We start from the raw sequence: 230,686 nt of genomic DNA on the forward strand, positions 1-230,686 counted from the left end.
GCCTATGTCATCGGCCTGACCCTGATCTCGCAGGCCGTGGCTCTGGCCTTGATGAGCTGGATCCTGGCCCGGCCGCAGCGCTCGGACGTGCGCCGGATCATCGGCATGGTCGCCGACTACGGACTCATGTCAATGGCGATGAGTGCGATCGGCGAACCGATGGCCTGCATCTACGTGGTCATCATGTGGGTCACCATCGGCAACGGCCTGCGCTACGGGAACCGTTATCTGTACCTGGCCGTGGCCATGGCGGTGGCCAGTTTCAGCATCACGCTGATGACCAGCGACTACTGGATCGCCAATCGCGGCCTGGGCATCGGCTTGCTGGTCGGTCTCGCCGCCATTCCGCTATACCTGTCCGGGCTGTTGCGACAATTGACCAGTACCACCGCCGAGGCGCGCCGCGCCAGCGAGGCCAAGAGTCGCTTCCTGGCCAACATGAGCCATGAGTTCCGCACTCCGTTGAATGGGCTGTCGGGGATGACCGAGGTGCTGGCGACCACGCGGCTGGACGCCGAGCAGCGCGAGTGCGTCAATACCATCCAGGCTTCCGCGCGCAGCCTGCTGTCGCTGGTCGAGGAAGTGCTGGATATCTCCGCGATCGAGGCCGGCAAGCTCCGGCTCGACAAGCGCGATTTCTCGCTGCGCGAAACCCTGGAGGGGATCAGCCTGATCCTGCAGCCGCAGGCACGGGCCAAGCGCCTGGCCTACCAGGTGGATGTCGCGCCGGACGTGCCGGACTATCTTTCCGGCGATCCGGGTCATCTGCGCCAGGTGCTGCTGAACCTGGCCGGCAACGCGATCAAGTTCACCGAGACCGGCCGGGTCGATATCCGGGTTCGCCTGCACAAGAACGAGCAGGGACAGCCGAAACGCCTGAGTTTCGACATCGTCGATACCGGGATCGGGGTGACGCCGGAGATGCGGCCGCGCCTGTTCGAGGCGTTCGAACAGGCCGACGTCGGCCTCGCGCGCCGCTACGAAGGCAGTGGCCTGGGCACCACGATCGCCAAGGGCCTGGTCGAAGCGATGGGGGGCAGTATCGGCTATCAGGAGAACGCACCGCGCGGCAGCCATTTTTGGTTCGAACTGCCGTTCGTGGCCGCGGCGGTACCGGCGTCGACGGACCTCGGGGCGCCGGCGGCCAGCGTGCCGGCGGTCGCCGAGGAGATCGATACCAGCGGCAACGTCATCGCGTTCTCCGATCCGTTCCTGCGCCACCGCGCGCGGGTGCGCGGCATGCGTATCCTGGTCGCCGACGACCACGCCGCCAATCGCATGGTGCTGCAGCGCATGCTGCAGAAGGCCGGCCATCGCGCCATTTGCGTGGACGGCGCCGAGGCGGTGCTGGATGCATTGGCCGAAAGCGAATTCGATGCGGTGATCGTCGACCTGCACATGCCCGGCATGAGCGGGCTGGACATGTTGCGGCAATTGCGGGTGATGCAGGCCGGCGGGCCGCGCACCCCCGTCGTGGTGCTCAGCGCCGACGTCACTCCCGAGTCGATCCAGCGCTGCGAGCAAGCCGGTGCCCGGACGTTTCTGGCCAAGCCGGTGGTGGCCAATCGCCTGCTGGACACGCTCTCCGACATCGCGATGGAGGGGCGCTTGCGCGTCGGCAGCGAGACGAGCACCGTGCGGCAGAGCGCGGTGTCGAGCGAGGGCGTGCTGGATTCGTCGGTCCTGGACGAACTCGCCGGGCTTGGCATGGGCGACGGCTTCGAGCGCGAATTCATCTCGCAATGCCTCAACGATGCCGAGGGCTGCCTTGGCGGCATGCAGATCGCCGGTGAGGCCGAGCATTGGGAACGCCTGCGCGAACACGCGCATGCGATCAAGGGTGTTGCCAGCAATCTCGGGCTGATCCGGCTCGCCAGTCTCGGTGGGGAACTGATGCAGATGCCGGAATGGCAGGTGCGCAGCGAGTGGCGTCCGCGCTTGATGGCGCTCAACGCCAGCCTGACCGAAGGCCGCGAAGCCCTGGAACTGCGCGCCCGGCAGAGCGCCGTACAGGACGGCGAACTGCGCTGAGGAAAGCCCGGCGCTGGGCCGGGTCATCCCTCATTGCCGGCAGCATGCCGCGCTCAGGCGGCGACCACGCCGGCTTGGGCGCGCCGGACCTGGGCGCGTACCAGCCGATCCATGATCCGCAGCGACTTTTCGCCAAGGGCCAGCGCCGCATCTACCCAGATCTCCGTCACCGCCAGCAGCTCTTCGCGGCGCACCGGCTGCACCACGTTGCGCATCGCGTTCATCGCCAGATGCGCCAGGGGCGCGCGCCGCTGTTGCTGGATCAGATCGTGCACCGCGTCCTTGCCCTGGCCCTTGGGGACCAGCACGTCGACGATGCCCATGGCATGCATCTCCTGGCTGCTGAAGACATGGCCTCCCAGGATGAGCTTCTCCGCGGCATGCGGCGCGATGCGACGGCTGAGGAACGAATACGCGCCCATGCCGGGAAACAGGCCGAACATGATTTCCGGCAGGCCCATGCCGACATCCTCTTCGGCCACGATCACATGGCACGACAACGCCATTTCCAGTCCACCGCCGAGCGCATCACCCTGCAACAGGGCGATGGTGCGGAAATTGCCGCCGAGCCCTTCGTGAAAACGGTGTACGCCATCGATGCAGCTTGTCGCGTAGGCCATCAGGCCGGCGCGATCGCGGCGGCGGATGTAATGGCCGAACAGTTCCAGATCCCCGCCAAGGTTGAACGCGCTGCCATCGGACGCCAGCACCAAACTGCCCAATCTCGCCGACGCCAGGCTGCCAGGCTGGCTGATCGAGGCGAGGTAGCTGTGCATCTCGCGCATCAAGGTGGGATGGAAGCAGGGCCGCTGCTTCGCGGCGCTGCCTGCATGCATGTACAGCCAATGGCTATCGTCGTCGCCGTCCGCATCGATGCGGATGCTGGAGTAGGCGCGGGTACGGGGCAGCGTGTCGATCGTGCTCATGGCGGGCTCTCGGAAAGACGCCCGCGGAGATGGCGTGGCGCAGCGGGCGAGTGCGTTTCCACCCGGCGGATGCTACACCCGGGTGCCGCGGCCGGAACTCGCCCCGCCAGCGCCTGCATGGGCGCCGCGTGGGCGCCCGTCGGACCTGCTTATTGCGGCGGCGGCGCGTCGCGCAGTTCGCGCCGCAGGATCTTGCCGACGTTGGTCTTGGGCAGCTCCTTGCGGAACTCGACGATGCGCGGGTGCTTGTAGCCGGTGAGGTTGGCGCGGGCGTGCGCCTTCACCTCGTCGGCGGTCAGGTTGGGGTCCTTCTTCACGATAACCACCTTGACCGCCTCGCCGGATTTTTCGTCCGGCACGCCGACCGCGGCCACTTCCAGCACGCCGGGCATCATCGCGATGACGTCCTCGACCTCGTTCGGATACACGTTGAAGCCGGACACCAGGATCATGTCCTTCTTGCGGTCCACGATGTAGAAGAAGCCCTGCGGATCCATCCGCGCCATGTCGCCGGTGTGCAGCCAGCCGTCGGCATCGATGGCGCTGGCGGTTTCCTCCGGACGGCGCCAGTAGCCCTTCATCACCTGCGGCCCGCGGATGCACAGCTCGCCGACCTCGCCATGGGCGAGGATCTGGCCCTGGTCGTCCTTGACGCAGGCGTCGGTGGAGGGGATCGGCAGGCCGATCGCGCCGTTGTATTCGGTCAGGGTCAGCGGGTTGATGCAGGCCGCAGGCGAGGTCTCGGTGAGGCCGTAGGCTTCGACCAGGGTGACCCCGGTGACCTGCTTCCAGCGCTCGGCCACCGCGCGTTGCACCGCCATGCCGCCGCCGAGGGTGAACTTCAGCGAGGAGAAATCCACCTTGTCGAAGCCGGGGGTGTTGAGCAGGCCGTTGAACAGGGTGTTGACGCCGGTGAAGGCGGTGAAGCGGGTCTTCTGCAGCTCCTTGACGAAGCCCGGCATGTCGCGCGGATTGCTGATCAGGTGGTTGAGCCCGCCGAGCTTCATGAAGACCAGCCCGTTCGCGGTCAGCGCGAAGATGTGGTACAGCGGCAGCGCGGTGATGATGACTTCCTTGCCTTCCTCCAGCTTGCCGGTCGCCGAGATCCAGGCGCCGGCCTGCAGCATGTTGGCGACCAAGTTGCGGTGGGTCAGCATGGCGCCCTTGGCCACGCCGGTGGTGCCGCCGGTGTACTGCAGGAAGGCGATGTCGTCCGGTTCGATGTCGATCTGAGGCAGCGTGTGCAGGCGGCCCAGGGTCAGCGCGTCGCGGAAGCGGATTGCGTTGGGGATGTCGTAGTCCGGCACCAGCTTCTTGACGTACTTCAGCACGAAGTTGACCAGCGGGCCCTTGGGGAAGCCCAGCATGTCGCCCAGGCCGGTGGTGATGACCTGCTTGACGGGGGTATCGGCGAGCACGTCCTGCACGGTGGTGCCGAAGTTGTCGATCACCACCAGGGCGCTGGCGCCGGAGTCGATCAGCTGGTGGCGCAGTTCGCGCGGGGTGTACAGCGGATTGACGTTGACCACGGTCATGCCGGCCAGCAGCACGCCGAAGGTGGCGATGGGGTACTGCAGGCAGTTGGGCATCATCAGGGCGACGCGGTCGCCTTTCTTGAGCTGCAGTTCGCCCAGCAGGTAGCCGGCGAATTGCCGGGCCAGTTCGCCCGCCTCGCGGTAGGTCAGGGTCTTGCCGAAGTTGCAGTAGGCGGGGCGGTCTCCGAACTTGGCCACGGAGCTTTCGAACACCGAGGCGACGGAGCGGTACTCGTCGACATTGATGTCGGCGCCAACGCCGGCCGGATAACTCTGCAACCACGGACGATCCAGACTCATATTCCCCCTCCAGGAAACGTATTGTTGGGCTCTGTACGGACAGTATCCGCTAGAACCGGCAACGGCAGCATACCGTTCCGTAGGGAAAAGGCGAACAGGGGTGGGGTGGTGGTGGCTGCGGACCGTTGATTTTCCTGGCGTGGCGCGCTGCAGGCTGAGCGTTTGGAACGCTCCGATAAGTGCTGGCACCGTGGAATTGCAACGCAAAGCTTTCGCCTGGCGGCGAGTCACTTTTCTTTGCTTGTGCAAAGAAAAGTAACCAAAAGAAAGCACACCCTGCCTACGCGCCCTCCGCGCTGCGCGCTCCGGGTCCGCGTCCATCCCGGGGATCCGCGGAAGGGGCATCCTGCCCCTGCCGCGGACGGCGCACGTCCATGTGCGCCGCCCCTTCGGGGTTTTTCCCCGGGCTGGCCGCCGCTTCGGAAGGGAACCCGGAAGAGCAGGAGCAAACCCAACAGCAAGAGCAAATGCAGAGCAACGGCAACAGCAACAGCGGCTGTTAGGTCGCTGATCATCATTGGAACATGGTCACTTCGCCGTCGGCGTTGCTAGATGCAAGGTGTCCGCGCTTGGACCGTTTCTTCGTCGTTGGAAGCCGAAGGTGGATTGGTGTGCGGCCAACGGATGCGGTGCGTACTGCCGCAGGCCACCGTGCCCGCAGAGCGGCGCGCTTACGAATCAGTGGTTCGCGCGTTTGCGAAGCGCCCCCGCGCGCTAGGCGCTGGGGGCGGGGACTGGCGCCGGAAACCCGTGCAGGTATCAGCGCGCAGCCAATTGCCGCAGCACGTACTGCAGCAGGCCGCCGTGGTGGGCGAGCCGGCACGCTTGCGAACCATTGGTTCGCGTGCGGGCGCAGCGCCCCCGCGCTGGCGCGGGGGCCGGGCTTCCGCTGTTGGAAACCGCCGGGTCGATCAGCGCGCGGCCAACTGCCGCAGCACGTACTGCAGCAGGCCGCCGTGGCGGAAGTACTCCACTTCCTTCGGGGTCAGCAGCATCACTGCCACCTCGAAGGACTGCGCACTGCCGTCGGCCTTGGTGGCGACGACCTTGGCGCGCTTGCTGGCGCCGTCCTGCAGGCCGGTGATCTCGAACACTTCCGAGCCGTCCAGGCCCAGGCTGTGCGCGTTCTGGCCATCGAGGAACTGCAGCGGCAGCACGCCCATGCCGACCAGGTTGGAGCGGTGGATGCGTTCGAAGCTTTCGGCGATCACCGCCTTGACCCCGAGCAGGTTGGTGCCCTTGGCCGCCCAGTCGCGCGAGGAGCCGGTGCCGTATTCCTTGCCGCCGATCACCACCAGCGGCACGCCGTCGGCCTTGTACTTCATCGCCGCGTCGTAGATCGCCAGCTTTTCCGGCTGGCCGCCACCGGGCGGGTGGTACAGGGTGTTGCCGCCTTCCTCGCCGCCGAACATCAGGTTCTTGATGCGGATGTTGGCGAAGGTGCCGCGGACCATGACGTCGTCGTTGCCGCGGCGGCTGCCGTAGCTGTTGAAGTCGGCCGGTTGCACGCCGCGTTCCTGCAGGAAGCGGCCCGCCGGCGAGTCCTTCTTGATGTTGCCGGCCGGGGAGATGTGGTCGGTGGTGATCGAATCGCCGAACAGGCCCAGCACGCGCGCGCCATGCACGTCCTCGATGCGGCCGACCTGCATGGTCATGCCGTCGAAGTAGGGCGGGTTCTTGATGTAGGTGGAGGCGCCGTCCCAGGCGTACAGCTCGCCGTCGGGCGAGGCGATGGTGTTCCAACGGCTGTCGCCCTTGAACACGTCGGCGTAGTTCTGCTTGAACATTTCCGGGCCGACCGTGGCGGCGATGGTGTCGCCGATCTCCTTGTTGCTCGGCCAGATGTCGCGCAGGTACACCGGCTGGCCGTCGCTGCCGGTGCCCAGCGGCTCGCGGGTCAGGTCGATGTCGGTGGTGCCGGCGATGGCGTAGGCGACCACCAGCGGCGGCGACGCCAGGTAGTTCATCTTCACTTCCGGATGCACGCGGCCTTCGAAGTTGCGGTTGCCCGACAGCACCGAGGCCACCACCAGGTCGTCCTGCGCGATCGCCGCGGACACGTCCTCCGGCAGCGGGCCGGAGTTGCCGATGCAGGTGGTGCAGCCGTAGCCGACCACGTAGAAACCGAGTTGTTCCAGGTCGCCCATCACCCCGGCCTTCTTCAGGTAGTCGGTGACCACCAGCGAGCCCGGCCCGAGCGAGGTCTTGACCCAGGGCTGCGCCTTCAGGCCCTTGGCCACGGCGTTGCGCGCGAGCAGGCCGGCGCCGAGCATGACCGCCGGGTTGGAGGTGTTGGTGCAGGAGGTGATCGCCGCGATCACCACCGCGCCGTCGCGCAGGCGCCAGCCGGCGCCGCTGGCCTCGGCGTCCTGCGCGTGCGCCGCCTGGGCGCCGACCGCGGTGCCGCCGCCGCCTTCGTTCTTGAGCCGGTCTTCCTGCGTGGCGTCGCTGCGGCGCTTGGCGCGCGCGTCGGCGAACGGCACCAGGCTGTCGCGGAAGTTGCGCTGCATGTCTTCCAGCAGCACCCGGTCCTGCGGGCGCTTGGGGCCTGCCAGCGACGGCTTGACGTCGCCCATGTCCAGTTCCAGCGTCGCGCTGTAGCTGGCATGCGCGCTGTCGGCGTCGTGCCACAGGCCCTGCGCCTTGGCGTAGGCCTCGACTAGCGCGATCTGCTCTTCGCTGCGGCCGGACAGGCGCAGGTAGGTCAGCGATTCGGCGTCGATCGGGAAGATGCCGCAGGTGGCGCCGTACTCCGGCGCCATGTTGCCGATGGTGGCGCGGTCGGCCAGCGGCAGGTGCTGCAGGCCGTCGCCGAAGAACTCGACGAACTTGCCGACCACGCCGTGCTTGCGCAGCATCTGCGTCACCGTCAGCACCAGGTCGGTGGCGGTGGCCCCTTCGGGCAGCTTGCCGGTGAGCTTGAAGCCCACCACCTGCGGGATCAGCATCGACGAAGGCTGGCCGAGCATCGCCGCTTCCGCCTCGATGCCGCCCACGCCCCAGCCGAGCACGCCGATGCCGTTGATCATGGTGGTGTGGCTGTCGGTGCCGAACACAGTATCCGGATAGGCCAGCGCCTCGCCGTCGCGCTCGCCAGTCATCACCACCCGCGCCAGGTGCTCGAGGTTGACCTGGTGCACGATGCCGGTGTTCGGCGGCACCACCTTGAAGTTGTCGAAGGCCTTCTGGCCCCAGCGCAGGAAGCCGTAGCGCTCCTTGTTGCGCTGGAATTCGATCTTGCCGTTGAGGTCCAGCGCGTCGGGTTTGCCGAACACGTCCACCTGCACCGAATGGTCGATCACCAGTTCCGAGGGGATCAGCGGGTTGATCTGTTCCGGGCGCCCGCCGAGCTTGACCACCGCATCGCGCATCGCCGCCAGGTCGACCACGCAGGGCACGCCGGTGAAGTCCTGCAGCACCACGCGCGCCGGCATGAACGCGATCTCGGTGTCCGGTTCGGCGGTCGGCTGCCATTGCGCCACCGCTTCGATGTGCTCCTTGCCGACGGTCGCGCCGCCATCTTCGTGGCGCAGCAGATTCTCCAGCAGGATCTTCAGCGAGTAGGGCAGGCGCGAGATGTCGAAGCGCTGGCCGAGCTTGGGCAGGCTGAAATAACCGTAGGTCTTGCCGCCGACGTGCAGCTGGCTGCGGGTGGAGAACGAGTCGTTCATGCGGGGGAACTCCTGATTGCGGGTGGCTTGCACTGGCCCGCGTCGCGAGCCTGCTTGCGTGTGCCGGACCGTTGCGTCGCCGGCGCTGCGTCGCGTGGCGGCGCGGCCGGAAGGCGCGGCGGCCCAAGGCGTCGGGCGGAAGCTTACACGTTCAGATGTAGCGCCCGTGTCACGGTTTGCCGCGCCATTGGCTCATCAGCATCTGCAGGAAACGTTCGGCGCTGGGCGAGAGCAGCGCGCTGCGCCGGCGCACGATGCCGATGGTGCGCGAGACCACCGGATTGCCGATCGGCCGGGTCACCAGGATCGGGTGCTCGCCGTCGGGCGTGGCCATTTTCGGCAACACCGACACGCCGATGCCGGCCTCGACCATGCCCAGCGAGGTAGACAGGTGGGTCACTTCGTAGTGCCAGCTCAGCTTCAGGTTTTCGCGGGCCAGCGCGCCGTCGAGCAGGGTGCGATTGCCGCTGGTGCGGTGCACGGTGATCAACTGGTGCTGGGCGAGATCGGCCCATTCGATCCGGCGTTTCTTGGCCAACGGATGGTCGCGGCGGCAGGCCAGCACGAAGGGATCTTCGGCAAGCACGTCGAAATCCAGGTTGGGATCGTTGGCGCCCATGAAGTTGATGCCGAACTCGACCTCGCCGCGTTCCACCGCCTGCAGGCCCTCGGTGGCGGGAATGTCGAGGATGCGGAAGCGCACGTGTGGATGCGCCTCGCGGAAGCGCGCCATCACGCTGGGCAGGAAGTAAAACGCGGCGGTCGGCAGGCAGGCGATGGTGACGGTGGCGCCGCGCGCATCGTCATGGCCGCGCACCGAGAACAGCGAGCCGTCGAACTCCTCGATCATGCGCCGCACCAGCGGCAGCAGGTTCTCGCCGATCGCGGTGGTGGCGACGCTGCGGGTGGTCCGCTCCAGCAGCGGCGATCCCACGGCCTGCTCGAGTTTCTGGATGCGCCGGCTCAATGCCGGTTGCGACATGTGCAGCGCCTCGGCCGCGCGATGGAAGCTGCGCGTCTCGGCCACCAGCAGGAAGGCCCGCAGGTCGAGGATTTCGCAATTGATGCTCATGGGTAATCAATCATCGAAAAATTAGCAATTCACAGATCAATGGGGTCATGCCAGTATCGAATCAGACGAAGATATTCATCTTCATGGCGCATCAATCTACACCATGTCCAACGATCTGCTCGGCATTCCCTGCGTGCTCATGCGCGGCGGCACCTCCAAGGGGCCGTTCTTCTTCGCGCCGGACCTGCCGGCCGATCCGGCCCGGCGCGACCGCCTGCTGCTGGAGGTGATGGGCGCCGGTCATCCGCTGCAGATCGACGGCATCGGCGGCGGCAACGCGCTGACCAGCAAGGTCGCCATCGTCGACCGCTCCAGCCGCGCCGACGCCGACGTGGACTATCTGTTCGCGCAGGTGCGGGTCGAGCAGCAGGTGGTGGACACCTCGCCCAACTGCGGCAACATGCTGGCGGCGGTGGCGCCGTACGCGATCGAGCGCGGCCTGGTGCAGGCGCAGCATCCGCGCACCCAGGTGCGCATCCACAACGTCAACACCGGCAAGCTGATCGTGGCCACGGTGGAAACCCCGCATGGCCGGGTGGTGTACCGTGGCGACACGCGCATCGCCGGGGCGCCCGGCGCGGCGGCGCCGATCTGGCTCTCGTTCCTGGACGCGGCCGGCGCGCGCACCGGCAAGCTGTTGCCGAGCGGGCAGGCGCAGGACACCATCGACGGCGTCGCGACGAGTCTGGTGGATTGCGCCATGCCGATGATGTTGCTGCGCGCCGCCGATCTCGGCGTGCGCGGCGATGCCTCGCCTGCCGAGTTGAACGCCGATGCCGCGCTGCTGGCGCGGCTGGAGGCGCTGCGGATCGAGGCCGGCGCGCGCATGGGCATCGCCGATGCCGGCAGCAAGGTGATTCCCAAGCCGGTGTTGCTGTCGGCCCCGCAGCACGGTGGCGACCTGCAGGTGCGCTATTTCATGCCGCAGCAGTGCCACACCGCGTTGGCCATCACCGGCGCGGTCGGCATCGCTACCGCGGCGGCTACGCCGGGCACCCTGGCCAACGCCTTCGTCGGCGATGCGGCGCTGCCGCGCCACATCGTCCTGGAACATCCGAGCGGCGCCCTGGAGGTGGGATTGAGCCGCACCGCGGCCGATGCGCCGATCGTCGCCAGCGTGGTGCGCACCGCCCGCCGGCTGTTCGAGGGGCGGGTCTTCGCGACGTCGCCCCTGTCCACCGAGGCCCGCCAATGGATCTCCGCGGCATGACATGACCTGAACCGGCCGGGCGCCTGCATGCACGCAGGCCTCCGCGACCGCCAACGCACACGCTTCAATCCTGGGAGGGATCGATGTTGTCCAGAACGTTCTTCACCGCGGCGCTCGCCGCGGCCGGCCTGCTGCTCCTCACCGCCTGCGGCAAGGGCGGTGGCGATGCGGCGACCGCCGACGCCACGCCCGTGCGCATCAGCGTCGGGTCCTACAATCTCAACAACCTGCCGTTCTTCATCGCCGACGCCAACGGCTACTTCGACCAGGTCGGGGTCAAGGTCAAGACCGAGAACTTCGCCCAGGGCGGCTCCAAGGTGCTGCAGGCGCTGGTGGCCAATTCCACCGACGTGGCGGTGGGCTTCTACGATCACACCATCCAGATGCAGTCCAAGCGCAAGGACGTGGTCGCCTTCGTGCTGCTCTCGCGCAATTCCGGGCTGGTGCTGGCCGGGCGCAACGACACCGCCTTCGATCCGGCCAAGCCGCAGACCATCAAGGGCCTGAAGGTCGGCATCACCGCGCCGGGCTCCTCGTCCGACTTCTTCGTGCGCCATTACCTCTCGCGCAACGGCATCGCCGAGAGCGCCGTGTCGCTGATCGGCGTCGGCTCCGGTGCGGCCGCAGTGGCGGCGCTGGAGCAGGGCAAGATCGACCTGCTGGTCAACTACGACCCGGCGGCGACCCTGATCAGCGAGCGCAAGATCGGCAGGATCCTGATCGACGCGCGCAGCGATGCCGGCGCGCGCCAGGTCTACGGCGGGCTGTACCCGACCTCGGTGATGTACGCCAACCGCAGCTTCCTGGAGCAGCGGCCGCAGGATGCGGAGAAGATCGTGCGCGCCGAGCAGATGGCGCTGCGCTTCATCGCCGACCACTCCGCCGAGGAGATCGTCGCGGCCTTGCCGGACGCCTACGTCTCCGGCGACCGCGCCACCTATGCGCGGGCGGTGGAGAACGCGCGTGCCATCTTCACCCGCGACGGGCGCTTCGTCGCCGCCGACCTGGAAACGCCGTTGACCGTGCTGCGCGAGTTCAACCAGGACGTGGCGCGCGCGGACATCGATCTGTCCAAGACCTACACCAACGCCTTCGTCGACCGCGCCAGCGGTGCGGGGAAGGCGGCCCAACCGTGAGCGGAGGAACCATGGCACGCAACGCTACCGTGCAGCGCCTCAACGGCGCGCCGCACCTCGATCCGGCGCAGACGATGGTCGCGATCAACAACGTCACCATGTCCTTCGGCGATTTCACCGCCGTGCGCGACGTGGACATCCAGGTCGCCGATGGCGAGTTCCTCGCCATCGTCGGCCCCACCGGCTGCGGCAAGAGCACCATCCTCAACTCGGTGGCCGGCCTGCTGTCGCCGTCCGCCGGCCAGGTGGTCATCGACGGGCGCCCGGTCGCCGGCGTGCAGGAAGCGGTCGGCTACCTGTTCCAGCAGGATGCGTTGCTGCCGTGGAAGACCGCCTTCCAGAACGTGGAACTGGGCCTGCGCTTCCGCGGCGTGGCCGAGGCCGAGCGCAAGCAGCGCGCCAACGCCTGGCTGGCCAAGGTCGGCCTGGCCGGGTTCGAGCATCGCTATCCGCACCAGCTCTCCGGCGGCCAGCGCAAGCGCGTGCAGATGGCGCAGGCGCTGATCGTGGAGCCGAAGGTCATCCTGATGGACGAGCCGTTCTCGGCGCTGGACATCCATACCCGCCACCTGATGCAGAACGAACTGCTGCGACTGTGGCAGGAGCAGCGCCGCTCGGTGATCCTGATCACCCACGACCTGGAAGAGGCGATCGCGCTGGGCGATCGCGTGGTGGTGCTGTCGTCCGGCCCCGCCAGCCGCGTGGTGCGCAGTTTCGACGTGGACCTGCCGCGTCCGCGCAACGTCGCCGAGATCAAGCTCGACACGCATTTTACCGACCTGTACCGCGACATCTGGGCCTGCCTGCGCGGCGAAGTGGAGAAGAGCTATGCACGCCAAGACTGACAAACTCATCCAGCTCGCGTTGGTCGTGGCCGTGTTCGGCGGCTGGGAGGGCGGCATCGCCCTGGGCCTGATCGACCCCTTCTTCTTCCCGGCGCCGACCGCGATCGTGCAGCAGGCCTGGGCCTGGTTGTCCGATACGGGTTTCTACCAGCACGTCTACATCACCCTGACCGAGACCGCGCTCGGCTACGTCATCGGCACCGCCCTGGGCGTGGCCGGCGGTGTGTGGCTGGGCCTGAGCCGGCGCTCGGCGCGGATCCTGGATCCCTTCATCAAGGGCTTCAATGCGATCCCGCGCGTGGTGCTGGCGCCGATCTTCGTGCTGTGGCTGGGCCTGGGCCTGTGGTCGAAGGTGGCGCTGGCGGTGACCCTGGTGTTCTTCACCACGTTCTTCAACGCCATGCAGGGCGTGCGCGAGGTCAATCCGGTGGTGCTGGCGAATGCACGCATCCTCGGCGCCAACCGTCGCGACCTGCTGCGCCATGTGTACTTCCCGGCCGCGGCAAGCTGGATCCTGTCGTCGTTGCGGACCTCGGTGGGCTTTGCCGTGGTCGGCGCGATCATCGGCGAATATCTGGGCGCCTCCGCCGGCCTGGGCTACCTGATCGCGCAGGCCGAGGGCAACTTCAATGCGGTGGGCGTGTTCGCCGGCATCATCATCCTGGCCGCCTTCGTGCTGCTCATCGATGCACTGCTGGACGTGATCGAGAACCGCCTGATCACCTGGCGCCCGAACGCGCAGAACCAGGCGGCCAGCTGACCGGCGCAGGCACGCCGCCGGTCCGGCCGGCGGCGCGCTGAGGACCGCTTCCTTCTTCGCACCATCGCAACGGGCCAGCGCTGGGCCAGGCGCCCGGCTGGCCGGAGAGACCCCGCATGCATCCACATCCCGTGCTGCCCCGCGCAGCGCTGACGCTCGCGCTCGGCCTGCTGCTGGGCGACGTCGCCGCGCAGACCGTTTCCACCGCACCCACAACACTGAGCCAGGCCGAACTGACCGCACTGGTGCGGCAACAGGCGCAGCAGATCCAGCAATTGCAGGCGCGGCTCGACGCGCTGCAGGCCCCGGCCGCGCCGGCGGCGTCGACTCCGGCTCCCTCTGCGCCGGCACTGGAAGGGCGCGTCGCCGCGCTCGAATCGGCGCAGTCCAAGGCGCCGAAGGTGTCGTGGTCGAAGGGCGCGCCGGAGTTCGCCAGCGCCGATGGCAATATCGTGTTCCGTCCGCGCGGCCGCCTGTTCGTCGATGCGTCCAGCACCGAGGGTTCCGCCGCCAGCCAGCGCAACCTGTCCGGCACCGAGATCCGCTCGGTGCGACTGGGCGCCGAAGGCCGCTACGGCGCGCTCGGCTGGGTGGTGGAGGGCGACTTTGCCGACAACGCCGTCGCCTGGAAATCGGTGTACGCCAGCGTCGACCATCGCCTGTTCGGCCTGCCGGCCGAGCTGAGCGTGGGCAATCGCCTGAACGATCGCGGCATCGACGGCGCCAGCAGCACCTCCAACACCCCGTTCCAGGACCGCAACGTGGTCGGCACGCTGATCCTGCCGCAGCGCGGCCTGTTCGGCGTTGGCCTGACCGAGCGCGTCTACGGACGCGACTGGCACGCCAGCCTGTCGGTGGCGGGCAACGACCTCAACAACGCCGGCGACGACAACGATAGCCTGACCTGGGCGGCGCGCGCGCACTGGAATCCGCTGGCCGGCAAGGCCGCGACCGTGCACCTGGGCGCCTGGGCCTTTCACGAGGAGATCGCCGCGGGCGCCAGCGGCGTGCTGCGCAGCTCGGCGATCGCCGGGCACTTCAACGATCAGGTCCGGATCGCCCCGGGCACGCTGCTGGGCGCGCAGCGCAGCGATGCCTACGGTGCGGAGCTGGCCGGGGTCTTCGGTCCGGCCTGGGCCAGCGGCGAATGGGGGACGCGCAACCTGCGCGGGCGCGACGCGGCCGGCGGCTACGATCTCGATCACCAGGCCTGGGCCGTGTCGGCCGGCTGGTTCCTGGCCGGCGCGCGGCCGGCGTACGCCAGCAAGACCGGAACCTGGGGCCGGGTCAAGGTCGCCGATCCGGTCACCGCCGGTGGCGCGGGCGCCTGGGAGCTGAAGCTGCGCTACGAAGACGTGGACTACGCCGAGTTGCCGAGCGGCGGCCGTGGCCAGGCCTGGACGCTCGGAACCAATTGGTACCTCAACGACGTCAGCCGGCTGATGCTCGACGTGATCCGCTGGCAGACCGACAACCGCAGCGGCGCGGTGCAGGGCAGGGACCAGGGCACCACCTTCAATACCCGCCTGCAGGTGGCGTTCTGAGCGGCTGAGCGGGGAGCGGGCGACCCACGCGTGCGCACGGTCCCTCGTGCGTCCACAAGCTGCGTGCGGTCCAAGCCGTTTGGTGGCGTCAGTTCTTGCCTGAGCGAATGGCGCCCCCCTGACTGCGCGCTGTGCGGCGTGCGCGGCCAGGCGTCCGCCGCTGGCGGTATGACGGTCGAAGTATGTATAATCCGTGCATACCGAACGGGCATACGCCGATGGAAGCCACTGTCGCCGAACGCGGTCAGATCACCCTGCCGAAGGCAGTGCGCGATGCGCTGGGCCTGAGCAAGGGCACCATCCTGAAGGTGGAACTGGACGGCGGCCGGATCATCCTGCGCAAGAGCGTGGACGATGCCATCTCGCGTGCCCGCGGCCGCTTCAAGCTCGACGGCTTCGCCAGCACCGACGAGGCGATGCGCGCCATCCGCGGCCGCGCCCCGGGCGATCCGTTCGAACCCGAGCCCGACGCCGGCGCATGATCGCCATCGACTCGTCCGTGCTGGTGGACCTGCTGGCCGACGGCCCACAGGCCGATGCCACCGAAGCCTGCCTGCGCCAGTGCCTGAGCACCGGCCCGGTGGTGGTCTGCGACATCGTCCTGGCCGAAGTCTGCAGCGCGCTGCGCGACGGCGCCGAGGCCTTGTCGGTGCTGGAGGACATGAGCATCCGCTTCAGCGCGCTGGAGGCCAAGTCGGCCTTGCGCGCCGGCGAGATGCAGCGCCGCTTCCGCGCCCGTGGCGGAAGGCGCGAGCGGGTGGTGGCCGATTTCCTGATCGGTGCGCATGCGCTGCTGCAATGCGATGGCCTGATCACCCACGACGACCGTTTTTTCCGCGATTACTTCAAAGGCCTGAAGATCATCGTCCCCAAGCCTGCCGGCTGACGCCGCGCTGCCGCTACCGCACATCCCCACCGTATTTTTCCGGAGAACCCGCATGTTGGAAGCCTATCGCCACCACGTTGCAGAGCGCGCCGCGCTCGGAATCCCGCCGCTGCCGCTGAGCGCGCAGCAGACCGCGCAGGTCATCGAACTGCTGAAGAACCCGCCGGCCGGCGAGGAGCAGTTCCTGGTCGAACTGCTGAGCCACCGCGTGCCGGCCGGCGTCGACGACGCTGCCAAGGTCAAGGCCTCGTACCTGGCCGCGGTCGCCTTCGGCAGCGAGAAGACCCCGCTGATCTCGCCCACCCGTGCCACCGAGCTGCTGGGCACCATGCTCGGCGGCTACAACATCCATCCGCTGATCGAGCTGCTGGACAACGCCGAGCTGGGTGCGGTCGCCGCCGAGGGCCTCAAGCACACCCTGCTGATCTTCGACGCCTTCCACGATGTGCAGGAAAAGGCCGAGGCCGGCAATGCGCACGCCAAGGCGGTGCTGCAGAGCTGGGCCGAGGCCGAGTGGTTCACCAGCAAGCCGGAAGTGCCGCAGAGTCTGACCATCACCGTGTTCAAGGTGCCGGGCGAGACCAACACCGACGACCTGTCGCCGGCGCCGGACGCCACCACCCGCCCGGACATCCCGCTGCACGCGCTGGCGATGCTGAAGAACAAGCGCGACGGCGCGCCGTTCGAGCCGGAAGAAGACGGCAAGCGCGGTCCGATCCAGGCCATCGCCGACCTCAAGGCCAAGGGCCACCTGGTCGCCTACGTCGGCGACGTGGTCGGTACCGGTTCCTCGCGCAAGTCGGCGACCAACTCGGTGCTGTGGTGGACCGGCGAGGACATCCCGTACATCCCCAACAAGCGCTTCGGCGGCGTGTGCCTGGGCTCGAAGATCGCGCCGATCTTCTACAACACCATGGAAGACGCCGGCGCGCTGCCGATCGAGCTGGACGTGTCGCAGATGGAGCACGGCGACGTGGTCGAACTGCGTCCGTACGAGGGCAAGGCGCTGAAGAACGGGCAGGTGATCGCCGAGTTCGCGATGAAGTCGGACGTGCTGTTCGACGAAGTGCGTGCCGGCGGCCGCATCCCGCTGATCGTCGGTCGTGGCCTCACCGCCAAGGCGCGCGAGTTCCTGGGCCTGCCGGCCTCCAACCTGTTCCGCCTGCCGATGGACCCGCCGGACACCGGCAAGGGCTTCTCGCTGGCGCAGAAGATGGTCGGCCGCGCCTGCGGCCTGCCGGAAGGCCAGGGCATGCGCCCGGGCACCTACTGCGAACCGAAGATGACCTCGGTGGGCTCGCAGGACACCACCGGCCCGATGACCCGCGACGAGCTGAAGGACCTGGCCTGCCTGGGCTTCTCCGCCGACCTGGTGATGCAGTCGTTCTGCCACACCGCGGCGTACCCGAAGCCGGTGGACGTCAAGACCCACCACACCCTGCCGGAGTTCATCTCCACCCGCGGCGGCGTGTCGCTGCGTCCGGGCGACGGCGTGATCCACAGCTGGCTCAACCGCATGCTGCTGCCCGACACCGTCGGCACCGGCGGCGACTCGCACACCCGCTTCCCGATCGGCATCTCGTTCCCGGCCGGTTCCGGCCTGGTCGCCTTCGCCGCCGCCACCGGCGTCATGCCACTGGACATGCCCGAGAGCGTGCTGGTGCGCTTCAAGGGGCAGATGCAGCCGGGCGTGACCCTGCGCGATCTGGTCAACGCGATCCCGCTGTACGCGATCAAGCAGGGCCTGCTGACCGTGGCCAAGCAGGGCAAGAAGAACATCTTCTCCGGCCGCATCCTGGAGATCGAAGGCCTGCCGGAGCTGAAGGTGGAGCAGGCGTTCGAACTGTCCGACGCCTCCGCCGAGCGGTCGGCCGCCGGCTGCACGGTGCGCCTGAACAAGGAACCGATCGTCGAGTACCTGACCAGCAACATCACCCTGCTGAAGTGGATGATCGCCGAAGGCTATGCCGACGCGCGTTCGCTGGCGCGGCGGATCAAGAAGATGGAGGAGTGGCTGGCCGACCCGCAGCTGCTCGAGCCCGATGCCGACGCCGAGTACGCGGCGGTGATCGAGATCGACCTGGCCGACATCCACGAGCCGATCGTGGCCTGCCCGAACGACCCGGACGACGTGAAGACCCTGTCCGACGTCGCCGGTGCGGCGATCGACGAAGTGTTCATCGGCTCGTGCATGACCAACATCGGCCACTTCCGTGCCGCGGCCAAGCTGCTGGAAGGCAAGCGCGACATCCCGACTCGCCTGTGGGTCGCGCCGCCGACCAAGATGGACGCCTCGGAGCTGACCAAGGAAGGCCACTACGGCACCTTCGGCGCCGCCGGCGCGCGCATGGAAATGCCGGGCTGCTCGCTGTGCATGGGCAACCAGGCGCAGGCGCGCGAGGGCGCCACGGTGTTCTCGACCTCCACCCGCAACTTCCCCAACCGCCTGGGCCGCAACACCAACGTGTACCTGGGCTCGGCGGAGCTGGCGGCGATCTGCTCGCGCCTGGGCCGGATCCCGACCAAGGACGAGTACATGGCCGACGTGGGCGTGATCAAGACCAGTGGCGAGCAGATCTATCGCTACATGAACTTCGATCAGATCCAGGACTACCAGGACGTGGCCGCCACGGTCGCCGCCTGATCGCCCCGGCGATGCGCTGACGCGACGTGCCGCCGATGCGGCACGGTCGCAACGAAGAAGCCCGGCACTGCCGGGCTTTTTCGTTGGTGGTGCCTGCGCTGCGTACGACGCTGGGTTCGCCGCCTGCCTACGCTAGGCCGGCGGCGCGGGCGCTCGCCCTTGCAGCCAGTGTTCCAGCGCCGCCGCCGGCAGCGCCGGCGCGAACAGGAAGCCCTGCAGCACGCGGCAGCCCAGCCGCGCCAGGAACGCGCGTTGCGCTTCGGTTTCCACGCCCTCGGCGACCGTGTGCATGCCCAGGGTCTCGCCGATCCGCAGCACCGAGGTGGTCAGCGCCCGCGAGGTCTGGCAGTGCTCCAGGTCGCTGACGAAGCTCATGTCCAGCTTGAGCTCGTTGACCGGCAACTGGTGCAGATGGCTGAGGCTGGAATAGCCGGTGCCGAAGTCGTCCAGCGACAGCAGCACGCCGCTGGCCTGCAACTGGCGCAGGTTGGCCAGCACTGCGCTGGTGTTGGAGAGCATGACGCTTTCGGTCATTTCCAGTGCCAGGTCGGCCGGTTGCAGGCCGGACGCGGCGAGCAGGCCTTCCACCCGCGTGGGCAACTCGGGGTCGGCGAAGTTGTTCGCCGACAGGTTCACCGCCACGCGCGGCACCGCGATGCCGCGCAGACGCCAGTCGGCCATCTGCCGGCAGGCTTCGCGCAAGACCCACTGCCCGAGTTCGTCGATCAGCCCGCATTCTTCGGCCATCGGCACGAACCGCGCCGGCGAGATCGCGCCGAGATTGGGATGTTCCCAGCGCAGCAGCGCCTCCACGCCGTACAGCGCGTGCGGCGCCTGGCTGTCCAGTTGCGGCTGATAGTGCAGTTGCAGTTTGTCGCGATGCAGGGCGTCGCGCAGCGCGGTCTCCATCGCCACGCGTTCCTGCGCCATGCGGTTCATGTCGGAACTGAAGTAGCACACGCTGTCGCCGCCCTCGCGCTTGGCCCGGAACATGGCCAGGTCGGCATGGCGCAGCAAGGTCTCGATGTCGCGGCCGTCGTCGGGGAACATGGCCACGCCGATGCTGGCGCTGGGGTGCAGGGTCACCTGGCCGACCACCAGCGGTTCGGCCAGCGCCAGCAGCAGGCGTTCGGCGACGCCGGCGGCCTGCTCGACGCTGCAGTTCGGCAGCATCAGCACGAACTCGTCGCCGGCCTGGCGACCGACCAGATCGGTCAGGCCCAGGGTGTCGCCGATGCGCCGGGCGATGTCGCGCAACAGGCCGTCGCCGGAGGCGTGGCCCTGGGTCTCGTTGACGCGCTTGAAGCGGTCGAGGTCCACGAACAGGATCGCCACCGGTGCGCCCTGATGCTCGGCGGCGGCCAGCGCCTGCTCGGCGCGGGCGCTGAACATCACCCGGTTGGGCAGGCCGGTGAGCGAGTCGTAGAAGGCGAGCTGGTGCACGCGTGCCCTGGTCTGCTCGCGTTCCAGCGCCAAGGCGCACAGATGCACGCAGAGCTCGATCAGGCGCAGGTGCCAGGCCAGCGGCTCGCGCACCTGCCGGTAGCACAGCGCGAAGCTGCCGAGGACACGACCGCTGCTGGACTTGATCGGGGTGGCCACGCAGGTGCCCAACTCCACATGCTGCACCAGCCCCATGTAGTCGGCGAACAGCGGGTCGGTGCGCGGGTCGAGCACGAGCACCTGCTTGCCGCGCCAGATCGAGGTGGCGAGGGCGCCGGCACGCGGTCCGGCGCGCATGTTGCTCATGGTCTCGCCGAACCGCGCCGGCATGCTCGGCGCCGCCAGCGGCTGCAGGCAGCCGTTGCCGTCGACACTCACGATGGCGGCCATCAGTTCCGGCGCGATGCGCTCGACCTCCTTGCAGATCAGCGTGGCGACCTCGACCAGCGGCTGTTCGCGGACCAGCGCATCCAGCACGTTCTTGTGCAGCACCTCGTGCATCTTGCTCTGGGTGATGTCGGTGAACGAGAGGATGTAGTGCTGTTGGCTGCCGTCCTCGCTGGCGATGGGGGTGGCCACCAGGGTGGCCCACAGCGGCGTGCCATCCTTGCGATAGGCCAGGATGTCGACCTGGTGGCCGAAACCGGCGCGCACGCGCTCGCGGGTCTGCTGCACGGTCTGCAGGTCGGTGCCGGGGCCGCTCAATACGCTGCTGGGCAGGTGTCCCAGCACTTCGTTTTCGGTGTAGCCGAACACCTGGCTGAAGCCGGCGTTGACATAGAGGGTGTTCAATTCCGGATCGCAGACGACGATGGCGTTGTCGCTGGAGTCCAACGCCAGCGACAGCAGCCGCATCCTGGCGTCGCGGGCGCGCTCTGCGCTGATGTCGCGCACGAACAGCACCTGCAATTGGCTGTAGTGCTGCGGTGCCCGCGCCGCGCTCACCGCCAGCCAGCGTGCTGCGCCATCGTAGTCGTGCAACAGCAGCTCGTAGTTGCCGCTGCCGCCGTCGCGCAGACACTGCGCGAGGAAGTCTTCGCGCACGTCGGCATCGGCCAACTCGCCGAGCGGACGCCCCAGCACCTGCGCGCGGGGACGGTTCCACAGCGCCTCGGCGGTGTGGTTGAAGGCAACCACACGCGCCTGCGGATCGACGATCAGCACGCCTTCCGGTGCGTATTGCAGGCAGAGCAGCAGGTCCAGTTCGGAACGCGCCGATGCCACCCGCGCCGCCTCCACGCTGACGTCGCTGGGCACGCTCGACGTTGTGACGCGGCGGCCCGGCATGGTGTCAGCGCGCCTGCACGGACAAGGCGATCAGTCGCTCGGCGATCTTGTCCAGCGGCAAGACCTCCTGTGCCGCGCCCAGGCGGAAGGCGGTGCCGGGCATGCCCCAGACCACGCTGGTGGCCTCGTCCTGGACCAGGGTGCTGGCCCCGGCCTGCAGCATTTCCAGCAGGCCGCGCGCGCCGTCGTCGCCCATGCCGGTGAGGATCGCGCCGATGGCGTTGGCGCCGGCATTGCGTGCCACCGACTGGAACAGCACGTCCACCGCCGGCTTGTGCCGGTTGACCGGCGGGCCGTCGTCGATCTTGCAGCGCCAGCGCGCACCGTCGCGGATCACCTGCAGGTGTTTGCCGCCGGGCGGCAGGTAGGCATGGCCGGGCAGGATCGCTTCGCCTTCGGTCGCTTCGCGCACGGCCATCGCCGAGTGCCGGTTGAGGCGGTCGGCGAAGGCGGTGCTGAAGCCGGCCGGCAGGTGCTGGGTCATGACCACCGCAGGCGCGTCGGCCGGCATGCCTTCCAGCACCACGCGCAGCGCTTCGGTGCCGCCGGCGGAGGCGCCGATGGCGATCAGCCGGTCGGTGGTGCGGAACTTCAGCGAGGACACTGCGGCGGGCGTGGCGGTGGCGCCGGCCGGTTTCGGCGCGGCCGGCCGGTCCAGGGCGCGGACCTTGGCCTTGGACGCATTCTTGACCTTGGCGATGATCTCTTCGGCGTACTCCTCCAGCCCGCGGGCCACGTCGAGCTTGGGCTTGGAGACGAAGTCGACCGCGCCCAGCGACAGCGCCTGCAGGGTGGTGTCGGCGCCGCGCTCGGTCAGCGAGGAGATCATCACCACCGGCGTGGGCCGCAGCCGCATCAGGTTTTCCAGGAACGCCAGCCCGTCCATGCGCGGCATTTCCACGTCCAGGGTGATCACGTCCGGATTCAGGCGCTTGATCTTCTCGCGCGCCAGCAGCGGGTCGGCGGCCGAGCCGACCACTTCCACGCCGGGCGCGCCCGACAGGATTTCGGTAAGGATCTGTCGCACGACCGCCGAGTCGTCGACGATCAGCACGCGGCAAGGGGCTTCCAGGCTCATTCGAACAACTCCACGGCACCGGTGACGGGGGCTTTGGCGAGACGGGCGCGCACCGCCGACTCGGCCGCGGCGATTTCGGCTTCCTCGTGCGCGTGCGGCAGGCGCTGCACGACCACGCGGCCGGTAGCGGGGAAGAACCAGATCTTGCGCGGATGGATGCCGCGCAGATCCTCGGCCACCACCGGGATATGTTCGGCCTTGAGGTAGTTCAGCACGAAGTCGGCGTTGCGCGTGCCGACCGGATTGTTGGTGAAGCCCTTGAGCACGTTGCCGCCGCCGAACACCTTGGCTTCCAGGCGGTTGCGGGCGGCGCCGCGCTTGAGCAGGTCGTTGATCAGCACTTCCATCGCATAGCTGCCGTAGCGGGCAGGCGCGCCGTCGCCGCTCTGGCCGTCGGGCAGCATGAAGTGGTTCATGCCGCCGATCTTCAGCAGCGGGTCGCGGATGCAGGCGGCCACGCACGAGCCCAGGATGGTGGTCAGCGCGGTGTCGTCGTCCACCACCAGGTACTGGGTCGGCAACAGCTTGGCCGCCATCGTCTGGAAGCGCGTGTCGTGATAGCGCATCACCTGGTCCAGGGCCATGGCCGCGGCGCTCATGCGCGATCCTTCTGCGCCCGGCGATACAGCGTACGGCCGCAGGGCTGGATCAGGTCGGCCGCATGCAGATAGTTTTCCGAATGGCCGGTGTAGAGCATGCCGTCGTCGTCCAGGTGCGGAATCAGCCGCGACAGGATGCCGCGCTGGGTGGGCTTGTCGAAATAGATCATCACGTTGCGGCAGAACAGCGCCAGGTACGGGCCGGCGACGTCGTAGCGCGGTTCCAGCAGGTTGAGCTGGCGGAATTCGAGCAGGTCGCGCAGCGCCGGCAGCACCCGGCACTGGCCTTCGTTGGCGCCGCTGCCGCGCTGGAAATACTTGCGCTTGAGGGCGGGATCGAGGCTGGCGACGCGTTCCAGCGCGTACACGCCGCGCGAGGCGGTGGCCAGCACCTGGGTGTCGACGTCGGTGGCCAGGATCCGCACCGGCGGGGTCAGCGTGCCGAACGCCTCGCAGGCGGTGATCGCCAGCGAGTAGGGCTCTTCGCCGGTGGACGAGGCGCAGGACCAGATCTTCAGCGGTGCCGCGCCGGAGTGCTTCTGCAACTCTTCGCGCAGCCGCTCGAAATGGTGCGGCTCGCGGAAGAACGAGGTCAGGTTGGTGGTCAGCGCATTGGTGAACGCCTCCCATTCGTCGCCGCCGTCGCGCTCCAGCCAGTCCAGGTAGTCGCGGAACGAGCGCAGGCCCAGCACGCGCAGCCGCCGCGACAGCCGGCCGTAGACCATGTCGCGCTTGGCCGGGGCCAGGGCGATGCCGGCCTTCTGGTAGATCAGGTCGCAGACCCGCTTGAAATCGCGGTCGCTGAAGTCGAAGTCGCGATTGTCGGAACCGGAGGAGGGCGAAGCGGGAGTCTGGATGGCCATGATGCGCAGCGATGGTCGGTCAATCGGGTTATCGGCCGGGAACGGACGAAATTGACAGCTGGCAGTCAGGAAAGACCGCCGGCGGTGGCGTGGGCGCTCAGAACTCCTGCCACTGGGCCTCGCTGGCGGCGGCGCTGGCGGGGCGCGGGCGCGCTGCCGCACGCGGCCTGGCGCGGGCCGGGGCCGGCACGGCTTGCGCCGTCGGCGCGTTGGCGGCCGCGCCGTGATAGGTGTCCAGCTTGAAGGCGGCGATGGCCGCGCCCAACTGGCCGGCCTGTTCCTCCATCGAGCGCGCCGCGGCGGTGGCTTCTTCCACCAGGGCGGCGTTTTGCTGGGTGCTCTCGTCCATCTGCACCACGGTCTGGTTGACCTGCTCGATGCCGGCGGACTGCTCCTGCGAGGCAGCGGCGATCTCGCCCATGATGTCGGTGACGCGGCGCACCGAGGTCACGATCTCGCTCATGGTGTGGCCGGCCTGGTCGACCAGGGCCGAGCCTTCGGCGACGCGGCCGACCGACTCGTCGATCAGCGTCTTGATCTCCTTGGCGGCGTTGGCCGAACGCTGGGCGAGGGTGCGCACCTCGGTGGCGACCACGGCGAAGCCACGGCCCTGATCGCCGGCGCGCGCGGCCTCGACGGCCGCGTTGAGCGCCAGGATGTTGGTCTGGAAGGCGATGCCGTCGATCACGCCGATGATGTCGGCGATCTTCTTCGACGAGGCCTCGATCCCGTTCATGGTGGTGACCACCTGGCCGACCACGTCGCCGCCCTGCGAGGCCACCGCGGCGGCGCCGGCCGCGAGCTGATTGGCCTGGCGTGCGTACTCGGCGTTCTGCTTGACGGTGGAGGTCAGCTCCTCCATCGAGGCGGCGGTGCGCTCCAGGCTGGCCGCCTGCTGCTCGGTGCGGCGCGACAGGTCGCCGTTGCCGCTGGCGATCTCGGTTGAGGCGACATTGATGTTGGCGGCGGCGGCATGGATGCGGCCGACGATCGCCGCCAGCTGTGCGGCGGTGGCGTTGGCGTCGTCGCGCATGCGACCGAACACGCCATGGAACTCGCCGTGCATGCGCGCGGTCAGGTCGCCGGCGGCGATGGCCCGCAGCAGCGTGGACAGCTCGCCCAGGTTGCGGTCGCTGACCTCCATCATCGCGTTGAGGTCCTGCACCATCAGCCGGAACCCGTACTGGAAACGTTCCGGGTCGCCGCGCGTGCCGAAGGCGCCGGCCGCGGCCGCCTCCGCCAGCTGCTTGATCTGCTCGCTCATCGCGGTCAGGTTCTGCTTGGCCATGTCCATGGTTTCGGTGAGCACGGCCTTCTCGCCGGGCAGGCGGTCCATGTCCTCGGACAGGTCGCCGATCGCATAGCGCTGGATGATCTGCAGCAGGCGCATCTTCACCGCGATGTGCGAGGCCACCAGCTCGTTGGTGCCCTTGACCATCTGCCCGTACTCGCCGGGGAAGGCGTTCTCGTCCATGCGGTAGCTGATGGTGCCGCACGCGTGCTGCCGTGCCATCTCGTCCTGCGCGCGGATCACGCTGTGGATGCGCGAGCGCATGATCAGCATGTCGTCCATCAGCTCGCCGATCTCGTCCTTGCCGTGCGGATAGGTGGCGCCCTCCAGTTCGCCGCGCGCCACCGCCTGCGACAGGCGCTTGGCCGCGTGCAGCTGGCGCGCCATCCCGCGCGCGATCAGCCAGGCGGTGACGCTGGCGAACAGCACGGCCAGCCCGAGCAGCGTCACGATCAGGGTCTTGGTGTTGGACAGCTGGCTGTCGGCGCGGTCCATCTCCCGGTTCAGTTCGGCGACGTTGTACTGGGTCAGCGCCACGATGCGCTCGAACAGGGTCCGGCGCAGCGTCCGCGACTGGGTGTCGGAGATCTTCTGTGCGCCCGCCACGTCGCCGGCGCGCAGCGCCGCACCCATCTCGGTGTTGGCCTGCAGGTAGGCCTTCAGCGTCTCCTGCACGCCGGCGTACATCTGCACCTGCTTCTGGTCGCGCATCATCGCGGCGATGACCTGCTGGTTCTTCGCCACCTCCGTGCGCACCTTCTGCATGCGCTTGAAGTAGTCGGCCTGGGCCTGGGAATCGCCGGCGCGCGACAGTTGCGCCAGTTCGTAGGTCCGGAATTCGCCCAGTTGCGCGCGCACCTCGGCCAGGGCCTGGGTCGCCGGCACCCAATCGTGCTGGATGTGCTTGAGCTCGGCGATGGACAGGTTGGTCCGGGAGTAGGTAAAGCCCCCCAGCACCACCGTCAGCAGCGTGGTCACGGCGAAGGCGAAGATCAGCTTGTCGCGGATTTTCAGGTGCGCAAGTACGTTCATGGGCATTCCATGTGCAGCAGCGGGTTGAAAAAGGCAGGGCGGCCGGCGGTCAGCCGGCGAAGACGAAGCGCGGCGAGGGCAGCGCCGCGCCAGTGGCGGCGCTCGCAGGCGGGCGGGAGCCCATGCCGAACAGGGGCGCGCGTGCGGCGCCGCGGCGCCGCGACGGGAGGTTGGACGATGGCGGATGTCGGCGGCTGGGCATCACGTGCTCCCTGAACGGTCGCGGTGGTGATCCGGCGGTGACATGCGCGGACCACGAAGCGTGATCCTGATATCGACTAGCGCGGCGATAGCTTGAACCGCGCCGTGGTGCGAATCGGCGTGTCGTGCGTGATTGTTTCTATCGCAACGGTATGGCCGCTCAATCGGCCTCGATGGTCGGGGCTGCCGTGCGCACCAGCCGCAGCGGCGCCTGCCGCGCCGCACCGCGTGCGGGGGCCGCGGGCGTGGGGCCTGCGCCGCCGTTCGCGCCGGCCTGCGCCGGGTCCAGCCGGAACACCGCCGCCGCCTCGCCGAGCCGGCGGCCCTGGTCTTCCAGCGCCCGCGCCGAGGCGCTGGCTTCCTCGACCACGGCGACGTTCTGCTGGATCGCCTGGTCCATCTGCGCCACGGTGCGGCTGACCTGCTCGATGCCCATCGACTGCTCCTGCGAGGCCGCGGCGATCTCGCCGATGATGTCGGTCACCCGCTGCACCGAGGCGACGATCTCCTGCATGGTGCGACCGGCCTGGTCGACCAGGGCAGAACCTTCGTTCACGCGGCCGACCGACTCGTCGATCAGCGTCTTGATCTCCTTGGCGGCGTTGGCCGAGCGCTGGGCGAGGGTGCGCACCTCGGTGGCGACCACGGCGAAGCCGCGGCCCTGTTCGCCGGCGCGGGCGGCTTCCACCGCGGCATTGAGTGCCAGGATGTTGGTCTGGAAGGCGATGCCGTCGATGACGCCGATGATGTCGGCGATCTTCTTCGACGAAGCCTCGATCCCGTTCATGGTGGTGACCACCTGGCCGACCACCTGGCCGCCCTGCGAGGCCACCGTGGCGGCGCCGGTGGCGAGCTGGTTGGCCTGGCGGGCGTGCTCGGCGTTCTGCTTGACGGTGGAGGTCAGCTCCTCCATCGAGGCCGCGGTCTCCTCCAGGTTGGCCGCCTGTTGTTCGGTGCGGCGCGACAGGTCGTCGTTGCCGGCGGCCAGTTCGGTGGTGGCGCCGTGGATGCTGCGCGCCGCGGTCTGGATGCGGCCGACGATGTCGGCGAGCTGGTCGGCGGTGGTATTGGCATCCTCGCGCATCCGCGCGAACACGCCGTGGAAGTCGCCGTGCATGCGCGCGCTCAGGTCGCCGGCGGCGATGGCCTGCAGCAGCGTCGACAGCTTGCCGAGGTTGCGGTCGCTGACCTCCATCATCGCGTTGAGGTCCTGCACCATCAGCCGGAAGTCGTGCTGGAACCGGCCGGCGTCGCCGCGCACGCTGAAGTCGCCGGCGGCGGCTGCAGCGGCCAGGCGCTTGATCTCGGTGTTGATCGCCAGCAGGCTGGCCTTGGCCGCGTCCATCGATTCGTGCAGCACGGCACGGCTGCCGGGCAGGCGGCGGGCGTCGCGGCGCAGGTCGCCGTTGGCGTATTCGTTGAGCACCGCGATGGCGTCGACGATCGCGTCCAGGTGCTCGAACATCATGCGGTTGATGCTGGCGGCCAGGTCGCCGTACACGCCGGGGAAATCCTCCGGCATGCGGTGGGACATGTCCTTGTCGGCATGCAGCACCGCCATCTGCGCGGTCTCGCTGGAGAAGCGCTCCAGCATCCGGATCATCTCGCCGGTGGCGCGCAGCATCTCGCCGGTCTCGTCGCGGCCGGGGTTGTCGATGCGCACGCTGAGGTCGCCGCGCGACACCGCGCGGATCGCCTCCAGGCTGCGCGATACCGGCCGCAGCACCGAACTGCCGATCAGCCAGTTGATGCCGAAGGTGAGCAGCACCAGCACGCCGCCGGCCAGGGTCATCACGCCCGTGAAGATCAGCGCCTGCGCCTGCACGTCGTCCATGTACACGCCGGTGCCGATCACCCAGTGCCAGGGCGCGAATGCGGCGTTGTAGGAGACCTTCTCCACCGGCGTGGCGTTGCCGGGCTTGGGCCACAGGTAGTCGACATAGCCGCCGCCGGCCTCGGCCACCTTCACGAACTCGCGGAAGATCGGCTTGCCGTCGGCGCTGAGCACCTGGCCGATGTCCTTGCCGACCAGGTCGTGGCGGGTGGGGTGCATCAGCATGGTCGGGTGCAGGTCGTGCACGTAGAAGTAGTCCACGCCGTCGCGGGCGCGCATCGATTCCAGGGTGCGCAGGGCGGTGCGCTGCGCCTCGGCCAGCGGCATGCTGCCCTTGTCCACCTCGGCCGCATAGGCGCGCACCACGCCCAGCGCCAGCTCGATCTGGCTCTTCAGTGCCTGCTCGCGCGTGTTGCGGATGTCCAGGTACTGCATGCGCGCGGCAATCACCGCCAGCAGGACGATGCCGGCACCCAGCAACAAGGTCTGCCAGAGGAACTTGCGGCGCAGCGGCAGATCCGAGAGGCGGGTGAGCAACGAGCGAGACGACATCGACCTGGTCCTTGGAAAGGTTCCCAAAGGTTTAACGGCTCCGGGAACGGGGAAATTGAGCGCGCGGCGCGACCGATTCGTAGACAATCCTCGCGCTGGCGCGGCGGTCAAAAAAATCCCCGGCGCGCGGGCCGGGGATGGGGTGATGCAACGACAGGCCGGGCCTGTCTCAGAACTCCTGCCAGTCCGAATCGGCCAGTGCCGGCTCGACCTTGCGGGCACGCACCGCCGCCGGCTTGGCGGAGGCGACGGCCGCAGGCTTCTTCGCCGGCGCTGCCGGCCGCGGCGCGGACACGGCCTGCGGCGCGTGGACCGCGCTGGCCTGCGCCGACTGCTCGACGCGGAAGATCGACACGGCCTCGATCAGCTGGCCGGCCTGTTCTTCCATCGAACGGGCGGCGGCGGTGGCTTCTTCGACCAGCGCGGCGTTCTGCTGGGTGGTCTCGTCCATCTGGGTGACGGTCTGGTTGACCTGCTCGATGCCGGCCGACTGCTCCTGCGAGGCGGCGGCGATCTCGCCCATGATGTCGGTGACGCGCTGCACCGAGGCGACGATTTCGGTCATGGTCTGGCCGGCCTGGCGCACCAGGGTCGAGCCGTTGGCCACCTGGCTCACCGAGGCGTCGATCAGGCCCTTGATCTCCTTGGCGGCGTTGGCCGAGCGCTGGGCGAGGGTACGCACTTCGCTGGCGACGACGGCGAAGCCACGGCCCTGCTCGCCGGCACGCGCCGCTTCCACTGCCGCATTCAAGGCCAGGATGTTGGTCTGGAAGGCGATGCCGTCGATGACGCTGATGATGTCGGCGATCTTCTTCGAGGACGCCTCGATCCCGCTCATGGTCTGCACCACCTGGCCGACCACACTGCCGCCCTGCGAGGCGACCGTGGCGGCGCCGCCGGCCAACTGATTGGCCTGGCGCGCGTGCTCGGCGTTCTGGCGCACGGTGGAGGTCAGTTCCTCCATCGAGGCGGCGGTCTCTTCCAGATTCGCCGCCTGCTGCTCGGTACGGCGCGACAGGTCGTCGTTGCCGGCAGCGATCTCGCCGGCGGCGGCATTGATCGCGTTGGCCGCCTGCTGGATGCGGCCGACGATGGCCGCCAGCTGCTCGGCGGTGGCGTTGGCGTCGTCGCGCATGGTCGCGAACACGCCCTGGAAATCGCCATGCATGCGCGCGGTGAGGTCGCCCTGCGACAGCGCGGTCAGCAGCCTGGACACTTGGCCGATGCTGTCGCCGTTGGCCTGCAGCAGGCCATTGAGCTGCTGCGCCAGCTGCAGGAAGAAGCCGTGCTTGCCTTCGATGCCGACGCGCCCGCTGAGGTCGCCCGCGGCGGCCTCGCGCACGATCTTGGCCACTTCCTGCTCGACCTGCGCTTCCAGGGTACGGTCGCGCGATTCGCAGACAAAGCCGATGTGCGTGCCGTGCTGGTCGCGGATGGCGGTGATGGTCTGGGCGACGCGCGCGTCGACGTAGGCCATCTCGCGTTCCATCACCCCCTTCTTTTCCAGCTCCGCCAGGGTCTTGGGATCGTGCTGGTTGCCGTACTCCAGCACCGTCACCGGCGAGCCGACCAGCGGCAGGCTCGAGTCGAAGGCCGGCGCCACCGAGTGGATCTGCTCGGCGTACTTGTCGGTGAGGCCCTGCATCGACGGGTTGGCGTAGACGATGTTGTAGTCCAGGTCGACGATGAACATGCCGGTCGAGGAGTTGTCCAGCGCGGTGCGGATGCGCAGGTTCTCGGCGGCGACCGCGGCGTCGCGCTCGATGCGCCCGCGCAGGTCCTGCTGCATGCGCTTGAGCGCCTGCATCAGCTCGCCGATCTCGTCCTTGCTGTTGGCGTCGATATGCCCGTCGAGCTTGCCGGCGGCGACGTCGCTGGCCACCTTGACCGCATCGCGCACGCTGTTGGCGAGCATCCGCCCGAACAGGAAGGCCAGGCTGACCGCTGCGCCGAGGCCGATCAGCAGGCAGATCAGCAGGGTCGCCGACGCTTTGCTGTAGGTACCGCTGGCGGCATCGGCCGCGGCCTTGGCCTGGCGGTCGTTCTCGGCGATCAGGGCGACGACGTCGTCCACCACCTTGTTGTGCAGGGTGCGGGTCTCGCCGGTGAAGGTGTCGATAGCGTCGTCGTGCAGGTCGAGCTGCAGCATCTCGTCGACGGACTGGTAGGAGGCGCTGGCCTTCTTCCAGTCGGCGACCAGACGTTCGTAGATGGTCTTTTCCTGCGGGCTGCCGATCTTGGGCGGGTACTGGGCCAGGATCTGGTCCATCTGCTTCTTCAGCGCAACCTTGCGTGCGGCCGATTCCTTCTTCAGCGCATCGCTGCTGCGGATCAGGCTCTGGTAGGCGGAATTGCGATATTCGCCGAGGATGCCGCGCATCTCGCCGCCGGTGCGCACGCTCGGCACCACTTGCGCCGACACATTGCTGGCCACGCCATTGAGCGAGTGCAGACCGCGATAGGCGGCAACGCCCTGGATCAGCATCAATGCCAGCACGACGCCGAACGCCAGCATCAGTTTGGGCATCACCTTGAGATCTTTAATCCACTGCATGAGCGCGTTTCCCGTAATTCGGAGGGGGCGACAAGGGGCAAAAAACGGCAAACGCCGCCGTGCCGGACCGTGTGCACGGGTCCAGCACGGCGGCGCAATGGCTTACTTGATGGTCGCCAGCTTCAGGCTGGACGGCGCGCTAACCTGGATTTCGGCGCGCGAGCTGTCCCGCTCGATCTTGCCGATCACGCACACGTCCTTGCCTTCCAGGGTTTCCGGGGCGAAGCCGAACTTGCTGCGGTCGGCGCCGGCGATGCGGGCGGAGAAGGTGTGGCGCGGGAACATGCCGCCCATGTACAGGAAGGTCGGCTCGCCTTCGGAATTCTGCGCGTACTTGGCTTTCTCGACCTTGCCGCAGACCATGCCGTCCTTGCCGACGAAACGGGTGGCCATCTCCGGCGGGATCATCTGCTGGGACTGGGCGAAGGTGCTGGGGCTGGCGGCGAGCAGCAGGACCAGCAGCATGGGAAAGCTCGGTTTCATGGAACGACTCCTTGGGGACGGGGGCTGAAGTGAGGGCCGTGTGATGCCGGCCACTCTTCAGCTATCGGCGTGAAACCGGTTAACTTGATTCGCACAAGTGATAAACAGTTCGCATTTCAAATAAAAACCCGCCTTGCGGCGGGTTTCGTCTACAGCCGGGCGGCCGCCGCAGCGGCCGGGGGTCAGGCGGCTTCGTCGACGTGGGCGTGCTGCTGGCCGAACTCGGCGCTGTCGAGCAGGGTCTCGATATCCAGCAGGATCAACATCTTGTCGTCCTGGGTGCCGATGCCCGAGATGAAGCGGGTGTCGACCGCGGCGCCGAACTCGGGGGTCGGGCGGATCTGCTCTTCGTTCAGCGGGATCACGTCGGAGACGCTGTCCACCACGATGCCGACCACGCGGTTCTCGACGTTGAGCACGATCATCACGGTGAAGGCGTCGTAGCGCGCTTCCTTCAGGCGCAGCTTCAGGCGCAGGTCGATCACCGGCACGATGGTGCCGCGCAGGTTGATCACGCCCTTGATGTACTCGGGGGCGTCCGGGACCCGGGTGACCGAGTCGTAGCCGCGGATTTCCTGCACCTTGAGGATATCCACGCCGTAGTGTTCTTCGCCGAGGGTGAAGCTGAGGAATTCGCCGCCGGTGGCGTCGGAGTTGGAGGTGGTCTTGTCGTTCATCGTGTGCTCCTGGTGCGCACGGGATTGCGGGTGGTGGCGTGGGTGGGAAAGCGCGACTCTGATGCTAGATCGGCGCGGCCACGGCGAACTTTAGACCTGGATCGGCCGACCGCTCGCGGCGTTCAGGAAAGCACGCCGCTCTTGCGGGCGCTGCGCTGGCGCTCGATGCGGAACACGTAGCGCTGGATCGCCGCGTCGGCACCGCGCGGCAGGTCGTGGAAGCGCATGCCCACGCGCAGGATGTCCTGGCCGTTGGCGAGCTTGGAGACATACATGTTGCAGACCTGCAGGGTCAGCCGGATGGCGTCGGCATCGGGCAGCTGCAGCACGCAGTTCGGATAGCTCTGCTGCAGCTGCGGCATCGGCTGGCCCTGTACCAGCGCCACCGCCAGGCCGCCGCCGCTGATGTCCACCACGCGCAGCTTCAGGTCGACCTGGCCGGCATCGTCGTCGATGCGCAGCACGCACGACGGCGAATCGGTGATCGGGGTTTCCAGCCGGAAATGCTCGCGCCGCTGCAGGTAGTACAGCGATTCCGGCAGGGCGGCGCGCAGGCCCGGCTGGCCGTTGTCGTCGGTTCGCTGCGGGCTTTCGATGCGGAAACGCACCCGCACCTTGTCCAGCTGGGCGAAGCACAGCAGGTACTCGGCCTGCTCGGCGGCGCGGTTGGAGGCCTCGTTGACGCTCAGGTCCAGCAGCACGCTGTCCTCGTCCAGCTCCAGCAACGCGGTCGAGAAGGCCTGGTCGCGACCGCCCACGTGCGCGCTGACCTGCGAACGCTGCTGGATCAGCGACTGCAGCAGCTGGCGGATCTGTCGCGGCTTGGTCAGCAGGAAACGGTCGTCCTCCACTTCTTCTTCCGACGAAGTCGGGACAGGGGAGTCGCTGGGAGTGCCTTCGGCCATGGTGGAGAGTGGGTACTGGAGGTGGGTGGGGCGGCACCGCGTCGGGCCGCCCCACGCATGCTATCGGCTGAGCTGGACTTTTTTGTAGACCGGCTGCACGTTGCCGCCAGTGGCGACCGCGCTCGACGGCGGGCGCTGCTCCAGGGTGAAGGATGCCACGGCCCGTGCCAGTTCGCCCGCCTCGTGTTCCATCGAGCGGGCGCTGGCGCTGGCTTCCTCGACCAGGGCGGCATTCTGCTGGGTCGCCTCGTCCATCTGCACGACGGTCTGGTTGACCTGCTCGATGCCGGCGGACTGTTCCTGCGAGGCCGAGGCGATGTCGCGCATGATGTCGGTGACGCGCTGGACCGAGGTCACGATGTCCTGCATGGTGCGGCCGGCCTGGTCGACCAGGGCCGAGCCTTCGGCCACACGGGTCACCGAATCGTCGATCAGGTCCTTGATCTCCTTGGCGGCGTTGGACGAACGCTGCGCCAGCACGCGCACCTCGCTGGCGACCACGGCGAAGCCACGGCCCTGCTCGCCGGCACGCGCGGCCTCGACCGCGGCGTTGAGCGCCAGGATGTTGGTCTGGAAGGCGATGCCGTCGATGACGCTGATGATGTCGGCGATCTTCTTCGACGAGGCTTCGATGCCGCTCATCGTGGTGACCACCTTGCCGACCACGCTGCCGCCTTGCGAGGCGACCGCCGCGGCGCCGACCGCCAACTGGTTGGCCTGGTGCGCATGCTCGGCGTTCTGCTTCACGGTGGAGGTCAGCTCCTCCATCGAGGCGGCGGTTTCCTCCAGGCTGGCGGCCTGCTGCTCGGTGCGGCGCGACAGGTCGTCGTTGCCGGCGGCGATCTCGCCGGCGGCGGTGTTGATCGCGTCCGAGGCGCCCTGGATCTGGCGCACGATCGCCGACAGCTGCTCGGCGGTGGCGTTGGCATCGTCCTTCATGTTCGCGTACACGCCCTGCAGGTCGGCGTCGATGCGCCGCGACAGGTCGCCCTCGGCCAGCGCGCGCAGCATCTGCTGGATGTGGCCCAGGCCGGAGGCGCCGGCGGCGAGCATGGCGTTGATCTGCTCGCCCAACTGCAGCAGGAAGCCGTGCTTGTCGTCCAGGCGGATGCGTCCGCCGAGGTCGCCGGCGACCGCGCCACGCACGATGTCGGCGATCTCCTCTTCCACAGCCACTTCGTCGGTGCGGTCGGCCCATTCCACCACGAAGCCCAGGCGGTTGCCGGCGGCGTCGGTGACCGGATTGACGATCAGGCGCATGGTGTGGCCGCCGACGCGGATCTGCGCGCGGTGCGTGCCCTTCAGCTCGGCGAGCATGCGCGCCTGGTGCTCGGGATGGCGGTGGAACACGTCGATGGTCTTGCCCAGCAATGCGCTGGCATCGAACTGCGGCAGGTCGCGGCGCAGGTCGTCCTGCACCTCGCTGAGCATCTGCAGCAGCGGGCGGTTGACGTAGACGATGCGGCGGTCGGCATCGGCGATCATCACGTTGGTGGTGACGTCGTCCAGTGCGCTGCGGATGCGCTGGGTCTCGCGCTGGGCCTCGCCGTCCTGCTCGCGGCTGCGCAGCAGCTGCGCGTTGGCCTCCACCAGGGTGTGGGCGATGGAGCCTTCCGGCAGGTCCAGCTCGCGGATCGCGGCCGACAGCGGCTGTTGCTGGGCGATGGCGCGCGCGGCCTGGGCCAGGGCGTGCGGGTCGTGGCCCACGTCCAGCAATTGCCGGCGCATCTGCACCGCCATCGGCACCAGGATCGCCGCCTCCACCGCCACGTACAGCGCATGGATCGCCAGGATGCCGATCCCGGCCTCGGCGGTGAACACCCGCACCGGCAGGCCGCGGTGCTGCAGCCAGAAGAACAGCACGTGATGCACGGCGATCGCGGCGGCCGCGACCATGATCGGCCGCCAGTCGCGGTAGTACAGCAGCAGCGCGATCAGCAGGATGACGCCGAAGTGCACTTCGATCATGCCGCCGGCCTGCTGGATCAGCGCCGCGGCCAGCACCATCAGGCCCAGGGCCACGGTGCAGCGGCTCAGCAGGCTGCCCGGATACAGCTTCACCTGCAGGGCAATGACGGCCAGGGTCGGCAGGCTGACCGCCAGCCACGGCGTCCACGCGCCCTGATGCCAGGCGGCGGCCAGGCTGGCGAGGGTGGCCAGGACCGCGACAACGACGAACAGCCGGTCGGCCTGCGCCGCCAGTTTCTGCAGGTAGACGTAGCGCTCGTTGCCGACGAGAAAGCTGCCTTGGGTAGGCGAGGCGCTCATGAGAGGGATTCCTTGGAGTCGGTGGGACATCCGCACTGGGCGGGAGAGATCAGCGGCGACGCGCCGCCGGTGGCGAGCAGCCGCGGCAGCAGCGACGCGGCGGCGATGGACGTGCCGCATCCGGCCAGCTGTGCCGGGCCGGCATAGATCAGGCGGGACTGCGCATCGAAGACGATCAGTGCATAGGGCAGGGACGGCGGCGCCAGCCGCTCGCGCAGGTCCACGCTGCGCATCCCTGGAAGTGCGGGCGCCGCAGGCGCGGCGCAGTCGCAGCCAGCCACGCGCAGGCGGAACGCCACGGGCTGCCCGTCGGCAGCGTCGATGGCGGGCGCAAAGGCCAGCAGGCGCGCGCGAATGGCCTCGGCGCTGTCGGCCGGCGGCGGGCTGGCGAGCGCCACCAGTTGGCTTGCCGCCCAGATGCTCCAGAGCGCCAGCAGCAACAGCCCCCATGGCAGGTGGGTGAAAGCTCCCCAACGGTGCGTCGTGGTGGATAGTGGCTGCATTGGAAACCGGCCAGCGCGACGCCGGCACTCACCGGCTGTTCACGTTATCGACAGCGCCTATCGATCCTTAAGGTGGTGTTCATCACATTTCACACAGTAGTAACGAAACTAGTGTGGGGTTTTCGAAAAAAAAGACTGTCTCGCCGGCCTGGAAACGCAATCGGCCGCGGAGGTGTTCCGCGGCCGATTGGCATATCGGGTTGTTGTTCCGGCGGCGCGGCGTGCGCCGGCCGGGGCGTGACTGGCCGAGCGCGGGTCGCGCGACCCGCGCTGGGTCGGGCGATCCGCGCGCCTGGACTCAGGCGGCCGCGTGTGCCGGCCTGCGCGCGGCCGGTACGGCTGGCGCACGCACAGAGGATGCCGCCTGCACCTTGAACACCGCCACGGCCTGGCGCAGGTGGCCGGCCTGCTCCTCCATCGAACGCGCCGCGGCCGTGGCTTCTTCCACCAGCGCGGCGTTCTGCTGGGTGCTCTCGTCCATCTGGGTGACGGTGCGGTTGACCTGCTCGATGCCGGACGACTGCTCCTGCGAGGCGACCGCGATCTCGCCCATGATGTCGGTGACGTGCTGCACCGAGGTCACGATCTCCTGCATGGTGGCGCCGGCACGCTCGACCAGGGCCGAGCCTTCGGCGACGCGGCCGACCGACTCGTCGATCAGCGTCTTGATCTCCTTGGCGGCGTTGGCCGAGCGCTGGGCGAGGGTGCGCACTTCGGTGGCCACAACGGCGAAACCGCGGCCCTGCTCGCCGGCACGCGCGGCTTCCACCGCGGCATTGAGCGCCAGGATGTTGGTCTGGAAGGCGATGCCGTCGATCACCGAAATGATGTCGCCGATCTTCTTCGAGGACGCTTCGATGCCGCTCATGGTCTGCACGACCTGGCCGACCACGTCGCCGCCCTGCGAGGCGACCGAGGCGGCGCCGGCGGCCAGCTGGTTGGCCTGGCGCGCACGTTCGGCGTTCTGCTTGACGGTGGAGGTCAACTCCTCCATCGAGGCCGCGGTTTCCTCCAGGCTGGCCGCCTGCTGCTCGGTGCGACGCGACAGATCGTCGTTGCCGGCGGCGATCTCGCTGGCGGCGCCGTTGATGCTGACCGCGGCAGTCTGGATGCGCGCGACGATGGCGGCCAACTGCTCGGTGGTGGCATTGGCGTCGTCGCGCATGGTCGCGAACACGCCCTGGAAGTCGCCGTGCATGCGGGCGGTCAGGTCGCCGGCAGCGATGGACTGCAGCAGCGCCGACAGCGCCTGCAGGTTGTCGTCGGCGGTGGCCATCAGCTGATTGAGGCTGTCGACCATCAGGCGGAAGTCGTACTGGAAGCGCGCGGTGTCGCCGCGCACGCTGAAGTCGCCTGCGGCCGCCGCACCGGCCAGGTGCTTGATCTCGGTGTTCATCGCGGTGAGGTTGTGCTTGACCGTGTCCATCGTCTCGGTGAGGCGGGCTTTCTCGCCGGGCAGGCGGTCCATGTCCTCGGACAGGTCGCCGATGGCGTAGCGGCCCATGATCTGCGCCAGGCGCTCGGTCACCGCGATATGCGCGGCGGCCAGCGCATTGCTGTCGCGGACCATGCGCCCGTAGTCGCCGGGGAAGCTGCTCTCGTCCATGCGATAGCTGGTCTGGCCCACGTCGTGGCGCCGCGCCATCTCGGTCTGGGCGGCCAGCACCTCGCGCAACTGTTGCTGCATGCGTTGCATGTCGGCCAGCAGCCGACCGCTTTCGTCGCGGCTGGGCACCACGATGCGGGCGTCGAGGTGGCCCTCGGCGATGTCGGCGGCAACGCCGGCGGCGCGACGCACGTTGCGGGTCAGGGTGATCAGGGTATGCGCGCAGATCGCCGCGATCAGCAGCGTCAACACGCTGAGCCCGGCCACTGCGGTCCACATCGCCTGCAGCGAGGCGTCCAGATGACGCTGCGACTGGCGCTGCAGCGCCTGCAACGCGGTGGCGCTCAGCCCGTGCAAGGCCTCGTCCCAGCCATGCAGGGCCGCGTTCCAGCGCTGATCGGCATCGGCGCTGCCGCCCTCCAGGGCCTGCGCCAGTTGCGGCAGGGCGCGATCGGCGACGGCGGCTTCGGCGGCGACCGACTGGGCCAGGGCCGGATCCGGCTGTTCGAGCAGGCCCAACGCCTTCTTCAGCTCATGCCGCAGGCGGCCCTGATCGCGGGCCAGTTCGCCGATCTGCGCGCGCAGGACCGGGGTGTCGGCGCCGGCCTGGGAGGGGTCGCGCATCGCGTCCAGCCGGGTCAGGGTCTGGCTGGTCACCGGGGCGTAGTTCAGGCTGCCGACCACCAGGTGGTAGCTTTCCACGTAGGGCGTATAGACCAGTTGGCTGTCGTCGCGCAGGGCGTCCAGCGCGTCGTCGGCCTGGTCTGCGACCATCGCGAAGTCGCTGCGCCTGGTCTGCAAGGTCTGCTGCAACTGCGCCAGCGCCGCCGTGCTGCGCTCGAAGCCGGGCAGCGCCGGCACGGTCCGCTGCAGTTCGCGCAGCGCCCGGTCCGCGGTGTCGCGCGCCTGCGCCGCGTCGGCGGCACCGCCGACCTGTTCTTCCTGCAGGGCCGCCAGCAGCCGCAACATCTCGCGCAATGGCGCGTAGCTGCGCAGCTCGGCGCGGCTGACCTCCACGCCGTCGCTGAGGGTACGGGTGTACAGCAGCAGGGGAATGGCCAGCCCGATCAAGGCCAGCACGCCGATCAGGCTGAGCTTGCGCGCAATGGGGAGGTCATGCCAGACCCGCAGACGGGAGCGGCGTTCGGAGGCGGGCGGAGCGGCGTGGTTCGCGGGATGCGACGTCATTGCGCGGGTCTCTGAGCAAGAGCGAAAGAAGGCAGGCGATCCAGAGGGATCCACGCCATGGGACTGCAGGTGCAAAACGGGTGGTCGTCGAGCTTCGCCTGTCCGGACGCGGTTAGCGATGGAATCGGCGGTGCTCGACCGGATCGGGCATATCTTTAGCGGCCGTCGTAGACAAAGGTTGAATCTGTAAGCATGACCACGTTAAGCCGCCGAAACGGTGTGCGGCCCGCGACAGCGGGACGCATATGGCGGGAGATACGACGGCAGGTGCGGCGCGGATGCAGCCTGCGTGAACTTTTTCGCGTGCCATGTCCTGCAGGCGTCATGTCCGCTGGGTGGAGTTGTCGGGCACATGGGTCTGCGGGCGAGCATCGGCTTGCAGCGTCCGCTGGCTGGGTGATCGGGCGCCTCTGGCGGGGCCTCGCGCTGCCGAGGACCACGGCGATGGGATCGTGGGTGCTGCACGCGTTCTAGCGTAGGTGGGTGGCTTGAGAACCAGGGTGGAATGAAGCGCTGGGCTCATGTCGCTGCAACGACACGCTGGGCAGACCCGGGACCGCTTGCACAGCCAGACCGCGCGAGGCGGCGGCCGATCGCCTCGTCGATCGGCTGCCTGTGCATTGTCGTGGCGGAGCTGACTAGGGCATGTCACTAATCCCCGAGCATGCCGCGCCGCGATTGCGCGTGCCTGTGGCAAGGAAGAGCGAGGAAATGGACGTCCGTCCACGCCCGAGCGATGACGCTGCTACGGGCACGCGCAACCGCGGCCCTTCGGGTTGGGCCTGGCAGGCGCGGCATACTCAGGGATTGGTGACACGCCCTAGGCGGCCGGCGACCGTCGCGTCAGAAATCCTGCCACGTGTCGACCTTGCTTGCCGCGGCCACGGTCGCACGACGTATGGTCGGCGCTTGCGGGCCGGTGCTGGCCTTCGCCGCGGTCTTGATTGTCGGTGTGGTCGTCCGCGCGGCGGTGGCCGTGCGGGCAGGCGCAGGAGGCGCGATGGCGGACAGCCGGTCGATCTTGAACAACGCGACCGCATCGCTCAGTTGCACCGCCTGTTCCTCCATCGAGCGTGCCGCCGCGGTGGCTTCTTCCACCAAGGCCGCGTTCTGCTGGGTAGTCTCGTCCATCTGGGTGACGGTCTGGTTGACCTGTTCGATGCCGGCCGATTGCTCCTGCGAGGCGGCCGAGATCTCCCCCATGATGTCGGTGACGCGCTGCACCGAGGCGACGATCTCGTGCATGGTCTTGCCGGCCTGGTCGACCAGCGCCGACCCGGTGGCGACACGGCCGACCGAGTCGTCGATCAAGGTCTTGATTTCCTTGGCGGCATTGGCCGAGCGCTGGGCGAGGGTGCGCACCTCGCTGGCGACCACGGCGAAGCCGCGGCCCTGGTCGCCGGCGCGCGCCGCTTCCACCGCGGCGTTCAAGGCCAGGATATTGGTCTGGAAGGCGATGCCGTCGATGACGCTGATGATGTCGGCGATCTTTTTCGACGAGGCCTCGATGCCGCTCATGGTCTCGACCACCTGGCCGACCACGCTGCCGCCCTGCGAGGCGACCGCCGCCGCACCCACCGCCAATTGGTTGGCCTGGCGCGCGTGCTCGGCATTCTGCTTGACGGTGGAGGTCAGCTCCTCCATCGACGCCGCGGTTTCCTCCAGGCTGGCGGCCTGTTGTTCGGTGCGGCGCGACAGGTCGTCGTTGCCGGCGGCGATCTCGGTGGCGGCGGCATTGATGCTGACCGCGGCGGTTTGGATGCGGCCGACGATGCCGGTCAACTGGTCTGCCGTGGCATTGGCATCGTCGCGCATGGTGGCGAACACGCCGTGGAACTCGCCCTCCATGCGCGCGGTGAGGTCGCCCGCGGCGATGGCCTGCAGCAACGCCGACAGCTTGCCGAGGTTGCGGTCGCTGACGTCCATCATTGCGTTGAGGTCCTGCACCATCAGCCGGAAATCGTGCTGAAAGTGCGCCGCATCGCCGCGGGCGCTGAAGTCGCCGGCGGCGGCGGCCGCGGCCAGACGCTTGATCTCGGTGTTGATCGCCAGCAGGCTGGCCTTGGCCGCGTCCATCGATTCGTGCAGCACCGCGCGGCTGCCGGGCAGGCGGCGGGCGTCGCGGCGCAGGTCGCCGTTGGCGTATTCGTTGAGCACGCCGATGGCGTCGACGATGGCGTCCAGGTGCTCGAACATCATGGCGTTGATGCCCTTGCTCAGTTCGCCGTAGACGCCCGGGAAGTCCTGCGGCATGCGGTGGGACACGTCCTTGTCGGCGTGCAGTTCGATCATCAACGCGGTTTCGCTGGAGAAGCGCTGCAATTGGGTCTGCATGCGGCCCATCGCGACCAGCAGGCGGCCGGGTTCGTCGCGCGCGTCGGTGCCCACGTCGTTGTCCAGACGGCCGTCCGCGATGGCTTCGGCGGCACGGGTGGCGCGGCCGAGCGGCCCGGTGAGGCTGCGGGTGATGGTCCAGCCCAGCAGGCCGCTGACCAGCAGGACCGCAAGGCCGCCGGAGATCAGCACGATGCGGCCGCGCGCCATCGCCGCCGAGGATGCCGCATAGGCTTCCTTGCTCAGGCGCCGTTGCAGCTCGGCATTGGCGCGGATCGCCGCCTGCTGCTGCTCCATCGCCACCGCCGCATCGCCGAGCAGCAGCGTCTGCGCCTGGGCGTTCTGGTCCTTTTCGCCCAGCGCCAGAATCTCATCGTTGAAATGGACCGACTGCGCCCGTAGCGTGTCGATCAATGCCATGGCATTGCGCTCGGCCGGGCTTGCCGGCATGGCCGACAAGGCGTCGTGCGCGGCCGTGAAGCGGGCCCGATTGCTGTGCACGATGTTCAGCATCTTCTGGTTGGCCGCATCGCCATCGACGATGCTGATGGAGAGCAGGCCGACTTGCACATTGGTGTTGGCGTCCAGCATCTCGTTGGAGAGCCGGACCTTTTCCATGTTGCCGTTGACGATGCTGTCCAGTTCGCGATGCGCCCTGGCCATGGTCAGCAGCCCCATGGCGACCAGCACGCCGGACAACAGGATGAGGATGCCGAACGCCATGCCGAGGCGCCGACCGACGTTGTAGCGTTGTAGAAGTGCGTTCATAGCCGACCTTTGGGGGTAGAAGGAGTCGGGTCGCACGCGCTGGCAGGCCAGCGTTGCGGCGCCTCGTGGCGATGCGCTGCCACCCCATGGATATCGACATGGCGGCCAGGAATTGAGCGGTGTGCGGATCCTCGTTGGCAGGCGGTTAGGAAGCTGTCTGCCTTCCGACGCGTGGTGGTCGGCGAAGGCGAAATCCGACGTGGTTCCGACATGCGCCGGCGTGTAATGCACCGAGCTATGGTTCGCGTATTGCAGAAATGCGCAGGTGCATACCGGCTGCGCTGCGAACGCCGAGCGTTACCGCCGGGACCGGTCGCCATGCCGGCGGCATGGCGACCGTACGACTCAGAACTCCTGCCAGTCGCCGCCGACCGCGACCGCGGTGCGCTTGGCGGGCTGCCGCTGCGGACGCGCCGCCGCCTTGGCCGCACGCGGCGCGTTGACCGTGGCAGGCGGCGCCGTCGCCGCACGCACGCCGACGTTGTCGATCTTGAACAACGCCACGGTGTCGCTGAGCTGGCCGGCTTGTTCCTCCATCGAGCGTGCGGCGGCGGTGGCTTCTTCCACCAATGCCGCGTTCTGCTGAGTGGCCTCGTCCATCTGGGTGACGGTCTGGTTGACCTGCTCGATCCCCGACGCCTGCTCCTGCGAGGCCGCCGAGATCTCGCCCATGATGTCGGTGACGCGTTGTACCGAGGCCACGATCTCGCTCATGGTGCGGCCGGCCTGATCGACCAGCGCCGAGCCCTCGGCCACGCGCGTGACCGAGTCGTCGATCAGCGACTTGATCTCCTTGGCGGCGCCGGCCGAGCGCTGTGCCAGGGTGCGCACTTCGCTGGCGACCACGGCGAAGCCACGGCCCTGTTCGCCGGCACGGGCGGCTTCCACCGCCGCATTGAGCGCCAGGATGTTGGTCTGGAAGGCGATGCCGTCGATCACGCCGATGATGTCGGCGATCTTCTTCGATGCCGCTTCGATGCCGCTCATGGTCTCGACCACCTGGCCGACCACGCTGCCACCCTGCGACGCCACCGAAGCAGCACCCACCGCCAACTGGTTGGCCTGGCGCGCATGCTCGGCGTTCTGCTTGACCGTGGAGGTCAGCTCTTCCATCGACGCGGCGGTTTCTTCCAGGCTGGCGGCCTGCTGTTCGGTGCGGCGCGACAGGTCGTCATTGCCCGCCGCGATCTCGGTCGCGGCGGCATTGATGCTGACCGCCGCGGTCTGGATGCGGCCGACGATGCCGGTCAACTGCTCGACGGTGGCGTTCGCATCGTCGCGCATGGTGGCGAACACGCCGTGGAAGTCGCCGTCCATGCGCGCGGTCAGGTCGCCGCCGGCGATGGACTGGAGTAGCGCGGACAACTTGCCCAGGTTGTGGTCGCTGACCTCCATCATCGCGTTGAGGTCCTGCACCATCCGCCGGAAGTCGTGCTGGAAGCGCTCGGCGTCGCCGCGGGCGCTGAAGTCGCCGGCCGCGGCCGCCGCCGCCAGGCGCTTGATCTCGGTATTGATCGCCAGCAGGCTGGCCTTGGCCGCGTCCATCGACTCGTGCAGCACCGCACGGCTGCCGGGCAGGCGGCGGGCGTCGCGGCGCAGGTCGCCGTTGGCGTATTCGTTGAGCACGCCGATGGCGTCGACGATGGCGTCCAGGTGCTCGAACATCATGGTGTTGATGCCCTTGCTCAGCTCGCCGTAGACGCCGGGGAAGTCCTGAGGCATGCGGTGGGACATGTCCTTGTCGGCATGCAGTTCGATCATCAACGCGGTTTCGCCGGAGAAGCGCTGCAACTGCCGTTGCATTGCGTCCATCGCCAGCAGCAGGCGACCGGGTTCGTCGTGCGCGTTGGTGGCGACGTCGTTGTCCAGTAGGCCGCTGGCGATCGCTTCGGCGGCGCGGGTGGCGCGGCTCAGCGGCACGGTGAGGCTGCGGGTGATCGTCCACGACAGCAGGGCGCTGAGCAGCAGGACCGCCACGCCGCCCGCGATCAGCAGGTTGCGGCCGGTGACCATCGCTTGCGTCGCCTTGGCATGGGCGACCTTCATCTGCGCTTCCTGCAGGGTGACGTTCTCGCGGATCTTGGCCTGCCAGGCCAGCGTGGCCGGGCGCGAGCGTTCGCTCAGCGTCGTCTGCGCCTCGGCGTTGCGGTGGGCGGTGGCCAGCGCGATCACTTCATCGTTCATGGCGCGCGCGGTGGTGCGTGCGGCGTCGATGTCGGCGCGCAGTTTCACCGCATCCGCGTTGGCGGGCGGGAACGCCTCCAGTTCGTTGCGCAGCTCGGTGTAGCGCTGGCGCTTGGCCTTGATTTCCGCCAGTGCCTGATCGTTGAGTTCCTCGCGCGTCTCCATCGCCAGCGTGCCGAGCGCGATCAGGATGCTGGAGTTGGCGTCGAGCATGCCGTTGCTGATCCGGCTCTTTTCGACATTCACCTTGACGATGCTGTCCAACTCGGTGCGCGTGCGTGCCATCGACAGCAAGCCGATGGCGACCAGGGCGCAGGACAGCAGGATCAGCAGGCCGAAGGCGCCGCCGAGCCGGCGGCCGACGTTGTAGCGTTGCAGGAAGGAGTTCATTGGTCGACCTCTTCGTTGACGATGTTCCTGGAGCATCCAGGGCCTACTGCGTCCAGACGGGCTCCAGCAGCGCGTGTGCGCGTGGAGCGGCGGGGCGTGGCGGTCAGAAAAGAAGCAAGAAAACCAAGTGCCTTTTTTGTTTGACTCTGCAACGCCGTCGCTCGAATGTGATATCGGCGTGACGGCGGATTCCTCGATGCGTCGTTGGTCGTAAGGCGATTCCCGACGCTGTCTAATTCATTTCCTTACGCAGTGAGTGGCTGCCACTGGCTGCCGATCGCGTCGGCGATGGCCTGGGCATTGGCCTGCGGCGCGTGCGCAGCGGCGGTCGTTGCGGTGGCATGGCTGGATGCGGTCGCGGCGACGGCGCCGGATGCAGGGGCGGCGCTGCGCGCGGCCTGCTGTTGTTCCACCCGGAACACCTCCACCGCATCGCTCAACTGCGCCGCTTGGTCCTCCATCGACCGCGCCGCGGCGGTGGCTTCCTCGACCAGCGCGGCGTTCTGCTGGGTGCTCTCGTCCATCTGGGTGACGGTGCGGTTGACCTGCTCGATGCCGGCGGACTGCTCCTGCGAGGCCGCGGAAATCTCGCCCATGATGTCGGTGACCCGACCCACCGAGGCGACGATCTCCTGCATGGTCTGGCCGGCGCGCTGCACCAGCTCCGCGCCTGTGGTGACCCGCTCGACCGAGTCGTCGATCAGGCCCTTGATCTCCTTGGCGGCGTTGGCCGAGCGTTGCGCCAGCACGCGCACCTCGCTGGCCACCACGGCGAAACCGCGGCCCTGTTCGCCGGCGCGCGCGGCTTCCACCGCCGCGTTCAAGGCCAGGATATTGGTCTGGAAGGCGATGCCGTCGATCACCGAGATGATGTCGGCGATCTTCTTCGATGCGGTTTCGATGCCGCTCATGGTGTCGACCACCTGGCCGACCACGGCGCCGCCCTGCGAGGCGACCGCGGCGGCGCCGGCGGCGAGCTGGTTGGCCTGGCGCGCATGCTCGGCGTTCTGCTTGACCGTGGCGGTGAGCTCCTCCATCGAGGCGGCGGTCTCTTCCAGGCTGGCGGCCTGTTGCTCGGTGCGCTGCGACAGGTCGCTGTTGCCCTGGGCGATCTCGGTGGCGGCGCTGTGGATGTCGCCGGCGGCGCGCTGGATGCGGCCGACGATGTCGGCCAGGCGCTCGGCGGTGCCGTTGGCGTCGTCGCGCATGGTGGCGAAGATGCCCTGGAAGTCGCCGTGCATGCGCGCGCCGAGGTCGCCGTCGGCCAGTGCGCTGAGCAGCCGCGAGACTTCGGCGATGCTGATCGCGTTGGCGTCGAGCAGGCCGTTGAGTTGCTGCGCCAGCATCAGGAAGAAGCCCTGCTTGCCGGTGCGGTCGATGCGCTGCGACAGGTCGCCGGCGGCGGCGCTGCGCACCACTGCGGCCACTTCCGCCTCCACCCGCGTCTCGGCGGTGCGGTCGCGCCATTCGCAGACGAAGCCCAGGTGCGCGCCCTCGGCGTTGCGGATGGCGGAAATCTCCTGGGCGATGCAGACCTCGCGATAGCGCACCTCGCGCTGCGCCGCGCCTTGCCGATCCAGCCGCTGGTAGATCTCCGCGTCCTGCGAATTGCCGACTTCCAGCAGCGCCACCGATTGGCCCAGCAGCGGGGCAGAGCGGTCGAATGCCGGCGCGCAGGCGCGGATGTCCTCGGCGTGGGTCTGCAGCAGGGTCTGCAGCGCGGTGTTGGCGTAGATGATGGTCAGGTCGGGATCGGCGATGTACATGCCGGTGGACGCGTTGTCCAGGGCGGTGCGGATCCGCAGGTTCTCGGCCGCCACGCTGCGCTCGCGTTCGATGCGCTCGCGCAACTCGCGCTGCATGCGCGCCAGCGCCGCCATCAGGCTGCGCCCGTGCCTGGCCGCGACCGGGATGGGCTGGTCCAGGCGGCCCTCGGCGATGTGCTGGGCCGCGTCCATCGCCACCCGCGGCTCGCCGCCGAGCAATTGCGCGACCGAGCGCAGGATCCAGGCCGCGGCCGCAGCCAGGCACAGCACGGCCACCAGCACCGCGCCGGCCTGCTGCCAGGTGGCGCGCTGGCTCTGCTGTTCGGCGGCCTTGCGGCTCTGCTCGTTCAGCGCCAGGATGCTGTCGCTGATCGTGTCCATCTCGGTTTCCAGCCGCGTGAACTGCGCGGTGAAGTCGGCATAGGCGGCACTGCTGTCGCCCTGCGACTCGGCCAGCGTCACCACCTTGTCGGCGGCGGCGATGTAGCGCTGCAACGCCGGTCCCGCCGCATCCAGTTGCGCGCGCAGGGTGCTGTCCAGCGGCAGCTTCTGGTTGTCGTCCAGCGCCTTGCGGAACTCGCCGGCATGTTCGCCCAGCGAGGCGCGCGCCGCCTTGACCCCGTCCGCATCCTGATGCGCGGCCGCCAGCAGCGCAGCGGTGACGTCGCCACGCAGCGCGTCATGCATCATGTCGGCCTGCATGTGGTTGCGCAGCGCGTCCGAGGACACGACCTGCGCCGCGACCGAGCGCAGCAGCCCCTGCTGCGCGCCGTAGCCGACCCCGCCCAGCGCGAGCAGGGCGAGCACCGCCACCAGCACCAGGATCCCGAGCATATGCATGATTTTCATCGGTGTGGCCCGATCAGAAACGGAAGGACAGGCCCGCGCCGAGCGCGTGGTCCGGCGAACGGTCGTTGAGGCCGCGGCTGTACACCACGTCCAGTTGCACGTCCTGGGTGAGCAGCCAGGCAGAGCCGACGTCGAGCAGGGCGACGGTGCCGCCGTCGTCGGCATGCGCGATCTGCGGCAGGGCCAGCTCCACGAACGAGCGGGTGCGGTCGTTCCAGGCCTTGCCCAGCACCACGCCGAAGATGCCGGCGGTGTAGCGATGTCCGCCGTCGCCTTCGTCGCGGATCACGCCCGGCATCATGCCCAGGGACACGCTGTCGCTGAGTTCCCATTCGGCCACCAGACGGAACGAGGGGCGTGCGCCGCTGCCGCGCACGTTGCGCGCGCCGCTGGGCAGGTCCACGTGCAGCAGCCAGGCCAGCGAGGCGCCGCCGATCTCGCTGGCCAGGTGGTGCTTGAGGCCCAGCGAGATGTCGGAGAAGCCGGAGACGTCGCCGCCGACGGGGACGTCGATGGTCTGCCAGCCGTCGGTCTCCAGGCGCAGCTCCCAGGTCGGGCCGATGCCGTAGCGGAACAGGGTGGGCGTGGCATAGCCGTCGACATCGCCGTCACGTTCCCAGGCCACGCTGGTTTCCACCTGCAGGCGCCGGTCGCCGACGGTGAGGCTGGATTCGACGAAGTCCGGGCGATCGGTGGCGATCGGCTCGGCCTCGGCATGGACATGGCCTGCGAGGCTGGCGAGGCCGCACAAGGTCAGATAGGTGGCGATAACGCGTCGCTTCATGGCGGCTCCCTTGGCGGTTCGATCGGAACCGTGGATCCGGGCGCAGTGCGCCCGGCGCCGGGGCGCGCATCGCGGTGCCCATGGCATGGCAGTTCCGCTTTCTATATCGACCCTGAATACACTTTCTTTACGAGCGTGACACGCTAAGCGCTCTGTGGCCTTGGCCACCTGCTGCCCGGCAGCCGCGCCGCGAGACGCACAGCGCGCCTCGCGGTGGCAGCAGGGCGCTGCAGCGGCTCAGAACTCCTGCCACTGCCCGTCGTCGCTCGACGCGGTCGCGCGCGGGACCGCCCGCAACGGCGCCGCTGCCGGTCGCCGCGGCGTTGCTGCCGGGGTGGCCGAAGCAGGCGGAGCAGGGCGGCGCACAGGCGCCGGCGCGGCGCTCGCCACCGCGGCGCTGGTGTCCAGCTTGAACAGGGCCACGGCCTGGTTGAGCTGGCCGGCCTGGTCTTCCATCGAGCGCGCCGCGGCCGTGGCTTCCTCGACCAGCGCGGCGTTCTGCTGGGTGGCCTCGTCCATCTGGGTGATGGTCTGGTTGACCTGCTCGATGCCGGCGGACTGCTCCTGCGAGGCGGCCGAGATCTCCCCCATGATGTCGGTGACGCGCTGCACCGAGGCGACGATCTCCTGCATGGTGGTGCCGGCCTGTTCGACCAGGGCGGAACCTTGCGCGACACGGCCGACCGAGTCGTCGATCAGGCCCTTGATCTCCTTGGCGGCATTGGCCGAGCGCTGGGCGAGGGTGCGCACTTCGGTGGCGACCACGGCGAAACCGCGGCCCTGTTCGCCGGCGCGCGCCGCTTCCACGGCCGCGTTCAAGGCGAGGATGTTGGTCTGGAAGGCGATGCCGTCGATGACGCTGATGATGTCGGCGATCTTCTTCGACGAGGCCTCGATGCCGCTCATGGTCTCGACCACCTGGCCGACCACCGCGCCGCCCTGCGAGGCGACCGAGGCGGCGCCGGTGGCGAGCTGGTTGGCCTGGCGGGCGTGCTCGGCGTTCTGCTTGACCGTGGAGGTCAGCTCTTCCATCGACGCAGCGGTCTCTTCCAGGCTGGCGGCCTGCTGCTCGGTGCGGCGCGACAGATCGTCGTTGCCGGCGGCGATCTCGGCCGCGGCGCCGTTGATGCTGACCGCGGCGGTCTGGATCCGCGAGACGATGGCGGCCAGCTGTTCGGTGGTGGCATTGGCGTCGTCGCGCATGGTCGCGAACACGCCCTGGAACTGGCCGTGCATGCGCGCGGTCAGGTCGCCGGCGGCAATCGCTTTCAACAGCGTGGACAGCGCCTGCAGGTTGCCATCGGCGGTGGCCATCAACTGGTTGAGGCTCTCGACCATCAGGCGGAAGTCGTACTGGAAGCGCTCGGCGTCGCCACGCACGCTGAAATCGCCGGCGGCGGCGGCGCCGGCCAGATGCTTGATCTCGGTGTTCATCGCGGTGAGGTTGCGTTTGACCGTGTCCATGGTTTCGGTCAGCACCGCCTTTTCGCCGGGCAGCCGATCCATGTCCTCGGACAGGTCGCCGATGGCGTAGCGGCCCATGATCTGCGCCAGGCGCATCTTGACCGCGATATGCGAGGCGGCCAGGGCGTTGCTGTCGTGGACCATGCGCCCGTAGTCGCCGGGGAAGGCCGCTTCGTCCATGCGGTAGCTGATCTCGCCGGCGTCGTGGCGCTGGGCCATCTCCTTCTGCGCGTCGAGCACGGCGCGCAGCTGCTGCTGCATGCGCTGCAGCGATCCCAGCAATTGCCCCAGTTCGTCGTTGCGCGGGTACTGGATGCGGCTGTCCAGGCGGCCGGCGGCGACCGCGCTGGAGACTTCCACCGCACTGGCCAGCGGCTTGACCACCAGCCGGCGCAGCAGCAGGTAGAGGCCGCCGCTGAGCAGCAGCGCGGCGCACAGGCCGACCGCGGCGATGGTCCACAGCAGGCTGCGCGCCTGCGCCATCAGCACCGCCTTGGGCACCGCCACGCCCAGCGCGAAGCGCTCCTGGGCCTGGCCGATCTGCAGTGGCACATACACTTCCACGTCGGTGGCGCCGGTCTGCGGATCGACGCTGTCGCGGCCGACGGTCTTGCCCTGGGCGATGTCGGCCAGCAAGGCGCGGGTGGCTGGATCCTGCAGCTTCTTGCCGACCAGGGCGGGATCGCGGTCGGCGACGATGGCGCCGCCGGGCGAGAGCAGGCGCACGCGGCCGGCACCGAGCGGACGCAGCTTGGCGACGCGCTGCTGCAGCGTGGCCAGGCCGAAATCGGTGGTGACCACACCCAGGAACTTGCCGTCTTCCAGGATCGGCGTGCTGACCGTGGTCATCAGCACCTTCTTGCCGGCGATCTCGTAATCGTAGGGTTCGGCGACGGTCGGCCGCAGCAGCTTGCGCGGATTCAGATACCAGTCGCCGGCGCCGGCCACGTCGTAGTCGCGCAGCGGATCGCGCACCAGTTTCCCGTTCTGCCAGGACCAGTACACCATGTAGCGACCGCTGGCGTCGTGGCCCGCGCTGTTGGCATAGTCCGCGTCCTTGCCGTCCAGCGCCTGCGGTTCCCACAGCGTGCCGATGCCGGTCCAGTCCGGGTGCTGCTGCAGTTCGCGGCGCAGGCTGTCGCTGAACAACTCGCGTGCCTTGTCCTGGCCGCGCTGGGCGAGCAGGGCATTGGCCAGCGCCTGGTTGGAGACCGCGGAGGCGCCGATGGTGTTGCCGATGCGCTCCGATTCCAGGCGTGCGGTGTCGGTCATGCCGACCTTGGCGGAGGCGAGCAGGGCGGAACTGCTGCGGGCGTAGATGATGGCGGCGGTAATGCCGAAGCACAGCAGGGCGATCGCGGCCACGCCGAGCATCAGGCGGGTGGCGACACTGCTCGGGCGTGTGGAGGACGTCGTGGGCATCGCGGTCGTCTCGATGGAGAGGAGGGAGAGATCGCGCTGTCGTGGATCGGAGCCTCCTGCCTGCGGGCGCAGCAGACCGGAGCGGAGACGTGCGCGACCTCACGGTTATCGGCACCGCGTCCCAGAAATGTAGGGGGCGTTTGTGATGCGACGTCACAGGCCGCTCCGGCACCGGCCATGCGGTCGGGTCCGGAGGTCCTGTCGGTCGCGGTGGACGGCACCGGACGCGGATCGGTCCCCGATCAAGGCATGTCGAACGTCGGGCGCGGCGCCGAGCCGCATGACCAAGGGGGCTCGGCGGCCGACAGGACGATGACAACGAAAAAGCCCCGGGAGCGATCGCTCCCGGGGCCGTCGACGCGAGACCGGCGGCGGTGGCGCGCGCTCAGAACTCCTGCCAGCTGTCGTCGCCGGCCGCAACCGCGACCGGCCGGGCCGATGGCCGGACCGGGCGGGCGGCAGGCTTGGCCGCCGGCTTGGCCGCCGACCGGGCGGCCGGGCGGCTCGGTGCGCTGGGGACGCTGGCGACAGCCACGTGGCTGAGCGGGGCGCTGCTCGCCTCGATCTTGAACACCGCCACGGCCTGGCTCAGCTGGCCGGCCTGTTCTTCCATCGAACGGGCGGCGGCGGTGGCTTCTTCGACCAGCGCGGCGTTCTGCTGGGTGGTTTCGTCCATCTGGGTGACGGTCTGGTTGACCTGCTCGATGCCGGCCGACTGTTCCTGCGAGGCGGCGGAGATCTCGCCCATGATGTCGGTGACGCGCTGCACCGAGGCCACGATCTCCTGCATGGTCTTGCCGGCCTGGTCGACCAGCGCCGAGCCCTGGGCGACACGGCCGACCGAGTCGTCGATCAGGCCCTTGATCTCCTTGGCGGCGTTGGCCGAGCGCTGGGCGAGGGTGCGCACCTCGCTGGCGACCACGGCGAAGCCGCGGCCCTGTTCGCCGGCACGCGCCGCTTCCACGGCCGCGTTGAGCGCCAGGATGTTGGTCTGGAAGGCGATGCCGTCGATGACGCTGATGATGTCGGCGATCTTCTTCGACGAGGCCTCGATCCCGCTCATGGTCTCCACGACCTGGCCGACCACCGCGCCGCCCTGCGAGGCGACCGAGGCGGCACCGGTGGCGAGTTGGTTGGCCTGGTGGGCATGTTCGGCGTTCTGCTTGACGGTGGAGGTCAGTTCCTCCATCGACGCGGCGGTTTCTTCCAGGCTGGCGGCCTGTTGTTCGGTCCGGCGCGACAGGTCGTCGTTGCCGGCGGCGATCTCGCTGGCGGCACCGTTGATGCTGACCGCCGCGGTCTGGATCCGCGCGACGATCGCCGCGAGCTGTTCGGCGGTGGCGTTGGCATCGTCGCGCATGGTGGCGAACACGCCCTGGAACTGGCCGTGCATGCGCGCGGTCAGGTCGCCGGCGGCGATGGACTGCAGCAGGGCGGACAGCGCCTGCAGGTTGCCGTCGGCGGTGGCCATCAACTGGTTGAGGCTGTCGACCATCAGGCGGAAGTCGTACTGGAAGCGCTCGGTATCGCCACGCACGCTGAAGTCACCGGCGGCAGCCGCGCCGGCCAGGTGCTTGATCTCGCTGTTCATCGCGGTCAGGTTGAGCTTGACCGTGTCCATGGTTTCGGTGAGCACGGCCTTTTCGCCGGGCAGGCGGTCCATGTCTTCGGACAGGTCGCCGATCGCGTAACGGCCCATGATCTGCGCCAGGCGCAGCTTCACCGCGATGTGCGAGGCGGCCAGCGCATTGCTGTCGCGGACCATGCGCCCGTAGTCGCCGGGGAAGGCCGCTTCGTCCATGCGGAAGCTGATCTGGCCGGCATCGTGGCGCTGGGCCATCTCGGTCTGGGCGGCGAGCACCGCCTGCAACTGGCTCTGCATCTTGTCCATGCTCAGCAACAGCACGCCGGCCTCGTCCTTGCTGCGCAGGTCGATGGCATTGTCGAGCTTGCCGCGGGCGATGGCGTCGGCCACGCCGATCGCGGTGCCCAGGCGCTTGAGCAACTGTCGGCGGATCAGGATCGCCATGCCGACCGCGGCCACGATCACCAGCAGGTTGCCCAGCAGCACCGCCCACTTGTTCTGCGCACGCACGGTTGTCAGGGTTTCGCTGCGCTTGGCCAGCAGTCCGGCTTCCTCGTCGTGGAACTCAGTGAGCAGGCTGCGGATCGATTGCATCGCCTTGCGGTCGCGCGCTTCACGGAACACAGAGGCAAGTGCCGCCGGATCGTTGGACTGCTCGCGCAGCGCGGTCACCTGCTTCTCCACGCCGACCAGATCGTCGAATGCGGCGTGCAGCTTCTCCAGGCGAGCCTGCTGCCGTGGATTGTCTGCGGTCAGCTGCTTGGCCTCGGCGAAGTCCTTGTCGAAATTGGCCTGGCCATTGATGAAGGGCTGCAAGTGTTGCTTCTCGCCCGAGAGCATATAGCCGCGTGCGCCGGTTTCGACGTTCAAGGCGTCGATCCCCATCTTGTCGCCGGTGCCCAGCACCTTGTAGGTGTGGTCGTTCATATCGGCAGCCGTGTTGAGCGAGGACAGGCTGCTCAGGCTGATCGAGCCGATGATCACCGTGATCAGCACGATGACGGCAAAGCTGAGCGCGAGCCTGGCGGAAAGACTGAGATTCTTGAGCGTCATCGTCATGATCCTGATGGAAAGGGTGAAGCGTTGGGGATGGCGTACCCCGTGCCTGAGTCGATGTCCGCGGAGGCGCTGGGCAGTGCTCTAGCTATTTCGGAAGTGAATCGAAAACATGCAATTGATAGTTTTTCTATATTTAATAGATACTTTCGATTGAGAGTTCTTTTGTGATTTGGCTTGTCTTGCTTTAGTCGCCCTGTGACAACTCTTGTTCAAATTTGTAGACAATTTGTGTGCGCTACCCCCGTATCGGCATGTGCGCTCTGTTCTTTAAGGCGGGATGGTGCGGATTTAGATCCGCTTCACATTGGCTTCACTCCGGCAGGGATAGGTGTCGCGCTTTCCAGGCGCTACGCCGGTCGATTCGCCTTCGGCCGTGTGGAATGACTCAAAAAAAAGAGCCCGGGAGCTGGCGCTCCCGGGCTTCGTTACCTGTGTCAGTGGGACGCGGGGTGAAGTGCGATCAGAACTCCTGCCAATCGCCGCCGCCAGCAACGGCGGCCATGGGCTTGGCCGCGGCAACGGCCACAGGCCGGCGTGCGGCCGCCTGCGGTGCAGGCGCCTTGGCCGGTCGCTTGGCGCTGGCGAGCGCGGCCGGCGGTGCGGCGCTGCGCGGTGCCGTCGGCGCCTGCTGGTCGATCTTGAACAGGGCCACGGCCTGGCTCAGCTGGCCGGCCTGGTCTTCCATCGAACGCGCGGCGGCGGTGGCTTCTTCCACCAGGGCGGCGTTCTGCTGGGTGGCTTCGTCCATCTGCATCACGGTCTGGTTGACCTGCTCGATGCCGGCCGACTGTTCCTGCGAGGCCGCGGAGATCTCGCCCATGATGTCGGTGACGCGCTGCACCGAGGCGACGATCTCGTGCATGGTCTTGCCGGCCTGGTCGACCAGGGCCGACCCGGTGGCGACGCGGCCGACCGAGTCGTCGATCAGGTCCTTGATCTCCTTGGCCGCATGCGACGAGCGCTGGGCGAGGGTGCGCACTTCGCTGGCGACCACGGCGAAGCCGCGGCCCTGCTCGCCGGCACGCGCGGCTTCCACCGCGGCGTTGAGCGCCAGGATGTTGGTCTGGAAGGCGATGCCGTCGATGACGCTGATGATGTCGGCGATCTTGCGCGAGGAGGCCTCGATGCCGCTCATGGTCTCGACCACCTGACCGACCACCGTGCCACCCTGCGAGGCGACCGACGCGGCGCCGGTGGCGAGCTGGTTGGCCTGGCGGGCGTGTTCGGCGTTCTGCTTGACCGTAGAGGTCAGCTCTTCCATCGACGCGGCGGTTTCCTCGAGGCTGGCGGCCTGCTGCTCGGTGCGGCGCGACAGATCGTCGTTGCCGATGGCGATCTCGCTGGCGGCGGCGTTGATGCTGACCGCCGCGGTCTGGATGCGCGCGACGATGGCCGCCAACTGCTCGGTGGTGGCATTGGCGTCGTCGCGCATGGTCGCGAACACGCCCTGGAAGTCGCCCTGCATGCGTACGGTCAGGTCGCCGGCGGCGATCGACTGCAGCAGGGACGACAGCGCCTGCAGGTTGCCGTCGGCGGTGGCCATCAGCTGATTGAGGCTGTCGACCATCAGGCGGAAGTCGTACTGGAAGCGCGCGCCGTCGCCGCGCACGCTGAAGTCGCCTGCGGCAGCGGCGCCAGCCAGATGGTTGATCTCGCTGTTCATCGCGGTCAGGTTGTGCTTGACCGTGTCCATCGTCTCGGTGAGGCGGGCTTTCTCGCCGGGCAGGCGGTCCATGTCCTCGGACAGGTCGCCGATGGCATAGCGGCCCATGATCTGCGCCAGGCGCTCGGTCACCGCGATGTGCGCGGCGGCCAGCGCATTGCTGTCGCGGACCATGCGTCCGTAGTCGCCGGGGAACGCGGTTTCGTCCATGCGGTAGCTGATCTGGCCGGCGTCGTGGCGTTGGGCCATGTCGGCCTGCGCGGCCAGCACGGCCTGCAACTGCTGCTGCATGCGGCCCATGGCGTTCAACAGGCGGCCGGTTTCGTCGCGGGCCTCGGTGCGCACGGCATTGTGCATGTCGCCGTTGGCGATGGCCTCGGCGGTGCGGGTGGCCAGGCCCAGCGGTGCGGTCAGGCTGCGGGTGATGGTCAGCGCCAGCAAGGCGCTGAGCACCAGGGCCAGCACGGTACCGCCGATCAGCAGCATGCGGCCACGGTGCATCGCGTCCAGCGCCGCCCGGTAGCCTTCGGCGGCCTGCGACTTCTGCCGATCGGCGAACTCGCGGATCTTGCTCTGCCACGCGAGGGTTGCCGGCAGCGCTTCGCGATTGAGCATCTCCAGCGCCTGGGCATTCTCGCCCTTTTCGCCCAGCGCGACGATGGCGTCGTTGATCTGTTTCGCAGCGGCGCGCTTGGCGTCCATGTCGGCGCGGATGACGCGGCCGGCGGCGGTGCTGGACAGCTTGTCGATCTTGGCGCGGGCCTCGGCGTAGCGCTCGCGCTGCCGATTGAAGGTCTCCAGCGCCTCTTGCCGCATCGTCGCGTTGGTGGAGGTGGTATAGGTGCTCAGCGCAACCAGCACGGAGGAGTTGGCGTCGAGCATCTGGTTGCTGAATTCGATCTTCGCCATGCGGTCCAGCACGATCATGTCCAGGTGCTTGCGCGCCTCGGCCATGCCGGACAGCCCGATGATCACCAGGACCACCGAAAGAAGAATCAGCACGCCGAAGGCCGCCGACAGGCGGACACCGACGTTGTAGCGTTGCAAAAGGCGGGTCATTTCACATCTCCAAGGGGCGAAAAGGCTGCTCGGCGCGCAGGAATGCGACGTCGGCGGTTGACGCGGGCAGTCGCGGACGGCCTGCGCTGGGGGCGGCGACAGTCACATGGCGTGATGACTGGCGACGCGACAGGCGGGTCGTGCGAAAGCGCCGCACTCGCGACGGTGACCATGGCGTTGGCATGCCCGAGTTCCGCCTGCAATCGCCGATGCTGTCGGTCGATCGCTCGGTGGATGCGTCTTCGGTGTCGCAAGACCGCGTGCATGATGGGCCCCCGTGTACGAATGAAGGAACGACGCGTATTGCGATGCGCCGGGGATCCGGGGTGTGGTGCGACCTGACGAAACGTGTGGCAGAAATTGCAAGTCGAGCCCGCGCGTGCCAAGTGCATGCGCGAAAAGATCAGCCGTCAGGGCTGAGGGTCCTTCCCCGTTGGTGTGTTCGACATCAGCGATCGGCTGCGTGCGCAGATCGTTCCTTCTGAAGCGCCGGCAGCCCTCCCAAGGCCATGCCGGCACGCACGAATGTAGACAAAAAATGTGCGCTCAAACTGGGTATCGACGGTGGCACGGGATTCTTGAGTCTCCTGGTGCGGTTCTGTGGTCAAGGCCACGTGGCGCGTGGCGCCGGGATGCGCTCCGGCGCGGATATGTCCTGCCGAACGCGATGTCCGGCAGCATGTCCAGCTTGTGCGGGCAGGCACGTCGCGCCGACGCGACGTGCTCGACGGTGCCGGCAGTTGTTGCCGTACGCCGCGTCGATGGAAATGATGCGGGCGCCCGCCTGCGTCCCGCACCGACATCACGCATCGCTTGCCTGTCGAGCGGCCGTGCAGTGCACGGCCGCGCATCGACGCGACTGCGACGAGGACTCAGAACTCCTGCCAGTCGCTGCTGGCTGCCTGGGCAAGCGCAACGGACTGCGCTGCCGGCCGCGGTTTGCGTGACGGCGCAGGCGCCACGCTGCGTGGGGCAGGGCGGACCTTCGATGCGACCGCGATCGATGCGATCGCCGGCAGGGTGTCCAACTTGAACACGGCCACCGCGTCCTGCAACTGCGTGGCCTGTTCCTCCATCGAGCGCGCGGCGGCGGTGGCTTCTTCCACCAGAGCGGCATTCTGCTGGGTGGTCTCGTCCATCTGGGTGACGGTCTGGTTGACCTGCTCGATTCCCGACGCCTGCTCCTGCGAGGCCGCCGAGATCTCGCCCATGATGTCGGTGACGCGCTGTACCGAGGCGACGATCTCGGCCATGGTCTCGCCGGCCTGGCGCACCAGGGTCGAGCCATTGGCCACCTGGTCCACCGAGTCGTCGATCAAGCTCTTGATCTCCTTGGCCGCATTCGAGGAACGCTGGGCCAGGGTGCGCACCTCGCTGGCGACCACGGCGAAGCCGCGACCTTGTTCGCCGGCACGCGCCGCTTCCACCGCCGCGTTCAAGGCCAGGATGTTGGTCTGGAAGGCGATGCCGTCGATGACGCCGATGATGTCGGCGATCTTCTTCGACGAGGCTTCGATGCCGCTCATGGTCTCGACCACCTGGCCGACCACGCTGCCGCCCTGCGAGGCCACCGAGGCCGCACCGGCGGCGAGCTGATTGGCCTGGCGCGCGTGCTCGGCGTTCTGGCGAACGGTAGAGGTCAGTTCCTCCATCGACGCCGCGGTTTCTTCCAGGCTCGCCGCCTGCTGCTCGGTGCGGCGCGACAGGTCGTCGTTGCCGGCGGCGATCTCGGTCGCGGCAGCGTTGATGCTGACCGCCGCGGTCTGGATGCGACCGACGATGCCGGTCAGCTGTTCGACGGTGGCGTTGGCGTCGTCGCGCATCGTGGCGAACACGCCGTGGAACTCGCCGTCCATGCGCGCGGTGAGGTCGCCGGCGGCGATGGCCTGCAGCAGCGCCGACAGCTTGCCGAGGTTGTGGTCGCTGACCTCCATCATCGCGTTGAGGTCCTGCACCATCAGCCGGAAATCGTGCTGGAAGTGCGCGGCATCGCCGCGGGCGCTGAAGTCGCCGGCGGCGGCCGCCGCCGCCAGGCGCTTGATCTCGGTATTGATCGCCAGCAGGCTGGCCTTGGCCGCATCCATCGATTCGTGCAGGACCGCACGGCTGCCGGGCAGGCGCCGGGCATCGCGGCGCAGGTCGCCGTTGGCGTATTCGTTGAGCACGCCGATGGCGTCGACGATGGCGTCCAGGTGCTCGAACATCATGGTGTTGATGCCCTTGCTCAGCTCGCCGTACACGCCGGGGAAGTCCTGCGGCATGCGATGGCTGATGTCCTTGTCCGCGTGCAGTTCGATCATCAGCGCGGTTTCGCTGGAGAAGCGCTGCAACTGGGTCTGCATGCGGTCCATGGCCAGCAGCAGGCGGCCGGGTTCGTCGCGTGCCTCGGTGGCCACATCGTTGTCCAGGCGTCCATCGGCAATGGCCTCGGCGGCGCGGGTGGCCTGGTTCAGCGGTCCGGTCAGGCTGCGGGTGATGGTCCAGGCCAGCAGGCCACTGACGATCAATACCGCGAGGCCGCCGCCGATCAGCATGTTGCGGCCATTGGTCATCGCCTCGGTGGCCGTGGCATATGCCCTCTTCATCTGGGCGTCCTGGATATCGGCGTTTTCCAAAATCCTGGCCTGCCAGGCGGCCGTGGCCGGTCGCGCCTTTTCGTTCAATAGGGCTTGCGCTTCGTCGTTGCGATTGGCCGTGCCGAGCGCAATCACCTGATCGTTGAGCTTGCCTGCGACCGCCCGTCGCGCATCGATCTCCTCGCGCAGCGTGCGGATGCGATCGCTGGTGGCCGGGAACGCATCGAGTTGCTTGCGCATTTCCATGTAGTGCGCGCGATGTTCCTTGATTTCTGCCAGCGCCTCCCGGTTGAGCTGTTCGCTGCTCACTGTTGCCAAGGTGCCGAGTGCGACCAGGATGTTGGCGTTGTCGTTGAGCATGCCGTTGCTGATGCGGATCTTCTCGACGTTGATCTTGACGATGCGATCCAGTTCGTTCCGCGCCCGCGACATGGACAGCAGGCCGGCCGCGACCAGCAGACAGGACAGCAGGATCAATAGGCCGAACGCGCCGCCGAGGCGGCGGCCCACGTTGTAGCGTTGCAAGAGCGACGTCATGTTGGAACCCCCTGAAAATGGACGAGTCACTGCGTGATCGGGACGAGGGAAAACTGGTCGTAATGCTGGTTTCATCTGTGATGAAGTGCGAAAAACATGCGGGAGGCATGCAGAAACATGCGCTCAAGCCACGCCAACACGACACACGATGCGTTTTCCCCGTTGCTGCAGCACGGCTTCAGCGACCGGCATCTCCTCCGATCGATCCCCTGAAGCGCCGGTTCCACCTCCCCAGGTGTGACCGGCGCGCACATGTAGACAAAAACTGTGCGCTCAATGGGCTATCGGCAATCGCGGCGTTTTCTTTATGCCGCGTTGCGGTGTTTGCAGGTCGGATGGCGGGCCACGTGGAGGCATCTGTGTGCAGCGCGCACCGCAAACAAAAAGCCCCGGCATCGCTGCCGGGGCTCGTGTGTTGCGGGACGCTGGCGCGGGAGGCGGTCAGGCCGCCTGCTGCACCCGCAGCGAACGGACCAGGCCACCGATGTCCACGATCAGGGCGACGCGGCCGTCGCCGAGGATGGTGGCACCGGAGATGCCGCTGATGCGCCGGTAGTTGTTCTCGATGTTCTTGACCACCACCTGCTGCTGGCCGATCAGCTCGTCCACTTCCAGCGCCAGCTTCTGCCCGTCGGCCTCGACCACGACCACCAGCGGTTCTTCGCTCTGCTCGATGCGGCCGAAGCCGTAGGAGTCGCTGAGCGAGAGGATCGGCAGGTATTCGCCGCGCACGCGCAGCACGCGGCCTTCGCCGGCCATGGTGCGGATGTCGTCGGCCTTGGGCTGCAGTGCCTCGATGACGTAGGCCAGCGGCAGGATCAGGGTCTCGCCGGCGACCGCCACGGTCATGCCGTCGAGGATCGCCAGGGTCAGCGGCAGGCGGATCAGCACGCGGGTGCCGCGGCCGGATTCGCTTTCCAGCTGCACTTCGCCGCCCAGGCCCTGGATGTTGCGGCGGACCACGTCCATGCCGACGCCACGGCCGGACAGGTCGGTGACCGCGTCGGCGGTGGAGAAGCCGGGGGCGAATATCAGGTCCCAGACCTGCGCATCGCTCGGGTTGTCCGGCACGGCGATGCCGCGTTCGGCGGCCTTGGCCAGGATGCGGTTGCGGTTGAGGCCGGCGCCGTCGTCGCTGACTTCGATGACGATGTGGCCGCCCTGGTGCGAAGCCGCCAGGGTGATGGTGCCGGTCTCGTCCTTGCCGGCGGCGCGGCGCGCCTCCGGCAGTTCCAGGCCGTGGTCGATCGAGTTGCGCACCAGGTGCACCAGCGGATCGGCGATCTTCTCGATCAGGCCCTTGTCCAGTTCGGTACCCTCGCCAATCGTGCGCAGGCGCACCTGCTTGCCGAGGCGGGTGGACAGGTCGCGGACCAGGCGCGGGAAGCGACGGAACACCGCGTCCACCGGCAGCATGCGCACGCCGATCACCGCTTCCTGCAGGTCGCGGGTGTTGCGTTCGAGCAGGTCCAGGCCGGCGAACAGGCGCTCGGCCACCGCCTGGTCCAGGCCAGTGGAGACCTGCTTGAGCATGGCCTGGGTGATGACCAGTTCGCCGACCAGGTTGATCAGCGCGTCGACCTTGTCGACGCTGACGCGGATCGAGCTTTCCGCTTCGTGCGCGGCCGCGGCATTGCCGGCCGGCGCATTCGCGGCCACGGCGGCGGCCGGGGCGGCGGTGGCGGCGGTCGGCGGTGCGGTCAGCACCGGCGCCGGCGCGGTGGCCAGGCTCGGCGGCGGCACCGGGCGGATTTCCAGTTCGCAGTCGTCGATGACCCAGGCGAAGGTGTCTTCGATCACGCTGCGCGGGATCTTGCCGACCAGGCCCAGGTCCCAGGCCAGATAGGCCTCGAGCGGATCGAGTTCGGCGAAGCCGGGCAGGCGCGTGCTGCGGCAGGCGACCTGCAGCGGACCGAGGTGTTCGAGTTCGCGGATGATGCGCAGCGGGTCGTTGCCACTCATGAACAGCGACGGCGCCGGAGTGAAGCCGATCTGCCAGGCTTCCGGCTCGGCCGGCTGGTTCGCCGCCGGGGTGGCGACGGTGGGCGCGGCCGGGCCGCCGTTCAACGCGTGCTGCAGGCGCTCGTGCACGGCCTTGACCGCGGCCGGATCGGCGGGGACGCCGTGTTCGGCTTCGCGCAGCAGGGCGCGCAGCACGTCCACCGAACCGAGGATGGCGTCGATCGCGTGCGCTTCGACTTCGCGCTTGCCGGCGCGCAGCTCGTCGAGCAGCGTCTCCAGCACGTGGGTGAGGCCGGCCATCGCCTCGAAACCGAAGGTGGCGGCGCCGCCCTTGATCGAGTGCGCGGCGCGGAACACCGAGTTGATGGTCTCGGGGTCGCGATTGCCTTCTTCCAGCGACAGCAATCCGGCTTCCATCGCGTCCAGCCCTTCGCGGCTTTCCTCGAAGAAGGTGGCGTGGAAACGTTGCAGGTCCATGCTCATGGGGCGGGAATCCGGAAAAGGAGGGGAGGGATCAGCCCAGGACTTTCTGGACGGTGGCGATCAGCTGTTCGGGATTGAACGGCTTGACCAGCCAGCCGGTCGCACCGGCCGCCTTGCCCTCGGACTTCTTCTCCGCCGCCGACTCGGTGGTCAGCATCAGCATCGGGGTGAACTTGTAGTCCGGCAGCTGCCGCAGTTCGCGGATCAGGGTGATGCCGTCCATGTTCGGCATGTTGACGTCGGTGACCACCGCGTTGAAGCGCTGGCCCTTGGCGCGGCCCAGCGCGACCGCGCCGTCTTCGGCTTCTTCGACGGCAAAGCCGGCCGAGGTGAGGGCGAAGGAGACCATCTGGCGCATCGACGCCGAATCGTCCACTACCAAGATACGTGCGCTCATGCCGCGTTCTCCACAGATTTCAGATTGTCAGGGGTTGCAGGAAGGCCCAGCGATTCGCTGACCCCTAGCAGGCGTGCCGCGTCGCGAAAGGTGGCGTTGCAGGCCTCGAATTCGGTGCGCTTGCCGTCCTTGCGACGGGCATCGACGAATGCGCACAGCACCTGTACGGATGCGGTATGGATGCGGCGGACCTCGCCGGCGTCCAGCCGCAGCACGTCGTCCGACGCAAGGAACGCGGTCAGGCGTTGTTTCAGGTCGGCGCTGGTCTCGATACCGAGATCTTCGCCAAGGGGGACTGTGCTCATCATTGCTCCGCACCAATGGTTCTATGGCAGATAACGGCCGTGGCCTGAAAAGCTTTAGCGGCGGTTGGAAAAGTGCGGCACCGTTCCCAGTTGCCGCGCACCGCCACCGGTCAGTGCAGCAGTTGCTCGGCGTCGAGCAGGATCATCGGCTGTTGCGCCAGCCGCGCCACGCCGCGGAACAGATGGTTGGAAATGCGGCAGATGCGGGCGTTGTCCGGCGGCTCGATCTGCTGGTCGCTGAGGCTGGCCACGTCTTCCACCGCCGACACGCGCAGGCCCAGGGTCTCGCCGTTCTCTTCCAGCACCACCACCCGGGTCTGCATGTCCATCTCGATCGGGGCCGCGCCCAGGTGCACGCCGAGGTCGAGCACCGGCACCACCTGGCCGCGCAGGTTCATGATGCCGAGCATGGCCGGCGGCGTGCCGCGCAGCGCCAGCAGCGGCACCGGCAGCACCACTTCCTGCACCTTCAGCAGTTCCAGCGCGTAGGCCTGCTCGCCGCAGCGCAGGCGCAGCCAGCGGGTGCGGCGCTCGGCCAGGCGTTCGGGGGCGATGGCCGAGCCATGCGGCACGGCCGGTGCCATGAAGGCCTGCAGGTTCGGCGGCAGCTTGGCGCCGGCGGCCTGGGCGCGGCTGGCTTCGGCGCGGCGTTCCGGCGGCACCGCCATCGGCGGACGCTGGACCGCGCGCGCGGCGGCGGCATCGTCTTCGGCGGCCAGATCGCGCGGCACGGCGGCACGCTGCCGCTCCATCGCCGCGACCGCGTCCAGGTCGGCCTGGCGCTCGGCCTGCTGGGCCGGCGTCAGCGCGGCGGGCGCCGGTGCTGCTTGCGACATGATGCCGGCCAGGGCCGGATCGGAATCGGCTTCGGCCAGGACCGCGGCCGCGATCTGTTCGGGCGTCGGACCGACCGGCGCGGGTGCGAGCGCCTGCTGCGACATGATGCCGGCCAGTGCCGGATCGGAATCGGCTTCGGCCAGGACCGCGGCGGCGATTTCTTCGGGCGTCGGACCGGCCGGCGCGGGTGCCAGCGCCTGCTGCGACATGATGCCGGCCAGGGCCGGATCGGAATCGGCTTCGGCCAGGACCGCGGCGGCGATGTCTTCGGGCGTCGGACCGGCGGGCGCGGGTGCGAGCGCCTGCTGCGACATGATGCCGGCCAGGGCCGGATCGGAATCGGCTTCAGCCAGGACCGCGGCAGCGATGTCTTCGGGCGTCGGACCAGCCGGCGCGGGTGCGAGCGCCTGCTGCGACATGATGCCGGCCAGGGCCGGATCGGAGTCGGCTTCGGCCAGGACCGCCGCGGCGATTTGTTCGGGTGTCGGACCAGCCGGCGCGGGTGCCAGCGCCTGCTGCGACATGATGCCGGCCAGTGCCGGATCGGAATCGGCTTCGGCTAGGACCGCGGCCGCGATCTGCTCCGGGGTCGGGCCGGTTGCGGCGGGCGCCGTCGTCCCGGCTTCCGCCTCCAAGTCGGCAACTGCCACTGCGACCGGCGCGGGCGGCGGCGCCTTCTGTTCCTCGGCGATCACGTCGTGGAGCAGGCCTTCCAGATAATCGTCGATGATCCCGGGGGCGCTCATGCGGCTTGCTCCATCGGCGTGGCGTCGCTGGCGATCAGCCATTCCAGCGCGCGGCGGTAGGCGGCCAGGCCGCGGCCCGGGTAGTCGCCCGGCACGCCGGCCACCGTCAGCGCCTTGACGTTGCAGATCTTGGTGTCGACCGGGATCGCGTCTTCCCAGACCCGCTCGCCGTAGCTGTCCTGCATCTGCCGCAGGGTCTCGTTACCGGCGCGGGTGCGCTTGTCGAACAGGGTCGGCAGGATCGAGGCGGGCAGCGGCCGGCGCCGCGAGCGCTCGACCATGTCCACGGTGCGGACCATGCTGGCCAGGCCATGCAGGGCCAGCGGTTCGGCCTGGGTCGGGATGATCACGCGGTCGGCCGCGGCCAGCGCGTTGATCATCAGCAGGCCCAGGGTCGGCGGGCAGTCGAGCAGGATGTAGTCGTGCTGGCCGGCGTGGCGGGCCATGGCCTGCTGCAGCGCCAGGCCCAGGCCGGGCTGGTTGGCGCTGCGCCGTTCCAGCGTGGCCAGCGCGGTCTGCCCGCAGACGAAGCTCAGGCGCTCGACCGCGGTGTCGCGGGCCAGCGCGGCGAGTTCGCCCGGCGGGGTCGCGAACAGGTCGAGCACGCCCGGCGGCTGCGGTTCCTGCGGCACGTCGAAGGCCCGGGTCAGCGAGGCGTGCGGATCGAGATCGAGCATCAGCACGCGGTGCCCGAGCATGGCCAGCCCACGGCCCAGGGCCAGCGTGGTGGTGGTCTTGCCCACGCCACCTTTCTGGTTGGCGATCGCCCAGATGCGCATCAGTTGACTCCTTCAATGGCAGGTACTGCGCGGGGGCCGCCGGCGTTGCCGGGGGCCGCCGCGGCGGGGGGTGTCGGGGTGGCCGGCGCGGCGCCGGCGCTCAAGCGGTCGGAGGCCGACGGCGTCGCATCGCCGCTGTCGCCGGAGTCGGCCAGGATCACCAGCACCACGCGGCGGTTGGCGTTGCGGCCGGCCGGCGTGTCGTTACTGGCGCGCGGGCGGAACTGGCCATAGCCGATCATCGACAGCCGCGAGGGCTGCAGGCCCTGGTCGGCGAACAGGTGGACCACGCTGGCCGCGCGCGCCGCCGACAGTTCCCAGTTCGAGGGGAACTGCGCGGTGGCGATCGGGGTGTTGTCGGTGTAGCCCTCCACGCGCACCCCGTTGGGCACGCCGGCCAGCACCTGCGCCAGTTCGGACAGGGTGGCGCGCGCGCTCTGGTCGAGCGCGGCCGAGCCGGAGCCGAACAGAATGTCGCTGTTGATCTCCACTTCGATCCACAGCCCGGCGCGGCGCACGGTGATCAGCTTCTTCTGGATCAGCGGCGCCAGCGCGGCGCCGAGGCGATCGGCGATGCTGTCGAGCTGGCGCTGCGCGCGGCGCAGCTGCTGCGCGTCGCGCAGGTCGTCGCCGCGCTGCGCGTTGCCCGAGGGCAGGCGGTTCGGATCGGGCAGGGTCAGCGCCGGGCTGGACTTGATCGGGGTCGGCCGCTCGCCGCCCTGGCCCTGCAGCGCCTGGTCGCCGACCTGCACCGGGCGCAGGGTCTTCGGGGTGCCGCCGAACGCGGCGCTCATCGCGTCGGCCATGACCCGGTACTTGGCTTCGTTGATCGTGGACAGCGCGTACATCACCACGAAGAAGGCGAGCAGCAACGTCATCAGGTCGGCATAGGGGATGGCCCATGCCTCGTGGTTGGCGTGCTCGTCGTGGGAGTGCTTGCGGGCCATTGGCAACTCAATGCAAGAATCCGGCCAGTTTCGATTCGATGTTGCGCGGGTTCTCGCCCTGGGCGATGGCGATCAACCCTTCGATGATCATTTCGCGCTCGCCGCAGCTGTGCTTGATCACGCTCTTGAGCTTGGCGGCCATCGGCAGGAACAGCAGGTTGGCCGAGGCGATGCCGTAGATGGTGGCGGTGAACGCGGCGGCGATGCCGTGGCCGAGCTTGCTCGGGTCGGCCAGGTTCTTCATCACCGCGATCAGGCCCAGCACCGCGCCGATGATGCCCAGGGTGGGCGCGTAGATGCCCATGCCCTCGAACACCTTGGCCGCGGCCAGGTCGCAATGTTCCTGGCCTTCCAGGTCGATCTCCAGCATGTGCCGGATCGCTTCCGGCTCCACGCCGTCCACCAGCATCTGCAGGCCCTTGCGCACGAACGGATCCTGCTGCTGCGGCACCTGGTTCTCCAGCCCGAGCAGGCCCTGGCGGCGCGCGATGTTGCTCCATTCCACGATCTGCTTGAGCAGCGCCTGGCGGTCGCTCGGCGGCGGCCACAGGATCCACTTGGCGATCTGGAACGCACGGCGGAATACGGAGGGCGGGGTGTGCACCAGGATCGCGGCGACGGTGCCGACGATCACGATCACGAACGCAGCCGGCGACCACAGCGCCGAAATGCCGGCGCCCTTGAGGATGCTGCCGCCGATGAGCGACAGAATCGCCAACAGCAGGCCGATGAGACTGAGCTTGTCCATGCAGGAGGTATCGGCCAGGGGGCTTGGGACTTGATGGGGGTGGGATTCGGGATTCGGGATTTGGGATTCGCAAGAGCGCGAGTGCGGCGGGTTGGTCGGTGTGTCGTAGGAGCGGCTTCAGCCGCGACGCGCTGACCTTGGCGCGTTGCCTATGCAAATCGTCCGAATCATGTCGTCAGGGGGCAGCACGCCGCGCGTGCTATCGCCAAGCACCGATTCCGGCTTCATGGCGTCGCGGCTGAAGCCGCTCCTACAGAGGGAACAGAGGCACACGGGAGCCGCTGTTGCGATTCCCCAATCCCGATTCCCGAATCCCAGCCTCACCGCGTCGCGGCTGAAGCCGCTCCTACGGCGGAATCAGGGGAAAACAAAGCGCCAGGGAACCCGCTCCTACGATTCCCCAATCCCCATTCCCCACTCCCAGCCGCTCAGGCCTTCAAGCCATCCACATCCAGGATCAGCGCCAGGCGGCCGTCGCCGATGAGGGTGGCGCCGGCGTAGCCGGGCAGGCCGCGCAGCGAGCGCGGCAGCGGTTTGATCACCACTTCCTCGCGGCCGCGGACCTGGTCCACGACCAGGCCCATGCGCGATTCGCCGGCCTGCAGCACCACCACGGTGAGCAGCGGCAGTTGCGGGGCATCGATGTTGAGCCACTGGCGCAGGTCCACCAGCGGCAGGGTGTGCGACTGCCGGTCGAGCACGGCGCGGCCGTCGAACCAGCCCAGCGAGCGGCGCGGGGCGTGCAGCACTTCCACCACGCGCGCCAGCGGCAGCGCGTAGACGGTGTCGCCGGCCTGCACCAGCAGGGTCGGCAGGATCGCCAGGGTCAGCGGCACGCGGATCAGGAAGCGGCTGCCACGGCCCAGTTCCGACTGGATCTGGATCTGCCCGCTGAGTTCGCGGATGCGCGACTGCACCACGTCCATGCCGACGCCGCGGCCGGAGATGTCGGTGACCTCGGACTTGGTCGAGAAGCCGGGCAGGAACACCAGGTGCAGGCATTCCTCGGTGCTCAGGCGGGCCGCGGCCTCGGGGTCGATCAGGCCCTTCTCGCGGGCCTTGGCGCGCAGCCGCTCCGGGTCGATGCCGGCGCCGTCGTCCTGCACCTCGATGCTGACGTAGTCGCCTTCCTGCTGCGCCGACAGGCGCACGTGGCCGCCGCGCGGCTTGCCGGTGGCCTCGCGCAGCGCCGGCGCTTCGATGCCGTGGTCGATCGCGTTGCGCACCAAGTGCACCAGCGGATCGGCCAGCGCTTCGACCAGGTTGCGGTCGAGCTCGGTGTCGGCGCCGATCAGTTCCAGCTCCACTTCCTTGTTGAGCGAGCGGGCGACGTCGCGCGCCACCTTGGGGAAGCGCGAGAACACCTTGCCGACCGGCTGCATGCGCGTGCGCATCACCGCCGACTGCAAGCGCGCGGTGGCGATGTCCAGACTGCTGACCGCGCGGTCCAGTTCCTCGTCGCGCAGGCGCACGCGCAAGGTCTTGAGGCGGTTGCGCGAGAGCACCAGTTCGCCGATCAGGTTGACGATCGCGTCCAGGCGCTTGGTGTCCACGCGCACGGTGTGTTCGGGCTCGGCGGCCTTGGCCGGGGCCGCCGCGGCCTTGGGTGCGGCGCTGGGCGCGCGCGGCGCCGGCTGCAGCGCCTGCGGCGTGGCCGTCGGCGGCGCATCGCCGTGCAACTGGTCCAGCAGCGCTTCGAATTCGTCGTCGCTGATCAGGTCTCCCGCGGCCGCGGCGGTGGCCGGGACGGCGGCGGGCGCCGGCGCGGCGCTCTTCGCGGGTGCCGGCGCCGGTGCGGCGTCGCCGTGCGCGTCGAACTGCGCGATCAGCTCCGGCGGCGCGCGCGGCGGTTCCTGCCCGCTGCCGAAGGCATCGAGCATCGACTGCAGGTAGTCCAGCGACTGCTGCGCGGCGTCGAAGTGCCGCGCCTGCAGGGTGGCCTGGCCGGCACGGGCCATGCCCAGAGTTTCCTCCGCCGCATGGCACAGCTCGACCATGGCGTTGATCGCCAGGAAGCCGGCGCCGCCCTTGAGCGTGTGGAAGCCGCGGAACACGGCGTTGAGCTGGCCGCTGTCCTCGGGCGCCTGCTCCAGCGACACCAACTGCTCGCCGAGCCGGTCCAGGATCTCCTGGGCCTCGATGATGAAGTCGGCAGCGATGTCGTCGGGTACGGCGCTCATAGCGTTACAGTCCCAGGCCCGAGAGCAGGTCGTCGGCGTCGTTCTGCGATACGCCGTGGCGGTCCAGGCCGGGCAGGGCCGGACCGGCCAGGTTGCCGTCGGCCTTGCGTTCCTCCTTCGGCGGCAGACCCAGCGCGCCGAAGCCCTCGTGCACGCGACGCACGATGCCGGCCACGCGGCGGATGATCTGCCCGGTCAGGTCCTGGAAGCTCTGCGCCAGGGCCATTTCGGTGAGGTTGTGGCGGATCTTGTCGAGGATCTCGCCCTGGTTGCCGCTGAGGCCGCCGGCGGCGAGCTGGTCGGCCAGCGCACGGCATTCCTCGGCCAGGTCCAGGGTGCGGTGGCTGGCCTGTTCGGTCATTTCCACCACGTGGTCCAGGCGCGAGCAGGCGTCGTCCAGCTCGCCGGCCTCGCTGGGCACCACCGGCAGTTCGCCGAGCGCCTGCCCCAGATCGCGCGCGAGCCGGCTCAGGCCCTGCATCATCGGCCGCGTGCGCCAGGCGGCGAGGGTGTCGATCTCCCTGCGCCAGCCGGCCTCGTCGCCGTTTTCCAGCGCGTCCAGCGCGCCTTGCAGGCGTTCGATCAGGGCGGTACGTTCGGCGGTGGCTTCCATTTAGGCGGTCGCTCCCAGGCGTTCGAAGATCTTGCCCAGCTTCTCCTGCAGCGTCTGCGCGGTGAACGGCTTGATGATGTAGCCGTTCACGCCGCACTGCGCGGCCTCGATGATCTGCTCGCGCTTGGCCTCGGCGGTGACCATCAGCACCGGCAGGTGCTTGAGCTTGTCGTCGGCGCGGATGTTGCGCAGCAGATCGATGCCGGTCATGCCCGGCATGTTCCAGTCGGTGACCACGAACTCGAACGGCGCCGAGCGCAGCGCGGCCAGGGCGCTGTTGCCGTCTTCGGCCTCGGCGGTATTGGTGAAGCCCAGATCGCCGAGCAGATTCTTGACGATGCGTCGCATCGTCGAGAAATCGTCCACGATCAAAATCCGCATGTTCTTGTTCACCACTGACTCCTAAGGGTTCCTATTCTTCGTCTTCCAGACCGGCATCGGCGACCTCGAACGCCTTCAGGCGTCCGCGCAACCGTACCGTGGCCTGGCCATGGATCTGACACACGCGCGACTCGCTGACCCCGAGCACCGCGCCGATTTCCTTGAGGTTCAATTCCTGCTCGTAGTACAGCGACAGCACCAACTGCTCGCGTTCGGGCAACTGCGCGATGGCCTTGCCCAGCTCGCGGCCGAATTCGCTGCGCTCGAGCATCTGCTGCGGATTGGGTCCGCCCTTGGCGATGGTATCCAGTTCGCCATGGTCCTCGATGCGCGACTCCAGGCTCAGCACCTGGCCGCGGGCGGCATCTTCCATCAAACGCAGGTATTCGGGAAGCGGCATGTCCATCGCCGCGGCCACTTCGTTGGCGGCGGCGGCGCGGCCGGTGCTCTGTTCGATCTTGCGGATCGCCGAGGCGGCGTCGCGGGCGCGGCGGTGCACCGAGCGCGGCACCCAGTCGCCGCGGCGGATCTCGTCGATCATCGCGCCACGGATGCGGATCGAGGCGTAGGTCTCGAACGAGGCGCCCTGTTCGGCGTCGTAGCTGCGCGAGGCCTCGATCAGGCCGATCATGCCGGCCTGGATCAGGTCGTCGATCTCGACGCTGGCCGGCAGCCGCGCCGCCAGGTGGTGGGCGATGCGCCGGACCAGGTCCGAGTGCTGGGCGATGTAGTCGTTGGCGCTGTTGCGCTGGACGGCGCGGTAGTGGGCGGCGGCGTTCATGCGGCCACCCCGCGCTGGATGATGCGTTCGACGAAGAACTCGACGTTGCCGCGCGGGGCGGTCGGGGCCTGCCAGCGTGCGGTGCGCCGGGCGATCTCGGAGATCGCCTGCGCCGACGGGCTGGACGGGTAGGCCTTGACCACCGGCTGCTGGCGCTGCACCGACAGGCGCAGCCAGTCGTCCTGCGGCACGCAGCCCAGGTAGTTCAGCGACACGTCGCCGAGGAACTTCTCGCAGACCCGGCTGAGCTTGTCGTACAGCAGGCGGCCTTCGTTGAGGTCGCGGACCATGTTGGCGACGATCTGCACCCGGTCCACGCCGCGCTCGCGCGAGAGGACCTTGATCAGGGCGTAGGCGTCGGTGATCGAGGCCGGCTCGTCGCAGACCACCACCACCGCGTCCTGCGCGGCCTGGCAGAAGGTCAGCACGCTATCGGTGATGCCGGCGGCGGTGTCGACGATCATCACGTCCAGCTCGCGCTGCAGCTCGGAGAACACGTTGACCAGGCCGACGTGCTGGGCCGGCGGCAGCTCGGCCATGTAGCGGCGGCCGGAGGCGGCGGGCACCACCATCAGCCCGTTGGGCATGTCGATCAGCACCTCTTCCAGGGTGCAGCGCCCGGCGACCAGGTCGGCCACGGTGAACTTGGGGGTCAGCCCCAGCAGCACGTCGACGTTGGCCAGGCCCAGGTCGGCGTCCAGCAGCAGGGTGCGCTTGCCCATGTCTGCCAGCGCCATGGACAGGTTGACCGAGATGTTGGTCTTGCCCACGCCGCCCTTGCCGCCGGTCACGGCGATCGTGCGCACCGGACCCAGCGGTTCGCTGCGCGTCGCCGACAGGGGGAAGGCATTGGTCAGATTGACGTAGTCACGCGACGGCATGGGTCTGCTCCGGAGTACAGGGCTTATCGGCAGCGCGCCGCAAATCTTCAAGGCGCAATACCAGGCTGGCGGCGTTGGCGCGGTGCAGGTCGTCCGGCACGCGCTGTCCATCGGTCACCCAGGTGATGGGGAGGCGGTGGTCCACGACCACCGACAAGGCACTGCCGAACCGCCCGGTCTCGTCCAACTTGGTCATGATGACCCCCTGTGGGTCGGCGCCGGCGAACCGGCGCACCACCTCGTCCAGGTCGGAGAAATGGGCGTTGGCGGGGAGTACCAGCAAGGACCGGACCACACGCGAGGCGCGCAGCCAGTGCAGCTGGGCGGCCAGGGCGCGGTCGCGCTGGCCCATGCCGGCGGTGTCGATCAGCACCAGCTTGTAGTCGGCCAGGCGCTCCAGCAACTGCTGCAGCGCGGCGTCGCTGTCGGCCTCGTGCACGGCGATGCCGAGCTGGCGGCCGTAGCTGTGCAGCTGTTCGCGGCCGCCGACGCGGATGGTGTCGGTGGTGACCAGGGCCACGTCGCGGGCGGCATGGCGCTCCAGGAAGCGCGATGCCAGCTTGGCGATGGTGGTGGTCTTGCCGGCGCCGGTCGGGCCGATCAGGGCGATCACGCCGCCTTCCTCGAGCGGATCCAGCGCGGCGATCGGCAGGCGCTTGGACAGCAGGCCCAGCATCAGCCCGCGGCCGCGGTGCAACTCCAGGTCGGCGGGGATCTGCATGACCACGTCGCGGGTGATGCCGCTGTCGAAGCCATAGTCGTCCATCAGCTCCAGCGCCTGGGCGCGGACCGGCGAGCCGCGCAGGCGCTCGTCGGTGAGGCGGTTCATCTCGCGCTCGATCATCTGCCGCATCAGCGACAGTTCGTCGCGCAGCTGCGTCAATTGTTCGTCGTTCTGCGGGGCGGGGAAGGTCGGCACCGCCGCCAGCGCCGCGGCCGCCGGGATTCCGGCAGCGGCCGGCGCATCGGCCTTGGCCACGCTCGGCGCGGCCGGGGCCGGGCTCGCCACCGGGGTCAGCGCCACCGCGGGCACGTCGTCGCGCCAGGCCGGCACGGCCTCGGCGGCCGGCGCCGGCGTGGCGGCGGCGGCGAACGGACTGGGCATGGGCACGCTGATCGGGGCGTTGCGGAACACGTCCTCGGGGATGCTGAACTCGGCGCGGCCCGGTGCCGGCGCTGCGGCCTTCGCCGGCGCGGTCTGGCGCGCGGCGGCGGCCGGCGCGGCCGTGGCGGGCATGGCCGAGGCGGCCAGCGCCGCCGGCTGGGTCAGCGGCCGTGCCGGGGAAGCGGTCGGGGCGGCCGGCGTGGCACCGCCGCGGCGCTCGCTGATCGCGGCCATCATTGCCATCGCCGGGCTGGCGGCGGCGTCGCCGCGTGCGGCACGCGGGGCCGCAGCGGCCGGCGCCTGGCTCGCCGCGGCGGCGCGCGGCGCCTCGTCCGGGCGCACCGCATCCAGCGCCCGCTGCACCAGGGCCTCGTCGTAGTTGCTGGCGGCGACGATCTCGATGCCCTCGTCGGTGCGCCGGTTGGACAGGATCACCGCATCCGGCCCGTGCTCGTCGCGCACCATCCGGAAGGCGGTGCGCATGTCGGGGGCGACAAAGCGTTTGATCTTCATGGGTGCGTGCCGGGATTCGGGAATGGGGAGTGGGGATTGGTCGCGGAGGCTGCCATGGCATGGCTGCTGTCCGGTCGCCTTGCTCTGGTTGTGTTCGTTCGTGTCATTGCTGTCTCTCTCCGCGCGCCGGGCCCGCTGTTGCGACGCCCGAATCCCAAATCACCAATCCCCGCCCATCAACTGATCGTGCCCACCAGCTTCAGCCGCTTGTCCTCCGGCACTTCGCTGTAGGACAGGACCGACAGCGCGGGGACGCTGTGGCGGACCAGGCGGGCGAGGGCGGCGCGGACCTGCGCCGGCACCAGCACCACCGCCGGTTCGTTGCGCGCCTCCTGCTTGCTCACGCAGTCCGCCAGACTTTGGTGCAAGCGTTCGGCCAGTCCGGGTTCCAGCGCCGCGCCGTTGCCCTGGGTAGAGTCCTGCAAGACGCGTTCCAATTGCGGGGCCAGGGTGAACACCGGCAGTTCCGGGGCCATGCCGGCGATCTCCTGGACGATGAACCGGCCCAGGGCGTTGCGCACGGCGGCGGTGAGCGCGCCGGGTTCCTGACTCTGCGGGGCGTGCTCGACCAGGGCCTCGACGATCTTGCGCAGCTGCCGCACCGGGATCTTCTCGATGAGCAGGTTCTGCAGCACCCGCACCACCACCGACAGCGGCAGCGCCTTGGGGGTGAGGTCCTCGACCAGCTTGGGCGCGCTCTTGGCCAGGGTCGCCAGCAACTGCTGCACTTCCTCGTGGCCGAGCAGTTCCGGGGCATGCTCGCGGATCAGGTGCGACAGATGCGTGGCGATCACCGTGGCCGGGTCGACCACGGTATAGCCCATGGTCTCGGCCTGGGCGCGCAGGTGCGGCTGGATCCAGATCGCATCCAGGCCGAACGCCGGGTCCTTGCCGGGAATGCCGTCGATCTTGCCGAGCGCGCCGCCCGGGTCCAGTGCCAGTTCGCGGTCCGGGTGGATGTCGGCGGTGGCCACCGGCACGCCGTGCACCAGCAGGCGGTAGGCGTTGGCCGGCAGTTCCAGGTTGTCGCGGATGTGCACCGGCGGCACCAGGAAACCGATGTCCTGGGTCAGCTTGCGGCGCACGCCCTTGATCCGCGCCATCAGCTCGCCACCCTGGGTCTTGTCCACCAGCGGGATCAGCCGGTAGCCGACCTCCAGGCCCAGCGGGTCGATCGGGCGCAGTTCGTCCCAGCCCAGTTCGGCATTGGCCTGGGCGGCGGCCGCGGCCTGCGGCGCCGCCTCGGCCGCGGCCGGCGGCGGCAGCAGGCTGCGCTTCCACATCTTCCAGGCCAGCAGGCCCAGGATCAGCGCCAGCGTCAAGAAAGCGACGTTGGGCATGCCCGGGATCAGGCCGACCAGGCCCAGGATCGCCGCGGCCACCGCCAGCGCCTTATGCTGGCCGAACACCTGGCCCATCATCGACGCGCCCATGTCCTGCGAGCGCGAGGCGCGGGTGACCAGCATCGCCACCGCCGAGGACACCAGCAGCGCCGGCAGCTGTGCGACCAGGCCGTCGCCGATCGACAGCAGGGTATAGGTGGAGGCGGCCTGCGCCACCGGCATGCCGTGCTGCAGGACGCCGACCGCCATGCCGCCGATCAGGTTGATGAACAGGATCAGGATGCCGGCGATGGCGTCGCCGCGGATGAACTTGCTGGCACCGTCCATCGAGCCGTAGAAGTCCGCTTCCTCGCGCACCTCCTCGCGGCGGGCCTTGGCTTCCTCGCGGGTCAGCAGGCCGGCGTTGAGGTCGGCGTCGATCGCCATCTGCTTGCCGGGCATGGCGTCGAGGATGAAGCGCGCGGTCACTTCCGACACGCGCCCGGCGCCCTTGGTGATGACCACGAAGTTGATGATGGTCAGGATCGCGAACACCACGATGCCGACCGCATAGTTGCCGCCGATCACGAATTCGCCAAACGCCTCGATCACCTTGCCGGCGGCGCCGTGGCCGCCCTGGCCGTTGATCAGGATGACGCGGGTAGAGGCCACGTTCAGCGCCAGGCGCAGCATCGTGGTCATCAGCAGCACGATCGGGAAGATGCTGAACTCCAGCGGCCGCTTCACGTACACCACCGCCAGCAGCACCATCAGCGAGATGGCGATGTTGAAGGTGAACAGGGCGTCCAGCACCGGCGCGGCCAGCGGCACCACCACCATCGCCAGCATCAGCAACACGATCACCGGGGCGCCGAGCCCGTGCTTGATCATGTCCATGACTTTGCGCGTGTTCATCTGCGCGGCAGGCTGACTCATGGCTGGCTCCCCGGGGCGAATTCATCCACTTCCAGCGGCGGCAACGGCGGCATCGGCCCGCTGCGCCAGGCGCGCAGCGTGTAGACGTACGAGAGGACCTGCGCCACCGCGGAATACAGTCTCACGGGAATTTCCTTGCCGAGTTGGCCTTCCCTATACAAGGCGCGTGCCAAAGGCGGCGCCGAGATCACCGCCACGCGGTGCTGCTCGCCGACCTCACGGATGCGGAAGGCGATCTCGTCCACGCCCTTGGCGACCACGGTGGGGGCGCGCATGCGCCCGCTCTCGTACTTCAGCGCCACCGCATAGTGGGTGGGGTTGACCACCACCACGTCGGCCTTGGGCACGGCTTCCATCATCCGCCGCTGCGACATCTGCATCTGCATCTGGCGGATGCGGCCCTTCACCTCGGGGCTGCCGTCGCTTTCCTTCATTTCCCGGCGCACTTCCTCGCGGGTCATCTTCAATTTGCGGATGTAATTCCACTTTTGATAGGGCGCGTCGATTGCCGCCAGCAGCGCCAGCGCGCCGGCGGTGTACAGCAGCAGCTTCAGCGTGAAGCCCAGGCCGTGGCCGATGGCCTGCTCCAGCGGCTGCAGCAGCAGGCCGCGCAGGAAGTCGGTACTTCCCCACAGGCACAGCATCGCCGCGCCGCCGACGAAGCCCATGCGCAGGATCGACTTGAGCAGTTCGACGATGGTCTCGGCGCCGTACATGCGGCTCAGCCCGTTCATCGGGTTGAGCCGGTCGAACTTGGGCATCAGCGCCTGGCCGGAGAAGCGCAGGGTGCCCATCAGCACCGGCGCGGCGAAGCTGGCCGCCAGGCAGATGCCGACCAGCGGCAGCACCACCCAGAGCAGGTTCAGCAGCAAGTCGCCGAAATGGCCGAACATCGCCTGCGGATGCTCGCGCAGCGACAGGTCAGGGCGCAGCGCCTGTTTCAGCCAGGCCACGGCACCGGCGGCCATGGAGGTGGACAGCCCCATCAGGGCGAAGACGCCGGCGCTGAAGACCGCCGCGGTCGCCAGTTCGCGCGAATGCGGGATGTTGCCCTGTTCGCGGGCTTCGCGCAGACGTTTGTCTGTTGGCTGTTCTGTGCGCTCTGCGCCTTCTTCGCTCTCGGACATCGGGGGTGCGCTCGGCCAGGATCGACCCTGCGCACTGCAAGGACCGTGCCGGTCCCTGGCCCCGGTTCCGGGCGCTGCCGCCGCGCCTCTTGGCCGTGGCGGTGGCTAGGCGGGCTGCAGCTCGACCCGGTCGCGGCCCAGTCGCTTGGCCTGGTACAGCGCCGCGTCGGCGCGCGCCAGCAGGTGCTGCAGGTGTTCGCCGGGTCGATACCAGGCCACGCCGATCGAGGCGGTGATCGCCAACTGCCGCTCGCCGATGCGCAGCGGCTGCCCGGCGATGGTGGCGCGCAGGGCCTGCAGCCGCTCGCCGCAGCTCGGCGGCAAGCCCGGCAGCACGGCCAGCAGTTCCTCGCCGCCGTAGCGGCCGACCAGGTCGGCGTCGCGCAGGTTGGCGCCCAGGCGCCGCGCCACCTCGATCAGCACCGCGTCGCCCACCAGGTGGCCGTGTTCGTCGTTGATCCGCTTGAAGTGATCGAGGTCGATCATCGCCACTGCCAGCGGGGTCTGCTCGGCTTCGCTGCGGCGCATCTGCGCCGCCAGCGCCTCGAGGATGCCGGCGCGGTTGAGCAGACCGGTGAGGGCGTCGTGCGAGGCCTTCACCGCCAGCGCGGCGCGGGCGATCTCCAGTTCGCGCTTGTCGTGTTCCAGCTCCTCGGTGCGCCGCGCCACCAGTTCGGCCAGTTCGCGCTGGCGCTGGTGCAGGCGGCGCTCGCGCCAGTGCAGCAGCGCCACCGCCAGGCCGCCGCCGAGCACCAGGTACAGCGCGATCATCGGCTGGCTGCGCCACCACACCGGCGCCACCGAGAACGCCACCCGCAGTGGCGCCGAGGTGCTGCGCCGGTAGGCGTCCAGCAACTGCACCTCCAACACGTAGTGGCCCGGCGCCAGCGGCGGTTGCTCGAACTCGAAGTTGGGCGTGTGCAGCCAGCGGGTGTGCGCGCCCTCGAAGCGATAGCGGAAGCTGATGCGGTTGCGCTCGTCGTACAGGTCCGGCGAGCCGACCGCGATATGCAGCGGATCCTCGCTCCAGCGCAGGCGCGCGCCTGCGGCGATGGCGGCGCCGCCACGGCTGAACTCCTTGAGCGCAAGCCTTGGCGCCTGCGCCGGGAACAGCCGCGCCGGATCCAGCAGATGGGTGACGCCACGGCTGCTGCCCAGCCATACCGAGCCGTCGTGGTCTTCCAGGAAGGCCGATTCGGACATGTCGTTCCAGAGCAGCCCCTGCGCCTGCGTCAGCCGCGACCAGGCGCGTCCGTCGTAGACGTCCACGCCCTGGTTGTGGCTGATCCAGATCCATCCGTTGCGGGTGCGGCGCAGGCTGTACAGCTGCAGGCCGCTCAACTGCGCATCGGCCGGCTGCAGGTACAGGGTGTCGCCGTCGAGCCGCCCTTGCCAGGCCCCGGGGCCATACAGGCTGGCCCAGGCCTGGCCATCGTCCAGGACCAGCAGCTTGCTGAGCACGGGTTGCGCCGGCGCACCATCCACGACCAGCCGGATCGGCGTCCAGGTCTCGCCACGCAGTCGGAACACGCCGGTCATGCCCACTGCCAGCACGCTGCCGTCGCCACGCTGCTGGATGTCCGAATACTCGCCACCGGGCAGCGCCTGCACCTTCTGCGGCACCGCGTCGGCGTCGGCCGCCGCCAGCAGATACACCCCGCGGTTGCTGAGGATCCACACCCGGCCGCTCGCATCCACGAACAGCTGTTTGGCGATGCCGTCCAGCGGCGGGTAGGCGCGCAGCAGCCGGCCCTGCGCGTCGTAGCGGCGCAGCACGCCGACCGAGCCGATGCTCCACAGCGTGCCGTCCGCGGCGCGTTGCAGGCCGATCATCTGCGTGCCGTTGTCGCTGGGCCAGCGCTGGAAGCGGCCATTCTCGCGCAGGCGGTCGACGCCGCCCTCGTTACCGACCAGCAGGTCGCCGCGCTGGCTGCGCTGGATGCTCCAGGTCGGCGCGCGACTGATGCCCTGCGACACATCCCAGTTCTCGATCCAGCCGTAGCCGTTCCAGCGCAGCACGCCTTCGCCATCCATGCTCAGCCACAGGTCGCCGGCCTGGTCGAAGTGCATGGCGACGATGCTGCCCTCGGGCAGGCCGTTGCGACGGTCGAAGCTGCGCCAGCGCCCCTGTTCCCAACGCGCCAGGCCCTGGTTGGTACGCACCAGCACGCGGTGCTGCGGGTCCAGCAGGATCGGCGTGCGCCAGGTCACCAGGGTCGGTCCGTCCAGCCCGGGGGGTGTCAGCTCCTGGAAGCGCGTCGCGCCGGCCTGCAGCCGCATCACCTTGCGGCTGCCGACCACCCACAGGTTCCCGTCGCGGTCGCGGACCGCATTGCGCCAGAATTCGGGGGGCAGGCCCTGGGCCTGGTCGTAGCGGGTCGCGCGACCGTCGGCATCGATCCGGCACAAGGCCTTGGCGCAGCCCAGCCACAGCGTGTCGTCGACGACGAACAGGTCGTGGATGTCGGTCAGTTCCGGTTGCCGCGCCAGCGTCGCCGCATCGAACAGGGGCTGCAGCTCCCATCCCTTCGCATCGGCCTTGCGCACCGCGCGCAGCAGGCGGTTGTCGTCCAGCACCACCGTGCCCCAGTCCGGCGCGGCCAGGCGCGGGCGGTTGAGCGGGCGGTGCGAGGGCAGGCTGCCGTGCTCCAGCGGCATCCAGCCCGCCGGCGAGCCATCGTCGACGTAGATCGCATCGTAGGTGGCCACCCACAGTCGTCGCTGGGCGTCCTCGACGGCGTCGGAGATGTAATGGCCGCCGCGGCCCTGCAGCGGCACCTGCTGGAACTGGTTGCCGTTGAACGCGTACAGGCCGCTTTCGCTGCAGACCAGCAGGCTGCCGTCGCGACGCTGCAGCAGACAGGTGCCGGCCAGGCCGAGCAGGCCCTGGTCCTGCGCGTAGTGCCGCAACGGGATCACCTGGGCGTGTGTTGCCCCGCTGCAGGTCAGTGCCGACAGCAGCAGCCACAGCGGCCCCCACAGGCATCGACCCATGACCGTGCGCATGCGCCGCTCAGCCGCCGCTGCACCGCCGTGGGACACGGCGATGGCAGGCACGAGCGGGCGCTGGCGGGCGATGAGGCATGGCGTGCGGCGAGCGATGGAAGGAAGGACGGACCGCGGCGATCCTGCGGTATCCGGGACGGGCGGCGCTGCCGCCGCCCATCCTGGCGCGCCAACGGTAGCCTGCCGTCGGTATCGGCCGCGTCGCGGCGCAGCTTGAGCGCCGGCTAGGCGGTCAACGCGCGCGCGGCGTTGAAGGCGGCATCGAACAGCCGCTGCACCGGCGCCCCCATCTCACCGACCAGCACTGCGAGCAGCGCCAGACCCAGCACCACCGCCACCGGCAGGCCGAGCTGGATCGGGTTCAGCGACGGCGCCGCCTTGGCCAGTGCGCCGAAGGCCAGGTTCACCGCCATCATCGCCACCATGACCGGCAGTGCCAGGGTCACCGCCCCGCGCATGATGCTCATGAAGAAGTTCGGTGCCACCGAGGCCATGGCCTGCGCATCGGGTAGCGCGGTGCCGATCGGCAGCGCCTTGTAGCTGTCCACCAGCAGCGACACCACCGCCAGATGCCCGTTGGCGGTGAAGAACATCATGCCGAAAGCCAGGTAGAACCACTGGCCGATCACCGGCGAGTTGACCCCGCGCAGCGGATCGGCCATCTGCGCGAAGCCCAGGCCGGTGCTCTGCGAGACCAGTTCCCCGGCCATCGCCCCGGCCTCGAAGATCATCCGCAGCATGAAGCCCATGCTGGCCCCCACCGCCAGCTCCCGCGCCACGCTGAGCACTACTGCCGCATTGAACCCATCCCAGTCCGGCACCGGCGGCAGGATCGGCGCCAGCGCAATCGCCAGCGTCCCGGCCAGGATCACCCGCACCCGCCCCGGCACGGCCTTGCTCCCGACCATCGGCATCACCGTCAACATCGCCCCGATCCGCAGCATCGTCCACAGCACCGCCCCGATCATCGCGAACGCCCGCGACCCATCGACGACCATTTGCGTGGCGGCATCCATCAGCGCGAGATCCCGGCAGACATCACGAAGGAACGGCCAGCATCAACCGCCAGACGCGAGCGGTTTGTAGCCGAAGGCGGACCGACGAACACTCGAACGGCACCAGACACCGCACGACGGGTAGCGTGGCCAAAGATATAGCCGCCATGCCCGTAGCTATCGCTTTTGCCGTTGCCGTTGCCGTTGTTTTTGCTGTTGTTTTGCCCTTGATCCACCGGGTCCCCTCCGCAGCGGCGGAGCTGGCGGGCAAAACCCCCCGCAGGGGGGCGGCGCACAAGGATGTGCGCCGTTTTCGGCCGGGGCAGGATGCCCCGTCCGAAAATCCCGTCAGCGGAGCGGACCCGCGTAGCGGGCGCTGCGGCGGGGTGTGCTTTCTTTTGGTTACTTTTCTTTGCACAAGCAAAGAAAAGTGACTCGCCGCAAGGCGAAAGCTCTTGCTGTTGCTCTCCACATAAAGAAAAGCAGGCAGAGGCATCCACCACAAAGGAAGAAGGAGCAGTCAGGGAGGCAGACGCAGCCATCCCCGCTACCCAATCAAATGCGGAATACGCTGAAACAGCATCGTCGTGTACTCCACCAGATGCGCCAGCAACATACTCCCCGTCGCAAACAACATCGCCGTCAACGCCACCACCTTCGCGATGAACGCAATGGTCGGCTCATTGAGTTGCGTCGCCGCCTGGAACACACCGATCACCACACCCACCGCCAACATCGCCAGCAACAACGGCCCCGCCACCCACAACACCGTGATCAACCCGCCACGCAACTCCGTCAGCGCCAGTTCCGGACTCATGGCCTCAGACCCCGTTGAAACTGGCGGCCAGCGTGCCGACCGTCAGCACCCAGCCATCGACCAGCACGAACAGCAGAATCTTGAACGGCGCCGAGATCAGCATCGGCGACATCATCATCATGCCCATCGACATCAGCACACTGGCCACCACCAGATCGATGATCACGAACGGGATGAAGATCAGAAAGCCGATCTCAAACGCCGTCTTCAGCTCGCTGGTCACGAACGAGGCCACCAGCACCTGGAACGGCACCGCATCCGGGCCGCTGTAGGTGCCGTTGCCGGCCATGCCGGCGAAGGTCATCAGGTCGGTCTCGCGCACCTGCGCCAGCATAAACGCGCGCAGCGGCTGCGTGGTCAGCGTCCACGCCGTCTGGAAATCGATCTGGCCGTTGAGATACGGGCTCATGCCCTGGCCCCAGGCCTTTTCCCAGACCGGCATCATCACCAGCGCGGTCAGGAACAGCGCCAGGCCCATCAGCACCTGGTTGGACGGGGTCTGGCCGGTCCCCAGCGCCTGCCGCAGCAGGCCCAGCACGATGGTGATGCGGGTGAAGGCGGTCAGCACCAGCAGCAGCGACGGCAGCAGGGTGATGGCCGTCATCAGCAGCAGGGTCTGCAGCGGCAGGCTCACCGGCTGCGCGCCGATCTTGCCGACGTTGACCTCCGGCAGCGAGGGCAGGGTGGGCGCGGCGTTCTGCGGATTCTGCGCGGTCGGCGTAGCGGCGGGCGCCTGCGCGGCCTGCGCCCAGGCAAAGGCGGGCAGCAGGCTCAGCGTCAGCAGGATCAGCAGCAGGCGCAGCCGGCGGGCGTTGCGGTTCCAGAAAAACGGCATGGTCATTTGTCCTTGCGCAGCTTCTGCGCCAGAAGCTGGGCGAAATCGGGAAGCTGCTTGAACTGCTTGATCGAGGGCAGGGTCGGCGCGGGCGCCTGCGGCAGCGGCTCGGGCAGCTGATGCAAGGTGCGTACCCCGCCGGGCGAGACGCCGAGCAGCAGCTGTTCGCCGTTGACCTCGACCACCACCACCCGCTCCTTGGCGCCGACCGCCAGGCTGGCGACCACGCGCAGGCCCTGCGCCGGGCGGAAGCCGCTGCCGGGCAGGCGCTTGAGCACCCAGGCCATGGCCAGGATCAGGCCCAGCACCAGCAGCAGCGCGAATACCGCGCCGAGCAGGCTGGGCGCCGACGGCGCCGCGTTGCCGACGCCCGAGCCGTGCTTGGCGGTCTGCGTGGCGACGGCGAGCAGCAGGCTCACCGCAGTCTCCGGATGCGCTCGCTGGGGCTGACCACGTCGGTCAGGCGCACGCCGAAGCGGTCGTTGATGGTCACCACCTCGCCGTGCGCGATCAGGGTGCCGTTGACGTAGACGTCCAGCGGTTCGCCGGCGCCGCGCTCCAGTTCCACCACCGAGCCCTGGTTGAGCTGCAGCAGATTGCGGATCGGAATGCGGCTGCGGCCGACTTCCAGCGACAGCGTCACCGGCACGTCCAGGATCACGTCCAGGTTCAGGTCGTTGGACTCGGCCATGGCGTCCGGCTGCAGGCTGTCGAACTGGGCCGGCGCCGGCTGGGTGGGATCGGTCTGGGTCATGGCAGGTCTTCCTGGAGAGCGGGGCGGCGGCGCAGCGCGCCGGGGGGATGGGTGGCGGTGATCTTCACCGCGTTCTGGCCGCGCGAGATGCCGAACTCGCCGGTGAACACCGGGATGTTCTCCACGCACAGCGGCACCTGCTTGGGCAGGTCGATCGGCAGCACGTCGCCGATCTTCAGCCGGGTCAGCTCGCGCAGGCTCATCTGCTTCTGCGCCAGCACGCTGGAAATGGTGACCTCCGAGCCGAACAGCTGCTCGCGCAGCATGATGTTCCAGCTTTCGTCGCGGTCCACGCGGTCGCTCTGGATGCCGGCGTCGAGCAGTTCGCGGATCGGCTCCAGCATCGAGTACGGCAGGGTCACGTGGATCTCGCCGCCGCCGCCTTCCAGCTCCACGTGGAAGCGGCTGACCACCACGTACTCGCGCGGGGTGACGATGTTGGCGAAGTGCGGGTTGACCTCGGAATTGAGGTATTCGAACTCCACCTCCATCACCGGCGCCCAGGCTTCGGCCAGGTCGGCGAAGGTCTGCTTGAGCATCAGCTGGATCACCCGCATCTCGGTCGGGGTGAACTCGCGGCCTTCGATGCGGGTGGGGTAGCGGCCGTCGCCGCCGAAGAAGTTGTCGACCACGGTGAACACCAGGGTCGGCTCGAACACGATCAGGCCAGTGCCGCGCAGCGGCTTGAACTTGATCAGGTTCAGGTTGCTCGGCACGTACAGCGAGTGCATGTAGTCGTTGAACTTGATCAGGTCGATGCCGCGCACCGACAGGTCGGCCGAGCGCCGGATCAGGTTGAACAGGCCGATCCGCCACAGGCGCGCGAAGCGCTCGTTGACCATCTCCAGGGTCGGCATGCGCCCACGGATGATCCGGTCCTGGCTGGAGAAGTCGTAGTTGCGCGCTTCGCCCGGCTCGGCCGGCGCCGGCTCGGTGTCCACCACGCCGGCGTCGACGCCATGCAATAGCGCATCGATCTCGTCTTGGGAGAGCAGGTCGGTCATCGCGGCAGCGCCTTTACTGGGTGACGAAGCTGGTGAACAGGAGTTCTTCCACGCACTTCTTGCCGGTCTCGGCGGTCATCAGCTTCTGCGCATCGGCCAGCGCCGCAGCCTGCAGCTTCTTGCGCCCATCGATGTTGGCGATGTCCTGCGCCTGCACCTGCGAGAACAGCATCAGCAGGTGCGCGCGGATCGCCGGGGCGTTCTCGGTGATCAGCTTCAGTTCTTCCGGGTCGCGGGTCATCAGCTGCACTTCCAGCTGCAGGTAATGCGGGCCGTCTTCCGCGCCGCCGTTGAGATTGACCACGAACGCCGGGTCCATCGCGAAGTACTGCGCCGGCTTGGGGATCTCGGCGGTCTTTTCCTCGGCCTTGGCGTGGCCGCCCTCGGGCTTTTTCAGGAAGAAGAACGCGCCGGCACCGCCGCCGCCCAGCACCAGCACCGCCGCGACGACGATGATCAGCAGCTTCTTCTTCGACTTGCCGCCTTCCGGGGCGTCCTTGGCGTCTTTCTTGGATTTGTCGGCGGCTGACACTGAGCGGGCTCCTGAAGGGGGTCTGCCCCTGAGGATGCAATCGCCGTGCCGAAACCGGGCGCCTGGCACGCCGGGTGTTTGACGGCGCCGCCGCGCGCCATGCCGGCGCGGGCCGAGACCGTTGTGGGAGAGGGGATCGGACCCAGCGGAGGGGCCTCAACCCCGACGGATTCTTCCGACGAACGTCGAGGCCGAGACCCGTCCTACTCCCTCGATCGCCGTGAAGGGGCGGCGGCGCGCCCCCGGATCGTCAGGCGTAGGCGTCGAGCAGACCGCGCTGGCGCAACACCACTGCCGGAATTCCGACGCTGCCGGACAGGTCGTCGGCGAGCTCGCCGCCGCTGCGGCCGCTGCCCTGCGGCGTGCCCTGCGCATTGGCCTGCTGTTGCTGCGGCTGCTGCTGGCCGACGTCGGCCTGGCCGAGCTGGAAGCCGTGCTGGCCGAGCATGTCGCGCAGGCGCGGCAGGCTGTTCTCGAGGGCCTGGCGCACATCGGCCTGGTTGCTGCTGAAGCTGGCGTTGACTTGGTCGCCGGTCATGTGCAGGCGCACTTCGACCGGGCCGAGCTCGGCCGGATTGAGCTTGATGTGGGCGTGGCCGATCTTCTGGTCGGCCAGCCAGCTGATGCGCGCGCCCAGTTCCTCGTCGAACTGGTTGCCGTGCAGGTTCGGGGTCGGCGTCGGCGAGCCGGTGAACGGCTGCGGATCGGCCAGCCGCGCCGTGGCGTGCAGCGGGGCCGCCGCCGCGGTCGGCACGATCGCGCTGGGATCGGCGGCGGGCGCGGCGTCGCCGCTCTCGCCGCTCTTGCCGCCGGCCGCGGCGGCGATGGCGGCCAGCGCCGCCAACGGCGCCGCGGTGTCGGCGCCGCTAGCCTTGTCGGCGGACCCTGCCTGCGCCAACAGCATCGCGCCGAAGCCGCCGGCCGCAGAGGCGGGGGCGCTGCCGGCCGTCGCGGCAGTGCCGGCGGTGGTGGCATTCGGATCGGTGGCGCCGGCCGCGGTCTGGGCCGCGGCGTCGCCGCCGAGCAGGGCGCCCACGCCGTTGGCCACGGCGCCGGCGACGCCGACCGCCAGCCCGGCCGCCGCGCCCAGCGGGGTCGCGGTGGCCGCCGGCAACACCGCCGCGCCGATCGCCGGCAGCAGGCCCAGGCCGATGCCGGCCAGCCCGGCCGGCGGCCAGGCGCTGTCGTCGGGCTTGGCGTCCTCGTGCTTGTCCTCGGTCTTGGCCTTGCCCTTGTCGCTGCCCGAGGCCTTGGTCTCGGTGCTGCTCTTCTCGGCGTCCTGGGCGACCTTGTCGCCGGCCTGCGCGGTGCGCGCGGGGTCGCTGGCGGTGTCGTCCGCGGCGGCCGGACGCTTGTCCGCCTGGTCCTTGCCGGCGTTCTGCGAAGGCTTGGGCGTCTCGCGGGCGGCGGGCTTGGGCGCGGTGGTACGCGCCGAGCCGCCGCCGCCGAGCAGCTTGGCGAAGTCCTTGCCGCCGGCGCGGTCAGCGCCCTGCGTGTCGTTGCCGCCGCCGATCTGGCTGGCGCGGCCGCTGCCGCCCAGCGCGGAAAGCGCGTTGTTCATCGTCCGTCTCCGTCATCGTGTTCGTCGGCGGTGGCCGCCAGGCGCGCGCGGCGCGCGCCCAGGTCGTCCATCTCGCGCTGGCTGCGGCGGTCGTCGACCTTGCGTTCCTGTGCGCGGTAGCTGGCCGCGAGCTGTTCCAGCACCTGCTTGTCGCGGCTGGCCAGCAGCAGCCGGCTGCGCTCCATCTCCACCTTCTCGCGGTTGCGGTCCACGGTCTGGCACTGCTGCTGCACCGCGCTCTCCAGCCGGTCCAGGAAGGCGCGGCGGTTGGCCAGCTGCGCCAGGCTGGTCGCCGCCATCTGGCTGTTGGCGTACTCCTCGGCGTAGCGGCGCAGTTCCTCCAGCCGCGATTCGTGGGTGGCCAGGGTGCGCTGGCGCTCGGCGAGATCGCGGGCGACCTCGTCTTCGTGCTGCTGGGCGCGGCGGAGCAGGGGATCGAGACGTTGCGATTGCATCATGGCTTAGTTCTCGCGGTCGACCAGGCGCTTGAGGGCGGCCTGGCTGTGGGGCAGATCTGCGGCTTTGGCGACGTCCTGTCCGAGGAATTCCATGATCTCCGGCCAGCGCTCCAGCGCTTCGTCCACGGCCGGATCGTTGCCGCGCTGGTAGGCGCCGATGGTGATCAGGTCGCGGTTGGCCGAGTACGCCGACACCAGCCGCTTCAGCGAGCGGATGCGCAGGCGCCACGGCTCGTCGGCGATGTCCTGGACCACGCGGCTGACCGAGGACTCGACGTCGATGGCCGGGTACAGGCCGCTGTCGGCGACGCGCCGCGACAGCAGGATGTGGCCGTCGAGGATGGCGCGCGCGGCATCGGCGATCGGGTCCTGCGGATCGTCGCCTTCGGTGAGCACGGTGTAGAAGGCGGTGATCGAGCCGCGGCCCTTGGCGCCGTTGCCGGCGCGTTCGACCAGCGCCGGCAGCTTGGCGAACACCGACGGCGGATAGCCGCGGGTGGTCGGCGGCTCGCCCACCGACAGGCCGATCTCGCGCTGGGCCTGGGCGAAGCGGGTCAGCGAGTCCATCAGCAGCAGCACGTTCAGGCCCTGGTCGCGGAACCACTCGGCGATGGCGGTGGCGCGGTAGGCGCCGTGCAGGCGCGCCAGCGGCGGGCGGTCGGCCGGGGCGGCGACCACCACGGCCCGGCGCAGGCCTTCCTCGCCCAGGGTGGTCTCGACGAAATCGCGCACTTCGCGGCCGCGTTCGCCGATCAGGCCGACCACGATCACGTCGGCGGCGGTGTAGCGGGTCATCATGCCCAGCAGGGTGGACTTGCCGACGCCGGAGCCGGCGAACAGGCCCACGCGCTGGCCGCGGCCGATCGGCAGCAGCGCGTTGATCGCGCGCACGCCCACGTCCAGCGGGGTGGTGATCGGTTCGCGCGCCAGCGGGTTGATCGACACGCCGGCCATGCCCACCGAGCCTTCGGCGCGGATCGGGCCCTTGCCGTCCAGCGGCACGCCGTCCGAGTCGATCACCCGGCCGAGCAGGCCTTCGCCCACTTCCACGCCGCCGCGGCGGTGCAGCGGTACCACCCGCGCGTTGGGCAGCAGGCCGTGGGTTTCGGCGCTGGGCATCAGCGAGGTGCGGTCGCCGGAGAAGCCGACCACTTCCGCGTCGACCCAGCCGCCGTCGACCTCGACCTTGCAGGTGGCGCCCATCGGCGCCTCGCAGCCGACCGCTTCCAGGGTCAGGCCGACCGCGCGGCGCAGGATGCCTTCGCGGATCAGGCCGCGGCCGGCGGCCGCGTCCAGGTCGAGCTTGCCGAGGCGGCCGGCCAGGCGTAGGTTGCGCGCATCCAGCCAGTCGGCGGGGTGGGTGCCGGACAGCGCGCTCACAGGCCTGCTCCGGACTTGCGCATCACCGTTTCCAGCGCCGCGCGCAGGCGCGCCTCGAGGGTGCCGTCGATGCGCACCGATTCGGCGTGCACGCGCAGGTCGCCGCGGCTCAGGCTCAGGTCCGGCACCAGCCGGATGCCCTGATCCATCAGCGTCAGCAGCGGGGTCAGCGCGGCGATGTCGTCCGGGTGCAGGCGCACCTCGACGTCGCGGCGCGCGCCGCCGACCGCGTCCAGCGCCTCGGCGACCAGTTCCGACAGCAGCACCGGGTCGGCCTGGTAGGCGCGGCCGACCAGGCTGCCGGCGATGCGCACGGCCAGCTCGCCGAGCGCGCCGACCACCTCGTTCTCCAGTCGCGCCAGCGGCCGCGAGAAGTTGTCCAGGATGCCGTCGATCTGCGCGGTCAGGCGGCGGATCTCGGCCTGGCCCTGGGCCAGGCCCTCGGCGTGGCCGCGTTCGAAGCCTTCGTGCTGGGCCGCGGCCTCGATCGCCTGGATATCCTCCAGGCTCGGCGGGCGCAGCACCGGCTCGTCCGGCAGCGCGTCTTCGTAGGGCAGCGCCGCCAGCGCGGGCGGGGCATCGAGTTCCGGCGCCAGCCAGCGCACCACGTTGCCGTTCATACCATGGCCTCCGCACCGCTACCGCCCAGGCTGATCACACCCTCGTCGGCCAGGCGCCGCACGATCGCCAGGATCTCCTTCTGCGCGGCCTCCACGTCGGCCAGGCGCACCGGGCCGCGCGCTTCCATGTCTTCCAGCAGGATTTCGGCGGCGCGCTGGGACATGTTCTTGGTGATCTTGTCGCGCACCTTGATGTCGGCGCCGCGCAGGGCCAGGCCGAGACGGTCGCCGCTGACTTCGCGCAGCATGGTCTGCAGGCCGCGGTCGTCCAGCTCCACCAGGTTGTCGAACACGAACATCAGGTCCTGGATGCGGCTGCCGAGGTCGGCGTCGATCTTGCTGATCGCCGTCAGCACGCCCTGGTCCGAGCCGCCGTCCAGGAAGTTGAGGATGTTGGCCGCGACCTTGACCCCGCCCACGTTGGACGACTTCAGGTTCTGGTTGCCGGAGAACTGCCGCTCCATGATCTCGTTGAGCTCGTTGAGCGCATGCGGCGGGATGCCGTCGAGCGTGGCGATGCGCATCAGCACGTCGGCGCGGGTGCGCTCGGGCAGCAGCTTCAGCGCCTCGGCGGCCTGGTCGCTGTCCAGGTGCGCCATCACGATGGCGATGATCTGCGGATGCTCGTTGCGCACCAGGTCGGCGATGGAGCGCGGGTCCATCCACTTCAGGGTGTCCAGGCCGGTGGTGTTGCGGCCCAGCAGGATGCGGTCGATCAGGCTGCCGGCCTTGTCGGCGCCCAGCGCCTGCACCAGCACGTTGCGGATGTAGTCGTCGGCGCCCACGCCCAGCGAGGTCTTGCTGCCCAGCTCGGCGTTGAACTCCTCCATGACCTTCTCGACCTGGTCGCGCGAGATGCCGCTCAGCGTCGCCATGGCGATGCCGATCTTCTGCACCTCCTTGGGGTCCATGTGCTTGAGCACCTCGGCCGCGTCGGCCTCGCCGAGCGACAGCAGCAGCACGGCGGCGCGCTGGGTGCCATTCATTGCGTTCGCATCAGGCTTCACTGGCGACCCATCCCTTCACGACCTGCGCCACGCGCTTGGAATCCTGTTTGACCGCTTCGCGGGCCTGGCGCAACCGTTCCTCGTAGGCATCCGGCAGGGCGATGGCGGGGTTGCCGCCAGTGCCGCCGCTGAGGCTGGCGGTGTCCTCGCCCAGCGACGGCAGCAGCGGGTTGTCGTCGTCGAGCATCGACAGCTTGGCGTCGCGCGGCTCGTTGCCGTCGCGGTCGTGGCCCACCGCCGCGGCCGGCGCGGGACCGGCGATCTGGCGCAGCGCCGGGCGCAGCACGCCGAACAGCAGCGCCAGCACCACCGCCGCACCCAGCACCAGGCGCGCGACGTTCATCACCCGCGGATCTTCCCACCAACCGGGCTTGTCGGCCGCTTCCGGGGCCTGGCGGACGAACGGGGCGTTCATCACCGAGACGGTGTCGCCGCGCTCGGCGTTGAAGCCCACCGCCTGCTTGACCAGCCCTTCGATGCGGGTCAGCTCGGCGGCGCTGAGCGCCTGCTCGGTCATCTTGCCTTTGGCGCCCGGCCGCATCACGTGGTCCACCAGTACCGCCACCGACACGCGCTTGATGCGCCCGGCCGGCTGCCGGGTGTGCTGCAGGGTGCGGTCCAGCTCGTAATTGCGGGTGGCGCTCTTGGAGCTTTCGGTCGGGGTCGCGGCGGCCGCCTGCTGGGTGCCGGTGGTGCCGGCGGCGGGCGGGGCGCCGGTGGCGCCCGGCTGGCCCGGCGCGCTGCCCGGCGAGTTGCTGGTCGCGCCGGGCGCGCCCTGCGGGCCGCTGGTGCTGGTGCTGCTGTCGCTGACCTGCTCGCTGCGCAGCTTCGGCGGGTCGCCGTTGTACAGCTCGCGCGCTTCCTCGACCACCGAGAAGTCCATGTCCACGTTCACTTCCGGGTTGACCCGGCCCGGGCCGGTCATCGGCTCCAGCAGTTCGCGGATACGCTGGTTGTAGGCGCTTTCCTGGCGCCGCACCTGATCGAACTGGGCGGCGTTGAGCGCGGCATCGCTGTTGGGGTCGGCGATGGTCAGCATGCGCCCGCTCTGGTCGACCACGGTGACGCGGTCCGGCGCCAGGTCGGGGATGCTGGAGGCGACCATGTTGACGATCGCATCGACCTGGTTGCGTTCCAGGGTGGTGCCGCCGCGCAGTTCCAGCACCACCGAGGCGCTGGCGGCCTCGCGCTGGCGGGTGAACGCGCTCGGCTTGGGGATGGCCAGGTGCACCCGCGCCTCGCGCACCGGGCGCAGGCTGGCGATGGTACGCGCCAGTTCGGTTTCCAGGGCGTGCTGGTAGCGGGCGTTCTCCACGAACTGGCTGACCCCGAAGCCGGGATCCTTCTCCATCACCTCGAAGCCCATGTTGCCGTTGTCGGTCAGGCCGGAGCCGGCCAGCTTCAGCCGCGCGTCGTACAGCTTGTCCTCGGGCACGGTGATCGCGCCGGTGGCCTGGTCGAGCTTGAACGGGATCTGCGCGGTGCGCAGCAGGTCGGTGGCCTCGGCCGTGCCCTTCTCGTCCAGGCCGGTGTACAGGGGCGTGTAGGCCGGCTTCTGCGACCAGAAGAACACGAACAGGCCGGCGGCCACGGCCACCGCGATCATCGCCATCAGGCCGATGCGCCGGGTGAGCTGCAGGCTCTGCAGGCGGTCGAACCAGGCCCCGGCCTTTTCGCTGTTGAATGTGTCTTTGCTGATCGCAAGCGCCATCGTCTTCTACCCTTACAGCGGCATGTTCATCACGTCCTGGTACGCCTGGACGAGTCGGTTGCGGACTTCCACGGTAGCGCGAAACGCCACCTGGGACTGTTGCGCGGCCAGCATCACCTTGGCCAGGTCGGCGCTGGGGTCGCCCAGTTCGAAGGCCTTGGCGAGGTCGCCGGACTTCTGCTGGGCCTCGTTCACGCCGCCGATCGCGTTGCGCAGGGTCTCGGTGAAGCTCGGGCCCTGCACGCCCTGGTTGCCGGCCAGGCCTTCGATCGCATTGCTGCGGCCGACATCGCCCACCCGCGTCTGCGCCGCCTGGCCGACCTGGCCCTGGTAGCTGCGGATCTGCGAAAGGATGGAGCTGATGGAGTCGCTCATACGGTGAAGTCCCTGCCGGGAGACGGCTTGCCCGTATGCAATGCAAGCGGTGTGCCGAAACGGCACTCACGTGTCGCGCAGCCTGCAGACAGGCATGCGCGGGGAAGGCCGGCACCCGGTGACGGGTTCCTGGCGCCGGCGGTACGGCCGGCACGGACCGCGCGCCGGCAAGGTGTCGGCAGGTTGACGCCGTGCGCGGCATCACGGTCGGACGCGGGCGCCGCGCGGCGACCTCACGGTGGGCGAGGGGGGCGACTCAGTCCGGCAGCCAGGCTGCCCGCCACTCCTGCAGATTGGCGTCCTGCAGCAACCAGTCGCGCTGCACCGTCGCGCGCAGGGCAGTGCCTGCCGCGGCCCGCGCGTCGGCATCGGCCAGGTGCGCGCGGATCGCATTGACCCAGTCGCGAAAGCGATTCTTGACCAGGGTGACCGGCAGCGCGCCGTCGCGGTAGGGCGGCAGGTCGCTGGCCACCACCGGGTAGCCGCAGGCGCCGTACTCGAGCAGGCGCAGGTTGCTCTTGCAGCGATTGAACAGGTTGTCTTCCAGCGGCGCCAATGCCAGGTCCAGGCCCAGCGCGGCCAGCGCCTGCGGATAGCGGGCGAAGTCCACGCCCGCGTGCACCTCGTACACGTGCCGGCGCAGCCGCTCCGGGCACAGGCCCATGAACACCCAGTGCACCTCGCCGGCCAGCGCCTGCACCACGTCGGCGATCAGTTCCAGGTCGCCGGTGTGGCTGAGCCCGCCGGCCCAGCCGACCCGCGGCTTGGCCGAGGCGGATGCGGCCGGCGGCGCCAGCGCGCCCCACAGCTGCGGCTCCAGCCGGTTGCGCACCACGCGGATGTCGCCGTGCAGGCCGGTCAGCGCCTCGGCCAAGTCCGGCGTGGAGACGGTGACCCGGTCCACCAGCGTGGCGGCGCGCCGCAGCGAACGCAGCACGTCCTTGGGCATGTGCTCGCGATGCGCGCTCTTCAACGGCAGGTTCGGCAGGTAGTCGTCCAGCTCGTAGACCATGAAGGCAGTGCCGAACCGGCGCATGCGCTCCATCCGCGCCAGTTCCGCATCGCCGACCCGGCGCTGCAGCACCACCACGTCGGCGCCGAGGCGCTGCAGCTCCACCGGGTCGAGCAGGCGCGCGTAGTACAGGCCGTCGATCTGCGCGGCCGCGGCCAGTGCCTGGAACGGCTGGATCACCCGGTACTGGCCGCTGCCGAAGGTGTCGCCGGGATGGGCCAGCACCCGCGGCAGCGGTTTCCACGACAGCGGCTGCCAGGAGAATTCGGACTCGGTCAACTGGAAGCCGCCGGGCTGGTCCAGGCCCAGGCTGGGCGAATAGGCCGGGTCCTGCGCCAGCGCCGGCAGCCAGCGCTGCAGCAGCGCCTCGTCGGCCGCCTCGCTGCGCGTGGCCGAGGCTGGTTGCAGCAGCAGCGCCTGCGGCGTCCACACGGTCCAGGCGCCCGTCGCCGCGGCGCGCAGGCACAGGTCCACGTCGGCGCCGCCGGCGGCGAAGCCGGCCGCGTCGAATCCGGACAGGTGCTCGAACAGCGCCCGCCGCACCAGCAGGCAATGCGCCGACACCGCGCTGTAGCGGTGCGCCACCTGCAAGCGGCCCATGTAGCCCGGCTGCGCCATCGCCTCGCCGGCGAAGGCATGGCCGGCGCCGGCCAGCAGGCCAGGCAGCAGGCCGGCATGGGTGATGCGGCCATCGGCGGCCACGCCCTTGGCACCGACGATGCCGACCTCGGGCCGCTGCGCGTGATTCATCAGCGCGTGCAGCCAGTGGTCCTGCACCGCGGCGCTGTCGGCGTCGAGGAACAGCAGATAGTCGCCCTGCGCCTGGGTGGCGGCGAGGTTGTGCGCCTCGGCCTGGCACACCCGCTGTTCCAGCGCGAACACGCGGATGCGGCCGTTGCCCAGTTCGGCCACCGCCTGCATCCACGCGGTGATCTCCGCGGCGTGGCTGGCGTTGTCCACCAGCAGCAGTTCGTAGGCGGGGTAGGCGGTCTGTTCGAGCAGGCTGACCACCGCGCGCTGCAACGCCGGCAGGTTGTCCTGCGCCAGCAGCACGATCGAGACCGGCGGCTGCGCGGGGTGGCCGTAGTCGATGCGGAACAGGCCGCCCGGCAACGGTTCGACCGTGGCCTGCGCATAGCCGCGGGCCTGCAGGTGCGCGGCGATCGCGCGCTGGCGCGCCGGGCCGCCGGCCTCGGCGCTGGCCGGTGCGGCGACCAGCAGCGGCTCGGGCATGTGCACGATGCCGTCGCCGCCGTCGCGCAGGAACAGGCGCAGGATCAGCTCGAATTCGCTGGCGCCGTCGTAGGCCGGGTCGAAACCGCCCAGCGCCTGCACCGCCGTGCGGCGGAACACCCAGTGGCTGGCCGTGGCCAGCGGATTGCCTAGCAGCAGGTCCAGGTCCGGATCGGGCCGCAGCAGCGGCGCCAGGGTGTCCGCGTCCACGGCCAGCCATGCGTCCGCATACAGCGCGTTGCACTGCGGCTGCTGCGCCAGTTCCAGCAGCAGCCGCAGCAGGCCGCCGGGGTAGAAACGGCTGCCCGCCGCCACGCGCAGGCACCAGTCGCTGTCCGGCGCGGCGTCCAGGGCCGCGTGCAGCGCCGCCGCATCGGCGTCGGGGGCCAGCGGTGGCAGGATCCGGACCCGCGGGTCCGGCCACGCGGCGAGGGACGTATCGCCAAGCACCAGCGCCTGCACCTGTGCGAACGGCGCGCCGTCCAGCAGCAGGCTGTCCAGGGTCGCTGCCAGCGCGGTGTGTTCGGCGCCGCGCGCGTCGACCAGCACGGCCAGTCGCGGCGTGCCGCCCAGGGTGGCCAGGCGCGCGTCGAGCAGCTCGCGTTGCGCCGGTGTCACCGTCCGCCGCGCCTGCCAGTCGCGCAACGCGGCTTGCACACAGACGCGCGCGTAGGCGTCCTGGATCGCCTGCAGCAAGTCGACCGGCGCACCAGTGCCCCCGCTCAGCGGCGTCACCGTGACCTGGCGGACGTCGCCATCGCCGCGGTACCAGCCCATCGCGCGCACGCCCTGGCGGAAGTTGGCATGCCCCTGGTCGCCGATGCCGGGCTGATCGCGCCCGACCTGGCTGTACTGTTCCTCCGACACCCGGAACCGGGTCAGCGGCTTCGCCAGCAGCGCCAGGTGGCCGCGGTGCAGCAGCTTGGCGTACAGCGCCAGGTCGCCGACCCAGTTGATGACCTTGCCGGCCAGCGTCATCAGCTCGTCGCCGATCTCCAGCAGGTCGCTGCGCCGGCACAGCACGCAACTGGGCTCGCCGACGAAGTTGATGGTGTGGTCGGCCAGGAACGACAGCAGCTCCGGCCCGTCCAGCAGCACGTCGCCGGCGAACGGGAAGGCGGTGGCCGGGATGTCCTCCAGCGGCGCGCCGTGGCTGTCGATGCGCTGCCGTCGCGATGAGGCCAGCAGCACGTCCGGCGCCGACTGCATCGCCGCGACCAGCGCGGCCACGCAGTCCGGCGCCAGCACGTCGTCGTCGTGCAGGAACTTCACGTACTCGCCCTGGGCCAGGGCGATGCCGCGCGCGGTGCTGCCGAGTTCGCCGTAGCGCTCCGGATTGCGCTGGTAGCGGATCGGGAGCGGGGCCGTCGCGGCGCGGCGTTCCACCACCGCGGCGATCGCCTCGGTGGGGTTGTCGTCGCAGATGACCAGTTCCAGCGCCGGATAGGTCTGGGCCAGCACGCTGTCGAGGGCCTGCTCGAAGTAGCGCAGCTTGTAGGCCGGCATGACCACGCTGACCAGGGGCGGGTGAGGCATGAACGATGGACCGTTGCGGGAAGGGGGGCGGAGCGCACGCTGCGCCCGATCCATCGCAGATGCAACAAGCATGCCGGTCCGTGCCGGATCCCCTGGACGCAGGCGGCGCCCCCGAGGGCCGCAACTGCGCTAGAAGGCGAAGGGGACAGTGGCGCAGCAGGCGCCGCTGCGCCTCACTCTACGTAGAGCACGCTGTCGAAGTAGTACATGGCGTAGTGCCGCAGCCGTAGCGTTGCGCCCGGCATGATGCGGTCGAGTTCGGCGACGATGTCCAGCAGGTCGAGCGCATGGTGGTAGCAGGTGATGGCCATGCGCGGCCGGCAGCGCCCGATCAGGGCCGCGCCGCCACGCAGCACCCTGGCCTCGGCGCCTTCCACATCCATCTTCAGGACACTGACCTGTTCGATCAGATCGTCCAGGCGCACGCCGTCCACGCGCGCGGCGCCGCTGCCGTCGAGCCGGCTGCCCATGGTGCCCCGTGCGTCGAACGCCACCGGCCCGGCGACATCGCTGACGGCGGCGTTGTACAGGGTCGTGCGGCCGTCATCGTCTGCCAGCCCTTGCTGCAGGGCGGCGAAGTTCTCCGGATCCGGCTCGAAGGCATGGATGGCCGCGTAGCGGTGGCGCGATGCCGCGCGGAACTTCTTGACCGTGTCGCCGCGATAGGCGCCGATGTCCACATAGTGGTCGTCCGCGCCGATCCGCAGTGGATGCTCCAGCGCCGAATACACCGAGTAGTACTCCTGCTCCATCGGGCACAGGACATCCAGCAGCGGCCGCCGGTCGCCGTCCATGCGCATCTGCAGGATCGCGTCCAGCGTACGTACGCTCAGTGCATCGGCGAAGCGGCCGCGCATGGCGTCGAACTGCGCGGCGTGCGCCAGCGTCTGTTCCCGCGTCACTTGTCCGCTCTGATACACCAGCGGAATATCCAGGGCGTACATCAACTGCGGCAGATCGACACGGCGACCGCTGCCCAGGCGCTGCAGTTGGTCGAAGTGCAGCCATGCGGTCGGCATGTAGGCGCAGTTGATCGTGGGCAACCCGGCCAGGTCCGGGTCGCTTAGAAAGGTCGCGGTCGGGCGCACGTCGTCGAAGCCCGCATCGGTGATGCGGCGTTCGTGAAACACATCGTCCAGGGCGACGATGCGGATGCCAGGGACGCGCTCGGCCAACAGCGCGGCGGCGCGGGCCGCATACAGCCCGCCGAGGCTGGAACTGGGGGCCAGGAAGATCGCGCCGCCGGCGCGCTTGCAGGCATCGATCAGGTCGGCTTCGCGCTGACGCGCGGCCAGGTGGTCGGTCATGGGTCCACTCGAAAGGGCACGCCGTAGGAGGCGCGCGAATGCTGGAAAGACGGATACGAGGGGCATGTCGCGTGGTAGCGATCAGGCCGCGCGGCGATTGCCGCCCGCGAGCGATCCTAGCGAAGCCTGTTGCGCCGGAAGCGTGCATGCATCCCAGCCCGGCGTGCTGTCGCACGTGGCGCCGTTTTGGGCAAAGTGAAGCGGAGACGTCGGCACAGCGACGCCACTTCCATCAGTGGCGGAACGTATCGTTAAGCGGCACCGCGACTCGCGCGTTGGCGCGCGCCTGCATCAACGCAGAATGCGGGCGCCGCCGGGTATCAGTGCGTCGTAGAAGCAGCGGTCCGGCAGCAGGTCCGGCACGGTGCCGGGCAGCAGCCATTCGCAGTGCCGGCCGATCTTCGCGTCGCTGCGGGTCATGCTGCCGCCGCCCAGGGTGCTGCCCTGGCCGATCTGGGTGCCGCGGCCGAGGTGCACCCCGGCATGCAGGGTGACGCAGGCGCCGACACGGACGTCCTGTTCGACGATCACCTGCCGTTCCAGCCAGCTGCCGGCGCCGATGCTGCTGCCGGCCGCGAGGTTGCAGCCGGGTCCGATGTGTACGTTGCCGAGCAGTCGCACGCCGTCGTCGACATGCGACTGCGGCCACACCAGATCGACGCTGCCGTAGCCAGCCAGGCGCACGTCGGCGAGCAGCTTGTGCCGCGACTGGTTGACCGCGCGCTCGTCCATCGCGACGAACACGTCGGTGGCGGCGGGCGCATGGCTGGCGTGCAGGGCGCCCAGGTCGAAGTTGTAGCGGTCTGGCGACTCCAGGGCGATGCCCACGTACCCCAAGCCGCAGGCCTGCGCGGTGCGTTGCGCCTGCTCCAGCGCATGGCCCTGGCCGATCAGCACCAGCGTCTTCATGCCGGTTGCTCCAGCACATGGGCGCGGTACCACAGGTGCTGGCGCACCAGTTCGGTCTCGTAGTCGCCATGCATGAAGGAGCGCGAATGCGGGCCGAAACCAGCCTGCAGGCGCTCCAGCACTGCGGTGTCCTCGGCGATCACCTGGTGCTCGATGCGCATCAGCGTGCTCAACAGGGCGGTGAAATCGGTCCGCTCGCTTTTCCGCCGGGCGGTGGCGACCCACAGGTGGTAATCGGTCTCGTGCGGCGAGACCGGGTCGTATTGCTGCAGCACGAAGGAGTCGCCGCGCACGCTGTAGAAGTTCACGTTCGGATACAGGAACCAGTTGTAGAACGCCGAGTCCTCGCCGTAGCGCTCGCACAATGGCCGATACCAGTGATCCTGCACCGCGATCTCGGCTTTGGCCGGGAAGCTCAGCGCCTGCAGCGGGACCGGCGCGCCGCCCTGCAGCAGTTGTTCCACCACCGAGGGCACCTCGGCGGAGCGCTCGACATGCGCCGAGGGCTTGGGCGCGGCGGTCATCAACGGGTTGAAGGTCTTGGGATGGATGAACGGGATGTGGTTGTAATCCTTCACGTTCTCCATGTTGAGCTTCCAGTTGTAGCGCACCCGGTGGCAGCTGTAGATCAGCTGCGAATCCACGTGCGATGCCGCCGCGCGCAGATCCTCCAGGAACGCGGGCGCGAACTGCTCCTCCAGCGGCAGCGGGTGCTCGGCCATGTTCACGAACAGCAGTTCGCCGACCTGCTGCACATGCAGCTTGGTCAGGCAGATGCCGGCCTTTTCCTCGGCAGTGAACTGGTACAGCCCGGAGTTGGGCAGCCCACGCAGCTCGCCCTCGGCGCCGAACGACCAGGCGTGGTACGGACACACCAGCGGCCGCTTGCCGTGCGATTCGGTCTGGATCGCCGATTGCCGGTGCGGACACTGGTTGAGGAAGGCGCGGATGCCGGCCTCGGTGCGCTGCACCAGCACCGGCACCCCGGCAATCTGCCGCGCGAAGAACTGGTTGCGCTCGCGCACCATCGAGGCGAAGCCGGCGAAGATCCACAATGCGCCGAACAGGCGCTGTTGTTCCAGGCGCAGGCTGTGCGGGCTGATGTAGTGCTCGGCGTCGAGGGCGTGGCGGGTCATGCGGAACGGCGTCCTGGGGGCGGGGTCAACGGCTGAAGATGGTCCGTGCCGGATTCCCGGCGACGGTGACGTTGGGCGGCACGTCCTTGACCACCACGCTGCCGGCGCCGATCACCGCGCCGTCGCCGATCGCGATGCCGGGCAGGATGGTGGCGTGCGGGTGGATGACCACATCGTGGCCGATGCGCGCGCCGCCGCCGACGAACACGAAGTTGCCGATCTGCACGTAGTCGCCGATCACCACGTCGTGGCCGACGATGGTGGTGGCGAGGATGGTGACGAACTCGCCGATGCGGCTGTCGGCGCCGATCGACACGCCGACCTCGAACAGGCTGCCGCGCCCGATCGGTGTCTCCGAGGCCTCGCGCAGGCGCGGGCGCAGCACCATGAAGTCGGCGCCGCGTTCCAGCAGCGGCTGGCTGTAGCGGCGGCGCGCGGCCGGATCGCCGAGCGCGCAGACGAACAGGTCGCCGGGCACCGGCTGGTAGGTGTCCGGGTCGCCCAGCAGCGGCCAGCGCAGGCCGGCGCCGAGCGCGCTGCGGCTGTCCAGGAAACCCTTGATGTCCCAGGCCTGCCCATAGCTTGGATCGTCGTTGCAAGCCATTGCGGCGATGCCGCGGCCGAAGCCGCCGGCACCGACGATCAGCACATGTTGCGGAGGCGCATCGCTCATGCGAACTCCACGCCGCCGTCCATGCTGAAGGCCTGGCCGGTGACCTTGCTGCTGGCGTCGGAGAGGAAATACAGGCAGGCCAGGGCCACGTCCTCGGGGTCGCCGATGCCCAGCGGATAGCGCTTGCGGCTCTCCTCGAACCAGGCCTTGTCCTCGTTGATCAGGGTGGTCTCGACCAGGCCGGGGCACAGCGCGTTGGCGCGGATCTGGCGCCGTGCCAGTTCCAGCGCCAACGGCCGCAGCATGCCGATCAGCGCCGCCTTGGAGCCGGCGTAGGGGCCGACGCCGACGGTGCCGGTCAGCGCGGCGATCGAGGCGAGGAAGACGATGGAGCCGCCGGGGCGCAGTGCCTGCCGCGCGAGCAGGTGGCGGGTCAGCATCGTCGGCGCCACGTAGTTGATCGTCATCACCTCGGTGAGGAAGCGCTCGCTGACCAGCTTCATCGGCGACAGGCCGCGGATGCCGGCGCTGAGGACCACGCCGTCCAGCGGCCCGCTCTCGGCGGCCAGGCGCTGCACGGTGGCGGCGTCGCACAGGTCGCCGGCGAACAGGCGGTGGCCGTCGCCCGGCAAGGCGTCGAGCAGGGCCTGCAGCCGCGGCAGGTCGCGGCCGGCGACGAGCAGCTGCGCACCGGCGCCGGCGCAGGCCTTGGCCACCGCCTCGCCGATGCCCTTGGAGGCGCCGGTCACCAGGATGCGCTTGCCATGCACGCCGTACAGCGTCTGCAGCAGCGCGGCGGGCGTTTCCGCAACGGACATGGGGGTCTCCGGGCTCATAGGCGGATCGGCAGGGACAGCCCGCCGTCGATGGTCAGGGTGCTGCGGGTGATCCAGCGGCTGGCGTCGGACAGCAGGTAGACCGCGCCGTTGGCGACGTCGGCCGGGTCGATGCGGCCCAGCGGGGTCAGGGCGATCTTGTCGTCCATGTCCGCGGTGCTGCCGAGCCTGCTCAGCATCGGCGTGTCGACGTAGCCCGGGGCGATGCAGTTGGCACGGATGCGGTGCCGGGCCTGTTCCAGCGCGAAGGAGCGTACCGCGGCCTCCAGCGCGGCCTTGGACCCGGCGTAGCCGGCGCTGGCTTGCGGCGCCGCGCGCGCGGTCAGCGCCGAGACGTAGACCAGCGAGGCGCCCTCGTGCAGCCGGCGCTTGGCCAGCAACTGCTGGGTCAGGATGACCGGCGCCAGGTAGTTCACCGACAGCATCTGCTGCAGGTGCTTCTCGGCGGCCATCCGGAACGGCACCAGCGCGGCGATGCCGGCGCACGAGGCCAGGCCGTGGTAGCGCTCGGCCGCCTCCAGCAGGGCCGTGCGGGTCGCGTCCTCGGTGAGGTCGCCGACGACGCTGCGGTGGCCCTCGCCAGGCAGCGCCTCGGCAACCGCCTGCAGACGTTCCGCGTCGCGCCCGTTGAGCACCAGCGTCGCGCCCAGGCGCGCGCACAGCGTGGCCACGGCGGCGCCGATGCCCGAGGAGGCACCGGTCACCAGGATGGTCTTGCCCTGCAGCCCGAAGGCATCGGTCGTTGCGGCAGGCGCCATCGTCAGGACTCGATCAGGTCGGGGAACACCGCGCCGTCGATATCGACCAGGCAGGTGCCCCAGGACAGGCCGATGCCGAAGCCGCACAGCAGCACGCGCTTGCGGCCTTCTTCCAGTTCCCTGTTGATCCGCGCGGTCATGGTCACCGGCAGCGAGGCGCCGCTGGTGTTGCCGAAATCGTGCAGGGTGGAGGGCACCTTTTCCGGCGGCAGGCCGAGCTTCTTGCGGATGGTCTCGTTGATCATCCGGTTGGCCTGGTGGAACACGAAGTAATCGACCTCGTCCTTGGACACGCCGCTGTAGTCGAGCAGCTTCTGCACCGCCGGCGGCACCCGCTGGGTGGAGAAGCTCAGCACCGCCACACCGTCCAGCTGCAGGTCCACGCCACGATGCCAGTGGTCGTTCTCGTCGGCGCGATACGGGATCAGGTGCTGCACCCCGACCGGCTCGCGATGGCCGCCGACCGGCAGGATGATCGCGCGATAGCCGCTGCCGTCGCTGTTGAGGTCGAAATGCATCGGCGCCGCGTCGGCGCTGAACTCCAGCGCGGTGGCGGTGCCGGAATCGGAGAAGATCGGATCGTCGAAGGTGGCGCTGCGGTCGCCCACCAGCAGCAGGCCTTTCTTGACCCCGCCGGCGGCGATCATCGAGCCGAGCAGGTTGATGCCGAACGGGTAGGCCGAGCAGCCCAGGTTGACGTCGAACGCCACCGTGGCGTGCGACAGGCCCAGGCGGTCCTGCAGGATGATCGCCGTGGCCGGGATCGGGTAGTCGGGCGACTGGGTGACCACGATCAGCGCATCGACCTCCTCGCGCTGCCACTGCAGGCGTTCCAGCAGCACCTGCGCCGCGTCGAAGGCCAGATCGGAAAAGCACTGCCAGTCCGCGGACATGCGCCGGGTGTGGATGCCGATGTTGCGCACCAGCCGCTCGCGCTCGGAGCGGATCTGCGGCCGGCAATCGGTGAGGTTGGAGACGACGCGCCTGGGCACGCAGGTCGCCATGCCGGCGAAGCGCACGTTGTGCAACGTGGAGGTCGGCATGCTATGCCTCGGTCAGCTGATAGAGATCGCCCAGGGTGACCACGGCGGCCAGGTGCTCGCCGGTGATGGTCTTGCCGTACTCCATGTCGAACATCACGATCACGCCCAGCGCGGCCAGCGAATCCCATTCGGGCAGCTCGCGCAACACGGTGTCCATGGTCACCTCGACCGGATTCTGGAAATCCGTGGCCGACAGGAAATTCTCGATAAACGTCTCTTGGCTCATGCTGCGGGTTCCACGGGTTGGGCGAAGGAGGGAGGGACGAGAGTGCGACGGGAATCGGACGCGGGCATGACGCCGCCCGCCGCGGCGATCAGGTCGACGATGGCGTCCACCTGCTCGGCCGCCAGTCCGGGAAAGATCGGCAGGCACAGCACGCGCTCGGCCATCTGCCGCGCCACCGGCAGGCCGGCCGGGGCCGAGGAGGGCAGGCCGCGGTACATCGGGAAGTCGCTGATCAGTGGGTAGAAATAGCGGCGCACCAGGATGTCGTGGCTGCGCAGCAGCCGGTGCAGTTCGTCGCGCACCAGCGGGAAGGCGTCCTCGACCAGGATCGGGAACGAGGCGTAGTTGGACAGCGCCGGTTCCCGCGGCGCCAGGCAGCGGATCCCCGGCACCTGCGCCAGGCGCCGACGGTACTGCGCGTCGATCGCCCCGCGCTGCGCCAGCGCGTCGTCGATGTGCTGCAGTTGCAGCAGCCCGAAGGCGGCGTTGATCTCGCTCATCTTGCCGTTGATGCCGGTGGCCACCACCGTGGTTTCGTCGACGAAGCCGAAGTTCTTCAGGCGGCTGATGCGCTGGTAGGTCTTGGCGTCCGGGCAGACGATGGCGCCGCCCTCGAAGGTGTTGAACACCTTGGTGGCGTGGAAGCTGAGCACGCTGAGGTCGCCGTGGCGCAGGATCGAGCCGCCGGCGTCCTTGACCCCGAACGCATGCGCGGCGTCGTAGATGACCTTGAGGTTGTAGGTATCGGCGATGCGCTCGATCGCGGCGGTGTCGCAAGGCGTGCCGTAGCAGTGCACCGGCATGATCGCGGTGGTGTGCGGGGTGATCGCCGCCTCGATCTTGAGCGGATCCAGGTTCATGGTCTGCGGATCGATGTCCACGAACACCGGCTTGATGCCGCGCCACAGCAGCGAATGCGCGGTGGCGACGAACGAGTACGGCGTGGTGATCACCTCGCCGGTGATGCGCAGCGCCTGCAGCGCGGTCAGCAGCGCCAGGGTGCCGTTGGTCAGCAGCGCCAGGTGGTTGACCCCCAGATACTCGGCCAGCGCCTTCTCCAGTGCGCGGTGCATGTCGCCGCCGTTGGTCAGGATCCGGCTGCGCCAGATCTGCTCCAGGTAGGGGACGAACGCCTCCAGGGGCGGCAGCAGCGGACTGGTGACGGGGATGGACATGGAACCTGCCTGGCGACGGGTGGAAGTCCCCGGTGCGGAACGCGCCGCCCGGTGCTGTGGAAACGTGAAGCAAGCCACATGCCAAAGGTGCCTGTCCACTGTCGGCGGGGCCGATCGGGATGCGGTGCAGGCGAAACCTGGCTTTGCCACCGCATGCGCGCGCGCCGCGACAGCGCCCGCGTCGGGCCGGCAGGGGGCAGGGAAAGGGAAGAGGGCGTGGCGTTCCGAGGGACAAGGGGCGCGTCGGGTGCGGCCGCACCCGACGCCGTGCGCCGGCTCAGCTCGCCAGTTCGGTCTGGTCGCGGTCGATGCCGTACTTGCGCAGCTTCTCGACCAGGGTGGTGCGCCGCAGGCCCAGCAACTGCGCTGCATGCGCAACCACGCCCTGGGTACGCTCCAGCGCCTCGTTGATCAGCGCCAGCTCGATGTTGGCCATGTGCCCGCGCAGGTCCAGGCCGCTTTCCGGCAGCGTCGCCGCGGCCTGGGCCGGCGCATCCGCGTCCGTCCCCGGCTTGCCGCCGACGTGCAGGTCGACCACGTTGGGCACCCGCCGCGGATCCGTTGCGATCGGCGCCGGTGGGGCCGAGACGTCGATGGACGAAGCGAAGTCGCCGCGGTAGCGTGCCGGCAGGTCCTGCACCCGCACCAGGCCGCCCGGGTGCAGCACCGCCAGGCGCTCGACCAGATTGGTCAGCTCGCGCACGTTGCCCGGCCATTCGTAGCTGCGCAGCGCCTGCAAGGCCTCTTCGGAAAAGCGCACTTCGCCGCGCCCGGTCCGCGCCAGTTGCGCGGCGATGGTGTGCACCAGCGCCGGCAGGTCGTCGCTGCGTTCGCGCAGTGCCGGCATCTCGATCGGGAACACGTTGAGCCGGTAGAACAGGTCTTCGCGGAACTGGTTGCCGGCGATGCGTTCTTCCAGGTTGCGGTGGGTCGCGGCGATCACCCGCACGTTGCAGCGGATGGTGACGTTGCCGCCGACCCGCTCGAAGCTGCGCTCCTGCAGGACGCGCAACAACTTGACCTGCATCGGCAGGCTCATGTCGCCGATCTCGTCGAGCAACAGGGTGCCGCCCTCGGCCATCTCGAAACGGCCCTTGCGCGCGCTCAGCGCACCGGTGAACGACCCCTTTTCATGGCCGAACAGTTCGCTTTCCAGTAGATCCGGCGGGATTGCGCCGCAGTTGATCGCCACGAACGGACCGTCGCGGCGCGGCGACTGCTGATGGATCGCCCGCGCCACCACTTCCTTGCCGGTGCCGGACTCGCCCAGCACCAGCACGGTGGTGTCGAAGGCGGCGACCTGGTCGATCAGCCGGCGCAGGCGGGTCACCGCCGCGCTGGTACCGGTCGGGCCGTTGTCCTGCGCGGCACCGGCCTGGTGCTCGGCGTCTAGGCGCTTGAGGCTGGCGCGGCGCAGCAGGGTTTCCAGCTGCGCGTGGCGCAGCGGCGCTTCCAACTGCCAGACGTTGGCTTCGTGCAGGCCATGGCGCTGCGCGAAGGCCTGTGCATCGCCGTTGAGCAACAGCACCGGCGGCGGCAGCGAACTGCGCGCCACCCAGCCGAAGAAGGCATCGGCTTGGTCCTGGTCGTCGAGCCCGCCGACCAGGATCGCCATCCACTCGGTCTGCCGATGCCGGCCGGGCTGGACGTCGGCCACGTCGGTGACCCAGCGCGGGTTGAGGTCCATGAATTCGAGCAGGCTGACGGTCCGCTCGGCGCGCACCGCGTCGTCATCGATCACCAGGATCCGCGATTCGCTCATGCCGGCACTCCTTCGGTCCGAAGCCCCTCCAGGATCGGCATCACTTCCTGGATGTAGGACAGCTTGCTGACGAAGTTGTCGGCACCGGCACGCATGGCGTGCTCGCGGTGCTCGGCATCGTCGAAATGGCTGGCGATCACGATGTAGGGCGCCTGGTCCTGGGTCTTGATCAGGCGCGTGGCCTGCAGACCGCCCATCTCGGGCATGGCCAGGTCCATCAGCACCACCTGCGGGCGCAACGACTCGGACCGCTCGATGGCCTCCAGGCCATTGGCGGCGCTGCCGATCACTTCCATCCAGTCGAGCTTGCGGAAGTGGCGCATGGCGGCGTTGATGAAACCTTCGTGGTCGTCGACCAGAAGCACGGACAGTTTGTTCATATGCGTCGTTTTTCCTTAGCCCGCACGGGCCAGCAGCGGCTTGCTGCCGCGGCGGCGTTCGCGTGCGGGAGCGATGTCCAATTGTTCACGATACTTGGCGACAGTGCGCCTTGCCACGTTCACGCCCTGTCGCGACAGCAGCCCGGCGATGGCCTCGTCGGCCAGCGGCCGCCCGGCCGGCTCGGATTCGATCAGGCGCCGGACCATGGCGCGGACCGCCTGGCCGGACACCGCGGCGCCTTCCAGGCGCACGGCGAAGAAGTGCTTCAGCTCGAAGGTGCCGCGCGGGGTCTGCAGGTACTTGCCGGTGGTGATGCGGGAAATGGTCGACTCGTGCATGCCGATCGCCTCGGCCACTTCCTTCAGGGTCAGCGGTGCCATCGCTTCCTCGCCCTTGACCAAGAACGCCGACTGGCGCTCGACGATGGCGCGGGTGGTGCGCAGCAGGGTCTCGTAGCGCATCGACAGGCCGCGGGTCAGCCAGCGTGCTTCCTGCAGCATTTCGCGCAGCGGTTGCGCGGCGTCGCCGGCCTCGGCCAGGGCGCGCTCGTGCATCGGGTTGACGGTGACGCGGTGGGTAGTGGCCGGGTTCAGCGCGACACGCCAGGTGCCGTCGGCGTGCCAGGCGACCACGTCCGGCAGCACATGGCCCAGGTCCTGCGGCTGCAGGCTGTCGCCGGGGCGCGGCTGCAGCGACAGGATCAGCCGCACCGCCTCGCGCACGTCGTCGGTCTCGGCGTCGAGCTGGCGGCCGAGCAGGGCGTAGTCGTGGCTGGCGAGCAGGTCGAGGTCGCCGGCGAGGATGCGCGCGGCCAGGTGGCGGCCGGGCACGCGGCCGGGCAGGTCGCTCAGCTGCGCCTGCAGGCACTCGCGCAGGTCGCAGGCGCCGAGGCCGCCCGGGTCGCCGTGCAGCAGGCGCTGGCGGACCGCCTCGGCCTGCGCCACCGACAGGCCCAGGCGGGCGCTGGCCAGTTGCTGCAGGGTGTCCAGCGCGCCGTCCAAGTAGCCGGCATCGTCGCAGTGTTCCAGCCAGAACGCGGCCGCCGCCAGTTCCGCCGCCGGCAGTTCCAGGGCCAGCCGCTGCAGCACGCGCAGGTGCGGATCGGTCGACTCGCCCGCGGCGATGCGCTGCATGCGGTCGTCTTCGCCATCGTTCCAGCCGGCGGCCGGGATGTCCCACATCGAGGATTCGGGCAGTTCGTCGAATGCAGCGGTTTCCAGCGCGGCGTCCTCATGCTTGACCACCGGCTCGATCACGCCCTCGGGCTCTTCCAGCTCGAGCAGCGGATTGGTCTCCAGCGCGCGGCGGATTTCCAGTTCCAGTTGCATGCCATCGAGCTGCAGCAGCCGGATCGACTGCAGCAGTTGCGGGGTCAGATGCAGTTGCTGGCCCAGTTGGGCGGAAACGGTCGGCTTCATGCGAACTTCCTCGGTTCGGCGCCAACCCTCTGGCGCCCGTGGAACGCATAGTGCTTGTCGCCCGACGGTAACAGAATCGGGGGGTTCCTGAGTAGGGTAGTCAAATTCCCGACAGCGTGTCAGGAATTCCCCGACATGCGGCGCGTGGGCGCCGGACAGTCGACGGCGCAATGCCTGATGCAGCAGGGTTCGGCGGAACCGTCACGCCTGCTGACCCATTAAGGCAAGCGCCATGCCAATGTTCCGTGTCGGGATGCCGTCCCCAGTTCAGCTCAGCTCGCCCTGGTGGCGTGCGGCCAGCAGGACCAGATCGTTGGCGCGGCGGCAGCCCAGCGATTCCATCATCCGCGCACGGTGGGTCTCGACGGTCTTGACGCTGATGCCGAGGTCCGAGGCGATTTCCTTGTTGCTCTGGCCGCGGCCGATCTGGCGCAGGATCTCGCGCTGCCGCGGCGACAGCGCGGCGATGCCGACCGGGCGCTCGCGGCCGAGCATCGGCGCGATCATCTTGGAGGAGATCTGCGGGCTCAGGAACACCTGGTTGGCGCTGGCCGCGCGCAACGCCAGCTCCAGCTCCAGCGGGGCGGCGTCCTTGACCACAAAGCCGGTGGCGCCGCGGTCCAGCGCATCGCGCACATGCACCGGGTCGTCGTGCATCGACATCATCACCACCCGGGTCTTGGGCGAGCTGTGCAGCACGTCGGTGAGCGCGTCCAGGCCGCTGCGCCCGGGCAGGGACAGGTCCATCAGCACCAGGTCGGGGCGGTGCAGGGTGGCCAGGTCCACGGCCTGTTGCGCGTTGCTGGCCTCGGCGACCACGTCGACGTCCGCAAATGTCTGCAGCAGCCGGCTCAGGCCGGCGCGTACCAGGGTGTGATCGTCGACGATGATGACTCGCACGGTGCAGGTCCTTCTATTCAGAGCCGCACATTAGCCGAGCCGCCCGCCGCCGCCAACCTCGCCGCGGCGGTCCGGGGGGCGGTGTGCCGGCTCAGCGCGCGCGCCGGCTGTCGGCGATCTGCCGGCGGTGGAGCCGGAACAGGTGGCGTTCCAGGGCCTCTTGCAGGCCCGGCGGCTGTGTCTCGAACCGTAGCCAAAGTTGCACGACGCCCGCGGTGGCGGCCTCAGCCAGCACCCTTACCGGCAGTTCCAGGTGGTCCGGGAGCCAGTCCGAGGGCTGCAGGCGCAGCAGGCCGGCGGCGCCGGCCGCGGCGCCCGAGCGCGCGCCCAGCTCCAGCCGCACGCCCCGGCGTGACCAGCACAGTGGCCGCAGCGGCAGGGCATCTTCGTGCTGGCGGGCCAGCCGGCCCAGCAGCACCAGCATCAGGTCGAGCTTGGCCTCCATCCGCTGGGTCTGCGCGGTGGACTCGCTGCGGTCGTCGCTGCCGTCCTCGCCGCGCAGATCCTCGATCTGCGCCAGGCTGCGCAACAGCGCCTCGCCGGCAGCGAGCCGGCCGGCGCCGTTGCCCAGCCGGAAGTCCGCCGGCAGCGCCAGTTCGCAACTGAGGGTGTCGTGGAACAGTTCGGCGTCGGCCGGGTGCTGCGCCGCGCCGTCCGAGCCGGTGTTCATCCCAGCAGTCCGGCCTGCGAGTAGAGCCGCGCGGCGTGGCTGGACTGGCGGCTGCTGCGCAGCCAGGCCGCGGCATGGTCGCGCTCCATGCGCATCTGCGCGGTCACCGCCTGCTGCAGGGCCAGCAACGGCTTCAATGCCTCGCGCGAGCGGTCGGCGCCGTCCTGCTGCAGATAGGCCTGCAGGTGCCGCTCGTGATCGGCGACCATGGCCTGGGCCAGTGCGTAGTCGTCGCCACGCAGGACCTCGCGCAACTCGTGCAGGTCGTTGTGCAGGTCGGCGAGCTGGATGCTCACGACGCGTTCGCCGTGGCCAGTTCGCGCTGCTGCGCGGGAATGGCGGCCCAGGCCGCGTCGATCTCGCTGAGCAGTTCCAGCGCTTCGGTCAGCGCCGCGTCGTCGTTGTGCAGGTTGGCTTCGGTCAGGCGGTGCATCACGTAGTCGTAGAGCGCCGACAGATTGCCGGCGATCTCGCCGCCGGCCTCGTGGTCGAGCGAGCCGTTGAGATGGCCGACGATGGCGCAGGCCTCGCCGATCGCCTTGCCCTTGCGTGCCTGGTCGCCCTGCGCGAGGCAGGCCTGGGCCTGGCGGATGCGCTGGCAGGCGCCGGCGAACAGCATGGCGACCAGCTTGTGCGGATCGGCATCGGTGACGCTGGTGGAAATGCCCATCTTGCGATATTGCTCGGCGTACTGGCGGCTGGAACCGTACATGGAAAACTCCTCGGGTGGATCGGCTGGCCTCCGCGCCGCGCCGGTGAGCGGCGACGCTGCGGTTGCTGCGGCCAATCCGTAATGACTGTCGATACTCTTTCTATCGGCCGCGACGCGTCTCGACTTGAGCCGCGCGGCCGCGTGCGCGTCAGCTGAACTGCTTGGTCAGGCTGTCGCTCACGCCCTGCATCTGCGTCACCAGCGTCTCCATCGCCGTGAAGCGCGCGGTGTACTGGTCGGTCAGCGTCTGCATGCGCTTGTCGAGATCGCTGAGCTGGTCGGTCAGGTCGGAGATGTGCTTGTTGAGCGCGTCGGTCCGCTGGGTCAGCGTGCCGCTGGTGCTGTCCAGGTTGCTCTTCAGCAGCGTGCTCATGCCGGTACCGAAACTGCCGTTGTTGCCGAGCAGGGTCTTGGCCGCCGACGGATCGGCGGCCGCCGCGGTGTCGAACTTGGCGCTGTCGAAGCTCATCACCCCGTCCTTGTCGATGGTCACGCCCATCGCCATCAGGCCGCTCACGTTGTCGCTGACCAGCCGGCGCAGCGACTGCTGCAGGCCGCGCACCATCGCATCGCCGGTCATCGGCGAGGCCTTCTTGTTGGTGGCGTCGTAGGCGCTGGACGACTTGAGCACGCTGTTGGCGGAGTTGTAGGCGCTGACCAGGGCGGTCAGGTTGGCCTTCAGCGGGGTGTTGTCGCTGGTGATGTTGAGATTGAAGGTGGTGCCGGCCACCGCCTTGGTGAGGTTGATCGCCACACCCGGCACCAGGTCGGCGATGGTGTTGCTGCTGGAGGTGCGCTGGAAACCGTCCACCTTCACCACCGCGTCGGCGGCGGCGATGGTCTGGGTCAGCCCGCCGTTGTTGCCGGGCGGGTAGGTGAGCTTGGCCAGGCCGCCGTCGCCACCGGAGGTGGTGATGGTCAGGGCGCCCTTGGTGCCGGTGTCGACCGCATTGAGCACCAGGTGGTCGCCATCGTCGGCGGTGACCACGCTGGCGGTCACGCCGGCACCGTTGGCGGCCTTGTTGATGAAGTCGGCCACGTCGCTGAGCTTGCTGCCGGCATCGACGTTGATGTTGAGCGTGGTGCTGCCGTAGGCGATGGTCAGGGTGCCGCCACCGACGACGGCGCCGCTGGCGTAGGCCGACGAGGTCAGTTTCTGCGACTGCGCCAGTTTCACCACTTCGATGCCGTACCTGCCGGCGTTGGCGCTGGATGTCACAGTGGCGGTATAGCCGGCGCCGTCGTCGATGGTCGCCTTGTAGGCGCCCTTGTCGGCGCTGTCGGACACCGTGCTCATCGCTGTCTGCAGGTTGGACAGCGCGCTCTTGATCGTGCTCAAGGACGACAGCTGCGCACTGGAGGCGGTACCGTCGCGGTTGATCCGGTCTTCCTGCGGCTGGCGTTCCTTCGACACCAGTTTGGCGACGAAGCTGGGAATGTCCAGGCCTGAGCCGATTCCAGTGGTGGACATGGTGGCGGTCCTTGAGGTGGCCGGCGCGCGGTGCGCCAGCGGCTGAGGGGAGTATCGGCGCGCGGGAGAGCTTCTTGAGCGCCGCCTGCGCGTCGCGACGGCTCCCCGTTGCCATGCAAATCCTGTGCCGCATCCTGGGCGTCAAAAAAAAGGCCCCTCCTTGCGGAGGGGCCCGGTGGTGCGTTGCGTCTGGCCGCGCTTAGCCCTGGAGCAGGCTCAGCACGCTCTGCGGCGCCTGCTTGGCCTGGGCCAGCATCGCGGTGCCGGCCTGCTGCAGGATCTGCGTGCGGGTCAGCTCGGCGGTTTCCTTGGCGTAGTCGGTATCGCGGATGCGGCTGCGCGAGGCCGACAGGTTCTCCGAGGTGGAGCTCAGGTTGGCGATGGTGGAGGTGAAGCGGTTCTGGATCGCACCCATGTCGGCACGCGAGGAGTTCACCGAGGTCAGCGCGTTGTCGATGATGCTCAACGCCTTCTGCGCGCCCTGGAAGGTGGAGATGTCCACGTCCTGCAGGTAATTGGTGGTACCCGCGGTGGCGGTGGCGCTGGCGGCGATGCCGGCGTTGCTGAAGGTGATGCCGTTGGCGCCGGTGGCCGAGCCTGCCGTGAACGAGAAGTCCTGGCCGCCCTTGACCGATTCCAGCTTCAGCGCGCTGCTGGTCGGGTCGATCGAGGCGTACACGCCGGTCTGCGCCAGCTTGTCGTTGATCGCCGAGGCGATCTTCTTGGCCACGTCGGCACCGGCGTCGCCGTTGGCCACGGCCACCGAGGCGATGCTGACGCCGTTGACGACCATGCCGGAGAAGCTGCCGCTGGCGGTCGCGGTGCCGGAGGCCAGCGCGGCCGAGCCGGTCTGGGTGGCGGCGAAGCCGGCCTTGCCCAGCGAGGCGGCGCTGGCGTTGACGATGCTGTTGATGCCGATGGTCTGGCCGGCGTCGGCGCCGACCTGGAACAGGGCGCCGGAGAACGAGCCGTCCAGCAGCTTGGTGCCGTTGAAGTTGGTCTGCTTGGAGACGCGGTCGATTTCCGAGGCCAGCTGCTTGACTTCCGAGTTCAGCGCGCCACGGTCGGTGGTGGAGTTGGTGGCGTTGGACGACTGCACCGCCAGTTCGCGGATACGCTGCAGGTTGTTGCCGATTTCGACCATCGCGCCTTCGGCGGTCTGCGCCAGCGAGATGCCGTCGTTGGCGTTGCGCGAGGCCACGTCCAGGCCGCGGATCTGGGTGGTGAAGCGCTCGGAGATCGCCAGACCGGCCGCATCGTCCTTGGCGCTGTTGATGCGCAGGCCCGAGGACAGGCGCTGGATCGTCGTCGCCAGGCTGGCGCTGGTGGTGTTGAGGTTCCGCTGAGCGTTCAGCGACATTACGTTGGTATTGATGACCTGTGCCATTTGTATGCCTTGGTTTTAACGTGTTTGATACCGTTTCCGCTCGAGGGCTTCTAATGGCGTAGAAGCCCTCGGCGGTGCATCGTGGCTTGCTGCGCTTAGCCCTGGAGCAGGCTCAGTACGCTCTGCGGCGCCTGCTTGGCCTGGGCCAGCATCGCGGTGCCGGCCTGCTGCAGGATCTGCGTGCGGGTCAGCTCGGCGGTTTCCTTGGCGTAGTCGGTATCGCGGATGCGGCTGCGCGAGGCCGACAGGTTCTCCGAGGTGGAGCTCAGATTGGCGATGGTGGAGGTGAAGCGGTTCTGGATCGCACCCATGTCGGCACGCGAGGAGTTCACCGCCGTCAGCGCGTTGTCGATGATGCTCAACGCCTTCTGCGCACCCTGGAAGGTGGAGATGTCCACGTCCTGCAGGTAGTTAGTGGTACCCGCGGTGGCGGTGGCGGTGGCGGCGATGCCGGCGTTGCTGAAGGTGATGCCGGTGGCGCCGGTGGCCGAGCCCGCGGTGAACGAGAAGTCCTGGCCGCCCTTGACCGATTCCAGCTTCAGCGCGCTGGTGGTCGGGTCGATCGAGGCGTACACGCCGGTCTGCGCTAGCTTGTCGTTGATCGCCGAGGCGATCTTCTTGGCCACGTCGGCACCGGCGTCGCCGTTGGCCACGGCCACCGAGGCGATGCTGACGCCGTTGACGACCATGCCCGAGAAGCTGCCGCTGGCGGTCGCGGTGCCGGACGCCAGGGCGGCCGAGCCGGTCTGGGTGGCGGCGAAGCCGGCCTTGCCCAGCGAGGCGGCGCTGGCGTTGACGATGCTGTTGATGCCGATGGTCTGGCCGGCGTCGGCGCCGACCTGGAACAGCGCGCCGGAGAACGAGCCGTCCAGCAGCTTGGTGCCGTTGAAGTTGGTCTGGCTGGAGACGCGGTCGATTTCCGCAGCCAACTGCTTGACTTCCGAGTTCAGCGCGCCGCGGTCGGTGCTGGAGTTGGTGGCGTTGGCCGACTGCACCGCCAGTTCGCGGATACGCTGCAGGTTGTTGCCGATTTCGACCATCGCGCCTTCGGCGGTCTGCGCCAGCGAGATGCCGTCGTTGGCGTTGCGCGAGGCCACGTCCAGGCCGCGGATCTGGGTGGTGAAACGCTCGGAGATCGCCAGACCGGCCGCGTCGTCCTTGGCGCTGTTGATGCGCAGGCCCGAGGACAGGCGCTGGATCGTCGTCGCCAGGCTGGCGCTGGTGGTGTTGAGGTTCCGCTGAGCGTTCAGCGACATTACGTTGGTATTGATGACCTGTGCCATTTTGATATCTCCTCTAAGCGATTTGTCCGGCAACCCGTTGGTGCCTGGAGCCTCCGCAGGGGGCCATCAATTGGCCAGTGCCGCTGCTGGTATAAGTAACGGCGGTCGCTGCGCAACCTTTAGTGATTCGCTGCGAAAAAACCTAGAAATTCGTTGATTTGCAACGTGTCCGGAGCGCGGCGAAGAGCTTGTTTCGGCCGCGCCCGGACAAACTTTAGGTTCCATCGCGCATGTCCGGTACAACGGTGGTGCAGCGCTTCAGGAAGAGGCTGGCGTTATCGCGGCAGCGCCGGGCGATGCGCTTGAGCAGCTCGATCGTGGCGTTGTCGCAACCGCAGCGCGAACGCCTGGCGGACGGATGGGCGGTGCATGGTGGAGTAGAACTGGTCCGTCTTCCGCCGCACCTGGCGACCGTCTCTCCAGGCCATCCTAGGCCATGGCTGGAACCGTCGCAGATCATCCCCGCTGAGGCCGACCAGCCCGCTCTCCGACCATGCGGGTCGCACCAGTCCAGCCGCCGCAATCAAGGCCGCAAGTCGGATATGCCGACCGCGGGGCGACACGTGCGGTTCCACCCGCGCGTCGAGCGCCGGCATCTGGCGGAGAGGTGGCCGCGTCCGGGAGGCGTCTCCCATGCGGTTGGACCAAGGAATAAAAAAGCCCCTCCTTGCGGAGGGGCCCGGTGGTGCGTTGCGTCTGGCCGCGCTTAGCCCTGGAGCAGGCTCAGCACGCTCTGCGGCGCCTGCTTGGCCTGGGCCAGCATCGCGGTGCCGGCCTGCTGCAGGATCTGCGTGCGGGTCAGCTCGGCGGTTTCCTTGGCGTAGTCGGTGTCGCGGATGCGGCTGCGCGAGGCCGACAGGTTCTCCGAGGTGGAGCTCAGGTTGGCGATGGTGGAGGTGAAGCGGTTCTGGATCGCACCCATGTCGGCACGCGAGGAGTTCACCGCCGTCAGCGCGTTGTCGATGATGCTCATCGCCTTCTGCGCACCCTGGAAGGTGGAGATGTCCACGTCCGCCAGGTAGTTGGTGGTGCCGGCGGTGGCAGCGGCGCTGGCGGCGATGCCGGCGTTGCTGAAGGTGATGCCGGTGGCGCCGGTGGCCGAGCCCGCGGTGAACGAGAAGTCCTGGCCGCCCTTGACCGATTCCAGCTTCAGTGCGCTGGTGGTCGGGTCGATGGAGGCGTACACGCCGGTCTGCGCCAGCTTGTCATTGATCGCCGAGGCGATCTTCTTGGCCACGTCGGCACCGGCGTCGCCGTTGGCCACGGCCACCGAGGCGATGCTGACACCATTGACGACCATGCCCGAGAAGCTGCCGCTGGCGGTCGCGGTGCCGGAGGCCAGGGCGGCCGAGCCGGTCTGGGTGGCGGCGAAGCCGGCCTTGCCCAGCGAGGCGGCGCTGGCGTTGACGATGGTGTTGATGCCGATGGTCTGGCCGGCGTCGGCGCCGACCTGGAACAGCGCGCCGGAGAACGAGCCGTCCAGCAGCTTGGTGCCGTTGAAGTTGGTCTGGCTGGAAACGCGGTCGATTTCCGCAGCCAACTGCTTGACTTCCGAGTTCAGCGCGCCGCGGTCGGTGCTGGAGTTGGTCGCGTTGGCCGACTGCACCGCCAGTTCGCGGATACGCTGCAGGTTGTTGCCGATTTCGACCATCGCGCCTTCGGCGGTCTGCGCCAGCGAGATGCCGTCGTTGGCGTTGCGCGAGGCCACGTCCAGGCCGCGGATCTGGGTGGTGAAGCGCTCGGAGATCGCCAGACCGGCCGCATCGTCCTTGGCGCTGTTGATGCGCAGGCCCGAGGACAGGCGCTGGATCGTCGTCGCCAGGCTGGTGCTGGTGGTGTTGAGGTTCCGCTGAGCGTTCAGCGACATTACGTTGGTATTGATGACCTGTGCCATTTTGATATCTCCTCTAAGCGATTTGTCCGGCAACCCGTTGGTGCCTGGAGTCTCCGCAGGGGGCCATCAATTGGCCAGTGCGGCTGGTGATATAAGTAACGGCGACAGGCGCGCAACCTTTAGCGATTTACTGCAGAAGATTTGCCGTTCCGGCGATGCGCAAAACACCTGGAACACCGCGGAGAGCCTTTCTCGGCCGCACTTCGGCAAACTTTAGGGCTGCCTGCGCGTTGTCTACAGCGGCGATGACGATCTTTGTATAACGCGAAAGGCCCGGAAGCGTCGCCGCGCTCCGGGCCTTTCTGTATATCCGGTATATCGCCGATTAGCCGAGCCGGTCGAACAGCGACATCCTCTGCATCTGGGTAAAGATGGTCTGTGCCGCTTTCAGCGCCGACTGTTCCAGCTGGTACTGGGAGATCGCCTGTGCGTAGTCGAGGTCGCGCAGCGAGGACAGGGTGGTCTTCAGGGTCACGTCGTTGGAGGCGCGCAGGTCGGTGGCGTTGTCGATCGCCGCGAGCTGGGCGCCGCCGGCGGCGCGCGCGTCGATCATCTTCGACGAGGCCTGGGTGATGTCGCGCATCGACGACTGCAGACCGTTCTGCAGTGCTGCCTTGGCGGCCGGGGTGATCGGATCGGTGTTGAGCAGGTTGACCAGGTTGCTGATGGTGGAGAACACGTCCTTGGTGGTCGAGGCGCCGATCTGGAAGCTGTCGCCGGCGGCGGGCGCGCCGTCCACGCGCATCTTCAAGCCGGGCAGGCCGATGCTCTCGCCGGCGGCATAGGTGCCGGTGTTGACCACCGCGCCACTGCTGTCGCGCACCTCGTAGGTGGTGGCGGCAGTGAACACGACACTGTAGCTGCCGCCGTTCCAGGCGCTGCCGGAGCCGTCGCGGCTGAAATCCAGCAGCAGGCCGGTGCCGGTGTTGCCGGCGGCCGCATGCGCGTCCACGGTGCCGTCGCCGGTGGGCACGCGCATGAAGATCTCGCTGCCGGGCAGGGTGTCGGAGACCTTGGTGTCCGGTGCCACTTCCACGCTGCGCTGGGTCTGGTTGCCGCTGTAGACCACGTTGCCCGAGACCACGGCGAACGGGGCTGCATCGTCGGCGGTGCCGCCGAACAGGTAGCGGCCGGAGCCGTCGGTGCTGTTGGACAGGCTCAGCAGGCTGTCGTGCAGGGTCTTCAGCTCCGCGGCGATGGCCTTGCGGTCGGGCGTGGTCAGCGCCGAACTATTGGCTTCCACCGTCAGATCCTTGACCCGGGCCATCAGGTCGCCGGCCTGCGCCAGCGAGTTTTCCTGCAGGTTGAGCCGGTTCTGCACGTTGTTGGCGTTGTCGCCGAAGCGCGCCAGCGCGGCCACCGTGCGATCCAGGCTGACCGCGGTGCCCGCGGCGACCGGGTCGTCGGCCGCACTGACGATGCGCTGGCCGGTGGAGAGCTGTTGCTGCAGGTGCGAGATCGTCGCCTGCTTGCCGAGCATGGTGTTGAGCGACTGATTGAAGATCATGCCGCTGGAGATGCGATTGCTCATCGGACCGCGCTCAGGATGGACTGGAACAGGGTGTCGGCGGTGGAGATCAGGCGCGAGGCCGCCTGGTAGGCCTGCTGCAGCCGCAACATGTCCGCCGCTTCCTCGTCGAGGTTGACGCCGGACAGCGAGTCGCGCGCGTCCTGGGCGCTGCTCTGGATCACGTCCTGCGCATCGGCCGCGTACTTGGCCTGGCGCGCCGCCGAGCCGACCGTGGTGGTCAGGCCGGCCACCGCACCGTTGAGGGTGATGGTGCCGCCGTTGAAGGCCTTGGAATCGTCCAGGTTGGACAGCAGCAGGGCGTTGCCGTTGTTGCTCGAGCCGACCCCGGTCGGCCCCACCGCGAAGCTGTCGCCGGCGGACGGGACGCCGTCCATGGTCAGGCTCCAGCCGTTGGCGCTGATGGTCTGCCCGGCGGTGTAGGTCTGCGGCGCGCCGCCGTTGATCGAGTAATGGGTGGAATCGATGAAGGCGATGTTCGCCGGCGTCAGCAGGTTGGCATTGCTGGCGTTGGTCGCGGTGACATTGCTGACCTTGCCGGTGCCCTGGTTGCTGAGGGTGGCGCTGGCCTGGATCGGCGTCGCCGCGGCGATGCGCGAGGGGTCGCTGATGGCCACGGATAGCTTGCTGATGGCATTGGCGGTGGGCTGCAGCAGGAACTTGTCGCCGCTGGCGGCGGTGCCGGAGACCTGCAGGGTCACGCCGTTGACCACGAACGGATCGGCGTTGGTGCCGGAGCCGCTCATCGGGACGCTGGCGCCGGTGTCGGCGCGGCTGGCGCTCCAGGCGGTGCCGTTGTAGGTCAGCAGCAGGTTCTGACCGTCGAGCTTGCTCAGGTCGCTGACGTTGGCGGTGAACGCCGCGGTGCCGGTATTGGCGCTGTTGCCGTCCACGGTCGGCGCCGGCAAGTTGAAGAAATCGCCGCCCATCTGCCCGTACAGGTCCATGCCGGCGTGGTGCTGCTGGTTGTAGCTGCTGGCCACGCCGGTGGCGATGCGGCCGAGTTCGGCCTTGGTCGGATCCAGGACGTTGCTGCGGAACTCCAGGAAGCCGCCGAGCTGGCCGCCCAGCGCCTTGCTGTTGAGCGGCGTCGAGCCGCCCGGGGTTTTCAGCGCGATCTGCAGCTTTTCCGGCTGGTAGGGATCGGGACTGGTGACCAGCGTCGACGCATTGGTGCCGACCACCATCGCCTGGCCGCCGGAGGTATAGACGTTCATCATCCCGCCGTCCTGCTGGATGACGCTGCCGCCGGTGTAGCCGATGAGCTGGCTGATCATCTGGTCGCGGCGATCGAGCAGGTCCGGTGCGGCGGCATTGGCGTTGGAGCCGATCTGGCCGTTGAGCTTGGCGATCTCGGTGGCCAGGCGGTTGGCTTCGGCGGTGCCCGCCAGCAGGCCGTTGTTGACTTCGCCGCCGAGCGAGTCGAGCTGGCCGTTGAGCTGCTTGAAGCGGGTGACCAGCGAATTGCCGGCGTCCAGCAGGTTCTGCCGGTTGGCGCTGGCCGAGGCGTTGGAGGACAGGCCGGTGGTGGCGTCGAAGAAGTTCGACCACTGCCCGGCGATGCTGGTGGCCTTGTCCGAGAACAGCCCGTCGACGCGACTGGACAGGCTGGAGAGCTGCTTCAGCCGGGCGACTTCGCCGGTGCTGTCGAACAGGCGCGAGATCGCCAGCTGGTCGGCGACGCGGGAGACGTCGGTGATCTGGGTGCCGTTGCCGATGAACTCGCTGCCGTACTGGCTCGGGACCGTGGTCGCGAACGTCGTCCGCTGCCGGCTGTAGCCGTCGGTATTGATGTTGGCGACGTTGTGGCTGACCGTGGACAGGGCCCGCTGGAAGGCGAGCAGGGCGCCGGTACCGGTGGAGAGTATGGACATGGGCGGCTACCTCAACGGCGCACGAGGCCGGACGAATCGACGGTGCTGGCCAGCACGCGCTCGATGCCGCCGGCGGCGGCGCTGCCGATCGCGGCGACCGCGCGGCCGATGGTCGGGCCGCCGGCGATGGCGGCGATCTTGGCTGCGTAGGCAGGGTCGGTGGCGTAGCCGGCGCGCTGCAGGCCCTGGGCGAAGCCGCGGATGTCAGTGCCGGCCTTCAGTGCCTGCTGGTAGCGCGGATTGGTCTTCAGCAGGCGCACGTAGTCGGCGAAGCTTTCCGCCGGCGAGGAATAGGCGCGGAAATCGGCGGTCTGCGACTGCTTGACCCCGTCCACGTACTCGTGGGTGCCGGTGGTCACGCGGTCGCCGGTCCAGCCGGTGGCCTTGATCCCGAACAGGTTGTTGGAGCTGGCGCCGTCGCCGCGGGAAATGCCGCGGCGGCCCCAGCCGGTTTCCAGCGCGGCCTGCGCGACCAGGGCGCGCGCGTCCACGCCCAGTTCCTGCGCGGCCTTCTGCGCATGGTTCCAGATCTTGGCGACGAAGCCTTCCGGGGTACGCTCGCCGAGGCTGGCCGCGGCGGCGTTGGCGGCCGCGGCAGCGCTGGGATCGATGGCGGTGCCGCTGTCGGCAGCCGCCTGCACGTTCGACCAGCGGTCGTCGGCACCAGCCCAGGACATGCCGGCGCTGCCGTCGGCCGGGCTGCTGCCGATGGCCTGGTGCATGGCGCTGCTCTCGCGGCCGGCGATCATGTCCAGCACCTGCTGCTGCGGGGAGGCGGTCGCTTCGGCGCCGCTCCACGGGCCGAGGCCGGCGCCGGCCGTGGCACCGGCGGCAAGCGCGGCTTCGCCCTGCAGCGGCATCGGGCCATTGCCGGACTGGCCGGACACCAGCGAATAGGCCTTGGCCGCCTTGGCCGCGTCCAGCGAGGTATTGGTGGGCGTGGCCGCGGCCGGCTGCCCGCCGCCCAGCTGCTTGGAGATCATCGCGGCCAGGCCTAGCCCCTTGCCGTCGGTCAGGCCCTTGGCGAGCTGCTGGTCATACATGTCGCGGAAGGTCTGGTTCTCGCCGGGGAACAGCGAATTGCCGAAACTGGCCTCGCGCATGCTTTTGACCAGCATGTTGGCGAACTGCCCTTCGAGCTGGCGCGAGACCTTGTCGATCTTGGCCGGATCGTTCTGGGTAGAGGCGTGCAGGTCGAAGGGAGCGGCCGAGATACGCATGTCAGATCACCTCCAGCTCCGCGCTCAGGGCACCGGCCTGCTTGAGCGCTTCCAGAATCGCGATCAGGTCGCCAGGCGCGGCGCCGACCTCGTTGACCGCCCGCACGATCTGATCCAGCGAGGTGCCGCCCTCGAACTTGAACATGCGGCTGCCTTCGTTGGTGGCGGTGATGGTGGACTTGGGCGTGGCCACGGTCTGGCCGCCACTCAGCGCATTCGGCTGGCTGACCTGGGTGCCTTCGCTGATGGTCACCGTCAGCGAGCCGTGCGAGATCGCCGCCGGGCTGACCCGGACCTGCGAACCGATCACCACCGTGCCGGTGCGGGCGTTGACCACGACCTTGGCTGCCGCCGCGCCCGGCGACATCTCGACGTTCTCGATCCGTGCCAGCAGGCCGATCCGTGCGCTCTGGTCGGTGGGCGAACGCACCGCCACGGTGGAGCCGTCCACCGCGTGCGCGCTGCCCGGGCCGAAGGTGCTTTCCAGTGCGGAGACCATGCGCGAGACGGTGGTGAAATCGGGCTGATGCAGGTTGAGGGTGATCTCGCCGGTGTTGCCGAACACGTCCGGCAGCGCACGTTCCACCGTCGCGCCGTTGGGGATCAGGCCGACGCTGGGCACATTCACCGAGATGCGCGAACCGTCCTTGCCCTGCGCGCCGAAGCCGCCGACCACCAGGTTGCCCTGCGCGACCGCATAGACCTGGCCGTCGGCGCCCTTCAGCGGCGCCATCAGCAAGGTGCCGCCGCGCAGCGAGATGGCGTTGCCGATCGAGGAGACGGTGATGTCGATGGTCTGGCCCGGCTTGGCGAACGCCGGCAGCTGCGCGCTGATCGCCACTGCGGCGACATTCTTCAGCTGCGGATTGACGTTCGACGGCACGTTGACGCCCAACTCGCCGAGCATGTTCTTCAGGCTCTGCACGGTGAAGGGCGCCTGGCTGGTGCGGTCGCCGCTGCCGTCCAGGCCGACCACCAGGCCGTAGCCGACCAGCGCGTTGTTGCGCACGCCGCCGACCTGGGCCAGGTCCTTGATGCGTTCGGCCGCGGCCGGCGCGGCCAGGCCGGCGCACAGGGCGACGGCGGCGAGCAGGCGGCAGGGCAGGGACAGGAGAGTCATGGCGGGCCTCAGTACGGCGAGATACGCGAGTTGAAGAAGCGGCTCAGCCAGCCCATCGCGTTGGACTGCGCGACCGCGCCGCGGCCGCCGTAGGCGATGCGCGCTTCGGCCACCTTGCTGGAGGGAATGGTGTTGTCCGGGGCGATGTCGGCGGCGCGGACCACGCCCTGCACCTGCACCAGTTCGTCGCCCTGGTTCAGGCGCAGGTTCTTCTGGCCCTGGATCACCAGGTTGCCGTTGGGCAGGCGCTGCATCACGGTCACGGTGATGCTGCCCTGCATGGTGTTGCTCTGCGCGGTGTTGCCCTTGCCGGCGAAGCTGCGGTCGCCGCTGGTGGAGTTGTTGAGGATGTTGGTGCCGTTGACGGTGAGCGGCGCGCCAAGCAGCGTCGGCGTGGCCATGGTCACCGCGTCCTTCTTGCTGATGCTGGTGTTGGCGGTGCTGCTGGCGTTGGTGCTTTCGACCAGGGTGATGGTCAGCAGGTCGCCGACGTCGCGGGCGCGACGATCGGAGTACAGCTGCAGGCCGGGGCCGGCGGCGTAGATCGCACCCGCGGTCGGCTGCGCCTGCGGCGCCATCACCGGCACGATCGGCGCCATCGGCGCGTACGGACGCACGTCGCCGGCGGCCACGCCCAGACCGGCGCAACCGCCGAGCAGGACCGGCAGCAGCAGCGCGGCGGAGAAAGAGAGAGAGGACAGGCGCGACATGGCGGATTCCGGAGGCGAGGGGATCAGACGTTGTTGTTCAGATAGCCGAGCATCGAGTCGGTGGTGGAGATGGCCTTGGCGTTCATCTCGTAGGCGCGCTGGGTTTCGATCATGCTCACCAGCTCTTCCACCACGTTGACGTTGCTGCCTTCCAGCGCACCCTGCGCGATGTTGCCGAGGCCGTTGAGGCCGGGCGTGCCGTTGGTGGCCGGCCCGGAAGCGGCGGTTTCCACGTACAGGTTCTGGCCCTTGGCCTGCAGGCCCGAGGGATTGATGAAGTCGGTCAGGGTCAGCGAGCCGACCTGCAGCGCCGCGGCGGTGCCGGCGACCTGCACGCTGACCGTGCCGTCGTTGCCGATGGTCACCGACTGCGCGCCTTCGGGGATCTGGATGCCCGGCTGGATCGCGTAGCCGCTGTTGGTGACCAATTGGCCCTGCGCATCGATCTGGAAGCTGCCATCGCGGGTGTAGGCGGTGGTGCCGTCCGGCATCTGCACTTCGAAGAAGCCGCGGCCGTTGACCATCACGTCCAGGGCGCGGCCGGTCTGCTGCTGGCTGCCCTGCTCGAAATCCTTGGCGGTGGCAACCACGCGCACGCCGGTACCAATCTGCAGGCCCGAGGGCAGCTGCGTCTGCGAGGAGCTGGCGCCGCCGGGCTGCCGCACCTGCTGGTACAGCAGGTCCTCGAAGTTGGCGCGGTCGCGCTTGAAACCGGTGGTGTTGGTGTTGGCCAGGTTGTTGGAGACGACCGACATGCGCGTCTGCTGCGCATCCAGTCCGGTCTTGGCGACCCACAAAGCCTGATTCATGACCCGAGTTCCTCTGATGGTGGCCCCGGCACGACGCGCCGGGGGCGCAGGGAGTGATGCATGTGCCGTGCCAAACCGGCGCCGCTGGCGCCGAGGCTCGTCTTAGCCGTTCAGACGCAGCAGGGTGTTGGCCGACTGCGCGTTCTCATCGCCGTTCTTGATGACCTTGACCTGCATTTCGAACTGGCGCTGCAACTGGATCATCTGCACCAGCGCGCCGGCGGCATCCACGTTGCTGCCTTCGAGCATGCCGGTGCGCAGCGAGTTGCCGGTGGCCGGCGCGAAGGCCTTGGCCGGATCGTCGCTGACGTTGCGCATCAGGCCGTCGGGCCTGCGCGTGAGCTGGTCCGCCGGCGCCTGCACCACCTTCAGCGTGGCGATGGTGCTCATCGCGGTGGGGGCTTCGCCCAGCGGCACGATCGACACCGTGCCGTCGTTGCCGATCTCCAGCGACTGGTGCGGCGGAATCGCCACCGGATTGCCCTGGTCGTCGAGCACCGCATGGCCGCTGGCGGTGACCAGCTGGCCATTCGGGGTCAGCGCCAATTCGCCGCCGCGCGTGTACGCCTCCTTGCCGTCGGAAGACTGCACCGCCAGCCAGCGATCGGCATCCAGCGACAGATCCAGCGGATTGCCGGTCATGTGCTGCGCGCCGACGTCGCGATTGAAGCCCTGGTCGATGTGCAGCGCATCGATCCGCGACGGATAACCGGCGCCAGGAATCCGATAGGCCTCGGTATTGGCCAGCGCCGCCTTGAACCCGGAGGTCTCGACGTTGGCCAGGTTGTGCGACACGGTCGCCTGCGCCTGCAGCGACGCGCGGGCGCCGGTCATGGCGACGTAGAGGGCTTTGTCCATGGGTGTGGGCCGTGATTCGGGAGAAGGGATTCGGGATTCGAAAAAGCGGGGATACCGCAGACGATCGGGGAAGTGGTGGCTTGGGCTGGCGCCCGGTCGACAGGCGCCAGCGGCGGCGAATCACCAATCCCGAATCACCAATCCCAGCCTTAACGCATATTGATGATGGTCTGCGTGACCTGATCCTGGGTCGAGATCACCTGCGAGTTCGCCTGGAAGTTGCGCTGGGCCACGATCATGTTGACCAGCTGTTCGGTCAGGTCGACGGTCGAGGATTCCAGTGCGCCGGACTGCACGCTGCCGAAGTCCGAGGTCGCCGGCGAGCCGGTACGGGCCAGGCCCGAGGCCGAGCTTTCCGCCCAGGCGTTGTCGCCGAGCGAACTCAGGCCCTGCGGATTGACGAAGTTGGTCACCGCGATCTGGCCCAGCGCCTTGTCGGCATTGTTGGAGTAGCGCGCGTAGACGATGCCCTTCTCGTCGATGCTGATCGAGTTGAGCTTGCCGCTGGCATAGCCGTCCTGGGTGGCGCCGCGCAGGGCGAAGGCTTCGCCGTACTGGGTCGATCCGAACACATTCAGGTTCAGCGACAGGGTGCCGGCGCCGGTGCTGGGGGTGAAGGTGCCCAGCGCGATCTTGCCGTCGGCCGGGCTGACCAGCGCGCCGCTGTTGGAGAACTGCAGCGTGCTGGCGCCGCCGGCGGCGACACCGTCCACGTAGTTGTAGACGGTCCACTGGTTGGGCGTGGCGGTCTTGACGAAGTACGAGGTCTGCACGTGGGCCACACCCAACGAGTCGTAGACCGTGGTGCCGCCGCTGGAGTTGTTGTAGCTGTTGGCATCGTTCGGATCGAACGTGGCCACCGTCGGCGGTTGGGTGTTGCCGGGCAGGGTGAAGGTCAGGTTGACCGTGCTGGTCTGCTTGGGCGGGCTGTCGGTGGTGAGCAGTTGAAGGTCGGTCAGGGTGCCGGCGGCGAAGCCGTTGCCGTTGCTGGCCGGCGGGAACACCTGCAGCCGCGCGCCCTGCGGATTGACCACATAGCCATTGGCGTCGGTCTGGAAGTTGCCGGCGCGCGAGTACACGCGGGCGCCGTTGTTGGAGAGGGTGAAGAAGCCGGAACCGGAAATGGCCAGGTCCAGGCTGCGCCCGGTCGGATCGATGGTGCCCTGCGAGAACTGCTGGGCGACGTTGCTGACGCGTACGCCCGAACCCACCGCGTTGCGCGCCAGGCCGTAGCCGTTGAGCGTGAACTGGTCGGCGAACTCGGCACGCGAGCCCTTGAAGCCGGTGGTGTTGGCGTTGGCGATGTTGTTGGCGGTGACGTTGAGGTCGGTATTGGCCGCCCTGAGGCCGGACAGCGATGTATTGAAACCCATGGTGGACTCCTGTGGATTGTCGGCGTGGCGTTAGCTGACGCGGAGGACGTTGGTCAGCGGCGTGGTGCCGAGCCCGGTCAGATCGAGATAGATGCCGTCCGATCCGATGATGGCGCTCTCGACCGGCGCCTGGACGTAGGTGGACAGGGACAGTTGGTTGCCCTGGGCATCGGTCTGCCCAGCGGTGATGCTGTAGCTGCCGGCCGGCATGCGCTTGCCGCTGGCGTCGGTGCCGTCCCAGGCGAAATCAAGCTGGCCGGCCTTGTCGGCGGTGAGGCTGATCTTCTTGATCGGCTGGCCGGTGGCGTCGCTGACGGTGACGTCGACCACGCCGGCGGCCTTGGCCGCGACCAGGCCGCCGGTGCTGCCCTCGGCGCCCAGCGGCAGCGTCGCCGACGGCACCAGCACCTTGTGTCCGATCAGGTTGGCACCGCGCAGCACCTGGTCGGTGCTCATCGACGAGGACAGCGCGGTGACGGTCTTGTTGAGGTCGCCGATGCCCTGCACGGTGGACAGCTGCGCCATCTGCGCGACCATCTGGCTGTTGTCCATCGGCTTGAGCGGATCCTGGTGCTGCAGCTGCTCGGTCATCAGCTTCAGGAAGTCCGCCTGCTGCAGCGCCTTGTTCTTGGTGGTGCTGGTGTTGGCCGAGGCGCTCAGGCCCAGACTGGAATAGGTGGTGTCGGTGGAGCTGGTGACGCTGGTCATGGAAGCGGTCCTGGGACGTGACGCGGCGGAAGGAGGGCGGATCAGCGGCCCATGGTCAGAGTGGCCAGCGCCAGTTCCTTGGCGGTGTTGAGCACCTCCACGCCGGCCTGGTAATTGCGCGAAGCGGAGATCAGGTTGACCATCTGCGAGACCGGATCCACATCGGGCGAATAGATGTAGCCCTCGGCGTCGGCGAGCGGATGGCCGGGTTCGTAGCGCTTGATCGGCGGTGCGTTGGTCTGGGCGATTTCCTTGACGTTGACCGAGGTCAAGCTGCTGTCGTGCGGGTTGCGCACCGCCTGGAAGATCGGCTCGATCGGCTTGTAGGCCGCCTCCGCCGAACCGGCCACCGAATCGGCGTTGGACAGGTTGCTGGCGATGGTGCTCATGCGCACCGACTGCGCCTGCAGCGCGGAGCCGGCGACGTCGAAGATCGGCAGGTTGCTCATGCTTATTGGCCCGTGATCGCGGTGAGCATGCTGCGCACCTTGGATTCGAGGAAGCTCAGCGAGGCGCGGTACTCCAGCGCGGCGCGGCCGTAGGCAGCGCGTTCGGCGTCCGGATCGACGGTGTTGCCGTCCATGCTGGGCTGGCTGGCGGCCCGGGTGATCTGGAACGGATTCAGGCCATCGCCGCCGACCGCGATGTGGCGGCTGTCGTCGACCGCGAGCTGGGTGCCTTCGCGCTGTCCCTGCGCGGCACGCATCGCCGCGTCGAAATCCAGGTCCTGGGCCTTGTACCCGGGCGTGTCGACGTTGCTGAGGTTGCTGGCGATCAGCTTCATGCGCTGCTCGCGCAGCGGCAGGGCGTCGCCATGGACGCCGAAGTAGGCTGTGATCGGATTGGACATGGCACGATCCCGCGGTTCGTTGCCGAAACCACAGGCAAGGCGCGTGCCAAAGGCGGGCGCGGGGCCCGGAAGATCAGATGGTCGGTCGCGGGACGCTGGCGGCGTCCGCGCTTTCTATAAGGCGTCAGGCCGGCCGCGTGGCGGGGCGCGGCGCCTGGGCCGGGCTGCCCGGGTCAGGCGGCGGCCTGGGCGGCCGCGGCGACCACCCGCAGCCGGGTCAGCACGTACTCGGCCAGCTCGTTGGGGCTGTACTTGGCCACGAAGGCGTTGGCGCCCACGCGCTCGACCATCGCATTGTTGAACACGCCCGACAGCGAGGTGTGCAACAGCACGTACAGGCCGGCCAGCCCGGGGTGACGGCGGATTTCCGTCGTCAGCGTGTAGCCGTCCATCGCCGGCATCTCGATGTCCGAGATCACCATGGCGTAGCGCTCGGCCGGATTCTCGCCGGCGGCGTGGATCTGCAAGAGATGGTCCAGGGCCTGGCGGCCGTCCGACAGCAGGGTCGCGCCGACCCCGAGCTGGTCCAGCACGCTGCGGATCTGCTGCCGCGCCACGCGCGAGTCGTCGACCACCAGCACCTGCAGCTGCGGGCCGGTGAGCGCCAGCGACGGGTCCAGGTTGGCCTCGACCCGGGTCTGGGCGATGTCGGCCAGCACGCTTTCCACGTCGATCACCTGGATCAGCTCGCCCTGGAAACGGGTCACCGCGGTCAGGTAGCTCGACTCGGCGCCCAGTTCCGGCGGCGGATGGATGTCCTCCACCGCGATGTTGACGATGCGTTCCACGCCGCTGACCAGGAAGCCCTGGACCGAGCGGTTGAACTCGGTCACCACCAGATAGCCTGGGGCGGTGTCCGCGTTCGGCTCGCGCTCCGGGTGGCCGATGGCCAGGCCGAGGTCGAGCACCGGCACCGAGCGCCCGCGCACGTCGGCGACGCCGGAGAATTGCAGCGGCAGCCCCGGCACTTGGAACAGCTCCGGGCGGCGCAGCACTTCCTGCACCTTGAAGACGTTCACGCCAAAAAGCTGACGACCGCCCAGCCGGAACAGCAGCAGGGCAAGCCGGTTGTGGCCCGCCAAGCGGGTGCGCTGGTCGATTCGGTTGAGAAGGTCATGACTCATGGCGTTCATATCGGCGCCTGCGCGGCGGAACTTGAGGGCGCGGTCCGGATCGGGCGTGCGGTTTGCGGCACGGCCTTTGCATGGTGCCGGCGACCTTTCAGAGAGAGACGGCGATGCGCCCGATCCTATTGCTGGTGCTGCTGGCGGCGACGCCGGCCTGGGCTGCGGACTTCCAGTCGGTGGAGTCGATCCGTGCCGCGGCGCTGTCGCTGGCCGGGGCCGACGTCGATGCCGAGGCGACCCTGGACCCCTCGGTGCGGGTGCCGCTGTGCCCGGTGCCGCTGCAGGCCCAGCCGACCGGCACCACGACCGTGGAGGTGAGTTGCCCGCGCGAGACCGGCTGGCGGCTGTTCGTCCCGGTCAAGGTGCGGCGCTTGCAGCACGTCCTGGTGCTGGCGCGCGGCTTGTCCGCTGGAGAAACCATCGGCGCGGCCGATATCGTCCCCGAGAAGCGCGACGCGGCGCGCATCGTCGGCGCCGCGATGACCGAGCCGGAAGCGGCGATCGGCAAGGTGGTGCGGCGAACCCTGCCGGCCGGCACCCTGCTGTCCGCCACCGACCTGGTCGCGCCGCGGCTGGTCCGGCGCGGCGACAATGTGGCGCTGGTGGCACGCAGTGGTGGTCTGGAAGTGCGCATGTCCGGGCGTGCACTGGGCGATGCGGGCGAAAACGAGCGGGTGACCGTCGAAAACCTGTCGTCCAAGCGCATCGTTCAGGGAACTGTGTCACAAAATGGCGACGTTTTAGTGACGCGCTAAGAATCCGGCTAAAGTTCTCCGACGCTGTGCCGTTACCTACACCGAACCCGTAACAGGATGTCCGTCATGACCCAGAAAATTGAAGGGAGTTTGCCGAGCCCGGCCACCCTTCGCACGTCGTCCGTCTCGACCAAGGCCGCCTCCGGCGCGTCCGAGGAAGGCAAGGACCGTGCGGTCGGTGCGGCCGCAGCCACCGATAGCCTGCGCCTGACCGGCGAAGCGTCCGGCCTGCAGACCCTGCAGCGCCAACTGTCGGCCGCGCCGGCGGTGGACAGCAGCCGCGTCGATGCGGTGCGCTCGGCGCTGCAGAACGGCAGCTACAAGATCAACCCCGACGCGATCGCCAGCCGCATGATCGATATGGATCGGCAACTCGGCGCATGAACATGTCCGTGACCAACCCCCTGCAGCAGCTCAGCGACGCGCTCGCCGGCGAGCGCCAGGCGTTGTTGGATCACAACGTGGAAGGCCTCATGCAGGCGACCAGCGCCAAGCTGGCGGCACTGCGCGCACTGGAGGCCGACGTGCCCGCCGGCGCCGAGGCCGAACTGCGGCTGCGTGAGCTGGCCGACGCCAACCGCGCCAACGGCGCGCTGCTGTCGCGGCGCCGACGCGAGGTCAACTGGGCGCTGCGCCACCTCGGCCGCAGCGAGAGCGCGTCCTCCTACGACGCCAACGGCGAGTCCAGCACGCCGCTCTCCCAGCGTCCCCTGGCGGTCGCGTAGGCCGCGGCGCAGTCCCACTGCGGGACGCGCATCCGCCGGCGGCAACGGCGTATATTGGGCATCCATCGATCGCCCGCCGCCTGTCGTGAATTTCGCCGAAATCAATCCCAACGCACCGCTCGTCCTGCCCGCACGCGAGAACCTGCTCGCCCTGAGCGAACTGCTGTACGAAGGCGTGGTGCTGTTCCGCGCCGACGGCCAGTTGCTGCTCGCCAACAGCGCCGCGCGCCGCCATCTCTCCTCCAGCGCCGACACCGGTGCATTGGCCTCGCATCTGGCGCAGTGGCTGCCGGGCGACGCGCTGTCGCAGGCGCGCAGCAGTGGCCGCTGGAGCGGCAGCCTGCCGACCGAACAGCATGTGGTGCTGGCGCACCTGTACTTCCACGCCGACGCGGACGGCGGCCATTACCTGATGCTGATCCAGGGCATCGAAGGCCAGCAGGACTACGAACAGGAACTGCAGCAACGCCACGCCGAACTGCGCCAGGCCTACCTGCGCCTCAACGGCGCCCAGGAAAAATTGCTGCAGTCGGAGAAGATGGCCTCGATCGGCCAGCTCGCCGCCGGCGTCGCCCATGAGATCAACAACCCGATCGGCTACGTCCATTCCAACCTGGGCAGCCTGCAGGAATACCTGCGCAGCCTGTTCACCCTGATCGAGGCCTACGAGCGCGCCCTGCGCGCACCGGATCCGAAGGCGCTGATCCCGGAGATCGACGACATCCGCAACCGCTTCGACATCGACTTCATCAGCCGCGACCTGCCGCAGCTGATGGCCGAATCGCGCGAAGGCATCGAGCGGGTCACCCGCATCGTCCGCGACCTGAAGGACTTCTCCTATTCCGGCCGCGAGGAGTCGTGGAAGCTGGTGGACCTGCACTCGGGCCTGGAATCCACGATCAACATCATCTGGAACGAGCTCAAGTACAAGGTCACCCTGGAGCGCCACTACGGCAACCTGCCGCTGGTGGAGTGCCTGCCGTCCGAGCTCAACCAAGTGTACATGAACCTGCTGCTCAACGCCGGCCAGGCGATCGGCGAGCGCGGCACCATCGTGGTCAGCACCGGACAGGACGGCGAAGAGGTGTGGATCGAGTTCAAGGACTCCGGCGCCGGCATTCCGGCGGACCTGCTGCAGCGTATCTTCGACCCGTTCTTCACCACCAAGCCGGTCGGCAGCGGCACCGGCCTGGGCCTGTCGATCTCCTACGGCATCGTCAACAAGCACCACGGCCGCATCGACGTGAGCAGCACCGTCGGCGAGGGGTCGACGTTCCGGATCGTGATTCCTGTTAGGCAGCCGAAGTAGGGGCGGGGATTGGGGATTCGGGATTGGCAAAAGCGGTTTTGCGTTTGCTGTTCCCGTCCGTGCGTGTCAATGAAATGCCGACACCGCGCTTTTACGAATTCCCAATCCCGAATGCCGAATCCCGGCCTTTGAGCGAATCCCGAATCCCAAATGCCGAATCCCGGCTTCTCAGGGCCCCGCATCCCGCCGCTGTTCGTCGTGCGTGCGGAAGGCCTGGCGGATGTGTTCGCGCAGTTCGTCGTCGTTCCACGGCTTGGTCAGGAAGCGGTAGATCGCGCCGCGGTTGATCGCGTCGGTGACGGTGGCCAGGTCGGTGTAGCCGGACAGGACCAGGCGGATGGTGTCGGGGTAGAGCATCTTCACCCGGCCCAGGAACTCGGTGCCGCTCATGTCGGACATGCGCTGGTCGGACAGGATCACTTGCACGTCGTTGGTGGCGAGCAGGTCGAAGGCGTCGCGGACGTTGCCGGCGGCGAGGATGCGGTAGCCGTCGCGGCGGAACAGCCGGACCAGCGAGCGCAGCACGTTCTCCTCGTCGTCGAGCAGCAGCAGGGTGCGGTCCGGGCGGGTCTCGGTGAACGATTCCGGGCGCAGGTAGCGCCGGCGCAGGGCCATGCCCGCCGCCTCGGCGGACATCGGTTCGCCGAACAGGTAGCCCTGGAAGATGTCGCAGTCGTTGCGGCGCAGGAAGCCCAGTTGCGCCTGCGATTCGACGCCGTTGGCGATCACCACCATGCCCAACTGGTGGCCCATGGCGATGATCGCGCGGGCGATCGCCGCCTCGCGGTTGCCGGCCGGTGCACTCTTGATGAAGCTGCGGTCGATTTTGAGCTTGTCCACCGGATAGCGCACCAGCGCGCTGAGACTGGAGTCGCCGGTGCCGAAGTTGTCCAGGCTCAGGCTGATGCCTTCGCGGCACAGGTTGGCCAGGGTCTCGTGGACGAAGTTGACGTTGTTGGTCAGCGCGCTTTCGTTGATCTCCAGCACCACCATCTGCGGCGGTACCCCGGCCGCCTGCAGCGCCGACATCACTTCGTTGAAGAAGGTCGGGCGCAGCAACTGCAGGGTGGAGACGTTGACCGCGATGGTGAAGTCGTCGAAGCCCTGGTCGCGCCACAGCCGCGCCTGGCGCAGCGCGCCTTCCATCACCCAGGTGCCGATCTGCACGATCACGCCCAGGCGCTCGGCGGTGCGCATGAAGCGCTCCGGCACCAGGATGCCCAGGGTCGGCGACTGCCAGCGCAGCAGCGATTCCATGCCGACCACGCGGCCGTCGCGGGCGCTGACCATCGGTTGGTAGCGCAGGCGCAGCTCGCCGTTGGGAATGGCGTCGACGATCTGCCGCGAGATGATGCTTTCGCTGTGCGCGCTGGGCGGGCCGTCGGCGGCATACAGGCGCACCAGGTTGCCGCCTTCGCGCGCGGCCTGGTAGACCGCATCCTCGGCGAAGTCGAGCAGGGTCGACAGCCGCGTGGAATGCTCCGGGCACAGGCTCACGCCGATCTTGCCGGTCATGAACAAGGTGTACGGCAGCACCGACAGCGGCAGCTCGATCTGCTGCCGGATCTCCTCGGCGAAGGCTTCCGGCGGCGGCACGTCGGCGGTGCGCGGTACCGCCATCACCAGTTCGTCGCTGCCGTGGCGCCACAGCAGGCCGCGGCCGCGCAGGTGCGCCTGCAGCCGGTGCGCGAGCAGCGCCAGCGCCTGGTCGCCCACCTCCGGGCTCATGTTCTCGTTGATCGAGGCGAAGTGGTCGATGTCGATGTGCAGCAGCATCACCCCCGGCCCACCGGCTAGCGCCTCGGCGATCATGCCGGTCAGGGCGGGATGGCCCGCACCCAGGCGCGACGGCAATTCGTCGTCCACGGGTACGGCGCTGGCGGGATTCCACATCGGCTCAGGTTCCAGGCGGGGGCGACGGTGGTGCCGCGGTGGTGTAGGGCAGGCACAGCGTCACCCGGGTGCCGGCGCCGGGGGCAGTGTCGATCTGCAGGGTACCGCCGGCGCTCTGCGCGCGCTCGCGCATCACGATCAGGCCTAGGCCGCGCGGCCCGGCCGGATCGAAGCCGTCGCCATCGTCGACCACTTCCAGGCGCAGGCGCTGGCGTTCCTCGTCGCCGAGGGTCATCCGCACTTCGCCGGCGCTGGCGTGGCGCAGCACGTTGGTCAGGCTCTCCTGGGCGATACGGAAGCAGGCCTGTTCGACCTCGCCGCTGGGGCGCTCGGGCAGGGTGGCGATGTCCAGGTGCAGGCGCACCGGCGACGCGCGGAACAGCATGCCGGCCTGCCAGCGCAACGCCGCTTCCAGGCCCAGCGCGTCCAGTTGCGGCGGCCGCAGCAGCGTGGACAGGTTGCGCAGCTTGGTGATGCTGCTGTCGGCCAGGCTCACGATCTCGCTGAGATCCTCGCGGCGGCGCTCGGCGTCGGTTTCGTCCAGCGCCGCGTGCGCCGACAGCTTCATCGCGGTGATCGCCTGGCCGATGTCGTCGTGCAGGTCGCGCGAGATCGCCCGGCGCTCGTCTTCCTGCAGCGAGAACAGGCGTCGCGCCATCGCCTGCAGTTCGCGGTTGCTCTGCGCCAGCGCGTCGCGCATGCGCTCCGGTTCGCTGAGGTCGCGCACGATCAGCAGCTTGCAGTCGCGGCCGCTGTAGCGGACGTTGCCGAACGACAGCCCGGCATGGAACAGCGAGCCGTCGCGGCGGCACATGCGTGCGGTGGCGCCGCGTTCGCCCTTGGCCCCGGCCGCGCCCATCCGTTGCCGTACCAGCGCCAGGTCGGCGCTGTCGACCAGGCCCTGCAGCGGCTCGCCGAGCAGGTTCTCGCCCTCGAAGCCGAACTGCCCGGCGCAGGCGGCGTTGGCGTACAGCACGTGTTCCTGGTGCAGGATCGCCACGCCGTCCGGCAGCACCCGCACCAGTTCGCGGAACTGCTCCTCGCGCTCGTGCAGCAGGCGCCGCGAGCGCTCGTGCTCGGTCACGTCCTGCAGGGTGCCGTGCACGCAGGCGCCGCCTGCGTCGTCGCTGGACGATTCGGCGCGCAGGTGCAGCATGCGCGCCTGGCCGTCGGCGGCCAGCACCGGCAGCAGCATGTCCAGTTGCAGCGGCGCGCTGCCGCACAGGTCCTCGATCACCCGCTGGATGCGCGCCTGCGACGCCACGTCTGGTGGCACCAGCAGCTCTTCCAGGCGGTGCTGGCGCGCCTGGTCCGGCACGCGCCGGCCCAGCATCCGGTAGACCTGCTCGGAATAGCTGCCCAGGCCGCTGGCCCGGTCCAGTTGCCAGGAGCCCAGCCGCGCGATCGACTGCGCCTCCTGCAGGTGCCGCAGGGCCTGGTCGCGGCGGCGCTGCGCGTCGTATTCGGCGCTGCGGTCGCTGATCACCACCAGCCGCGCCTGCCGGCCGTGGTAGTCCAGGCTGGTGCTGCGCGCCTCGGCCATGCACTGGCTGCCGTCGCGCAGGCGCAGCGGCTCGGCCACCACGCAGGTCTTGGACGGGGTCTGCCGGATCGTCTCGATCACCTCGGCCAGGCGGGCGCTGGCGCTGGGCGGCCACAGCCGCGCCAATTCCAGTCCGACGAACTCGTCATGCGACCAGCCGAAGAAGGCGACCGCGGCGGGGTTCACGTCGAGGATGCGCAGGCTTTCCAGGTCGTAGACCAGCATCGGGCTGGGATTGGCGTGGAACATCTGCCGGTAGCCGGCCTCCGACAGCGCCAGCCGGGTATGCGCCTGCACCGCGGCGCGCACCAGCGGGCGCAGCAGGTAGTACAGGGCGATCGCGGTCAGGGCCAGGAACAGGGCGTCGTTGACCAGCTGCAGCACGATCAACGTGCGGGGATCGTCTACGAAATGCGCCAAAACCAGGTCGCTGCCGATCGACAGTGCCAGTCCCAGCAGCACGTACAGCAGCACCACCCGCCAGATGCCGCGGTCCAGGCGCTGCGCCAGGCGCATGCCGGAGGTCGCCTGATTGGGCAGGGAGCTGTCGCGTTGTGGTTGCATGCCCCGGCAGCCTGCTGCGGTGGTCCGTGTCCGGCGGACATCTTAGCCGCTGACGGCCGCCGCGGCCCATGGTCGGGCGGTGCGGGCGCTCAATTAATGCCGCCGGGTGCCGTTATCACCTTCGACCGCTGGCCTTCAGGGCGGCGAAACGGAGCATCTCGGCGTGGATCAAGGCGTCATCGCAAGCTTGCTGCAGCACCCGCTCACCTCGGCGCTCGTCCTGTTGGACGCCGATGGCAGGCCGCTGGCGGCGAACCGGGCAGCGCAGGCACTGGAGCTGCCGCGCACCGTGGAGGCGTACGCCGAGCTGTTGCGTGCGGCCCGCGAGCGCCTGCTCGGCGGCGAGACCATGCTGGCCTGCGCCTTGCCCGGCACCGCCGGGCGACGTCTGGACGGCTGGCTGCGCGCGGTGCGCGACGACAGCGGCGGCCTGCTGGCCTATACCCTCAGCGTGCCCGAACCGGTCGGCAGCGACGGCGCCACCCGCTGGGAGATCGCCCTGGACAGCGCCGAGCACGGGCTGTGGGACTGGGACATTCCCAGCGACACCATCTTCCGCTCCGAGCGCTGGAAGCGGATGCTCGGCTACGCCGGCGATGCCCCGGCCGACGGCCTGAACGCGCTGCTGCCGCTGGTCCACAGCGATGACCAGGAGCGCCTGCGCCAGGCGATCCGCGCGCATTTCGAGGGCCGCACCGAAACCTACATGTGCGAGTTCCGCCTGCGCCGGCAGGACGGGCAGTGGCACTGGATCCTGGACCGCGGCCGCATCGTCGCGCGCACCGCCGACGGCAGCCCGCTGCGCATGATCGGCACGCATACCGACATCCACGAACAGAAGCTGCTCGAGCAGCGCCTGCGCGACCAGCAGACCCTGCTGCGCGAGGCGCAGCGCATGACCCGCATGGGCAGCTGGTCCTGGGATCCGTTGCGCGACAGGGTGTGGTGCTCGCGCGAGTTCCTGCGCGTCACCGGCCTGGACGAACAGCAAGCGCCGAGCAGCCGCGGCTGGCTGCGCCTGCTCAGCCGCGATTCGATGGCGCAGCTGATCTCGGTCTGGCGGCGCATGGCCCGCGAGGCAAAGCCGGCCAACTTCGAGGTCGAGCTGGTGTGTGGCAGCGAGTCGCCGCTGCACCTGCGGGTGTGGGCGCAGCCGCAGGTGGAGGCTGACGGCCGCATCCAGCGCGTGCTCGGCCAGGTGCAGAACATCACCGAGCAGCGCCAGACCGACGCCCTGATCCGCTGGCGCACCGAACTGCTCAACCGGGTCTCGGCGCTGGGCAAGATCGGCGGCTGCGAGATCGAGGTCGGCACCCGGCGCATGCAGTGGACCGAGGAGTGCTACCGCATCCATGGCCTGCGCAAGGAGGCCATCGATCTGGACCACGCGCTGGCGTTGTACACCCAGGACTCGCGCGATGCGTTCGAGTCGGCGCTGGTGCGCATCACCGAGGGCGGCCTGCCGGAGCAACTGGACCTGTGCTTCCACCGCCCGTCCGGGCAGCGCATCTGGGTGCAGGTGCTGATCGAGCTGGACGAACGCGACGGCCTGCCGCCGCGCTTCGTGGTGCTGTTCCGCGACATCACCCGCGAACGCGAGGCCAGCGAGCGCATCGAGCTGCTGGCCCACTACGACCTGCTGACCGGCCTGCCGAACCGGCAACTGCTGCGCGAGCAGGCCGAGAAGGCGATGAACGAGGCGGTGGAGCGCGGCACCACGCTGGCGATGCTGTTCGTCGACCTGGACGGCTTCAAGAGCATCAACGATTCCTTCGGCCACGCCACCGGCGACGCGCTGCTGAAGCTGGCGGCCACCCGCATGCACCAGCAACTGCGCACCAGCGACCTGTTCGGCCGCTTCAGCGGCGACGAGTTCGTGGTGGTGTTGCGCGATCTGGCCGAGCCCGGTGACGCCGGGCACGTGGCGCGCAAGCTGATCGCGGCGCTGGCCGAACCGCTGCACAGCGGCGAGAACGTGATCAAGATCGGCGCCAGCATCGGCATCGCGCTGATGGAGGAGGGGCGCCAGGACTTCGACGGCCTGCTGCGCGCCGCCGACGCGGCGATGTACGCGGCCAAGGAGTCCGGACGCAACACCTGCCATTACTACAGCCAGGACGTGCTGCTGCGCGCGCAGCGGCGCCTGGAGATCGAGCATGCGCTGCATGGCGCGCTGGATCGCGAGGAGTTCTCGCTGGTGTACCAGCCGCTGGTGCACGCGGCGGGCGAGCGCGCGCCGGCGGTGGAAGCGCTGTTGCGCTGGCACCGCCCCGGCCACGGCCATTGCAACCCGGCCGAGTTCATTCCGATCGCCGAGGAATGCGGCGAGATCGTGCGCCTGGGCGACTGGGTGATCGGCGAGGCATGCCGCCAGGCCGCGGCCTGGGATGCGGCGGGGCTGAGCTTCGACCGGGTCTCGGTGAACGTCTCGGCGATGCAGTTGCGCGACCGCGGCTTCGCCGAACGGGTCATCGAGCTGTGCCAGCGCAATGGCTGGTCGCCGAAGCGGCTGGAGCTGGAGCTGACCGAGTCGGCGCTGATCCGCGACAGCGAATCGCTGCGCCGCTGCTTCGAACTGTTCGAACAGGAAGGCGTGCTGCTGGCGGTCGACGACTTCGGCACCGGCTTCTCCAACCTGCATTACCTCAATCGCTTCCCGGTGCAGCGCCTGAAGATCGACCGCAGCTTCGTGCAGGACATGCTGCACGACAGCGGCACCGCCAAGGTCACCCAGGCGATCGTGCAGCTCGGTCACGCGCTGGGCATGCAGGTGGTGGCCGAGGGCGTGGAAACGGTGCAGGAAGAGGCCTTGCTGCGCGAGCAGGGCTGCGACGAGATCCAGGGCTATCTGCACTCGCGGCCGTTGCCGCCGCGCGAGCTGGCCGCCTGGTTGCGCGCGCGCCAGCAGGTGGCGCCGGCCACACACCCGCGGCTGGTGCTGGCTGCGCAGTGAATGTGCGGCGCCGCGTGCGCCGCACGGGTTTGCGGCGACGCAGCAGCTGGCTATACTGCGCGCGCCCATCGTTTTTCCGGCCAGAGGCCACCTTCCTTGGACAGTCATCCTAGACCGACGCTGCAGCGACAGAGCTGACAGGACCGCCACGGTCTGGGTCGTCCCAGATGGGGTCCCGTCCGCTCAGGACGGGATCGTTCGCCAGCCCCGTGCGGCTGGCCTTGATTCCGAGAATGCGCAAGCCCGATCCGCGAGGACTCCGAGCGTAGCCCCTGGCGTTCCCCATCGTCGGAGCCGCCCATGCGCCTGCCATCGCCATCGTCCCTGATTCGTTCGCCGCTGCGCGGTTGCGTCGCGTGGCGACGGCGTACGTGCACCGCATTGTCAGGGGACACCCGCGCGGCCGGCAGCGGCTGACGCACGGCGTACATCTTCCCCGGTCACACTGGGCGGTCCGCTTCGCGACCCGCGCCAGCGTCCTTTTTCCTGCGGCGTTCGCTGCCGCTCCTGCCGGATCTTCCCATGCTGCCATTCGCCCGCGACCGCTCCGCGCCCGGACAGCTCGCCGCACGCCCCGGCGTGCTGCCCAACCTGCACGATCTTGCGGTGTTCGCGCTGCTGCTGGGCCTGGGTGCGTTGCTGCTGCACGGCGCATCCGACATGCGCGCGCCGCTGCCGCCGGCCGGCACCGCCGCGGTGTCGCTGGATCTGTGGCAACTGCCCGAATACGGCCTGCGCACCACCTTGCGCATGTTCGCGGCGATGGCCGCCTCGCTGGTGTTCACCTTCGTGGTGGCGACCCTGGCCGCCAAGAGCCGGCGCGCCGAGCGAGTGATCGTGCCGGCGCTGGACATCCTGCAGTCGGTGCCGGTGCTGGGCTTCCTCACCTTCACCGTGACCTTCTTCCTGGGCCTGTTCCCCGGCCGGCAGATCGGCGCCGAACTGGCTTCGATCTTCGCCATCTTCACCAGCCAGGCCTGGAACATGGCGTTCTCGTTCTACCAGTCGCTGCGCAACGTGCCGCGCGACCTGGACGAGGTGTCGCGCGGCTTCGGGCTCAGCGCCTGGCAGCGTTTCTGGCGGCTGGAGGCGCCGTACGCCACGCCCTCGCTGATCTGGAACATGATGATGTCCATGTCCGGCGGCTGGTTCTTCGTGGTCGCGTCCGAGGCGATCAGCGTCGGCGACCACACCCTGGAATTGCCCGGCATCGGCTCGTACCTGGCGCTGGCGATCGCGCAGCGCAACTTCGCCGCGGTCGGCTGGGCGGTGGTGGCGATGGCGGTGCTGATCGCGCTGTACGACCAGTTGCTGTTCCGCCCGATCGTGGCCTGGTCGGACAAGTTCCGCGCCGAACTCACCGCCTCGCAGGACAAGCCGCAGTCGTGGCTGTACGACCTGCTGCGGCGCACGCGCCTGGCCAAGCGCCTGGTCGCGCCGCTGGCCTGGATCTGGCAGCGCGCCATGCTGGTGCGCTGGGCGCCGCGGCAGCAGCCGCAGCCCGTGGCGGCGCCTCGCGCACCTGGGCGCAGCGGGGTATGGGGCGATCGGCTGTGGAGCGCGGCGCTGGCCCTGGCCGGTGCGGCCGCGGCGTGGTTCGCCTACGACTACGGCCGCCGCCACCTGGGCCTGCACGACCTGGCCGAGGCCTTCGGCGGCGGCCTGGCCACGCTGCTGCGGGTGGTGGTGCTGATCGCCCTGGCCAGCGTGGTGTGGGTGCCGATCGGGGTGTGGATCGGGCTGCGCCCGAAGGTGGCGCAGCGGGTGCAGCCGCTGGCGCAGTTCCTGGCCGCGTTCCCGGCCAACGTGCTGTTCCCGTTCGCGGTGCTGGCCATCGTCAGCACCGGCGCCGATCCGAACATCTGGCTGTCGCCGCTGATGATCCTCGGCACCCAGTGGTACATCCTGTTCAACGTGATCGCCGGCGCCAGCGCGTTCCCCACCGATCTGCGCGAGGCCGCCACCATCTACCACCTGCGCTCGTGGACCTGGTGGCGGCGGGTGATCCTGCCCGGCATCTTCCCGTACTACATCACCGGTGCGTTGACCGCGTCGGGCGGTTCCTGGAACGCCAGCATCGTGGCCGAACTGGCCAGCTGGGGCCACACCCAGGTGCAGGCCTACGGCCTCGGCGCCTACATCGCCCGCGCCACCGCCGCCGGCGACGGCCCGCGGGTGCTGCTCGGGGTGGCGGTGATGTCGCTGTTCGTGACCCTCTTCAACCGTGCGGTCTGGCGACGTCTGTACGTCTTCGCCGAACGCCGCCTGCGTTTCGACTGATTCCTGGAGACCGACCATGAGCTATTCCGCAAGCGTGCCCGAGCGCGCCCCGCTGGTCCGCGTGCAGGGTGTGCGCAAGACCTACGACAAGGGCGGGGCGACGCCGCTGGTGGTGCTGGAGGACGTCGACCTGACCCTGCACTCGGGGCAGATCGTGGGCCTGCTCGGCCGTTCCGGCTCGGGCAAATCGACCCTGCTGCGCGCCATCGCCGGGCTGCTGCAGCCCAGCGCCGGCAGCATCGCCTTCCGCGATGCCGCGCCGGGCCAGGTGGCCGACGACATCGCCATGGTGTTCCAGAGCTTCGCCCTGTTCCCGTGGCTGACCGTGCTGCAGAACGTGGAAGTGGGCCTGGAGGCGCGCGGCGTGGCCGCCGACGAGCGCCGCCGGCGCGCCCTGGCGGCGATCGACCTGATCGGCCTGGACGGCTACGAGGGAGCCTACCCGAAGGAACTGTCCGGCGGCATGCGCCAGCGCGTGGGCCTGGCGCGGGCGCTGGTGGTGCGACCGAAGCTGCTGCTGATGGACGAACCGTTCTCGGCGCTGGACGTGCTGACCGCCGAGACCCTGCGTACCGACCTGCTGGACCTGTGGTCGGAAGGGCGCATGCCGATCGAATCGATCCTGATGGTCACCCACAACATCGAAGAAGCGGTGCTGATGTGCGACCGCATCGTGATCTTCGGCGCCAATCCGGGGCGGGTGATCGGCGAGATCGAGGTGACCCTGCCGCAGCCGCGCAATCGCCTGGCACCGGCGTTCCGCGCCCTGGTCGACGACATCTATGCGCGCATGACCGCCAGCCCGCAGCGGCCGCAGACCCGCGAGGGCGTGTTCCCGGGCAGCGGCATCGCCATGGTGTTGCCGCGCGTCTCGAGCAACCTGCTGGCCGGCCTGATCGAAGCGGTGGCGGCCGAGCCCTACCACGGCCGTGCCGACCTGCCGCCGTTGGCGGCCGGCCTGCAACTGGAAGTGGACGAACTGTTCCCGATCGCCGAGACGCTGCAACTGCTGCGCTTCGCCGTGTTCGAACAGGGCGACCTGCAACTGACCCCGGCCGGACAGCGCTTCGCCGAACTGGGCACCGACGCGCGCAAGCAACTGTTCGCCCAGCACCTGGCCACCTACGTGCCGCTGGCCGCGCACATCCGCCGCGTGCTCGACGAACGCCCGGCGCATCACGCGCCGGCGCGCCGCTTCCGCGACGAACTGGAAGACCACATGTCCGAGGCCTATGCGGCGGAGACCGTGCAAGCGGTCACCAGTTGGGCGCGCTACGCCGAGTACTTCGCCTACGACAAGCAGGCGGACCTGTTCTCGCTGGAGAATCCGAGCTAAGCCGGGGCGTTGCGTAGCATCGCGTAGGAGCGGCTTCAGCCGCGACCCGACGCCAAGCATCGCAGGAGCAGCGTCAGGCGCGAACGGACATCTGCCGCAGCCTTCGCCGCGAAGGGATGGCATGACGTCACAAAGTGCCAGCCCACCCGCAGGGCAGCTTGTGGCAGGGACTCCAGCCGCAACTGCAGACGCATCAGCGTTGCCGGATGGCGTCATGCGTCGCGACTGAAGTCGCTCCCACAGTGACGCTTCCCCGCGACCGGGCGCTCGACATAGGGGAGCGGGTTCAGGCACGCGCCTGGATGCGACGTCGGTAGGCCGATGCCGCGTCTCGCCGCCAAATCCGCCTTTCGCCGAGTGCGCCTTTGCAGCAACGATGTCGCGATCTGATTGGAGAGGTCGCGATCTGATCGGAGTAATTGTGGGAGGGACTTCAGTCCCGACTGCATGCAGCCTGCCAGGCGCGTGTCGCGCGCTTTTCGCGACCAAATGGCATTGCGTATCGCTGCCATTTGCCGTGGTCTAGCGAGACCAGCCGTCGCCTCGTAGGAGCGGCTTCAGCCGCGACGAAGCATTACCGGGACCGCCTGTCGCGGCTGAAGCCGTCCTACGGATGCGGCGCGCGCATGGTTGACTCGGCCCTCTCGGCCTTATGCGCCAAGCGAAATCGAGAATAACGAGCTGGGACGAACCGTTTGGCGACGCCCTGAAGGCAATGCCCTCACCAGGATCCGCTTGCCGCCCGCAACCGCAACCGCAACCGCCGAGATCGACTCAGTCGCCGTCGTACAGCGGAAAGTGCACCAGCGGCGCCGGCGTGCCGGCGGCGGCGACCGCGCTGCCGTTGAGGCCCATGTCCCAGGCCAGGCCGGCCCAGACCGGGTCGGCGATGCGCGCGTCCTGCTGCGCCGGCGCGCGTGCGATCAGCAGCTGCCGCAGTTCGGCCTGGGCCAGCGTCTCCAGCCGTCGCAGGGTATGGCCGGGCTGGCGCGGCGCGGTCACCGGCCGGATGCCGGGTGCGGCCACCGGCTCGGACGCAGGCACGTGCGCGCTGCTGCTGTCATCGCAGGACATGGCCGCAACTCGGGACAGGGACTGGAGAGGCATCGACATCGACGGGGCCGGACGGGAAGGGCAGAGACGACAAGCCCCGGCAGGGGCCGGGGACTCGTCGGTTCATGGCGCGGAGCGCGACAAGGCGGACTTAGAACAACTCGACCGTGCCGGCACCCATGCTCTGCTGCGCCACCGGCTTGTGCGGCGGACGCTCCCACTCGGTGCGCATGTCGCGCAGGCGGTTGCCGACCCGCTGCAGGGCGTCGATCAGTTCGTGGTCGAACACGCCGCCATTGCGGTGCAGCAGTTCCTGCAGCGCCACGGCCTCGCGGTTGATCGCGGTCAGGCGGTCCAGGTGGGTGTGCACGCCGCCCAGGGCCTGGGTGGCGATGTCCTCGAACTGCAGGGCGCGCACCGCTTCGGCGACGCTGCTGTCGATGGCGCGGCCGCACTCGGAGATCTCGCGCATGCCGTCGCCCAGCGAGTGGTTGATCGCGGCCACGTTGTCCAGCATCGCCGCGGCCTCGGCCCGCGCCTCGCGGGAGCGGTCCATGTCGCGCGAGGCCATGTTCGAGACCGTCTCGCGGACCTTGGCGATGGCGTCCTTGGAGCTGTGCGCCAGCTTGCGGATCTGCTCGTTGAAGGTGGTCGAGCGCTCGGACAGGTTGCGCACCTCGTCGGCCACCACCGCGAAGCCGCGGCCCGCCTCGCCGGCACGCGCCGCTTCGATCGCCGCGTTCAGCGCCAGCAGATTGGTCTGGTCGGCGATCGACTTGACGTCTTCCAGCAGGGCGAAGATGCCGTCCAGGTGCTGGGACATGTCGTCGATGTAGTGCACCGTGGTGCTGCTCTGGCCGCTGACCTGCTCCAGCGCCTCCACCAGCTGCTCCATGCGCTGGCTGGCATGCTGGGCGAAGCGGGCCACGTCCACCCCGGCGCCGCCGTCTTCGCCGGCGCGGTCGACGATGCGGGCCAGCGCCACGCTCTGCTGTCGCGACTTGCGATTCATCGCCTCGAAGCTGCCACCCAGGCCGCTGACCGCCTGGCGGATCAGCTCGCGGGCACGTTCGATCTCGGAGCGGGAGCCCTCGATCTCGTTGCCGACGAAGCTGCGCAGCTCGGTCAGCAGGTGGTCCTGCTCGCGCATGACCTTGGCCTGCTCCGGCGAGCGCCGGCTCTGGCTGTACGCGGTCCAGCCGGCGAAACCGAGCCAGCTCAGCGTCATGGTGGTGAGGATGGCCCAACGGACCGGGGCCGGCCAATCGAAACCGGCGGCGATGGGGAACAGCAGCGTCAGGGCGAGCGGGGCGGCCAGACGGATCAGGAGGCGTGAGTACATGGAAGTTCTCGGCAGATTCACGATTGCTGTATCGGCCGTCCCCCCCGGGTCTTTAGCAACGCGGTGCGCGGATCATCGAAACCTGCCGACATTCGTACGATCTGCGTCGCAGAACCACCGCGGGCGGCGCGCTGCCGACCCGGTGCCGGCACCCCGGGGGACTCAGCGCAATGCGCGGTCCACGGTCTCGCGCATGCGCCGCTTGGCCAGCAGGAAATCCCACAGGCTGCCGCCCATCTGCCGCCACAGCACCGCCGCACGCACCGCCGCCAGCAGCAGCGCGCGAATCTCCGCCACCACCCCGGCCTGGCCGAGGTAATGCGGGTTGCCCTGCACCATCACCCGTGGGCGCAGGTGACTGATGGTGTCGGCGTAGAGCTGGCCCAGCGCCGCGATCACCTCCGGGTGGGTGCTGTCGGCATGGCGCTCCAGCAGCGGCGCGATCCGGGCCAGGCCGGCGTCGACCTTGGCGTCGGTCTCGGCATCGCCGGCGAAGCGCCGTTCCAGCTGGATCACCGCCAGCGCCAGCCGCGGCAGCACCTCGTCCTGGCCCTGGTTGCGGAAGTAGTTGTGCAGCAGGCGCAGGCCCGGCGCCAGGTCGGCGCGGCGGCCGTAGACCGCTTCGGGGCTGGGCGCGTCGATGCGGAACACGCTGTCGAGCAGGGTGCGCACCAGCGACGCCTCCGACTGGCCGGTCTCGGCGATGCGCCGCACCTGCTGCAGGGCCTGGGCCATGCCCGCCAGCGCCAGCATGCGCGCGTCCATGGAATCGGTCATCGAATGGGGTCCTCGTGTACGGCGGGGGCCTGCTGCGCCAGGCGGCGCTCCAGCGGGGCATCGGTGGTGGCGATCACGGCGCCGCCCAGGCATTCCTCGCCCTGGTACAGCACCAGCGACTGCCCGGGGGTGACGGCGCGCTGCGGGCGCGCGAAGCGGACCGACAGGGTGCCGTCGTCGGCGACCTCGACCGTGCAGGGCTCGTCGGCCTGGCGGTAGCGGGTCTGCGCGGTGCACTCGAAGCGCCGTGCCGGCGGCGCGCCGGCGATCCAGTGGGCGGCCTCGGACTGCAGCCCGTTGGCCATCAGGTAGGGGCTGTCGCGGTCCTGGTCGACGTACAGCACGTTGCGGGCGACGTCCTTGCCGACCACGTACCACGGCGCCGCGGCGCGGCCGCGCACCCCGCCGATGTTCAGGCCCTCGCGCTGGCCCAGGGTGAAGTAGAACACGCCCGGATGCTCGGCCACGACCTGCTCGTGCGGGTCGCGGATCTCGCCGCGCCGCGCCGGCAGGTAGCGGCCCAGGAATTCGCGGAAATCGCGTTCGCCGATGAAGCAGATGCCGGTGGAATCCTTCTTGGCGTGGGTCGGCAGGCCGGCCTCGCGGGCGATGCGGCGCACCTGTTCCTTGGGCAACTCGCCGACCGGGAACAGGGTCGCGGCCAGTTGCGCCTGGCCCAACTGGTGCAGGAAGTAGCTCTGGTCCTTGTTGCGGTCCAGCCCGCGCAGCAGCCGCCAGCGGCCGCCGACGCTGTCCACCCGCGCATAGTGGCCGGTGGCGATGCGCTCGGCACCGAGTTCGCGCGCCGCGTCCAGGAAATGCTTGAACTTGACCTCGCGGTTGCACAGCACGTCCGGGTTGGGCGTGCGTCCGGCGGCGTACTCGGCCAGGAAGTGAGCGAACACGCCTTGCCAGTACTCCTGCGAAAAGTCGCGGAAATGGAAGGGGATGCGCAGTCGCCCGCACACCGCCACCGCATCGCGGCGGTCGTCGTCGGCGCGGCAGTCGCCGCTGCCGTCGTCGGCCCAGTTCTGCATGAACAGGCCGGACACCGCCGCGCCCTGCTGGACCAGCTGCCAGGCCGCCACCGACGAATCCACGCCGCCGGAGACCCCGACCATGACCGCTGCGCCGCTCATGCCACCTGCCGCAACAGGTCCAGCGGGTAGCGGCGCCCGGCCAGGAAATCGGCCACCACCTGCCACACCAGCGGGCTGCGCCAGCGCGGCGCTTCGGCCTGCAGTTCGGCCGGGGTCATCCACAGCGCGCGCACGATGCCGGTGTCCAGCGGCCGCTGCGGGTCGTGCGCGACCGGATCGGCGGCGAAGGCGAAGCGCAGGTAGTGGCGGCCGGTGTCGGCCTTCCACTGGTAGGCGCCGATGAACGCGGTCGGTTGCACCTGCCAGCCGGTTTCCTCCAGCGTCTCGCGTACCGCGGCCTCGATCAGGCTCTCGTCCGGCTCCAGGTGGCCGGCCGGCTGGTTCAACACCAGCGCTCCGGCGATGGCTTCCTCGACCTGCAGCAGGCGCCCGTCGCGCACCACCACCGTGGCCACGGTCACATCCGGCTGCCAGGGTTCCGAGGCCGCCGTCATCAGAACAGGTCCTTGCCGCCGTTGAGTTCGGCGTCCATCGCGTCGGCGCCGCGCGCGGCCGCTTCCAGCGCTTCGCGCAGCGCCGCATCGTCGGCATCGGCGGGGATCTTGACCACGAACACCGCGGTACCGCCCTGGCGCACCCAGCCGCCGAGAATGTCCGACTGCGCATCCTCCAGCAGCCGGTTGGCGACCTTGGCGGGCAGGCTGTCGCCCTGCGCCTGGTAGGCCGGCGACCACACCTCGCGGATGCGGTAGCTGCCGAAGGTCTCCACCGGCGAGCGCACGTAGGTGAGCTGCTTGCGCTCTTGCCCGTGGTCGCGCAGGCCGAACAGCACCTGGTAGTCGCCGTCCTCGTCGGCCTGCACGTCGTAGCCCAGCGCCTGCAGACGCTTGCCCAGCGCCGCATCCGGCGGCTCGGCGGCGGCCGGCAGGGCGGCGGCGAGCAATGCGGCCAGCAGCGGAAGCTTGGGGAACATCGTCGAATGCATGCGCAGCGCCATCGAAAGGAGGGGAATTGTGCGGGCAGGGCCGGCGATCGTCCAATCCTGGCCGGCGGCCCCCGTATATAATGGGCGGATGCCCCGCAAGAATTCCCCCGAGCACGATCATGGCGTCATGGTGGAGACCGGCAAGCCGGAAGTCGCCCGCCCGCCCATGTATCAGGTGCTGTTGCTGAACGACGACTACACCCCGATGGACTTCGTGGTGACCGTGCTGCAGCAGTTCTTCTCCCTCGACCTGGAGCGCGCCACCCAGGTGATGCTGCACGTGCATACCCGCGGCCGCGGGGTGTGCGGGGTCTATACCCGCGAGGTGGCTGAATCCAAGGTGGCTCAGGTGAACGAGTTCTCGCGGATGAACCAGCATCCCCTGTTGTGCACGATGGAAAAAGCCTGATAGTGGGAGGCGTCGGTCACCGGTTTGCCCGGACTAACGCGGTGTGAACACACTGATCCGATAGGGTTGTGGAAATTCGCAACTCAAGCCACATATTGTCGGCAACAGACGTCGGAGTACACCATGTTCAGCAAAGATCTCGAGCAGACCATCGGCCAGTGCTACAAGCGCGCCCGGGAAGCCCGTCATGAGTTCATGACGGTGGAGCACCTGCTGTTGGCACTGCTCGACAATCCCTCCGCCCAGGCCGTGCTCAAGGCCTGCGGCGCCGACGTCGACCGCCTGCGCGGCGACCTGGAACAGGCCATCGAAGCCTCTGTGGCGCGCCTGGCCGACGACGATGGCCGCGACACCCAGCCCACCCTGGGCTTCCAGCGGGTGCTGCAGCGGGCGGTCTACCACGTGCAGTCCTCGGGCAAGAAGGAGGTCAGCGGCGCCAACGTGCTGGTGGCGATCTTCGGCGAGAAGGACTCGCACGCGGTGTACTTCCTGAACCAGCAGGACATCACCCGCCTGGACATCGTCAACTACCTGTCCCACGGCATCGCCAAGATGGGCGAGGACGGCGAGCACGCCGCGCCGTCCGACGGCGAGCCCAAGGGCGAGGCGGGCGAGGGCGAACCGAAGGGCGACGCGCTGGCCGAGTACGCCACCAATCTGAACGAGCAGGCCCGCAATGGCCGCATCGACCCGCTGGTGGGCCGCGCCGACGAGATCGAGCGCACCATCCAGGTGCTGTGCCGCCGCCGCAAGAACAACCCGCTGTACGTGGGCGAGGCCGGCGTCGGCAAGACCGCCATCGCCGAGGGCCTGGCCAAGCGTATCGTCGAGGGCACGGTGCCCGAGGTGCTGGCCGACGCGGTGATCTTCTCGCTCGACCTGGGCGCGCTGGTTGCCGGCACCAAGTACCGCGGCGACTTCGAGAAGCGCCTGAAGGGCGTGCTGACCTCGCTGAAGAAGGTCCCCAACGCGGTGCTGTTTATCGACGAGATCCACACCATCATCGGCGCCGGTTCCGCCTCCGGCGGCACCATGGACGCCTCCAACCTGATCAAGCCGGCGCTGTCCTCGGGCGAGCTGCGCTGCATCGGCTCGACCACCTTCCAGGAATACCGCGGCATCTTCGAGAAGGACCGCGCCCTGGCGCGGCGCTTCCAGAAGATCGACATCGTCGAGCCGACGGTGGGCGAAACCTTCGAGATCCTGCAGGGCCTCAAGCCCAAGTACGAGGCGCACCACGGCGTGACCTACGCCGACGACGCACTGCAGGCGGCGGTGGACCTGTCGGTCAAGCACATCGGCGACCGGCTGCTGCCGGACAAGGCGATCGACGTGATCGACGAGGCCGGCGCGCGCCAGCGGCTGCTGCCGGAAGGCCAGCGCAAGGAGCTGATCGACATCGAGGAGATCGAGACCATCGTCGCCAAGATGGCGCGGATCCCGGCCAAGCAGGTCAGCGCCACCGACAAGGACGTGCTGCAGCACCTGGAGCGCAACCTGAAGATGGTGATCTTCGGCCAGGATCCGGCGATCGAGACCCTGTCCTCGTCGATCAAGCTGGCGCGCTCGGGCCTGGCCAATCCGGAAAAACCGATCGGCAACTTCCTGTTCGCCGGTCCCACCGGCGTGGGCAAGACCGAGGTCACCAAGCAGCTGGCGCTGCAGCTGGGCATCGAGCTGGTGCGCTTCGATATGTCCGAGTACATGGAACCGCATTCGATCAGCCGCCTGATCGGTGCGCCCCCGGGCTACGTCGGCTTCGACCAGGGCGGCCTGCTGACCGAGAAGATCGTCAAGACCCCGCACTGCGTGCTGCTGCTGGACGAGGTGGAGAAGGCGCACCCGGACATCTTCAACATCCTGTTGCAGGTCATGGACCGCGGCGTGCTCACCGACACCAACGGGCGCGAGGCCAACTTCAAGAACGTGATCCTGGTGATGACCACCAATGCCGGTGCCACCCAGGCCTCGCGGCGCTCGATCGGCTTCACCCAGCAGGACCACTCCACCGATGCGATGGAGATCATCCGCCGCAGCTTCACCCCGGAGTTCCGTAACCGCCTGGACGCGGTGGTGCAGTTCCAGCCGCTGGCCTTCAGCCACATCCTGCGCGTGGTCGACAAGTTCGTGATCGAGCTGGAGATGCTGCTGCAGGAGAAGCACGTGTCGCTGTCGGCGACCCCGACCGCGCGCGACTGGCTGGCCCAGCACGGCTTCGACCCGCTGATGGGCGCGCGGCCGATGGCGCGGGTGATCCAGGACAAGGTCAAGCGCCCGCTGGCCGACGAGCTGCTGTTCGGCAAACTGGTCAACGGCGGCCGCGTCACCATCGACGTGCGCGACGGCGAGCTGGTGGTGGACACCCAGGCCGAGCCGGAGCGCCTGCTGCCGGCGACGGTGGACTGAGGCCGACAGGCACGACGAAAGGCGGCTGCAGAGGCTGCAGCCGCCTGGCGGGGTCACCGTCGTTCCACCGTTGCAGACGCGAAAGGCGGCCGTGGGCCGCCTTCTTCATGTCCGCCGGGGCGGATTACTTCATGCGGTAGGTGATGCGACCCTTGGTCAGGTCGTACGGGGTCATTTCGACCTTCACCCGGTCGCCGGTCAGGATGCGGATGTAGTTCTTGCGCATGCGGCCGGAGATGTGGGCGATGATTTCGTGCCCGTTTTCCAGCTTGACCCGGAACGTGGTATTGGGCAACGTCTCGCTGACGGTGCCTTCGAATTCGATGGAGTCGTCTTTCGACATGTAATCCTGTGCGATTCGGAACGGCCAAAGGCCTGAAGAGCGAGGATTTTACTCGCCTGGGCCGCGCCATGCAAAGTTTGCGTTAATCCCGCTCAGCCCTGGGCCAGTTCCGCGGCCGCCAGGGTGCCGAACCGCAGCGTCCACGGCGCGGCCTCGGCGGTCGCCGCCACCAGCGGCGCGATGGTGTCCAGGAACCGCGCACGCGGCCAGCGCTCGGCGCCGAGGCTGAGCAGGTGGTCGTTCTCCACCTGCGCGTCGATCAGCGGCCAGCCCCAGCCGTGCAGGCGCCGCGCCAGTGCCGCCAGCGCCACTTTGGAACCGCCGCTGCGCGCACTGAACATGCTCTCGCCGAAGAACATGCGCCCGCGCGCCACCCCATAGATGCCGCCGACCAACTCGTCGCCGTCGAACACTTCCACCGAATGTGCGTGGCCGGCCTGGTGCAGGGCCAGATAGGCGTCGCGCATCGGCGGGGTGATCCAGGTGCCGTCCTGGCCGCGGCGGGGAATCTGCGCGCAGGCGTCGATGACCTGGGCGAAGGCGGTGTCGGCGCGCAGCGTCCACGGGCAGTGGCGCAGGCTGCGCCGGAAGCGCGAGGACAGGCGCACGCCGTCGCTGCGGAACACGGTGCGTGGGTCCGGGCTCCACCACAGGATTGGCTCGCCGTCGGAGTACCAGGGGAAGATGCCCTGCGCGTAGGCCGCGAGCAGGCGGGTCGGCGACAGGTCGCCGCCGACCGCGAGCAGGCCGTCCGGCTCGCGCAGGGCGCTGGACGGCGGCGGGAACGGGGCGGCGGGATCGGCCGCGAGCAGGGCAGGGAGACGACGCATCGCCGGCAGCGTAGCCGATGCCTCAGGCGTCGTGGCGGAACGGCGAGTGGCGCTGCAGCGCCGCCGCGTGCTGGCGCACCTCTGCGCGCTCCTGCGCGCACCACTCGGCCAGCGGCACGCGGAAGCCGGGGTCGGCGATCCAGTGGCGGCTGCGCACCAGCCGCGGCAGAAAGCCGCGGGCGATCTTGTGCTGGCCCTGCGCGCCCGGCTCGAAGCGGGTCAGGCCCTCGCGCAGGCAGTACTCGATACCCTGGTAGTAGCAGGTCTCGAAGTGCAGGCCGGGCAGGGGCTCGCCGCCCCAGTAGCGGCCGTACAAGGTGTCGCCGCCGCGCAGGCAAAACGCCCCGGCCACCGGCGTGCCGTCATGCATGGCCAGGAAGATCAGCAGGTTGCGCGGCATCGTGCGCGCAAGGTGCGAGAAGAAGTCCAGGGTCAGCGCCGGCGAATTGCCGTAGTCGTCGAAAGTGCGCAGATAGAAGCCGTACATCGCCTGCAGATCGGCGGCGCTGGCCTCGTCGCCGTGCAGCACGCGGAAGCCGATGCCGGCGCGCTGCACCTTGGCCCGCTCCTGGCGGATGTTCTTGCGGTGCTTGTGGTCCATCGCGCCCAGGTAATCGTCGAACGTGGTCCAGCCGGCGTCGTTGTGCCACTGGTACTGCACGTCGTTGCGCTCCAGCCAGTCGGCGCCGAACGCAGCGTCCTCGTCGGCGCGGTGGAAATTGACGTGGGCCGAGGACAGGGCGGTGCGCTCGGTCAGCGCCTGCATGGCCGCGAGCAGTTCCTGTCGCGCCGCCAGGTCGCGGGCGAGCAGCCGTGGCCCGGTCACCGGCGAGTACGGCACCGCGCACAGCCACTTGGGGAAGTAGTCCTGGCCGTAGCGCGCATAGGCATGCGCCCAGGCATGGTCGAACACGAATTCGCCGTGCGAGTTGCTTTTGACGTACCCGGGCGCCGCCGCGACCAGCGTCTCGCCGTCCCAGACGGTGAGATGCAACGGGCTCCAGCCCCAGTCCGGGCGCAGGCAGCCGTGCCGCTCCAGGCCGGCCAGGAAGGCGTGGGCGACGAAGGGATTGCGGCCGTCGTGCAGGGCGTCCCAGTCGGCGGCGGCGACCGTATCGAGCTGGTGCAGCCAGCGGATCCGGCTCATCGCCGGCGCTGCTCGCGGTGGAAGGCGGCGCAGCGGTGGCCCGCGTCACCGGCCGCGCGCGCGGGCGCACGGCCGGCCAGACGCCGGCAGTGCAGGACGTGCGCGGACTCAGGCACCCTTGTCCAGATAGCGCTCGGCGTCCAGTGCGGCCATGCAGCCGAAGCCGGCCGAGGTGATCGCCTGGCGGTAGTGCTGGTCGGCGACGTCGCCGGCGGCGAACACGCCCGGCACCGAGGTCTCGGTGGCGGCGCCGCCGAGGCCGGAACGGATCTCCAGGTAGCCGTTGTGCATGGCCAGCTGGCCGTCGAACAGCTGGGTGTTGGGGTGATGGCCGATGGCGACGAAGAAGCCGTGCGCTTCCAGGTCGCGGGTGCTGCCGTCCTGCACCGACTTGACCCGCACGCCGGTGACGCCGGCCTCGTTGCCCAGCACCTCGTCCACCTGGTGGTGCCAGACGGTCTCGATCTTGCCGGCGGCGACCTTGGCGAACAGCTTGTCCTGCATGATCTTTTCCGCGCGCAGGGTGTCGCGGCGGTGCACCAGATAGACCTTGCGGGCGATGTTGGACAGGTACAGCGCCTCTTCCACGGCGGTGTTGCCGCCGCCGACCACGACCACGTCCTGGTCCTTGTAGAAGAAGCCGTCGCAGGTGGCGCAGGCGGACACGCCGCGGCCCTTGAACGCCTCTTCCGAGGGGATGCCCAGGTACTTGGCGGTGGCGCCGGTGGCGATGATCAACGCGTCGCAGGTGTAGTCGCCGCTGTCGCCGCTGAGCCGGAACGGGCGCTGCGACAGGTCGGCGGTGTGGATGTGGTCGAAGATCACCTCGGTCTCGAAGCGCTCGGCATGCGCCTGCATGCGCGCCATCAGGTCCGGGCCCATCAGGCCGTGGGGGTCGCCCGGCCAGTTGTCGACCTCGGTGGTGGTCATCAGCTGGCCGCCCTGCTGCAGGCCGGTGATCACCACCGGCTTGAGATTGGCGCGCGCGGCGTAGACCGCGGCGGTCCAGCCGGCCGGGCCGGAACCCAGGATCAGCAGGCGGGAATGCTTGGCGGAATTGGCGGCAGAGGGGCTCATGTATACTCGCGAACAGGGTGAAATGGCGGCGGAAACGCGGCATTGCGCGGATTCCGGCGAAGGCGCATAGAGTGGCGGCCGGCCTGGAACGAATCAAGCTGCGTGGCGGAAACGCTGCGGCCCGCTGCGACAGACAGCCTGTCTCGCGTGTCGTTGCCCGCCGCGATCGGGCGCTGCCGGCGTCGGCCTGCGCAAGTCCGGACGATTCAGTTACCGACTGCTGAAATGCAAGGGCGAGTCGTTTATTATCAATCACTAACGATGCATTTCTAAGGTCTGGTCATAGCGTGGCGAAGCAGGTTCCGGAACGCGGCAAAACCCAGGGCGCCAATGCGGCGGCACGCAAGCAGGGCGCCGCGCCCAACCCACGCCGGCAGAAGCTGTGGCGCGATCTGGCGCTGATCGCGATCGCGCCGCTGCTGCTGTACCTGCTGGCCAGCCTGGCCACCTATTCGGCGACCGATCCGGGCTGGTCGCATACCGGCAGCGTGGTCGCGCCGGTGCACAACATGGGCGGCAAGTTCGGCGCCTGGATCGCCGACGTGCTGCTGCAACTGTTCGGCTATGTGGCCTTCCTGCTGCCGGTGGTGATCGGCGCGATCTCCTGGATCGCGCTGTTCGGCATGGACCAGGACGGCGATGGCGAGGCCGACCTGGGGCCGGCGCTGCGCCTGGTCGGCATCGTCGGTTTCCTGATCGCCGCCACGGGGCTGCTGCACCTGCGCCTGTTCGCCGGCGACGTGGCCGGGGCCGGCGGCATCCTCGGCAAGCTGGTCGGCAATTCGCTGGGCGCCGGGTTCGGCGCGCTCGGCGCCAACCTGTTCGTGCTGGTATTGCTGCTGGTATCGGTGACCCTGGCCACCGGGCTGTCCTGGTTCGCGGTGATGGAGCGCATCGGCAAGGCGGTGATGACCCTGCCGGCGCTGGCCCGCCGCGGCACCCAGCAGGCCAACGAATGGCAGCAGACCCGCGCCATGCGCGAGGAACGCGAGGAAGTGCGCAAGGTCGATGCCGTGCAGCGCGCCAAGCGCGAGCCGGTCAAGATCGAGCCGCCGCCGGCGCCGGTGGTGGAGAAGAGCGAGCGCGCCAAGCGCGAGCAGCAGATCCCGCTGTTTCACGGCACCGGCAGCGACCCGTCCGGGGTGCCGCCGCTGGCCCTGCTGGACGATCCTAAGCCGCAGGCCAAGGGCTATTCCGAGGAGACCCTGGAAACCCTGTCGCGGCAGATCGAGTTCAAGCTCAAGGACTTCCGCATCGAGGCGCAGGTGGTCGGCGCCTATCCGGGCCCGGTCATCACCCGCTTCGAGATCGAGCCGGCGCCGGGCATCAAGGTCAGCCAGATCAGCTCGTTGGACAAGGACATCGCCCGCGGCCTGTCGGTGAAGTCGGTGCGCGTGGTCGACGTGATCCCGGGCAAGTCGGTGATCGGCCTGGAGATCCCCAATGTCAGCCGCGAGATGATCTATCTCAGCGAGCTGCTGCGCTCCAAGGAATACGACAAGTCGGCCAGCCCGCTGACCCTGGCCCTGGGCAAGGACATCGCCGGGCGCCCGACCGTGGCCGACCTGGCGCGCATGCCGCACCTGCTGGTCGCCGGCACCACCGGCTCGGGCAAGTCGGTGGCGGTCAACGCGATGGTGCTGAGCCTGCTGTACAAGGCCTCGGCCAAGGACCTGCGGATGCTGATGATCGACCCGAAGATGCTCGAACTGAGCGTCTACCAGGGCATCCCGCACCTGCTGGCGCCGGTGGTCACCGACATGAAGGAGGCCGCCAACGGCCTGCGCTGGTGCGTGGCGGAGATGGAGCGCCGCTACAAGCTGATGAGCGCGGTCGGCGTGCGCAACCTGGCCGGCTTCAACAAGAAGGTCAAGGACGCGCAGGATGCCGGGCAGCCGCTGATGGACCCGCTGTTCAAGCCCAACCCGGACCTGGCCGAGGCGCCGCGTCCGCTGGACACGCTGCCGTTCATCGTCATCTTCATCGACGAATTCGCCGACATGATGATGATCGTCGGCAAGAAGGTCGAAGAGCTGATCGCGCGCCTGGCGCAGAAGGCCCGTGCCGCCGGCATCCACCTGATCCTGGCCACCCAGCGCCCCTCGGTGGATGTGATCACCGGCCTCATCAAGGCCAACATCCCGACCCGCATCGCCTTCCAGGTCAGCTCCAAGATCGACTCGCGCACCATCCTCGATCAGTCCGGCGCCGAAACCCTGCTCGGCCACGGCGACATGCTGTATCTGCCGCCGGGCACGGCGATGCCGGACCGCGTGCACGGCGCCTTCGTCAGCGACGAGGAAGTGCACCGGGTGGTCGAGCACCTCAAGGCCAGCGGCCCGGCCGACTACATCGAGGGTGTGCTCGACGAGGTGCAGACCATGGGCGACGGCACCGTGATCGGCGCCACCGGCCTGCCCGAGGCCGGCGGCGGTGGCGGCGACGAATCCGATCCGCTGTACGACGAGGCCCTGCGCATCGTCACCGAGACCCGCCGCGCCTCGATCTCCGGCGTGCAGCGGCGGCTGAAGATCGGCTACAACCGCGCCGCGCGGCTGATCGAGGCGATGGAAGCCGCCGGCGTGGTCAGCCCGCCCGAACACAACGGCGACCGCAGCGTGCTGGCGCCGCCGCCGCCGAAGTGAACCGCACCGCGCCGTCCGCCGGCCATGGCCGGCGTCTGCCTGGCCGGAGGCCTGTGCGCACCGCGCGCTGGCTGTTCGGCGCGGCGCTGCTGGCGCTGGCCGGCCTCGCCGGCGCGCAACCGGCGCCGGCCGCGCATCCCGATGCCGACCAGGCCGCGGGTGCGGCGACTGCCCCGGTGGTCAGCAACAACTACAGCTACGTGCGCTACCGCGCCGACTATGAGGTGCGCGAGGACGCCACCAGCGTCGAGACCGACGAGTACGAGTTGCTGCTCAAGACCAAGGCCGGCGTCGACCAGTTCAGCCAGGTGCGGCTGGGCTACAGCGAGAAGCTGGAGACGCTGGAGGTGCTGGCCGCCTACACGCTGACCCCGGACGGGCTGCGCCACGACGTGCCGGCCGACAAGATCTACACCCAGGAAAGCTATTCGAGCGCATCGGCGGCGATGTACGCCGACCGCAAGGTCAAGGTGGTGGTGTTCCCCAACCTGATGCCCGGCGCGCGCCTGGTGTACCGGGTGCGCCGCACCCAGACCGTGCCGTACTTCCCCGGCTACTTCAGCCTGTGGGAGACCTTCAGCGTGTTCTCCCAGTATGACGACGCCACGGTGACCCTGGTGGCGCCGCGGCGCCTGCAGATGCACCTGTACACGCGCGGCGTGCAGGGCAGCGACGCGCCGCGGATCGACGGCGAGCAGGCGCGCTGGGAATGGCGCTACAGCCGCCGCGAGCCGATGAAGAGCCAGAACTGGTCGGCGGCCACCTGGGAATTCAGCCCGACCATCATGGCCAGCAGTTTCCGCCGCTGGTCGCAGATGGCCCAGGCCTACCAGCGCAGCAGCGCCGCCGCCGCGCAGGTCACGCCCAAGGTGCGCGCCCGCGCCGAGCAGATCACCGCCGGCATCGGCGATCGCCGCGCGCAAGCTGCCGCGCTGTACGCGTGGGTGGCGCGCAACATCCGCTACGTGGCGGTGTACCTGGGCAACGGCGGGCTGCAGCCGAACAGCGCCGACAGCATCCTCGACAACCACTACGGCGACTGCAAGGACCACACCGTGGTGCTGGAAGCGCTGCTGGCGGCCAAGGGCATCGCCAGCACGCCGGTGCTGATCGGTGCGCAGGGCGGGCCGACCCTGCCGGAGGTGCCGGTGCTGGGCCGCTTCAACCACGCCATCACCTATCTGCCCGAATTCAAGCTGTACGTGGATTCGACCAGCCCGTACGCGCGCTTCGGCCAGTTGCCGGCCGGCGATCTGGGTGCGCCGGTGCTGCACACGGCCGACGGCACCGTGGCGCGCACGCCGCCGGACGACGCCAAGCGCAACCGCTACCTGGTCGAGACCGACTACCGCTTCGCCGCCGACGGCAGCGTGAGTGGGATCACCCGGCTGGACAGCGGCGACGTCGGCGAGGTCGGCCTGCGCACGATGTTCGTGCAGCTCAACGCGCAGAACCGCACCCGCATCGAGGAGTCGATCGTCGCCGCGTCCGGCTTCGACGGCAGCGGCGAGTTGCTGCTGCAGGGCACGCCACAGGACCTGAGCCGGCCGTTCGGCTACGCCTACCGCTTCCAGGCCCACGACTACGTCGACTTCGGCGTGGTCGGCGGCATGAGCCTGCCGTTGATGCCCGGCGCCGATTCGGTGCGCGGGGTCTACAGCACCGCCTCGGCGGAGCGCAACCTGACCCCGTTCTATTGCAACGACAACGCGCGCAGCGAAACCTACCGGCTGACCTTCCCGGACAGCGTGCCGATCATCGCGATCCCGGCCGACACCCATTTCCGCAACGCCGCCGGCGAGTACGCCGCGACCTGGGTGCGCGACGGGCAGACCGTGACCGCCACGCATACGCTGCACCGGCGCGCGATCCACGGCCCGGCCGCGCTGTGCCAGCCGCAGGACTACGCCGCCTTCCGCGAGCTGTACCAGCAGGTGCGGCGCGGCTTCCGCGGCCAGATCCTGTATGGCGACCTCGGCCGGATGCAGACCGGGCCGTAGACCTGGCGCGGCCGGCCATCCTCTGATCGCCTATTCAGGCGCGGCGCGTCACACTTCCCACACTCCATCCGGAAATCCATCCGCATGCTTCGCACACTCCGCTACACCGTCCTCGCCACCGCGCTGCTGGCCGGCTCCGCCTTCGCCGGCGCCCGCGAGGACCTCACCGCCTTCACCCGCGGGCTGAAGGGCCTGGACGGCCAGTTCGCGCAGAAGGTCTACGACGGCAAGGGCACGCTGAAGGAAAGCTCCAGCGGCCGCGTCGCGCTGTCGGCGCCGCGCCTGTTCCGCTGGGAGTACCGCAAGCCGTATACCCAACTGATCGTCGCCGACGGCAGCAAGGTCTGGGTCTACGACCCGGACCTGAAGCAGGCCACGGTGCGCGCGCAGGGCAGCGAGGAACAGAACAGCCCGCTGACCGCGCTGATCGACCCGGGCCGGCTCGACCGCCAGTACGACGTCAGCGAAGAGGCGGTGGCCCGCGACGGGCTGCAGTGGCTGACCATGACCCCGAAGGTGGACACCGAGGCCAGCTTCCAGATGGCCAAGCTCGGCTTCGACCGCAATGGCCTGGCGCGCATGGAAGTGGTCGACCCGGTCGGCCAGCGCACCGAGATCAGCTTCAGCGACTGGAAGCGCAACCCGGCCTTCGCCGCCGGCACCTTCCGCTACGTCCCGGACAAGGACGTGGACGTGGTCGGCGACCGCTGAGCCGGCGGCCGCCGCGCGCCGGGTCGGTACGCGGCGGCCTTTCCGCTCAGTTGGGGCAGGTCTGCACTTCGATGCTGACGTGGCCCAGCGTGGCCACGCCCTGCAGGCGGGCGTGGTAGAACGCCGCCGGCCGCGGTTTGTGCGTCACCAGCGACACGATCGCTGCGTGCTGGCCGGGGCCGACCCGCCACACGTGCAGGTCGGCGATGCGTTCGTCGTCCTGCTGCAGGCGGTCGCGGATCTGCGCCTGCAGCGCCGCCGGCGCCGAGGCGTCGAGCAGTACCGCACCGGTGTCGCGCAGCAGCGCCAGCGACCAGCGGGCGATGACGATGGCGCCGACGATGCCCATCAACGCATCGGTCCAGGTCCAGCCCAGGTACTTGGCCAGCAGCAGGGCGACGATCGCCATCACCGAGGTCAGCGCGTCGGCCAGCACGTGCATGTAGGCCGAGCGCAGGTTGTGATCGGCGTGCGCGTGGCGGTCGTGGCTGTGCGCCGGCGCGGCATGGGCGTGCGCATGCCCGTGGTGATCGTGCGGGTGGTGATGGTCGTGATCGTGGTCATGCCCATCGTGATGCGCATGCTCGTCATGCCGGTGCGCGGCGTGGGTATGGCCGTGATCGTGGTCGTGATGATGGCCGTGCCCATGCCCATGATCGTGGTGGTGGTCGGCGCCCAGCATCCAGGCGCTGAGCAGGTTCACCAGCAGGCCCAGCGCCGCGATCCACAGCGCTTCGTCGTAGGCGATGTGCACCGGCTGCGCCAGGCGCAGTGCCGACTCCACGCCGATGCCCAGGGCGATCAGCGCCAGGATCAGCGCGCTGGAGAAGCCGGCCAGGTCGCCGACCTTGCCGGTGCCGAAGGTGAAGCGCGGATTGTGCCGGTGCCGGCGCGCGAACCAGTACGCGAAGCCGGCCAGCGACAGCGCGCCGGCGTGGGTGGCCATGTGCAGGCCGTCGGCCAGCAGCGCCATCGAGCCGGTCCACCAGCCGGCGACGATCTCCACGATCATCATCGCGGCGGTCAGCGCCACCACCGACCAGGTGCGGCGCGCATTGCGCTCGTGGCGGGTGCCGAGGAAGTCGTGCTGATGGGTAAAGGCGTCCAGGGTGTCGTGGTGGCTCATGGCGGGGTCGGCCGGGCAGGGAGGCGCCGCGATTCTAGCGCTGGCGTCGGTGCCACGCAGGCTGGCGACGACGGGGATGCCGGCAGGGGCACATGCAGGCCGCACGGCGTGCACGGGCCGCGGCGATAGAATGGGCGCATGGCCAAACGCAGACCCTTCGCTTCCGATACCCCCGACCTGTTGAGCGTCGACCGCGAGGCCATGCGCCCGCTGGCCGAGCGCATGCGACCGCGCACGCTCGACGAGATGGTCGGGCAGAAGCGCCTGCTGGCGCTGACCAGTGCGCTGCGCCGCGCGGTCGCGTCCGGCCGCGTGCATTCGATGATCCTGTGGGGGCCGCCCGGCTGCGGCAAGACCACGCTGGCGCTGCTGCTGGCGCAGTACGCCGAAGCCGAGTTCAAGGCGATCTCGGCGGTGCTGTCCGGCCTGCCGGAGGTGCGGGGAGTGCTGGTCGAGGCCGCGCAGCGTTTCGCCGACGGGCGCCGCACGGTGCTGTTCGTCGACGAGGTGCACCGCTTCAACAAGGCGCAGCAGGATGCCTTCCTGCCGCATATCGAACGCGGCACCATCCTGTTCGTCGGCGCGACCACCGAGAATCCCTCGTTCGAACTGAATTCGGCGCTGCTGTCGCGCTGCCGCGTACATGTGCTGGAGGCGGTGTCGCCGCAGGACATCGCCGAGGCGCTGCAGCGGGCGCTGCACGATCCCGAACGCGGACTCGGCGCCGAGCACCTGCAGGTCTCCGATGCGGCCTTGCTGGAGATCGCCGGCGCCGCCGATGGCGACGTGCGGCGCGCGCTGACGTTGCTGGAAATCGCCGCCGAGCTGGCCCAGGACGAGGGCGGCGAGATCACCGCGCAGACCCTGCAGCAAGTGCTGGCCGACCGCACCCGCCGCTTCGACAAGGGCGGCGAGCAGTTCTACGACCAGATCTCGGCGCTGCACAAGTCGGTGCGCAGTTCCAATCCGGACGCGGCGCTGTACTGGCTCACGCGGATGCTCGACGGCGGCTGCGACCCGTCCTACCTGGCGCGGCGGCTGACCCGCATGGCGATCGAGGACATCGGCCTGGCCGACCCGCGTGCACAGTCGATGGCGCTGGAAGCCTGGGATATCTACGAGCGCCTGGGCAGCCCCGAAGGCGAACTGGCCTTCGCGCAGCTGGTGCTGTACCTGGCCAGCACCGCCAAGTCCAACGCCGGCTATGCCGCCTTCAACCAGGCCAAGGCCGAAGTGCGCGAGACCGGCACCCAGGAGGTGCCGCTGCATCTGCGCAACGCGCCGACCAAGTTGATGAAGACCCTGGGCTACGGCGCCGACTACCAGTACGACCACGATGCCGAGGGCGGCATCGCCCTGGACCAGACCGGCTTTCCCGATGCGATGGGCGAGCGGGTCTACTACCGGCCGGTGGAACGCGGCCTGGAGATCAAGCTCAAGGACAAGCTCGACCGCCTGCGCGCCGCGCGCGAGCAGGCGCGGGCTGACAAGGCCGGGCAGTCGGCTTCATAATCGGCGTACAGGAGATGGCATTCCTCCTCGAACCGCCCGCAGCACTGCGTGCTGATGATGCCTGCCCAACCCCCGCCGGGGTGGCAGGCGTGCGCCCCGGCATCGTCCTTGTGGAGAATCCGATGCCCGTTTCCTCTCGTTTTTCTGCTGCCGCTCCCGCATTCGTTTCGCGGAGGCACGCATGAACCTGACCCTGTGGTGGCAGCAATTGCTGCTGGCGATGGCCGGCGGCGCAGTCGGCTCCGGCCTGCGTTTCGCGGTCGGCAGCGCGCTGCTGCAGCGCTATGGCGCCGGCTTCCCGTGGGGCACGCTGGCGGTGAACTTGGCCGGCGCCTTCGTCGGCGGCTTCCTGCTGGTGTGGATCGAGGGCCGCGGCGCCAGCGCACCGTACTGGCGGGCGCTGCTGATCGTCGGCCTGGTCGGCGGGCTGACCACGTTCTCCTCGCTGATGATGGAAAGCATGGTGTTCGTGCGCAACGGGCGCATCGGCATGGTGCCGCTGTACCTGGCGATCACCCTCGCGGCGGGACTGGTGCTGGTGTTCGCCGGCGCGCGCACCGCCGCGGAACTGCGGCCGCCGACGGTAGCCGCCGATCGCTGAAAAAGGCGGGCGCTAGCCCAACAGGGCGGCGCCCACGCCCAGCGGCGGCGCCAGCAACGCCAGCGGCACGATCAGCCGCGGCCGGTACGGCAGCAGGCCCAGGGTCAGCAGCGCCGCGCTGGCGCTGAGCGAACCCACCCACAGCACCGGGCCGATGCCCCAGCCGCGCGCGGCCACGCAGCAGGCGAACGCCGCGCTCAACAGCAGCCAGCCGGCGGCCTGCAGTTGCCGCAGGCGCGGCGCGGCGGCGCGGCGTGCGCCGTACAGGTCGAGCTGGTGCTTCTCCATGCCCAGGCACAGCGCGACGAAGCCGGAGAAGGCCAGGCACAGGCCGAGGACGGTCATGCGCCCTCCGTGGCCAGGACCGGCTTGCCGGATCCGCCGCGATCGCGGGCGCGGCGTTCGGCCGCCGACAGCGGCGGTTGCCAGCGCTGCATGCGCCGCGCGGCCAGCGCCAGGGCGATACCGAGGAACAGGCAGACCAGGTCGAACCCGGCCAGTGCCCAGTCGCCGGCCAGCAGGCTCACGCCCAGGTGCGCATCGGTGGTGACGGCGTTGAGCAGCGGCAGCAGGCCGAACAGTGCCGCGCCCGCGTACAGTTGCCAGGCCCACATCGCGCGCTTCGGCCACACCTGCGCGGCGACCAGGGCCGCGGCCCAAGCCAGGAAGAACACCGCTGCTTCGCTTTCCGGGCGCGATTCCAGGTGCAGCGGCAGCAGCCGGTTGCCCCAGAAATAGGCGGCGAAGGCGATCGGCAGCCCGGCCACGGTGCCGATGTTGAGCGCGTCGACCAGGCGCAGGCCCAGACCGATGCGCCCGGCCTTGGCGTGCTTGGGCCGCTCCTTGACCGCCCACAGGATCGCGCCGCTGGCCACCATCAGGCAGCCGAGCAGGCCGCAGCCGAAGAACAGCCAGCGCAGCCAGGGACCGGCGAAGTGCGCCAGATGCAGGCCGTACAGGGTGCTGCGGGTTTCCGCGGCGGCGCCGAGTTCGCCGCTGCGGCCCAGGATCTGCCCGCTGGTCGCGTCCAGCAGCAGCGAGGGCGTGGTGTAGCCCAGGCGCTGGCCATCGCCCTGACGGATCTGGACGGCCGCGGCAGCGTCGCCGGCGTTGTAGACGGTGAAGCCGGCGATCGGCGCCTGCGCGCCCCATTCGCGGCGCGCCACGTCCAGCAGTTGCGCGATCGGCAGCATGTGGCCGGGCGTGCCGCTGGCCTCGCGCAGGTTCTGCGGTTCCTGGAAGGCCTCGGCATAGAACGCCTGCTCGGCGTCCGGATAGGCGGTCTGGATGCCCCAGGGCAGGTACATCAGCATCAGCGTGACCAGCCCGGTGTAGGTGATCATCGCGTGGTAGGGCAGGGCGAGCACCGCGCTGGCATTGTGGAAGTCCAGCCACGAGCGCTGGCCCTTGGCCGGGCGGAAGGTGAAGAAGTCCTTGAAGATCTTCTTGTGGGTGATCACGCCGCTGATGATCGCCACCAGCATGAACATCGCGCAGAAGCCGACAATGTAGCGCGCCCACAGCGCCGGGATGTAGTGCAGGTCGAAGTGCAGGCGGTAGAAGAAATCGCCGCCGCGGGTGTCGCGGGTGTCGCTGGCCTCGCCGCTGACCGGGTCGAGCAGGGCGCTGCCGAACATTGCCTTGCGGCTCGGGCGGGCGCCGTCGGCCGGCGGCGGATTGCGCCAGAACAGGTCGGTGAACGGCGCGCGCGGGTTGGCCAGCGACACGAACCACTGCGGCGACTGCGGCGCCTCGCGCTGCAGCAGCGCCACCGCGCGTGCGGCCACCACGTCGGTGCTCGGCTGCGTGCGCGGCAGTTCCGGACGCATCCACTGGCTGATCTCGTTGCGGAAATAGCTGGCGGTGCCGGCCATGAAGATCAGCAGCAGCACCCACGACACCAACAGGCCGCTCCAGGTGTGCAGCCAGGCCATCGATTGGCGGAATCCCTGCTTCATGGCGCGTGCTGCTGCAGCCAGGCGATCGCCAGTGCCATCGGTGCCAGCAATGCCGCGACGCCCAGCCAGGCGCGCCCGGCGCTGCGCGCGGCGAACGCCCACAGCGCGGTGCAGGCGCAGACCAGGATGCCCAGCATCATCCCGCTCAAGACCGCCTGCGCGCGCACCGATGGCCACAGCAGCGGCAGCAGCACGGAGGTGGCTGCGGCCAGCGCATAGCCGCCGACGATGGCGGCCAGGGTGCGTGCCAGTACGCCCAGCCAGGGAGGCAACCCGCGCGAGGCGGCGGTGGGCGGCGTGGAGAGGCGCGGCGGCGCTGGCGGAACTGGATGCATGGGGGCCCGTCGGGAGAGGCACCGGCTTGGCGACAGGGCTAGGCGGAGCGGGATGGCAGCGAGGCGATCAGTTTCGTTAATGATACGCATTCCTATTTTCGGCGCAATGTGCAGCTGGGGTCGGCACTGCGGCGCCTGCACGGCGCGCCCGGCTTGGTCGATGGCATCGGGAGCAGGACTCCTGCACCATCGGTCCTGCCATCGGGCTGCCTGGGGACGTCATGAAGATTCTGGTCGTCGACGATTACCGCACGATGCGGCGCGTCATCCGCATGCTGTTGGGCCAACTCGGCTATGACGACGTCGTCGAAGCAGCCGACGGCGAGGCGGCGCTGGCCGCGATGCGGGCGGAGAAGATCGGCCTGGTCATTTCCGACTGGAACATGGCGCCGATGACCGGTCTGGAGCTGCTGCGGGCGGTTCGCAGCGACGCACAGCTGAAAGGCACGCCGTTCCTGATGACGGTCACCGAGGGGCGCAGCGACAAGGTGATCGAGATCCGCGAAGCGGGTGTCAGCGGCTACATCGTCAAGCCGTTCAATGCGGACATGCTGAAGGAGAAGATCGCGTACGCGCTGTGAGTGGACCGCGGAGCGCAGGTGGGATCTGGTGGTCGCGTCAGTGTGGCGTGGCGGTCGCTGCGCCTGTGTTTGCGACCATCGCGTCGGCGGCGGCGATCTTTTGCGTCACCGCCTCGCGCAGTGGCGACGACGCCGGCAGCAAGGTCGACAGATGGCGCCAGTCGCCGGCCGCATCGGCATAGCGCTGCTGCTGGAAGGCGGCGATGCCACGCATCCATAGGGCGCGCTGGTTGTCCGGCTGCTGCGCCAGCGCCCGCTCGAGCATGGCGCGTGCGGCGCTGCCCACCGTGAGATCGGCGCGTTGCGCCATGTCGGTCTCGGCCCAGCCGAGCAGGGCTTCGACATTGTCCGGAGCGATCCGCAGCGCCTGCGCATAGGCCTGCTGCGCTTCGTGTGGGCGCTGCGCCTGTTGCGCGTCCCAGGCCTGCTGCAGCCAGCCTTGCAGCAGTTGCGCGGTCTGGTCCGGCGCGGGCGGCGGCAGCGGTTGCAGCGGGACGCCGGCCAGGGCCGCGGGTGTGCCGATGCGCCAGTACAGGCCGGCGCCCAGCAACGGCAGTAGCAGCGCAAGCAGCAGCGCGACGCCGCGTTGCCGACCTGCGCCGGAACGCTGGACGAGCAACGGGCGCAACACCGCGAACAGGGCAACGCCCAGCATCGCGGTGGCGGCCATCAGAAAGCCGGGCGTCACCAGGCGTCCTCCGCTTCCGTCGTGACGGCGCCAAGGGCGCGGCGGCGGTGCCGCAGCGTCGCCAGCACCATCGCGGCGCCGCCCAGCAGCAACAGCGCCGGCCCGAACCACAGCAGCCAGGTGCCCGGCGCCAGCGGCGGGTCGTACAGCACGAAGGCCGAGTAGCGATCGACCATGTACTGCTTGATCTGCGCATCGCTGCGCCCTGCCTGCAGTTGCGCGAACACCTGGTGGCGCAGGTCGCGCGCCAGCGTCGCGTCGGAATCGGCCAGGTTCTCGTTCTGGCAGACCAGGCAGCGCAGTTGCGCGGTCAGTTGCTGGAAGCGCTGCTCTTGCGCGCGGTCCTTGAAGGGGAGTGGGTCCACCGCCTGGGCAAGCGCCGGCACTGCACAGCCCAGCAGCCACAGCAGCATCAGCAAGCGCCACAACGGCATGCGTCGGCGCGTCCGTGCAACGAACGCGCTCATCGCCGTGCTCCCTCGAGCGCCGCGATCGCCGGACGCAGTTCGTCGGCCAGCACCTGCGGCGTCAGTACGCCGACGTGCTTGTAGCGGACCACGCCGTCGGCATCGACCAGGAAGGTCTCCGGCGCGCCGTACACGCCCAGGTCGATCGCACGCTGGCCATCGGCGTCCACCAGCACCAGCGCATACGGATTGCCGCGCTGCGCCAGCCAGGCGGCGGTGTCGTGCGGCTCGTCGCGGTACGCGTAGCCGACCAGGGCCACGCCCAGTTGCCGGGCCTGCGCCATCAGCAGCGGATGCTCCTCGCTGCAGGCCATGCACCAACTGCCGAACACGTTGAGCAGATACGGGCGGCCACGCAGTTCCTGGCTGCCGCTGCGCAGGTCCGGGCGGTCCAGGCGCGGCAGCGCGAACGCCGGCACCGGCTTGCCCAGCAGCGGCGAAGGGACCTCGCGCGGATCGTGGCTGCGGCTCCACCACAGGCCGAACCCGAACAACGCGGCCAGTAGCGCGAACGCGGCCAGCGGCAGTAGCCGGCTCATGGCGCGGCTCCGGCGAGCGCGGCCGGCGTGGCGGCGTTGTCCGTGGCCGGCTGCGCACGCAAGCGGCGCGCGCCGGCGCTGACGAAGCCACCGAGCATCATCAGCAGGCCGCCGGCCCAGATCCAGCGGATGAAGGGCTTGTCGTACAGGCGCAGGGTCCAGCCGTACTCGATGTGCTGGTCGTCGACCGGTTCGCCCAGGGCGACGTACAGGTCGCGCAGCACCCCGGCGTCGATCGCCGCCTCGGTCTGGATCCGCTCGCTGCTGTACAGGCGCTTCTGCGGATGCAGCACCGCCACCACGGCGCCGTCGCGCAGCACGCTCACCGTGCCTTGCTCGGCCTTCCAGTTGGGGCCATCGATCAGGCGCACGCCATCGAAGCGGAATGCATACGCTCCGATTTGGGTGCTCTGGCCGGGGTCCAGGCGCACGTCGCGTTCCACCGACAGGCTTTCCGACAACAGCACGCCGGCCACGAACACCGCGACCCCTGCATGCGCCAGCAGCATGCCGGCCAGTTCGGCGGGGAAGCGCCGGCCGCGCGGGGTGCTGCGCCAGCGGGTGAGTGCATACAGCGCGGTGCCGACGCCGACCCAGGCCGCGGCGGCGACGCCGGCCACCGCGCGCAGCGTGCCCGCGCTCAGCAGCCACGCTAGCAGCGCGCAGGCCAGTGCGGCCAGCCCGGCGCGCGCGGCCACCGCGCGCAGTGCGCCGGGTTCGGTGCGGCCCCAGCGCAGGTACGGACCGAACGGCAACAGCAGCACCACCGGCAGCATCAGCAGCGGGAACAGCAGGCCGAAGTAGGGCGGCCCGACCGAGATCTTGCCCAGCCGCAGCGCATCGCCGAGCAGCGGGAACAGCGTGCCCAGCAGCACCATCGCCGCGGCCACGCTGAGCATCAGGTTGCCGACCAGGATCGCGGTCTCCCGCGACAGCGCGGCGAACGGCTTGCCTGCGGCCATGCGCGGCGCACGCAGCGCGTACAGCAGCAGCGAGCCGCCGACCACCAGCACCAGGAAGCCGAGGATGTACAGGCCGCGGCGCGGATCGGCGGCGAAGGCGTGCACCGAGGTCAGCACGCCGGAGCGCACCAGGAAGGTGCCCAGCAGCGACAGCGAGAACGCCAGGATCGACAGCAGCAGGGTCCAGGCGCCGAGCGCGCCGCGTTTCTCGGTGACCGCCTGGGTGTGGATCAGCGCGGCGCCGACCAGCCAGGGCATGAAGCTGGCGTTCTCCACCGGGTCCCAGAACCACCAGCCGCCCCAGCCCAGTTCGGCATAGGCCCACCAGCTGCCGGCGACGATGCCGGCGCTGAGGAAACCCCAGGCGACGTTGGTCCACGGCCGCGCCCAGCGCACCCAGGCCTGCTGCTGTTCGCCGCCGAGCAGGGCGGCGATGGCGAAGGCGAAGGCCACCGAGAAGCCGACATAGCCGGTGTACAGCACCGGCGGATGCAGCACCATGCCCGGGTCCTGCAGTACCGGGTTGAGTTCGCTGCCATCGCGCGGCATCGGCGACAGCCGCACGAACGGATTGGAGGTGAACAGGACGAAGGCCAGGAAGCCGCTGGAAATCAGTCCGAGCACGCCGAGCACGCGCGCGGCGAAGGCGTCCGGCAGGTGCCGGCCGCTGCGCGCCAGCGCCACCGTCCACAGGTTGAGGATGGCGATCCACAGCAGCAGCGAGCCTTCGTGCGCGCCCCACACCGCGGCCAGCCGGTAGTACCAGGGCTGCGCCAGGTTGGCGTTGGCGGCGACGTAGCGCACCGAGAAATCCAGTTGCAGCAACACGTAGCCGAGCAGGCCGAAGGCCAGCCAGGCGAAGCCGGCCTGGGCGTAGGCGGCCGGCCGCGCCACCGCCATCCAGGCGCGCTGGCCGCGCCAGGCGCCGAGCAGCGGCAACACGGCCTGCACCAATGCCAGCAGCAGGGCCAGGATCAGCGCACACTGGCCGAGTTCGGCGCTCATCGTGCGGCGCTCTCGGCGCGGTGGGGCGTGATCGGCCTCATGGCCGCGCCGCCGCTGCGGCGGCCGCTGCAGCGCGAGCGACGTGGGCGCGCTCGGCATGCGCCTGCGCCATTGCGTCCTTCAGTTCCTGCGGCATGTAGGTCTCGTCGTGCTTGGCCAGCACTTCGGTGGCGACGAAGCGCGCGCCCTGCATCGAGCCGGTGGCGATCACCGCCTGGTTGTCGCGGAACAGGTCGGGCAGGATGCCGGTGTAGGCAACCGCGGTGGCGCCGGCCTTGTCGATCACCGTGAACTGCACCTGCAGCGCATCGGCGCTGCGCGTGATCGAGCCGGCCTTGACCATGCCGCCGAGCCGGAACACCCGGTAGTCCCTGGCCGCGCCGGCCTGCACTTGGCTGGGCGTGAACAGGTAGCTGACGTTGTGCTGCAGGGCCAGCACGAACAGGCCGGTGGCCAGCGCCGCGGCGCCGAGCAACAGCAGCACCAGCAGCAGGCGGCGCTTACGGGTGGGATGCATCGTGCGCTCCGTTGATCGCAACCTTGCCGCGGGCACGGCGCGCCTGTTCGCGCGTCACTTGCGCACGGATGTCGGCGAGCAGGCGGCGTTGGCGGCGGCGCGGCAGCAGGCTGTCCAGGAGCAGCACCACCAAGGCCAGCGCGTACGCGCTCCACACGTAGACGGCGTAGCCGCCCATCGCCCAGAACCCGCTCATGCCGCGTGTTCCGCGGGCAGCGGCGCGGCGTCGGCGGGCGTCGCCGGCACCGGCGCGGCCTGCAGCGCGATCGCACGCACCCAGGCCTTGCCGCGCTCCAGCGCCAGCAGGTCGCTGCGCATGCGCCCGCACAGGCTGGCGACGTAGTAGCACTTGCTGGCGAGCACGCCGGTCAGCAGCGGCCACAGCATCGACAGCGGCATCTTCGACGGGCCCAGCACGCGCACCGTGGAGCCCTGGTGCAGGGTGTTCCACCAGACCACCGAGTAATGCACGATCGGCAGGTTGATCAGCCCGACCAGCGCCAGCAGCGCGGCGGCGCGCGCGCCCTGGCGCGGATCGTCGATGGCACGGTGCAGGCCGATCACGCCCAGGTACAGGAACAGCAGCACCAGTTCCGAGGTCAATCGCGCGTCCCAGGTCCACCAGGTGCCCCACATCGGCCGGCCCCACAGCGAGCCGGTGCACAGGGTGACGAAGGTGAACGCCGCGCCGATCGGCGCCGAGGCCATGCAGGCGATTTCCGCCAGTTTCACCCGCCACACCAGCGCGACCAGGCCGGCCACGCCCATCGCGGCGTAGACGAACAGGCTCATCCACGCGCACGGCACATGCACGAAGATGATGCGGTAGGCATCGTGCTGCTGGTAATCCGGCGGCGCCAGCACCAGCCCGCCGTAACAGGCCACCGCGCCGAGCAGCACGGCCGCGGCCAGACTCCACGGGCGCACCGCGCCGGCCACGCGGTAGAAGGTCGGCGGCGCGCCGAGCCGGTGCAACCAGAGCGGGATCCAGGAACGCATGGAGGCCTTCAGCGGGCGAGGGGAGCGCTGCGCGGCAGCGCCTGTACCGCGGCGGCGGCATCGACCTGCAGCTGGCCGTCGCGCGTGCGGCTGGTCCGCAGCAGCAGGTCGTGCACGCTGCGCGCGTCCAGTTGCGGCGCCAGCGCCAGCAGCAGCGCGACCACGCCGCTGACGTGGGCAGTGGCCATCGACGAGCCGGAAGTGAAGTCGTAGCCGCCGTTGGGCTGGGTGGTGAGGATGTCCTCGCCCGGCGCGCTGAGCACGCCCGCCGGCGCCGGCGAAGCGGCGCTGCTGCGCACCACGATCACCCCGGGAATGCCGTCGGGAAAGCCGTCCATGCGGCCGTTGGGCGGCATCGCCGCGACCACGATGCGGCCATCGCGCAGCAGCTGTTCCAGCAGCTTGCGCAGCAGCGGGTCGGCCGGGCCGCCGAGGCTGAGATTGATGATGCGGGTGCGGGTGTCGCCGATCGCCGCCAGCGCCTTGGCCAGGGTGAAGGAGTTGCAGCCGGCGCCGGCGCCGGGGCGCTGCGGATACCAGCAGGCCTTGTACACGTCGAGCATCGCCTTCGGTGCGATGCCGACAATGCCCAGGTGGTTGTTGCTGCCGGCGGCGATGATGCCGGCGACCTCAGTGCCGTGGTGGTCGCGGTTGAACGCGCCCGGGTCGGCGGCGACCAGGTCGCGGGTGTTGCGCAGGCGCCCGCGCAGGTCCGGGTGCGCGGTGTCCACGCCGGTGTCGACGATCGCCACGTCCACGCCCTGGCCCTGGCTCAGCGCCTGCGCGGTGGCGGCGTTGGTGGCGGCGAAGCCGCGCTGCATGTCCACGTAGGGATCGTTGTAGCGCAGCGGCTGCGCCGGTGCCGGCCTGGATGTGGCTTGGCTGTCGGTCGAGTAGGTGCCGAAGTCCTGCAGCGGCTGCGACAGCGCCACCCGGTCGTCCTTGGCCAGTTGCGCCAGCAGCGCGGCGCGGTCGCTGCCCGGTGCCGGCTCCAGCACCACGCAGTACAGCCCCAGCGCCTTGATCGGCCAGCCGGCGACCTGGCGCAGGCCGTAGCGCTTGTTCAGCGCGTCCAGGGTGGCGACCGCCTGGGTGCCGGCGCCGTAGTAGCGGGCGTAGGCGTAGCCGAGCAGGTTGGAGCCGGCGTGGCGGCTCGGCGCGGCCATCGGGTTGGCCACGGCGAGGACGATCTGGCGCTCGCTGTCCAGCGCCGGCGACGGATCCAGGCTGGGCGCCTTGGCGTCCGTTGCGGGCGCCGGATCGGCGACGGCCGCCGGCGCGGCGTGGGCGCAGGCGCCCAGGCCCAGGCAGGCGAGGAGCAGGCTGGCGAGACGCAGCTTCATGGCGCGGCGATCGGCTCCGCCAGGCGGATGCCGGCGGTGGCGCGCAACTGCTGCACGCTGCGCTGCGGCTGCGCCGGCGACCCGGCCTGGGTCGGCACCACGGTGTAGGCGCCGGCGGCGTTGGGGCCGCCGATCACTCGCAGCTGCAGCTTGCGCAACAGCGCATCCCAGTCGGCCAGGGTCATGCGCGCGTCCGGCACCACCCGGATCGCGTCGGCCGCCAGCGGCTGCGCGGCATCGCTGAGGGTGCGGTAGGCGGTGCTGCGCTCGTGCTCGGCGGACAGGCGCAGGCCCAGGACGCCCAGGCCCACCGCCTGCAGCAGCGCGGCGGCGACCAGCGCACGCGTGGTCCAACTGGCGCGGCTGCGCTGCGGCGGCGCTTGCGGCACCGGCGCGTCCAGGCGCTGCAGCAGGCGCTGCAGCCCGGCCTCGGCGTCCACCGGCACGTCGCTGGGCAGGGTCATGGCCATGCGCAGGCGGCTCTGCTGGGCGAACTCGGCGCTGCAGTGCCGGCACTTGGCCAGGTGCGCGACCAGCCACTCGTTTTCGGCTTCCGTGGCGCTGTCCTGCAGCACCCACGGCATCAGGTCCCAGGCATGCGCGCACTCGTTGCCCGGCTCGTTGAAGCCCGTTTTCATCACGCGCTCTCCGTCAGCGTGGACGCATCGCCGGCCAATCCCGGCAACACGTTGCGAAGTTTGACCCGGGCATGGAACAACCGGGCTTTGATGGTGCCCACCGGGCACTGCATGATCGCGGCGACCTCTTCCAGCTTGTGGCCGAGGCCGTAGACCAGTTCCACCACCAGGCGCTGGTCGGCCGACAGGCGTTCCAGGCCCTTGCCCAGCCAGTCGCGCAGCTCGCGGTCCTCGTCCGGGTCGGCCGCCGCGGCGTGGTCCTCGGCGGCCACGCCGTCGTCGATGGCGTCGTCGCTGTGGTGGCGGATCGCCTTGAGCCCGCAGCGGTAGGCGATGCCCATGATCCAGGTCGAGACCTGCGAATCGCCGCGGAAGTCGCCGGCCTTCTGCCAGACGATCCAGAAGCAGTCATTGATCGCTTCCTCGATGATGTCCGGGCGCCGGGTCAGCCGCGACAGGAACCGGCACAGGCGCCCGTGGTAGGCGCGGTACAGGCGGGTCAGCGCCTCGCGGTCGCTGGCAGCCATGCGCCGGAGCAGCATGCGGTCGGTGGCATCGCCGAGGAGGTCGGTGTCGTTCATGGGGGCAGGTGTGGCAACGGGCACCGGTATGTGCCGGGGCGGCACGGAAAGGTTGCGCTGGACTCAGAAGCTGCGGGAGACGCTGGCCACCCACGGCCACAGGCCACGGTCGGCATACCCGGTGCGGGCGTTGCCGAACACGCGGTCCACCTCCACGCTCCAGCGCCCGGTGGTCCAGATCAGCCCGGCGTGGCCGTAGCGATAGTGCGCGGTGTACTCCAACCCGTACAGGGCCGGCGGTGCCTGGCTGACGCCGACCCCGGCCGACAGCGACAGCGGGCCGGTCAGCGGCTGGTGCGCGGTCAGGTCCAGCGCCCCATACCAGCGCTGCTGCAGGCCGCTGTCGGGCATGCGGAAGGCGGCCAACGACAGGCTCAACCGGTCGCGGTAGCTCCAGCCCAGGCTGACCTCGTCGCGGTTGAACAGGCGGTTGGCGCGTGCGCCAGGGTAGCGGTACAGCAGCGCCTCGGCCTGCAGTTGCCAGCTGTCGGACACGGTCCAACTGCGCGACAGGCCGACGCTGCCCATCAGCACCTTGCCCGGCGCGTCCAGCGCCACGCTGGCCGAGCCGCTCAGCGACCAGCCCGGCGCCGGCAGCCAGAACAGCGCGCCCTGCAGGGTCGGGGTAGCGCGGGTCACGGCGATGCCGCGGTCGACCAGTTGCGAGCTGACCCCGGCGGCGCCGCCGACATCGCCGGCCATCGCCGCCGGTGCATGCAGGGCGGCCAGCGCCAGGGCCAGCGCCGCGCCTGCGCACGGATGCACTGACCGCCGGGCCGCGGTGCCCGTCCTGCAACGCTGGGCGACGGCAGGTGGCCTGGACGGGGCGCCGCGGACGGCAGGCAAAAAACGCACGGTGACTCGATGCTCGCAGGTCAGGAATCGGGCACGGGCGCGGCACGCTGGCCGGCCCGTCGGGCGCCGAATATGACCGGATCGGGCAGCGAGTTCAATGCAGGCTGTGCAGGTAGGCGATCAGGTCCTGCAACTGCTTGGCATCGTCCAGGCCGTCGTACTTCATCTTGCCGCCGGGCAGGGCCTTGGAGGCAGGCTGCGACAGGTAGCTGCGCAGCTTGTCGTCGCTCCAGGTCCACTGGCTCTGCTTCATCGCGTCGGAATAGGCGTAGTCGGGCACGCTGCCGGCGCGGCGCCCGGCCACGCCGAACAGGGTCGGGCCCTTCTTGTTCTTGGCCGGCGCGGCGCTGTGGCATTCGGCGCATTCGCTGGCGAACACGCCGGCGCCGGGCATGCCGCCGGCGGCCTGCGCGGACGGCGCCACCGCGGCGGCCAGCGGCAGCAGTCCGGCCAACAGGGTGCTCAGGGAAAGGGCATGGGTGCGTTTCATGGGGGAAGCTCCGTGCGGGGGAATCAGAAAGCGAGGCTCAGGCTCAGCGCGAACTGGTTGAGGTCGCGCGGGCGGGTGACCGGGATGGCCCCGAACACGTTGCCGGTGCTGCCGTTGAACTTGCTGAAACGGAACCAGGTCGCGGACAGGCGCAGGTTGGAAATCGACGAGTAGCTGTCGTCCTTGCCGAACGGTGCCCACGAGGCGCTGATCAGGTTGCTGGTGGTGTCCGGCGCGCCGTACGGGCGGTAGCGGAACGGATCGTCCGAGCCGGTGTTGATGAAGTGCGCCAGCAGCAGGCTGTAGCTCTGCTTGTAGGTGTAGTTGAGGCTGATCGACTGGTCGCGCACGCTGGCCCGGCGCGGGCCGGCCAGGGCCGGGTTGGTCGGGTCGATCAGCGCGCTGCCGTAGCGGCGGCGCTCGTAGATGTTGAGGTAGCCGAGCTTGAGGATGTGCTCGCGGGTACCCAGGAACTGGTAGTTGAGGTCGTAGCCGAGATCGGTGAAGTCGTCCCGCGGGCCGGTGTCGCGCGGCAGCTGCCGGCGCGTGGTCAGCGCGACCACGCCGGCGGAGAAGAACTGCCGCTTGAGGTCCTTCATGTAGCTCAGGCGCAGGTAGCCGGTGTCGCTGAGCTTGCCGGGATCGCCGCCGATGGCGTGGCCCAGATCGTCCTGGGTCGACACCGGCAGGGCGGTGTAGGTGCCCACTTCGCCGTACCAGTTGCGGTCGTACAGGCCGTAGACGCTGGTGCCGATCACCCGGTTGGACAGCGACGACTGGTTGAGCAGGGTGGTCGAACTGGCATAGGCCGAGGCCGGACCCAGGCCGGAGGCGTTGGGCAGCATGCCGATCGGATCCTGGCTGCCGGGATTGTTGTTGACGCTGACGCCGAGCAGGGTGTCCTTGCCGCCGAGCTGGAAACTCTTGACCACCGCGCGCAGGTCCACGTTGTCCAGGCGCGTGGTGTAGTCGTTCTTGCCGTTGTTGGTCCTGGCGACCTTGACGTAGCCCCCGACGTTGTCGGTGATGCGTCCGGCCAGGTACAGGTCGGCTTCGCTGAAGCGGGTGCGGCTCTCGCCGCGCGCCGGCACGCTGCGGTTGGCGGTGAGCTGTGCGGAGACCGGGATCTTGGTGCCGTTGCCGTCGCTGTCGGTGTAGCCGCCGAGCTTGAAGCGCATGCCGTACGGAGTCAGCGCCGGGCCGTAGGCGCCGATGTGGCAGTCGGCGCAGGACGAGCCGGTCTGCCGCGCGAATGCCGGCACCGCGGCCGCGCGCGGGCTCAGCACCAGCAGCAGCGAACCGAGCGCCGACCACAGCAGCGCCTGCTCGGCGCCGCGCGTCCTGTCGCTGCGGGAGAAGGTGGAGGGGGACGACGGGGCCTGGTGCATGCGGAAAGTCCTTTGGCGGGCGGGTGGGAGCGGCGACGGACGCAAACGGGGGAGGGAGACGCGGCTCAGCGGCGGCGCAGGAACGGCAGCATCCGTTGCAGCACCGCGTCGCGGCGGACGAGGTGGTGCCACAGCGCGGCGCCGATGTGCAGCAGGATCAGGCCGAGCAGCAGCCAGGCCGCGTCCACGTGCCAGGCGCCCAAGGTGTCGGCGAGATCGGGATCGGGCGCGACCAGCTCCGGCAGCGTCGCGCCGAACAGATGCACCGGCTTGCCCATCGATTGGCTCAGCGCCCAGCCGAGCACCGGCAGGGTCAGCAGCAGCGCGTACATCACCACGTGGGTGGCGCCGGCCAGCAGGCGCATCAGCGCCGAACCGGCCTCCGGGTCGTGGCGCTTGCCCAGGCGCATCCGCAGCGCGACGCGCAGGCAGAACAGGCCGAGCACGAACAGGCCGAAGTGGCGGTGGCCTTCCAGCAGCCACTGCCGCCACATGCGGCCTTCGACCTCTTCGCGCAGCAGGATCAGCCCCGCCGCCAGCACCAGGCACAGCACGGTGAGCCAGTGCAGCCACACCATCGGCCGCGGCAACGCGGCCGACGCGGCGGCAGGGGACACAGGGGGATTCGGAGCGGCCGGCGTGGGCGAGGTCATGGCGGTACGCGGTGTCCTTGGGGGTAACGAAGCGGGGCGCAGCCCGATGCCGGCGGGGTATCGCGGCAGCGGTGGTCGTCGATGGGTGCCGGCGCTGCGGCGAAAGGTTGCCTCGCGCGGCGCGTCGGCCTCGCGCAACCTTTCCGCAGACCGGCGGCACTCAGCCTGGACACTCCGATGTGGAGCCCGGTCGGGCACTCTGATGGCAATCGAACGAATCCAGTTGCGGACGCATGGCGATGCGCGCGGGCAGCTCGTGGCGCTGGAACAACAGCGCGACGTGCCTTTCGACATCCGCCGCGTGTACTACCTGTTCGCCACCCGCAACGGCGTGCACCGCGGTCAGCATGCGCACCGCCATCTCAACCAGTTGGCGGTGGCGCTGCACGGTTCGGTGTCGTTCCTGCTCGACGACGGCAATGGCCCGATGCAGGTGGTGCTGGACGATCCGCGGCAGGGCCTGCTGCTCGGCAGCATGGTCTGGCGCGATCTCTACGACTTCAGCGAGGACTGCGTGCTGATGGTGCTCGCCGACCAGGCCTACGATCCCACCGACTACATCTTCGACTACGACGAGTTCCTGCGCGAAGCCGCGGGCCTGCGCCGGCAGGAGGCCTGAAGCCATGGCACGTCCCCTGGTCATCGTCGGCGCCGGCGAGCTGGCGCAGATCGCCTGCGAATACTTCACCCACGACAGCGACTACGAGGTGCTGGCCTTCAGCGTGGAGCGCGACTACCTGGCCACGCCGACCCTGGCCGGTCTGCCGGTGGTGGCCTACGAGGAACTCGAGCAACGGTATCCGCCGTCGCAGGTGGAGGTGTTCGTGGCGATTCCCGCCAGCGGCCTCAACCGGCTGCGCACGCGCTTCTACCTGGACGCCAAGCGCCGCGGCTACCGCATGGCCAGCTACGTCAGTTCGCAGGCCTTCGTCTGGCGCAACGTGGAACTGGGCGAGCACTGCTTCGTGTTCGAGCACAACGTGCTGCAGCCGTTCACCCGCATCGGCGCCAACTGCATCCTGTGGAGCGGCAACCACGTCGGCCACCGCACGGTGATCCACGACCACGTGTTCGTGGCCTCGCATGCGGTGATTTCCGGCTACTGCGAGATCGGCGCGAGCAGCTTCGTCGGGGTCAACGCCACGCTGAGCGATCGGGTCAAGGTGGCCGCCGACAACGTGATCGGCGCCGGCGCGCTGCTGACCCGCGACACCGAGCCGGGACGCATCTACGTCGGTGCGCCGGCGCGGGCGGTGGCCGGCAAGTCCAGCTTCGACGTGGACCTGTGAGGAACATGTTCGCCTGGCACAAACGTGGATTGGTGTTCGACACCGTGCGCGACGGCGTGGGTGGCTGGATGCGGCATTCGGCGTTGACGCCGACGCCGCTGCGGCTGGATGCCGAGCGTCTGCGCATCTACGCCGGCTTTCGCGACGACGCCGGGGTCAGCCGCATCGGCTACGTCGACGTGCGCGCCGACGATCCGACCCGGGTGCTCGGCGTCAGCGCAGCCCCAGTGCTGGACATCGGCCGCGCCGGCTGTTTCGACGACAACGGCATGATCCTCGGCGACGTGGTGCATGGACCGGACGGCCTCTACATGTTCTATGTCGGCTTCCAGCAGGTGGCCAAGGCCAAGTTCCTGGCCTTCACCGGCCTGGCGGTGTCCACCGACGACGGCGACACCTTCCAGCGCCGCCAGGACACGCCGCTGCTGGACCGCGCGCCGGGCCGCAGCACCATTGCCGCGGTGCATTCGGCGCGCTATCGCGCTGGCCGCTGGCAGCTCTGGTACGCGGTGGGCGACGGCTGGGAATGGCTCGGCGGCACGCCGTATCCGCGCTACCACGTCCGCTGCGTGGAGACCGACGATCTGCAGGCGATCCCGCGGCAGGACACCGTCTGCCTGCAGCCGCAAGGCGACGAATACCGTATCGGCCGCCCGCGGGTGTACCGGCACGATGGCCGCTATCTGATGTACTTCACCCATGGCAGCCGCGATGGCGCCTATCTGCCGGGCATGGCACTCAGCGACGACGGCCGCCACTGGCAGCGCTGCGACGCGGCGCTGGGCCTGCCGCTGTCGGCCGATGGCTGGGATGCGCGCACGCTGTGCTATCCGGCGCTGATCCGCCACGACGAGCGGCTGCTGCTGTTCTACAACGGCAACGACATGGGGCGCGACGGCTTCGGCGTGGCCGAGGCGCAGCTGCCCGCCAGCATGGTGTGGGAGGACGCCGATGCTGTCGGTTAGGGCCTACACCGCGGCCGACGCACCGCTGTGGGATGCCGTGGTGGAGGCATCGCGCAACGGCAATCTGCTGCACCGGCGCGGCTACATGGACTACCACGCGGCGCGCTTCGTCGATGCCTCCTTGCTGGTCGAGGACGCTGGCATGCCGGTGGCGCTGTTTCCGGCCAATCGCGACGGCGACGCCGTGACCAGCCATGCCGGCCTCAGCTATGCCGGCCTGGTGTCGACCCACGCGCTGCGGGCGACGGCCACGCTGGAGGTATTCGAGCGCATCGCGGCGCATTACCGCGACACCGGCGTGCGCACCCTGTTGTACAAGGCGGTACCGCATCTGTTCCACCGCAGCCCGGCGGAGGAGGACCTGTACGCGCTGCATCGGTTGGGGGCACGTCTCTACCGTCGCGACCTGTCCTCGGCGGTGCCGCTGCGTGCGCCGCCGCGCTTCGCGGCCGCGCGCAAACGCTCGGTGGCCAAGGCGCGCCGTGCTGGGCTGCACGTACAGCGCGTGGACGACCCGGCGCCGCTGCATGCGCTGCTGGGCGAGGTCCTGCAACGCCACGACGCGCGTCCGACCCACAGCCTGGAGGAACTGCGCCTGTTGTGCGCGCGCTTCCCGGCGCAGATCGTGCCGTATGAAGTCCGCGACGGCGCCGAGCTGCTGGCCGGCACGCTGGTGTACGACTTCGGCCACGTCGTCCACACCCAGTACCTGGCCTGTTCGGAACAGGGCCGCCGTGCCGATGCGCTGAGCCTGCTGCTGGCCGAGCTGATCGAGCAGGTCTACGCGCAGCGCGACTTCCTCAGCCTGGGCATTTCCACCGAGCAGCACGGCCAGGTGCTCAATGCCGGCCTGGTCGAGCAGAAGGAGCGCTTCGGCGCGCGCGCGGTGGTTCACGATTTCTACCGTTGGGAGTTGCAATGAGCCTGCCGCCGGTCAGCGTGCCGTTCCTGGATCTGCGCGCCAGCAACGCGCGCCATGCCGACGAGCTCAAGGCCGCAGCGGCACGGGTGATCGATTCGGGCTGGTATGTGCTCGGTGAGGAGCTGGACGCGTTCGAGCGCGAGTTCGCCGCCTACTGCGGCACCACCCACGCCATCGGCGTCGGCAACGGCATGGACGCGCTGACCCTGATCCTGCGCGGCTACCGTGCGCTGGGCCGGCTGCGCGAAGGCGACGAGGTGCTGGTGCCGGGCAACACCTTCATCGCCAGCTTCCTGGCGATCAGCGAGAACCGGCTGCGGCCGGTGCCGCTGGAGCCGGAGGCGGCCAGCTTCAATCTGGATCCGGCGCAGGTGGAGCGGGCGATCGGCCCGCGCACCAAGGCGATCCTGGCGGTGCACCTGTACGGGCAACTGGCCGACATGGCCGCACTGCGTGCCATCGCCGAGCGCCATGGGGTGCTGCTGCTCGAGGACGCGGCGCAGGCGCATGGCGCCCGCCGCGACGGTCGCCATGCGGGCAGCTTCGGCGACGCCGCCGGCTTCAGCTTCTTCCCCGGCAAGAACCTGGGCGCGTTGGGCGACGGCGGCGCCGTGACCACCGACGACGCCGACCTTGCGGCGCAACTACGCGTGCTGCGCAACTACGGCTCGGACATCAAGTACCGGCATCTGGTGCAGGGCGTGAACTCGCGCCTGGACGAGCTGCAGGCGGCGCTGTTGCGTGTCAAGTTGCGCCACCTGGACGCCGATATCGCCGCGCGCCGCGCAATCGCCCAGCGCTATCTCGACGGCATCGCGCATCCGCAGATCGGCTTGCCGCAGGTGGCCGACCCGGCGGCGCACGCGTGGCACCTGTTCGTGGTGCGCTGCGCGCAACGCGACGCGCTGCAACGGCATCTGCAGGCCCAGGGTGTGCAGTGCCTGGTGCATTACCCGACGCCGCCGCATCGGCAGCCGGCCTATCCGGAGCTGGCGATGCTGCAACTGCCGCTGTGCGAGCAGTTGAGTGCCGAAGTGCTCAGCTTGCCGATCGGCCCGACCCTGGACGCTGCGGCGGTGGCGCGGGTGATCGATGCCTGCCAGCGTTTCGGTGGTGTGGCGGCATGAACGTGCTGCGCAGCGGCGTGTACAGCGGCGTGGCCACCGCGGCCAAGCTGCTGTCCGCGTTGCTGGTGCTGAAGCTGGTGGCGGTGTACGCCGGCCCGGCCGGGGTGGCCCGGCTCGGCCAGTTCACCAGCCTGATGTCGCTGCTGGCGGTGGTGGCCGGCGGCGGCATCGGTGCCGGCGTGGTCAAGTACGTGGCCGAGTACCGCGACGATGCGCCGGCACTGACCCGGCTGCTCGGCAGCGCACTCGGCTACGCCTGCGTCGCCGCGGTCGCGATGGGCGTGGCCGCGCTGCTGTGCAGCCGCCTGATCGCCGAGCGCCTGCTCGGCGACGCGCAGTACCAGCCGCTGATCTGCGTGCTGGCGGTGGCGCAGCTCGGCATTGCGCTGGCCAACTACATCCTGGCGGTGGTCAACGGTTTCATGGACGTGCGCCGGCTGGCCTTCGTCCAGGTCGCCGGTGCGGTGCTGAGCGTGCTGCTGGTGGCCGCGCTGGCGCACGGCATGGGCCTGTCCGGGGCGCTGCTGGGCCTGGTGCTGGGGCAGGTGGCCTGGCTGTGCGCCGGCGTGCCGGCGCTGCGACGCAGCCCGTACTTCCGCCGCGAGATGCTGCGCATCCGTTTCGACCCGGCGATGGTGCGGCGACTGGCCGGCTTCTCGGTCATGACCCTGGCCTCGGCGCTGCTGCCGCTGCTGGTGAACATCGGCGTGCGCGATCATCTGGCCGGCCAGTTCGGCTGGCAGCAGGTCGGTTACTGGCAGGCGGTGAGCCGCGTGTCCGATGCCTACCTGCTGTTCTTCACCACCGCCATCAACGTCTACTACCTGCCCAAGCTGGCGGCGCTGCATACGCGGCAAGCGCTGTGGCAGGAACTGCGTGGTGCCTACCGCTACGTGCTACCGGCGGTGCTGCTCGCCGCGGCGGCGGTCTACCTGTGCCGCGACTGGATCACCCGGCTGCTGTTCTCCGCCGATTTCGCCGCCGCGCTGCCGCTGTACGCGCCGCAGCTGCTCGGCGACGTGCTCAAGATCGCCTCCTTCGTGCTGTCCTACCTGATGCTGGCCAAGGCGATGACGCGGCTGTTCGTGCTCTCCGAATGCCTGTTCGCCGCCAGCTACCTCGGCCTGGTGGTGCTGTTCACCACGCGCATGGGCCTGATCGGCGCGGTCTACGCGTTCGCCTGCAACTACGCGCTGTACCTGGCGTTCAACATGCTGGTGGTGCGCCGCTACCTGCGAGGACTGGGCTGATGGACGCAACGCATACCCCGCCGACGCTGCCGCTGGTGTCGGTGCTGATTCCGGCCTACAACCACGCGTGCTTCGTGCAGCGCTGCCTGGACAGCGTGCTGGAAGACCCGTACCCGAACAAGGAACTGGTGATCGTCGACGACGGCTCCAGCGACGGCACCGCCGAGCGCGTCGGCGAGTGGATCGCGCAGCACGGCGACAGGTTGCACGTGCGCTTCTGGCCGCGTGAGAACCTCGGCATCGCCGCCACGCTCAACCACCTGGTGGCGATGGCGCGCGGCGAGTTCCTGCGCCTGGGGGCCAGCGACGATTACCTGCTGCCCGGCGGGCTGGGCGTACAGGTGGCCTATCTGGGCGCGCATCCGCACAAGGCCGCAGTGATCGGCGACGCCATCGTGGTCGACACCCAGGGCCGCACCGTGCACCAGAGCAGCATGCGCGACCTGCACGGCGTGGACAAACGCCTGTACTTGAGCGAGGCCGGCATCCGCCGCGCGGTGATCCGCCACTGGGCGGTGAGCGGGGCGGTGGCGCTGGTCCGGCGCAGCGCGCTGCAGCCGGGCGCAGAGTGGGATGAAGGCCTGCGCATCGAGGACTGGGACTTCTTCCTGCGCCTGGTCGCGCGCGACGCCCTGGGCTTCGTGGACGTGGCGGTCTGCGCCTACCGCGTGCACGACCACAACGCCAGCCGTACCCGGCACCTGCCCAGCCGCCTGGCCAACCTGGCCGAGTCGCGGCAGGTGGCACTGCGCCGCGCGCGCTTGTTCGATCCGGCCTGCCGCACCCTGCTGCACGCGCAGGCGCACTACATCGCCGCGAAGATCGCCTTCCTGCGGCGCAGCCCGCTGGCGCTGGGAGGACACCTGCTGGCGCATGCATGGCTGTCGCTGCTGGCGCGGCTGCGCCAGGGCGGCCAACCGACGCTGGCCGAGCGCGGATGAGCCGCCTGCTGCGCCTGCCGTCGGCATATTTCGGCCTGCCACTGCTGCTGAGCTGCGCGCTGACCTTGCTCAGTTTCGACCTGCCGCCGGGCTATCTCGCCGGCATCGCACTGCTGGCCGCCGTGGCGCTGGCGACGCTGGGCCTGGATGCGCTGCTCGGCATCCGCCTGCCGCCGCTGGCGGCGTTCCGGTCGCGCGACTACGCCGGCACCCGCGAGGCCTTCGTCGCGCTCGGCCTGGCCGCGGCGGTGGGGCTGTTCTGCCTGTTGGACCTGCTGCTGTTCCCGATCCCGTTGCTGCACAACCCCTCCGCCTACGCCGACCTGAGCCCGCTGCAATCGCACGTGCGGCATGTGTCGAACATGTGCTGGATCCTGCCGCCGATCGGCCTGCTGTGCGTGCGCGAGCGCAGCGTGCGCAACGCGCTGCTGCTGGCCGGCTTCACCTTCCCGGTGCTGGTGATCGACCGCAACCGCCTGTTCGCCGCGGTGTTCAGTGTCGGCCTGTTGCTCTTGCTGCTTCGCGACCCGGCGCGGCCGCTGCCGTGGAAACGGGTGCTGGCGCTGCTGTGCACCGGCGCCGCCGCGTTCTCGCTGTTGGGCACGCTGCGCTCGGGCTCGCTGGAGTCGGTGGCGCTGCCGTTCGGCGCGCTGTACCGCGCCGCGCCGCAGGGCATCAAGTGGCTGTTGCTGTACATCGGCGCCGGCCCGTACAACTTCGGCGCGCTGCTCAGCAAGGGCTACGAGAACGCCAGTTTCCTGATCAACCAACTGGTGCCGCTCAGCGGCTCCATTGCCACCGCCGGGACCGGCATCCCGCTGGATGCGCCGAACATCAATGTCGGCACCGAGTTCCTGCCGTTCCTGCTGGCCGGCGGCCCCGGCGCCGCGCTGGCGGCGATGCTGGCGCTGTACGCGGCGCTGCTGTGGAGCGTGCGCCTGCTCGGCCGTGGCGTGGCGCTGTTCAACCTGCTGGTGTTCCTGCGCATTGCCTATGCCTGCGTGATGTCGCCGTTCGCGCCGCAGGCCTTCACCTGGACCAATGCCGGCTTCGTCGCGCTGTGCCTGCTGCTGCACGCCTGCAGCGCCTTGCTGCCGAACCGCCGCGACGCCGCGCCGTCCACGGCCCTGCCTTCCGTTTCCCCGAGATCCTCGCTGCCATGACCGACACCGCCATGCACCAAGACGAAATCTACCTGATCGACCTGTGGCGGATCCTGCGGCGGGAATGGCGTTGGTGCCTGCTGCCGCTGCTGCTGGCATTGGCGCTGGCGGCGCTGTTCCTGCACGGCGCGACCCGCCAGTGGCAAGCGACCGCCTGGGTGCAGGTCGGCGAGTTCGGCCCGACCCCGTCCGGGCGCGACCCCAAGCTGGAGCCATTCCAGCGGGTGATCGACCGGATCAAGACCCGACAGTTCCAGGAACAGGTGCTGCACAGCGCCGGCGTGGCCCTGGACAGCCGCCAGGCCGCGCTGTACCGCGACAGCCTGAAGCTGGATCCGGACCCGTACGCCAACCTGATCCAGTTGACCCTGCGCGCGCAATCGCCGCAGCAGGCGCGACAACTGGCCACGGCTACCATCGCGCAGTTGCAGGCGCTGCACCGGCGCATCCAGGCCGGTCCGCTGCAGCAGGCCACGGCGCGGCTGCAGGAGCTGGCCGCGGACATCGCCACCACCCAGGCCGAGCGCGACCGCCTGCTGCAGCAGCAACGCGAAGGCCGCGGCAGCGTCGAGCAGCAATTGCTCGGCAACATGCTGCTGTCGGAGAAGACCACCACGCTGCGCGGCCTCAAGGCCGAGCGCGAGGATCTGCTCGGCCGGCTCGGCACGCGCTACACCTACGACACCTCGGCGCCCTGGGAGACCTACGTGCCGCCGCGCGCGGCGTTCCCCAACCCGGTGCTGGTGCTGGCGGCGGCCCTGCTGGCTGGGCTCGGCGGTGGCGTGCTGGCCGCGGTGGCGCGCAATGCGCTGCGCCGGCGCCACGTCCGGCCGGCAGGGGAGTGCGCCGCCGCATAACGGCACCTCGCCGATTCAACCAAACGGCGCTGCCGCCGCACCTACCTGCAGTACCGCGCGCTCGATGCGTGCGGATTCCGACAAGGGCAGGGCAGTGGAGAGGTGCAGGTGACAGCGAATGGCAAGGCGGGTGCAACGGCGCACACGACCACCCTTGACCCGGTGCGGTTGCTGGACACGCAGCGCGCCTTCGACAGCGTGGCCGCCGACTACGATGGCCCGCGCGGCAACAACGCGCTGATCCAGCGCATGCGCACCACCCTGTGGGACACGGTGGCGACGCAGTTGCCGGTCGGCTCGCGCCTGGTCGATCTGGGCTGCGGCACCGGCCTGGATGCGCACGCCTTCGCCCAGCGCGGCTACCGCGTGCTGGCCACCGACTGGTCGCCGCAGATGGTGGAGCGCACCCGTGCCCGCGCGCAGGATCCCAGTCTGCGCGGCCGGCTCAGCGTGGCCCATGTCGGCATCCAGCAACTGGAGCTGCTCGACGGCGAGTTCGATGGCATGTACTCCAACTTCGGCCCGCTCAACTGCGCGCCGGACCTGCCCGACGTCGCGCGCCACTGCGCGCGGCTGCTGCGCCGCGACGGCCGCCTGGTGTTCTCGGTGATCGGCCGCCTGTGCCCGTGGGAGCTGGGCCACTACCTGCTGCGCGGCCGCGTTCGCCGTGCCGCCGTGCGCGCCGCACGTGGCGCCACCGCCGTGGGCATGAACGGGCACACGATCTGGACCTGGTACTACCTGCCGCGCGAGTTCTACCGCGCGTTCGCGCCGCATTTCGCGCTGGAGTCGTACCGCGCGCTCAGCCTGTGCCTGCCGCCGCCGTACCTGGTCGAGCACTACCAGCGCCATCCGCGCCTGGGCGAGGCGCTGGGCCGCCTCGACGACCGCATCGGCGGCTGGCCGCTGCTGCGCGACATGGGCGATCACTTCCTGATCGTGATGCGCAAGCGCTGAGCATGGCCGCGTCTGCCGCCCCCATCGACCTCTGCCTGGAGGGTGCGCGCGTCGCGCACGCCGGCGGCGCGGTGCACGCGCCGCTGGCGCTGCACGCCGGCCGCATCGCCGCGGCGGCCATGCCGGCCGCGCTGCGCATCGATCTGCACGGGCAATTGGTGCTGCCCGGCCTGATCAACGCCCACGAGCATCTGCACGTCAACGCGGTGCCGCCTCTGCCGCAGGACGCGCCGTTCGCCAACAGCTACGCCTGGATCGACGCCTTCGCCGCGCATTTCCACACCCCGGCGGTGGCCGCCGCGCTGGCGCTGCCCAAGTCGCTGCGGCTGCGCCATGGCGGGCTGAAGAACCTGCTGGCCGGGGTGACCTGTGTGGCCCACCACGATCCCTGGCATGCCGCGCTGGATGCGGCCGACTTCCCGGTGGCGCTGCTGCGCGACTTCGGCTGGAGCTACACCTTGCATGGCCCCGACTATGGGCCGCCGCTGGCACAGAGCTTCGCCGCGGCGTCCCCCGCCGGCTGGCCGTGGATGATCCACCTGGCCGAAGGCACCGATGCGGTGGCCGCCGGCGAACTCGCCGAGTTGGAGCGGCGCGGCCTTCTGGCCGGCAACACCGTGCTGATCCACGGCGTGGGCCTGAGTGCCGACGACGTCACGCGCGTGCTCGCCTGCGGCGCGGCGGTGGTGTGGTGCCCGAGCAGCAATCTGACCCTGCTCGGACGCACCCTCGACCCGCAGCGCCTGAGCGCGGCAGGGCGCCTGGCATTGGGTAGCGATGCGCGGGTCAGCGGCGGCCGCGACTTGCTCGACGACTTGCGCCTGGCCGCCGCCCACGGCCTGGACGCGACCGAGGCGCTGCGCCTGGCCACGACCGCCGCGGCCGACATCCTGCGCTTGCCGGATCGCGGGCATCTGGCGCCGGGCGCACACGCCGATCTGCTGATCGTCGCCGACCGTGGCGGGGCGCCGGCGCAGAGCCTGGTCGGGCTGCCGCGCAGCGCGCTGCGCGCGGTGGTGCGCGATGGCCGTCCGCGCATCGCCGATCCCGATTTCGCCTCATGGTTCGCCGCGGCCGGCGTGGACACGGTGCCGGTGACGCTGGACGGCGTGCCGAAGCTGATCGCCGCAGATCTCGCCGACCCGGCGCTGCTCGCGCTGGAGCCGGGCCTGGAAGTCCAGGTTGCACCGCCGCGTTCACGTCTGACCCAGTTGTCGCAGGAATGCCCGGCATGAGCGCCATCCCGACCCTCGATCCGCTGGCCGCCTATGCGCTGTGGGCGGACAGCTACCCGGCGCAGGCGCACAACCCGGTGATGCAGGCCGAGCAGCGCGCCATGCTGGCCTTGCTGCCGCCCTCGTTGCGCGGCCAGCACGTGCTCGATGCCGGCTGCGGCAGCGGCCGCTACCTGCTGTATGCGCTGCAGCGTGGCGCCGGCCACGTCACCGGCGTGGACCTGTCGCCGCAGATGCTGACGCGCGCGGCGCAGGAACTGGGCGACGTCGATACCGGCCGCTACACGCTGCGCGAAGGCAGCCTGGAGGCCTTGCCGCTGGCCGACGCCAGCGCCGACCTCAGCCTCTGCGCTCTGGCGCTGGGGCACCTGCCGCAGCTGTCGCCGGCGCTGGCGGAACTGCGCCGCGTCACCCGGCCCGGCGGCTGGGTGCTGTGCAGCGACGTGCACCCGATCGGCCCGGCGCTGGGCTGGCGCCGCGACTTCAAGGCCGGCGGCCAGCGCTACGCGGTGCGCCACACCCAGCACCTGTACAGCCACTGGCACGCCGCCTGCGCCGCGCTCGGGCTGGCCATCGACGCGGTCAGCGAACCGATGCTCGACCCGGCGGACATCCCCACCGGCGCCCATTTCGATCCCGCTGCATTGCAGGTGCCGGTGGCCCTGGTGCTGCGCCTGCGGCGCCTGCCGTGACCCCCGTCCTGCGTTCGCCCCGTATGTCCTCCACACCGAACACGCTGCTGGTCAATCCCACCATCACCAAGCCGTCCAGCGCCCGCTTTCCGCTGTCGCTGCTGAACCTGGCGGCGGCGCTGGATCGCACTGGCGACAGCCGCATCATCGACGGCAACGTCGACCGCGACTTCATCGACCGCAGCCTGCAGGCGCTGCAGGAGCAGCGCTTCGATGCGGTCGGCATCAGCGTGATGGGCGGGCCGCAACTGGCGCCGTCGATCGCGCTGTCGCAGGCCATCCGTGCGCGCTTCCCGGCGCTGCCGATCGTCTGGGGCGGCTATTTTCCCACGCTGTACCCGGACACCGCGCTGGCCGCACCGTACGTGGACTACGCGATCCGCGCGCAGGGCGAGGACACCCTGCCGGAACTCTTGGCCGCCTTGCGTGGCGAGGGGCCGACGCTGGCGCAGGTCGACGGGCTGTCCTGGAAGCACGACGGCGCCGTGGTGCACAACCGCAACCGCGCGTTCCAGCGCGGCGACGCGCTGCCGTCGCTGCCGTACGAGAAGCTCGGCGAACCGCGCCGCTATCTCGGCCGCACCTTCCTCGGCCGCCGCACCGCCTCGCACCAGGCCGCGCTGGGCTGCCGTTTCCGCTGCACCTTCTGCGGGGTGGCGGCGATGTTCGGCGGCGCCACCGCCTTGCCGACCGCGGCACGCCTGGAGCGCGAGCTGGGCTATCTGAAATACGGCCTGGGCGCCGACTCGATCCAGTTCTTCGACCACAACTTCTTCGACCGCGAAGCCGACATGATCCCGCTGCTGGAGGTGATGGCGAAGCTGGAACTGCCGTGGTGGTGCTACGCCCGCGCCGACGCGCTGCTCAACCTGTCCGAGAGCACCTGGAAGCTGGTGCGCAAGAGCCGCCTGCGCATGGCCTACATCGGTGCCGAGTCGCCGAGCGGGGCGATGCTCAAGGAGATCCGCAAGGGCACGCGCCCGGACCAGACCCTGGAAGTGGCCGAACTGTGCCGGCGCAACGGGGTGATCCCGGAGCTGTCGTTCATGGTCGCGCCGCCGCAGGACAGCGAACGCGAGACCGAGCAGACCTTCGAGTTCATCCGCGAGCTGAAGCGGATCAACCCGCAGTCGGAAATCATCGTCTACGTGTACACGCCGCTGCCGGACAGCAGCCGCCACGAGAAGGACCGCGGCCGCCGCGCCGGCATGCCCTTGCTCGACCGCGACGGCGTGCCGGTGCAGTTCCCGCGCACGCCGGAGGAATGGGCGCAGCCGCAGTGGGTGGACTACGCCTGCCACGCCGATGCGCCCTGGCTCACCGATGCGCTGCGCCAGCGCATCCGCGATTTCGTCACCGTGCTCGGCTGCCGCTATCCCACCGCGCAGGATCAGCGCTCGCCGGGCTGGGCCAAGCGTGGCCTCAGCGCGCTGGCCGCGTGGCGCTACCGCTACCGGCGCTACGACCGGCCATGGGAACTGAACCTCGCCAACCGGCTGGTGCGCCTGCACCGGCCGCAGGTGTCCGGGATCTGAGCATGGCCGGCAACGTCGCCCGCGCCGTGCATGCCGTGCAACTCAACTTCGTGCCGTTGCCGGACGGGGTGACGCCGGAGCAGGCGTTCGCGCTGTGGCCATCGCTGGCCGACATTGCCGAGGCGGTGGCCAGCGCCGGCACCCGCGTCTCGGTGATCCAGGCCGCCGCGGTCGATGCGCAACTGCAGCGCAACGGCGTCGACTACCACTTCGTGCGCCGTGCCGAGATCGGGCGCCGGCGCCATCTGCGCCGCATCGCCGCACTGCTGGCCGCGCTGGAGGCCGACGTGGTGCACGTGCACGGCCTGCAGTTCGCGCGCGAGGCGGCGACGCTGGCGCGCTGGCGGCCGTCGCTGCCGATCCTGCTGCAGGACCACGCCAACCGACCGCCACGCTGGTGGCGGCGGCCGCAATGGCGGCGCTGGTACGCCGCCGCCGCCGGCATCGCCTTCACCTCGCTGGACCTGGCACGCGGCTTCGTCGGCGCCGGGCTGTTCGCCGGATCCACGCGCCTGTTCGCCATCCCCGAATCCAGTTGCCGCTTCACTCCGGGCGAGCGCGACCAGGCGCGCCGCGACAGCGGGCTGCATGGCGCGCCCTGCGTGCTGTGGGTCGGCCATCTGAGCGAGGGCAAGGACCCGCTCACCGTCCTCGACGGCGTGGCCCGCGCCAGCGAGCAACTGAGCGGGCTGCAGCTGTTCTGCGCGTTCGGCGATGCGCCGCTGCTGCCGGTGGTGCAGCAGCGCGTCCAGGCCGATCCGCGGCTGGCCGGCCGCGTGCACCTGCTGGGCCGGGTGGAGCACGCGCAGATCCAGACCCTGATGCGCGCGGCCGACCTGTTCGTGTCCGGCAGCCTGGGCGAGAGCTGCGGCTACGCCGCGCTGGAGGCCTATGCCTGCGGCGCGGTGCCGGTGCTGACCGACATCCCGGCGTTCCGTGCGCTCAGCGACGGCGGCCGGGTCGGCGCGCTGTGGCCCTGCGGCGACGCCGAACGCCTGGCGGCCGCGTTGCTGCAGGCCTCGCGCGACGGGCCGTCGCGGGCGCTGGTGCGTGCGCATTTCGATGCGCAGCTGTCGTTCGCGGCAGTCGGCCGGCGCTGGGCGCGCGCCTATGCGCAGTTGCTCGGTGCCACGTCGCGGAGCGCGGCATGAAGCTGGCCCTGGTGGTGCCGGGCGGCGTCGACCGCAGCGGCGAGTACCGGGTGATTCCAGCCTTTCTGAGCCTGATCGAACGCCTGGCACGCGTGCACGACCTGCACGTCTTCGTGCTGCACCAGGAGCCGCTGCCGGCGCAATGGGACCTGCTGGGCGCGCGCATCCACAACATCGGCGCGGCGCGTACGCGCTGGCGCGCGATCGCCGCGATCCGCGCCGAGCACCGCCGCGCGCCGTTCGACGTGGTGCAGTCGCTGTTCTCCGGCCACTGCAGCCTGATCGCGGTGGCGGCAGCGCGCTGGCTGCAGCGGCCGAGCCTGGTGCACATCGCCGGCGGCGAACTGGTCGCACTGCATGCGATCGGCTACGGTGGCCGGCGCAAATGGCAGGGGCGGCTGCGCGAGGCATTGGTGTTGCGCCTGGCGAGTGCGGTGACCGCCGCCAGCGCGCCCATCCTCGACAGCCTGCGGGCGTTGGGCATCGCCGCCGAACGCGTGCCGCTGGGCGTGGACCTGCGCGCCTGGCCGCCGCGCCCGCCGCGCCCGCGCGGGGAGGGCCCGGCGCGGCTGCTGCACGTGGCCAGCCTCAATCCGGTCAAGGACCAGACGACCCTGTTGCGCGCACTCGCTGCGCTGGCCCGCGCCGGGGTCGACTTCCGCATCGACCTGGTTGGCGTGGACACCCTCGACGGCGCGATGCAGCGCCTGGTCGCCACGCTGGGCCTGAGCGAGCGCGTGCGCTTCCTCGGCTTCAAGACCCAGCGCGAATTGCGCCCGCTGGTGGAGGCGGCGGATCTGCTGGTGCTGTCGTCGCAGCACGAGGCCGGGCCGCTGGTGCTGCTGGAAGCGGCGGTGGCCGGCGTGCCAACCGTGGGCACCGCGGTCGGGCATCTGCAGGAGTGGGCGCCGTCGGCGGCACTGGCGGTGCCGGTGGGCGACTGGGCCGGGCTGGCCGATGCGCTGCGCCAGGTGCTCAGCGACGACGAACTGCGCCTGCGCCTGGCCTGGGCGGCGCAATGCCGGGCCGTGCGCGAGGACGCCGACTGCAGCGTGCGCGGCTTCACCGCGCTGTACCAGCGCCTGTGCGCATCGCGCAGCACCGATGAGCGGCGCGCGGCGCAGAACGGTTGACGCGCAGCGCGGCGTGCCGGCGCTTCGCCTTTAAGGCGGCATCGTGTCTTGTCGTAGGAGCGCCTTCAGCCGCGACACGCATGTCCCGCAATGACTGTCGCGCCTGAAGGCGCTCCTACGACGGTCTTATGAGGGCATGCGTCAATCCGACGACGGCGCATAGCCCTGCAGCGCGGTCCGCACCGCATACAGCGTGTCCATCCGCGGCACCCGGCGCAGCAGGCGCTGCAGCACGCGGCGGCGCTGCGGCAGGCGCACCCAATCCTGGCCCTGCAACCACAGTTGGGTGCGGATCATCTCGGCGCGTTCCTGCCGGCTTTCCGCCGACGGCTGCAGCCGCTGGCGCAGATAGTCCAGCACCTCGCGGCCCGAACGCGCCCACTCGATGCCCGGCAGCGCCGGCAACCAGAGTTGCGAGCATGACGCCGCGGTCAGGTCCAGCCCACGCGCGCGCAGCCGCAGCAGCGGCGGGCACTGCGCGCGCAGTTGCTTGAGCACCGCCGACGGGATCGCCGCGCGGTAGTAGCGCAACATCAGCCGCAGCGGCGGCCACGCCCACCAGGCATCGGCACCGGTCAGCACCTGCCAGTCGCTGGCGCGCATGCGCGGAGCGAGCAAGGCCAGGTCGTGCAGGTGCATCAGCCGCAGGCTGCGGCTGCACAGCCCGCCGGCCGCGTGCAGCAGCAGGTGGCGCATCAGCGCGCCGTTGCTCGGGTAGGGATTCAGGCCGGGCTTGCCGTCGCCCGGCAGGAGCTGCGTGCCGAGGTCGACCGTGCGTAGCGGCAGGCGCTCCTGGATGCGCACGTGCAGTTCGATGTTGATCGGCGTGTCGCGGTGCTCGCCCAGGCCACCAATCGCCTGCGCCTGCGCCGGACGGAAGGTCTGGTGCTTCCACTGCGCGAACTCGGCCACGTAGCCCAGCGCGGCGAGCAGCGCCGCGGCACGCTCGGCGTCCTCGGGGCGTACCAGCAGGTCGATGTCGGCCATCGGCCGGTCGCCCTGCCGATACAGGCCTTGTGCATGCAGCGCCGCGCCCTTCAGCGGCACGATCGCCAGGCCGGCGGTCTGCGCCAGGGCGTCGATTCGTTGCAGCAACGCGGCGATGCGCTGGTAGCGCTGCGCCACGTGGTCGCGCTGCCCCTCCAGGAACGCGCGCCACGGCCGGTCCGGCCATTGCGAGCGCTGGCTCAGCAGTGGCGCCACGCCGTGCGCGACCGCGGCCGCTGCGGCCAGTTGCCAGTGCAGGCCGCTCCAGTCCGGCATCGGCGCACCGGGGCGTGCCAGCTCGTGCGCCAGGGTTTCGGTGGCCAGGCGCAGGCCACGGCCGATGCGCCGCAACGGCAGGTGTGCCGGCGTCGCCGCGGGCGCCGCTGTCGGCAGGTCGGCCGCCACGGCCGGAGACGAGGGCGTCGCCAGGTCGCTCATGAGCGCTGCACCAGCGGGATGCGGCGGCCGCCGCCGGCGGCGACCGCCTTGGCCGCCGGCGCTGGCGGCGGATCGGTCCGATGCTGCGCCTCGCGCGCGATCAGCGCTGCCCAGTCGGCGTCCAGCGCCGCCCAGTCCTGCGCGTGCGTCGGCGCCGGGCACGCATCCTCGCGGCATTGCAGGTCCACCTGCCGATGCAGCAGATCGCGTACCTGGCGGTAGAACGCCGAGTCGTAGGCGCCACGGAACATCATCGCCAGGTCGTCGCTGTCCTGCCAATGCGTCTTGCGTCCGAGCTGGTCCTTGACCTGTTGGTAGAACACGGTGCCGGGCAGGGGATAGGACACGCTGACGCCGATGTCGTCCGGCCGCGCCTGCGCCACCAGCCGGCGCGTGGCGAGGATGTCGTCGAGTTGCTCGTCCAGGTAACCCAGCTGCAGGAAGAAGCCCACGCGGATGCCCTGCGCGCCCAGCCGCTGGCGCGCGGCGATCACGCCGTCCACGTCGGTGCCCTTGGTCATCTTGTCGAGGATGCGCTGGCTGCCGCTCTCCGCGCCGATCCAGGCCTCGCGGCAGCCGGCGCGCGCCAGGGCCGCGGTCATGCGCTCGCTGCACAGGTCGGCACGGGTCTGAATGGTGAAGGGCACCGCACCGTCGGCGGTGGCCAGCGCATCGGCGAAGTCCTCCACCCAGTCCACGTGGAAGCCGAAGATGTCGTCGGCCATCCACACATGGTCGGGTGCGAAACTGCGCTTGAGCTGGGTCATCTCCGCGGCCACGTCCTGCGCCTCGCGGCGTTTGTAGTGATTGCCCCAGATCGGCTTGGCGCACCAGTTGCAGCGGAACGGGCAGCCGCGCGAGGCGGCCATGTTCAGGCTGAAATGGCCGTGTCGCTGTTGCCAGAACGCGCGGTAACGCGAGATATCCAGCAGGTCCCAGGCCGCCGTCACCGACAGCCGCGGATCTGGCGGCCGCGCGCCGATCTGCGCGCGCTTGAGTTGCGGCAGCACCGCGCTGGCCACCTCGGCGAGGCCGGCCACCCAGCGCGCCGGGTCGATGTCCGGTTCCGCCTGCAGGCGCGCCACCAGTTCCAGCAAGGCCGCGATGCCTTCGCCGATGAGTACCGCGTCGGCACCGGCCGCAAGGAACGCCTCCGGATGGTCCGAGGCGTCGGAGCCGGCGACGATCACCCGGCTGCCGCCGGCGCGCGCCTCGGCGATCATCCGGCACGCGGCCTCGCGCATCCGGCTCAGGCACATCTTGGTGAGGAAGTTGAAGTTGTCCTCGTAGAACACCACCAGGTCAGGCCGCTGCGTGCGGACGGCGTGGTCGTAGTCTTCCACGCCTTCGGCGAGCATCGCGTCGAACAGCGTCACCCGGTGTCCGTGCTGACGCAGCAGTGCCGCCACCTGCAGCGTGGCCAGCGGCGGGTACGGCTTGCCGCGTTCCCATTGCTTGGGGTCGTAGCGCAGGAAGTAGGAGTGGCTGACCTGGATCTTGAGCATCGGCGAAAGGTCTCGTTCGGCGCCGCGGGGGAGGGGCGCATGCAGCGATGGCCGCGCGCAGGTGGCCGTGGCGGTAGGTGCCGGAGCTGCGCCGTTTGGTTGCGCGAAATACTGGTATGACCCGCGCAACCTTTGGCCGCGGCAGGCGCACCCACGCTGCATCCACCCAAGCGACCCTTCTCCGATGCAGCGATCGACCGTGCGTGTTCTGGACGTGGCAACAAGCGACCACGCCACGCCTGTCGTCACTGCGGCCGGTGCCTGCGACCCGTTCCACACCCAGCTGCGTCGCCCGCACAGGCTCAGCAAGCAACTGCTCGGCGGACGCTTCCACTTCGAGAGCAACAGTCCGGCGCTGCTGGCGTTGGTGGAAGCGGCATTCGGCGCGGTGCCGGCGCATCGCCTGCCGGAGAGCGCCGCGTTCCGCATCGAACTGACCCTAGTGGATCGCGGCGACGCACCCTACGCGCTGGCAATGGAGCCGCCGCCTGTGCAGACCCATTCCGGCGCGGGTGTCTTGAGCGGGGTGATCGATGCGCACAACTACGTCGTGCTGGTGCCCGAGCAGCGCAGGGCGCTGGTGGTGGTGTCCGAGGACATGCTCGCGCACGCCTACCACGTGCGTTACGAGCTGATCGAGTTCGCCGTGTTCGTGCTTGCCGCGCACGGCATGCGCCTGGTGCCGCTGCACGGGGCCTGCGTCGGCCGCGACGGCCGCGGCGTGCTGCTGCTCGGCGGCAGCGGCGCCGGCAAGTCGACCCTGGCGCTGCACAGCCTGCTGCGGGGGCTGGAGTTCCTAGCAGAGGACGCGCTGTTCGTCGCCCCGCAATACCTGCTCGCCACCGGCATCGGCAACTTCCTGCACCTGCGGCCGGAACTGTTGCACCTGCTCGATCCGCACACCCGCGCCTGGATCTCGGCGGCGCCGATGATCCGCCGCCGCAGCGGCGCGCTGAAGCACGAGGTGGACATCCGCCAGGGCGAGGGGCGCCTGGCACAGGCGCCGTTGCGGCTGGCCGCGGCCGTGTTCGTCTCGTCCACCATGGCCGCCGATCCGCAGCGGCTGCTGCAGCCGCTGCCCGACACGGACGTGGCGGCACGCCTGGCCGCGGACCAGCCCTACGCCGCGGGCCAGCCGCACTGGCCGTTGTTCGCGCGGCAGTTACAGCGGCTGGGCGTGTACGAACTGCAACGTGGCACGCATCCGGAGGCCTCGGTCGATGCGGTGCAGACACTGTTGGACTGATCCCGTGCCCGACCTGACGGTGCCGGCGACGCGCATCGCCGACGCAGGGGAGTGCAGGCCGCGCACCGCGTCGATGGTCCGCCGCATGGATGCCCACCGATGAGCGCACGCCCGGAGCCGGCATCGCACTTGCTGCGCGCCTTCGTCGCCGTGCTCGGCCGCGGCGAGCGCCTGCGGATCGCCGGGTACGTGCTGCTGTCGCTGCTCGGCGCACTGGCCGGCGCGCTGGCGGCGGTCGCGCTGGTGCCGCTGGTGCAACCCGGCCACGTGCTGACCCTGGCCGGCCACGCCTTGCCGTTGCCGAACGGCTTCCTCGCGCAGACCCTGTTGTTCGTCGCCGCCAGCAGCGGCTTCGCCCTGCTGCGTTGGTGGGGCACACGACTGGCCGCGGACCTGGCCAGCCGCCACGCGCTGGACCTGCGCCGGCAGGTGCATGCGCGGCTGCTGCAGGCGCCGCTGCCGGCCCTGGCCGACGCCAGCTCGGCGGAAATCGCCAACCTGCTCACCTACAACGTCGAGATCGTGGTGCAGGGCTTCAGCGCGCTGCTGCAGTTGCTGGTGGCGGCGATCACCGCGGCGGTGAGCCTGGCCGCGGCGTTCCTGGTCTCCCCGATGCTGGTGCTGGCACTGCCGCCGCTGCTGGCGCTGGGCCTGCTCGCCTTCCGCATCGCCGGCCACGAACAGGCCCGGGTCAGCCGCCAGTACGTCGCCGACATGACCCGGCTGTTCTGGCTCAGCGAGGATTTCCCGCGGCGTCTGCGCCACGTGCGCTCGTTCGCCCGCGAGGCACGCGAGCAGGAAGCCTACGAGGCGATCGCCGGCCGGCTCGCCTATGGCTACGCGCGCCAGCAGGCGCTGGTCGCCTCCGGCCGCCTGTTGCTGGAACTCGCGGCGGTGGCGGCCATCGCCGCGATCATGCTGCTGGCCGGGGTGTGGCACGGCATCGACCGCGGCGCGCTGATCACTGTCGGCCTGCTGCTGGGACGGCTGCTGCCGTACCTGGTCTCGACCCGGCAGAGCGTGCAGCAACTGCGCTCGGCCGCGCCTGCGCTGGAATTGTGGCAGCGCTACGTCGCGCTCGGCACGCTGCCAACACCACTTGGCACTGTGGCGGCGCAGTCCAGTACAGCGACGGAAGCGACGGCGCCGATCCAGATCGCACGCATCGGCCTGGCACCGCCGCTGGCCGCGGTGGCCTTGACCGGTCTGGTCCTCGCGCCAGGCACGCTGACCCTGATCAGCGGCCCATCCGGCGTCGGCAAGAGCAGCCTGATGGACGCGCTGGCCGGCATGGTCGCGCCACCGCAGTTCGCCGCGCACTGCGACGGCCGTGCGCTCGACTTCGCCGGCTACCGCGCCGCGCTGCAGCCCTTGGCCTATGTCGCCCAGGGCGTACGACCCTGGCAGCACAGCGTGCGCCACTGCCTGGCCTGGGCGGCGCCGGCCGCGAGCGAGGCCACGATGTGGGAAGCTCTGCGCGACGTCGGCCTGGCCACGCGCCTGCAGGGCGGCGCCGGCCTGGACACCGCCGCGCACGGCGCCGGCGCGCGCCTGTCCGGCGGCGAACTGCAGCGGTTGCTGCTCGCCCAGGTGCTGCTGCGGCAACCGCGCGTCGCCTTGCTCGACGAAGCCACCAGCGCGCTCGACGCCGTCGCCGAACAGCAGGTCCTGAGCACGTTGCGGCGGCGGCTGCCACAGACCGCCCTGGTCGCGGTCTCGCACCGCCTCGGCCTGACCGCCATCGCCGACCAGTGCGTGATGGTGCAACGCGGGACCGTGTCGCCGCTGCTGTTGGCTGATCGGGCGTCCTGAGCCGACAGCATTCCCTCAGCGTCGCACTCATCAGCAGGGGCCGAACTCCGCTCAGCCCGCTACAGCCCACTGCTTCTTATGCGTCAGGCAGTCGGATATTTGGGACCAGCAGAAAAACAAAACCCCGCAAGCGGGGTCTTGTTCCTAGGCCATGCCATCTGGACAGGCAAGGCTAAATGGCCACACGCCCCCTACGGGATGTCGCACTTCATCTTTCCATCCACGTAGTACGGCTTGGGGACGTCCGGATTCTGGCTGGTCTTTTCGAACACCACCTCGAACGAGTTGGGGTCCGGCTTGCCCTTGCGTTCAGTGCAGGCGTCCTGCAACTTCTTCTTGACCGCGGCGATGCCGGCGTCGCGGTTGGCACCGTCGGCGCTGTTGGTGAGATTGGCGACCTCTGCGAAGGCCGGCGAGGCAAGGCCCAACAAGCTTCCTGCGAACACGAGTGCGTGCAGCGTCTTCATGGCGTCTCCTTGTTTTGATGTCCGTACGCGGTGGGAGGCGTGCGTTGCAGCGCATGCGGCAATGCCCGGCGCCGCGGTCGCCCTCCAGCGCGGAGCCAGGATAGGGAGCGCTGGTTAAGGCTTCGTGGGGACGGCCGCGGCAGATGCCGCGGTGCCATCCGCGCACCCAAGGTGCATTTCGGCTGCGCGCTCCTGCCGAGACGCGATGAAGCGCGCAGTGAGCCAGGAACTGCCAGCCCTGAAGGTGCGTGCGGCCAACGCGACAGCAAAGGCTACTCAGTCCGCGGCGCCTCGTAGTTCTGCCCAGGCTGCAGCGTGGTGACGTAAGGGCCGTTCCAATCGCGGTCGAAGATGCGCGTCAACGTCTCGGCCGGCCCCTTGCCCTTGACGAACACCGAAGCGTCCACCGCGGTATTGAAGTAGCTCCATTCCCAGTTGCCGGTGCCGATCACGCTGCTGCGGTCGTCGGCCACCGCGTACTTGGCGTGCTCGACCCGCGCATACGGAATGAAGCCCTGCGGCGCCGGCGGCAGGCGGCTGAACTTCACCGTGATGTTCGGCAGCGCGGCCAGGCTTTTCAGGTAGGCCTGCATCGGTTCGCGCAGCGCCCAGTCGGCGACGATGATGTGCACCTGCACGCCGCGCGCGGCGGCGTCGCGGATGGCGCTGTCGACCGGTGCCCACCAGCCCTTGGGCCCGAAGCTGCGGATCGCCGACAGCGTCATCACCTGGATGCGCAGCGCATGCTGGCTGGCGCGGATCATGTCGACGAGGGCCGGCTCCTCGGCACTGACCCACGCCGGCTGCAGCGCCGGCGGGCTGAAGGCGGGGAAGGCGACCAGCGGCGCGTCGCTGCCGGCATCCAGCAGCACCGGATCGGTGGCGGTGACCGGGGCGAAGTCCGGTGGCTGCACGCCGCGCGCCTGCGCCTTGGCCAGATTGCCTTCATCGGCCAGGCGCCAGCTGTAGTCGAAGCTCGCGGCGAAGGTCTTGGCGAAGCGCGCGTCATCGATGCGCGCGCCGATCTCATGGATCTGCTCCAGCGCCCGCCAGTCCCAGTTCTGGCTGCCGACGAACACGCTGGCGTCGTCGACGATCATGTACTTGGCGTGCAGCACGCCGCCGGTCAGCGTATCGACCGGCAGCACCCGCACGGTGATACCCGGCACCTTGCCCAGCCAGGCGACGCTGTCCGGGTTCTTGGCCAGGAAGGTGTGGTCGACCAGCAGGTGGACCGCCACCCCGGCGCGGGCGCGGGCGGCCAGTGCGTCCAGTACCGGCGTCAGGCCGGTGCCCGGCTTCTCGGAGATGTAGAACGCGGCGATGTCGATGCGCTGCCTGGCCCCGTTGATCATCGCCAGCCAGGTCTGCTGGGTGCGCGGCACGCCGGGTTCGCCGTAGATGCTGGCCTCGGGCACGCTCTCGACGATCTGGAACTGCGAGGGCTGCGGCCGGGCCTCGGCGCCGGTGGCTGCCGACAGCAGCAGGCAGGCCATGGCGGCGGACAGGAAGCGGCGCGCGGGATGCGCGCTGGCGATGGAAGCGAGAGGCACGTTGGGTGTCCTTGCGGGAGCGTGGGAAGTGGATGCCGGGCGGCAATGCGCGTGCATGCTACCGGCAGCTGTCGTAGCTTGGCAGCCTGCTTTGTAGCGCACGTGTCAGTGAGGTGGTTCCGGCTGAGTTGGCGTTCCCTTCAAGGGGCGTCAGCGCTTCGGGGCAGAGCGCACCACCAATGCGCGCCGGCCGCGTCCGGCCTCATCGCTTGACGACTTACTGCCCTGATTGGATCAGGACGTCGCCATGCCGAGACGCATCGCGTTCAGTACGCCAGGCCGTGCCGCGTTCGCAGAAGGAATGCATCGCCGTCCGACGGCGACCGCGGCCGCGTCCTGCCGCGCCGGAGGCTTTACGCGCGACCGTTTGCGAATGCGGCCTGCGCCTGCGCAAACCACTGCAGCACCTGCTGGCGATGCGGCTCCCCCCAGCAGCGCACGAACTGCTGGGTATGGTGGTCGGTGAGGTCGTTGAGCGCGGCGATGCGTTGCGCGATGTAGGCAGGCTCCAGTGGCAGGCCGCAGTCGACCTCGATGCAGTGGCGCCAGGCGGTGTAGCTGTCGGGAATGATGGAAGAAGACATGAAGATCCCTGGAGTTCGGCGCCCATCGCGGCACAGGGCCGCCGTGCGAGGCGCGCCGGTGGTGGCCGGATGCGAACCGCGGCTGACTGACGGCAACGGCAGGCTTGCACCCGCGCTCGATAGTTCACTAATGTTATAGTGTAACTCAACTAATGCACTGCATATGCGACCTGGCATTCCCCTGATCCTGTTGCTCCTCTCCGCCAGTTCGCCAGCCACCGCTGCGATCCGCCACCACGGCCCGCACGTGCACGGCCAGGCCAACCTGGAGGTCGCCGTCGAGGGCACCGCCGTGGACGTGCAGCTCAGCGCGCCCGGCATCGGCATCCTCGATTTCGAACACCCGACGCGCGATGCCGGCGAACGAAAACGACTCGATGCCGCGGTCGCCACCCTGCGCGGTGCCGGCTGGTTGCAGTTCCCGGTCGCGGCGGCCTGTTCGCTGCGCAGCGCGCAGGTCACCACCGAGGGCTACGACGTGGCGATGGCCGATCCGGACGAGCCCGGCCACAGCCATGCCGAGTTCCACGCCCGGTACGCGTTCAGTTGCACGCAGCCGGCGCGGCTGGATCACCTGCAGGTGCTGTTGCCGCAACGTTTCCCCGGGCTGCACACGGTGCTGGTCGATGTCGCCACCGCTGCGGGCCAGGGCCGCACCGAGGTCGTGCCCGGGCAGACCCGGGTGAAGCTGCCGGAATGAACCAGCACCACGTCGTCGAACTGACCGAGGTGCGCTTCGGCTATCCCGGTGCCGCCGCACCGGTGCTGGACATCGCATCGTTCGCGCTGCCGCGTGGGCAACAGCTGTTGCTGCGTGGCGCCAGCGGATCGGGCAAGAGCACCTTGCTGGCGTTGATCGCCGGCGTACTGCAGCCCACGGCCGGCTGCGTGCGCGTGGCCGGGCAGGACCTGGCGACCTTGCGCAAGGCCGCACGCGACCGCTTCCGTGCCGACCACTGCGGCGTGGTGTTCCAGCAGTTCAACCTGCTGCCGTTCCTGAGCACCCGCGACAACATCGCGCTGGGCCTGCAGTTCTCGGCGCGCCGCGGTCGATTGGCGGCGGGCACGCAGGCGCTGGACGCCGAGATCGAGCGGCTGATGGTCGCGCTGGGCCTGGACGTGGCGGCACTGTGGTCGCGACCGGCCGCGCGCCTCAGCGTCGGCCAGCAACAACGCGTGGCCGCCGCGCGTGCGTTGATCGCGCGGCCGCCGTTGCTGCTCGCCGACGAACCCACGTCCGCCCTCGATCCGGTCGCGGCGCAGGCCTTCCTGCACCTGCTGTTCGCCGAGTGCCGGCAGGGCGGCACCAGTTCCATTGTGGTCAGCCACGATCCATCGATCGCGCCGCTATTCGACGCCCAGGCCGACCTGGCCACGCTCAACCGCGCCAGCGTCGGAGGTGCACGATGACCCTGTTGAAGCTGGCCCTGGCCAGCCTGCGCAGCCGGCGCCTGGGCGTGGCGTTGACCGTGCTGGTGATCACCCTGAGCGTGACCCTGCTGCTGGGTGTGGAGCGGATCCGCACGCAGGCGCACGAAGGTTTCGCCAGCACCGTGTCGGGCACCGACCTGATCGTCGGCGCGCGCTCGGGCCCGGTGAACCTGTTGCTGTACTCGGTGTTCCACATCGGCGACGCCACCAACAACGTGTCTTGGAAGAGCTACCAGGACCTGAGCGCGATGCCCGAAGTGAAGTGGGCGGTGCCGCTGTCGCTGGGCGATTCCTACCGCGGCTACCGCGTGGTCGGCACCAGCACCGGCTTCTTCGAGCACTACCACTACGGCGCCAAGCACCCCCTCGCGTTCGCGCAGGGCAGGGCGTTCGACGATCTCTACGATGCGGTGATCGGCGCCGACGTCGCCGCCGCACTCGGCCGCCACCTTGGCGACGAGATCGTGCTGACCCACGGCACCGGGCGCATCAGCCTGGCCAACCATGCCGACAAGCCGTTCCGAATCGTCGGCATCCTGCGCCGCACCGGCACGCCGGTGGACTCCAGCGTGCTGGTCTCGCTGCAGGCCATCGAGGCGATCCATATCGACTGGCATTCCGGCGTGCGCCTGCCGGGCCAGCACGTCAGCGCCGCGCAGGCGCGGGCGATGGACCTGACCCCGGACACCATCACCGCCTTCATGCTTGGCCTGAAGACCCGCATTTCCACTTTCTCGGTGCAGCGGCGCATCAACGAGTACCCGGAGGAAGCGATGCTGGCGATCATGCCGGGCGTCACCCTGCAGCAGCTGTGGGGCACGCTGGGCACGGCCGAAGGCGCCTTGCGCATGATCGCCTCGCTGGTGGTGCTGCTCGGCCTGGTGTCGATGGTCGCGCTGCTGGTGGCCACGCTGCAGGAGCGCCGACGCGAGATGGCGATCTTGCGCGCGGTCGGCGCACGGCCGCGCGACATCGCCTGGCTGCTGCTGTTCGAGGCCGGCCTGGTCACCGTGGTGTCGTGCGCACTGGCGCTGCTGGCGGTGACCGCGGCCAGCTGGCTGGCGCGCGGCTGGGTGCTCGATCATTTCGGCCTGGCGATCAACCGCATCGCGCCCAGCGCGGTGGAGTGGGGCTGGCTCGGCTGCGTGCTGCTGGCCGGCGTGCTCGCCGGCATCGTGCCGGCGCTGCTGGCCTATCGCCGCACCTTGGCCGATGGCCTGTCGCCGGAGTTGTGAGCATGACCCGCTGGATCCTTCCCTTGCTGGCGCTCGCACTGCTGTGCGGCTGCAACCGCCAGCAACAACCCGCCATCCCGGAAAAAGCCCAGACGACAGCGGCGGCGCAGCCAGCACCAGCCAACGACGCCGCGATCAATCCGCCGCTGGGCGACCCCGACGCCGACGGCTATCGCGAGCTGGACTGGAGCGCGATGCTGCCGCCCGCCGAGTTGAAGGCGCTGGAAAACAGCGACGAAGCGCCGGTCAACCACACCGGCAAGCGTGCGATGCCGCAGACCGGCACCTACAACACCGTGGCCGCCGTGCTGGCGCGCAAGGTGCGCCTGCCGGGCTACGTGGTGCCGCTGGACAGCGACGACGCCGGCCGCGTGCGCGAGTTCCTGTTCGTGCCGTACTACGGCGCCTGCATCCACGTGCCGCCACCGCCGCCGAACCAGATCGTGCATGTGCGCCTGGACACGCCGATCGACCCGCCCGACATGTACAGCCCGTTCTACCTGACCGGTCAACTGCGCGCCGAGACCCTCCACGGCGAACTCGCCGGCACCGCCTACACGATGGAGCAGGCGCACCTGCATCCCTATGAAAAAGGCTGATCGCCATTTCCTGCTGACTGGAGCGCTGTGCCTGCTGGCGGGCTGCCACGGTGATGGCGGGAAGCAGCCGGACGCCACGCCGACACCATCGCCGGCAGCGACGCACGCGACCGCAGCCGCCGACGCCGTCCCGGACACAGTGGAACGCTGGGAACAACTGGCACCGGCCAACGACATCTACCAGCGCCCGCCGCCGCGGATCGGCACGGCGTGGCGAGGCGACGCCGCGGTGATGGACCAGGCGGCGCCGGTCGACGATGGTCCCTCGGTGGTCAACGGCATGCCGATCGACCATTCCGGCACCCAGCGCGCCGCGCAGTTCGGTTCGTCGCAAGTAGTAAAGGGCCTGGAAGGGAAGCGCTTCGCCCTGGACGGCTACATTGTGCCGCTGGAAAGCGACGACCAGGGCAAAGTCAGCGAACTGCTGTTCGTGCCGTTCTATGGCGCCTGCATCCACGTACCACCGCCGCCACCGAACCAGATCCTGCACGTGGTGCTGCGCACCCCGATCGACGTACCGGAGCTGTGGGACCCGTTCCACCTGCAGGGGCGGCTGCATCTGGCCGACTTCAAGGCCGATATCGCCAATGCCACCTACGAGGCGGAAGACGCCACCATCGCTCCGGTGCAGGGCTGAGGGCGCGGTCCGATGCGCCTGAAGTCGCCGATGCGTTTGGCGATCGCGATCGCCGCCTGTGGCGTCGTCGTTGCCGGCGGCGTGCTGTTGGCATTGCGCACGCACGGTCACGTGGCACCGACACCGCGTGCTGCTGCGACCACGGCGATCCACCCGCCAACTGTGCCCGCATTTCAGGTCGCGCCATTGTCCGAACATGCAGCCGACAAGCGCATCACCGCACTGCTGCACAGCGATCCCGCATTCGCGCGCGACGCCACATTCCTGATCGTGGCCAGCGTCCGCGAACGCTGCGCACCGACCCATTCTGGCGAACTGGCGAAGATGGCCAACCGCGCGCGCCTGCCGGTACTGGTCGCAACATCCGAGGTCACGACGCGCGAACCCGACCTGGACCATCCGATCTACCAGGCGATCCAGCGCATCGCCGCCGCTGCGCCCTGCGGCCGCGCGCTCGACCTGACAGCGACCGGCTTGCCGCTGCAACTGGATCCGGAACGCTACGCGGCCGCGTTCCCCGACAGCTACTACCAACCCACGCTGGACACCGTGCCGCACGAGTACGCCGGCCAACCGCTGGCCACCCGCGCCGCGCAGGAATGCCAGTCCATCGCCTACGCTGTGTTACCGCTTGGGCGGGATGGTTGGCAGTGCAGGGCGCTCTGGTCCGGCATGCGCCCGCGGATCGTCAAGGCCTGCGAGCAGGCCCGCAACGAAGGCGGGCAGGGCGCGGGTGACGCGATTCCGCCGGAGGTCGCGAATCGGCTGACGCCGGTGGTGGCGGGTTTGCTTGAGAAGTTGCCGGAGTCCTGTCGCTGAGCGCGCACGCGTGCTTTTGCACGGCGGAAGCTAACGGCTGCGAACGGCAGGAGTTGGCAAAGACAGAAGTTCGCGGATGGGCCTTACTTTGGCTTGCCCCCGAACGCCTGCAGCCGCACCTGGATGAACTCCAGCAACGCCCGAACCCGCGCAGTGACCGAATGACGGTGACTGTAGGCGCCAAGCAATTGCAGCGGTGCAGGGCTTAGATCCAGCGGCACTTCCTGCAACCGGCCTGCGGCAAGATCTTCCTGGCATGGGTATGCTGCAACGATCGCGAAGCCAAGCCCCTGACGCGCGCCCGCCACCGCAAGTTCCCCGCTGTTGACGCGATAGCGGCTACGCACCGGCACCTTCACGATCTCGCCTGCAGGATCGAGAAACTGCCAGGGCTGGCCCTTCAGTGCGCTCACGGTGGTGATGCAAGGCAAGGACTTGAGTTCGCGCACGTGGCGCGGCATTCCGGTTTGGGCCAATAGCGCGGGGGACGCGACCACGATACTGGGCAACGTCGCCAGTTCTCGGGTGATGAACGCACTGTCATCCTGACGCCCGCGGTGGAAGACGATGGAGAGGTCCATGTCCTCGCGCAACACTTCCAGGCCGGTGAGGCGCGTGTCGCATTCCAACTCAATGCCAGGATGAAGACTGCAGAATTCGGCGAGGATAGGCGCGAGCAGCCTGGGCGCTTCGTTGGGCATGCACATCCTGAGAGGCCCCTTCAATTCGCCTTGTACTGCGCCTAGCTCCTCCTCAGTGGACAACAAGACGTCGAGGACCGGTTTGGCGCGCTCGTACACCAGCCTGCCGGCTTCCGTCATGCGCAGATGGCGCGTGCTGCGTTCCAGCAAGCGCACGCCCAACCTGCGCTCCAGTGCCGCGACGTGACGGCTGACGTTCGACGACGGCAGGGCCAGCAGGCGCCCCGCGCCGGAAAAGCTCTGCTCGTCGACGACGGCCACATAGACGCGGACTGCATTCAGGTCGAGCTTGCTGCGCACCGTTATCCCACCTGAGGTATGAAAGCCCGCCATTTTTGCATGCTAGTTTGCGCAATTGGTGGGCACCAAGATGCACTCCCGTCCAACGGCTGACCTTCAATGGCACGCCGGGACCAATTGAATCGGGATGCATCGGCATGGAGATCGGAATACTGGGCGGCGGCATCGCAGGCTTGAGCGTGGCTCTCGCGTTGCACAAGCAGGGGCATACCGTCCGCGTCTATGAACGTCGCAACGGGCCGGCCACCATGGGCGCTGGCGTGACGCTATGGCCCAACGCGGGCTTTGTGCTGCAAGAACTCGGGCTGTTGGAGGATGTCGGGGCAGTAGGCGGTCGGCCATTGTCGGTACACCGCAAAGACGCAGCGGGCAACGCGCTGGGAGGCCTGGACATCACGCTGCTGGACCGACTCATGGGCTACCCGACCCATACGATCCTGCGTCGGGACCTGCAGGGGGTATTGCTGGACCACGTGGCACACGCTGGTATCCAGGTGGAGTTCGGGCATCGGGCGGTCGCGATTGATCTGGATGCCGACGACAAGGCCGTGGCGCGGTTCGAGCACGGGAAGAGCATCCGTCCAGATCTGCTCATTGGTGCCGACGGCCGCATGGACTCGGTCGCGCGCAAATTCGTCGCAGGGGACAACACCCCCATCTACCAAGGGTTCGTGAACTGGATCGGCGTTGCACAAGGCAATGGCGCGTTGCTGAGCGACATGGCGATTCATGACTACTGGGGGTCTGGCGACCGTTTCGGCTGCGTCCCGATCCGGACGGATCTGGTGTACTGGGCTGCCGCGCAAGCTCGGCCATTGCCCGAGGCGACGCCAGCAGCGGAGATGCGCGAGGAGGTGATGGATCTGTTTGCAGGATGGCCGGAGCCGGTCGCCCGCCTCATCGAAGCCACGCCGGCGCACTCCATCCAACTGATCGCCGTGCACGACGTGCAGCCGCTGCACACGTGGAGCCGAGCAAATGTGCTGCTCGTCGGCGATGCGGCGCACGCGCCGCTACCAACCTCGGGTCAGGGCGCCTGTCAGGCCTTGGAAGACGCCTGGCATCTGGCGCGGTGCCTCGAAGCGGCCGGCGGTGCGCTGGATCGAGCATTAACGCGTTTTGCCGCAGTCCGCGCACGCAAGACCACCAAGCTGGCAGAGCAGGGCAGAATGTTCGCGCGCGGCCTTTTCGCCCAAGACCCCGAAACCTGCCGTCTTCGCAATGAGCGCGCCAAGGCGTCCGATCCATTGCGCGATGCGCAGGCCATGGCGGCGGGATGGTCGCAGGGGTTGCCGATGGCCGACTGCACAGACGCGGCGGCGGCGATCGGTGTTGGCAGTCTGTATCGCCTATAAAAGGTAGTCTTGATCCAAGCGTCGCATGGCATCTCCGCTACAGGATGCATTTCCATTGGATCCGGGGATCCATTTCACTGGGTAGCTGCGTCATGCTGATCAAGCACCTCCCACCGCGCTGCCCCTGCTGTGGCTACAAGACGCTGTCCGAGCGAGCGGCATTTGAGATTTGCGCCGTTTGTTTCTGGGAAGATGATGGGCAAGATGACGATGATGCTGATGCGGTACTAGGCGGCCCGAATGGCAGCCTTAGCCTCACACAAGCCCGAGCCAACTATCAGCAATCTGGCGCGTCCCGTAGACAGGATCTCCTATATGTACGCCCACACTTAGATGAAGAGACGTAAAGTGGGGCTAAGCAAATCCGGCTTCTAGGTTCGGCTTATGCCGACATCCTGAGCGGCGGGGAAGCGATTAGGGAGATTTATCGGAGGCAGGGGAGAGCGGCTTCCGATCTATTCCGTTGAGAAACTCGGCCCTGGAATTGGGGCCGCCCTGTGATCCGACAGCCGGGACTGGGCTTGTTCGATCCGAGATAAGGCAAATCAGGGTACATAAGCTCGCTGCACTTCTTAGCTCGGCACCGCAATTTCTACTTACCGGCCCTTTGGCATCAATCACGCTGCCATCCTGCGCAGTTGCTACGAATAGGAATCGTCGCGCGCACCTTTCAGGCGGCGAGGCGGATCGGCGTCGGGCCACCCACGATCTGGCGGTCAACGGGTCTCGCTACGCGTGTTCTCGTGTACTGAGCCCGGCGGTGTTGCTATGGCAGTTCGGTCTGCGTATTGGCACAATCTGTTTGTTGCAGCATACGCTGTTGGCCAGGCCGAGGAATAAGGGGGGGAAGGATGTCCACTGTTGATGCCAAAACGCACCAGAGCCTCATTGAGCTTCGAGGGCTTGCTAAGGCTTGGCATTTCGCCAGAGCCGAGGATGCCTTCAAGATCATCGTTCTCGGCTCAGACCACGCGACGCTTACGCTTATATCCCACGACCTATGGGACGTGCTTGAAGAGTTTCATAAGAATCGCAAGAGTGATCTAAGTCAGCTTCTCCAGCAGGCACTGGAGCGGGGGCCACGCCACGCGGGCGGACAGTCTGGCGAACCAGCACAACCCCAGATTACGTCGGTTTATGACGGCTATCAGCGCCAGATGTCTGAGCTCTCAGGAAGGCATATCTTTCAATGGGCGACCCACTATCGAGAGAACTGCGCGTTCATTCTCAAGGATGTCGTCAAGCGGCTTTCGGCCATGCACGACAACACGGAGGCCGAGGATCGTATCCGCGAGATCTTCGCCGAGCACTCTCGTGAAATCTTCTCGAAAGGCTATGAGAAGATTCTCGAGCGAAGGCTGGCACATGAGATAGGCCTGGCGAAGTCACTACGAGGACTTCAGCAGTTCATGAACGTCATTGTGGGCGTGCTTAGAGATCAGCGAGAGAACGCACCCTCCAAGATGTATGCCGCCATGTATTGGGATATTGCCTCAGCGATGATCTCCGGCATCCTGCTCGGCTACCGCGATGTGGCCGTAGGGAAGCTAGTGGGAGAGGAGCTGCTGAGCGACTATCTGAATGCTTGGATCCCAACGCTGGGCTTCTGTCGCGGACGTCACGCCATTCTACTGGCTGAGCAGGGGCGTTCAGTTTTCAATGGCAGCGAAGCGTCCGTTTGCTCACTTCTGATGGGCGTAGATCGATGGGCTTCGCAGGCATCCACTCCCGCGGTGATGCCCAAGTACAGCCGTGTGGCTATCGGTCTAAGCCGGTTGGATATCACCTACAGCATGGGGGTAGATCGCGTAAGTAGGGATATCGTGGCTTCGGCCTTCTTTGGAGCCCCTTTGTACTTCAAGGATGACCTCGCCGATGCCATCGCGCTGGCCGATGTGGTAGTCGCCGAACTGACCCCTGACACACGGGAGTGGGTTGACAGCAGCGGCACCAATGAGGTCGTTGACTCTTCGGACGTGCAAGGACAGGTCGCCGGCTTTGCCGATTTGGCGGAAACCGTCTCAGCCAAGCTGACATCTCGTTCGGCCCCCTCCAACGCCAAGTCGCTATCTGGACGCCTTCCTAGAAACTATGCAAAGGACTTCCCGCTTGACGATCCGCTTTTCCGGGAGGGCCACTACGAAGTCGAACGTCACAGCGTGAACCGCATCATTCAGGGCCTTCAGCGAGGGATTGGTGCCTACGTGTGGTGCAGTGTCAGGCGCTCGGGAAAGACGACCTCTGCGGAGGCCATCGCCGGGCCATCCGGGGAAAGGATGATCGTCCTTCAGACCATGGATCATCGGCCAAACTCCCCCGAGCTCAATGTTATGAGCGCCCGCATCCGGGCCGTGCTCGAAGAGGGCAATGCCATCCCGGAGACGTTCTTCGCTGAACTGGTGAAGGACTGTGTGGCAGCAACTACCCAAGCCAATGCCCCGCGGCGGAATCTTGTGCTGATCATTGATGAGTACGAGACGCTGTTCGATTTGATTGATACCTATACCGAGCGGGCGCCTGGCCTAAAAGTGCTAGTCGCTCTGCCGCTTATCAGTCAGATGCTGGGCTTCTCCATGAAGAACACGCTTCTCTTCATGGGCCAGCGCCCCGACGCACACATGATTCTGCTCAGTCAGAATCAGCTTAGCCCCAATGTGCGCCAGTACGCCTTTCCTTTGTTTGAACATCAACCTGGAACTCCGTCCGAATTTGCGACACTGGTATCTCGCATTCTTGGCGAGAATCTGAGGGTCGCAGATTCGTTCATCGAAGCGGTTTATCAAGAGACCAAAGGGCACCCGTACCTCACCGTCAACATCCTCGTGGACTTCTGCGAGTGGCTAATGGAATCGACGAGCTTTGAGCTGGGCTCCGAGCTTGGCGGGCACACTTTCGTGGACTTCTCTCGCGAGCGTCTGGACCTGGTTGTTCTGAGGAATAGCCCGCACTATCGCCTTTTTCATAAGATGCTTGCCGAGTTCAGCTCTGAGCGAAGCCGCACGCAAGAACCATGGCTCTACTCGGTGACCAGCATCCTACGAGACATCGTGAAGCGTCATCCAAAGCGCATGAGCTGTTCTCTTGCCGCGTTCGATGCATTCGCAAAACCATACGAGGATCTGGCCAGAGCGCCGTCTCGACAGCTTCTGGCGAGTGCGGCCATGGCCAACTTCTTTAGCGAGTCCAACGGGACTGTCTCGGCGGGCATTCCGCTGATGGCGCGTCTGGCCGCCACAGCAACTTCGAGGGTACTGTCTTGAGTATTGTGAGCGCCGAACGAGCGATTGAGCTGATTTCCCTGGCCCCCTGGCCGGATGACGACGTGCTTCGCGTGTTCTGGCTGCAAGTCGAAGGGTCTCGTGAGCAGATGGCCGTATCTCTTCGCACCACGCTAGGAAAAGAAGAGGTCTTTGCCGTTGTTGTTCGAGATGACTCTTTCAAGATTGCAAACCGGGTACTTGCCGATATAAACCTCCTGCTGGAGGCGTGTAGGGATCAGCTGGTCCAGGCGAAAGAGAGCAGGGCCGAGAGAGTGACGATTGTGGTCCTGGTGAAGGAGAGCTTCAGCAGGGCTCAGGTGGGCTCACCTATTACTTTGCCTGCCTGGTTTCCCGTCCGCCCCGGCCTGCATACGCATCTGTATCTTACAGACTTGGTCGGCTTGTCCAACGGCACGCCGCTAAGTGGCCCCGAGGCGCAGGTCGATCGGGTGGCGGAACTGGTGTTCCACTTGGAGCATGCCCTGGTGGACGCGCTTCAAACATTGCAGGCAACCGATCCTTCGCGAGCAGAGGGATTCCTTTGCAATCTTATGGACAAGAGTACCGTAAACGTAGCGCAACGCATCGACAAGTATCGTGCGCACTTGAGCAGCGTCGGTCTTCCCCGTGGCTATCGACCGAATGCATCGGAGGCCACGAATTCGATAGTCTCCGACATGTTGAGACTCTTTCTTTCGCGCAGTATCGACGACACGGCAAAGGCCGCCAAGCAACTTGGCGGCCACCTTCCCAAAGCCGCCAGGCTTTTGAAGCCGTCCTATCTCGGGGTGGCGCTGCGGCCACGGGGCGCGCACGTGGTTAGTACACGGAACTGGTTCGCGTTGATTGTCGGGGTATATCAGTCCTACCAGCTCATGAATGCAGCGGCGCATGCGGGGGACTACGGGCTTTACCCGCCCGCACTGGTGCACTACAGCAGTTGCGATCTTCAGCTCTTCTTGGAGGGTGCACACGAGCTATTGGCCTACGAGTAGCATGCTGCGCCCCAGAGCGACGGGTACAGGCGTATGGAGGACGAGGGTCAGAACAAGATTAGTGCGAATTCGTCCTTGTTGCGGCCGCTTTACCCCGTCGCCGACTCATTCACGCTGCTGCGCTTAGCGCTGCACATCGGGACCTCAACATTGCCGGAATGACCCACATGAGCCACGGAACCCGGCCCACTCGATAAAACGCCGGAAGAGTCCTGGCGCTTTTGCGATGATGGTATTCCGCTTGGGCACGACCACTATGTCCGCGCGCCGCTCGATGCCGGCCACAATGTCACGCGCGACTGCTTCGCGCGAAACCATTTTCCAACAAGCTTTGTCATTTCCACCCCACGAGGGACGGCATACGAGATCGGCGACCACGTCTTCCATCATCGGGGTGGGGAAAAGATGCCATGCACGCTGCCGACGCCTACGCCCAAATGCCGCAATTCGATGCGGATGCTGTCGCACAGAGCCCAAGACGCAGGCCTTGCTGGAGGTGTAGGACGCCTGGAGCGGCGAATGGACGAAGGCGGCCATCTATGAAATGCCCATGAGGTAGCCGCGACGCTCCTGCACGCAAGGCAGGCAGGCGCGGAAGGTGCGTCAGATACCGGTGAGGTTGATGTCGATGACGCGCTCGAACGCCTCCGGGTCGAGTGTGGCCATGGGTGCCATGGTGTCGATGCCCGTGTCGGCGATCATCGCATCGATGTGGCTGCCGCCTCCAGGTTCTGCATGCTGTGCACATTGGCGGTCCAGACTCAGACCAGGAATGGGCCACCCAACGCATCTGCCTGCGCTTCGACCTTGGCCACGTCTAGGTCGACAATGCCCAATGGCCCCACCTGGGCGAACAGCGCCGTTGCGACCTTCGATCCCAGGCCACCAGTGGAGCCGGTAATGCCGGCGACGCGATGGGTTAGATAATATTTCGACATGGTTCATCCTTCCGAGGTGGGATATGGCGCTGGAGAAAAGCGAGTGGAGCGGCCGCCGCTCTCTCGAAGGCTTCGCCGTGGCCGAGGCACTTTTTCAGCGCCCTGATTCGGCCTTGAGCCGCTGGATCAGGACACGCATTTCCTGGTTTCGGCTCAGCATGGCATCGGTCAGTACACCTAAGAGACCGCGGAAGAGCGAGAACGGAACCCACCGCCATGGCGCGTAGATGTGAGGTCCGCAATGAGGCCCCCGACCGGCTGCTGGCCCGCGTCGCGGGGCCTGAGCGCGCGCCCGGTAGTGGCATGGCTCGGGCTCAGAACACATAGGCAACTGGCGAGCTATGGTCTGTTGCTGACATCGATGCGCTAGCGCGGGTGCCCATCTGCGGGCGCCCCAGGGCTATGCTAGGGCGAACATCGCTGGGTGATCCGAATGGGCGTAGTCAAGACCGACTGGATGGAGGCCGAAGAGCGTGGTTGGAGTGGCGTAGACAAAGTCGTTTGTTCAGGCTGTGTCGACGATTCGACTCTGAGGCGGGTCGTGCGGTGCGCCGCACGATCGGGCAGGTGCGATTACGGCGGAAACAGGAGGAAGGTCGCAGCAGTCGAAGCGCTGCAGGAAGCCGTGTATGCCGCGGTGTGAACCTACTACCACGAACCCACGGACGCCGGCGTGCCATGGATCGCGGGTTCGTGATCGATCCGATCGACATCGAGGAGGTCTTCTACAGCCTGAGTTTCGATGGTCACCCGGATCTCATCGCAGATATCGTCGATGCGGATATGGGAAATGGCTGGGTGGCCGCAGCGGACGGGCATTGGGCCTCGGCCCACGATCACGAGGTAATGCTCGGGTCGTGGGCGTCTTTTGTTGAGGTGATCAAGCACAAGACGCGATTCCACTTCGGTTCCGTGGGCGAGGTCTCCACAGCTGGCGCGCAGGACGTCGAGCCGCGCCACATGCTGGGTGTTCTCGGCAAGCGCTTGCGACCGTACGTCCGCCAGGTACCGGAAGGCACGCGCGTGTTCCGGGCGCGCATGAAGGAGAAGGGGATATCTGGAGCCCGTGTGCCAAGGAACTGGGAGCCCCTCCGCGTGCAGGACGCGTGAATCCGGCGGGCATTCCGTACCTTTACGTCGCGTTCGACACCAAGACCGCGCTGCGGGAGATCGGGGAGCCGACGGCAAAGACCGAAGCGACGTTCATGGCGACCTTCGAGCTGACCGAGCCATTGCTGGTGATTGACTTGACGCGCCTGCCGCCACCGCCATCCGTGTTCGACCTCGAGAACAAGGATGAGCGCGAGAAGCTGTTGTTCGCCAGAGGCTTCGTTGACGCGATCTCCAAGCCTGTGATCAAGAACGGGCAGGAGCGCGTGGAGTACGTGCCTTCGCAGGTAGTCTGTGAGTATCTGGCGCAGGTGTTCAAGCCGCGGGAGAAAGCCAGTCTAGGCGGCCTGATATTTCCAAGTTCCGTACGCGAGGGCGGCAGAAACTTGGTTGTATTCCCCCGCGCAACGCGGCCTCGATCGATGACCGCGACTGGAACACCTTTCGGGATAGCAGTGCGATCTGGGATCGGCGTCCACTCGGTGGTTAGTGGCGGCACGAAATCGCGGGTGCGGCAGGCTTCGCCGTTCCAGCCCTTTTAGGTTCAAGTCTCTTACATGTCTAGCCAAGACATCCCGCAGAATCGCCCCAAGCACCAGCACTGGGTTCCGCAGTTTTATCTGCGCTACTACGCGACGCCGGAGACCCGCAAAACCAAACAGCCGAAAGTCTGGATATTTTCGAGAGATGAGTCAGATGGGGATGAGAAGCTAACGAACATCAGGAATGTCTGTGGTCAGCGATACCTCTATTCACCGGCTATCGGGGCAGGGGAGCGAGACTGGACACTTGAGGATCTTCTCAGGGATCTTGAATCTGATCTTGCGCGGATATGGCCTGCGCTGGCAGAAGACTATGTTGCACTCGATGGCACCAGCTTACGCAAGATCGTGGCGCTTTTCCTGGCCGTGACCTACCTGCGTCATCCCGACGTTCGTGCGCAGACGGAATCGATCCACGCCCGTCTTGTGGAAGCTTACGATGCCGCGCCAAAGCGGCCGGATGGCACGCCGGATGTCGAAGCCATGGAGAGCAATGGAAAAAGCTACTCTGTGTCGACCGAAGGTTGGCACGACTATCGAGCTTGGGGGAAGGCCGAGCACGATCGCTTCTTTGCACATCTGGTTCGTTCGAATGCCATCCGGATTGCAGAGCATCTGATGCAGAAGCGGTGGTCGATCGTTGTTGCGAACGAGGACGCCTTCATCACCTCGGACAAACCCGTGGGGCTGCAGCACGAAACCAAGGAGAAATTCGGGATCGAAGGTCAAGGAACGATCATCACGTTCCCTATTAGCCCCACACGCCTCCTTGTCCTCGACGACATGCACTCCGAGCCCGCCAATCAGTACTACCTGCTGAAAGAGGGCAACGGAGCGGCGTTCAATTTCACCATATGGCGAAGTGCAAGTCGGTTTCTCATCACAGGTCGATCCGTACCTGAGGTGTTAACAGAGATGCTTTCATTGGACGACGGAGACGCGGCGACCTGATCCAAGCCATCGTGCATTAGCGAGTTATGCAAACAATGGTGCCGGTGCGCTATGCGACCGCTTACGGCACATGTCGATAATGGCGATGGAAGCCGAACATCAGGGCTGTTTGCTAGGCTCAGCGCGTTTCGAAGTGACTGGTGTCTCGGGGTCTTGATTGGCCGCTGGATCAGTCGAAGGGTTGCTCATATGATTTGCAGAAAGGTATTGGATCTCAAGCCGCAATTTGCCCAAATCCTCCTGCATCCTGAGCTGTTCGGCGCGTAGCACCTCTGTTTGATCGACTTGGTCGATCAAGGTTTCTAGCGTTCTGTTCAGTTGCGACAGCGCAGGATCCGGGGCGGATTTCTGGCGACCGGTTGCCGCGGCGATGCCTGGAACCACCACCGCGCCTGCCAACAGGACGAGAGCAACCGAGATTGCCAGGAACATCTGCGATGCGCGGATGAAGTTCGCGACATGGTCGTTGAGCGCCTGTTGCTTGATATACACGTAGAGCAAGCCGCGTCCATGGAAATCGTCGGTCGCCCTCCTGAAGGCGCGGGAAACAACGACGCTATCGATGCCAAGTTCCTCGCGTTCTCGAACGGACATGGCTCGCAGGATGGCGAGAAAGCCCATCACCATACTGGCGATAGCCAGCGCGACTAGGAGCAGGCAGGTATGCCTGACCCACGCTGAGATCGACGGCTCCTTGACGATGAAAGCCGACAAGGCGACGACGATGGGTGCGGCAATCCCTAGGCCGGAAAGCGTCGCCGTCGATTTCTGCTCGAGGTGCGCAGAGCGTGTCCTCGCGGCGTCCCATAGTTGTTCGATCCGCTGCAGCAACTTCGGACGGATCGTACCCTTCGGCGAGTTCGTGGTGATGCTCTGTTCCGGGGATGGAGCCGTGCCGTACGCAGATAGTGTATGGTGCAGCAACACGAAGAAGGTCGCTATGCTCTTCTTCGCGGCATCAACATATGTCCGAAAAGAGACCGGAAGGCGGCTCGGTGGTTTAGAAAGGTAGTCCCGGGCCTGGCTCATGGTCCTTCCTGGTGTTGAGGATGGAACAGATCGATGAAGGCATCGCGCAGGGGAAGGTCGAGTTCAAGTTCCAGCCATGCCCATTCGCCAGCTGGATTAACTTCAAGGAAGAACAGTTCACCCTCCGGCGATTGGACGAAGTCGAAGGCGCCATAGACCAGATCTAGCGCTTTCAACAGCTTCTTGCAGTTGTCGACGACTGGCTCGGGAAGCGTGCAAGGACGATAGATCAGATCATTGGGGCACGACCTCCAGTCGATTTCGGCATCGGGGGCTGTTTCGATGGCGACGGGGAATGCACGGTCTCCGATGACAGTCAGCCTGATGTCCAAGCCCTTGGGTACCAGCTTCTGCAGCAGCGTTGGGAATGCGCATGAGGCCATCTCAGCAAGGTCGTCCTCCATGACCTCCCAAGTGCGCACGGCGAACCATTGCGACCGTGTGGCGACGAGGCCTTGGGAGATCGGCTTGCAGATGATGCGTCCATGCTGCTTCGCGAAGGACTGCAGCTCTCTAGGGTCGTTGCTGATGATCGTGGCCGGGATCTGAAGGCCGTAATGCGGTGCCAGGGCGAGCTGGCGCACCTTGCGCTCGGCGCGCTCCGTTGCGCCGATGGGGTTCACCCACCTGACACTTCCGGTTTCAGGCAACAGGCCTTCTAAGAGATAGCGAAGCTCCTGCGCCGCGAATCTCCTGAAATCCTCCGGTACGTCTTCGAGGCCGACGGGATGGATGGCACGTCGATACCAGACGGCGTCGACACTGGCCAATGGTGCCTCCCTGAACTCGCTGCGCAGCAGTGCGTCGATGCCGGACGAATCACAGTGGATCGAGTACCTGAGATTAGCGGCATCCTCGGAATCCAGCCGGAAGTAGTCGATGCCTTTCTCTTCCAGGCGCGTGATCATGAAGTCGGCGGCGAGATCGTCCCGGTTGCTAACGATCAGCAGCATCAGTACCGGCCTTCATCACTAATGCGTTCCGATTGATCGTGACCTTCGCTGGTGGCTGTAACGACGGTCTCTCCAAAATCGGAGGCACGCACGGATTCGGACTGATCGACGCCTTCTGAGGTTTCGGTCATGACGGTCTCGCCCCAATCGGAGGCGCGGGTGCCCTCCGATTGATCGATGCCCTCGGAGGTTTTGGTTGTGACAGTCTCACCCCAGTCGGAGGCACGGGTAACCTCCGATTGGTCGACGCCCTCGGAAGTTCTCGTTGTTATGGTTTCACCCCAGTCGCTGCGCTGGCGGCTGTTTGGGCGCACATGCTCCGCTACTACCGGAAGTCCGGAGTCCCTAGAGATCCAGAGTTGGCGCATTGGATCGAATACCCGGCTTGGGTCAGGTACGTGTCCCGGTATGGGCTTTCGAGACTTCAGCACGAATGGCTGGCGACGCGACTCATTCATATCGGCTCCCGTTAAACAATCAATCTGGCAACTATGAATCGTACGACACGGTAATGCGACGCAAGGGGTGACAGGCCGGACAATCAGAGTCCGACAAGTGTGTTGCCGGATCGCTGGCCGCACCGTTTGCTTGGAAATACTCCACAGCACTGGCACGGTCCGATGAGCGGTCAGGTCCAGGAGCCCCCCTGCCGGCCTCTGAGAATTCCGCTGATCCAAGGGTAGCGCGCCAATCTGGTCTAGATGACCACTTCTGGCCAAGTCGCACCGATGTTAAGAGCCTAGGGCAGGTCAGTATTCCAGTAGCCGAGCGGCGGGATTCATCGCAGCGCCGCCCGATTGGAAATACCCCACTAGGCTCGACGCCGACCGATGCTCGGTCAGTTGCATGATAGCCGGCAGCGCCACGCCTTGACGGCTGGCCTCAGTCACGAACCCCGAGCGCAGGCTGTGCCCCCCGAAATCTCCCTCCAGCCCGGCCAATCGCGCCCGCCGCTGTACGATCTCGCCTACCGCGGCCGGAGACAGGGCAGGGCCGACGCGCTGCTTCCACAGCCGTCGGAAGATCGCCCCTTCGGTGACCCCGGCTGCGTCCAGCCAGTCCTGCAGCGCGAGGGCGGCCCGATCGAGCACCGGCTTGTCCGGGGTCGAGCTCGCGGTGACGCCGGCCTGCTGGGTCTTGCTGTGCTCCAGGCGGTAGATGTAGCCCGCCTCGCCGATCCGGCGCAGGTCGCGCAGGTCGGCGGCGGCGATCTCACTGCGCCGGCGCCCACCGCTGGCAAACCCGAAGCAGAGTAGGGCGCGATCCCGTATTCCTTCCAGGCTGTCGTCGCAGGTGGCCAGCAGGGCTTCCAGCTCAGGCAGGGTAATCGCAGTCTTCTTGCGCGGCCGCTCGCCCCGTTTGACCGCGGCTCGGGCGGCGCGGCTGAGCACGGTGCGGATCGCTCGCTGTTCACAGGGATTGGTCGCCTGTTTGAGCCTGTGCGCGGTGGACAGCACAGCGACCCGATGCCGCACGGTGGCCAATGTCCATGGCCCAGCCGTAGCGCGCCGTATGCCAGCCGGCCAGACGCTATACTCAATAAATGATAACAACACCCATTCGCAGCCTCTTGCGCCGGCTAGCTCCGCTTTTATGGGCCGGCCTCCTCGTTTGGGTCCCGGCCTACGCCGCCGACGGCAGCGCGACGGTCTCCCAAACGTGGCAGATGCTTGATTACCTGGCGACCGACTACGCCGGTGCCGTGGGTGCCGATGGTGCGGTGCGCAGCACCTCCGAATACGCGGAAATGCGCGAGTTTGCCGCGACCACGCGAGGACGCATCCAGGGGTTGCCGACGAACGCTGCCACACCCGTGTTGCGGTCGCAGGCGGACCAACTGGTCGCCGCAGTCGAGGTCAAGGCCGTGCCGGCGGTGGTCGCCGCGCAAGCGCATGCCCTGGCGGACGGGCTCCTGGCGGCTTATCCGATACCGACTGCTCCGCCGCGCGCCCCGGACTTGGCCCGTGGGGCCTTGCTGTACCAAGCGCAGTGCACGGCATGCCACGGCGCGACCGGTCACGGCGACGGACCGGCGGGTCTACTGTTGAATCCGCGCCCGGTCGATTTCACCGATACGGCCCGCGCAGACCAGCGCAGTCCCTTGTCGCTGTTCGAGGTGATCACGCAGGGCGTCGAAGGGACGCCGATGGCCGCCTATGACCAACAGCTGTCTGACGAAGACCGCTGGGCACTGGCTTATTACGTAGGAAGCCTCGCTTACGGAGATCACGCCGCGCTCGGCGAGCGCTTGTGGCACACGGATCCGACTGCCCTCGCGCAAATCAGCGACTTGAAGGAGTTGTCGCAAACCCGTGTCGCCCAGCTCAGCGCTGCCGTGGAGCGCGCCCAGGCGCAGGCCCTTGTCGGTTACCTCCGTGCGCATCCGGAGGCCTTGCAGCAGGCCCTGAGCGGGATCCCGCTGGCGCGTGGCCGGCTCGCGGCGAGCGAGCGCGTGTATCGCGCTGGCGATATCCGCGAAGCCACGCAACTGGCGCTGTCGGCCTATCTGGATGGCGTGGAACCGGTGGAGCCGCACCTGAATGCCCGCGATGGCGCGCTGCGCAGCCAGATCGAAACCGCGATGGGCGCTTACCGTACGACGTTATCCAATCACCGGCCTGCCGCCGAGGTCGCCGCTCAGGCTCAGGCTCTGGATCGGCTGTTGGCCCGCGCCCAGGACCTGGTTGCCGATGCGACGTCCGACCCTGCGTCCACGTTCCTGGGCAGTTTCACCATCCTGGTTCGCGAGGGCCTGGAAGCCTTGCTCGTTGTCGTGGCGCTGCTGGCTTTCCTGCGCAAGGCCGGGCGTCCCCAGGCCGTGCGTTACGTGCATGCCGGTTGGGTGTTGGCCTTGGTCGCCGGTGGCCTGACGTGGGCTGTGGCGCGTTACGCCATCGCGATCAGCGGCGCAGGGCGTGAACTCACCGAAGGCCTTTCGTCGCTGTTCGCCGCCCTGGTCCTGCTGAGCGTGGGGCTGTGGATGCATCAGAAGAGCGTCGGTGGCCGCTGGCAGGCCTATCTCAAAGCGAAAATGACGGCGGCGCTCGATCGGCGTTCGGCCTGGTTCCTGTTTGGTCTGGCCTTCCTTTCGGCGTATAGGGAGGTGTTCGAGACCATCCTGTTCTATGCCGCGCTGTGGAGCGAGGGCCAGGGCGGGTGGCTGCTAGGCGGCATGCTGGCCGGTGCGGCCGTCCTGGGGCTGATTGCCTGGGTGTTACTGCGGACCAGCCGGCGCCTACCGATCGGGCGGTTCTTCTCGGCAAGCTCCGCCCTGATCGCGGTGCTCGCCGTGGTGCTGACAGGCAAGGGCGTCGCGGCGCTGCAGGAAGCGGGATGGGTCGCGGTGTCCCTGGCACCGGTGCCGCATATCGAGTGGCTGGGCCTGTATTCCACCTGGCAGTCGCTGCTGGCCCAACTGGCCGTGATCCTCGTCTTGGTGGTCGGTTTTCTCATCAATACAGCGAAAGGGCGCTTGGACGGACTCGCTGCGCTTCAACCAAGGGAAGAGCGCTCATGAGTGATTGCGGCTGCCATGCCGAGGGGACGAATGAACGCGAGCGGGGCGTGTTGCGCCTTGCTCTGGTGCTCAACGCGAACATGTTTGTCCTGGGCGCCATCGCTGGTGTGATCGCGCAATCGATCACTACAGCCAATTTCGCATAATGTATCTTATGTAAAAATCAACCAGGCCCGAGGCGGCCCCGCAACCCAAGACACTATCAGCAGCAGCAACCTCACCGCACCGTCACCAACCCCTGCGCCCCCGCCCACTGCTGGATGTCGTCACGGCGGATCGCCGCGGCCATCAGGCCTGGGAATGCGTCCGGGGTGCAGGCGAACGACGGCACGCCAAGCGCCGCCAGCTTGGCCGCCAGGGCGCGGTCGTAGGACGGTGTGCCTTCGTCGCTGAGGGCCAGCAGCACGATGAACTGCACGCCGGATTCGACCAGTTCGCGGGCGCGCGCCAGCAGCCGGTCCTCGACGCCGCCTTCGTACAGGTCGGAGATCAGCACCAGGATGGCGTTGTGCGGCTCGCGGATGATGCTCTGGCAATAGCTAACGGCGCGGTGGATGTCGGTGCCGCCGCCCAGTTGCACGCCGAACAGCAGGTCCACCGGGTCGTCCAGTTGCTCGCTCATGTCGACCACTTCGGTGTCGAACACCACTAGGCGCGTGGACACCGCCGGCAGCGAGGCCATCACCGCGCCGAAGATGCTGGAATACACCACCGAGGCGGCCATGGAGCCGCTCTGGTCGATGCACAGCAGGACTTCGCGTTGCGGCTTCCTGGCCTTGCGGCCGTAGCCGACCAGGTCCTGCGGCACCACGGTGCGCAGGTCGGGTTGCCAGTGCCGCAGGTTGCTGCGGATGGTGCGGTGCCAGTCGATCTCGGCCAGCCGCGGGCGACGGTTGCGGCGTGCGCGATCCAGGGCGCCGGTCACCGCCGAGCGCATCGGTTCCTCGAGCTGGCGCAGCAGGCTCTCCACCACCTGGCGCACGACCATGCGCGCGGTGTCCTTGGTCTGCGCCGGAATCACCCGGCTCAGGCCGATCAGGTTGGCGACCAGGTGCACGTCGGGCTGCACCTGCTCGAGCATTTCCTTTTCCAGCAGCATCTGGGTTAGATCCAGGCGCTGCAGGGCATCGCGCTGCATCACCTGCACCACCGACGAGGGGAAGTAGCGGCGGATGTCGCCCAGCCAGCGGGCCACATTGGGCGAGGAGGCCCCTCGCCCGCCGCGGCGCCCCAGGCCGCCCGGACCATCGGGTTCGTACAGCGCGGCCAGCGCCTGATCGATGCCCTGCAGCGGCTTGGGCAAGGCGCCGCAACTGGATTCGGCCTCCTGCCCCAGGATCAGGCGCCAGCGCTGCGCGCGCGAGGTGGGCGTGTCGGGTGTGGATGGCGTGTCGGTCATGCGGACAATCCCAGCAGTTCGCGCAGCATCGGCACCGCGCGCTCGGCGCGGCCCAGGTTCCAATCGGGGACGACAGCGGCCTCGGTTTTCTCCACCGGTGCCTGGCGCACGCGCGCTCCCAGGTCGCGACGGTCGGCGGGCTGGAAGGCGCCGAAGGTGCGCCGTACCAGCGGCAGCACGCGCACCAGTTGCGCCTCGTCCAGCGCCACGACCCAGGCGTCGATCATCTGCCACACGGCATCGTCGTGCAGCAGCACGGTGGCGTTGCGGTTGAGGAAGCCGTCCAGCCATTGCGCGGCCTGCAGCGGTTCGGCGCCGGGCGACAGGTGCTGCTGCAGTTGCAGGTGCACGGTGCTGCCCTGCACCGCCTGCGTGTCGAACAGCAGCCGCAGCGCGACGCCCTGCAGCAACGCGTTGCATGCCGGCGACAGCGCCACGCGTTGCAACGCCTGTTGCCAGCTGGCGCTGCCGTCCGCATCGCCGCGCAGGCCGATGGCGCGATCGGCGTCCAGGACGGTGCTGCGCGCCTGCTCGGCGCGAGCCTCGTCGAGGCTGGACAGCGCCAGGGTCAGGCCAATGACCGCGCGCGCCAGCATGCTGTCAAACAGGTGCGCGACCTGGTGGCCTTCGGTCTGGCGGACATTGCCGTAGCGGTACACGTTGGCCAGTGGCGGCAGCGCGCCGAGCAACGCCAGCGGGTCGGCATCGGTGGCGGCGCGGGCCTCCAGTTCGGCGGCGATCGCGCTGACCGCCTGCGGCAGGTCGGCCAGCAGCACCTGGTCCACCAGCGTCGACAACGCAGGCAGCGCCTCGGCCTTGCGCGCCTGCGCGATGGCCATGCTGGACGCGGCATCGGCCAGGGTCTGCCCATGGCGGCTGGCCTGCACCAGGTCCACCAGGAACTGCGGCTGCCAGGCCAGTTGCCAGATTTCGTGGAAGGTGCCGCGTGCGGACTGCCCGGTGCGCGCCAGCCGGCCCCATTCGATGCCGATCAGGCGCAGCCGATGCAGCAGATGGCTGCGCGCCAGATCGGTGTCCTTGCGCAGGTCCAGATCCAGGGTTTTTTCCAGCGCTTCGGGTTTCAGGCGCAGGCGCTTCTGCTGCGCCTCCAGGTCGCGCTGCAGCGGCACCGCCGGCACGCTGTCGGGCACTTGCCCCAGGGCGTCGCCGACCATCAGGCGCTCGCGGATGAGCCGCATGGGCGCATCGTCGCCATTGCAGATGACCGCACGGCTGGCTTCGGCGATGTCGTCCAGGCCCGGGGCCGGATGACCACGCAAGGCAGCCAGGGTGTCGGCCAGGCGGGTGGCCTCGATCAGGTGCGCCGACGAGCAGTCGAGTCCGTGGTCGCGCAACAGGCGCCCCACCCGCGCGTACCAGCCGACGGCGCGTTGGTCGTGGACGCCGCTGCTGCGCCATAGGTGGTCGTACCAGCCCGGCGCCTCCACGCCGGCGCCGTAGCCGCTGTCCATGCTCAGGTGGCGATAGGTCCACGGCACCCAGGTGCTCTGCGTCTTGCGCTTGGGCATGGCCTTGAGCAGGCGGCTGTCCGCGGTGGCGCTGTTGGCGCGCAACGCGGCCGGCTGCAACGCCGGCACATGCCAGGCGCCGCAGACCACCGCGACGCGCGTGAACGCCTTGCTGGCGCTGCGCAGCGCGCTGCGCATGTGCGCTTCGCGCACGGCCTCGTGTTCGCCGCGCAGGCCGGGATGCTCCGGCGTGTGTTCGCGCACGGCGGCCATGGCCTCGGCGATGGCGTCGAACAGCCCCTGCCCGTCGCCCCGCTCTTCCACCATGTGGTTCCACCAGGCCTCGCCGTCGGCATGGCCGGCGGCGCGCGCCAACCAGTCCAGCGGATCGGACGGACGCACCTCGGCGCGCTCGTCCTCGATTGTGTCGGCGTCGTCCTGCGCCGGTGGCGGCGTGTCCGCCGACTCCGGCGTTTGGTCTGCAGGCGCAGCCACGCGCTCGGCACGCGCCTGCGCCTGCCATTCCAGGGTCAAGGCCGGCGGCACGTCCATGAAACGTACCGGCACGCCGTTGCGCAGCGCCCAGTGCATGGCCTGCCATTCCGGGGAGTACGCCGCATACGGATGGAACACGGCCAGCTGCGGGTCGTCGACGCAATAGGACAGCAGGGCCACCGGCGGCTGCATGCCCTCCTCCAGCACGTGCGTCAGCAATGCCTCGGCACCTACCGGCCCTTCGATCAGCACGCAGTCCGGCTGCAGGGCTGTCAACGCGGCGACCAGGCTGCGCGCGCAGCCGGGGCCGTGGTGGCGAATGCCGAACAGGGAGATGGCTTCGCTCATCGACGCCGGCCCGCTCAGGCCTGCTCGCGGAACGCGCGGTAGAGGTCCTTCCAGTCCTCGCGCTCCTTCACCACGGTTTCCAGGTATTCCTTCCACACCAGCGCGTCCTGCACCGGATCCTTGACGATGGCGCCGATCATGCCGGCGGCCATATCGCCAGGGCGCAACACGCCGTCGCCAAAATGGCCGGCCAGGGCCATGCCGTTGTTGATCACCGAAATGACCTCGGCGGTGGAGAGCGTGGCGGTCGGGCTCTTCAGCTTGGCCTTGCCGTCTTCGGTGACGCCATTGCGCAACTCGCGGAAGATGCGCACCACCCGCGCCACTTCCTGCAGCGCCGGCGGCTCGGCCGGCAGGTCCAGCGCCGCGCCCATTTCGGCCACGCGCTTGCGCACGATCGCCACTTCGTGCTCCTCGCTGGACGGCACCGGCAGGATCACGGTGTTGAAGCGGCGCTTCAGCGCGCTGGACAGTTCGTTGACGCCCTTGTCGCGGTTGTTGGCGGTGGCGATCACGCTGAAGCCGCGCACCGCCTGCACTTCGCTGCCCAGCTCCGGAATCGGCAGGGTCTTTTCCGACAGCACGGTGATCAGCGCGTCCTGCACGTCGGCCGGGATCCGGGTGAGTTCCTCGATGCGGGCGATCTTGCCCAGGCGCATGGCCTGCATCAGCGGACTCGGCACCAGCGCCTTCTCGCTGGGCCCGTTGGCCAGCAGCTGCGCATAGTTCCAGCCGTAGCGGATCTGCTCTTCGCTGGTGCCGGCGGTGCCCTGCACCAGCAGCGTGGAATCGCCGCTGATCGCCGCGGTCATGTGCTCGGACACCCACGACTTGGCGGTGCCCGGCACGCCGAACAGCAGCAGGGCGCGATCGGTGGCGATGGTCGCCACGGCCACTTCCATCAGGCGGCGGTCGCCGATGTACTTGGGGCTGACCACGAAGCCGTTCTCCAGCGTGCCGCCGAGCAGATAGGTCACCACCGCCCAGGGCGACAGCTGCCAGTTGGCAGGCCGCTGGCGGTTGTCCTGGCGGCGCAGTTCCTCCAGTTCCTCGGCGTATTGGTGTTCGGCGTGCTGGCGCAGGACGGCGGTGCTCATGAGGTCTCCAATGGAAGGTGTGAGGATCAGGATGCGGCGTGCAGGGTCTGGCGCAGGACCAGGAGCTGGCGGGCCTGCTGCACGCAATCGAGCATGGCGGCGGTGGCGTCTGCCGGCGGATCGGCCACCTGCACCTGCGGCAATGCGGACGGATGCAGGACGGCGAGCAGTTCCAGCAGTGCGTCGCGCAGCAGATAGTCGTGGCGCAGCATCGGAGCGCCGAACAGCGAGCCCAGGTCTGTCGCCAGCGACTGCGAATAGGCGGCGCTCAAGTGCTGGCCGTGGGCGGTGCCGGCCAGCACCTCGCCGAGCAGCGCCTGCCGCTGCAGTTGCGCGGTGTTCGGCGGCCAGTAACGCTCGCGCCGCTCCGGCGGCAGCAGGGCCAGCAGCTCGCTCGGGCTGCGCTGCCGTTGCTCCACGTCGAGCAGGGCTTCCACCCAGGCCGGCTCGCTGGCGTCCACCTGCTCCAGCCATGCACGCAGCAGGGCGGCGTCCCACTCCGTGGTGCGGGACCAGGCCAGCACCTCTTGCGGGGTCTTCTCCAGCGTGCGGCACCACCAGGCGAGCGGCAACTGCCGCACCAGTTGATAGAGCCACCAGGCGCGCTCACCGAGCGCGTCGCTGCCGGGCCGCTTGCTGTCGATGGCCGCCTCGTTCCAGCCGGCATCGGCCGCCCTCGGCGCCTCCAGGGTCCAGCTCACTCGGCGCAACAGGCCGGTGCGCTGCTGTTGCAACACCGCCGACATCTGCGCCTGCAGGTACTGCGCGTGCGCGGTGGACGGCAATCGCGCCAGCATCGGCCCGGCCAACTGGCGGACCTCGCGGCTGCGGTCCTTCAGCAGTTGCTGCAGGAACGGCGCATCGGCTTCGCACAACTGCGGCCGCAACGCATCGACGCAGGCGGCGCGTTCACGTGCGGACAGTTCCTTCTGCGCGTCCTGCAGGCGCTGGCGCGCGCCGTCGGGGTCGGACGCGCGCAACTGCCGCAAGGCCAGCAGGCGCGCATCGAACGCGCCCTCCTTCCAGATCCGCGCCAGATCGGCAGGCGTCTGCGCCGCCGCTACCGCATCGACGGCGTAGGTCCACTCCGTATTGCGCGCCGCGAGCCAGCGGCCACGCGCCCCCAGCACCGGGCGCAATGCGCCCCGCAGCGCGCTCAGGCGCGCGCCTGCGTCCAATGCCTGCGGCAGTACTGCGACCGGCAGATGCTGGCCGCGTGCGGCCAGTTGCAGGCAGGCTTCGTGGCGAAGGCGTTTCAGCCAGGCTGCGGGCTGCGCGCTGGCGAACAGCGCCCGCAACAGCGGCACCCAGGCATGGTCTGCGGGCAGCGCTTGCGGATCAGGTGGCGCGGGCGGCGGTAGCGGCAGTGGCGCGCCGAGACGCAGCGCCGCACGCCGGCAGGCGGCCAACGCGCCCACCTGCAGGCTATAGCCCCGTGCGGCATCGTCCTGCGTGGCGATGGCGGCGAGCACCTCGCCGAGTGCGCCATCGAGGGGAATCCGTTGCGGGTGATCGATGCCCAGCAGCGCCGGCTTCAACCAGGCCTCGTTCATGCCGCGCTCCTTTCCCAGCGCTCGCCCTGCGCGTTCCACGCGCTGAGTGGCCACAGCGTGTCGCCATCCCACTCGCCCATCAGACAGACAGGATGACCGCCGGCGAACGCGAGCAGCGCCCAACCCTGCATCGCGGGCAACTGCAACGGCAGGCTGCCTTCGCTGTGCTGCGCCAGGACGCTGCGGCCATCGTGCGCGACGTGCGCCTCCTGCAGGCGCATCGGCACCTGTGGCAGCCATGGGTTGAGCGCAAGCGCACGGGCGGCGGCGTCGAGGGTGTCGGTGCGCGGCAGCGCGGCGCCGGCCTCCACGCCGGCATCGAGTTCGCCCGGCACGGCGCGCAACGGCACCGTGCCCGGATGGAAATGCAGGCGGCCGGCATGCACATGACCGTTGCGCCACTGCTGCTCCCATCCACGGCCCCCGTGGCTGTACTCCTGCAGCAGCGCGGGGCGGCCGCTGTCCAGGCCCTGCAGCCACACCCGGCGTTCCAGCAGATTGCCCGGCTGCTCGATCAGGTGCTGGCCCTGCACATGCCAACGATCGTGCACCGCCTCGCCTTCGCGCAACACCGTGTCGCGCTCCAGTGGCCAGCCCAGCGCGGCACGCAGGTCCGCCTGGCGAGCGGCGCTGAAGTCCCCTGCGCGCGGCACCGCTTGGACCAACAGTTGCAGCAGGCCGAGGCGTTCGCCAAGGTCGGCGAGCTGCGCGAGATCGCGGCCGCTCTCGCCCACGGCGCGCTCCAACTGCGTGGCCAGGCCCGGAGCCTGCGCATCGACCATGCGCGCCATCATGCGCCGCGCGTCCTGGGCGAATTCAGCGCCCAGGTTGGCCAGGCCCTGGCGGAACTGGTCGGCGATCCAGCGTTGCAGTTCCGCCGCGCCGGCCTGCATGCGCGTCCAACGTGCCTGTTCGCGCCTGGCCGCCGCCGCGGCCTGGACCTGCGGATCGGGCGGCGTTGTGCTGGCAGCGGCCTCCTCCTTGCGTGCCGCGCGTTCGCGACGGCCCTGCATCCATTCCTCGACCCAGGGCGGGCGGGTGCCCGGCACGCAGCGCGGGTTGCCGTCGGCATACAGCAGCAGCATGGCCAGGCCATGCTTGCACGGAAACTTGCGGCTGGGGCACGAGCATCGGCTTACCAGCGCGATCAGGTCCACCTGGGTCTGGTAGGGCTTGGCGCCACTGCCCTGGCATTCTCCCCACAGCACCTCGGCGTCGGCGCCGAGCAGGCCCCATTTTGCGTCCGTGGCCAGGCCGGCGGCCGCCTTGGCCGATGCCGCATCCGGCGCAAGCGCGAGGACCTGCTCGCGCGTGAGTCGCACTTCCATATCCGTACTCATCTCAGCGTCTGGTCGATGATAGCCGAGGTTGTGTGGCAATCAGCGACATGATCGGCGCCGGACACGTGGCACGCGGGCGGCTGCCTCGTTGGCTCACCGACCGCGTGTGCCTCGGCGCTGACAACCGGGCATGCGACGTCGTTCGATGGCGCCTGTCATTCCTTGGCTGGCTGCGGCGTCACGCACCCCTCGCATGTCGCACTGCCGCACCTGCAGCCGCGGGATTCAGGGCACCTCTGATAACGCGATATTGCGCGGCTCGGCATGAGGTCTTGCCTCGAGCGTAGGAGCGGCTTCAGCCGCGACGGGCATTCCCGATAACGCCCGTCGCGGCTCAAGCCGCTCCTACCCATGGTCTTCGTCGTTGTTAGAGGTGTCCTTCAGCCGCCCCGCGACAACCGCCGCCGGATCTGGGCGCGCTGTTTCGGGCTGAATGCAGCGGCGTGGGTCTGCAGCAGTGCGATCACCGCCGTATGCGCCGCCTCGGTGCGACGTTGCAGTTCCCGGGTGGCGGCGTGCTCGATGGAGCGCCATTCGGCGGGGGTGGTTCCGGTTGGGAGGGCGGTGCTGTCTGCGTGCATTGCGGGATCCGATTGCGGCACGGGGCGGGCCGATGCAGGTGTCGACCTTGATGCACTTTACCGCCAAGCAGGTCATCGGTGGTTCGTGCCGCGTGGACGGCCAGATGCAGGACCGTATCTGCGCTCCGCAGTCCGGCGCGTGGATGTGCCGCGGTCGACGGGTTCATCGACGAGGTGCCGTTCGCCCGCGACATCGAGCACGGGCACTGCGATGCGGGCGAATTGGGCGCCACGCCCCCGCCAGATCCCGCAGCCTTGCGAGCCTCAGGCCAGGCGCTTGCGCGGGTTCGCCGCAGACGCACCTGTGACCAGCGCATCCGCGTCGCCTGCAGGCGCATGCGGCAGGCGCACCCGCGCGCATAGCCCGCCGCCTGCGCGGTTGGCGAATTCCAGCGTGCCGCCGTGGGCCTGGCAGATGGCCGCGGCGATCGACAGGCCCAGTCCGCTGCCGCCGGAATGGCGTGCCCGCGAGTCGTCGGCGCGCCAGAAACGGTCGCCCATGCGCGCCAGCGCCTCCTCGTCCACGCCGGGACCGCGGTCGGCCACGCGGATCAGCACCTCATCAGTATCGGTCTGCGCCTCCAGCGCCAGTTCGCCGCCGGCCGCGGCGTAGCGCAGCGCATTGTCGATCAGCACCGACAGCACCTGCCCCAGGCGGTCGCGGTCGGCGCTGATGTGCAACTGCTCGGGAATGCGCACCTGCACCTGCATGCCGGCCTCCTGCAGCGGCTGCGCGGCCCAGGTCAGGCGTTCGCGGACCAGGGCGCCGAGTGCGAACCGCTGTGGCTCCAGCATCAACTGGTTGGCGCGGGCCATCGACAGCAGGTGCAGGTCGCCGACCAGGCGATTGATCTGCTCGAGCTGGCGCTGGACCATGCGCAACTGCTCCTCGCTGCTCGGGAACACCTGGTCGAGCATGCCCTGCACCCGGCCCATCGCCGCGTTGAGCGGGGTGCGCAGTTCGTGCGCCAGCATCGCGCTGGACTCGCGCACCTCGCGCTCGTACTGCTGCAGCTGCGCGCTCATGCCGTTGAAGTCGGTCGCCAGCCCGGCCAGTTCGTCCGGGGCGCCGGGCACCACGCGCGCACGTGCGGCGAAATCGCCATCGCTGATCCGCCGCGCCGCCTCGGCGACGTTGGAGAACTGCCGCGACAATGGTCGCGAAGCGAGCAGGCCGCAGATCACGATCACCGGGATCGAGGCCAGCACCATGCCGGCCAGCAGCCACCAGTCGCGACTGGCCAGCCCGGGCAGGAAGTCGGCCACGTCGTAGTAGGTTTCGAACAGTTCCCATAGGCGCCGCGCATTGCTGTGCGGATCCTCGCGCAGCTGCAGCATCTCCTGCCGCGCCTGCGGCGGCAGGCGGCTCAGGGTGGAGACGTCCCAGATCGCGAAGCGCAGCACCATGCCCAGCGCGATCGCGATGATGGTCAGCACCGCCAGCGCGCTCATGCGCAGGCCTACCCATTGCCACAGCGGCGCGTGGCGCTTGCGGCGGAACCAGGCCCAGTTCATCGGAAGCGATAGCCGATAGCACGCACGGTCACCAGCAGGCCGGTGACCTGCTCGTGTTCCAGCTTCTTGCGCAGGTTGTGCACGTGCGCATCCACCACCCGCTCCAGCGCGTCGCTGTCGGGCAGGCAGATCTCCAGCAGTTCGCTGCGGGTGAAGGCCTTGAACGGCGTCTTCATCAACGTCGCGAGGATGTTGAACTCGGTCGGGGTCAGTTCCAGCGCCACCTCGTGGCCGTCGGCATCGCGCACCGTGGCGCGCACCGCCGCGGTGTCCACGGTGAGCCGCTTGTGGCGCAGCGGCTCCTCGCTGGCACGCGCCGGCCCGGCGCGGCGCAGCACCGCATACACCCGGGCCACCACTTCCTTGGGGCTATACGGCTTGACCACGTAGTCGTCGGCGCCGTAACGCAAGGCACCGAGCTTCTCCGGCTCGTCGCCCATCGCGGTGACCATGATCACCGGCGTGTCGCTGCTGCGGCGGATCGTGGACAGCACTTCGGTGCCGCTGAGCCGCGGCAGCATCACGTCCAACAGCACCAGGTCCGGCTTCCACTGCGCATGCACCGCCACCGCCTTCTGCCCGTCCTCGGCGATGGTGACCTCGAAGCCGTCGCGGCGCAGGTAGGCCTCGAGGATGCTGGCGCTGTCGGCATCGTCTTCGACCAGCAGGATCTTCTTCGCGTGCATTGCCCGGTGCCCGTGTTTGGCGTCTTGATGGAATCTTGAAGATTCCTAGAAGGCGGCTTGAACATGCCCGCCGATGCTGGCAGTCGAGTTCGATCACCCGGCCGCTGCCATGATTCTACCGTCCCTGCCGCTTCGCCCGTGTCGCATCCGCGCCCTGCTCGGCCTGCTCGCGCTCGCCCTGGGTGGCTGCTCCCTGGCGCCGGTCTACCAACGCCCGCAACCGGCCCTGCCGCCCACCTTCGCCGCGACCACGGCGACCGCGGCCGCTGCACCGGATCGTGGCGAGAATACGCTCACCGACCAGGAACAGCAGTTCGTGCGGGCATTCTCGCCGCAGCACGACCTGACCCCGCTGCTGACCCAGGCGCTGGCCCACGATCCGGACTTCCGCAATGCCGTGCTGAGCGTGCAGCAGGCGCGTGCCCAGTACCGCATCGAACGCGCGCAGCAGCTGCCGCAGCTCGGCCTCGATGCCCAGGGCACGCGCCGCAGCTACGACGACGCGGCCACGCAGGCGCGCTACGGCCAGAAGCTGAGTACAGTCGCGGTCGGCGTGGATGGCTTCGAACTGGACCTGTTCGGCAAGCTGGCGTCGCTGTCGGCGGCGGCGCAGCAGCGCTACCTGGCCTCCGAAGACGGTCGCCAGGCGGCGCGCGGTGCGCTGATCGCCGAGGTGCTGCGGGCCTACACGCTGGAACGCGCCGCCCTGCAGAGCCAGCAGCAGGCGCAGACCATCGCCGAACGCAGTGCGGCGCTGCTGGCGATCGCCACGCGCCAGCAGGCGGTCGGGCTGATCTCCCGCGATGCGCTGGACCGCCAGCGCCACGACGACGACCAAGCGCAGGCGCGCGCGCAACAGGCCGCCAGCGACCACGCCGCCGCCCGCCGTGCCCTGCAGCTGCTCGCCGGCTACGCCACGCCGGATGGCGCCGGCACCCTGCAGGACCTGCTGCCGGGTGCCGAGCAGGACGACGGCCGCACCTGGCGCGACCTCGACTCGCAGCTGCTGCTGCAGCGCCCGGACGTGCGCCAGGCCGAAGCCGAACTGCGCGCACGCAATGCCGACATCGGCGCCGCACGCGCCGCGTTCTTCCCATCGATCCGCCTGAGCACCTCGCTGGGCACCGCCAGCGAGGCATTGAACGGCCTGTTCATGCCCGGCAGCCGCACCTGGAGCTTCATGCCGCAGTTGCTGCTGCCGCTATTCGACGGCGGCCGCAACCGCGCCAACCTGGATCTTGCACAGCTGCGCAAGGACGGCGCGGTGGCCGACTACGAGAAGACCCTGGAGGCCGCGTTC

194 protein-coding genes, 1 pseudogene and 1 riboswitch (2 of these 196 only partly in view) are annotated in these 230,686 nt (G+C 68.9%); of the genes and pseudogenes, 57 read left to right on the plus strand and 138 right to left on the minus strand.

Annotation, left to right across the window (positions count from 1 at the left end):
* Positions 1-2,031, plus strand: partial view of an ATP-binding protein gene (locus PIQ37_RS05250; protein WP_342072657.1) — the 3' portion only. Its footprint begins 153 nt before the window's first position; 2,031 of the gene's 2,184 nt are visible here — the last part of the coding sequence; its start codon lies off the left edge, out of view; the stop codon is at positions 2,029-2,031.
* 53 nt (positions 2,032-2,084) lie between these two features.
* Here PIQ37_RS05250 and PIQ37_RS05255 read toward each other — a convergent pair whose 3' ends face one another.
* The 4 genes from PIQ37_RS05255 to PIQ37_RS05270 all read right to left on the minus strand — a co-directional run bounded on the left by PIQ37_RS05255 (position 2,085) and on the right by PIQ37_RS05270 (position 9,535).
* Positions 2,085-2,957 carry a crotonase/enoyl-CoA hydratase family protein gene (locus tag PIQ37_RS05255; protein WP_267084377.1) on the minus strand — a complete coding sequence of 291 codons (873 nt, stop codon included), beginning with the start codon at positions 2,955-2,957 and terminating at the stop codon, positions 2,085-2,087.
* Between the two features lie 149 nt (positions 2,958-3,106).
* A complete protein-coding gene (locus PIQ37_RS05260) occupies positions 3,107-4,792 on the minus strand; it encodes a long-chain fatty acid--CoA ligase (RefSeq protein ID WP_342072658.1) in 1,686 nt (561 codons plus the stop codon).
* 911 nt (positions 4,793-5,703) lie between these two features.
* Positions 5,704-8,463, minus strand: a complete 2,760-nt coding sequence (gene acnA, locus PIQ37_RS05265) for an aconitate hydratase AcnA (protein WP_342072659.1) — start codon at positions 8,461-8,463, stop codon at positions 5,704-5,706.
* Between the two features lie 169 nt (positions 8,464-8,632).
* Complete coding sequence (locus tag PIQ37_RS05270; RefSeq protein ID WP_254458099.1) at positions 8,633-9,535, minus strand: LysR family transcriptional regulator; 903 nt, start codon at positions 9,533-9,535, stop codon at positions 8,633-8,635.
* A gap of 103 nt (positions 9,536-9,638) precedes the next feature.
* On the opposite strand from PIQ37_RS05270, the gene PIQ37_RS05275 reads away from it, so the two are divergent.
* From PIQ37_RS05275 to acnB, 8 genes are all read left to right on the plus strand, one after another.
* The gene (locus PIQ37_RS05275; RefSeq protein WP_342072660.1) at positions 9,639-10,745 is read left to right on the plus strand and encodes a 4-oxalomesaconate tautomerase; all 1,107 of its coding nucleotides are present in this window, start codon (positions 9,639-9,641) and stop codon (positions 10,743-10,745) included.
* An 83-nt stretch (positions 10,746-10,828) separates the two neighbouring features.
* On the plus strand, positions 10,829-11,881 hold the full coding sequence (locus PIQ37_RS05280) for an ABC transporter substrate-binding protein (RefSeq protein ID WP_342072661.1): 1,053 nt from the start codon (positions 10,829-10,831) through the stop codon (positions 11,879-11,881).
* 11 nt (positions 11,882-11,892) lie between these two features.
* On the plus strand, positions 11,893-12,726 hold the full coding sequence (locus tag PIQ37_RS05285) for an ABC transporter ATP-binding protein (RefSeq protein WP_342072662.1): 834 nt from the start codon (positions 11,893-11,895) through the stop codon (positions 12,724-12,726).
* The gene (locus PIQ37_RS05290; RefSeq protein ID WP_342072663.1) at positions 12,710-13,486 is read left to right on the plus strand and encodes an ABC transporter permease; all 777 of its coding nucleotides are present in this window, start codon (positions 12,710-12,712) and stop codon (positions 13,484-13,486) included. Before PIQ37_RS05285 ends, PIQ37_RS05290 begins: the two co-directional genes overlap by 17 nt.
* A 116-nt stretch (positions 13,487-13,602) precedes the next feature.
* On the plus strand, positions 13,603-15,030 hold the full coding sequence (locus tag PIQ37_RS05295; RefSeq protein ID WP_342072664.1) for an OprO/OprP family phosphate-selective porin: 1,428 nt from the start codon (positions 13,603-13,605) through the stop codon (positions 15,028-15,030).
* A gap of 218 nt (positions 15,031-15,248) precedes the next feature.
* A complete protein-coding gene (locus PIQ37_RS05300; protein ID WP_010343322.1) occupies positions 15,249-15,512 on the plus strand; it encodes an AbrB/MazE/SpoVT family DNA-binding domain-containing protein in 264 nt (87 codons plus the stop codon).
* Positions 15,509-15,916 (plus strand): type II toxin-antitoxin system VapC family toxin, encoded by a 408-nt coding sequence (locus PIQ37_RS05305; RefSeq protein WP_342072665.1) that lies wholly within the window; start codon positions 15,509-15,511, stop codon positions 15,914-15,916. The genes PIQ37_RS05300 and PIQ37_RS05305 overlap by 4 nt, the downstream gene beginning before the upstream one ends.
* Positions 15,917-15,968: 52 nt before the next feature.
* Complete coding sequence (gene acnB, locus PIQ37_RS05310) at positions 15,969-18,560, plus strand: bifunctional aconitate hydratase 2/2-methylisocitrate dehydratase (protein WP_342072666.1); 2,592 nt, start codon at positions 15,969-15,971, stop codon at positions 18,558-18,560.
* A 132-nt stretch (positions 18,561-18,692) separates the two neighbouring features.
* Here acnB and PIQ37_RS05315 read toward each other — a convergent pair whose 3' ends face one another.
* The 85 genes from PIQ37_RS05315 to PIQ37_RS05735 form a co-directional block, all read right to left on the minus strand.
* Complete coding sequence (locus PIQ37_RS05315) at positions 18,693-21,290, minus strand: sensor domain-containing protein (protein ID WP_342072667.1); 2,598 nt, start codon at positions 21,288-21,290, stop codon at positions 18,693-18,695.
* Between the two features lie 4 nt (positions 21,291-21,294).
* Positions 21,295-22,368 carry a protein-glutamate methylesterase/protein-glutamine glutaminase gene (locus PIQ37_RS05320; RefSeq protein WP_026143996.1) on the minus strand — a complete coding sequence of 358 codons (1,074 nt, stop codon included), beginning with the start codon at positions 22,366-22,368 and terminating at the stop codon, positions 21,295-21,297.
* Entirely contained in the window at positions 22,365-22,967 is a 603-nt protein-coding gene (cheD, locus tag PIQ37_RS05325; RefSeq protein ID WP_017908723.1) for a chemoreceptor glutamine deamidase CheD, read from the minus strand. Before cheD ends, PIQ37_RS05320 begins: the two co-directional genes overlap by 4 nt.
* The gene (locus PIQ37_RS05330; protein ID WP_017917563.1) at positions 22,964-23,830 is read right to left on the minus strand and encodes a CheR family methyltransferase; all 867 of its coding nucleotides are present in this window, start codon (positions 23,828-23,830) and stop codon (positions 22,964-22,966) included. Before PIQ37_RS05330 ends, cheD begins: the two co-directional genes overlap by 4 nt.
* 97 nt (positions 23,831-23,927) lie before the next feature.
* Entirely contained in the window at positions 23,928-26,153 is a 2,226-nt protein-coding gene (locus PIQ37_RS05335) for a methyl-accepting chemotaxis protein (protein ID WP_342072668.1), read from the minus strand.
* Between the two features lie 361 nt (positions 26,154-26,514).
* Positions 26,515-28,740, minus strand: a complete 2,226-nt coding sequence (locus PIQ37_RS05340; protein WP_342072669.1) for a methyl-accepting chemotaxis protein — start codon at positions 28,738-28,740, stop codon at positions 26,515-26,517.
* Between the two features lie 169 nt (positions 28,741-28,909).
* The gene (locus PIQ37_RS05345; protein WP_342072670.1) at positions 28,910-31,294 is read right to left on the minus strand and encodes a methyl-accepting chemotaxis protein; all 2,385 of its coding nucleotides are present in this window, start codon (positions 31,292-31,294) and stop codon (positions 28,910-28,912) included.
* A gap of 102 nt (positions 31,295-31,396) precedes the next feature.
* Positions 31,397-31,777, minus strand: a complete 381-nt coding sequence (locus tag PIQ37_RS05350; RefSeq protein ID WP_026143867.1) for a hypothetical protein — start codon at positions 31,775-31,777, stop codon at positions 31,397-31,399.
* Between the two features lie 182 nt (positions 31,778-31,959).
* Entirely contained in the window at positions 31,960-32,454 is a 495-nt protein-coding gene (locus tag PIQ37_RS05355) for a chemotaxis protein CheW (RefSeq protein WP_017910573.1), read from the minus strand.
* A gap of 122 nt (positions 32,455-32,576) precedes the next feature.
* Positions 32,577-33,359 (minus strand): flagellar brake protein, encoded by a 783-nt coding sequence (locus PIQ37_RS05360; protein WP_342072671.1) that lies wholly within the window; start codon positions 33,357-33,359, stop codon positions 32,577-32,579.
* A 60-nt stretch (positions 33,360-33,419) separates the two neighbouring features.
* Positions 33,420-35,627: a methyl-accepting chemotaxis protein gene (locus PIQ37_RS05365; RefSeq protein ID WP_342072672.1), complete on the minus strand. Its 2,208-nt coding sequence runs from the start codon at positions 35,625-35,627 to the stop codon at positions 33,420-33,422.
* Positions 35,624-36,067, minus strand: coding sequence for a hypothetical protein (locus tag PIQ37_RS05370; RefSeq protein ID WP_342072673.1), 444 nt, complete (start codon positions 36,065-36,067; stop codon positions 35,624-35,626). The genes PIQ37_RS05365 and PIQ37_RS05370 overlap by 4 nt, the downstream gene beginning before the upstream one ends.
* A 361-nt stretch (positions 36,068-36,428) precedes the next feature.
* Positions 36,429-38,924, minus strand: coding sequence for a methyl-accepting chemotaxis protein (locus tag PIQ37_RS05375; RefSeq protein WP_342072674.1), 2,496 nt, complete (start codon positions 38,922-38,924; stop codon positions 36,429-36,431).
* Between the two features lie 843 nt (positions 38,925-39,767).
* Complete coding sequence (locus tag PIQ37_RS05380; protein ID WP_342072675.1) at positions 39,768-42,026, minus strand: methyl-accepting chemotaxis protein; 2,259 nt, start codon at positions 42,024-42,026, stop codon at positions 39,768-39,770.
* Positions 42,027-42,371: 345 nt separating this feature from the next.
* Complete coding sequence (locus PIQ37_RS05385; RefSeq protein WP_342072676.1) at positions 42,372-44,600, minus strand: methyl-accepting chemotaxis protein; 2,229 nt, start codon at positions 44,598-44,600, stop codon at positions 42,372-42,374.
* Positions 44,601-44,845: 245 nt separating this feature from the next.
* The gene (locus PIQ37_RS05390) at positions 44,846-47,215 is read right to left on the minus strand and encodes a methyl-accepting chemotaxis protein (RefSeq protein WP_342072677.1); all 2,370 of its coding nucleotides are present in this window, start codon (positions 47,213-47,215) and stop codon (positions 44,846-44,848) included.
* 13 nt (positions 47,216-47,228) lie between these two features.
* Positions 47,229-47,999, minus strand: coding sequence for a transporter (locus PIQ37_RS05395; RefSeq protein ID WP_153750918.1), 771 nt, complete (start codon positions 47,997-47,999; stop codon positions 47,229-47,231).
* Between the two features lie 237 nt (positions 48,000-48,236).
* Positions 48,237-50,885, minus strand: a complete 2,649-nt coding sequence (locus tag PIQ37_RS05400; RefSeq protein WP_342072678.1) for a methyl-accepting chemotaxis protein — start codon at positions 50,883-50,885, stop codon at positions 48,237-48,239.
* A 385-nt stretch (positions 50,886-51,270) separates the two neighbouring features.
* The gene (locus PIQ37_RS05405) at positions 51,271-53,523 is read right to left on the minus strand and encodes a methyl-accepting chemotaxis protein (RefSeq protein WP_342072679.1); all 2,253 of its coding nucleotides are present in this window, start codon (positions 53,521-53,523) and stop codon (positions 51,271-51,273) included.
* A 466-nt stretch (positions 53,524-53,989) separates the two neighbouring features.
* Positions 53,990-56,251 carry a methyl-accepting chemotaxis protein gene (locus PIQ37_RS05410; RefSeq protein ID WP_342072680.1) on the minus strand — a complete coding sequence of 754 codons (2,262 nt, stop codon included), beginning with the start codon at positions 56,249-56,251 and terminating at the stop codon, positions 53,990-53,992.
* Between the two features lie 872 nt (positions 56,252-57,123).
* On the minus strand, positions 57,124-59,364 hold the full coding sequence (locus tag PIQ37_RS05415; RefSeq protein WP_342072681.1) for a methyl-accepting chemotaxis protein: 2,241 nt from the start codon (positions 59,362-59,364) through the stop codon (positions 57,124-57,126).
* 441 nt (positions 59,365-59,805) lie between these two features.
* Positions 59,806-61,809: a chemotaxis protein CheA gene (locus tag PIQ37_RS05420; protein ID WP_342072682.1), complete on the minus strand. Its 2,004-nt coding sequence runs from the start codon at positions 61,807-61,809 to the stop codon at positions 59,806-59,808.
* 31 nt (positions 61,810-61,840) lie between these two features.
* Positions 61,841-62,206 carry a response regulator gene (locus tag PIQ37_RS05425; protein ID WP_010341778.1) on the minus strand — a complete coding sequence of 122 codons (366 nt, stop codon included), beginning with the start codon at positions 62,204-62,206 and terminating at the stop codon, positions 61,841-61,843.
* Positions 62,203-62,511 (minus strand): STAS domain-containing protein, encoded by a 309-nt coding sequence (locus tag PIQ37_RS05430; RefSeq protein ID WP_010341777.1) that lies wholly within the window; start codon positions 62,509-62,511, stop codon positions 62,203-62,205. The genes PIQ37_RS05425 and PIQ37_RS05430 overlap by 4 nt, the downstream gene beginning before the upstream one ends.
* A 110-nt stretch (positions 62,512-62,621) precedes the next feature.
* Positions 62,622-64,094 carry a chemotaxis protein CheW gene (locus PIQ37_RS05435; protein ID WP_342072683.1) on the minus strand — a complete coding sequence of 491 codons (1,473 nt, stop codon included), beginning with the start codon at positions 64,092-64,094 and terminating at the stop codon, positions 62,622-62,624.
* Positions 64,091-64,873 carry a ParA family protein gene (locus tag PIQ37_RS05440; RefSeq protein ID WP_017910758.1) on the minus strand — a complete coding sequence of 261 codons (783 nt, stop codon included), beginning with the start codon at positions 64,871-64,873 and terminating at the stop codon, positions 64,091-64,093. The genes PIQ37_RS05435 and PIQ37_RS05440 overlap by 4 nt, the downstream gene beginning before the upstream one ends.
* A complete protein-coding gene (gene motD / locus PIQ37_RS05445) occupies positions 64,873-65,820 on the minus strand; it encodes a flagellar motor protein MotD (protein ID WP_407136503.1) in 948 nt (315 codons plus the stop codon). Before motD ends, PIQ37_RS05440 begins: the two co-directional genes overlap by 1 nt.
* Before the next feature lie 7 nt (positions 65,821-65,827).
* Positions 65,828-66,568, minus strand: coding sequence for a flagellar motor protein (locus PIQ37_RS05450; RefSeq protein ID WP_010341770.1), 741 nt, complete (start codon positions 66,566-66,568; stop codon positions 65,828-65,830).
* Between the two features lie 428 nt (positions 66,569-66,996).
* Positions 66,997-68,748: a chemotaxis protein CheA gene (locus PIQ37_RS05455; protein WP_342072685.1), complete on the minus strand. Its 1,752-nt coding sequence runs from the start codon at positions 68,746-68,748 to the stop codon at positions 66,997-66,999.
* A 4-nt stretch (positions 68,749-68,752) separates the two neighbouring features.
* Positions 68,753-69,361 carry a protein phosphatase CheZ gene (locus PIQ37_RS05460; RefSeq protein WP_342072686.1) on the minus strand — a complete coding sequence of 203 codons (609 nt, stop codon included), beginning with the start codon at positions 69,359-69,361 and terminating at the stop codon, positions 68,753-68,755.
* Complete coding sequence (gene cheY / locus PIQ37_RS05465) at positions 69,362-69,754, minus strand: chemotaxis response regulator CheY (RefSeq protein WP_010341542.1); 393 nt, start codon at positions 69,752-69,754, stop codon at positions 69,362-69,364.
* A 19-nt stretch (positions 69,755-69,773) separates the two neighbouring features.
* Complete coding sequence (locus PIQ37_RS05470) at positions 69,774-70,523, minus strand: RNA polymerase sigma factor FliA (protein WP_017908923.1); 750 nt, start codon at positions 70,521-70,523, stop codon at positions 69,774-69,776.
* Positions 70,520-71,404 carry a MinD/ParA family ATP-binding protein gene (locus tag PIQ37_RS05475; RefSeq protein WP_010341540.1) on the minus strand — a complete coding sequence of 295 codons (885 nt, stop codon included), beginning with the start codon at positions 71,402-71,404 and terminating at the stop codon, positions 70,520-70,522. Before PIQ37_RS05475 ends, PIQ37_RS05470 begins: the two co-directional genes overlap by 4 nt.
* The gene (flhF, locus tag PIQ37_RS05480) at positions 71,391-73,022 is read right to left on the minus strand and encodes a flagellar biosynthesis protein FlhF (protein ID WP_342072687.1); all 1,632 of its coding nucleotides are present in this window, start codon (positions 73,020-73,022) and stop codon (positions 71,391-71,393) included. Before flhF ends, PIQ37_RS05475 begins: the two co-directional genes overlap by 14 nt.
* 176 nt (positions 73,023-73,198) lie before the next feature.
* Positions 73,199-75,259, minus strand: coding sequence for a flagellar biosynthesis protein FlhA (flhA, locus tag PIQ37_RS05485; RefSeq protein ID WP_026143395.1), 2,061 nt, complete (start codon positions 75,257-75,259; stop codon positions 73,199-73,201).
* Positions 75,260-75,276: 17 nt separating this feature from the next.
* The gene (gene flhB / locus PIQ37_RS05490) at positions 75,277-76,407 is read right to left on the minus strand and encodes a flagellar biosynthesis protein FlhB (RefSeq protein WP_152236972.1); all 1,131 of its coding nucleotides are present in this window, start codon (positions 76,405-76,407) and stop codon (positions 75,277-75,279) included.
* 105 nt (positions 76,408-76,512) lie between these two features.
* Positions 76,513-79,413 (minus strand): diguanylate cyclase, encoded by a 2,901-nt coding sequence (locus PIQ37_RS05495; protein WP_342072688.1) that lies wholly within the window; start codon positions 79,411-79,413, stop codon positions 76,513-76,515.
* 224 nt (positions 79,414-79,637) lie between these two features.
* Positions 79,638-80,429, minus strand: coding sequence for a flagellar biosynthetic protein FliR (fliR, locus tag PIQ37_RS05500; protein ID WP_017909008.1), 792 nt, complete (start codon positions 80,427-80,429; stop codon positions 79,638-79,640).
* Positions 80,429-80,644: a hypothetical protein gene (locus PIQ37_RS05505; protein ID WP_342072689.1), complete on the minus strand. Its 216-nt coding sequence runs from the start codon at positions 80,642-80,644 to the stop codon at positions 80,429-80,431. Before PIQ37_RS05505 ends, fliR begins: the two co-directional genes overlap by 1 nt.
* A 311-nt stretch (positions 80,645-80,955) precedes the next feature.
* Positions 80,956-81,225 carry a flagellar biosynthetic protein FliQ gene (locus tag PIQ37_RS05510; protein WP_010343869.1) on the minus strand — a complete coding sequence of 90 codons (270 nt, stop codon included), beginning with the start codon at positions 81,223-81,225 and terminating at the stop codon, positions 80,956-80,958.
* 4 nt (positions 81,226-81,229) lie between these two features.
* Entirely contained in the window at positions 81,230-82,060 is an 831-nt protein-coding gene (gene fliP, locus PIQ37_RS05515) for a flagellar type III secretion system pore protein FliP (RefSeq protein ID WP_026144375.1), read from the minus strand.
* A gap of 2 nt (positions 82,061-82,062) precedes the next feature.
* The gene (fliO, locus tag PIQ37_RS05520) at positions 82,063-82,479 is read right to left on the minus strand and encodes a flagellar biosynthetic protein FliO (protein WP_048489845.1); all 417 of its coding nucleotides are present in this window, start codon (positions 82,477-82,479) and stop codon (positions 82,063-82,065) included.
* On the minus strand, positions 82,476-82,814 hold the full coding sequence (fliN, locus tag PIQ37_RS05525) for a flagellar motor switch protein FliN (RefSeq protein WP_010343865.1): 339 nt from the start codon (positions 82,812-82,814) through the stop codon (positions 82,476-82,478). Before fliN ends, fliO begins: the two co-directional genes overlap by 4 nt.
* The gene (fliM, locus tag PIQ37_RS05530) at positions 82,811-83,818 is read right to left on the minus strand and encodes a flagellar motor switch protein FliM (RefSeq protein ID WP_342072690.1); all 1,008 of its coding nucleotides are present in this window, start codon (positions 83,816-83,818) and stop codon (positions 82,811-82,813) included. Before fliM ends, fliN begins: the two co-directional genes overlap by 4 nt.
* Before the next feature lie 13 nt (positions 83,819-83,831).
* Positions 83,832-84,350 carry a flagellar basal body-associated FliL family protein gene (locus PIQ37_RS05535; RefSeq protein WP_017909004.1) on the minus strand — a complete coding sequence of 173 codons (519 nt, stop codon included), beginning with the start codon at positions 84,348-84,350 and terminating at the stop codon, positions 83,832-83,834.
* Positions 84,351-84,600: 250 nt separating this feature from the next.
* Positions 84,601-85,911, minus strand: a complete 1,311-nt coding sequence (locus PIQ37_RS05540) for a flagellar hook-length control protein FliK (RefSeq protein WP_342072691.1) — start codon at positions 85,909-85,911, stop codon at positions 84,601-84,603.
* Positions 85,908-86,369 carry a flagellar export protein FliJ gene (fliJ, locus tag PIQ37_RS05545; protein ID WP_342072692.1) on the minus strand — a complete coding sequence of 154 codons (462 nt, stop codon included), beginning with the start codon at positions 86,367-86,369 and terminating at the stop codon, positions 85,908-85,910. Before fliJ ends, PIQ37_RS05540 begins: the two co-directional genes overlap by 4 nt.
* A gap of 3 nt (positions 86,370-86,372) precedes the next feature.
* The gene (locus PIQ37_RS05550; RefSeq protein ID WP_209249413.1) at positions 86,373-87,749 is read right to left on the minus strand and encodes a FliI/YscN family ATPase; all 1,377 of its coding nucleotides are present in this window, start codon (positions 87,747-87,749) and stop codon (positions 86,373-86,375) included.
* Positions 87,746-88,369, minus strand: coding sequence for a FliH/SctL family protein (locus PIQ37_RS05555; protein ID WP_342072693.1), 624 nt, complete (start codon positions 88,367-88,369; stop codon positions 87,746-87,748). Before PIQ37_RS05555 ends, PIQ37_RS05550 begins: the two co-directional genes overlap by 4 nt.
* Positions 88,366-89,355: a flagellar motor switch protein FliG gene (gene fliG / locus PIQ37_RS05560; protein WP_209029226.1), complete on the minus strand. Its 990-nt coding sequence runs from the start codon at positions 89,353-89,355 to the stop codon at positions 88,366-88,368. Before fliG ends, PIQ37_RS05555 begins: the two co-directional genes overlap by 4 nt.
* A gap of 10 nt (positions 89,356-89,365) precedes the next feature.
* Positions 89,366-91,087 carry a flagellar basal-body MS-ring/collar protein FliF gene (gene fliF, locus PIQ37_RS05565; RefSeq protein ID WP_342072694.1) on the minus strand — a complete coding sequence of 574 codons (1,722 nt, stop codon included), beginning with the start codon at positions 91,085-91,087 and terminating at the stop codon, positions 89,366-89,368.
* Positions 91,088-91,099: 12 nt separating this feature from the next.
* Complete coding sequence (fliE, locus tag PIQ37_RS05570; RefSeq protein ID WP_017909049.1) at positions 91,100-91,462, minus strand: flagellar hook-basal body complex protein FliE; 363 nt, start codon at positions 91,460-91,462, stop codon at positions 91,100-91,102.
* 256 nt (positions 91,463-91,718) lie between these two features.
* Positions 91,719-95,213: a glycosyltransferase gene (locus PIQ37_RS05575; protein ID WP_407136532.1), complete on the minus strand. Its 3,495-nt coding sequence runs from the start codon at positions 95,211-95,213 to the stop codon at positions 91,719-91,721.
* 203 nt (positions 95,214-95,416) lie between these two features.
* Complete coding sequence (locus PIQ37_RS05580) at positions 95,417-96,550, minus strand: FkbM family methyltransferase (protein ID WP_342072696.1); 1,134 nt, start codon at positions 96,548-96,550, stop codon at positions 95,417-95,419.
* A 291-nt stretch (positions 96,551-96,841) separates the two neighbouring features.
* A complete protein-coding gene (locus PIQ37_RS05585; protein ID WP_342072697.1) occupies positions 96,842-97,459 on the minus strand; it encodes an acetyltransferase in 618 nt (205 codons plus the stop codon).
* Positions 97,456-98,595 carry an aromatic ring-hydroxylating oxygenase subunit alpha gene (locus tag PIQ37_RS05590; protein ID WP_342072698.1) on the minus strand — a complete coding sequence of 380 codons (1,140 nt, stop codon included), beginning with the start codon at positions 98,593-98,595 and terminating at the stop codon, positions 97,456-97,458. Before PIQ37_RS05590 ends, PIQ37_RS05585 begins: the two co-directional genes overlap by 4 nt.
* Positions 98,596-98,620: 25 nt before the next feature.
* Complete coding sequence (locus PIQ37_RS05595) at positions 98,621-99,268, minus strand: NeuD/PglB/VioB family sugar acetyltransferase (protein ID WP_342072699.1); 648 nt, start codon at positions 99,266-99,268, stop codon at positions 98,621-98,623.
* Entirely contained in the window at positions 99,265-100,026 is a 762-nt protein-coding gene (locus PIQ37_RS05600) for an SDR family NAD(P)-dependent oxidoreductase (protein ID WP_342072700.1), read from the minus strand. Before PIQ37_RS05600 ends, PIQ37_RS05595 begins: the two co-directional genes overlap by 4 nt.
* A 14-nt stretch (positions 100,027-100,040) precedes the next feature.
* Complete coding sequence (locus PIQ37_RS05605) at positions 100,041-100,802, minus strand: SDR family NAD(P)-dependent oxidoreductase (RefSeq protein ID WP_342072701.1); 762 nt, start codon at positions 100,800-100,802, stop codon at positions 100,041-100,043.
* A gap of 2 nt (positions 100,803-100,804) precedes the next feature.
* Positions 100,805-101,845: a ketoacyl-ACP synthase III gene (locus PIQ37_RS05610; protein WP_342072702.1), complete on the minus strand. Its 1,041-nt coding sequence runs from the start codon at positions 101,843-101,845 to the stop codon at positions 100,805-100,807.
* Between the two features lies 1 nt (position 101,846).
* Positions 101,847-102,071 (minus strand): acyl carrier protein, encoded by a 225-nt coding sequence (locus PIQ37_RS05615; RefSeq protein WP_017908530.1) that lies wholly within the window; start codon positions 102,069-102,071, stop codon positions 101,847-101,849.
* Positions 102,068-103,246, minus strand: a complete 1,179-nt coding sequence (locus PIQ37_RS05620) for a DegT/DnrJ/EryC1/StrS family aminotransferase (protein WP_342072703.1) — start codon at positions 103,244-103,246, stop codon at positions 102,068-102,070. The genes PIQ37_RS05615 and PIQ37_RS05620 overlap by 4 nt, the downstream gene beginning before the upstream one ends.
* Before the next feature lie 277 nt (positions 103,247-103,523).
* Entirely contained in the window at positions 103,524-105,008 is a 1,485-nt protein-coding gene (locus tag PIQ37_RS05625) for a sigma-54 dependent transcriptional regulator (protein ID WP_017908532.1), read from the minus strand.
* The gene (locus PIQ37_RS05630) at positions 105,005-105,388 is read right to left on the minus strand and encodes a response regulator (RefSeq protein WP_010341669.1); all 384 of its coding nucleotides are present in this window, start codon (positions 105,386-105,388) and stop codon (positions 105,005-105,007) included. Before PIQ37_RS05630 ends, PIQ37_RS05625 begins: the two co-directional genes overlap by 4 nt.
* A 15-nt stretch (positions 105,389-105,403) precedes the next feature.
* Positions 105,404-106,807, minus strand: coding sequence for an RNA polymerase factor sigma-54 (gene rpoN / locus PIQ37_RS05635; protein WP_043091968.1), 1,404 nt, complete (start codon positions 106,805-106,807; stop codon positions 105,404-105,406).
* A 267-nt stretch (positions 106,808-107,074) separates the two neighbouring features.
* Positions 107,075-107,707, minus strand: coding sequence for a response regulator (locus PIQ37_RS05640; protein WP_017908534.1), 633 nt, complete (start codon positions 107,705-107,707; stop codon positions 107,075-107,077).
* Between the two features lie 91 nt (positions 107,708-107,798).
* The gene (locus PIQ37_RS05645; protein ID WP_152236985.1) at positions 107,799-108,377 is read right to left on the minus strand and encodes a PilZ domain-containing protein; all 579 of its coding nucleotides are present in this window, start codon (positions 108,375-108,377) and stop codon (positions 107,799-107,801) included.
* On the minus strand, positions 108,374-108,673 hold the full coding sequence (locus PIQ37_RS05650; RefSeq protein ID WP_267094072.1) for a hypothetical protein: 300 nt from the start codon (positions 108,671-108,673) through the stop codon (positions 108,374-108,376). The genes PIQ37_RS05645 and PIQ37_RS05650 overlap by 4 nt, the downstream gene beginning before the upstream one ends.
* Positions 108,670-109,089: a flagellar export chaperone FliS gene (gene fliS / locus PIQ37_RS05655; protein ID WP_010341674.1), complete on the minus strand. Its 420-nt coding sequence runs from the start codon at positions 109,087-109,089 to the stop codon at positions 108,670-108,672. Before fliS ends, PIQ37_RS05650 begins: the two co-directional genes overlap by 4 nt.
* 148 nt (positions 109,090-109,237) lie before the next feature.
* Entirely contained in the window at positions 109,238-110,560 is a 1,323-nt protein-coding gene (gene fliD, locus PIQ37_RS05660) for a flagellar filament capping protein FliD (protein ID WP_342072704.1), read from the minus strand.
* Between the two features lie 199 nt (positions 110,561-110,759).
* On the minus strand, positions 110,760-111,947 hold the full coding sequence (locus PIQ37_RS05665) for a flagellin (protein ID WP_342072705.1): 1,188 nt from the start codon (positions 111,945-111,947) through the stop codon (positions 110,760-110,762).
* A 95-nt stretch (positions 111,948-112,042) separates the two neighbouring features.
* On the minus strand, positions 112,043-113,230 hold the full coding sequence (locus PIQ37_RS05670; protein ID WP_342072706.1) for a flagellin: 1,188 nt from the start codon (positions 113,228-113,230) through the stop codon (positions 112,043-112,045).
* A gap of 706 nt (positions 113,231-113,936) precedes the next feature.
* Positions 113,937-115,124, minus strand: coding sequence for a flagellin (locus PIQ37_RS05675; RefSeq protein ID WP_342072707.1), 1,188 nt, complete (start codon positions 115,122-115,124; stop codon positions 113,937-113,939).
* Positions 115,125-115,449: 325 nt separating this feature from the next.
* The gene (gene flgL / locus PIQ37_RS05680; protein WP_017907281.1) at positions 115,450-116,655 is read right to left on the minus strand and encodes a flagellar hook-associated protein FlgL; all 1,206 of its coding nucleotides are present in this window, start codon (positions 116,653-116,655) and stop codon (positions 115,450-115,452) included.
* Positions 116,652-118,526, minus strand: a complete 1,875-nt coding sequence (gene flgK / locus PIQ37_RS05685; protein WP_342072708.1) for a flagellar hook-associated protein FlgK — start codon at positions 118,524-118,526, stop codon at positions 116,652-116,654. The genes flgL and flgK overlap by 4 nt, the downstream gene beginning before the upstream one ends.
* 11 nt (positions 118,527-118,537) lie before the next feature.
* Positions 118,538-119,746 carry a flagellar assembly peptidoglycan hydrolase FlgJ gene (gene flgJ / locus PIQ37_RS05690; RefSeq protein ID WP_342072709.1) on the minus strand — a complete coding sequence of 403 codons (1,209 nt, stop codon included), beginning with the start codon at positions 119,744-119,746 and terminating at the stop codon, positions 118,538-118,540.
* A 1-nt stretch (position 119,747) separates the two neighbouring features.
* The gene (locus PIQ37_RS05695; RefSeq protein ID WP_342072710.1) at positions 119,748-120,866 is read right to left on the minus strand and encodes a flagellar basal body P-ring protein FlgI; all 1,119 of its coding nucleotides are present in this window, start codon (positions 120,864-120,866) and stop codon (positions 119,748-119,750) included.
* A gap of 8 nt (positions 120,867-120,874) precedes the next feature.
* Complete coding sequence (gene flgH, locus PIQ37_RS05700; protein ID WP_017908575.1) at positions 120,875-121,576, minus strand: flagellar basal body L-ring protein FlgH; 702 nt, start codon at positions 121,574-121,576, stop codon at positions 120,875-120,877.
* A 23-nt stretch (positions 121,577-121,599) separates the two neighbouring features.
* Positions 121,600-122,385, minus strand: a complete 786-nt coding sequence (gene flgG / locus PIQ37_RS05705) for a flagellar basal-body rod protein FlgG (RefSeq protein WP_160967501.1) — start codon at positions 122,383-122,385, stop codon at positions 121,600-121,602.
* Between the two features lie 102 nt (positions 122,386-122,487).
* The gene (locus tag PIQ37_RS05710) at positions 122,488-123,243 is read right to left on the minus strand and encodes a flagellar basal body rod protein FlgF (protein ID WP_342072711.1); all 756 of its coding nucleotides are present in this window, start codon (positions 123,241-123,243) and stop codon (positions 122,488-122,490) included.
* Between the two features lie 149 nt (positions 123,244-123,392).
* A complete protein-coding gene (gene flgE, locus PIQ37_RS05715) occupies positions 123,393-124,616 on the minus strand; it encodes a flagellar hook protein FlgE (protein ID WP_342072712.1) in 1,224 nt (407 codons plus the stop codon).
* A gap of 30 nt (positions 124,617-124,646) precedes the next feature.
* A complete protein-coding gene (locus tag PIQ37_RS05720) occupies positions 124,647-125,324 on the minus strand; it encodes a flagellar hook capping FlgD N-terminal domain-containing protein (protein WP_342072713.1) in 678 nt (225 codons plus the stop codon).
* Between the two features lie 41 nt (positions 125,325-125,365).
* Positions 125,366-125,773 (minus strand): flagellar basal body rod protein FlgC, encoded by a 408-nt coding sequence (flgC, locus tag PIQ37_RS05725; protein WP_017908570.1) that lies wholly within the window; start codon positions 125,771-125,773, stop codon positions 125,366-125,368.
* A 2-nt stretch (positions 125,774-125,775) separates the two neighbouring features.
* Positions 125,776-126,174, minus strand: coding sequence for a flagellar basal body rod protein FlgB (gene flgB / locus PIQ37_RS05730; RefSeq protein ID WP_017908569.1), 399 nt, complete (start codon positions 126,172-126,174; stop codon positions 125,776-125,778).
* Positions 126,175-126,347: 173 nt separating this feature from the next.
* Complete coding sequence (locus PIQ37_RS05735; RefSeq protein WP_026143352.1) at positions 126,348-127,298, minus strand: chemotaxis protein; 951 nt, start codon at positions 127,296-127,298, stop codon at positions 126,348-126,350.
* A gap of 113 nt (positions 127,299-127,411) precedes the next feature.
* Here PIQ37_RS05735 and flgA point away from each other — a divergent pair, with 113 nt between their 5' ends.
* From flgA to PIQ37_RS05755, 4 genes are all read left to right on the plus strand, one after another.
* A complete protein-coding gene (gene flgA / locus PIQ37_RS05740) occupies positions 127,412-128,056 on the plus strand; it encodes a flagellar basal body P-ring formation chaperone FlgA (protein ID WP_342072795.1) in 645 nt (214 codons plus the stop codon).
* 66 nt (positions 128,057-128,122) lie between these two features.
* On the plus strand, positions 128,123-128,440 hold the full coding sequence (gene flgM, locus PIQ37_RS05745; protein ID WP_048489805.1) for a flagellar biosynthesis anti-sigma factor FlgM: 318 nt from the start codon (positions 128,123-128,125) through the stop codon (positions 128,438-128,440).
* A gap of 2 nt (positions 128,441-128,442) precedes the next feature.
* Entirely contained in the window at positions 128,443-128,781 is a 339-nt protein-coding gene (locus tag PIQ37_RS05750) for a flagella protein (protein ID WP_026143350.1), read from the plus strand.
* Positions 128,782-128,905: 124 nt separating this feature from the next.
* The gene (locus PIQ37_RS05755) at positions 128,906-130,090 is read left to right on the plus strand and encodes an ATP-binding protein (RefSeq protein WP_407136534.1); all 1,185 of its coding nucleotides are present in this window, start codon (positions 128,906-128,908) and stop codon (positions 130,088-130,090) included.
* A gap of 168 nt (positions 130,091-130,258) precedes the next feature.
* On the opposite strand, the gene PIQ37_RS05760 is transcribed toward PIQ37_RS05755, so the two are convergent.
* Positions 130,259-131,983 (minus strand): EAL domain-containing protein, encoded by a 1,725-nt coding sequence (locus tag PIQ37_RS05760; RefSeq protein WP_010341742.1) that lies wholly within the window; start codon positions 131,981-131,983, stop codon positions 130,259-130,261.
* 4 nt (positions 131,984-131,987) lie between these two features.
* The gene (locus PIQ37_RS05765; protein WP_342072715.1) at positions 131,988-134,090 is read right to left on the minus strand and encodes a PAS domain-containing sensor histidine kinase; all 2,103 of its coding nucleotides are present in this window, start codon (positions 134,088-134,090) and stop codon (positions 131,988-131,990) included.
* 163 nt (positions 134,091-134,253) lie between these two features.
* On the opposite strand from PIQ37_RS05765, the gene PIQ37_RS05770 reads away from it, so the two are divergent.
* From PIQ37_RS05770 to PIQ37_RS05780, 3 genes are all read left to right on the plus strand, one after another.
* On the plus strand, positions 134,254-137,043 hold the full coding sequence (locus PIQ37_RS05770; RefSeq protein ID WP_342072716.1) for a sensor domain-containing protein: 2,790 nt from the start codon (positions 134,254-134,256) through the stop codon (positions 137,041-137,043).
* Between the two features lie 522 nt (positions 137,044-137,565).
* Entirely contained in the window at positions 137,566-139,323 is a 1,758-nt protein-coding gene (locus PIQ37_RS05775; RefSeq protein WP_342072717.1) for an ABC transporter permease, read from the plus strand.
* Between the two features lie 16 nt (positions 139,324-139,339).
* Positions 139,340-140,659, plus strand: a complete 1,320-nt coding sequence (locus PIQ37_RS05780) for an ABC transporter ATP-binding protein (RefSeq protein WP_010341738.1) — start codon at positions 139,340-139,342, stop codon at positions 140,657-140,659.
* 774 nt (positions 140,660-141,433) lie between these two features.
* On the opposite strand, the gene PIQ37_RS05785 is transcribed toward PIQ37_RS05780, so the two are convergent.
* The 6 genes from PIQ37_RS05785 to PIQ37_RS05810 form a co-directional block, all read right to left on the minus strand.
* Positions 141,434-141,733 (minus strand): hypothetical protein, encoded by a 300-nt coding sequence (locus PIQ37_RS05785; protein ID WP_342072718.1) that lies wholly within the window; start codon positions 141,731-141,733, stop codon positions 141,434-141,436.
* A 130-nt stretch (positions 141,734-141,863) separates the two neighbouring features.
* Positions 141,864-143,054, minus strand: a complete 1,191-nt coding sequence (locus PIQ37_RS05790; RefSeq protein WP_267114107.1) for a methyl-accepting chemotaxis protein — start codon at positions 143,052-143,054, stop codon at positions 141,864-141,866.
* A gap of 162 nt (positions 143,055-143,216) precedes the next feature.
* Positions 143,217-143,831: a high frequency lysogenization protein HflD gene (gene hflD / locus PIQ37_RS05795; protein ID WP_342072719.1), complete on the minus strand. Its 615-nt coding sequence runs from the start codon at positions 143,829-143,831 to the stop codon at positions 143,217-143,219.
* On the minus strand, positions 143,828-144,970 hold the full coding sequence (gene mnmA / locus PIQ37_RS05800) for a tRNA 2-thiouridine(34) synthase MnmA (RefSeq protein WP_342072720.1): 1,143 nt from the start codon (positions 144,968-144,970) through the stop codon (positions 143,828-143,830). Before mnmA ends, hflD begins: the two co-directional genes overlap by 4 nt.
* Complete coding sequence (locus PIQ37_RS05805; RefSeq protein ID WP_342072721.1) at positions 144,967-145,425, minus strand: NUDIX hydrolase; 459 nt, start codon at positions 145,423-145,425, stop codon at positions 144,967-144,969. Before PIQ37_RS05805 ends, mnmA begins: the two co-directional genes overlap by 4 nt.
* Entirely contained in the window at positions 145,425-145,928 is a 504-nt protein-coding gene (locus tag PIQ37_RS05810) for a hypothetical protein (RefSeq protein ID WP_342072722.1), read from the minus strand. Before PIQ37_RS05810 ends, PIQ37_RS05805 begins: the two co-directional genes overlap by 1 nt.
* Before the next feature lie 76 nt (positions 145,929-146,004).
* Between PIQ37_RS05810 and clpS the strand changes: the two genes are divergently transcribed.
* Complete coding sequence (gene clpS, locus PIQ37_RS05815) at positions 146,005-146,325, plus strand: ATP-dependent Clp protease adapter ClpS (RefSeq protein ID WP_010341728.1); 321 nt, start codon at positions 146,005-146,007, stop codon at positions 146,323-146,325.
* Between the two features lie 123 nt (positions 146,326-146,448).
* A complete protein-coding gene (clpA, locus tag PIQ37_RS05820; protein WP_342072723.1) occupies positions 146,449-148,731 on the plus strand; it encodes an ATP-dependent Clp protease ATP-binding subunit ClpA in 2,283 nt (760 codons plus the stop codon).
* Between the two features lie 124 nt (positions 148,732-148,855).
* Here clpA and infA read toward each other — a convergent pair whose 3' ends face one another.
* The 4 genes from infA to trxB all read right to left on the minus strand — a co-directional run bounded on the left by infA (position 148,856) and on the right by trxB (position 152,128).
* A complete protein-coding gene (infA, locus tag PIQ37_RS05825; protein ID WP_004425677.1) occupies positions 148,856-149,074 on the minus strand; it encodes a translation initiation factor IF-1 in 219 nt (72 codons plus the stop codon).
* 92 nt (positions 149,075-149,166) lie between these two features.
* On the minus strand, positions 149,167-149,904 hold the full coding sequence (aat, locus tag PIQ37_RS05830; RefSeq protein ID WP_342072724.1) for a leucyl/phenylalanyl-tRNA--protein transferase: 738 nt from the start codon (positions 149,902-149,904) through the stop codon (positions 149,167-149,169).
* 22 nt (positions 149,905-149,926) lie between these two features.
* On the minus strand, positions 149,927-151,051 hold the full coding sequence (locus PIQ37_RS05835) for a GNAT family N-acetyltransferase (protein WP_342072725.1): 1,125 nt from the start codon (positions 151,049-151,051) through the stop codon (positions 149,927-149,929).
* A 108-nt stretch (positions 151,052-151,159) separates the two neighbouring features.
* Positions 151,160-152,128: a thioredoxin-disulfide reductase gene (trxB, locus tag PIQ37_RS05840; protein WP_010341722.1), complete on the minus strand. Its 969-nt coding sequence runs from the start codon at positions 152,126-152,128 to the stop codon at positions 151,160-151,162.
* A gap of 287 nt (positions 152,129-152,415) precedes the next feature.
* On the opposite strand from trxB, the gene PIQ37_RS05845 reads away from it, so the two are divergent.
* The 3 genes from PIQ37_RS05845 to lolA all read left to right on the plus strand — a co-directional run bounded on the left by PIQ37_RS05845 (position 152,416) and on the right by lolA (position 157,484).
* Complete coding sequence (locus PIQ37_RS05845) at positions 152,416-154,773, plus strand: DNA translocase FtsK (protein ID WP_017913921.1); 2,358 nt, start codon at positions 152,416-152,418, stop codon at positions 154,771-154,773.
* 53 nt (positions 154,774-154,826) lie between these two features.
* Entirely contained in the window at positions 154,827-156,773 is a 1,947-nt protein-coding gene (locus PIQ37_RS05850) for a DUF3857 domain-containing transglutaminase family protein (RefSeq protein WP_342072726.1), read from the plus strand.
* An 84-nt stretch (positions 156,774-156,857) separates the two neighbouring features.
* Positions 156,858-157,484, plus strand: coding sequence for an outer membrane lipoprotein chaperone LolA (gene lolA, locus PIQ37_RS05855; RefSeq protein WP_342072727.1), 627 nt, complete (start codon positions 156,858-156,860; stop codon positions 157,482-157,484).
* 46 nt (positions 157,485-157,530) lie between these two features.
* Here lolA and dmeF read toward each other — a convergent pair whose 3' ends face one another.
* The gene (gene dmeF / locus PIQ37_RS05860) at positions 157,531-158,610 is read right to left on the minus strand and encodes a CDF family Co(II)/Ni(II) efflux transporter DmeF (RefSeq protein ID WP_342072728.1); all 1,080 of its coding nucleotides are present in this window, start codon (positions 158,608-158,610) and stop codon (positions 157,531-157,533) included.
* Positions 158,611-158,748: 138 nt separating this feature from the next.
* Between dmeF and PIQ37_RS05865 the strand changes: the two genes are divergently transcribed.
* Together PIQ37_RS05865 and crcB are read left to right on the plus strand one after the other, a co-directional pair.
* Positions 158,749-160,122 carry a replication-associated recombination protein A gene (locus PIQ37_RS05865; RefSeq protein WP_342072729.1) on the plus strand — a complete coding sequence of 458 codons (1,374 nt, stop codon included), beginning with the start codon at positions 158,749-158,751 and terminating at the stop codon, positions 160,120-160,122.
* A gap of 1 nt (position 160,123) precedes the next feature.
* Positions 160,124-160,193: riboswitch (Fluoride riboswitch) on the plus strand.
* A 110-nt stretch (positions 160,194-160,303) separates the two neighbouring features.
* Entirely contained in the window at positions 160,304-160,723 is a 420-nt protein-coding gene (gene crcB, locus PIQ37_RS05870; protein WP_342072730.1) for a fluoride efflux transporter CrcB, read from the plus strand.
* A 12-nt stretch (positions 160,724-160,735) separates the two neighbouring features.
* Here crcB and PIQ37_RS05875 read toward each other — a convergent pair whose 3' ends face one another.
* Genes PIQ37_RS05875 through PIQ37_RS05885 form a run of 3 tightly spaced genes read right to left on the minus strand, consistent with a single transcriptional unit; the run spans position 160,736 to position 163,016 of the window.
* Positions 160,736-161,068 (minus strand): DUF3325 domain-containing protein, encoded by a 333-nt coding sequence (locus PIQ37_RS05875; RefSeq protein ID WP_148828700.1) that lies wholly within the window; start codon positions 161,066-161,068, stop codon positions 160,736-160,738.
* Entirely contained in the window at positions 161,065-162,681 is a 1,617-nt protein-coding gene (locus tag PIQ37_RS05880; RefSeq protein WP_342072731.1) for a PepSY-associated TM helix domain-containing protein, read from the minus strand. Before PIQ37_RS05880 ends, PIQ37_RS05875 begins: the two co-directional genes overlap by 4 nt.
* Positions 162,678-163,016, minus strand: a complete 339-nt coding sequence (locus tag PIQ37_RS05885; protein ID WP_342072732.1) for a DUF3649 domain-containing protein — start codon at positions 163,014-163,016, stop codon at positions 162,678-162,680. Before PIQ37_RS05885 ends, PIQ37_RS05880 begins: the two co-directional genes overlap by 4 nt.
* 221 nt (positions 163,017-163,237) lie before the next feature.
* On the opposite strand from PIQ37_RS05885, the gene PIQ37_RS05890 reads away from it, so the two are divergent.
* Entirely contained in the window at positions 163,238-163,597 is a 360-nt protein-coding gene (locus tag PIQ37_RS05890; RefSeq protein WP_267081423.1) for a response regulator, read from the plus strand.
* Between the two features lie 37 nt (positions 163,598-163,634).
* Here the strand turns inward: PIQ37_RS05890 and PIQ37_RS05895 are convergent, their stop codons facing one another.
* The 14 genes from PIQ37_RS05895 to PIQ37_RS05960 all read right to left on the minus strand — a co-directional run bounded on the left by PIQ37_RS05895 (position 163,635) and on the right by PIQ37_RS05960 (position 174,647).
* Positions 163,635-164,285 carry a tetratricopeptide repeat protein gene (locus PIQ37_RS05895; RefSeq protein WP_342072733.1) on the minus strand — a complete coding sequence of 217 codons (651 nt, stop codon included), beginning with the start codon at positions 164,283-164,285 and terminating at the stop codon, positions 163,635-163,637.
* A complete protein-coding gene (locus PIQ37_RS05900; protein WP_407136516.1) occupies positions 164,282-164,752 on the minus strand; it encodes a cytochrome c-type biogenesis protein in 471 nt (156 codons plus the stop codon). Before PIQ37_RS05900 ends, PIQ37_RS05895 begins: the two co-directional genes overlap by 4 nt.
* A complete protein-coding gene (locus PIQ37_RS05905) occupies positions 164,749-165,291 on the minus strand; it encodes a DsbE family thiol:disulfide interchange protein (protein ID WP_342072734.1) in 543 nt (180 codons plus the stop codon). The genes PIQ37_RS05900 and PIQ37_RS05905 overlap by 4 nt, the downstream gene beginning before the upstream one ends.
* Positions 165,288-167,258, minus strand: a complete 1,971-nt coding sequence (locus tag PIQ37_RS05910) for a heme lyase CcmF/NrfE family subunit (protein WP_342072735.1) — start codon at positions 167,256-167,258, stop codon at positions 165,288-165,290. The genes PIQ37_RS05905 and PIQ37_RS05910 overlap by 4 nt, the downstream gene beginning before the upstream one ends.
* 37 nt (positions 167,259-167,295) lie before the next feature.
* A complete protein-coding gene (gene ccmE / locus PIQ37_RS05915; RefSeq protein WP_342072736.1) occupies positions 167,296-167,775 on the minus strand; it encodes a cytochrome c maturation protein CcmE in 480 nt (159 codons plus the stop codon).
* Positions 167,759-167,971 (minus strand): heme exporter protein CcmD, encoded by a 213-nt coding sequence (gene ccmD, locus PIQ37_RS05920; protein ID WP_342072737.1) that lies wholly within the window; start codon positions 167,969-167,971, stop codon positions 167,759-167,761. The genes ccmE and ccmD overlap by 17 nt, the downstream gene beginning before the upstream one ends.
* Positions 167,968-168,774 carry a heme ABC transporter permease gene (locus tag PIQ37_RS05925; RefSeq protein ID WP_342072738.1) on the minus strand — a complete coding sequence of 269 codons (807 nt, stop codon included), beginning with the start codon at positions 168,772-168,774 and terminating at the stop codon, positions 167,968-167,970. The genes ccmD and PIQ37_RS05925 overlap by 4 nt, the downstream gene beginning before the upstream one ends.
* A gap of 8 nt (positions 168,775-168,782) precedes the next feature.
* Positions 168,783-170,117, minus strand: a complete 1,335-nt coding sequence (locus tag PIQ37_RS05930) for a S8 family serine peptidase (RefSeq protein ID WP_342072739.1) — start codon at positions 170,115-170,117, stop codon at positions 168,783-168,785.
* A complete protein-coding gene (locus tag PIQ37_RS05935) occupies positions 170,114-170,755 on the minus strand; it encodes a zf-HC2 domain-containing protein (RefSeq protein WP_342072740.1) in 642 nt (213 codons plus the stop codon). The genes PIQ37_RS05930 and PIQ37_RS05935 overlap by 4 nt, the downstream gene beginning before the upstream one ends.
* Positions 170,755-171,336 (minus strand): RNA polymerase sigma factor, encoded by a 582-nt coding sequence (locus PIQ37_RS05940; protein ID WP_017913785.1) that lies wholly within the window; start codon positions 171,334-171,336, stop codon positions 170,755-170,757. Before PIQ37_RS05940 ends, PIQ37_RS05935 begins: the two co-directional genes overlap by 1 nt.
* A 63-nt stretch (positions 171,337-171,399) precedes the next feature.
* Positions 171,400-172,101, minus strand: coding sequence for a hypothetical protein (locus tag PIQ37_RS05945; protein ID WP_342072741.1), 702 nt, complete (start codon positions 172,099-172,101; stop codon positions 171,400-171,402).
* Positions 172,102-172,285: 184 nt separating this feature from the next.
* Positions 172,286-172,681, minus strand: a complete 396-nt coding sequence (locus PIQ37_RS05950; RefSeq protein ID WP_295862675.1) for a c-type cytochrome — start codon at positions 172,679-172,681, stop codon at positions 172,286-172,288.
* Between the two features lie 23 nt (positions 172,682-172,704).
* Positions 172,705-174,069, minus strand: coding sequence for a cytochrome C (locus tag PIQ37_RS05955; RefSeq protein WP_342072742.1), 1,365 nt, complete (start codon positions 174,067-174,069; stop codon positions 172,705-172,707).
* Positions 174,070-174,134: 65 nt separating this feature from the next.
* The gene (locus tag PIQ37_RS05960) at positions 174,135-174,647 is read right to left on the minus strand and encodes a cytochrome b (RefSeq protein WP_017916198.1); all 513 of its coding nucleotides are present in this window, start codon (positions 174,645-174,647) and stop codon (positions 174,135-174,137) included.
* 277 nt (positions 174,648-174,924) lie between these two features.
* Between PIQ37_RS05960 and PIQ37_RS05965 the strand changes: the two genes are divergently transcribed.
* The 15 genes from PIQ37_RS05965 (at position 174,925) to PIQ37_RS06035 (ending at position 189,939) form a co-directional block, all read left to right on the plus strand.
* A complete protein-coding gene (locus PIQ37_RS05965) occupies positions 174,925-175,341 on the plus strand; it encodes a sugar 3,4-ketoisomerase (RefSeq protein ID WP_150409103.1) in 417 nt (138 codons plus the stop codon).
* A gap of 4 nt (positions 175,342-175,345) precedes the next feature.
* Positions 175,346-176,011, plus strand: coding sequence for an acetyltransferase (locus PIQ37_RS05970; RefSeq protein ID WP_342072743.1), 666 nt, complete (start codon positions 175,346-175,348; stop codon positions 176,009-176,011).
* Positions 176,012-176,016: 5 nt separating this feature from the next.
* Entirely contained in the window at positions 176,017-176,976 is a 960-nt protein-coding gene (locus PIQ37_RS05975; RefSeq protein WP_342072744.1) for a glycoside hydrolase family protein, read from the plus strand.
* The gene (locus PIQ37_RS05980) at positions 176,963-177,898 is read left to right on the plus strand and encodes a GNAT family N-acetyltransferase (RefSeq protein WP_342072745.1); all 936 of its coding nucleotides are present in this window, start codon (positions 176,963-176,965) and stop codon (positions 177,896-177,898) included. Before PIQ37_RS05975 ends, PIQ37_RS05980 begins: the two co-directional genes overlap by 14 nt.
* Complete coding sequence (locus tag PIQ37_RS05985; protein ID WP_342072746.1) at positions 177,895-179,025, plus strand: DegT/DnrJ/EryC1/StrS family aminotransferase; 1,131 nt, start codon at positions 177,895-177,897, stop codon at positions 179,023-179,025. The genes PIQ37_RS05980 and PIQ37_RS05985 overlap by 4 nt, the downstream gene beginning before the upstream one ends.
* On the plus strand, positions 179,022-180,275 hold the full coding sequence (locus PIQ37_RS05990) for an O-antigen translocase (RefSeq protein ID WP_342072747.1): 1,254 nt from the start codon (positions 179,022-179,024) through the stop codon (positions 180,273-180,275). Before PIQ37_RS05985 ends, PIQ37_RS05990 begins: the two co-directional genes overlap by 4 nt.
* Positions 180,275-181,216, plus strand: coding sequence for a glycosyltransferase family 2 protein (locus PIQ37_RS05995; RefSeq protein WP_342072748.1), 942 nt, complete (start codon positions 180,275-180,277; stop codon positions 181,214-181,216). Before PIQ37_RS05990 ends, PIQ37_RS05995 begins: the two co-directional genes overlap by 1 nt.
* Entirely contained in the window at positions 181,213-182,379 is a 1,167-nt protein-coding gene (locus PIQ37_RS06000) for a hypothetical protein (RefSeq protein WP_342072749.1), read from the plus strand. Before PIQ37_RS05995 ends, PIQ37_RS06000 begins: the two co-directional genes overlap by 4 nt.
* 11 nt (positions 182,380-182,390) lie before the next feature.
* Positions 182,391-183,236 carry a Wzz/FepE/Etk N-terminal domain-containing protein gene (locus PIQ37_RS06005; RefSeq protein ID WP_342072750.1) on the plus strand — a complete coding sequence of 282 codons (846 nt, stop codon included), beginning with the start codon at positions 182,391-182,393 and terminating at the stop codon, positions 183,234-183,236.
* Between the two features lie 108 nt (positions 183,237-183,344).
* A complete protein-coding gene (locus PIQ37_RS06010; protein WP_342072751.1) occupies positions 183,345-184,193 on the plus strand; it encodes a class I SAM-dependent methyltransferase in 849 nt (282 codons plus the stop codon).
* A 2-nt stretch (positions 184,194-184,195) separates the two neighbouring features.
* On the plus strand, positions 184,196-185,428 hold the full coding sequence (locus tag PIQ37_RS06015) for an amidohydrolase family protein (RefSeq protein WP_342072752.1): 1,233 nt from the start codon (positions 184,196-184,198) through the stop codon (positions 185,426-185,428).
* On the plus strand, positions 185,425-186,120 hold the full coding sequence (locus PIQ37_RS06020; protein ID WP_342072753.1) for a class I SAM-dependent methyltransferase: 696 nt from the start codon (positions 185,425-185,427) through the stop codon (positions 186,118-186,120). Before PIQ37_RS06015 ends, PIQ37_RS06020 begins: the two co-directional genes overlap by 4 nt.
* A gap of 23 nt (positions 186,121-186,143) precedes the next feature.
* Positions 186,144-187,655: a B12-binding domain-containing radical SAM protein gene (locus PIQ37_RS06025; RefSeq protein WP_342072754.1), complete on the plus strand. Its 1,512-nt coding sequence runs from the start codon at positions 186,144-186,146 to the stop codon at positions 187,653-187,655.
* 2 nt (positions 187,656-187,657) lie between these two features.
* Positions 187,658-188,806 (plus strand): glycosyltransferase family 4 protein, encoded by a 1,149-nt coding sequence (locus PIQ37_RS06030; protein ID WP_342072755.1) that lies wholly within the window; start codon positions 187,658-187,660, stop codon positions 188,804-188,806.
* Entirely contained in the window at positions 188,803-189,939 is a 1,137-nt protein-coding gene (locus PIQ37_RS06035) for a glycosyltransferase family 4 protein (protein ID WP_342072756.1), read from the plus strand. Before PIQ37_RS06030 ends, PIQ37_RS06035 begins: the two co-directional genes overlap by 4 nt.
* A 141-nt stretch (positions 189,940-190,080) precedes the next feature.
* On the opposite strand, the gene PIQ37_RS06040 is transcribed toward PIQ37_RS06035, so the two are convergent.
* Both PIQ37_RS06040 and PIQ37_RS06045 read right to left on the minus strand, forming a co-directional pair.
* Positions 190,081-191,364, minus strand: a complete 1,284-nt coding sequence (locus tag PIQ37_RS06040) for a nucleotidyltransferase family protein (protein ID WP_342072757.1) — start codon at positions 191,362-191,364, stop codon at positions 190,081-190,083.
* Positions 191,361-192,869, minus strand: coding sequence for a B12-binding domain-containing radical SAM protein (locus PIQ37_RS06045; protein ID WP_342072758.1), 1,509 nt, complete (start codon positions 192,867-192,869; stop codon positions 191,361-191,363). The genes PIQ37_RS06040 and PIQ37_RS06045 overlap by 4 nt, the downstream gene beginning before the upstream one ends.
* A gap of 184 nt (positions 192,870-193,053) precedes the next feature.
* On the opposite strand from PIQ37_RS06045, the gene PIQ37_RS06050 reads away from it, so the two are divergent.
* Positions 193,054-194,115, plus strand: a complete 1,062-nt coding sequence (locus PIQ37_RS06050; protein ID WP_342072759.1) for a phosphoenolpyruvate carboxykinase (ATP) — start codon at positions 193,054-193,056, stop codon at positions 194,113-194,115.
* Positions 194,116-194,214: 99 nt separating this feature from the next.
* The gene (locus PIQ37_RS06055) at positions 194,215-195,927 is read left to right on the plus strand and encodes an ABC transporter ATP-binding protein (protein ID WP_342072760.1); all 1,713 of its coding nucleotides are present in this window, start codon (positions 194,215-194,217) and stop codon (positions 195,925-195,927) included.
* A 191-nt stretch (positions 195,928-196,118) separates the two neighbouring features.
* On the opposite strand, the gene PIQ37_RS06060 is transcribed toward PIQ37_RS06055, so the two are convergent.
* From PIQ37_RS06060 to PIQ37_RS06070, 3 genes are all read right to left on the minus strand, one after another.
* Positions 196,119-196,394, minus strand: a complete 276-nt coding sequence (locus tag PIQ37_RS06060) for a hypothetical protein (protein WP_017910537.1) — start codon at positions 196,392-196,394, stop codon at positions 196,119-196,121.
* A 272-nt stretch (positions 196,395-196,666) separates the two neighbouring features.
* On the minus strand, positions 196,667-197,947 hold the full coding sequence (locus tag PIQ37_RS06065) for a phospholipase D-like domain-containing protein (RefSeq protein WP_342072761.1): 1,281 nt from the start codon (positions 197,945-197,947) through the stop codon (positions 196,667-196,669).
* A 353-nt stretch (positions 197,948-198,300) separates the two neighbouring features.
* Positions 198,301-198,531, minus strand: coding sequence for a hypothetical protein (locus PIQ37_RS06070; RefSeq protein WP_342072762.1), 231 nt, complete (start codon positions 198,529-198,531; stop codon positions 198,301-198,303).
* A gap of 190 nt (positions 198,532-198,721) precedes the next feature.
* Between PIQ37_RS06070 and PIQ37_RS06075 the strand changes: the two genes are divergently transcribed.
* From PIQ37_RS06075 to PIQ37_RS06100, 6 genes are read left to right on the plus strand one after another with little or no spacing between them, the layout of a single operon-like run.
* The gene (locus tag PIQ37_RS06075; protein WP_342072763.1) at positions 198,722-199,231 is read left to right on the plus strand and encodes a ZrgA family zinc uptake protein; all 510 of its coding nucleotides are present in this window, start codon (positions 198,722-198,724) and stop codon (positions 199,229-199,231) included.
* The gene (locus PIQ37_RS06080; RefSeq protein WP_342072764.1) at positions 199,228-199,941 is read left to right on the plus strand and encodes an ATP-binding cassette domain-containing protein; all 714 of its coding nucleotides are present in this window, start codon (positions 199,228-199,230) and stop codon (positions 199,939-199,941) included. The genes PIQ37_RS06075 and PIQ37_RS06080 overlap by 4 nt, the downstream gene beginning before the upstream one ends.
* 2 nt (positions 199,942-199,943) lie before the next feature.
* On the plus strand, positions 199,944-201,197 hold the full coding sequence (locus PIQ37_RS06085; RefSeq protein ID WP_342072797.1) for an ABC transporter permease: 1,254 nt from the start codon (positions 199,944-199,946) through the stop codon (positions 201,195-201,197).
* Between the two features lie 2 nt (positions 201,198-201,199).
* Positions 201,200-201,796, plus strand: a complete 597-nt coding sequence (locus PIQ37_RS06090) for a DUF3299 domain-containing protein (RefSeq protein WP_342072765.1) — start codon at positions 201,200-201,202, stop codon at positions 201,794-201,796.
* Complete coding sequence (locus PIQ37_RS06095; RefSeq protein WP_342072766.1) at positions 201,783-202,433, plus strand: DUF3299 domain-containing protein; 651 nt, start codon at positions 201,783-201,785, stop codon at positions 202,431-202,433. The genes PIQ37_RS06090 and PIQ37_RS06095 overlap by 14 nt, the downstream gene beginning before the upstream one ends.
* A gap of 12 nt (positions 202,434-202,445) precedes the next feature.
* Entirely contained in the window at positions 202,446-203,252 is an 807-nt protein-coding gene (locus PIQ37_RS06100) for a hypothetical protein (protein WP_342072767.1), read from the plus strand.
* Between the two features lie 83 nt (positions 203,253-203,335).
* Here PIQ37_RS06100 and PIQ37_RS06105 read toward each other — a convergent pair whose 3' ends face one another.
* Entirely contained in the window at positions 203,336-204,253 is a 918-nt protein-coding gene (locus tag PIQ37_RS06105; protein ID WP_342072768.1) for a LysR family transcriptional regulator, read from the minus strand.
* Positions 204,254-204,390: 137 nt separating this feature from the next.
* On the opposite strand from PIQ37_RS06105, the gene PIQ37_RS06110 reads away from it, so the two are divergent.
* From PIQ37_RS06110 to PIQ37_RS06120, 4 genes are all read left to right on the plus strand, one after another.
* Positions 204,391-205,608 (plus strand): FAD-dependent oxidoreductase, encoded by a 1,218-nt coding sequence (locus PIQ37_RS06110; protein ID WP_342072769.1) that lies wholly within the window; start codon positions 204,391-204,393, stop codon positions 205,606-205,608.
* 92 nt (positions 205,609-205,700) lie between these two features.
* Positions 205,701-205,955: a CPCC family cysteine-rich protein gene (locus PIQ37_RS20645; protein ID WP_407136525.1), complete on the plus strand. Its 255-nt coding sequence runs from the start codon at positions 205,701-205,703 to the stop codon at positions 205,953-205,955.
* Between the two features lie 504 nt (positions 205,956-206,459).
* Complete coding sequence (locus PIQ37_RS06115; RefSeq protein ID WP_342072770.1) at positions 206,460-208,868, plus strand: hypothetical protein; 2,409 nt, start codon at positions 206,460-206,462, stop codon at positions 208,866-208,868.
* The gene (locus PIQ37_RS06120; protein ID WP_342072771.1) at positions 208,865-209,863 is read left to right on the plus strand and encodes a hypothetical protein; all 999 of its coding nucleotides are present in this window, start codon (positions 208,865-208,867) and stop codon (positions 209,861-209,863) included. Before PIQ37_RS06115 ends, PIQ37_RS06120 begins: the two co-directional genes overlap by 4 nt.
* Before the next feature lie 761 nt (positions 209,864-210,624).
* On the opposite strand, the gene PIQ37_RS06125 is transcribed toward PIQ37_RS06120, so the two are convergent.
* Positions 210,625-210,801, minus strand: coding sequence for a hypothetical protein (locus tag PIQ37_RS06125; RefSeq protein WP_342072772.1), 177 nt, complete (start codon positions 210,799-210,801; stop codon positions 210,625-210,627).
* Between the two features lie 693 nt (positions 210,802-211,494).
* On the opposite strand from PIQ37_RS06125, the gene PIQ37_RS06130 reads away from it, so the two are divergent.
* Genes PIQ37_RS06130 through PIQ37_RS06140 form a run of 3 tightly spaced genes read left to right on the plus strand, consistent with a single transcriptional unit; the run spans position 211,495 to position 213,404 of the window.
* Positions 211,495-211,911 carry a HEPN-associated N-terminal domain-containing protein gene (locus tag PIQ37_RS06130; RefSeq protein WP_342072773.1) on the plus strand — a complete coding sequence of 139 codons (417 nt, stop codon included), beginning with the start codon at positions 211,495-211,497 and terminating at the stop codon, positions 211,909-211,911.
* Positions 211,908-212,453, plus strand: a complete 546-nt coding sequence (locus tag PIQ37_RS06135) for an RES family NAD+ phosphorylase (protein WP_342072774.1) — start codon at positions 211,908-211,910, stop codon at positions 212,451-212,453. Before PIQ37_RS06130 ends, PIQ37_RS06135 begins: the two co-directional genes overlap by 4 nt.
* Before the next feature lie 15 nt (positions 212,454-212,468).
* On the plus strand, positions 212,469-213,404 hold the full coding sequence (locus PIQ37_RS06140; RefSeq protein ID WP_342072775.1) for a DUF4238 domain-containing protein: 936 nt from the start codon (positions 212,469-212,471) through the stop codon (positions 213,402-213,404).
* 99 nt (positions 213,405-213,503) lie between these two features.
* Here PIQ37_RS06140 and PIQ37_RS06145 read toward each other — a convergent pair whose 3' ends face one another.
* From PIQ37_RS06145 to PIQ37_RS06160, 4 genes and pseudogenes are all read right to left on the minus strand, one after another.
* Positions 213,504-214,433 (minus strand): hypothetical protein, encoded by a 930-nt coding sequence (locus PIQ37_RS06145; protein WP_342072776.1) that lies wholly within the window; start codon positions 214,431-214,433, stop codon positions 213,504-213,506.
* The gene (locus PIQ37_RS06150; protein ID WP_342072777.1) at positions 214,430-215,386 is read right to left on the minus strand and encodes an MvdC/MvdD family ATP grasp protein; all 957 of its coding nucleotides are present in this window, start codon (positions 215,384-215,386) and stop codon (positions 214,430-214,432) included. Before PIQ37_RS06150 ends, PIQ37_RS06145 begins: the two co-directional genes overlap by 4 nt.
* The gene (locus tag PIQ37_RS06155) at positions 215,386-215,844 is read right to left on the minus strand and encodes a hypothetical protein (protein WP_342072778.1); all 459 of its coding nucleotides are present in this window, start codon (positions 215,842-215,844) and stop codon (positions 215,386-215,388) included. The genes PIQ37_RS06150 and PIQ37_RS06155 overlap by 1 nt, the downstream gene beginning before the upstream one ends.
* 291 nt (positions 215,845-216,135) lie before the next feature.
* Positions 216,136-216,891 (minus strand): annotated as a pseudogene (locus tag PIQ37_RS06160) (site-specific integrase); the annotation flags it as partial.
* 161 nt (positions 216,892-217,052) lie between these two features.
* Between PIQ37_RS06160 and PIQ37_RS06165 the strand changes: the two are divergent.
* Both PIQ37_RS06165 and PIQ37_RS06170 read left to right on the plus strand, forming a co-directional pair.
* On the plus strand, positions 217,053-218,903 hold the full coding sequence (locus PIQ37_RS06165) for an FTR1 family protein (RefSeq protein WP_342072779.1): 1,851 nt from the start codon (positions 217,053-217,055) through the stop codon (positions 218,901-218,903).
* Complete coding sequence (locus PIQ37_RS06170; protein ID WP_342072780.1) at positions 218,900-219,049, plus strand: hypothetical protein; 150 nt, start codon at positions 218,900-218,902, stop codon at positions 219,047-219,049. Before PIQ37_RS06165 ends, PIQ37_RS06170 begins: the two co-directional genes overlap by 4 nt.
* Before the next feature lie 71 nt (positions 219,050-219,120).
* Here PIQ37_RS06170 and PIQ37_RS06175 read toward each other — a convergent pair whose 3' ends face one another.
* The 8 genes from PIQ37_RS06175 to PIQ37_RS06210 form a co-directional block, all read right to left on the minus strand.
* The gene (locus tag PIQ37_RS06175; RefSeq protein ID WP_342072781.1) at positions 219,121-220,302 is read right to left on the minus strand and encodes a VWA domain-containing protein; all 1,182 of its coding nucleotides are present in this window, start codon (positions 220,300-220,302) and stop codon (positions 219,121-219,123) included.
* Positions 220,299-222,614, minus strand: a complete 2,316-nt coding sequence (locus tag PIQ37_RS06180) for a DUF5682 family protein (protein ID WP_342072782.1) — start codon at positions 222,612-222,614, stop codon at positions 220,299-220,301. Before PIQ37_RS06180 ends, PIQ37_RS06175 begins: the two co-directional genes overlap by 4 nt.
* 14 nt (positions 222,615-222,628) lie before the next feature.
* Positions 222,629-223,711: an ATP-binding protein gene (locus tag PIQ37_RS06185; RefSeq protein ID WP_342072783.1), complete on the minus strand. Its 1,083-nt coding sequence runs from the start codon at positions 223,709-223,711 to the stop codon at positions 222,629-222,631.
* 26 nt (positions 223,712-223,737) lie between these two features.
* A complete protein-coding gene (locus PIQ37_RS06190; protein WP_342072784.1) occupies positions 223,738-225,264 on the minus strand; it encodes a DUF5691 domain-containing protein in 1,527 nt (508 codons plus the stop codon).
* Positions 225,261-226,592 (minus strand): SWIM zinc finger family protein, encoded by a 1,332-nt coding sequence (locus PIQ37_RS06195; RefSeq protein ID WP_342072785.1) that lies wholly within the window; start codon positions 226,590-226,592, stop codon positions 225,261-225,263. Before PIQ37_RS06195 ends, PIQ37_RS06190 begins: the two co-directional genes overlap by 4 nt.
* Positions 226,593-226,984: 392 nt before the next feature.
* On the minus strand, positions 226,985-227,185 hold the full coding sequence (locus PIQ37_RS06200; protein ID WP_342072786.1) for a hypothetical protein: 201 nt from the start codon (positions 227,183-227,185) through the stop codon (positions 226,985-226,987).
* Between the two features lie 264 nt (positions 227,186-227,449).
* The gene (locus PIQ37_RS06205) at positions 227,450-228,700 is read right to left on the minus strand and encodes a sensor histidine kinase (protein ID WP_342072787.1); all 1,251 of its coding nucleotides are present in this window, start codon (positions 228,698-228,700) and stop codon (positions 227,450-227,452) included.
* Complete coding sequence (locus tag PIQ37_RS06210) at positions 228,697-229,386, minus strand: response regulator (RefSeq protein ID WP_342072788.1); 690 nt, start codon at positions 229,384-229,386, stop codon at positions 228,697-228,699. Before PIQ37_RS06210 ends, PIQ37_RS06205 begins: the two co-directional genes overlap by 4 nt.
* Positions 229,387-229,498: 112 nt before the next feature.
* Between PIQ37_RS06210 and PIQ37_RS06215 the strand changes: the two genes are divergently transcribed.
* Positions 229,499-230,686 carry the 5' portion of an efflux transporter outer membrane subunit gene (locus PIQ37_RS06215; RefSeq protein WP_407136536.1) on the plus strand. The gene runs 270 nt beyond the window's last position, so the window shows 1,188 of its 1,458 coding nt (coding positions 1-1,188); it begins with the start codon at positions 229,499-229,501; its stop codon lies off the right edge, out of view.

This window comes from Xanthomonas protegens, assembly GCF_038442435.1.
Taxonomy (GTDB): domain Bacteria; phylum Pseudomonadota; class Gammaproteobacteria; order Xanthomonadales; family Xanthomonadaceae; genus Xanthomonas_A; species Xanthomonas_A sontii.

Bases quoted from the DNA above. Each gene is read 5' to 3' on its own strand.
- PIQ37_RS05255 (WP_267084377.1), bottom strand. From the start codon at position 2,957: ATGAGCACGATCGACACGCTGCCCCGTACCCGCGCCTACTCCAGCATC.
- PIQ37_RS05260 (WP_342072658.1), bottom strand. From the start codon at position 4,792: ATGAGTCTGGATCGTCCGTGGTTGCAGAGTTATCCGGCCGGCGTTGGC.
- acnA (WP_342072659.1), bottom strand. From the start codon at position 8,463: ATGAACGACTCGTTCTCCACCCGCAGCCAGCTGCACGTCGGCGGCAAG.
- PIQ37_RS05270 (WP_254458099.1), bottom strand. From the start codon at position 9,535: ATGAGCATCAATTGCGAAATCCTCGACCTGCGGGCCTTCCTGCTGGTG.
- PIQ37_RS05275 (WP_342072660.1), top strand. From the start codon at position 9,639: ATGTCCAACGATCTGCTCGGCATTCCCTGCGTGCTCATGCGCGGCGGC.
- PIQ37_RS05280 (WP_342072661.1), top strand. From the start codon at position 10,829: ATGTTGTCCAGAACGTTCTTCACCGCGGCGCTCGCCGCGGCCGGCCTG.
- PIQ37_RS05285 (WP_342072662.1), top strand. From the start codon at position 11,893: ATGGCACGCAACGCTACCGTGCAGCGCCTCAACGGCGCGCCGCACCTC.
- PIQ37_RS05290 (WP_342072663.1), top strand. From the start codon at position 12,710: ATGCACGCCAAGACTGACAAACTCATCCAGCTCGCGTTGGTCGTGGCC.
- PIQ37_RS05295 (WP_342072664.1), top strand. From the start codon at position 13,603: ATGCATCCACATCCCGTGCTGCCCCGCGCAGCGCTGACGCTCGCGCTC.
- PIQ37_RS05300 (WP_010343322.1), top strand. From the start codon at position 15,249: ATGGAAGCCACTGTCGCCGAACGCGGTCAGATCACCCTGCCGAAGGCA.
- PIQ37_RS05305 (WP_342072665.1), top strand. From the start codon at position 15,509: ATGATCGCCATCGACTCGTCCGTGCTGGTGGACCTGCTGGCCGACGGC.
- acnB (WP_342072666.1), top strand. From the start codon at position 15,969: ATGTTGGAAGCCTATCGCCACCACGTTGCAGAGCGCGCCGCGCTCGGA.
- PIQ37_RS05315 (WP_342072667.1), bottom strand. From the start codon at position 21,290: ATGCCGGGCCGCCGCGTCACAACGTCGAGCGTGCCCAGCGACGTCAGC.
- PIQ37_RS05320 (WP_026143996.1), bottom strand. From the start codon at position 22,368: ATGAGCCTGGAAGCCCCTTGCCGCGTGCTGATCGTCGACGACTCGGCG.
- cheD (WP_017908723.1), bottom strand. From the start codon at position 22,967: ATGAGCGCCGCGGCCATGGCCCTGGACCAGGTGATGCGCTATCACGAC.
- PIQ37_RS05330 (WP_017917563.1), bottom strand. From the start codon at position 23,830: ATGGCCATCCAGACTCCCGCTTCGCCCTCCTCCGGTTCCGACAATCGC.
- PIQ37_RS05335 (WP_342072668.1), bottom strand. From the start codon at position 26,153: ATGAACGTACTTGCGCACCTGAAAATCCGCGACAAGCTGATCTTCGCC.
- PIQ37_RS05340 (WP_342072669.1), bottom strand. From the start codon at position 28,740: ATGTCGTCTCGCTCGTTGCTCACCCGCCTCTCGGATCTGCCGCTGCGC.
- PIQ37_RS05345 (WP_342072670.1), bottom strand. From the start codon at position 31,294: ATGCAGTGGATTAAAGATCTCAAGGTGATGCCCAAACTGATGCTGGCG.
- PIQ37_RS05350 (WP_026143867.1), bottom strand. From the start codon at position 31,777: ATGAAACCGAGCTTTCCCATGCTGCTGGTCCTGCTGCTCGCCGCCAGC.
- PIQ37_RS05355 (WP_017910573.1), bottom strand. From the start codon at position 32,454: ATGAACGACAAGACCACCTCCAACTCCGACGCCACCGGCGGCGAATTC.
- PIQ37_RS05360 (WP_342072671.1), bottom strand. From the start codon at position 33,359: ATGGCCGAAGGCACTCCCAGCGACTCCCCTGTCCCGACTTCGTCGGAA.
- PIQ37_RS05365 (WP_342072672.1), bottom strand. From the start codon at position 35,627: ATGAGCGCCTCGCCTACCCAAGGCAGCTTTCTCGTCGGCAACGAGCGC.
- PIQ37_RS05375 (WP_342072674.1), bottom strand. From the start codon at position 38,924: ATGACGTCGCATCCCGCGAACCACGCCGCTCCGCCCGCCTCCGAACGC.
- PIQ37_RS05380 (WP_342072675.1), bottom strand. From the start codon at position 42,026: ATGAACGCACTTCTACAACGCTACAACGTCGGTCGGCGCCTCGGCATG.
- PIQ37_RS05385 (WP_342072676.1), bottom strand. From the start codon at position 44,600: ATGAACTCCTTCCTGCAACGCTACAACGTCGGCCGCCGGCTCGGCGGC.
- PIQ37_RS05390 (WP_342072677.1), bottom strand. From the start codon at position 47,215: ATGAAAATCATGCATATGCTCGGGATCCTGGTGCTGGTGGCGGTGCTC.
- PIQ37_RS05395 (WP_153750918.1), bottom strand. From the start codon at position 47,999: ATGAAGCGACGCGTTATCGCCACCTATCTGACCTTGTGCGGCCTCGCC.
- PIQ37_RS05400 (WP_342072678.1), bottom strand. From the start codon at position 50,885: ATGCCCACGACGTCCTCCACACGCCCGAGCAGTGTCGCCACCCGCCTG.
- PIQ37_RS05405 (WP_342072679.1), bottom strand. From the start codon at position 53,523: ATGACGCTCAAGAATCTCAGTCTTTCCGCCAGGCTCGCGCTCAGCTTT.
- PIQ37_RS05410 (WP_342072680.1), bottom strand. From the start codon at position 56,251: ATGACCCGCCTTTTGCAACGCTACAACGTCGGTGTCCGCCTGTCGGCG.
- PIQ37_RS05415 (WP_342072681.1), bottom strand. From the start codon at position 59,364: ATGACGTCGCTCTTGCAACGCTACAACGTGGGCCGCCGCCTCGGCGGC.
- PIQ37_RS05420 (WP_342072682.1), bottom strand. From the start codon at position 61,809: ATGAGCATGGACCTGCAACGTTTCCACGCCACCTTCTTCGAGGAAAGC.
- PIQ37_RS05425 (WP_010341778.1), bottom strand. From the start codon at position 62,206: ATGAGCGCACGTATCTTGGTAGTGGACGATTCGGCGTCGATGCGCCAG.
- PIQ37_RS05430 (WP_010341777.1), bottom strand. From the start codon at position 62,511: ATGAGCACAGTCCCCCTTGGCGAAGATCTCGGTATCGAGACCAGCGCC.
- PIQ37_RS05435 (WP_342072683.1), bottom strand. From the start codon at position 64,094: ATGAGCGCCCCCGGGATCATCGACGATTATCTGGAAGGCCTGCTCCAC.
- PIQ37_RS05440 (WP_017910758.1), bottom strand. From the start codon at position 64,873: ATGCGCATCTGGGCGATCGCCAACCAGAAAGGTGGCGTGGGCAAGACC.
- motD (WP_407136503.1), bottom strand. From the start codon at position 65,820: ATGGCCCGCAAGCACTCCCACGACGAGCACGCCAACCACGAGGCATGG.
- PIQ37_RS05450 (WP_010341770.1), bottom strand. From the start codon at position 66,568: ATGGACAAGCTCAGTCTCATCGGCCTGCTGTTGGCGATTCTGTCGCTC.
- PIQ37_RS05455 (WP_342072685.1), bottom strand. From the start codon at position 68,748: ATGAGCGCCGTACCCGACGACATCGCTGCCGACTTCATCATCGAGGCC.
- PIQ37_RS05460 (WP_342072686.1), bottom strand. From the start codon at position 69,361: ATGGAAGCCACCGCCGAACGTACCGCCCTGATCGAACGCCTGCAAGGC.
- PIQ37_RS05470 (WP_017908923.1), bottom strand. From the start codon at position 70,523: ATGAACGCCGCCGCCCACTACCGCGCCGTCCAGCGCAACAGCGCCAAC.
- PIQ37_RS05475 (WP_010341540.1), bottom strand. From the start codon at position 71,404: ATGCCGTCGCGTGACTACGTCAATCTGACCAATGCCTTCCCCCTGTCG.
- flhF (WP_342072687.1), bottom strand. From the start codon at position 73,022: ATGAAGATCAAACGCTTTGTCGCCCCCGACATGCGCACCGCCTTCCGG.
- flhA (WP_026143395.1), bottom strand. From the start codon at position 75,259: ATGAACACGCGCAAAGTCATGGACATGATCAAGCACGGGCTCGGCGCC.
- flhB (WP_152236972.1), bottom strand. From the start codon at position 76,407: ATGTCCGAGAGCGAAGAAGGCGCAGAGCGCACAGAACAGCCAACAGAC.
- PIQ37_RS05495 (WP_342072688.1), bottom strand. From the start codon at position 79,413: ATGCGCACGGTCATGGGTCGATGCCTGTGGGGGCCGCTGTGGCTGCTG.
- fliR (WP_017909008.1), bottom strand. From the start codon at position 80,429: ATGGATGCCGCCACGCAAATGGTCGTCGATGGGTCGCGGGCGTTCGCG.
- PIQ37_RS05510 (WP_010343869.1), bottom strand. From the start codon at position 81,225: ATGAGTCCGGAACTGGCGCTGACGGAGTTGCGTGGCGGGTTGATCACG.
- fliP (WP_026144375.1), bottom strand. From the start codon at position 82,060: ATGCCGTTTTTCTGGAACCGCAACGCCCGCCGGCTGCGCCTGCTGCTG.
- fliN (WP_010343865.1), bottom strand. From the start codon at position 82,814: ATGACCCAGACCGATCCCACCCAGCCGGCGCCGGCCCAGTTCGACAGC.
- fliM (WP_342072690.1), bottom strand. From the start codon at position 83,818: ATGACCGACCTGCTCTCCCAAGACGAGATCGATGCGCTATTGCATGGC.
- PIQ37_RS05540 (WP_342072691.1), bottom strand. From the start codon at position 85,911: ATGAACAACGCGCTTTCCGCGCTGGGCGGCAGCGGCCGCGCCAGCCAG.
- fliJ (WP_342072692.1), bottom strand. From the start codon at position 86,369: ATGATGCAATCGCAACGTCTCGATCCCCTGCTCCGCCGCGCCCAGCAG.
- PIQ37_RS05555 (WP_342072693.1), bottom strand. From the start codon at position 88,369: ATGAACGGCAACGTGGTGCGCTGGCTGGCGCCGGAACTCGATGCCCCG.
- fliG (WP_209029226.1), bottom strand. From the start codon at position 89,355: ATGAATGGCACCCAGCGCGCCGCCGTGCTGCTGCTGTCGCTCGGCGAG.
- fliF (WP_342072694.1), bottom strand. From the start codon at position 91,087: ATGGCGCTTGCGATCAGCAAAGACACATTCAACAGCGAAAAGGCCGGG.
- fliE (WP_017909049.1), bottom strand. From the start codon at position 91,462: ATGAGCGACTCCATCAGCTCCATCCTTTCGCAGATCCGCAGCTACCAG.
- PIQ37_RS05575 (WP_407136532.1), bottom strand. From the start codon at position 95,213: ATGCCGGCCTACAAGCTGCGCTACTTCGAGCAGGCCCTCGACAGCGTG.
- PIQ37_RS05580 (WP_342072696.1), bottom strand. From the start codon at position 96,550: ATGACCGACCACCTGGCCGCGCGTCAGCGCGAAGCCGACCTGATCGAT.
- PIQ37_RS05585 (WP_342072697.1), bottom strand. From the start codon at position 97,459: ATGAAGACGCTGGTGCTGATCGGCCAGGGCCATGCGCTGGAGCAGGCG.
- PIQ37_RS05590 (WP_342072698.1), bottom strand. From the start codon at position 98,595: ATGACCCGCCACGCCCTCGACGCCGAGCACTACATCAGCCCGCACAGC.
- PIQ37_RS05595 (WP_342072699.1), bottom strand. From the start codon at position 99,268: ATGAGCGATGCGCCTCCGCAACATGTGCTGATCGTCGGTGCCGGCGGC.
- PIQ37_RS05600 (WP_342072700.1), bottom strand. From the start codon at position 100,026: ATGTCCGTTGCGGAAACGCCCGCCGCGCTGCTGCAGACGCTGTACGGC.
- PIQ37_RS05605 (WP_342072701.1), bottom strand. From the start codon at position 100,802: ATGGCGCCTGCCGCAACGACCGATGCCTTCGGGCTGCAGGGCAAGACC.
- PIQ37_RS05610 (WP_342072702.1), bottom strand. From the start codon at position 101,845: ATGCCGACCTCCACGTTGCACAACGTGCGCTTCGCCGGCATGGCGACC.
- PIQ37_RS05615 (WP_017908530.1), bottom strand. From the start codon at position 102,071: ATGAGCCAAGAGACGTTTATCGAGAATTTCCTGTCGGCCACGGATTTC.
- PIQ37_RS05620 (WP_342072703.1), bottom strand. From the start codon at position 103,246: ATGTCCATCCCCGTCACCAGTCCGCTGCTGCCGCCCCTGGAGGCGTTC.
- PIQ37_RS05625 (WP_017908532.1), bottom strand. From the start codon at position 105,008: ATGAGCGAATCGCGGATCCTGGTGATCGATGACGACGCGGTGCGCGCC.
- PIQ37_RS05630 (WP_010341669.1), bottom strand. From the start codon at position 105,388: ATGAACAAACTGTCCGTGCTTCTGGTCGACGACCACGAAGGTTTCATC.
- rpoN (WP_043091968.1), bottom strand. From the start codon at position 106,807: ATGAAGCCGACCGTTTCCGCCCAACTGGGCCAGCAACTGCATCTGACC.
- PIQ37_RS05645 (WP_152236985.1), bottom strand. From the start codon at position 108,377: ATGAACACCGGCTCGGACGGCGCGGCGCAGCACCCGGCCGACGCCGAA.
- fliS (WP_010341674.1), bottom strand. From the start codon at position 109,089: ATGTACGGTTCCAGCCGCCAGTACGCCGAGCAATATCGCAAGATGGGC.
- fliD (WP_342072704.1), bottom strand. From the start codon at position 110,560: ATGTCCACCACTGGAATCGGCTCAGGCCTGGACATTCCCAGCTTCGTC.
- PIQ37_RS05665 (WP_342072705.1), bottom strand. From the start codon at position 111,947: ATGGCACAGGTCATCAATACCAACGTAATGTCGCTGAACGCTCAGCGG.
- PIQ37_RS05670 (WP_342072706.1), bottom strand. From the start codon at position 113,230: ATGGCACAGGTCATCAATACCAACGTAATGTCGCTGAACGCTCAGCGG.
- PIQ37_RS05675 (WP_342072707.1), bottom strand. From the start codon at position 115,124: ATGGCACAGGTCATCAATACCAACGTAATGTCGCTGAACGCTCAGCGG.
- flgL (WP_017907281.1), bottom strand. From the start codon at position 116,655: ATGAGCAATCGCATCTCCAGCGGCATGATCTTCAATCAGTCGCTCAAC.
- flgK (WP_342072708.1), bottom strand. From the start codon at position 118,526: ATGTCCATACTCTCCACCGGTACCGGCGCCCTGCTCGCCTTCCAGCGG.
- flgJ (WP_342072709.1), bottom strand. From the start codon at position 119,746: ATGCGTATCTCGGCCGCTCCCTTCGACCTGCACGCCTCTACCCAGAAC.
- PIQ37_RS05695 (WP_342072710.1), bottom strand. From the start codon at position 120,866: ATGACTCTCCTGTCCCTGCCCTGCCGCCTGCTCGCCGCCGTCGCCCTG.
- flgH (WP_017908575.1), bottom strand. From the start codon at position 121,576: ATGTCGCGCCTGTCCTCTCTCTCTTTCTCCGCCGCGCTGCTGCTGCCG.
- flgG (WP_160967501.1), bottom strand. From the start codon at position 122,385: ATGAATCAGGCTTTGTGGGTCGCCAAGACCGGACTGGATGCGCAGCAG.
- PIQ37_RS05710 (WP_342072711.1), bottom strand. From the start codon at position 123,243: ATGGACAAAGCCCTCTACGTCGCCATGACCGGCGCCCGCGCGTCGCTG.
- flgE (WP_342072712.1), bottom strand. From the start codon at position 124,616: ATGGGTTTCAATACATCGCTGTCCGGCCTCAGGGCGGCCAATACCGAC.
- PIQ37_RS05720 (WP_342072713.1), bottom strand. From the start codon at position 125,324: ATGACCAGCGTCACCAGCTCCACCGACACCACCTATTCCAGTCTGGGC.
- flgC (WP_017908570.1), bottom strand. From the start codon at position 125,773: ATGAGCAACCTGCCGATCTTCGACGTCGCCGGCTCCGCGCTGCAGGCG.
- flgB (WP_017908569.1), bottom strand. From the start codon at position 126,174: ATGTCCAATCCGATCACAGCCTACTTCGGCGTCCATGGCGACGCCCTG.
- PIQ37_RS05735 (WP_026143352.1), bottom strand. From the start codon at position 127,298: ATGAGTCATGACCTTCTCAACCGAATCGACCAGCGCACCCGCTTGGCG.
- flgA (WP_342072795.1), top strand. From the start codon at position 127,412: ATGCGCCCGATCCTATTGCTGGTGCTGCTGGCGGCGACGCCGGCCTGG.
- flgM (WP_048489805.1), top strand. From the start codon at position 128,123: ATGACCCAGAAAATTGAAGGGAGTTTGCCGAGCCCGGCCACCCTTCGC.
- PIQ37_RS05750 (WP_026143350.1), top strand. From the start codon at position 128,443: ATGTCCGTGACCAACCCCCTGCAGCAGCTCAGCGACGCGCTCGCCGGC.
- PIQ37_RS05760 (WP_010341742.1), bottom strand. From the start codon at position 131,983: ATGTGGAATCCCGCCAGCGCCGTACCCGTGGACGACGAATTGCCGTCG.
- PIQ37_RS05765 (WP_342072715.1), bottom strand. From the start codon at position 134,090: ATGCAACCACAACGCGACAGCTCCCTGCCCAATCAGGCGACCTCCGGC.
- PIQ37_RS05775 (WP_342072717.1), top strand. From the start codon at position 137,566: ATGCTGCCATTCGCCCGCGACCGCTCCGCGCCCGGACAGCTCGCCGCA.
- PIQ37_RS05780 (WP_010341738.1), top strand. From the start codon at position 139,340: ATGAGCTATTCCGCAAGCGTGCCCGAGCGCGCCCCGCTGGTCCGCGTG.
- PIQ37_RS05785 (WP_342072718.1), bottom strand. From the start codon at position 141,733: ATGTCCTGCGATGACAGCAGCAGCGCGCACGTGCCTGCGTCCGAGCCG.
- PIQ37_RS05790 (WP_267114107.1), bottom strand. From the start codon at position 143,054: ATGTACTCACGCCTCCTGATCCGTCTGGCCGCCCCGCTCGCCCTGACG.
- hflD (WP_342072719.1), bottom strand. From the start codon at position 143,831: ATGACCGATTCCATGGACGCGCGCATGCTGGCGCTGGCGGGCATGGCC.
- mnmA (WP_342072720.1), bottom strand. From the start codon at position 144,970: ATGAGCGGCGCAGCGGTCATGGTCGGGGTCTCCGGCGGCGTGGATTCG.
- PIQ37_RS05805 (WP_342072721.1), bottom strand. From the start codon at position 145,425: ATGACGGCGGCCTCGGAACCCTGGCAGCCGGATGTGACCGTGGCCACG.
- PIQ37_RS05810 (WP_342072722.1), bottom strand. From the start codon at position 145,928: ATGGCGCTGCGCATGCATTCGACGATGTTCCCCAAGCTTCCGCTGCTG.
- clpS (WP_010341728.1), top strand. From the start codon at position 146,005: ATGCCCCGCAAGAATTCCCCCGAGCACGATCATGGCGTCATGGTGGAG.
- clpA (WP_342072723.1), top strand. From the start codon at position 146,449: ATGTTCAGCAAAGATCTCGAGCAGACCATCGGCCAGTGCTACAAGCGC.
- infA (WP_004425677.1), bottom strand. From the start codon at position 149,074: ATGTCGAAAGACGACTCCATCGAATTCGAAGGCACCGTCAGCGAGACG.
- aat (WP_342072724.1), bottom strand. From the start codon at position 149,904: ATGCGTCGTCTCCCTGCCCTGCTCGCGGCCGATCCCGCCGCCCCGTTC.
- PIQ37_RS05835 (WP_342072725.1), bottom strand. From the start codon at position 151,051: ATGAGCCGGATCCGCTGGCTGCACCAGCTCGATACGGTCGCCGCCGCC.
- trxB (WP_010341722.1), bottom strand. From the start codon at position 152,128: ATGAGCCCCTCTGCCGCCAATTCCGCCAAGCATTCCCGCCTGCTGATC.
- lolA (WP_342072727.1), top strand. From the start codon at position 156,858: ATGCTTCGCACACTCCGCTACACCGTCCTCGCCACCGCGCTGCTGGCC.
- dmeF (WP_342072728.1), bottom strand. From the start codon at position 158,610: ATGAGCCACCACGACACCCTGGACGCCTTTACCCATCAGCACGACTTC.
- PIQ37_RS05865 (WP_342072729.1), top strand. From the start codon at position 158,749: ATGGCCAAACGCAGACCCTTCGCTTCCGATACCCCCGACCTGTTGAGC.
- crcB (WP_342072730.1), top strand. From the start codon at position 160,304: ATGAACCTGACCCTGTGGTGGCAGCAATTGCTGCTGGCGATGGCCGGC.
- PIQ37_RS05875 (WP_148828700.1), bottom strand. From the start codon at position 161,068: ATGACCGTCCTCGGCCTGTGCCTGGCCTTCTCCGGCTTCGTCGCGCTG.
- PIQ37_RS05880 (WP_342072731.1), bottom strand. From the start codon at position 162,681: ATGAAGCAGGGATTCCGCCAATCGATGGCCTGGCTGCACACCTGGAGC.
- PIQ37_RS05885 (WP_342072732.1), bottom strand. From the start codon at position 163,016: ATGCATCCAGTTCCGCCAGCGCCGCCGCGCCTCTCCACGCCGCCCACC.
- PIQ37_RS05890 (WP_267081423.1), top strand. From the start codon at position 163,238: ATGAAGATTCTGGTCGTCGACGATTACCGCACGATGCGGCGCGTCATC.
- PIQ37_RS05900 (WP_407136516.1), bottom strand. From the start codon at position 164,752: ATGAGCGCGTTCGTTGCACGGACGCGCCGACGCATGCCGTTGTGGCGC.
- PIQ37_RS05905 (WP_342072734.1), bottom strand. From the start codon at position 165,291: ATGAGCCGGCTACTGCCGCTGGCCGCGTTCGCGCTACTGGCCGCGTTG.
- PIQ37_RS05910 (WP_342072735.1), bottom strand. From the start codon at position 167,258: ATGAGCGCCGAACTCGGCCAGTGTGCGCTGATCCTGGCCCTGCTGCTG.
- ccmE (WP_342072736.1), bottom strand. From the start codon at position 167,775: ATGCATCCCACCCGTAAGCGCCGCCTGCTGCTGGTGCTGCTGTTGCTC.
- ccmD (WP_342072737.1), bottom strand. From the start codon at position 167,971: ATGAGCGGGTTCTGGGCGATGGGCGGCTACGCCGTCTACGTGTGGAGC.
- PIQ37_RS05925 (WP_342072738.1), bottom strand. From the start codon at position 168,774: ATGCGTTCCTGGATCCCGCTCTGGTTGCACCGGCTCGGCGCGCCGCCG.
- PIQ37_RS05930 (WP_342072739.1), bottom strand. From the start codon at position 170,117: ATGAAGCTGCGTCTCGCCAGCCTGCTCCTCGCCTGCCTGGGCCTGGGC.
- PIQ37_RS05935 (WP_342072740.1), bottom strand. From the start codon at position 170,755: ATGAAAACGGGCTTCAACGAGCCGGGCAACGAGTGCGCGCATGCCTGG.
- PIQ37_RS05940 (WP_017913785.1), bottom strand. From the start codon at position 171,336: ATGAACGACACCGACCTCCTCGGCGATGCCACCGACCGCATGCTGCTC.
- PIQ37_RS05950 (WP_295862675.1), bottom strand. From the start codon at position 172,681: ATGAAACGCACCCATGCCCTTTCCCTGAGCACCCTGTTGGCCGGACTG.
- PIQ37_RS05955 (WP_342072742.1), bottom strand. From the start codon at position 174,069: ATGCACCAGGCCCCGTCGTCCCCCTCCACCTTCTCCCGCAGCGACAGG.
- PIQ37_RS05960 (WP_017916198.1), bottom strand. From the start codon at position 174,647: ATGGTGTGGCTGCACTGGCTCACCGTGCTGTGCCTGGTGCTGGCGGCG.
- PIQ37_RS05965 (WP_150409103.1), top strand. From the start codon at position 174,925: ATGGCAATCGAACGAATCCAGTTGCGGACGCATGGCGATGCGCGCGGG.
- PIQ37_RS05970 (WP_342072743.1), top strand. From the start codon at position 175,346: ATGGCACGTCCCCTGGTCATCGTCGGCGCCGGCGAGCTGGCGCAGATC.
- PIQ37_RS05975 (WP_342072744.1), top strand. From the start codon at position 176,017: ATGTTCGCCTGGCACAAACGTGGATTGGTGTTCGACACCGTGCGCGAC.
- PIQ37_RS05980 (WP_342072745.1), top strand. From the start codon at position 176,963: ATGCTGTCGGTTAGGGCCTACACCGCGGCCGACGCACCGCTGTGGGAT.
- PIQ37_RS05985 (WP_342072746.1), top strand. From the start codon at position 177,895: ATGAGCCTGCCGCCGGTCAGCGTGCCGTTCCTGGATCTGCGCGCCAGC.
- PIQ37_RS05990 (WP_342072747.1), top strand. From the start codon at position 179,022: ATGAACGTGCTGCGCAGCGGCGTGTACAGCGGCGTGGCCACCGCGGCC.
- PIQ37_RS05995 (WP_342072748.1), top strand. From the start codon at position 180,275: ATGGACGCAACGCATACCCCGCCGACGCTGCCGCTGGTGTCGGTGCTG.
- PIQ37_RS06000 (WP_342072749.1), top strand. From the start codon at position 181,213: ATGAGCCGCCTGCTGCGCCTGCCGTCGGCATATTTCGGCCTGCCACTG.
- PIQ37_RS06005 (WP_342072750.1), top strand. From the start codon at position 182,391: ATGCACCAAGACGAAATCTACCTGATCGACCTGTGGCGGATCCTGCGG.
- PIQ37_RS06015 (WP_342072752.1), top strand. From the start codon at position 184,196: ATGGCCGCGTCTGCCGCCCCCATCGACCTCTGCCTGGAGGGTGCGCGC.
- PIQ37_RS06020 (WP_342072753.1), top strand. From the start codon at position 185,425: ATGAGCGCCATCCCGACCCTCGATCCGCTGGCCGCCTATGCGCTGTGG.
- PIQ37_RS06025 (WP_342072754.1), top strand. From the start codon at position 186,144: ATGTCCTCCACACCGAACACGCTGCTGGTCAATCCCACCATCACCAAG.
- PIQ37_RS06030 (WP_342072755.1), top strand. From the start codon at position 187,658: ATGGCCGGCAACGTCGCCCGCGCCGTGCATGCCGTGCAACTCAACTTC.
- PIQ37_RS06035 (WP_342072756.1), top strand. From the start codon at position 188,803: ATGAAGCTGGCCCTGGTGGTGCCGGGCGGCGTCGACCGCAGCGGCGAG.
- PIQ37_RS06040 (WP_342072757.1), bottom strand. From the start codon at position 191,364: ATGAGCGACCTGGCGACGCCCTCGTCTCCGGCCGTGGCGGCCGACCTG.
- PIQ37_RS06045 (WP_342072758.1), bottom strand. From the start codon at position 192,869: ATGCTCAAGATCCAGGTCAGCCACTCCTACTTCCTGCGCTACGACCCC.
- PIQ37_RS06050 (WP_342072759.1), top strand. From the start codon at position 193,054: ATGCAGCGATCGACCGTGCGTGTTCTGGACGTGGCAACAAGCGACCAC.
- PIQ37_RS06055 (WP_342072760.1), top strand. From the start codon at position 194,215: ATGAGCGCACGCCCGGAGCCGGCATCGCACTTGCTGCGCGCCTTCGTC.
- PIQ37_RS06060 (WP_017910537.1), bottom strand. From the start codon at position 196,394: ATGAAGACGCTGCACGCACTCGTGTTCGCAGGAAGCTTGTTGGGCCTT.
- PIQ37_RS06070 (WP_342072762.1), bottom strand. From the start codon at position 198,531: ATGTCTTCTTCCATCATTCCCGACAGCTACACCGCCTGGCGCCACTGC.
- PIQ37_RS06080 (WP_342072764.1), top strand. From the start codon at position 199,228: ATGAACCAGCACCACGTCGTCGAACTGACCGAGGTGCGCTTCGGCTAT.
- PIQ37_RS06090 (WP_342072765.1), top strand. From the start codon at position 201,200: ATGACCCGCTGGATCCTTCCCTTGCTGGCGCTCGCACTGCTGTGCGGC.
- PIQ37_RS06095 (WP_342072766.1), top strand. From the start codon at position 201,783: ATGAAAAAGGCTGATCGCCATTTCCTGCTGACTGGAGCGCTGTGCCTG.
- PIQ37_RS06100 (WP_342072767.1), top strand. From the start codon at position 202,446: ATGCGCCTGAAGTCGCCGATGCGTTTGGCGATCGCGATCGCCGCCTGT.
- PIQ37_RS06110 (WP_342072769.1), top strand. From the start codon at position 204,391: ATGGAGATCGGAATACTGGGCGGCGGCATCGCAGGCTTGAGCGTGGCT.
- PIQ37_RS20645 (WP_407136525.1), top strand. From the start codon at position 205,701: ATGCTGATCAAGCACCTCCCACCGCGCTGCCCCTGCTGTGGCTACAAG.
- PIQ37_RS06115 (WP_342072770.1), top strand. From the start codon at position 206,460: ATGTCCACTGTTGATGCCAAAACGCACCAGAGCCTCATTGAGCTTCGA.
- PIQ37_RS06125 (WP_342072772.1), bottom strand. From the start codon at position 210,801: ATGTCGAAATATTATCTAACCCATCGCGTCGCCGGCATTACCGGCTCC.
- PIQ37_RS06140 (WP_342072775.1), top strand. From the start codon at position 212,469: ATGTCTAGCCAAGACATCCCGCAGAATCGCCCCAAGCACCAGCACTGG.
- PIQ37_RS06145 (WP_342072776.1), bottom strand. From the start codon at position 214,433: ATGAGCCAGGCCCGGGACTACCTTTCTAAACCACCGAGCCGCCTTCCG.
- PIQ37_RS06150 (WP_342072777.1), bottom strand. From the start codon at position 215,386: ATGCTGCTGATCGTTAGCAACCGGGACGATCTCGCCGCCGACTTCATG.
- PIQ37_RS06155 (WP_342072778.1), bottom strand. From the start codon at position 215,844: ATGAATGAGTCGCGTCGCCAGCCATTCGTGCTGAAGTCTCGAAAGCCC.
- PIQ37_RS06165 (WP_342072779.1), top strand. From the start codon at position 217,053: ATGCTTGATTACCTGGCGACCGACTACGCCGGTGCCGTGGGTGCCGAT.
- PIQ37_RS06170 (WP_342072780.1), top strand. From the start codon at position 218,900: ATGAGTGATTGCGGCTGCCATGCCGAGGGGACGAATGAACGCGAGCGG.
- PIQ37_RS06175 (WP_342072781.1), bottom strand. From the start codon at position 220,302: ATGACCGACACGCCATCCACACCCGACACGCCCACCTCGCGCGCGCAG.
- PIQ37_RS06180 (WP_342072782.1), bottom strand. From the start codon at position 222,614: ATGAGCGAAGCCATCTCCCTGTTCGGCATTCGCCACCACGGCCCCGGC.
- PIQ37_RS06185 (WP_342072783.1), bottom strand. From the start codon at position 223,711: ATGAGCACCGCCGTCCTGCGCCAGCACGCCGAACACCAATACGCCGAG.
- PIQ37_RS06190 (WP_342072784.1), bottom strand. From the start codon at position 225,264: ATGAACGAGGCCTGGTTGAAGCCGGCGCTGCTGGGCATCGATCACCCG.
- PIQ37_RS06195 (WP_342072785.1), bottom strand. From the start codon at position 226,592: ATGGAAGTGCGACTCACGCGCGAGCAGGTCCTCGCGCTTGCGCCGGAT.
- PIQ37_RS06200 (WP_342072786.1), bottom strand. From the start codon at position 227,185: ATGCACGCAGACAGCACCGCCCTCCCAACCGGAACCACCCCCGCCGAA.
- PIQ37_RS06205 (WP_342072787.1), bottom strand. From the start codon at position 228,700: ATGAACTGGGCCTGGTTCCGCCGCAAGCGCCACGCGCCGCTGTGGCAA.
- PIQ37_RS06210 (WP_342072788.1), bottom strand. From the start codon at position 229,386: ATGCACGCGAAGAAGATCCTGCTGGTCGAAGACGATGCCGACAGCGCC.